The following is a 230,686-nucleotide window of genomic DNA, read 5'->3' on the forward strand; positions in this document are numbered from 1 at the left end:
GGAGGACGCCGGCATACCGGTCGAGGAGTCCTGGATGTCCCTGGGCATCACCGATCCGCTCCGGGTGCGCCGGGCGGCCGAGGAGATGCTCTCCGGCCCCGCCCCGGTCACCGCGGTCTTCGCGGGCAACAACCGCGTGACGGTCACCGTGATCCGTGTCCTGGCCGAGCAGTCCCGGCAGGTCGCCCTGGTCGGATTCGACGACATCGAACTCGCCGATCTGCTCCAGCCGGGCATCACCGTCGTCGCCCAGGACGCGGCTGCCCTCGGCCGCACCGCCGCGGAGCGGCTGTTCCGCCAGCTGGACGGCTCGCTCGTCGTCCCGGAGCGCATCGAACTGCCGACCCGGCTGATCACCCGCGGCTCGGGCGAGCTGCCGCCGGCGGACTGAGCGGCCGATGGAGGACCACCCGAAGCAGCAACGGCATGACGGGCCCGGCCGCACCCTGGAGGCACTGGGACTGGCGGAGGCTCCCCGCGAACGTCCGCTGAGCTATCCGGGTGCCTGGCCGCAGGCGTCGGGGCTGCTCGACGGGGACCGGCTGCTGCCGCTCACCCGTCTGGTGCACGAGGACCGCACCCCGGTCCTCGCCGTCGGCTCCAACGCCTGCCCCGGCCAACTGCGCCACAAGATGGCCGAGTTCGGGATCACCTCGCCCGTCCCGATGGTCAAGACCCGGGTCACCGGCATCGACGTGGGTGTCTCCGCCCACGTGAGCCGCCTCGGCTATGTGAGCGCCTCTCCCTTCGACGCGCCGGGAGTCGTACGGGAGTTGTTCATCACCTGGCTCGACGCCGAGCAGCTCGCGGTGATCGATGCGAGTGAGGGCGTGCCGCTGCCGCACGGCAACTTCGCCCGCGCCTGGCTGCCCGCGCCCGAGGTGCGGATCGAGTTGGAGAACGGCGAGCCACTGCCCGGCGCGTACGTGTACGTCAACCGCCATGGCGTCCTGCACAACGGCTCCCCCGGGCCCCGCACGCATCCCGGGCAGCGCGCCCTGCTCACCGAACTCCTCGTCGCCCTGCCCCGGTTGCGAAAGCTGTTCGGCGCCACGCCCGCGGAGTTCTGCGCACGGGCCCGCGCCGACCGGCAGTTGTGCGAGCGGGGCACACGCCTGTTCGCCGAGGAGAAGCTGGTGACGGCCTCCGGCCTGGAGCGGTACGTACGAGCTCAGCAGACCGGGAGTCCGGGTACCGGGGCGTAAGTTGTGAGCCGCTACTTGGCCGAGGCCGTCAGATCGCCCCGCCGGGGCGCCGCGAAGCCCTCCAGGTCGGTCCGGGTCAGGCCGGTCAGCCGGGCGACCTCGGCGATGTCCAGGGCCCCGCAGTCCAGGCCGCGCAGCAGGTAGCCGCTGAGGGCCTTGGCGGTGGCCGGCTCGTCCATGACGTCGCCGCCGATGCGGCCCGCGTAGCGGGCGAGGCGGGCGGCGGCCTGTTCGAAGCCCTCGCGGTAGAAGGCGTAGACGGCCGCGTAGCGGGTCGGGAGGTGACCGGGGTGCATGTCCCAGCCCTGGTAGTAGGCGCGGGCCAGGGCGCGGCGGGTGAGGCTGTAGTGCAGGCGCCAGGCGTCGTGGACCTGCTCGGTCGGGCCGACCGGCAGGACGTTGGTGGAGCCGTCCGACACGCGGACGCCGGTGCCCGCGGCGGCGACCTGCATGATCGCCTTGGCGTGGTCGGCAGCCGGGTGGTCGCCGGCCTGGTAGGCGGCGGAGACACCGAGGCAGGCGCTGTAGTCGAAGGTGCCGTAGTGCAGTCCGGTGGCGCGGCCCTCGGCGGCCTGGATCATCCGGGCGACGGTGGCGGTGCCGTCGGTGGCGAGGATGGACTGGCTGGTCTCGATCTGTATCTCGAAGCCGAGCCGCCCGGCCTCCAGCGCGTGCGCCTTCTCGAAGGCCTCGAGGAGCCGGACCATGGCGGTGACCTGCTCGGGGTAGGTGACCTTGGGCAGGGTGAGGACCAGCCCGTCGGGCAGGCCGCCGGCCTTCATCAGGCCGGTGAGGAAGATGTCGAGGGTGCGGATGCCCCGGTCCCGGACGGCGGCCTCCATGCACTTCATGCGGATGCCCATGTACGGGGCCGCGGCGCCTTTCTCATAGGCCTCGGCGATCAGCCGGGCCGCGCGGGCGGCCGTCTCGTCCTCCTCGGCGTCGGGGCGGGGGCCGTAGCCGTCCTCGAAGTCGACGCGCAGGTCTTCGATCGGCTCACGCTCCAGCTTGGCGCGGACCCGGTCGTGGACGGGCTCGGCGAGGTCGTCGGGGAGGCCGAGGACGGCTGCGAAGGAGGCGGCGTCCGGTGCGTGTGCGTCGAGGGCGGCAAGGGCCTGCTCGCCCCAGGAGCGGATGGTGTCGGCGGCGAAGGCGTCGCCGGGGACGTAGACGGTGTGGACGGGCTGGCGGGTGCCGGGGTCTCCGGGGTAGCAGCGCTCCAGTTCGGCGTCGACCGGTGCGAGGGAGGCGCTGATCTCCTCGCTGACCGTGCCCGCCAGGCTCGTCGCCACCTGCTCCTGCTGACCCTGACCCATCCCACACCCTCCAACTTTCCGCTTTACGGAATCAACAATCCGTAGAACGAAGTTATCCGGGGAGCTTCCGCCTGGTCAACACCGCTTCCTTACGGTGCCACCGCGAACTTTCGACATGTTCACGCTCATCTCATGCGGCGGTAGAACACTTCGGTACGCACGACTCCGCCCGGCAGTCCCCAACGAAGGAGCCACCGTGCCGAACCACAGCCGAGTCACGCGCCGTCTGGGCCTGAAGACCGCGTTAGCCGCAGCGGTCGCCCTGCCCCTGTCCAGTACAGCACTGTCCCCGTCGCCCGCGTCGGCCGAGGTTTCCGCCGGCCGGCGCCTGGAGGCCATGTCCTTCAACCTGCGCTTCGCGAGCACCAGCGAACCGAACAGCTGGGCGGTGCGCAGACCGGTGATGCGCGAACTGCTGCGCCGCGAGCGCCCACACGTCATCGGCACCCAGGAGGGCCTCTACCAGCAGTTGCAGGACATCGAGGCCGACCTCGGGCCGCACCACGACTGGATCGGCACGGGCCGTGCGGGCGGCAGCCGCGACGAGTTCATGGCGATCTTCTACGACACGCGCCGTCTCGCCCCCGTCGAGTACGACCACTTCTGGCTCTCCGACACCCCGGACGTGATCGGGTCGAACACCTGGGGCGGCGGGTCCATCCGCATGGTCACCTGGGTCCGCTTCCGCGATCTGCGGGACGCCGGCCGGGAGTTCTACTTCCTCAACACCCACCTCGACAACCGCAGCCAGGACGCACGCGCGCGTGCCGCCGACCTGACCGTGCAGCGGATCTCCGGGCTGGACCGTTCGCTGCCGCTGCTGGTGACCGGCGACTTCAACATTGCGGCCCACAAGGACCCGGTCTACGACACGATGCTGGGCGCCGGGCTCGTCGACACCTGGGAGACGGCGGCCGAGCGCAGCGCGCTGTACGCGACGTTCCACGGTTACCGGCCGCTGACACCGGGCGGCGACCGCATCGACTGGATTCTGGCCACGCCGGGCGTCACCGTGCACCGGGCGGACATCAACACCTTCTCCGTGGACGGGCAGTTCCCGAGCGACCATCTGCCGGTCCAGGCGTCGCTGACCCTGGGATGAGCCGAGGCCCCCGTGACCGGCGCGTGGTCACGGGGGCCTCGTACAGCCTGCGGACGATCAGCCCTTGCGGGCCTTGATCTCCTCGGTGAGCTGCGGGACGACCTCGAACAGGTCGCCGACGACGCCGTAGTCGACGAGCTCGAAGATCGGGGCCTCGGGGTCCTTGTTGACGGCCACGATCGTCTTCGAGGTCTGCATGCCGGCGCGGTGCTGGATCGCGCCGGAGATGCCGGAGGCGATGTACAGCTGCGGCGAGACGGACTTGCCGGTCTGGCCGACCTGGTTGGTGTGCGGGTACCAGCCCGCGTCCACCGCGGCACGCGAGGCACCCACGGCCGCGCCGAGGGAGTCGGCCAGCGCCTCGATGATCGCGAAGTTCTCCGCGCCGTTGACACCACGGCCGCCGGAGACCACGATCGCGGCCTCGGTGAGCTCCGGACGCCCGGTCGACTCGCGCGGGGTGCGCGCGGTGACCTTGGTGCCGGTGGCCTGGTCGGAGAAGGTCACGGCGAGGGCCTCGACGCTGCCTGCGGCCGGGGCGGCCTCCACGGCGGCCGAGTTCGGCTTGACCGTGATGACCGGAGTGCCCTTGGAGACCCGGGACTTGGTGGTGAAGGACGCGGCGAACACCGACTGGGTGGCCACCGGACCCTCGTCGCCGGCCTCCAGGTCGACGGCGTCGGTGATGATGCCGGAACCGATGCGCAGCGCCAGACGGGCGGCGATCTCCTTGCCCTCGGCGGAGGAGGGCACCAGCACCGCGGCCGGGGAGACGGCCTCGACGGCGGCCTGCAGGGCGTCCACCTTCGGGACGACCAGGTAGTCGGCGTACTCGGCGGCCTCGTGCGTGAGCACCTTGACCGCGCCGTGCTCGGCGAGCGTGGCGGCGGTGTCACCGGCGCCGCCTCCCAGCGCGACGGCGACGGGCTCGCCGATGCGGCGGGCCAGGGTCAGCAGCTCCAGGGTGGGCTTGCGGACGGCACCGTCCACGTGGTCGACGTAGACGAGAACTTCAGCCATGGGACTTCTTCTCTCCTGCTTGCGAAGTATGAGGGGCGGTCAGCGAATTCGAGCTCAGATGAACTTCTGGCTCGCGAGGAACTCAGCGAGCTGCTTGCCGCCCTCGCCCTCGTCCTTGACGATCGTGCCGGCCGTGCGGGCCGGACGCTCGGTCGCGGCGTCCACGGTGGTGTAGGCGCCCTCGAGACCGACCTCCTCGGCCTCGATCTCCAGGTCCTCCAGGTCCCAGGACTGAACCGGCTTCTTCTTGGCGGCCATGATGCCCTTGAAGGAGGGGTAACGCGCCTCGCCGGACTGGTCGGTGACCGACACGACCGCCGGCAGGGAGGCCTGAAGCTGCTCGGAGGCGGCGTCGCCGTCGCGGCGGCCCTTGACCGTGCCGTCCTCGACGGAGACCTCGGACAGCAGGGTCACCTGCGGGACGCCCAGACGCTCGGCCAGCAGGGCCGGGACGACGCCCATGGTGCCGTCGGTGGAGGCCATGCCGGAGATGACCAGGTCGTAGCCCGCCTTCTCGATCGCCTTGGCCAGCACCAGCGAGGTGCCGATGGCGTCGGTGCCGTGCAGGTCGTCGTCCTCGACGTGGATCGCCTTGTCGGCACCCATGGACAGGGCCTTGCGCAGGGCGTCCTTGGCGTCCTCCGGGCCCACGGTCAGGACGGTGACCTCGGCGTCGTCCGCGTCCTCGGCGATCTGCAGCGCCTGCTCGACCGCGTACTCGTCCAGTTCGGAGAGCAGACCGTCCACGTCGTCCCGGTCGACGGTCAGGTCATCGGCGAAGTGCCGGTCGCCAGTGGCGTCGGGCACGTACTTCACAGTGACAACGATCCTCAAGCTCACGCCGGCTCTCCTACTGCATCGTCATTTTTCGGCTGCCTGCTTGCAGGCAGCATAGGCGCCTGAAGCGGCCGATCCCGGTCGGGGCGACCCTCGCCTCCGAACGAAATATTACTCGTCAGTACACCCAGTTCGTTCCCGCTAAGCAAGCGCTTTGAACTGTGACCTTCGCAACGCAGCGTAACCGGAACCGGACGGCTTCGCAGGACGGTCGGGCCGCGCTCAGTCACGCAGGGCATTGAAGCGCCCCTGGTGGTACAGGAGCGGGCGGCCCGCCCCGGCCGGATCACCGAGAACGACCTCCGCGAGCACGAGGTGATGGTCGCCGGCGGGCACGCGCGCGTGGACCCGGCCCACCAGCCAGGCCAGCACGTCGTCGAGCACGGGAACGCCTTCAGGGCCCTCGCGCCAGCCGGTGGGGGCCCCGAACCGGTCGGCGCCGCTTCGGGCGAAGGTGGCGGCCAGCTCCTGCTGGTGCTCGCCGAGTATGTGGACCCCCACATGCTCGGCCTCGGAGATCGCCGCCCAGCTGGAGGAGCCCGTACCGATCCCGAAGGAGAGCATCGGCGGCTCCACGGAGACCGACGTGAGGGACGTGGCGGTGAAGCCGACCGGGCCGTCGTCGCCCCGCGCGGTGATCACCGCCACTCCGGCCGCGTGCCGACGGAAGACGGCACGGAGCAGATCGGGTGAGGCGGTACGGGGGGCGGCTAGGCCGGGGATGGCCGTCATGAAGTTGACCTTCTGTCAGGGGCGAGGGAGCGGTCCGGGGTGGTCAACAGCCCGGACAGCACGCGCTCGCGGTGCGGACGAGGTCGACATGGACCCGCCCGAAGAGAAGGAGTTCCGAAGGCATACGGCCAGGCTGACGATAGGTGGTGTACGCAGTCAAGTTCGTTCCGGCATGCGGAAACGGCCTCCTGAGCACCGGCACTCAGACCGCATCCCCCAGCGCGGCGATCACATCGGCCTTGCGCGGCTGCCCCGTGGCCCGCCGCACGACACGGCCGTCGGCGTCCAGCACCAGCACGGTCGGCGTCTTGAGGATGTCGAGGGCGCGGACGAGGTTCAGGTGGGCCTCGGCATCGATCTCGACGTGGGTGACGCCGGGGACCAGACCGGCCACCTCGTCGAGAATGCGCCGGGTCGCCCGGCAGGGTGCGCAGAAGGCGCTGGAGAACTGCACCAGCGTGGCCCGCTCGCCGAGTTCCGCACCCAGCTCGGCCGCACCGAGCCGCTTCCCCTCGTCACGCCCGCGCACGCACACTCTCCCGCTCCGCCACCGGTGCAGCACGCCGCAGACGCTCGCCGCCGCGAGCACCGCAAGGCACACCACAAGCCCGCCATCACCTGCACAAGCATTCACGAGACCGCAAAGATTCCCACCTCCCGGAAGCGGGTCCGCTGCGGGATGCCGGCTTCATGGACATCGACGCGAGAGGGCCGCGGTTCGGCGCTCGGCGCCGCTTTCCTCGATGCCGCGCTCGGCTACTGCCTGGGATGCGAGTTGTACCTGATGGCCCAACGAGTGGCGGTACGCGCAAAGTAAAAGACCGTTAAAAGCACGAGGTGGATCACCGGCCGACGTGACAAGGATCTCGTGTCGGCCGGGCACCAGGGCTGGCTCCCCGGCCGTTCTTGGGGCACGATCTGCGAGATGCCGTAAACCTACGGCTCCGTAGCTTTTCCGCCGGGAATCCCTTCCCAGGCAGAGCAGGAAGGGTCCACGCCGCCCATGGCAGAACTCGTCTACCGCCCCGTCGTCGGTCTCGCCCTCACGATGTTCAAGGCCTGGGACCTCAAGATCGACTGCAAGGGGTCGGAGAACATCCCGCGCTCGGGCGGCGCCGTGCTGGTGAGCAATCACATCAGCTATCTGGACTTCATCTTCAACGGCCTGGCCGCACTCCCCCAGAAGCGCCTGGTGCGTTTCATGGCGAAGGAGTCCGTCTTCCGGCACAAGATCTCCGGCCCGCTGATGCGCGGCATGAAGCACATCCCGGTGGACCGCAAGCAGGGTGAGGCGGCCTACGCGCACGCCCTGGACTCACTGCGCTCCGGCGAGGTGGTCGGCGTGTTCCCCGAGGCCACGATCTCGCAGTCGTTCACCCTGAAGGGCTTCAAGTCCGGCGCCGCCCGACTGGCCCAGGAGGCGGGCGTCCCGCTCGTCCCGATGGCCGTGTGGGGCACCCAGCGGCTGTGGACCAAGGGCCACCCGCGCAACTTCCGGCGCAGCCACACGCCGATCACGATCCGGGTCGGCGAGGCGCTCGAGGCCTCGCGCGACAAGTACGCCGGCGCGATCACCCGGCAGCTGCGCGAGCGGGTCCAGGAACTGCTGGAGGCCGCCCAGCGTGCCTACCCGGTACGCCCCAAGGGTCCGGACGACACGTGGTGGCTGCCGGCCCATCTCGGCGGCACGGCGCCGACTCCGGAGGAGGTACGCGCGGCCGAGGCCCGCTGACCGTTCCTGGACCTCAGAGTGCGATGGGGAGCGTCTTCCACAGGTACGGCCGGTCGGGGGCGGCTCGCAGGGCGCCGAGGACAACCGGGTGCGGTTTCGCGTACAGCACCGGATAGTCCGACTCGCCGGACTTCGCATCGGGCGTGAAGGCCAGGCGCTCCCCGCCGAGGGAGAACCGGGCGTCCACGCCCACCTTGTTGCCGCGCGGGTCCTGCCGGTGCCAGGCGCCGTTGAACCGTACGGCGACAAGTCCGTGCACGACATGCCCGTCGCCGTCGTCGTGCGCCAGCCGCTGATAGCAGAGCGCCGTCGGGATGTCCTCGGCCCGCAGCAGCGCCGCCAGCGCGTGGGCCTTGGCGTAGCAGATGCCCGTTCCCTGCTCCAGCACGTCGGACGCGCGCCAGGTGACGCGGGGATCACCGGAGTCCTGCGAGTGCGGAATGGTGTCGCGTACGAACTCGAACGCCATGCGCGCATAGTCATACGAGTCCGATGCCGCCGCCGCGAGCCGGGCCGCCGCATCCCTTACCCGCGGATGGTCATGGTCGATGACCTCGTCGACGACCAAGTAGGCGGACAGGTCCGGGGTTTCCTGGATCAGCTCCATGCCCGCAGAGCATAGAAATGCGGCCACCCGAGCGTCAATGACTTTTCGGGTAGCCGCATACCTATACAAAGAATCATGCCCACGCAAGGAGGCGCTATCGAGCCATCTCCTCCTTGAGCGCCGCCACGAACGCGTCCACGTCCTCTTCCGTCGTGTCGAAGGCGCACATCCAGCGGACGTCGCCGGCTGCCTCGTCCCAGAAGTAGAAGCGGAACCGCTTCTGCAGGCGCTCGCTCACGTCGTGCGGCAGGCGGGCGAAGACCGCGTTGGCCTGTACCGGGTAGAGGATCTCGACGCCGTGCACGGCACGGACGCCCTCGGCGAGGCGCTGGGCCATCTCGTTGGAGTGGCGGGCGTTGCGCAGCCACAGGTCCTTGGCGAGCAGCGCCTCCAACTGCACCGACACGAAGCGCATCTTGGAGGCGAGCTGCATGGACAGCTTGCGCAGGTGCTTCATGTGGCTGACGGCGTCCTGGTCGAGGACGACGACCGCCTCGCCGAACAGGGCGCCGTTCTTGGTCCCGCCGAGGGAGAGGATGTCGACACCGACCGCGTTGGTGAACGTGCGCATCGGCACGTTCAGGGATGCGGCCGCGTTGGCGATCCGGGAGCCGTCGAGGTGAACCTTCATCCCGCGCGCGTGGGCGTGCTCGCAGATGGCGCGGATCTCGTCGGGCGTGTAAAGGGTGCCGAGTTCGGTGCTCTGGGTGATCGAGACGACCTGCGGCATCGCGCGGTGCTCGTCCTCCCAGCCGTACGCCTGCCGGTCGATCAGCTCGGGGGTGAGCTTGCCGTCGGGGGTGGGGACGGTGAGCAGCTTCAGGCCGCCCATCCGCTCGGGTGCGCCGCCCTCGTCGACGTTGATGTGCGCGCTCTCCGCGCAGATCACCGCACCCCAGCGGTCGGTGACCGCCTGGAGTGCGACGACGTTGGCGCCGGTGCCGTTGAAGACCGGGAAGGCCTCCGCCGTGGCCCCGAAGTGGCTGCGGACGATCCGCTGGAGGTTGTCGGTGTACGCGTCCTCGCCGTACGCGACCTGGTGGCCGCCGTTGGCCAGGGCCAGGGCGGCGAGCACCTCGGGGTGGGCCCCGGCGTAGTTGTCACTGGCGAAACCGCGGACCTCCGGGTCGTGATGGCGACGCGCGTCGGTCTTCGGGGGGTTCACGGCTTCTCGGTCAGCCACAGACGGTTTCCGTTCACTTCTGCGGCGGGCTTGTCCCAGACGCCGACGATGGCCTCGGCCAGGTCCTTGACGTCCGTGAAGCCCGCGAACTTCGCGTTGGGTCGCTCGGCGCGCATCGCGTCGTGCACCAGTGCCTTCACCACCAGGATGGCAGCCGCGGACGTCGGCCCCTCAGGGCCCCCGGCCTTGCGGAAGTAGTCGGCCAGGGCCAGGGTCCACGCCTCGGCGGCGGCCTTGGCGGCGGCGTAGGCGGCGTTGCCGGCGGTGGGCCTGGTGGCGCCCGCGGCGCTGATCAGGACGTACCGGCCGCGGTCGCTGCGCTGCAGCGCCTCGTGGAAGGCGAGGGAGGTGTGTGCCACGGTGCGCACCAGCAGCAGCTCGAGGAAGTCCCAGTCGTCGAGGCTGGTCTTGGTGAACGTCTCGCTGCCGCGCCAGCCGCCCACGAGGTGGACCAGGCCGTCGACACGGCCGAAGTCCTTCTCGATGCGGTTGGCCCAGTCCTGGGAGGCCTGCCGGTCGAGCAGGTCCACCGTGTCGCCGACGACGGTGGCGCCGCCGTGCGCGTAGCTGGCCGCGTCCACGGCTTCCGCCAGCCGCTCCGGGTCGTTGTCCGCGCCGACGACGGTCGCCCCCGCCTCGGCCAGCCTGAGCAGCGCCGCCCGCCCGGCGGGTCCACCCGCGCCGGCCACCGCGACCACCGCACCGCTGAGAGCCCCGTTCCCCATGATCCTCGCCTCCTGAGCAGTGTTCTGGACGAGATCGCTCACGCGGCGACCCGCTCGATGCTGTCCGCCGTGATGCCCCTGGTCGACGCAATCACGTTCTTCAGCTTCTTGGACAGCGCCTCATAGAACATGCTCAGCGGAAACTCGTCCGGAAGCACATCATCGACGAGCTTGCGCGGCGGCTGGGTCAGGTCCAGGGCGTCGGGGCCCTTGGCCCACTTGGAGCCCGGGTGCGGGGCGAGGTAGGTCGAGACCAGCTCGTACCCGGCGAACCAGTGCACGAGCTTCGGGCGGTCGATGCCGTCCCGGTACAGCTGCTCGATCTCGGCGCACAGCTGGTTGGTGACCTGCGGAGCGCGCTGCCAGTCGATGGACAGCTTGTTGTCGGTCCAGCAGACGACGTCGTGCTTGTGCAGGTAGGCGAAGAGGAGCTGGCCGCCGAGGCCGTCGTAGTTGCGGACGCGCTCGCCGGTGACCGGGAAGCGGAACATGCGGTCGAAGAGCACCGCGTACTGCACGTCACGAGCCTGCGGGACGCCCTCGGTCTGGAGCTTCACGGCCTCCTTGAAGGCGGTGAGGTCGCAGCGCAGCTCCTCCAGGCCGTACATCCAGAACGGCTGGCGCTGCTTGATCATGAACGGGTCGAAGGGCAGGTCGCCGTGGCTGTGGGTGCGGTCGTGGACCATGTCCCACAGCACGAAGGCCTCTTCGCTGCGCTTCTGGTCGTGCACCATCGCGGCGATGTCCTCGGGCAGTTCCAGGCCGAGGGTGTCGACGGCGGCCGCGGTGACGCGGCGGAAGCGGGCGGCCTCGCGGTCACAGAAGATGCCGCCCCAGGTGAAGCGCTCGGGGGCCTCGCGCACGGCGATGGTCTCGGGGAAGAGGACGGCGGAGTTGGTGTCGTAGCCCGCCGTGAAGTCCTCGAACTTGATGCCGCAGAACAGCGGGTTGTCGTAGCGGGTGCGCTCCAGTTCGGCCAGCCAGTCCGGCCAGACCATGCGCAGCACGACCGCCTCGAGGTTGCGGTCGGGGTTGCCGTTCTGGGTGTACATCGGGAAGACGACCAGGTGCTGCAGGCCGTCCCGGCGGTTCGCCGCGGGCTGGAAGGCGAGCAGCGAGTCGAGGAAGTCGGGCACCTTGAAGCCGTCGTCGGCCCAGCGGCGCAGGTCCTTCACCAGCGCCGCGTGGTAGGCGGCGTCGTGCGGGAGCAGCGGGGACAGTTCCTCGACGGCGTCGGCGATCCGGCGCACGGCGAGCTCGGCGTCCGCGGGGGCCGGGGCGCCCTCGGCGTCGAAGTCGATCGATCCGTCCTTGGACTGCCATGGCCGGATCTGCTCCACGGCATCCTTGAGCACGGGCCACGCCGGATGCTCCACCACCCTGGCCACGGGAGGAACCTGCTCCTCCGCACCCGTCTGCACAAGAATTTCCGTCATGTCCCATCCTCCACTGGAGAACCTTGCGTAAGCACACCGTATGCATAGGCGGTTTCTCCCAGCAAGGGGAGCTGCGGGAAATTATCCTGTGCACCCCCATCGTTACCGAACTTTTTCCTGTCGGCCACCGGAGCGCCGCCGGCGTCGGGGAACGCCGGCCGAGAGGGCACCACGTCCGCCCCGCCGTCGTCCCGATACCGACGTGTAGGCAGGGGTTCATCGGCGGGACAGGACACTAGTAGATTGTCGCAACTTAGTTTTGCTGTGCGGTTGGGTAGAGGTGGCGCAGTTTCACGCGGGCGTCGTCGGTGGTGAAGTGCCAGTCGACTTGGCGCTGGTCGCTGTTGGTCTGCTGCTGCCAGGCGGCGAGTTCGGCGTTGAGCACGGCGAGGTCGTCGATGCGGCGGTCCAGGCACTGGCGGGTGAGCGCGGAGAGCTCGATCTCGGCGATGTTGAGCCAGGATCCGTGTTTGGGGGTGTGGTGGATCTCCAGGCGCTGTGCCAGCGCGAAGGCTTTCCCCGGGTCGAACGCCTCATAGAGCGAGGCGATGGTGTGGGTGTTGAGGTTGTCCATCACCAGCACGACCGTGGCGGCGTCGGGATAGTCCACGGTCAGCAGGTGTTCGACCTGGCGCGCCCAGTCGACCTTGGTCCGGCGGGGCTGGGCATCCACGCGTCGCCATCCGCGCAGCGGTTCAACCCAGCAGAAGATCGAGCAGGTCCCCGAGCGGACGTACTCGTTGTCCTCGCGGCGGTCACGGCCGGGCCGCGGGGGAAGCGGATCGCGGACGTGGCCGAGCAGCTGGTACGGCTTCTCGTCCATGCACACCACCGGGCGCGCCGGGTCGCAGGGGCGGCGGTAAACCGCCAGGACGTCTTCCATCGCCGCGGCGAAGGCCGCATTCGCGGAGGGCGGGATGGTCCAGCACTTCTTCAGGTGAGGACGAAGTTCCGTTTTTTTAACACCCGGCCGATCGTGGAGTGGTCCAGGTTCGGGATGTCCTCGATCAGCGCGACGTGCTTCTCCAGCAGGCGCAGCGACCACCGGGCATGTCCCTTGGGCGGCGTCGAGCAGGCCAGCGCGATCAGCCGGGCTTCGACCTCGCCGGTCACCGGGGAGGGCACCGGCGGGCATGCGCGTTCCTTCCGGCCGACCGTGGCCCACACATCGCCGCCGGTCTCCGCGTACCGCTTCGAGATCAGGCGGACCGACTCGCACGAGACCCCGACCCGTGCCGCGATCACCGCCCGCGGATCGACCTCGCCGACCGACCTGTCCAACGCGAGCAGCACCCGAGCCCGCCTGATCATCGACGCGCTGCGGACCCCCGTCGTGGTCACCCGCACCAACGCCTGACGATCCTCAGCACTCAAGGCAACCGGATACTTCTTCTGTGACGACATGGCACCCCCGCCCGGCCGAAGTGAAGCGGCGAGGGGAGACTGCCCGACCGTCAACTCCACCAATCAGAGCCATACTTAGCAGCGACAATCTACTAGGCTGCGGCCCTGTCGCGCCCAGGGCCGTCCCGGTCCGCGCGATACCTGCCGCCGCCGTCAAAAGGAAGCGAGTCGGACCTTGAACTTCCTCACCATCGGTCACCGCGGAGTCATGGGTGTCGCACCCGAGAACACCCTGCGTTCCTTCGTCGCCGCCGAGCAGGCCGGCCTCGACGTCATCGAACTCGATCTGCACCTCAGCAAGGACGGCGCCCTCGTCGTGCTGCACGACACCGAGGTGGACCGTACGACCGACGGCACCGGTCCGGTCGCCGAGAAGACCCTTGCCGAGCTGCGGGCCCTGGACGCCGGACAGGGCGAACGGATCCCGGTGTTCGAGGAGGTCCTGGACGCGGTCGACGCGCCGCTGCAGGCCGAGATCAAGGACGTGGCCGCCGCGCGGGCGCTGGCGGAGGTCATGCGCGAACGGGACCTGGTGGAGCGGATCGAGGTGTCCTCGTTCCACGACGAGGCCATCGCCGAGATCGCCCGGCTGCTGCCCGGGGTGCGGACCGCGCTGATCGGCAGCAGGTACGGCACCGACATCGTGGAGCGCGCCGTGGACGCCGGTGCGGCGACCGTCTGCCTGAACATCCGCCGGCTCACCCTGGAGGTCGTGGAGCACGCACGCGAAGCCGGCCTGCGGATCATCGGCTGGGTGGTGAACACGCAGGAACACCTGCGCCTCGTCCGCGCGCTGGAGCTGGACGGAGCGACGACCGACTACCCGGAGATCAAACGCACCGGCCGGTTCACGGCCTGAGACACCGCGACGTACGGCTCAGGCGAGCTCCTTGACCAGCAGCTCGAACTGCAGGTCGTCGCGCTGCGGGATGCCGAACCGCTCGTCGCCGTACGGGAACGGCGTCATCTTTCCGGTACGGCGGTAGCCGCGCCGCTCGTACCAGGCGATGAGGTCCTCGCGTACGGAGATCACGGTCATGTGCATCTGCGTCACGCCCCAGGTCGCACGGGCCTGCCGCTCCGCCTCGGCGATGATCACCTTGCCGAGGCCGGCGCCCTGGAGTCGCGGGCTGACCGCGAACATCCCGAAGTAGGCATGGTCACCGCGGTGCTCGAGCTGGCAGCAGGCGACGACCGCACCGACCTGCTCCACCGTCAGCAGCCTGCTGTCGGGCGACTTGATCACGGCCCGGACGCCTTCGGGGTCGGTCCGCTGCCCCTGAAGGATGTCCGCCTCGGTGGTCCACCCGGCCCGGCTGGAGTCGCCCCGGTACGCCGACTCGATCAGCACGACCAGCGCCTCGACGTCGGCGTCGGTGGCGTCACGGAAGGTCAGTCCGGTGGCGGCGGTGTCCATGGGAGCGTCTCTCCGGTTTCTCGGGCGTGGCTCGGGCACGGACGAGAGTAACGCTGCGGGTCAATACAGCTAGGCTCCGGGTGCATGGTGCACGTACTCAGCAGCCGGACCCTGCTCCGCCCCAACGACGCCGAGCGGTCCCGAGTCTTCTACGGCGAACAGTTGGGCCTCGCCGTCTACCGCGAGTTCGGTACGGGGCCGGACCGCGGCACCGTCTACTTCCTCGGCGGCGGCTTCCTGGAGATCTCGGGCCGGTCCGAGACCCCGCCGTCCCCGGCCGTACGGCTCTGGCTCCAGGTCGACGACGTGACCTCGGCCGAGGAGGAGCTGCGGGCCAAGGGCGTCGACATCGTGCGGCCACCGCTGCGCGAGCCGTGGGGGCTGATCGAGATGTGGATCGCGGATCCGGACGGCACGCCGATCGTGCTGGTGGAGGTGCCCGCGGACCATCCGATCCGGTACCGGCCCGGGATCTGATCCCCGGTGCGCGTGCGACGGGCGTCGCCCGGCGCGAGGGAGTCCCGGATGGCCGCTGTCAGTGGGCGGCGCTAGCGTGCTGGTGTGGGTTCGCGCTGCGGAAGGGACGTCGGATGAGGCTCGACAAGCCGGTGGTCGGCGGGCCCTGCTGGGCCGAGTTGGGGACCAGCGATCTGGAGTCCGCCAAGCGGTTCTACGGCGAGCTGTTCGGCTGGCGGGCCGAGACGGATCCACGTCAGGAGGCCGGCGGCTACACGGTCGCGCATCTGGGCGACGCACCGGTCGCCGCGCTGTCGCCGCTGAACCAGGAGGGACAGCCGGTCGCATGGACCGTGTCGTTCTCGGTCCGGGACGCGGACGAGAGCGCACGGGAGATCACGGCGGCCGGCGGGACGGTGCTGATGGGGCCGATGGACGTGTTCGACATGGGCCGTTTCGCGGTGGCCGCCGACCCGTCCGGCGCTGCCTTCACCCTGTGGCAGCCCCGCGCCTTCGAGGGCGCCGGGCTGTTCAACGCGCCGGGCTCGCTCGGCTGGGTGGAGCTGATGACCCGGGAACCCGCGCGGGCGCGGGACTTCTACACCACCGTCTTCGGCTGGACCGTCAACGCCTCGGAGCACTACACCCAGTGGGGCATCGCCGGGGTGGACTTCGGCGGCATGATGACCATGGACGACAAGTTCCCGCACGAGGTGCCGCCGCACTGGCTGCCGTACTTCGCCGTGGCCGACGTGGACGACACCACCGCCACGGCGACCGGGGCGGGCGGCACGGCCCTCATGGAGCCCACCTCCGTGCCGGACGGACCGCGCATCGCGGTGCTGCGCGATCCACAGGGTGCCGTCTTCGGCGTGTATCTCGCAGGCCACGAGGGCTGAACCGGCGTTTGCACCGGAGTGCGCCGCCCGACATCGACGACCGACGCTCCACGCCCCGGCGCACGGTGCACGACGTGCTCTGAGGGCACCGTCGGGAACGCCCGGCGGCCGCTCAGACCCGCAGTGCCCCGAGCCGCCCCTCCAGCTGCTCGAGCAACTCACCCAGCAGCGTGGCGAGTTCGCCCTGCGCCGGTGTGCCCATGCCGGACAGGACAGCGGTCTCGTAGGCGAGCTGCTCGGGCAGGATCGCGTCGACCAGGTCGCGTCCGGCGTCCGTGAGGCGAAGATGGGCGACGCGGCGGTCACGGGCGTCACCGCGTCGCTCCACGAAGCCGCGTTCGGTGAGGTGCTTGAGGCGTTTGGTGACGGCAGCACCGGAGGAGAAGGTCTCCCGGGCCAGTTCGCCCGGCGTCAGCTCGTGACCGGTGCGGCGCAACGCGCCGAGCAGGTCGAACTCGGGCCGGCTGAGCCCGGCCCGGCGCAACGGTGCGTCCTCGGCCTGCTGGAGCAGGGCCGCACAGCGGTTGACCCGGCCGATGATCTCCATGGGGCCGGTGTCGAGGTCGGGATGCACGGACTGCCACTGCCGGACGACCGCGGCGACCGTGTCGCCCCGCGCAGCACCGGCGTCGCGCCCCGTCGCGCCGGTCGTCTCGTGCCCGGTCGTCCGCCGCCGGTTCGTCCCCGTCATGGCCGTGCATCCTCCGTCATCATGCCCGTGTCCCGGTCCAGGTCCGGGCTCTGGCGCCGTACCGTCGCCGCGAGCGTACGGTGTCCCGACTGCTCGACGAGCACGACCCGCTCCTGGGGCAGGGCCCGCTGCCACCACTCGCCGGACGCGGCATCCGCGGTGGCGCGCAGGTCGGCCAGGGCGGCGGCGAGGCTTCGGCGGGCGGCCTGAAGAGCACCGGCGTCCGGGTGCGGCTCGGACAGCAGACGGGCGGTGCGCTCACGGGCGCGCTCGGCGACGGCCAGGGCGCGTTCGAGGCGGTCGCCCGCCCGCCGGTTGGTGACGGCGGCGGCGGCCACGAGGCCGACCAGCGCGCCGACGAGAGTGTCGACGACCCGCTCGACGATCAGCGTCCCGGGGTTCTGGAACCCGGTGAACTCGGTGATGAGCAGCGCCATCGGGGTCACGCAGACGCTGCCGAGCCAGTAGTTGCGGCCGATCAGCGCCTCCGCCCCGAAGTTGAAGGCGAGGCAGCACAGTACGAGGGCCGCGGGGCCGAGGTGGGCGAGCGGGGCGACGGCGGCGAAGAGGAGGACCCCGGCGAGGTTGCCGACGACGCGCTGCACGCCCCGGCTCCAGGTGAGCGTGAGGTTGGCCTGGTAGAGGGCGGCGGCGGTGACCAGGGCCCAGTACGGGCGGCCGATACCGAGGGCGAGGGAGGCGTATCCGGCGAGGGCGCAGCCGAGAGCGGTACGCAGGGCGATCGGGGTGAGGGGCGCGAGGGCGCGCCGTAGCGGCTGCTTCGAGGCAGCGAGGTCGATGTCCACGCCGAGCAGTTCGTCGGCGTCCGCGTCACCCGGGTGCGGCACAGACCGGGTGCCGCGCAGTTCACGGGCCCAGGCACGCAGGCGTGCCGGATCCGTGTCGGCGGGCGCTGCCAGGGCGACCTCGGCGCGGACGACGAGACGCTGCAGGGCACGCCGGGTCGTGGAGCGGGCGCGGACGGACAGCAGCGACTGCCAGGCGGCCTGCACGGCGGCGGCCGCGACGGCCCGGGCGTGCGCGTCTCCGGTGCCGCGGGTGTCGGCGTACGCGACGGCTGCGTTCAGGGCGTGTGCGGTGGCGCGGCGCTCCGGGCCGTACGGGCGGACCAGGGCCGGCGCCATGCAGACGAGCCAGGACCAGACGCCCGCCACGACGCCCAGCGCCAGGTGACCGGGGACCTGGGCCAGGGTCTGCGGGGCGAACAGCGCGGCGGAGCTGACGAAGGTGAGGATGACGTTGCCCGGCGGTCCGATGCGCGTCGCGTCGCACAGCACCTTCTGTACGGCAGCCAGCAGGGCGCCGACGGTGACCAGCACGGCGGCGTTCGTGGTGAGCGAGGCCGTGACCAGGGCGACAGCGAGCCCGCCGAGCATGCCCAGCACCACCCACGCCAGCGCCCTGGCCCGGGCGGCGTAGGGACGGTTGTGGGCGTACAGGGCGCACAGGGATCCGGCCATCGTGCAGACGGCCAGGTCGAGGCGGTCGAGCGCCAGGAGGGTCAGGTTGGGCGGGGCGACCGCGGCGACCACGCTCAGCGCGGGCTTGAACCAGATGTCGGAGGGACGGCCGAGGCGCAGCACACCGGTGAGCGGGAGGCGGCGCAGGCGCTGGGTTGTGGGGGCGGGGGTCGCACTGCTCATATCAAACAACTTAACATGTGTTTTACCAGTAAAAGAAATCGGGCGAGACGGCCTCCCGGTGCCGCCCCCGCTCCGGCGAATGCCCCCCGCGTACACCCTTGCGCTCGCGTGCGCGCCGTACGGACCGGGCATCCCTAGACCGACCGTCGACGCCCTGTCGACGATCCCCCGGGCAGGGAGGTGCGCGTGCACGGACCGGCTGCGTCCGGCTGGCTGCTGGTCGCGCTGTGCGCGGTGACCGGCGCCTACTGCCTGCTGCGACTGCGCAGCACCGTCGAGGAACAGCGCCGGGCCGCGGGAGACGAGGCGCTGATGGGCTTCGGCATGGCCGCGATGGCCGTACCGACGGCCGTGTACACACCGCCGGCCTGGGCCTGGCCCGCCTTCGCGGTCCTGTTCGGCGCGGCCGCACTGCGCGCCCTGTGGGCCGCCCGGGGCGGGGCCCGCCATCTGCACCACCTGGTGGGCGCCTCGGCCATGGTCTACATGGCGGTGGTCATGGCCGGTACCCCGAACGACGCCCCCGGACACGGACCCGGCGGCGCCGGGCTCCCCCTGCTCACCGGGCTCCTGCTGCTCTACTTCACCGGATACGTGCTGCTCGGCGGAGTGCGCCTGATACCTGCCCCGGCCGTGGCGGGTGCCCCCCGCACCGCGGGGTGGGGCGACCGGCCCGAGCTGGCGCGGGCCTGCCGGCTGTCGATGGGCATCGCCATGGTCGCGATGCTGCTGACACTGTGAGGGGGCGGCGGACGCGGACGGTACGAGCCCTGTGGTCTGTGTCACTTTGCGGGAAGGCGAGCCTCCCGCTGAGCCGGCGCTCATAAGGTGTCCCCATGATGGTCCCCGCGGCACTGTTGCTGCTCGGCGCCCTGACCGCCGTCCTGGCCCCACGGCTGCTCGCCCGGACCGACTGGCCGGACCGCGAACCGGTGGTTGCCCTGTGGGTCTGGCAGTGCGTGGTGGTGGCCGTACTGCTGTGCTGCGCGCTGTCGATGACGCTCAGCGCGGCGGCCGCCTGGCAGGCGGTGCGCGGCCATGTGTTCGCACCGGCACCGCGCGCGGTCGTGGAGGCCTATGCGCTGGGTACGACCGGCCCCTGGGCGGCGACGACAGCGCTCGCGCTCGCGTCGGGCGCCGTCTGGACCGCGGTGATGCTGGTCCGGGAGGTCGTACGGGCGCAGGCACGGCGTCGGCGGCGACGTGCCGAACTCCTCGTGCGGGCCCCGCTGCTGCCGGGTGAGGAGCCGGGGAACGGTCGGCTCGTCGTCCTGGAGGGTGAGCGGCCGGACGCCTGGTGGCTGCCCGGCACGGCACCCCGGCTCGTCCTCACCACCGCCGCCCTGCGCCGGCTGAAGGGACAGCAACTGGACGCCCTCCTCGCGCACGAGCAGGGACATGCCCGGGCCCGGCACGACTGGCTGCTGCACTGCTCGGCCGCACTGGCGTGCGGGTTCCCGCGGGTGCCGGTGTTCGCCGCGTTCCGCGACGAGATGCACCGACTGGTGGAGCTCGCCGCGGACGACATGGCCTCCCGCCGCTTCGGGCGGCTGACCACTGCGCTCGCGCTGGTGGGAGTCAACGAGGACCGAGGCGTGTTCGGCCCCTGCCCGACACCGCAGGCCCATGTGCCGCAGCGGGTGCACCGGCTGCTCACTCCCCCGGACCGGCTCACCGCTGTCCGGCGGCTGCGGCTCACGGCGACGGCCGCGCTCGTGCCGGTCGTGCCGGTGCTGGTGGCGTTCGTACCGGGGTTGCGGGCACTGGGGTAGGCGCATCCTGGGAGGGGGGTCGCTTCCTGCCCCACCAGTCGGCGAGGATCGCACCATGCACATCCCCACCGTCGAATCCCCGCCCCGACCGCCGGAGTACCGCACCGCCCACCGGGCACCCCTCACGCTGGCGGTGTGCTCCCTCCTGCTCCTCGTCCTGGTCGCCGCCGAGTGGCACCCCCTCATGAACCTGGACGGCGACGTCTCCCGCACCACCCATCGCTGGGCGGTCGAGGAATCCGGGATCACGCAGGTGTGCCGCATCCTCACGGACTGGATCTGGGACCCGCTGACGATGCGCATCCTGTGCGGGGCGGTCGTGGTGTGGCTGGTGTGGAGACACTCGGCGTGGTGGACCGCGGCGTGGCTGGTGGTCACCGTCGCGCTGAGCACGGCCGTCCAACAGTTCCTGAAGGCCGCGGTGGACCGTGCGCGCCCCGTCTGGTCCGATCCGGTCGACTCCGCCCACTACGCGGCCTTTCCCTCCGGCCACGCCATGACCGCCACGGTGGTCCTGGGCCTGCTCCTGTGGCTCCTGCACCGCCACGGCGCCGACCGCGCCCTGTGCCGTACGGCCCTCGGCGTGGCCGCGGTGTCCGTGCTCGGCGTGGGGCTGACCCGGGTGTGGCTCGGCGTGCACTGGACCTCGGACGTCGTCGGCGGCTGGCTGCTGGGCGCGACGGTGGTGACGCTCGCGGTGACCGCCCACGAACGGTGGCGACCCTGACCACACCCGGAGACGAACCGCCTTCGGTGTGGAACGCGGGCTCATAGGATCGCCGCATGATCGCCGTGCTGTTCGACTTCTCCGGAACCCTCTTCCGTGTCGAGTCCACCGAGTCCTGGCTGCGCGCCGTACTGACCGAGGCCGATGTCCCGCTGCCCGAGCCCGAGTTCGGCAAGGCCGCGCAGGCGCTGCAGGCGGCCGGGGCGCTGCCCGGCGGCGCGTTCCCGGAGCGGGTGCCCGTCGAACTGGCCGACGTGTGGGAGGTCCGGGACCAGAGCCCGGCGCAGCACCGGGCCGCCTACACCGGCCTCTCCCGCCAAGTGCCGCTGCCCGACCCCGGGTTGCACGACGCGCTCTACGACCGCCATATGACCCCGGCCGCGTGGACGCCGTACCCGGACGCAGCCGAGGTGCTTCGGACGCTGCACGAGCGGGGAGTCGGCATCGGCGTGGTGAGCAACATCGGCTGGGACCTGCGCCCGGTGTTCCGCGCGCACGGGCTCGACCGTTACGTGGGCACGTACGTCCTGTCCTACGAGCACGGCATCCGCAAGCCGGATCCGCGGCTGTTCGCTGCGGCCTGCACGGAGCTCGGCGCCGATCCCCGGCAGGTGCTGATGGTGGGTGACGAACCCCCGGCGGACGGCGGCGCGGCCACCCTGGGCTGCGCGGTCCACTTCGTGCACCACCTGCCGGCCGACGAGCGGCCCGACGGGCTGCGCCCGGTGCTGGACCTGGTCGACCGACCCGTGACATGACCGTCTGTCTCGGACGATCCCCCGCGTCGCCCGAGACAGACGGCACCGCCGGTCCCGGCCCCGCAGGGCCCGGGACGGACGTTCCGAGTATAGTTGGCTGGCAGCCAGTCAACGCAGGAGTTACAGCATGACCCCCCGCAGCGCTTCGGTCAATGAAGAGTTGCGGCGGCGTTCCCGGGAGCGGCTCCTGCAGGCGGCGGTCGAGCTGGTCAGCGAGCGGGGATACGAGGCCACGACCCTCGGCGACATCGCGGACCGGGCCGGCTCGGCGCGCGGACTGGTGTCGTACTACTTCCCCGGCAAACGCCAGCTCGTGCAGTCCGCCGTGCACCGGCTGATGCACCGCACGCTGGAGGAGGCACTGGAGCGCGAACCGCGCACGGAGGACGGCCGGGAGCGGATGGCGCGTGCCATCGACGCGATCCTGGGCCTGGCCCGGGACCGGACCGTGCTGATGCGCCAGCACATGGCGGGACTGCTGGACACCGAGGGCTTCGTGCAGTGCCCGGAGCAGCAGCGGCTCGCCGAACTGCTGCGGGACACCGTGGCCCGGCACGGCTCCCGGAACGCCGAGACCGACTATGCGATGCTGCGCGCCCTGCTCATGGGGGCCGTCTATGCGATGGTGCTGCCGAACGTGGGGATGCCGGTCACTCCCCTGCGCACCGAGCTGTTCCGGCGCTACCGGCTCGACTGGGAGCTCGGGTGCCCGCCGGACGCCGAAACGCCCGACGGGACACGCGACGGGGACCTGTCACGGTTCTTCGCGACAGACCCGGCAGACACACCGGCCCTCGGCCGGCCGGCCTCGGATCAGTCGAAGTAGTCCGGCTGCGTCTGCACGTTGAGCTCGTGCAGACGGACACGCTTCGCCGGGTCCGTGCGCCGGTCGTCGAGCTTCAGGACGTCGAAGCCCTTGGCGATGTCGTTCGAGTAGATGTAACCGTTGTAGTAGTACGCCGACCAGGAGCCGGCCGTCGTGACCCGGTCGGTGGTCAGCGGACCGCGCTCGAAGTAGGCGATCTCCTTCGGGTGGGCGGAGTCGGTGAAGTCCCAGACGGAGACGCCGCCCTGATACCAGGCCTGGACCATGATGTCCTTGCCCTTGACCGGGATCAGCGAGCCGTTGTGAGCCACACAGACCTCGGTGTCCGCCTGGTGGCGGTCGATCTTGAAGTAGCTGCGGAAGACGAGCTTGCGATTGTCGCCCTTGCCGACGATGTCGTAGATACCGTCGGCGCCGCGGTTCGGGCCGATCTCCTCGTTGCAGGTGGCCGCGCCACCGCCGCCCAGCTCGTCGGTGAACACGACCTTGTCGGCGTCCTGGTTGAAGGTCGCCGAGTGCCAGAACGCGAAGTTCACATTGTCCTGCACCTGGTCGATGACCTTCGGGCGCTCCGGGTCCTTGATGGAGAACAGGATGCCGTCACCCATGCAGGCGCCCGCCGCCAGGTCCTGTGAGGGCAGCACGGTGATGTCGTGGCAGCCGGTCGTCTTGGAGACACCCGGGTTGGTCGGCCCGCCCGGGTTGCCGCCGCCGTCCGGGCCCTCACCGGGGAAGAGCACCGGGAAGCCCACGAGCGCAGCCTTCTCCGGCGCGTTGCGAGGCACCTTGATGACGGAGATGCCGTCGTGCGGCGGCTGGCAGTCGGGGTACGCGGCGTTCGGCGAGTACGAGGAGACGTAGATGTAGACGTTCCTGCGCTCGGGCACCAGCGTGTGGGTGTGGGAACCGCAGGCGGTCTCGACGGCGGCGACGTACTTCGGGTTGCGCTTGTCGCTGATGTCGAAGACCTTCATGCCCTCCCAGGAGGACTTCTCGGTCACCGGCTGCGTGGTGCTGTTGCAACTGCTGTCGCTGCGCGAGGAGTCGGTGGACAGGAACAGCAGGTTGCCGGAGACGGAGATGTCGTTCTGCGAGCCGGGGCACAGCACCTGGGCGACCGTCTTCGGCGACTTCGGCTTGCTGATGTCGAAGATGCGGAAGCCGTCGTAGTTGCCGGCGAAGGCGTACCTGCCCTGGAAGGCGAGATCCGAATTGGTGCCGGGCAGCACGTCCTTGGGGATGTTCGTGACGTGCTCGATGTTGTCCGAGTGGACGACCTCGTCCTGGCCGGGTATCTCCCCGCTCTCCAGGGCCTCGCGCACCTCGGCCTGGGCGCTGCGGGACACCTCCTTGTCGGCCGCCGGGCCGTCCCCCGGGTCGGGGGTCGCGGCCGCCGGATGGACCGTCAGCAGCGCGGCCAGGAGTCCGGCCGCTGCCGCGGCAACTCCCAGGCGTCTGCGCCGCGTTCGGGGGTTGTTCAACAGGATCACTGCTTCCTCCCTTGTTCCGTTCGCCAGGGAACGGTTCACGGACCCCCGAAGTATCGTCTTCATCATGCACAGATCAACAGGGGGCAACGAACATGTAATGAAGGTTTTCGCTCGTTCATGAGCGGAAGCGTGTTAGGACGGTCACTAGCACTCACAAGGTGCCCCCTCATCCGCCTGCCACAGGAGGTCGTTGTGCCCTTCCGTCGAGCGCCGCGCGCGTCCCTCACCGCGGCCTCACTGGCCACCCTGGCCGCCCTCGCGCTCGGGGGCTGCGACTCCGGCTCCGACGCGGAGCCGGACCGAGCGAGCGGCCCCTCGGTGCTCGTGCCCGGCAAGCCCGGCGAGGCGAACCGCACGATGTCCGCCGAGGACGCCGCACAGCAACGCGCCGACGACGACACACCCAACTCGGCGGACATCGACTACGCGCGGATGATGATCGAGCACCACTCCCAGGCCCTGGAGATGACCGAACTCGCCCCGGAACGCGCCGAGTCGTCGCGGGTGAAGAAGCTGGCGGAGCGGATCGAGGCCGCGCAGGGTCCCGAGATCGCGGCGATGAGGAGCTGGCTGGAAACGCACGGCGAGGACGAGAAGAGCGACGGCCACCACCACGGCCCGATGCCCGGGATGGCCACCGAGGCGCAGTTGAAGAACCTGCGCGCGGCGGAGGGAAAGGCGTTCGACCAGCTCTTCGTCACGCTGATGATCACCCATCACGAAGGGGCGATCACGATGGCCACGGATGCGAAGTCGCAGGGCAACAACGTGCGGATCGAGGAGATGGCCGACGACGTGGTCGCCCAGCAGACGAGCGAGATCACGCGCATGCGCGGAATGCTGTGACCTCCGCGCCCGTGTGACCTCTGCGCCCGCCGGGCCCGCTCAGCGCCGTGCGTGACGCGGGGTCAGGAAGCCCGCGTCCCGTGCCTGGGCGATCAGCCTGAGCGACCGGCGGCGGCTGTGCCCGGTGGCGCACATCACCGCGAGGACGGGGTCGAGCCCCTCGTGCTGCGCGGCGCGGTATTCCTGCGCCACCAGCCGGCTCCCCTCGATGCCGCGCGGCCAGGCGGGGCGGGCGCGCCTGCCGCCCGCCGACTCCCTCTGCAACGGCTCGGCCGCCACGCCGCCGCACACCGAGAACAGCGGCTCTTCGATCCAGTCGGCGAACACCGCCAGATCGTCGAGGGACAGCGCGGGCCGGGCCCGGACGTCCTCGAGGTTGACGCAGCCGTCGGCCGCCACGGCGAGCGCGTCGACCCGGGCGCCGTCGGCGAAGTCGAGCCGCACATGGAACCACGCCGTCGCGCCGCTCTCCTCGCGCACTTCCCACGCGGGCCACACGGCCACCGCACCGTCCTCCGGACGGCGATCAGAAAGATCAAGAAAGGATGCTTCCAGCACGCACGCAACGTAACCGCATGATCACACTCCATACGAACGGAACACGCGTCCGTCCTTGGCGCGGCACCCTGTCAGCGGAGCGGCAGCGGTGCCATGCTGGAGCCGTCAGCGATCTCCTGTGATGCACCGGACGATCCGCCGGGCCACCGGACGAAGGAGTTCCGCCGTGCTGCGTGTCGCCGTCGTCGGCTCCGGGCCGAGCGGGGTCTACTCCGCCCAGAGCCTTGTCCAGCTGGACCCCACCGTGTTCGTCGACGTCCTGGACCGGCTGCCGTGCCCGTACGGTCTGGTGCGCTACGGCGTGGCGCCCGACCACGAGAAGATCAAGTCGCTGCAGAACAATCTGCGGACGGTGCTGGAGCACGAGCGGGTGCGGTTCCTCGGCGGCGTCCAGGTCGGCGCCGGCGGAGTGCCGGCCGCCCGGCTGCGGGAGCTGTACCACGCGGTCGTGTACTGCGTGGGAGCCGCGACCGACCGGCATCTCGGGATCCCCGGGGAGGATCTGCCGGGCAGCTTCTCGGCGACGGAGTTCGTGTCCTGGTACAGCGCGCATCCGGACGCCGTGGAGGACGGGTTCGTGCTCGGCGCCCGGTCGGCCGTGGTCATCGGCGTGGGGAACGTCGCCGTGGACGTCACCCGGATCCTGGCGCGCGGCGCGGCCGAGCTGAGCCCCACCGACATGCCGCAGTCGGCGCTGACCGCGCTGGGGGCGAGCCGGGTGACGGACATCCACATGGTGGGGCGGCGCGGCCCTTCGCAGGCCCGCTTCACCACCAAGGAGCTGCGCGAGCTGGGCTCTCTGCCGGGTGCCGAAGTGAACGTGGATCCGGAGGAGTTGGCGCTGGATCCGGCGTACGTCGACCCGTCCGCGCTGCCGGCCGCGCAGCGCCGCAACGTGGAGGTGCTGCGGGGCTGGGCCGCCCAGCCGGCCAGGGATCTTCCGCGCCGGATCGGGCTGCGGTTCTTCCTGCGCCCGGTGGAGTTGCTCGCCGAGGGCGGGCGCGTGGGCGCGGTGCGGTTCGAACGGACGCTGCCGGACGGGCAGGGCGGCGTGACGGGGACGGGCCGGTACGAGGAGATCGAGGCCCAGTTGGTGCTGCGGTCGGTGGGCTATCGCGGAGTGCCGCTGGAGGGGCTGCCCTTCGACCCGGCGACCGGCACGGTGCCGCAGCTGGCCGGCCGGGTGCTGCGCGGCGGGGTCGTGGCGCCGGGCGAGTACGTGGCGGGCTGGATCAAGCGGGGTCCGACGGGTGTCATCGGCACCAACCGTCCGTGCGCCAAGGAGACGGTGCTGTCGCTGCTCGAGGACGCCCCCGTTCTCGTACGGAAGGAAGTCCCCGAGAATCCCCTCGCGGCACTGCGGGCCGAGGACGTCGAGCCGGTCGAGTGGGCGGGGTGGCGGGCCATCGAGCGGGCCGAGGCGGAACTCGGGGCCTCGCTCGGGCGGAGCGTGGTCAAGCTGCCCGACTGGGAGTCGCTGCTGACCGCGGCGCGCAGGGTCGGCTCGTAGCAGAACCCGGTGCCGCCGGCGGGCAGGACACACGGCTGCAACGAGACGGAAATCAACAAACTGTTCAAGCCGCTTACGGTCTCCTGCAGTTCGGATGTTCCCCGCTCACCGCCGCTCTGGAGTGCCCATGGCATCGACCGCGCCCGTCCATCCCGTCGACGAGGTCCCACCCGTACGGCAGCTGGCCGCCTTCGGGCTGCAGCATGTGCTCGCCATGTACGCGGGCGCGGTAGCCGTGCCGCTGATCGTGGGCGGTGCGATGAAGCTGCCGCCGGCGGATCTGGCGTATCTGATCACCGCCGATCTGCTGGTGTGCGGCATCGCCACGCTCATCCAGTGCATCGGCTTCTGGCGGTTCGGCGTGCGGCTGCCGATCATGCAGGGCTGTACGTTCGCGGCCGTGTCACCGATGGTCATGATCGGGACGACCGGCGGCGGACTGCCCGCGATCTACGGCTCGGTGATCGTCGCGGGACTCGCGATCGTGCTGCTCGCGCCCGTTTTCGGCAAGCTGCTGCGGTTCTTCCCGCCGCTGGTCACCGGCACGGTGATTCTGATCATCGGTATCTCGCTGCTGCCGGTGGCGGGCAACTGGGCCGCCGGCGGTGCGGGGGCCGAGGACTTCGGGGAGCCGAAGAACCTGGCGCTCGCCGCGTTCGTGCTGGCGGTAGTGCTGGGCGTGCAGCGGTTCGCGCCGGTGTTTCTGAGCCGGATCGCAGTGCTGATCGGAATCGCGGTGGGGCTTGCGGTCGCAGTGCCGTTCGGGTTCACGGACTTCGGCGGGGTTTCCGACGCGGACTGGGTCGGGATCAGCACGCCGTTCCACTTCGGGGCGCCGACCTTCGAGGTGTCGGCGATCGTGTCCATGCTGGTGGTCGCGCTGGTGTGCATGACGGAGACGACCGGTGACTTCATCGCGGTCGGTGAGATGACCGGGCGGAAGGTCGAGCCCCGCTCGCTTGCGGACGGGCTGCGCGCCGACGGTCTGTCGACCGTACTCGGCGGTGTCTTCAACACCTTCCCCTACACCGCGTACGCGCAGAACGTGGGCCTCGTCGGTATGACCCGGGTGCGCAGCCGCTGGGTTGTCGCGGCGGCGGGCGGCATTCTAGTGCTGCTCGGCCTGCTGCCCAAGCTGGGCGCGGTGGTCGCGGCGATTCCGGCGCCGGTCCTCGGCGGCGCGGGCCTGGTGATGTTCGGGACGGTCGCCGCGAGCGGCCTCAGGACCCTGGCCGAGGTCGACTTCAGGGGCAACCACAACCTGACGGTCGTGGCCGTGTCGGTGGCCATGGGCGTGCTGCCGGTCGGTGTGCCGACGATCTACGACCAGTTCCCGGACTGGTTCCAGACGATCATGGACAGCGGCATCAGCGCCGGCTGCCTCACGGCGATCGTACTCAACCTGCTCTTCAACCACCTTCCCGCGAAGGCGGGTTCAGATCTCGCCGAGGCGGGCGGCCTGCCGGCCAGCGGCGCCGAGAAGCACGTCGGAAAGCCCCGCGAAGAGGCCGTCTAGAAGGCTGCTGAAAATGTTGTTGTTGGGGCTGTCCGGCCGTGGGCCGGGCGGCCCTTTTCGCTATGCGGTGGCGGGGGTGAGGTGCCAGGTGGTGCCGGTTGGGGTGAGTCCGAGGTTGATCAGTCGGCGGAGGTTGAGGGCGGCGGCGCGGTGGTGGAGCCAGATGTTGTTGGCGATGATGCCGCGGTGGGGGACGCGGCGGTTGCCCTTGGCGGCCAGCCAGGCGATGGCGCGTTCGACCGGGGGCCGCCATCTGCGGTATTCGGCCTGCCAGGCCGGGTCGGCCGCCTCTCGGCGGGCGGCGGTCAGCAGTCCGTGCTGGGGATGGACATTGAGGGTGCGTCCGGTCTTGGAGGTGGTGCAGCGCCCGCGCAGGGGGCAGCCGGCGCAGAGGCGTTTGAACTGGGCGGTGCGGGCGCCGTCCGCTTTGACCTGGCCGAGGTTGGCGGTGCGTCCGGCCGGGCAGGTCGCGGTGCCGGCGGCTTTGTCGATGCGGAAGTCGTCGATGGTGAAGCCGCCGGGACCACCTGCCGCAGCGGCGGTGGCTTGATGACCAGGGAGTGGCCCGCGGCCTGCAACTGTTCGCGCAGGTCGCCGGTCCCGTAGGCGGAGTCGCCGAGCACGGTTAATGCGCCGTCCTCCCCGTCCAGCAGATCACGGGCAACGGCCGCTTCGTGGTTGCCGGGACCATGGCCGCCGGTGAGGGCGACGGCGGTGAACAGCCCGCTCTCCGGCTCGAAGCAGACGTGTCCTTTGAAGCCTTCCTGGTGGCGGGTGCGGTTTTTGTGGATGTGCCGGGCGTCGGGATCGACGGTGGACACCGTCCGGTCGGCACGGTGCGCCGGGCGATGCGCCAGCGCCCGTCGCGTCCGTCGGAGTCGGGGGCCGGTTCCACGTCCTGCCCGGCGACCAGGGCCAGCAGCCCAACAGCGTTCGCGGCCTTCTCGCCCAGCTCCCGCTCGGGCAGGTGCCCGAGCAGGTTGATCGCGTCGGTCACCAGCGCATCGACCAGCGCGGCGCGCGCCTGCTCGTCGTTCCAGGCGATCTTCGGTTTGCCCGGGTCGGTGTAGTCGTGCGCCCGGCAGTGCTCCGCGGCGGTCTCCTGGGCTCCGGGGACATCACGGGTCACCCGGCGGACGGCGGAGATGATCTGGGTGACGGTGTCCTGGGTGGCCACCGCGTCATCGAGGACGGTGGAGTCCAAAGCGCGCCGCTGCTTGCCCTTGAGTACACCGGTCGCGGCCACCACCTCCTTGACCTTGCTGAAGATCCGCATCGGATCGGCCGAGTGACGCAGGCGGCGCCGAAAGTACGTCAGCAGCGACGGATCGAACGCCATGTCGTACAACCCGAGCCCGCAAGCAGCCTTCCACCGCAGGTCACACCGCAGTTCCTGGACCGTCTCGAAGTCCGACAGCCCCTGCAGGCTCTGCAGCACCACGGTCGCCGCCAGCACCTGCGGCGGCAGACTCGGCCGCCCGTTCGCCGACGGATACATGTCCGCGAACATCGACGGCGGGAACAGCGCCTCACGGTGCTCGGCCAGGAACGCGAACACGCTCCCGGCCGGGATCAACTCCCGGCAGGTCTCCCACACATCCGGCCCCACCAGCTCCCCGGCCCATTCCCCCTGCATGCCTACAAGACTGGCCCCGGCCCGACCGGGCCGGGACCAGAACCCGCAACATTTTCAGTGATCTTCTAGCCTCAGATATCCCTGCGGGGACGCCCGTTCCGGGCTGAAAGTCGGGGGTGGCTGTCCGCTGACGCCGGAAACCCTGTGGTCGTCGAGGCCGTCGTCCGGCCGGGCGCTGGGGGCCGTGCATCGGGAGCTTCAGTGTGGCTTCGAGCACGCGGATTAGAGTCCGCTTCTTCCCATACGGTTCCTGCGGGCAGCCGCCTGTTCACCCTCGATCGCAGGGGGAGGTGCCGGGTGTTACAGGAGGCACAGGACCACGAGGAGATCGTCGAGCGGGTCGCGGCGCTGGACATCGGCAAGAGCTTCCTGGTGTGCCGCGCGCGCATCCCGCATGAGGCCCGCCCGGGTCGGCGGATGCAGGAGGTGCAGACCCATCCCACGATGACGCGCTCGTTGCCGGCCATGGCCGACCATCCGAGGTGCCTGGGGGTGACCCGGGTGGTGATGGAGGCCACCAGCGATTACTGGAAGCCGGTCTTCCATGTGCTGGAGGCTGCCGGGTTCGAGACCTGGCTGGTCAACGCCCGGGACGTGAAGCACCTGCCGGGCCGGCCCACGACCGACAGGCTGGATGCGGTCTGGTTGTGCAAGGTCGCCGAGCGGCAGATGATCCGCCCCGGTTTCGTGCCCCCGCCCGAGATTCGCCGTCTGCGGGACGTCACTCGCTACCGCACCGATCTGATCGGGGTCCGCAGGGCGGAGAAGAACCGGGTGGAGAAGCTGCTGGAGGACGCTCAGATCAAGCTGAGCGTGGTGGCGTCCGACATCTTCGGCGTCTCGGGGCGGGCGATGATGGCTGCGCTGCTGGCTGGGGAGCGCGATGCGAAGGTGCTGGCCCAGCTGGCCCGTTCCCGCATGCGCGGCAAGATTGCGGCTCTGGAGGAGGCGTTCACCGGGCACTTCACCGACCACCACGCGTTCCTGCTGGGCAGGATGCTGGAGAGGATCGACGCCATCGACGCCGACATCGCCGCACTCGATGCGAAGATCGAGGAGATGGCCGCCCCTTTTGTCACCGCGATCGAGCGGCTCGATGAGATCCCAGGGATCGGCCCGACCGCGGCTGCGGTCATCGTCGCCGAGACCGGCCTGGACATGGACCGCTTCCCCACCCCCGGCCATCTGGCCTCCTGGGCGAAGTTCGCCCCGGGGGTGAAGGAGTCGGCCGGAAAGAAGAAAGACAAAGGCGCCACCGGACACGGCAACCGCTACCTGGCCAGAACCCTCGGCGAAGCCGCTGTTGCCTGCGCCCGCACCGACACCTTCCTCGGCGAGCGCTACCGCCGGATCGCCCGCCATCGCGGCAAGAAGAAGACCATCGTCGCGGTCGGCCGCTCGCTCCTGGTGGTCATCTGGCACCTGCTCAACAACCCCGACGCCCGCTTCCACGACCTCGGCCCGGACTACTACACCCGCCGCCTCGACCCCGAACGCCGCAAACGCAGCCACATCCACCAGCTCGAAGCACTCGGCTCCAAGTTCGGCCTCGAACCCGCAGCCTGAGCCCGCCGACACGACACCCGGCCTCGCTACCGCTCGGCCGGGTGCTGCCGCCTGCCCACCGACGCTTCGATTTTCGGATTAGAGAGCGGCTCCACTTCGTCCGGTTCGGCCGCGTCGCTGGTCAGTGGCTCAGCCGGACGACCGCTCGCTCCAGCGGGGGCAGCGCCCGCTGGCCGGTCACCGCCAGGGCGATCGCCGCCAGCACACCGGCCCAGGCGAACGGGCCGAGCGGCGTGCAGCCGAAGGCCTGGCTGAGACCCGGCGTCTCGACCAGGGCGACCAGGGCGGCGGCGGAGCCGAACACGGTGACGCGGACCAGTGGACTGTCGCGGCGGTCGGCGAGGGTCTGGGCGAGCTGGCTGCCGACCACGGCGCACAGGGCCATCGTGGTCGTCCGGCGGGCCGAGCCCGGCGTGAAGCGGCCGATCAGCCAGGCCGTGACCGCGCCGAGAGACGTGGTCAGTGCGCGGTGCCGGATCTGCCGCATCAGCGGGCTGCCGAGCAGCGTCGTCCCCAACGGCCGGCTGCCGGCGCTCGCGTCCTCGGCCGGGTCCTGCTGCGGCGTGACCGCCACGGCCATCGCCGGGAACAGGTCCGTGAACAGGTTCACCAGCAGCATCTGACGGGTCGACAGCGGCGCCGCCCCCTGGAGGAGGGTGCCCAGGATGCCGAAGCCGACCTCGCCCGCGTTGCCGCCGATCAGGATGGCGACGGCATCGGCGACGCTGTGCCACAGGGCGCGGCCCTCGGCGACGGCCTCGACGAGGACGGTGAGGTCTCCGTTGGTGAGCACCAGGTCGGCGGCGTTGCGGGCGGCTGCCGAGCCGCGGGCGCTGATCCCGACGCCGATGTCGGCGGCGCGGATCGCGGCGGCGTCGTTGGCGCCGTCGCCGACCATCCCGACGACTCGGCCGGCGTCCATCAGCGCCTCGACGACCTGGAGCTTCTGCTCGGGCGCGACCCGGGCCACGACGCCCACGTCGTGCAGCATGCGGGAGCGTTCCGAGCGGTCGGCGGCGGCCAGTTCGTCGCCGGTGATCACGGCCGTGTCCTCGGGCCAGCCCAGGTCGAGGGCGATCGCCCGGGCGGTCTGTGGGTGGTCGCCGGTCAGCATCACCGGTCGTACGCCCGCCTCGCGCAGCCCGTGCACGAGCGCCGTGGACGTCTCGCGCGGTACGTCGGCCAGCGCGAGCAGTCCGGTGAACTCCAGCTTCTCCAGGGGGGCTTCGCACGCTTCGGTGTCCTTCTCGTCCTCGGCCAGGTGCCGCCTGGCGACCGCGAGGACCCGCAGCCCGTCGCGGGCCAGCTCCTGGGCCTTGCCGGAGGCGTGGTCGGGGACGTCGCGGCAGGCGGGCAGCACGATCTCCGGCGCGCCCTTGACGACGAGCGTGCGCTCACCGTCCGCCGCGTGGCCCACGGCGCCGGCGTAGCCCCGGCCGGCCTCGAACGGCCTGCCCTCGGTCTGGACCCACTCGGGGTCGCGCGGCGCCGCATCCAGGACTGCCTCGTCGGTGGCGTGCACCGGCCGGTCGGGCCCCTCCTCGGGCTGGGGGCAGGCGCGCACCGCGACCCGCATCGTGACCGAGTCCGCGGCCTCGTCCGGCGTACGGACCGCACCGTCCACGTCGGTCACGCGGACCAGGCGCAACTTGTTCTCGGTGAGGGTGCCGGTCTTGTCGAAGCAGACCGTGTCCATCCGGCCGAGAGCCTCCAGCGTGCGCGGAGCACGGACCAGGACGCCATGTTGGCTGAGCCGGCGGGCGGCCGCCAGCTGCGCGACCGTGGCCACCAGGGGCAGTCCCTCGGGAACGGCGGCCACCGCCACCGCGACACCGCCGCTGACGGCCTGGCGTATCGGTGCGCCGCGCACCAGCGACAGGCCGGTCACCGCGGCGCCGCCTGCCATGGTCAACGGCAGGGCCTTGCGGGTGAGTTCCTGCAGCCGGGCCTGGACGCCGGCGGCGGGGGGTGTGCGGGCGGCGAGGTGGACGGCGCGGGCCGCCTCGGTGCGGTCGCCGGTCTCCACGACGACGGCCCTGGCCTGTCCGGCGACGACGGTCGTGCCCTCGAACACCATGCAGCGGCGGTCGGCCACCGCGGCGCGCGGGGTCGGCTCCGTCTGCTTGTTCACCGGCAGGGACTCGCCGGTCAGCGCCGACTCGTCGACCTCCAGGCCGTCCTCCCACAGCAGACGTGCGTCGGCCGGTACGACATCGTCGACCGCGAGCTCGATCACATCACCGGGCGTCAGCCGGGTGGCATCCACCGTGCGGGGCCCGGCCGAGGCGTCCTCGGCGGTGACGCGGGCCTTCTGCTTCTGCTCCGCGAGCAGCCCGGACAGCGCCCGCTCGGCCCGCAGCCGCTGCACCCCGCCGAGCAGCGCGTTCAGATCGAGGGCGCCGACGACCAGCAGCGCGTCCACGACGGAGCCGAGGATCGCCGACGCGGCCGAGCCGACCGCCAGGACCGGGGTGAGCGGGTCGTCCAGTTCGCCGCGTACGGCCCGGCCGAGTTGCAGCGACCACCGGGCCGGCGCCAGGGCGGGGACGCGGGCGACGGACTCGGCCGCCTTGCGGACGCGGCTCCTCGCCTCCTGCACGGGGGTCGGCTGTCGTTCCGGCCCGTGGTCCAGCCGCTTACGGACGTCGCTCACCTTCAGGGCGTGCCAGGCCACCCGCGGCCGCGGGTGCGGGGCCCGGGCGGCCGCCACTCCGACGGCGGCGCGTGCGCCGTTCAGCAGGGCGACTGCCGCGCCCACGTCCACGGGTGCGTGGCGCAGGCCGATCAGCGGGATGCGCTGGCCGTTCCCGGCCTCCCCGACAGCCACCAGCAGCCCGGACAGGGCGGCACCCGACCGGGCCAGGGTCTGTGAACGCCGGCCGACCTTACGGGCCGCCGGCACCGCGGCGAGCAGCCGCCACACGTCGGCCAGCCCGCCCGGGGCGACGAGGTCCGCACCCCACGCGACGGCCGCGTCCCCGTCGGCGAGCGCGACCGCCACGTCACCGGCGAGCAGCCCGGCCAGGACGTCGGTGTCCGTCGCCGACCTCGGGCGGGCCACCGTCAGGACACCGCCGCGCCCGCGCAGCCCGTTCACCACCTCGTCGGCCGGCCGGTCGGCGGCGACGATGTGGTCGGCGAGGGCGGTGAACTCGCCGAGCGCCGGATCGTCCACGACCACGACCCTCAGCCCGGCACGCCGGGTCGCGTCCAGCACGGCCTCGGCCCACGGGTCGGCGTCGCCCTCGGCCGTGTGCAGCGCACTGGGATGCAGGAAGACCGTCCGGACCGTCTCCAGTTGCCGCAGCCGTTGCATGTTGCGCACCAGCACCCCGATGCGGGCGAGCGCACAACCCAGCACGGCGTGGAAGGAGGCGGGCCCGTAGCGGGCGGCCTTCGGGGAGCCCGCGAGCACCGCTTCGGCCGCCTCGGTGCCGCTGTGCTTGACCAGCAAGGTGGCGGCGGCGCCCGCCAGGCTGCCGGCCTCGGCGTGGACCGCGTACTCGTGCACCGGTGTGGTCCGCAGCGGCGGGCGCGGGAACCGGTGCGCGGCCACGTCCTGGCGCCCGGGCCCGCACACCTGGTCGTGCACCGCGTCGAAGGCGGCCGCGCGGGCCAGTGTCTCGGTGAGCTGGAAAGAACGCAGGGCCCCGTCGAGCACCAGCGAGATCGGTGTCTGCCCCGCGCCGTGGACGGCCGCGTTGGCGACCGCCAGCATCAGGTCCATACGCGAGGGGCCGAACCGGGCCCGCATCCAGCTGCGGAAGCGGGGGTTCTCGCGCAGCAGCGTCATACTCGCGGTCACGAACCGGGGCGAGGCCGGCAACCGGAGCGCCGACCCGGTGACGGCGGCGACGACTCCCACCGCATCGGCCGCGAGCGCCGCGGCCGTGGTCCGCGCCTCGCCCGGGTCGCCCGGATGCGCGAACTCCTCCACGTCGTCGTCCGCCGGCACCAGTCCGTGCCGGGATGCGAGGTCGTTCGCCTTCTCCACCACCCGGTCGCTCAGCGCGTCCTCGCTCGCGACAATCACCAGCCGGGCCAGCCCACCGTCCCAGTAGGCGGACGCCACGTCCGGATGCTCCGCCAGCGCCCTGGCCACCCGCCGCGCCGCCTGCGCCGTCCCGACCGCCCGCCGTTCCGTCTCCGGTCCGGCAAGCCGCAGCGCAAGGTGTGCCCGCCGGCCCGACCGCCAGTGGCGATCGCCGCCCGGCACTGCGGCACGGGCGACCCGCGTCATCCGCACCAGGGCGTCCGCGCCGCGCACCCCGGCCCGTGCGGTTCCGGCCAGGGCGCCCGCCGCCGCGCCGACCGCGGGCGCGGCACCGCTCACCAGCAGCCCCGGCCCGGCCAGTACGCCGCCGGAGAGAACCGCAGCCGAGCCCGTCAGCAACCCAAGCGCCATCTCATCCCTCAGCTCGTGTTTCCGGATGGGCCGGGAGCCTGCGCTCCCGGCCCGCGTTCCCTATCCGCCTGCGGTCGCCTTGCGCCGACTGGCGGACGACGACGCACGGCTGCCGGTCGACGACGTGCGTCCCTTGGCCGTCGTAGTCGTACGCCGACTGGTGGACGACGTGGACGACGTACGGCTGCCGGCAGTTGCCGACTTCCCGCGCGCCGACGTCCCACTCCGACTGCCGGACGTTCGCGTGCTCGTCGACGTCGAACGGCTGCCACCGCTTGTCGTACGGCGGGCGGCGGCCGTCTTGGTGCCCTTCGTCGTCCTCTCGGCCTTCCCGCCCTTCTCTGCCTTCCCGCCCTTCTCTTCCGTGGCGCCGTCGTGGTGCGGACGGGGCTGGGTGAGCCAGGCCACGCCGGCGACGGTGACGGCCACGGGCCACTCGACGAGGCCCGCGGCACCGAGCAGGCCGGCGCCGGTGTACACGGCGATGCGCCGACCACGCGGCGACACGGCGCCGACCGCGTCCAGTGCGCCTTCGGCCGCCTTGGTCACGGCGTCGGCGCCGGGCACCTTGCGCACCGCACCGGGCAGCTTGCGCACCGCATCGGCTCCGGGCGCATGGCGCACCGTCTCGGGCGCATGGCGCGCCGCGTCGGGCACCTTGCGCACGACCCCGGCACCCGGCATCCTGCGCAGCGTCGAGGCGGCGGCACTCGGCACGGCGCGCAGCGTCGCAGCGGTGGCGCGCAGCGGCTGCGCCGGCTCGGGTGAGGATTTCTGCGCTGTCATGACACTCCACGCCTCCCTGAGAGATCCGCTCTCTTCACCCGCCGTGTTCCCGGGAAACGCGACGTCATCCGCGCGGAAGGGGAACCCGCGTGACCGGTGTGGCGCGCAGCGGCTGCGCCGGGCCGTCACAGAAGCGCTCCCCCACCATGGTTCCGGCCGCTTCCTGCGCGCTCCCGAGTGTCCGAATGTGTTCTGCGCAAAGCGTTGACTAGAAAGCGCTTGCCCCCTACGTTCCGTTCAGCAGGCTGACCAGCCGACGCCCCCTTGGGCCGGAATCGTCACCCTGCCCGCGCGAGGCGTTCAACATGGCGTACGTCATTCACGTACAGGACCGAACAAGCCCTCCCGAAGGGACGCACCATGCGCACAGTCCCCCCACGTACACCCGCGCAAAGATCTGCCCTGGTGGCGGTCGCGGCGACCCTCGCCACGGCGGCCGTCGTCACCCTCCCGCAGCCGGCCGGGGCGGCCGAGAGCTCACCGATCGGGTTCGGCGCCGGGGCGACCGGCGGCGGCAGCGCCACGGCGGTGACCGTCTCGACGCTCGACGCCTTCAGGTCGGCCGTGTCCGGCAACGCGGCGAAGATCGTCCGGGTCAACGGGCTGATCTCGTTGAGCGGTCAGGTCGACATCGGGTCCAACACGACCGTCCTGGGCGTCGGTTCGTCGTCGGGATTCACCGGTGGCGGACTACGCCTGAAGGAGGTCTCCAACGTCGTCGTCCGCAACCTGAACATCAGCAAGCCGGTCGCGCCCGCAGACGGCATCACCGTCCAGGCGTCGACGAAGGTATGGATCGACCACAACTCCTTTTCGGCGGACCGCGCGCACGACAAGGACCACTACGACGGCCTGCTGGACATCAACCACGGCTCGGACGACGTCACCGTGTCCTGGAACACCTTCAAGGACCACTTCAAGGGCTCACTCGTCGGCCACAGCGACAACAACGCGTCCGAGGACACCGGGCACCTGAAGGTGACGTACCACCACAACCACTTCAGCAACGTCTACTCGCGCATCCCCAGCCTGCGCTTCGGCACCGGGCACTTCTACAACAACTACGTGGCCGGCGCGGACACCGCCTGCCACTCGCGCATGGGCGCCCAGATGCTCGTGGAGAACAACGTCTTCCGCGACACGAAGACCGCTGTGACCACGAACCGCAGCAGTGACGTGGACGGCTACGCGAACCTGCGCGGCAACGATCTCGGCGGGGCCGCGACCGAGATCTCCCGGGTCGGTACCTTCACCACGCCGCCCTACAGCTACACCGCCGAGTCCGCGGCCGGCGTCGTCGCCTCGGTGACGTCCGGCGCGGGCGCCGGAAAGATCTGACCACCCCCCAACTGGAAGAAGGCATCGGGACATGACTTCACCAGCAAAGCCCCGCGCCCGCCGGCGCGCACTGACCGGCGGGCTGGCCGCGCTCGGCCTCTCGTCTGTCATGATCACGACACTCGGCGTGTCGCCGGCGAGCGCCGCCACCTGGCCGACGCCCAACGGCAGCCAGGGGACGTCCTCCACCATCTCCGTGTCCGGCACCAAGGACTACGGCATGAAGAAGTTCTACGGCACCGGAGACCTGGCCGGTGACGGCCAGGAGGAGGGCCAGGACCCGATCTTCAGGCTCGCGGCCGGCACGACGCTGAAGAACGTCATCATCGGCGCGCCCGGCGCCGACGGCATCCACTGCGAGGGCAACTGCACCCTGCAGAACGTGTGGTGGGAGGACGTCGGCGAGGACGCCGCGACCTTCCGAGGCGGCTCCACCTACAACGTGATCGGCGGTGGCGCCAAGAAGGCCGCCGACAAGGTCTTCCAGCACAACGGGCCCGGCACGGTGAACATCTCCGACTTCGCGGTCAGCGAGTTCAAGACGCTGTACCGCTCGTGCGGCGACTGCTCCACGCAGTACACGCGCAAGGTCAACCTCAGCAACATCGAGGTGACCGGCACCGGATCCACCGCGCGCCTGGTCGGCATCAACGTCAACCGCAACGACGTGGCGACGCTGCGGGGCATCACGATCCTCAACGACGCCGGCCGCAAGGTCATCCCCTGCCAGAAGTACAACAACAACACAGCCGTGGGCACGGGCCCGGACAGTACGAACTGCCTGTACTCCAGCTCGGACATCACCTACAGGTAGCCCCACCCGGCAGGCAGTCCCCCCACGGTGAAGGCGGCCGTCCGAAGCGTCCCCCACGGCGCTTCGGACGGCCGCCGCGTCATTCCCGGCGGCCACGCGCGCGTACCGCCTCGGTGACCTCCCGTCGGTAGTCCGCGTACACGGTGCGCAACTCGGTGCCCGGCCAGTCGGCGGGGAGGAGTTCGGGAGGCAGAACGGGGTCGGCGAGCAGATGGCGTACGACGGCCGCGAAGGCGGTGAAGCGGTCGGCCGGGCGGTCCGCCCCGGCGGCATGGGCGAGCAGGGCCCGGGCGGTGGCGGACCAGGCATCGAGCGGCCAGAGGTTCGCGGCCAGTTCGCGCGGTGGGCGGTCGTCCGGACGGGCCGTGTAGCACTGGGCCACCTGGGCCAGGTCGTCCGGCAGAGACCGGCGCAGGTTGGCGGGCCGCAGCCAGACACCCTCGCGGAGTTCGGCGAGCCGGAGGGCGGTCAACCGGCTGCGCAGGTCGGCGCGTTCCGCGGGTCCGCGCCCGGTCGCGGTGATCACGACCATCTCCCAGCCGCCGTCCCACGCGCGCGTGCGCGGGTGTACGGCCTCGTCCTGCCGGCGTTGCCGCTCCAGCAGACGTTCGCTGAGCCGGTAGACGCCGCCCGCGCGCCGCAGATCACCGGCGGTCACCATCCGGCTGAGCGCGGCCCGCACCGTGGACCCGCCGACACCGAAGGGCTGCACGCCGCGCACGAGGTCCCGCACCGGCAGCTCGGGCGGGTGCGAGCCCAGCAGCAGACTCAGAACGACCGACCTCGCGGACAGCGGGCGCAGCTCGACCCCGCCGACCTGCTGCGCTGTCACGTTCGCCCGCATGGCCACGTACTGTACGCGGTGGATTTTCCTGTTGCAGGATTGCTGCGACTGTAGCTGGAGTGCAACACTCGGCGTATGGCCTCGACACTGGCGCACTCGACACCGGCGCAGGAGCAGCACCCGGGATCCGCGACGCACGACGTCACCAACCAGCCACCTCCCCTGACCCCCTATGACGCGTCCGAGGACACGGCCCTGCTCGAAGGGCTGCGCCGCGAGGGCGCGGCGTGGGCCGAGGAGGACATCCGGCGGCTCGGCCGACGGGCCGGGAGTGCCGAGGCGCAGGAGTGGGGCGAGCAGGCCAACCGCTACGAGCCCGAGCTGCGCACGCACGACCGGTACGGCCACCGCGTCGACGAGGTCGAGTTCCACCCGAGCTGGCACCACCTGATGCGCGTCGCCGTCGCCGAGGGGCTGGCGGGGGCGCCCTGGGCGGACGAGCGGCCCGGAGCGCATGTCGCCCGGACCGCGGGCGGGATGGTGTGGGGACACACCGAGGCGGGGCACGGCTGTCCGACGTCGATGACGTATGCCGCCGTCCCTGTGCTGCGTCGGCAGCCCGAGCTCGCGAAGGTCTACGAACCCCTGCTGACCAGCCGGGAGTACGACCCGGGTCTGCGCGTGCCGACCGAGAAGCGCGGTCTGCTCGCGGGGATGGGGATGACCGAGAAGCAGGGCGGCTCCGACGTCCGTACGAACACGACGACGGCCACGCCGACCGCCGAGCCCGGTGTGTACACACTGCGCGGGCACAAGTGGTTCACCTCGGCGCCCATGTGCGACGTCTTCCTGGTGCTGGCCCAGGCTCCGGGCGGCCTGTCCTGCTTCTTCGTGCCGCGCGTCCTGCCCGACGGCAGCCGCAACACCTTCCGCATCCAGCGTCTGAAGGACAAGCTGGGCAACCGCTCGAACGCCTCCTCCGAGCCCGAGTTCGACGGGACCGTGGCCTGGCTGGTGGGGCCCGAGGGCCGAGGCGTCAAGACGATCATCGAGATGGTCAACTGCACGCGGCTGGACTGCGTGATGTCCTCGGCGACGCTGATGCGCAAGACACTCGTCGAGGCGGGCCACCATGTACGGCACCGCAGCGCGTTCGGGGCGCGGCTGATCGACCAGCCGCTGATGCGCAACGTCCTGGCCGACCTCGCGCTGGAGTCCGAGGCCGCCACGACGCTCACGCTACGGCTGGCCGGTGCGGCCGACCGGACGGTGCGCGGGGAGGGCACGGAGAGGGGTGAGGCGGCGTTCCGCCGGATCGCGACCGCCGTCGGCAAGTACTGGGTGACCAAGCGGGGACCGGCCTTCACCGCGGAGGCCCTGGAGTGCCTGGGCGGCAACGGCTATGTGGAGGACTCGGGCATGCCCCGCCACTACCGTGAGGCGCCCCTGCTGTCGATCTGGGAGGGCTCGGGGAACGTCAACGCCCTCGATGTGCTACGGGCGTTGAGCCGCGAGCCGGGTACCGCTCAGGCGCTGTTCGACGAGCTCGCCCTGGCGCAGGGCGCGGACGCACGGCTGGACGCGGCCGTGTCCCGCCTGGAGCAGGGGCTGGCCACGGCCTCGCCGACCGGTGCGCGGCGGCTCGTGGAGCTGATGGCGCTCGCCCTGCAGGCGTCGCTGCTGGTCCGGTACGCCCCGTCCGCGGTCGCCGACGCGTTCTGCGCCACACGGCTCGGCGGCGACTGGGGGCATGCGTTCGGCACGCTTCCCGACGCGGCCGACATCGACGCGATCCTGAGCAGGGCGCTGCCCGGCGGGGACTGAGCGTGCCGGCGGGGCGCGTCGCCGCCCCGTCAGCCCGTCCTGCGCCCCCACAGCGGATCGAACCGCGCCCAGTCGAGGTCCCATTGGTCCAGGCGGCGGCGTTCCAGGCGGGCGAGCAGGGCGCGCCCGCCGGTCAACGGCACCACGGCGGCGCTCAGACCCGCGAGGCCGCCGGTCAGCGAGGCCCGCACCCGGGCCTGGGACTCGGAGGCGGGCGCGGTCACCAGGCTGCCCCGGCGGTCCGTCCACACGGTGACCGGCGTGCCGACGGAGCTGCCGGGGCGGACCCGGGCCTGGCCGGTGCGCGAGGAACCGTCCGGCACCGTCCAGCGCACCTCGGCCCACACCCGCTCACCGTTCGACGCGCCGCCCGCCGCGCGCGACGCTCCGGGGACGTCCTTGGTCAGGCTCGCCGTCACAGGCCGCCACTCGGCACGCTCACGAGCGAGCTCCTGTTCCACGGACCGAGCCACCGTCAGGCCGGCGAGCACCCCGCCGAGGACGGTGAGCATCCCGGCGCCGAGCAGAACCCAGGCCTCCACCGTGTCGGCACGTCGCTTGAGCGGGTTGCGCCGCCAGCGCCACAGCCACACCTTCGGACAACGGAACGCCATCGAAGGCTTCCTCCTCGTGAGCGCACGAACATCACCGGCCGCCCTCCCATACGGCGAACGGCTCGCCGATGCTCAGCGCGCGCCTGCGCGGTGACCGGCGACACCCCACTGACCTGCGACGAAGCGATTCCGAGGGTGACTGTCAGTGCCGGGGTGCAGACTGGCCGGTATCTGAGACAAGGACGTCGCGGAGGTGATCGGCAATGACCGAGGTACTGCTCGCCGTGGGCACCCGCAAGGGCCTGTTCATCGGGCGCCGGCGCGGTGGCGCCTGGGAGTTCGACGAGAGTCCCTACTTCAACGCACAGGCCGTGTACTCGGTCGCCATCGACACCCGCGGCGCCACCCCGCGGCTGCTGGCGGGCGGTGACAGCGCGCACTGGGGGCCGTCGGTGTTCCACTCCGACGACCTGGGCCGGACGTGGACCGAACCGGCACAACCGGCCGTCAAGTTCCCGCAGGACACGGGCGCTTCGCTGGAGCGGGTGTGGCAGCTGCACCCGGCGGCCGCGGAGCCGGACGTGGTCTACGCGGGCACGGAACCGGCCGCGCTGTACCGCTCCGAGGACCGCGGGGAGCACTTCGACCTCGTCCGTCCGCTGTGGGAGCACCCCACGCGATCGAAGTGGGTGCCGGGCGGCGGCGGAGAGGGCCTGCACACCGTGATCACCGACCGACGCGATCCGCAGGCGGTCACGGTCGCCGTGTCGACGGCCGGGGTGTTCCGTACGAAGGACGGCGGCGCCAGCTGGACACCGTCCAACTCCGGGGTCTCCGCCGTGTTCCTTCCGGATCCCGACCCGGAGTTCGGTCAGTGCGTGCACAAGATCACGCAGGATGCGTCGACGCCGGACCGGCTGTACCTGCAGAACCACTGGGGGGTGTACCGCAGCGACGACGCCGGTGCGCACTGGACCGACATCGGCAAGGGCCTGCCCTCGACGTTCGGTTTCGCCGCGGCCGCGCATCCCCACCGCGGCGACACCGCGTACGTGTTCCCGATCAACGCGGACTCGGACCGGGTACCCGCCGGCCGGCGCTGCCGGGTCTTCCGCACGGCGGACGCGGGCAGCACGTGGGAGCCGCTCACCGCCGGTCTGCCGCAGGAGGACCACTACGGCACGGTGCTGCGCGACGCCCTGTGCACGGACGACGCGGACCCGGCGGGCGTGTACTTCGGCAACCGGAACGGCGAGTTGTACGCCTCGGCCGACGACGGCGACAGCTGGCGGCAGTTGGCGTCGCATCTGCCGGATGTGCTGTGCGTGCGGGCCGCGGTCCTCGAATGAGCCGGATGCATCGCACGACGGGGGTTCGGCCCTGGCCACCGGCGACCGCCTGCGGGTTACTTCTTGTGCCCGATGACCAGGTGCTTCTCGCCGTTGCCCCGCCGCACTTCGCAGTCGCCGAAGCCGGCCCGTTCCAGCAGTGCGACGAACTCGGCGGCGGTGCGGTGCCGCCCGGCCATCTCGATGTGCATCACCAGGTTCATCGCGGCGGTGGCCAGCGGACCGCTGCGGTCGTCGTCGAAGAGGCGGTCCATGATGAGGACCCGGCCGGGTGTCTCGCACGCGCGGTAGGCCTTCTCCAGCAGCGTGACGCAGGTGTCGTCGTCCCAGTCGGAGAGGATGTACCCGAAGGCGAGGCAGTCACCGGAGGGAAGTTCGTCCGCGAAGAAGTCGCCGCCGAGGAAGTCGAGTCGGTCGGCCACCGGACGTGCCTCGGCATCCTCCCCGACCAGGGGGCCGACCGCCGGCATGTCGAAGACGGTGGCCTGCAGAGCGGGTTCGGCGAGCAGCGCCGCCACGGCGAACGGCCCGGTGGCGCCGCCGACGTCGACGAGGCGCTTCGTCCCGGCCATCCCCGCGAGGGCAGCGAGCTCCTGCGACATGCCGAAGCTGAGGTCCCACATGGCGCGCATGAAGGCCCGCAACGACTCCGCGTCGCGGTACACGTCGTCGAAGGGGGACGCCTCCGTGGCCGGCTTGCCTCCGGTGAGGTAGGTGTCCAGGCGGCCGAGGCGGCCCTGGGTCTCCAGCGTGAGGTGCTCGATGAAGCCGCCCAGATACCGGCTGTTGCCGCGGTCGAGGAACGGCACGGCATCGGAGATCAGGGAGAACTCCCCGCCCGCAGCGCGTTCGACGAGCCCGAGGGACGTCAGGACGAGCAGCATGCGCTCAAGGGTGTCCTGGTCGATGCCGAGGCGCTCGGCGAGGCCCGCCGCGGTGTCCGGACCGTCCTCGATGAGGCACGCGAACACTCCGTGCTTGACGGCCATGTGGAGTACCGGGGTGGAGATGAGTCCGTAGACGGTGTTCTCGAGCGCTGGGGGCATCATCGGCGTTGCTCCTCGATCAGATCGATCTCTTGTACAAGGCGGGCCAGTTCCTGCGGGTGGCTGACGTGCGATGCGTGGCCCGCGCCGGGGATCTCGGCGAACCGGCCGTGCGGCAGCAGCTCGGCGAGCCGGCGCGCCACGTCCCGGTGGTGCGGGGCCGACCGCGATCCGGCGACCACCACGGTGGGGGTGGGGAACGTCAGCGGGTCGAAGCGCGGCAGGTCGACGGTGGGGTCCGTCATCTCGGAGATGAGGGTCACCCCGTCCGCGGCGAGGTCGGACGGCTGTGCGCGCGCCAGGTGCAACCGGCTTGCCGGGCCGAGCAGTTCGGTGAGCAGGGCCCGGGTCGCCTGTTCGGGGCCGCCCTCGGCGGCGGCCCTGCGCACGGTCTGCTCCCAGGGGTCGTCGGCGGGCCACCAGGGCAGCCAGCGCACCGGGGGTTCGACGGCGACGATCCCGGCGACGAGCGACGGGGCGGCGGCCGCGGCGGCCATCGCCACCAGGGCGCCGTAGCTGTGGCCGAGCACGACCGGCGTATCCAGCTCCGCCAGGACCGCGCACAGGTCGTCCACGTGCACCTGGTGGTCGACGTCCGCACCGCCGAGCGAGCGGGACTGGCCCCAGCCGCGCCGGTCGTAGCCGAGCACCGTACGGCCTTGAAGGTGGTCGGTCACCCGGCGGAAGGCGGCGCTGCGGTCCATGGAGCCGTGCACGATCACCACGGGCCGGGCAGCAGGGTCCGCTCCGCCTCCCACGGTGGTGACGGTCGGCCGCGCCCGCTCCGGCCCGGCCTGTATCGCTGTGTCGTTCACTGTGCCTCTCGCCCCTCGCTCACGAGCTGCACCAGTCCGGCCAGGGTCGGCTCGTCGAGCAGTCGCTGTACGTCGATCACCACACCGAAGCGGTCCTCTGCGGCCGCCATGAACTCGGCCATGGCCAGTGAGTCGCCCCCGGCCGAGAAGAAGTCGGTGTCCAGCTTCACCTGGGCCTGCGGCACGCGCAGACACGACGAGAACAGCTGGGCCAGCTCCCATGTGACGCGGGTGGGCCCCCCGTCGGTGCCCCGTACGGGTGCGGCAGGCACCGCGGGCACCGGTGCGGGAGCGATGGCCCCGGCCGAGCCCACGGCCCGGACAGCGCCGTTCCCCGGTGTCGCTGTTTCGTGCTGCTGTCCCACCTTGCCGTTCGTGGTGAGCGGCAGCTGGTCCATGACGGTGAACGTCGCCGGGATCATGCCGCCGTGCAGACGCTCGGCGAGATAGCGGCGTACCTCCGACTCGTCCCAGGAGCCCGGCTGCCTGGGCACGACGAGGGCGTGCAGCCTGTTGTCGCGCTCGACGGCGTGACAGGCTGCGACCCCGGGCGCTTTCTCCAACACGCGCTCCACCTCGTCGAGCTCGACGCGCTGCCCCCGGATCTTTACCTGCCGGTCGCGGCGGCCCACGTACTCCAGGGAGCCGTCCTCCCGCCAGACGCCCAGGTCACCGGTCCGGTACATCAGCCGTCCCGGCCGCCCCGCGAACGGGTCGGGCGCGAAGGAGTCGGCCATGAGGTCGGGGCGGCCGAGATAGCGGCCGACACCGATACCGGCGATGTACAGCTCGCCCGGGCTGCCGACGGGCAGCAACCGCTGTTCGTCGTCCAGGACGTAGACCCGCTTGCCCGCCACCGGACGCCCGATCGGCGGATCGTCCTCACCCACGCACTCGTGCCAGGTGGACCAGATCGCCGCCTCGGCGGGCCCGTAGAGGTTGAGCAGCCTGCGGCCCCGCGCCGTCCAGCGGCCGACCAGGTCGCCGGGCAGCCGCTCGCCCGCGAAGGCCGCGATGCGCAGGTCGGGCAGCGGATCGTGCGGAAGCACCGACCACACCGACGGCGTCATGATGGCGGCGCTGACCCGTCTCTCGCGCAGCAGCCGCAGCAGCGGCGGGCCGGGCGTCAGATGTGCGGCCCGCGCGACGACGAGGGTCGCCCCGCACAGCAGGGCGAGCACGACCTCGGAGATGCAGCCGTCGAAGTTCAGCGACAGGAACTGCAGCACCCGGTCCTGCGGCCGGATCCGGAACACCTTGCGCTGGGCGATGTGCAGGTTCGTCAGCGCCTCGTGGCTGTTGGCGATGGCCTTCGGCCGCCCGGTGGTGCCGCTGGTGAACACGACATAGGCGGTGTTGCCCGGCACGACGCCGGTGATCGGCGGGGCCGAGGCGCGCACTGCCGGGTCCAGAAGGACGACGTCGGCCGGGACGTCCAGGGGCGCGATCCGGGCGGCGGTGACGTCGTCGGCGATGACGAGCCGCGCCGACGTCTGCTCCAGCATGGTCCTCAGTCGCTCGCCGGGGCAGTCGGCGGCGGCAAGCAGGAAGGCGCCGCCGGCCTTGGCCACCGCGAGGACGGCGACGACGAGCTGCACGGAGCGTTCCATGCTGATCGCGACGACCGTCTCGGGCTCCACGCCGAGGTCACGCAGCCGGTGCGCGGCCCCGTTGGCCAGCGCGTCGATCTCCGCGTACGAGTAGGCGACACCCTCGTCCTCGACCGCTGTGCTGTCCGGCGCCAGTCGGGCCCGCTCCTCGAAGAGCAGCTGCCAGCAGATCTGGGCGGCACCGTCGTCGGCGCCGGTGTCGTTCCACTCGGCGACGATCTGGTGCCGTTCGAGATCGCTGACCGTCTTCGCCACCGGCACCGCTTCGGCCGCTTCGGCTGCGGGCGGAAGACCGGCCGACGGGCCGTCCTGCGCCACGGAGTCGGGCGTGCAGCCGACGAGCACCAGGGCGCGGCGCCGGGAGCGGGTGTTGCAGTGCGGCCCCCACTCCACCGGGTCCGACTCCACCGGGGAGAGCCCGAACTCCTGGTAGCGGTCGATGAAGCCGAGGATCGCCCAGCGCGCCAGGCGTTCGGCGAACGGCGCGCCCAGGCAGTAGTGCGCGCCGGAGCCGAACCCGAGGTGGCGGCCCTCGCTGCGCGCGATGTCGAAGGCGGTGGGGTCGGTGAACTTGCGGGGGTCGAGGTTCGCCGCGGCGAGCAGGATGAGGACTCCGTCCCCGGCCGTCAGCTGCACCCCGCCGATCTCGATGTCGCGGACGGCGTGCCGCCCCACGTACTGGCTCGACCCGTCGATGCGCATCACCTCGGCCACGGCGGAGTCGACCAGCGAGGGGTCCTGACGCAGCCGCCGCAGCTGCTCCGGGTGCTCGGCGAGCAGCAGCAGTCCGGTGGAGACGAGGTGCGTCAGCGTCTGGTAGCCGCCGGCGACCAACACCATCGCGTTGGCGGCGACGAGCTGGAGGAGCTCGGCGGGCGGTTCGCCCGACGGTCCGGCGTCGAAGTCGTCCCGCAGGGCCGTGGCCAGTGTGGTGACGAGGTCGTCGCCCGGCGCGGCGAGGCGTTCGGCGGCCAGTCGGCGCAGGCCGTCGAGCGCCTCGTCGAGGAGTGGGATCGTCTCCAGGTCGGCCCGGCTGGGAAAAGTGGAGACGCTGCTGAGCAGCCGCTCGTAGGAGTCGGCCCACTCGGTGAGTTCGGCGCCGCGGCCCGTCATACCGAGCAGATACGTCATCAGGTGCTCGGGCAGCCGCTCCGCGAAGTCCCGTACCAGATCAATGGTTCCGGCCTCGGGCAGCGTGTCCAGCACCTCGTCGGCGATCTTCCGCAGGGCCGGGTCGTGCCGGCGCAGGCTGGCCGGTGAGAACTCGCCGCGCAGGGCGTTCCTGATCCGGGTGTGCTCGGGCGGATCGTTGAACAGGAACTGGGCGGACAGCATCTCGGCGGTCGGCGCGATGCTGCTCATGCCGCGCGCCGCCAGGTCGGCCGGGGCGTGGTGGCGGGCGGACGAGAACGCCCGGTGGTTGGCGAGGATCTCGACCGACTCGGCATACCTGGAGCAGACCCAGACACCTCCGACCTCGTCGTAGAAGACAGGCGGAAGCTCCGAAATCGCCTCCCAGTAGTTCCGGGGGTCGGCTATGACCTCGGCGCGGCGCAGATTGTGGATGCCGTGCCGCGCACGGTCGTAGCCGGCAGCGGCACGGGCGGTCGGGGACCCCACGCTCTTTCCATCTCCTTGTCCTTGGGTGTCATCATCTGCCCTTCCTCGAGGGAAGGCCGGTTCACACGGACATGCCTGCCTTCCCCCGGTGGTCAGTTGCTCGCCATGCGCTGCGCAAGGCTGCGCGGGCGCATGTCGGTCCAGTTCTCCTCGATGAAACGCAGGCATGCCTCGCGCGTGTCGCTGGGGTGCGCGACGGTCCAGCCCGCGGGCACGTCCACGGCGACCGGCCAGAGCGAGTGCTGGTTCTCGTCGTTGACGAGCACCATGTACGCGGCGTCCGGGTTCTCGAAGGGGTTCGTCATGTCCTGGCTCCTTGGTGGATGGGTGCTTGCTTATGGGTGCTTGCTTATGGGTGCTTGCTTATGGGTGCTTGCTTATGGGTGCTTGCTTATGGGTGCTTGTTCATGGGTGCTTGTTCTGGCTGCGGACCCGGTTCCGGAGCCGGGCCTCGTACACGTTCGCCGACCCCTGCTCCAGGGCGTGGGAGACGGCCTTCCCCACCACCTCCAGGATGTGAGGCATCAACATGTCGTCGTGGCGGCACGGGACGCGGTGCTCGTCGATCCGGCCGGTGACGTGTGCCGTCCAGGCCTGACGTCCCTTGTCGGGGACGGTCTGTGCCCCGTCCCGGCCCAGTGCCGCGGTCAGCAGGAGCAGGTCGCCGCGGAACACACCGGGTGTGAACGCGGCGCCGATGCCGGCGTTGTGCCGCAGTGTGTGCGCAAAGGTGCGAAGGTCGTCCGCCGTCAGGTTCGCCATCACCGCGCCGACTTGCTGGAAGAACTCGCTCAGGGCCGTCGGGGTCAGCTGCTCGTCGGCACCGACGGTGCTGATGGTGTTCGGGTCGTATCCGGCATTCGCTGCGATCATCCTGAGCATGCTGTCCTCGTCCGCGGGTACGGCCTCGTCGCCGTCCTCCGCCGCGGCCGGGAAGGCGTCAAGGAGCGCCAGGAGCGCGATCTCCTCGCCCTGCTCCTGGAGTTGAGTGGCCATCTCGAAGGCGACCAGGCCGCCGAACGACCACCCCACGATGTGGTACGGCCCGCTGGGCTGCACGGAGCGCAGCTGTTCGACGTAGTCCGCCGCCATCGCCGCGAGCGTGGCCGGGGGTTCCGCGCCCTGCAGCAGGGTGCGGGCCTGGAGGCCGTAGAGCGGGTGGCCCGGCGGCAGGTGGTCCTTGAGGTGGTAGTAGCCCCAGCTGTGTCCACCCGCCGGATGGACGCAGAAGATCGGGGCCCGTTCCCCTTCCAGGTGCAGCGGCAGCAGGACGTCGCCCTGCGTCTTCGCCGCCCCGCGCAGCCGCTCGGCAAGCCCGGCCACGGTGGGCGCCTCGAAGAAGTCCCTGGGCCGCAACTGCGCACCCAGCGCGGCACGGATCCGCCCGATCAGGCGCATGGCCAGCAGCGAGTGCCCGCCGAGGGCGAAGAAGCTGTCGTCGCTGCCGACCCGGGCGACGTCCAGGCCGAGGACTTCGGCGAAGAGGCCGGCGATGATCCGCTCGTGCGGGGTGCTGGGGGCCCGGGTGGGGATGGCGCCGGCGTGGTCGGGCGCGGGCAGCACCTTGCGGTCCAGCTTCCCGTTGGGCGTCAACGGCAGCTCGGCGAGCCCGACAACGGCCGTGGGCACCATGTACTCGGGCAGACGCCGGCCCAACCGGTCCCGTACTTCCTGCTGGTCGAGGACCGCTCCCTCCTCGACCACCGTGTACCCCACCAGGCGGTGGTCCCCGGGCCGGTCCTCACGGATCACGACGGCGGCGTTCACGACACCCGGACACGCCATCAACGCGGCCTCGACTTCCCCCAGTTCGATACGGAAGCCCCGCAACTTCACCTGATCGTCGGCGCGGCCCAGGAAGCGCAGGGTGCCATCGCCGTTCCAGCACGCCCGGTCACCGGTCCGATACATGCGCGCACCAGCTGGGCCGTACGGATCGGCGGTGAACCGCTCCGCGGTCAGCCCCGGCCGGTTCAGATAACCCCGGGCCAGCCCCGCCCCCGCGATGTACAGCTCACCGGGCACTCCCGGCGCCACCGGACGCAGCCCCTCGTCCAGCACGTACACCCGTGTGTTCGCGATCGGCCGGCCGATCGACGGAGCAGCTCCATCACCGGCACGGTCCAGGTCGACAGCCGTCGACCAGATGGTCGTCTCGGTGGGGCCGTACACATTGGTCACCGACCGGCCGAGCCCGCGGAGGGTCTCCGCCAGGGGCGCGGAGACCGCCTCACCGCCCACCAGCACACGACGCAGCCCCAGTCCCGTCGCGCCGGATGCCGCCGCCAGCTCCCGCCACAGCGAAGGCGTCGCCTGGACGACGGTGACCGAGGCGTCGGCGATCAGCTCGACCATGGCGAGCGGATCGTTCGCCACCGTGGCTCCGGGCAGGACGATCACCGCGCCGCACAGGAGCGGCAGGTAGATCTCGAGCCCGGCGATGTCGAACGCGATCGTCGTCACGGACAGGAACCGGTCACCCTCCCGGACACCGACCCGGCTCTTCATGTCCTCCATGAAGTTGGCCAGCGCTTGGTGCGGGACGGTGACGCCCTTGGGGGTGCCGGTGGAGCCCGAGGTGTAGATGACGTACGCCGGGTGGGCCGGGTCGGGTGCGGTGGCCGGGTCGGTGATGTCGAGCCCGGCCAACTGGTCCTGGAGGGTGGGGTCGTCGAGGAGGACGGTCGGGGTGTCCTCGGGCCAGAGGGCGGAGGTGGTGTGGGTCAGGACGAGGGTGGGACGGGCGTCCTCGGCCATGAACCGGATCCGCTTCACCGGATACCCGGTGTCGATGGGCAGATACGCCGCCCCCGCCTTGAGCACCGCGAGCAGCGCGACCACCAGTTCCGGTGAGCGGGGCAGGGCGAGGGCGACGATGTGCTCAGGGCCCACGCCGTGCTCGGTCAGCAGCCGGGCCAGCCGGTTGGCGCGGGCGTTGAGGTCCGCGTACGTGACGTGGGTACCGTCGGCGATCAGGGCGGTGGCCTCCGGCGTGGCGCGGGCCTGGGCCTGGAACAGCTCCGGAACCGTGCCGGACACAACCGGCGTGGCGGTGTCGTTCCACTCCTCGAGCACCCGATGCCGCTCACCCTCGGAGAGCACGTCGACCGAAGCAACGCGCTGACCGGGATCCTCCGCGACCGTGCGCAGCACCCGCAGCAACCGCTCCACCAGCGCAGTCACCGTGTCCTGCTCGAACAGATCAGTGCGGTAGGTGAGGGAGCCGACGATCCCGTGCGGGGTACCGTCCTCGCCCTGTCGCTCGGCCAGGCTCAGAGCCAGGTCCGTACGCGCCGCGCTCACGGCTGCGGGCTGCACTGAGATCTGCGCTCCCGCGAACTCCAGTGCCGCACGCGGTGTGTTGTTGAAGGCCAGGGTGACCTGGAAGAGGGGGTGGTGGGCGAGGGATCGGGTCGGGTTGACCGCTTCGACCAGGCTCTCGAAGGGGATGTCCTGGTGGGCGTACGCGTTGAGGTTCGTCTCGCGGACGCGGTCGAGGAGTTCGGTGAAGGTGGGGTCGCCGGACAGGTCGGTGCGCAGCACCAGGGTGTTGACGAAGAAGCCGACCAGGTCGTCGAGTTCCTCCTCACCGCGGCCGGCGACCGGCGTGCCGATGGGGATGTCCGTCCCCGCCCCGAGACGGTGCAGGAGCACACCCAGGGCGGCCTGCAGCACCATGAACACCGTTGTCTGGCTGGAGCGGGCCAGGGAAGTAAGGGCCTGGTGCAGCTCGGCGTCGACCTGCACCGGTAGGGATGCGCCGTCGTATCCGGCCTGCTCCGGGTAGGGGCGGTCGGTGGGCAGTTCGAGGCGCTCCGGCAGCCCGGCCAGGGCCTTTCGCCAATAGTCGAGCTGGGTGGCCAGCACACTGTCCGGGTCGTTCTCGTCACCGAGCAATTCGCGCTGCCACAGCGTGTAGTCGGCGTACTGGACCGGCAACGGCTCCCACACCGGAGCCCGGCCCGCACACCGCGCCGTATAAGCCGTGCTCAGATCACGAGCCAGCGGACCCATCGACCAGCCGTCCCCGGCAATGTGATGGATCACCAGGACCAGCACATGCTCGTCCACAGCATCATCGACGGTGAACAGGGCCGCGCGGACGGGCAGTTCGGTCGCCAGGTCGAACGCATACCGCACCGCACGGTCCACCGCACCGGCCAGCTCCGCCTCAGCGACCGTCTCGACCTCCAGCACCGGCCGCGCCCCGGCGGCCGGACGGATGTCCTGATACGGCCGGCCGTCCACATCGGGGAAGACGGTCCGCAGCGCCTCGTGCCGCGCCACCACGTCATCGAGTGCGGTGCGCAGCGCCTGCGCGTCCAGCACACCCGACAGACGCAACACCACCGGCACGTTGTACGTCGGGCTCGGCCCCTCGAACCGGTACAGGAACCACAACCGACGCTGGGCGAAGGACAGCGGCATCGGTTGCGGCCGCACGCCTGCCGTCAGGACCGGCCGGCCGGCCGGGTCGGACGCGGCGTCCAGGACACCGGCCACAGCGGCGACTGTGGGGGCCGAGAACAGATCCCGGATTGCCAGGTCCACCCCGAGCACCGCGCGGATCCGGCCGATCAGACGCATCGCCAGCAGCGAATGCCCGCCCAGATCGAAGAACCCGTCGTCCACGCCGACCTGGTCGAGGCCGAGGACTTCGGCGAAAAGTCCGGCGAGGATCTCTTCGCGCGCATCTCGCGGGGCCTGCGGCAATCCAGTCGCAGCGCTGTAGTCGGGTGCGGGCAGCGCCTTGCGGTCGAGTTTGCTGTTGGGTGTCAGCGGCAGTGCGTCCACGACCACCACGGCCGCGGGCACCATGTACTCCGGCAGCCGCTCAGCGAGCCGGCCCCGAATCACGGCCTGCTCCACGTCGCCGTCGGGCACGACATAGCCGACCAGGCGCCGGTCGCCGGGCCGGTCCTCGCGGATCACCGCCACGGCGCCGGCCACGCCCGGACACGACGTCAACGCAGCCTCGACCTCGCCGAGTTCGATCCGGAAGCCCCGCAGCTTCACCTGGTCGTCGGCGCGGCCCAGGAACTGCAGCGTGCCGTTCGTGTTCCACCGCACCAGGTCCCCTGTGCGGTACATCCGCGACCCGGCAGGCCCGTACGGATCGGCTACGAACCGCTCCGCGGTCAGCCCCGGCCGGTTCAGATAGCCCCGCGCGACACCGGCTCCCGCCACGTACAACTCACCGGGCACCCCCGGCGGCACCGGAGACAGCCCCCCGTCCAGGACGTACACCCGCACGTTCCCGATCGGACGGCCGATCGGCGGGACGTCCGCCCCGGACAACGGCTCGCTCATGGTCGCGCAGACCGTCGCCTCCGTCGGCCCGTACGCGTTGACCATCCGCCGTCCCGCGGACCAGCGGGCGGCAACATCCGGACCGCAGGCCTCGCCGCCCACGACCACCGTCATCGACGCCGGAACCCGCGCCACGTCCAGCAACGGCAACGCGGACGGCGGCACCATGCAGTACGTGACCCCCGCATCACACAGCACCCTCGTCAGCGCGGCACCGGGAGCCAGCTCCTCCACACCGGCCACCACCAGCGCCGCGCCCGACAGCAACGCCAGACTCCAGTCCCACGTCGCCGCGTCGAAACTCGGCGACGCGAACTGCAACACCCGGCCGCCCCGGCCCACTCCGAGTCGTGGCCCCGACGCCGCCACCAGACTGACCAGTCCGGCGTGCGCCACCACCACGCCCTTGGGCACACCTGTCGACCCGGACGTGTAGATCACGTACGAGGGGTGCTCAGTACGCAGCGCACCCAGCCGGTCGGCATCCGCCAGATCAGCCCCCGACAAGCCCGCAAGGCGGCCTTCGACCTCCGGATCGTCCAGGGCGACAACGGCACGCTCACCCACGGATTCGGGGACGAGTCCGGCCGTGGACATATCGGTGAGGACGGCCGTCGGCCGGGAGTCCTCCAGCATGAAGCGCACGCGCTCCACCGGATACTCCACGTCCACCGGCAGATACGCCGCTCCCGCCTTCCACACCGCAAGCACCGCGACGATGAGCTCCGGTGACCGCGGCAGCGCCAGAGCCACCAACTGCTCCGGACCCACACCCCGTTCGACCAGCAGCCGTGCCACACGGTTCGCCCGCGCGTTCAACTCGCCGTACGTGTACACGGCGCTGCCGTCCCCCGACACCACCGCCACCGCGTCCGGCGCCTCGGCCACCCGTGCCTCGAACACACCCGGCGCCGTGCCCTCCGGCACCTCCGCCACCGGGCCACGGCCCCACTCCCCCACCACACGCTCACGCTCGGCGGAAGCCAGCAGGCTCGCCGCGCCGACCCGCTGCCCGGCATCCTCGGCCACCGCGCTCAGGAGCCGTACGAAGCGGTCGAGGAGCGCGTCCGCGTCCGGCCGGGTGTACCTGTCCGTGCGGTAGTCGAGACGCAGCCGGAGCTGGGGGCCGGGGACGACGACGAGGTTCAGCGGGTAGTGAGCGCCGTCGTAGCCCGTGGCTCCGGTGACCCGCAGACCGGGGGTCTCGTCGACAGGCTGAGCAGTGCGGTCGACCAGGTAGTTCTCGAAGGCGACGACGGTGTCGAACAGGTTGCCCGGACCGGCTGCCCGCTGGGTCTCCGTCAGAGCCAGGTGCTGGTGGGGCAGCAGGGCGCCCTGTTCGGCCTGGACGCGTGCGGCGAGGTCCGCCCACGTGTCCGCGGCGTCCATCCGCACCCGGACCGGCACGGTGTTGATGAACAGGCCGATCATGTTCTCGATACCGGGGATCTCAGGCGACCGTCCCGAGACCACGGCACCGAAGACCACGTCGTCCTGGCCGGTCATCCGGCCGAGGAGCACACCCCAGGCGCACTGCATCAGCGTGTTGAGGGTCACGCCGGCGCGGCGTGCCTGGGCGTCGAGTGCCGCCGTCGTGTCCGCGTCCAGGTGGGACACCAACCGCTCGGGCAGGGGCGCGGGCCCCGGTTCCTGCGAAGGTGCGGCCGCCAGATACGTCGGTTCGGCCCCTGCCATCGCCTGGGCCCAGGCATCGAGCGCCGTCGTCCGGTCACGCTCCGTGAGCCAGGTCAGGTAGTCGCGGTAAGGCGTCGTTCCTGGCAGGGCGGAGTCGTCCTCTCCGGATGCGTAGATCCGGTACAGCGCGAGGAGCTCATTGATGTGGAGGGTCGAGGACCAGCCGTCCGTGAGGATGTGGTGCTGGGTGATGACCAGGCAGTGGCGTTCTTCGCCCAGGCGCACCAGAGCGAACCGCATGAGCGGTGGCTGCGCCAGGTCGAAGCGTCGTGCCCGCTCGTCGGCCAGGAAGGCGTCCAGTGCGGCATCGGCGTCGGGGCGTGCGGACAGGTCGACGTCCTGCCAGGGGAGCTGCGTTCCGTCCTCGATGATCTGAACCGGTCGGTCCAGAGCCTCGTGGCGGAATGCCGCTCGCAGGTTGGGGTGGCGTTTCAGCATGCGCTGTCCCGCTGCCCGCAGGGCCTTGCCGTCCACGGAGCCGTCGAGGTGCAGTGCCATCTGGACGGTGTAGACGTCGGGGCCCGCGCTGTCGGCGAGTGCGTGGAAGAGCATCCCTTCCTGCAGTGGCGACAGCGGCCAGACGTCGGCCAGTTCCGGGTAGTGGTCCTCGAGTTGGGCGATCTGCTGGTGGGTGAGGTCGACGAGATCGAGGTCGCTGGGGGTCCGGCCCGCGGGTGCGGGGCTTTCGGCGTGTGTTCCGAGGGCGCCGAGCGCGGCCAGCCAGGCCTCGGCGAGGCCCTGGACACAGTCGCGGGTGAAGCGGGTCTCGGGCCACTTGAAGGTGGCACTCAGTTCGGAGCCGTCGGAAGAGTCGACGGTGACGGCGTTGATCTCCAACGGGTGCGGCGCCTGCATGCGAGGGTCGAGGCCACCGAGCAACGGGTTGCCGGGCACCTGCTGCCAGTCCGCGGTCGTGGTGTCGGCGCCCGGCACGGTGAAGCGGCCGAGGTAGTTGAAGGCGACCTGGGGGCGTGCGAGTGGGGCGAGGACGGGGGCGGTCTCCGGGTTGAGGTGGCGCAGCAGTCCATAGGCGAACCCCTTGTCGGGGACGGCGCGGAGCTGCTCCTTGACCTGTTGCAGCGCGCGGCCGACCGCGGGCCCGCCGGTGCGGAGGTCGGCGGCCGGTACGGTTCCCGGGTCGAGCCGGACCGGCGCCATGCTGGTGAACCAGCCGACGGTACGGGCGGTGTCGGCGCCGGGGAAGGCGTCCTGGCGGCCGTGTCCCTCCAGGTCGATGAGGGTGGCGGTGTGCCGGGGATCGTTGCGCCAGGCGGCGAGGGCGACGGCGAGCCCGGTCAGGAGCACTTCGTCGGTGGTGGAGTGCAGCGTGGTGGGCACACGGGTCAGCAGGGCCTCGGTGAGCTCGGCCGGGACGGTGACGCGCAGCGAGGCCAGGGTGTCGGCGGTGTCAGGCGACGCGGGCCGTTCGTCGGCGGTGTCACGCGCGGGCCGGTCGGCGGCGTCCTGCGTGCCGAGGCGCGGTTCGGGCGGGGACAGCATCTCGGTCCACTGCGGCAGCGACGCGGTGCAGTGGGGCTCCCGGGCCAGCTCCGTGAGCCTGCGAGCCCAGTGCCGGAACGACGTGCCGACCGGCGCCAGCTCCGGTGCATTCCCGGCGAGTACGGCCGCGCCCGCGGCGGCGAGGTCGGGCAGGAGGATCCGCCAGGAGACGCCGTCCACCACCAGGTGGTGGATCGTCAGCAGCAGTCGGCCCGGCTCCTCGGAGCCGTTGTCGAACCAGACGGCCTGCAGCATGACCCCGTCGTGGGGGGCGAGCCGGTCTCGTGCCTGCTCCGCGTGGTGGACGAGGAGTTCACGCCGACACTTGTCGTCGAGACCGGCGGTCACCACCTGGGTGAGGTGCGGCTCGACCGGCGCCGCACCGGCCGGCGGGACGTGGAGCGCCCAGTCGGCGTGGACGGTGTCGTCGTCGGAGGCCCGTCGTACGAGGCGGGCCCGCAGCATGTCGTGGTGGTCGACGAGCGCCTGCAGTACGTCGCTGAGCTGTGCGCGGCTGATGCCGCCGGGCACCTGCACCAGCATGGACTGGTGAAAGGCGTCGAAGGGGTGGCCGGGCTCGAGGAGCCAGTGCATGACGGGCGTGAGCGGCACCAGGCCGGTGCCGTCGTCCGCTTCCGATGCGCTGGCGCCGTCCGCCAACGGCTGCGCCCTGCGGGCCAGTGCCTCGGGTGTCTGGTGCTGGAAGATGTCGCGGGGGGAGAGGTCGAGGCCGCGTTCGCGGGCGCGGCTGACCAGCACGATGGAGCTGATGCTGTCGCCCCCCAGGGCGAAGAAGCCGTCGTCGACGCCGACATGGGCGGGGTCCAGGCCGAGGACGTCGGCGAAGAGGGTGGTGAGGGTCTTCTCCTGCGGGGTGCTGGGCACGGGTGGGGGTGGTGCTGGTGTAGTCGGGTGCGGGCAGCGCCTTGCGGTCGAGCTTGCCGTGGGGGGTCAGCGGCAACGTGTCCAGGACCACGACGGCCGTGGGCACCATGTACTCGGGCAGCCGCGCGGCTACGGCCTTCTTCACCTGGCTCACATCGACGAGACCGTCGGGTACGACGTAGCCGACCAGGCGCCGGTCGCCGGGCCGGTCCTCCCGGATGACGGCGGCGGCACCGGCCACGCCCGGGCACGACGTCAACGCGGCCTCGATCTCGCCGAGTTCGATGCGGAAGCCGCGGAGTTTGACCTGGTCGTCGGCACGGCCCAGGAACTGCAGCGTGCCGTTGCTGTTCCAGCGCACCAGGTCTCCGGTGCGGTACATGCGCGAGCCGGCCGGTCCGTAGGGGTCGGCGACGAACCGTTCCGCGGTCAGCCCCGGCCGGTTGAGATAGCCGCGGGCGACACCGACCCCGGCCACGTACAACTCACCGGGCACCCCCGGCGGTACCGGAGACAGGCCCCCGTCCAGGACGTACACCCGCACGTTCGCGATCGGACGGCCGATCGGCGGCACCACGGCACCCGACAACGACTCGCTCAACGTCGCGCACACCGTTGTCTCCGACGGACCGTACGCGTTGAACATCCGCCGCCCCGCGGACCAGCGTTCCACGATCTCCGGACCGCAGGCCTCACCGCCGACGATCAGTGTCAGCGTGCCCGGCAGATCCTCCTCGGACATCACCCGCAGCACCGACGGCACCAGCGTGCAGTGCGTGATCTTCTCGTCCCTGAGCAGAGCGAGGAGGTCGGGCCCGGGCGTGAGCCGGTCCGCGTCGGCGAGGACGAGTGCGCCGCCCGTCAGCAGGGCCGTGAAGAACTCCGACGCGGCGGCGTCGAAGCTGGGCGACAGGAACTGCAGCACCCGGGAGCCGGCACCGATCCCCCACTGCTCGCTCTGCGCGAGCGCAAAGTTGGCAAGGCCACGGTGCGGGACGGCCACGCCCTTGGGGGTGCCGGTGGAGCCCGAGGTGTAGATGACGTACGCCGGGTGGGCGAGGTCCAGGGCAGTGCCCCGGTCGGCGTCGGTGAGATCGGACGCGTCCAGGCCGACGAGGCGCTCCTGGACCGCGGGGTCGTCGAGGACGAGGACGGCCGCGCCGTCCTGCTCCGACAGGAGTTCACCGGCGCTGGAGTGCGCCAGGACGAGGCTGGGCCGGGCGTCCCGCAGCATGAAGCGGATGCGGTCGACCGGGTAGGTCGTGTCCAGCGGCAGATAGGCGGCGCCCGCCTTGAGTACGGCGAGCAGCGCGGCGATCAGGTCCGGGGACCGGGGGATGGCCAGGGCCACGATCTGCTCGGGGCCGACGCCCTGCTCGACCAGGAGCCGGGCCATTCGGTTGGCGCGGGCGTTGAGGTCTGCGTACGAGATGTGGACGCCCTCGGCGATGAGCGCGCTCGTGTCGGGTGCGGCCGTTGCGCGTGCCTGGAACAGTTCGGCTGCGGTACCGGCCGGCAGGGGCGTGGCGGTGTCGTTCCACTCGTGGAGGACCAGGCGCCGCTCGTCGTCCGACAGCAGGTCGAACGACCCCAGGCGCCGCTCCGGGTCGGCGGCGGCGCTCTGGAGGATGCAGATCAGCCGCTCGGCCATGGCGGTGACCGTGCCGTGGTCGAACAGGTCGGTGCGGTAGGAGATCACGCCGCTGATCCCGCCGGTGGCGCCGCCGTCGTCGTGCTGTTCGGCGAGGCTGACGGACAGGTCCATCCGGGCGGCCTGGAGGCGGACGGGCTGGGGGGTGGCCGTCAGCCCGCCGAAGTCCGGTGCGGTACGCGGTGTGTTGTTGAAGGCCAGGGTGACCTGGAAGAGGGGGTGGTGGGCGAGGGATCGGGTCGGGTTGACCGCTTCGACCAGGCTCTCGAAGGGGATGTCCTGGTGGGCGTACGCGTTGAGGTTCGTCTCGCGGACGCGGTCGAGGAGTTCGGTGAAGGTGGGGTCGCCGGACAGGTCGGTGCGCAGGACGAGGGTGTTGACGAAGAAGCCGACCAGGTCGTCGAGTTCCTCCTCACCGCGGCCGGCGACCGGCGTGCCGATGGGGATGTCCGTCCCCGCGCCGAGACGGTGCAGCAGCACGCCCAGGGCGGCCTGCAACACCATGAACACCGTCGTGTGCCGCGACCGCGCAAGCCCGGTCAGCGCGCGGTGCAGTTCGGCGTCGATGTGCACCGGGACGGCACCGCCCTCGGTCCCGGCCTGCTCCGGGTAGGGGCGGTCGGTGGGCAGCTCGAGGCGCTCCGGCAGCCCGGCCAGGGTGTCCTTCCAGTAGCCGAGCTGCGTGGCGAGCAGGCTCGCCGGATCATCCTCTTCCCCGAGCAGCTCGCGCTGCCACAGGGTGTAGTCGGCGTACTGGACCGGCAACGGCTCCCATACCGGAGCCCGGCCCGCACACCGCGCCGTATAAGCCGTGCTCAGATCACGAGCCAGCGGACCCATCGACCAGCCGTCCCCGGCAATGTGATGGATCACCAGGACCAGCACATGCTCGTGCTCGTCGACGGTGAACAGCGATGCCCTCAGAGGCAGTTCGGTCGCCAGGTCGAACGCATACCGCACCGCACGGTCCACCGCACCGGCCAGCTCCGCCTCAGCGACCGTCTCGACCTCCAGCACCGGCCGCGCCCCGGCGGCCGGACGGATGTCCTGATACGGCCGGCCGTCCACATCGGGGAAGACGGTCCGCAGCGCCTCGTGCCGCGCCACCACGTCATCGAGTGCGGTGCGCAGCGCCTGCGCGTCCAGCGCACCCGACAGACGCAACACCACCGGCACGTTGTACGTGGGGCTGGGCCCCTCCAGCCGGTACAGGAACCACAACCGACGCTGCGCAAACGACAACGGCACCATGTGTTCTCGCGTTCCCCTCTGTCACAGCAGCAGCTCCAGCGCCGGTATGTCCCCGCGCGATGTCTCTCCGGATCCTGATCCGGAAGGCTCAGGTCACCCGGACATGGCCACCAGGACGCGGCGCGGGCCGGTGTACGGACGGCGGCCGTGCGCCACGGCCACGTTGTCGATCAGCAGCAGATCGCCGTCGTACCAGTCCACGTTCACGGCCGCGTCCAGGCCGTTGTCCCGGACGTGTGCCACGTACTCGTCGGGAATGGGCGTGCCGTCGGCGAAGGTCACCGACTGCGGCAGTTCGTCCTGAGGCATCAGCTCGGAGAGCATCGCCGCGGTGTCGGCGTCGAGACCGGCGAGGTGCCACTGGTCGAACTGGTTGAACCAGACCTCGTCGTCGGTGACCGGATGCCGGACGGTGGCCGGGCGCAGCTGCGTCAGCCGGATGCCGCCGTCCGCCTTCCACTCCCAGGTGACGTCGGCGTCCGCGAGATGCGCCTCGACTTCGCCCTTGTCGGAGGTCTCGAAGGTGTCCTGCCAGCTCCTGCCGAAACCGGCTCCGCTGTGCAGGTTCTGCGTGTAGCGGATCCCCTTGCTGAAGGCGGCCCTGACCTCGTCGTCCAGCGAGTTCAGCCACACCGTGCCGTCGACTACCGGGGTGGCGCCCCCGGTAGTGGGCCGGCGCTCGCAGTAGAAGGCGAGCCGGGACGGCCAACGGCGGGCGTAGGAGAGCTCGTTGTGCATCGAGATGGTGAACTCGGCCGGGTACTCGGTCGAGGTGTAGACGTTGCTGCCGACCTTGGTGCGGGGCGAGTTGCCGTGGATGTAGGAGAGGCGGTTCGGCAGCAGCAGGTCGAGCGCCGAGTCGACCTGCTCCTTCGAGGTGCCGAAGCCGCGGAAGACGAGGGCCTTCTTCGCCAGCAGCAGCTCCTGCGTCTTTGCCGTGTCGCTGATCGCCGCCAGCAGACCCTCATGGTTCGCCACCACCCCGGCGGTGTCCGGCGTCACCACATGAGGCGTCCAGTCGCTCGACTCGCTCACGCCATTTCTCCTCTGTTCCCTGTGTCTTTCGGCGTTACGGATGTCCGGCTCGTTCTGCTCCCGGCCCGTCGGCCGGGTTGCGCTCATGTCGTCTCGCGCGACCGCGGTCGCAGCTTGGGCCTGGCCCGCCCCGGGCTCTTGAGGTTCTCGGCCAGCTCCGCCACCGTCGGCTTGGTGAAGACCGTCCGCAGATCGACCTCCGCGCCCACGACGGTGCGGATGCGCCCGATGAGGCGAGTGGCGAGCAGCGAATGACCGCCGAGCTCGAAGAAGTTGTCGTCGATACCGACCGACTCCAGGCCGAGAACCTCGGCGAAGAGCCCGGCGAGTGCCTCTTCACGGCCGTTCCGCGGAGACCGGGTCGAGGTGCCGGCGCCGGTGTGGTCGGGCGCGGGCAGCGCCTTGCGGTCCAGCTTGCCGTTGGGTGTCAGCGGCAGACCGCCCAGGGCGACGACGGCCGTGGGCACCATGTACTCGGGCAGGCTGCGCCCCAACCGGGTCCGCACGTCCTGCTGGTCGAGGACCGCGCCCTCCTCCGTCACCGCGTACCCGACCAGGCGGTGGTCGCCGGGCCGGTCCTCACGGATCACCACCGCGGCCCCGGCCACTCCGGGGCAGGCTGCCAACGCGGCTTCGATCTCGCCGAGTTCGATGCGGAAGCCGCGCAGCTTGACCTGGTCGTCGGTGCGTCCCAGATAACGCAGGGTGCCATCGGCGTTCCAGGACGCCAGGTCTCCGGTGCGGTACATGCGCGCACCAGCTGGGCCGTACGGATCGGCGGTGAACCGCTCCGCGGTGAGGCCCGGCCGGTTCAGATATCCGCGCGCAAGCCCCGCCCCGGCGAGATACAGCTCACCGGCCACGCCCGGCGGCACCGGCCGCAGCCCCGCATCCAGGACGTACACCCGCGTGTTCGCGATGGGCCGGCCGATCGGCGGGGTGATGTGGGGGTCGCTGTCCGTGGTGCAGGGGTGGAACGTGACGTCGACCGTCGCCTCCGTCGGCCCGTACAGGTTGTGGAGCTGCGCGGGCAGCACGGAGTGGAAGCGCGTCACCAGATGGGCGGGCAGCGCCTCGCCACTGCAGAACACCCGCCGCAGGGACACACAGCGCTCGGCCGAGGGTTCGCTCAGGAACGCGTCGAGCATCGACGGCACGAAGTGCACCGTGGTGACGCCCTCGTTCTCCACGAGTCCGGCCAGGTACCGGGCGTCCTTGTGCCCGTCGGGCTTCGCCAGGACCAGGGACGCGCCCTGCAGCAGCGGCCAGAAGAACTCCCATACGGAGACGTCGAATCCGGCCGGTGTCTTCTGCAGCACCCGGTCGTCGGCCCCGAGCCCGTACTCGGACTGCATCCACCGCAGACGGTTGACGACTCCGGAGTGCGGGACGGTGACGCCCTTGGGGGTGCCGGTGGAGCCCGAGGTGTAGATGACGTACGCCGGGTGGGCGGGGTCGGGTGCGGTGGCCGGGTCGGTGGTGTCCTGTGCGGCCAACTGGTCCTGGAGAGCGGGGTCGTCGAGGAGGACGGTCGGGGTGTCCTCGGCCAGAGGGCGGAGGTGGTGGTGTGGGTCAGGACGAGGGTGGGGCGGGCGTCCTCGGCCATGAACCGGATCCGCTCCACCGGATACCCGGTGTCGATGGGCAGATACGCCGCCCCCGCCTTGAGCACCGCGAGCAGCGCGACCACCAGTTCCGGTGAGCGGGGCAGGGCGAGGGCGACGATGTGCTCAGGGCCCACGCCGTGCTCGGTCAGCAGCCGGGCCAGCCGGTTGGCGCGGGCGTTGAGGTCCGCGTACGTGACGTGGGTACCGTCGGCGATCAGGGCGGTGGCGTCCGGGGTGGCGTGGGCCTGGGCCTGGAACAGCTCCGGAACCGTGCCGGACACAACCGGCGTGGCGGTGTCGTTCCACTCCTCGAGCACCCGATGCCGCTCACCCTCGGACAGGACGTCGACCGAAGCAACGCGCTGACCGGGATCCTCCGCGACCGTGCGCAGCACCCGCAGCAACCGCTCCACCAGCGCAGTCACCGTGTCCTGCTCGAACAGATCAGTGCGGTACGCGACCGATCCGACGATCCCGTCCGGGGAACCGTCGCCGCCGTGCCGCTCGGCCAGGTGCACCGTCAGGTCCATCCGCGCTGCCCCGATACGGGCCTCCTGCGGAGTCGCCTTCGCCCCGGCGAAGGAGAGCTCGCCACGCGGGTTGCTGTTGAAGGCGAGCATGACCTGGAAGAGGGGGTGGTGCGCGAGGGATCGGGTCGGGTTGAGCGCCTCCACCAGGCCCTCGAAGGGCACGTCCTGGTGGGCGTACGCATTGAGGTCCGTCTCGCGGACGCGGTCGAGGAGTTCGGTGAAGGTGGGGTCGCCGGACAGGTCGGTGCGCAGCACCAGGGTGTTGACGAAGAAGCCGACCAGGTCGTCGAGTTCCTCCTCACCGCGGCCGGCGACCGGCGTGCCGATGGGGATGTCCGTCCCCGCGCCGAGACGGTGCAGCAGCACACCCAGGGCAGCCTGCAACACCATGAACACCGTCGTGTGCCGCGACCGCGCCAGGCCGATCAGCGCCCGGTGCACCTCGGCATCCACCCGCACCGGCACCGCACCGCCCTCATACCCGGCCTGCTCCGGATAAGGACGGTCCGTCGGCAGCTCCAGACGCTCCGGGACCCCCGCCAGGGCCTCACGCCAGTAACCGACCTGCGCGGCGAGCAGGCTCTCCGGGTCGTTCTCGTCGCCGAGGAGCTGGTGCTGCCACAGGGTGTAGTCGGCGTACTGGACCGGCAGCGGCGTCCACCTCGGGGCCCGGCCCGCGCGCCGCGCGGCGTAGGCCGCACTGAGATCGCGGGACAGCGGGCCCATCGACCAGCCGTCCCCGGCGATGTGGTGGATCACCAGGACCAGCATGTGCTCGTGCTCGTCGACGGTGAACAGCGAGGCGCTCAGAGGCAGTTCGGTCGCAAGGTCGAAGGGGTGACGCACGGCGCGGTCCACCGCCGCTGCCAGGTCAGCCGCGCGGAGCGTCTCGACGGTCAGGTCGGGGCGGGCCTCGGCGGCCGGGCGGACGTGCTGGTACGGCCGGCCGTCCACCTCCGGGAAGACCGTGCGCAGAGCTTCGTGCCGCGCCACCACATCACTCAGCGCCGCCCGCAGCGCCTCCGCCTCCAGCACACCGGAGATACGGAGCACCGCGGCGCCGTTGTACGTCGAGCTGGGACCCTCGAGCCGGTGCAGGAACCACAGGCGGCGCTGCGCGAACGACAGCGGCATCCGCTCCGGACGCGCCACGGGCACGATCGGCGGGCGCACCGTGGTGCTGCCGCCGAGCAGCCGGGCCAGGCCCGCCACCGTGGGGGATTCGAAGAACGCCTTGATGCCGAGTTGCGCGCCCATGGCGCTGCGGATGCGGCCGATGACGCGAGCGGCCAGCAGGGAGTGCCCGCCGAGGTCGAAGAAGTCGTCGTCGACGCCGACGCGGTCGGGGTCGACGCCGAGGACCTCGGCGAACAGTCCGGCAAGAATCTCCTCGCGCGCATCACGCGGAGCCCGCACCGACGATGCCGACGTACCGCTGTAGTCCGGTGCGGGCAGCGCCTTGCGGTCCAGCTTCCCGTGGGAGGTCAGCGGCAGCCCGTCGAGGACGACGACCGCGGACGGCACCATGTACTCCGGCAGCCGTTCCGCCAGGTGGCTCTGCACCTCGGCGGGGTCGACACTCCCGTCGGTCTCCGGGACGACGTAGCCGACCAGGCGCCGGTCCCCCTCCTGGTCCTCGCGCACCACCGCGGCCGCCTGCGCCACCTGGGCACAGCCGGTCAACGCGGCCTCGATCTCGCCGAGTTCGATGCGGAAGCCCCGCAGCTTTACCTGGTCGTCGGCGCGGCCCAGGAAGACGAGAGTGCCGTCGCTGTTCCAGCGCGCCAGGTCACCGGTGCGGTACATCCGGGAACCGGCCGGCCCGTACGGATCGGCGACGAACCGCTCACCGGTCAGTCCGGGCCGCCGCAGATAGCCCCGCGCCAGGCACACGCCCGCCACATACAGCTCGCCGGGCACTCCGGGCGGCACCGGACGCAGCCCCGCGTCCAGCACATACACCCGGGTGTTGGCCATCGGGCGCCCGATCGGAACCGGCCCGTCCGGCAGCTCGTCGCCCGGCTCGATCCTGAACTCGGTGCAGTTCACCGAGGCTTCGGTGGGGCCGTACACATTCAGGACGGTCACGTCCGGGTGCCCGGCGCGCCACTTCCGCAGTGTCTCGCCGAGCAGCGCCTCACCGCCGAGCAGCAGTTCCTTGCGCGGGGACACCGCCTCCGGCAGGCCTGTCAGCAGCGCCAGGTGGCTGGGCGTGGCCTTGAGAAAGTCGCAGCCGAGGGAACGTATCTCCTCGCTGTCCTCGAGGCCGTCCCGCAGCTCCGCGAGGACCACGCGGCCGCCCGAGACGAGCGGGGTGAAGAGCGCAGTGATCGAGAGATCGAAGGAGAGGGACGTGTGCAGCAGCGCCACGCCCTGAGCCCCCGGGTAGCGGCGGCTGGTGTCGCGCAGGTAGTCGACCACCGCCACGTGCGGAACGGCGACGCCCTTGGGGATGCCGGTGGAACCCGAGGTGTAGATGACGTACGCCGGGTGGGCGGGGTCCAGGGGCGACCTGCGGTCGGCGTCGGTCGGATCGGTGGTGTCCCGTGCGGCCGACTCGCCCTGGAGGGTGGGATCGTCGAGGCAGAGGGTGGGGGTGTCCTCGGTCCAGAGGCCGGAGGTGGCGGTGTGGGTCAGGACGAGGGTGGGGCGCGCGTCCTGGACCATGAACCGGATGCGGTCGGCCGGGTACTCGGTGTCGATCGGCAGATAGGCGGCACCCGTCTTGAGCACCGCGAGCAGCGCGCTGATCATCTCCGGCGAGCGGGGCAGGGCGAGGGCCACGATGTGCTCGGGGCCCACCCCGCGTTCGATCAGCAGCCGGGCCAGCAGGTTGGCGCGGGTGTTGAGGTCGTCGTACGTGAGGTGAACGCCGTCGGCGACCAGGGCGGTGGCGTCCGGCGTGGCCTGGGCCTGGACCTGGAACAGCTCCGGGAGTGTGCCGGACGGGGCGGACACAGCGGTGTCGTTCCACGCCCGGAGCATCTCTTCCTGCTCCGCGGCCGACAGCAGATCCACCGATCCCACGCACTGCTCGGGGTCGTCGAGGAGATCGGCCAGCGCCTGACGGAACCAGCGGCCGATGGCCTCGATGCGTTCCCGGGAGAACCGGGCCGCGTCGAACTGAATGGCTCCGTCGATCCCCTGCGGCTGGCCGTCCGGGCCGAACCGCTCCCGCAGGGTCAGGGTCAGATCCCGGCGCGCGGCCTGCGTGTTCCAGGAGGAGGTCTCGACGGTCAGACCGGGGATGTCGAGCTGCTGCCCCTCGTGGTTCTGCAGCGTGAGCATCACCTGGTACAGCGGCTGATGGTCCGTGGAACGGGTGGGATTGAGCGCCTCCACCACACTCTCGAACGGTACGTCCTGGTGGGCGTACGCATTGAGGTCGGTCTCGCGGACCCGCTCCAGGAGTTCGGTGAAGGTGGGGTCGCCGGACAGGTCGGTGCGCAGCACCAGGGTGTTGACGAAGTTGCCGACGAGGGTGTCCAGTTCCTGCTGCGGTCGACCGGCCGTCGGCGTGCCGATGGGGATGTCCGTTCCGGCGCCGAGGCGGTGCAGCAGGACGGCGAGGGCGGACTGCAGCACCATGAACACGGTGCTGCGATGGCCCTTCGCCACCCGGACGAGGTCCGCGTGCAGGTCCGCCGCCAAGGACAGCTCCGCCACTTCCCCTCGCCGGTCGCCCTCTGCCTTCTCGGCGAGGTCGGTGGGCAGGTCGATGCGGTCGGGGAGGCCGCTGAGGGTGTCTTTCCAGTAGCTGATCTGGGTGGCGAGGACGCTGTCCGGGTCGTTCTCGTCGCCCAGCAACTCGCGCTGCCACAGGGTGTAGTCGGCGTACTGGAGCGGCAAGGGCTCCCAAGTCGGGGCCCGGCCCGCGCGCCGGGTCGCGTACGCGGTGCTCAGGTCGCGGGCCAGGGGGCCCATCGACCAGCCGTCTCCGGCGATGTGGTGGATGACCAGGACCAGGACATGTTCGTCAGCTGTGTCGTTGAGGGTCAACAGCGAGGCGCGCAGGGGGAGTTCGGTTGCAAGGTCGAAGGGGTGGCGCACGGCGCGGTCCACCGCGCCGGCCAGCTCCGCCTCGGTGAGCGTCTCGACGGTCACGTCGGGGCGGGCTTCGGCGGCCGGGCGGATGTGCTGGTAGGGCCGGCCGTCGATGTCGGGGAAGACGGTACGCAGGGCTTCGTGCCGTTCCACCACGTCGTTGAGTGCGGTGCGCAGGGCGTCCGTGTCCAGCGCGCCGGACAGGCGCAGCACCACCGGCACGTTGTACGTGGGGCTGGGCCCCTCAAGGCGGTGGAGGAACCACAGGCGGCGCTGAGCGAAGGACAGCGGCATCGGCTCCGGGCGCGCCACGGGTACCAGTGCCGGCCGGCCGGCCGGGCTCGTGGTGGCCTGCACCACCCGGGCCAGGGCGGCAACCGTCGGTGCCGCGAACAGGTCCCGGATCGCCAGATCCGCTCCCAGCACCGCGCGTACGCGGCCGATCAGGCGCATGGCGAGCAGCGAGTGCCCGCCCAGCTCGAAGAATCCGTCATCCACACCGACCTGCTCGAGGCCGAGGACCTCGGCGAACAGCCCGGCCAGGATCTCCTCGCGCGCATCACGCGGAGCCCGCACCGACGATGCCGACGTACCGCTGTAGTGCGGTGCGGGCAGTGCCTTACGGTCCAGCTTGCCGTTCGGCATCAACGGCAGCGCATCCACGACCACTACGGCCGACGGCACCAGGTACTCCGGCAGACGTCCGGCCAACTGGCCGCGTATTGCGGCCGGTTCGGCGCCGCCTGTGGTTTCGGGCACGACGTAGCCGACCAGACGCTGGTCACCCGGCCGGTCCTCACGGATGACGGCGGCGGCGACGGCCACACCGGCGCACGCCGCCAACGCAGCCTCGATCTCGCCGAGTTCGATACGGAAGCCGCGCAGCTTGACCTGGTCGTCGGCACGCCCCAGGAACTGCAACGTGCCATCACTGTTCCAGCGCACCAGGTCCCCGGTGCGGTACATACGGGAGCCGGCCGGCCCGTACGGATCGGCGGTGAACCGCTCACCGGTCAGCCCCGGCCGGTTCAGGTAGCCGCGGGCCAGCCCAGCTCCCGCCACGTACAACTCACCGGGCGCCCCGGGCGCGACCGGCGACAGCACCCCGTCCAGGACATACGCGCGCACGTTCCCGATCGGTCGGCCGATCGGCGGGACGACCGCGCCGGAGAGAGGCCGGCTCAAGGTCGCGCAGACCGTCGCCTCCGTCGGACCGTACGCGTTGACCATCCGCCGCCCCACGGACCAACGCCCGGCAACATCCGGACCGCAGGCCTCACCACCGACGACCACCGTCGTCGACGCCGGAACGTCGGCCGCGTCCATGACGCTCAGGGCGGACGGCGGCACCATGCAGTACGTCACGCCCGCGGCACGCAGCACACGCGTCAGGGCCTCCCCCGGCGCCAACTCCTCTGCATCGGCCACCACGAGGGCCGCGCCCGACAACAGCGCCAGACTCCAGTCCCACGTCGCCGCATCGAAACTCGGCGACGCGAACTGCAACACCCGGCTGCCCGGACCCAGCCCCAACTCCGGGCCCGAGGACGCCACCAGGTTCACCAACCCGGCATGCGCCACCACCACACCCTTGGGCACACCCGTCGAACCCGAGGTGTAGATGACGTATGCCGGATGCGCGGGGTCCGGTGCGGTGGCCAGGCCGGCCGTCTCGGCATCGGCCAACTGGTCCTGTACGGCGGCATCGTCGAGGAAGGCGGTGGGGGTGCCGTCCGCCCACAGGCCGGCGAGGGTCGTGTGGCTCAGGACGAGCGCTGGGCGGGCGTCCTCGAGCATGAAGCGGATCCGCTCGACCGGGTAGTCGGTGTCGATCGGCAGATACGCCGCCCCCGCCTTCCACACCGCAAGGACGGCAACAATCAGCTCCGGTGACCGCGGCAGCGCCAGAGCCACCAACTGCTCCGGGCCCACACCCCGTTCCACGAGCAGCCGCGCCAGCCGGTTCGCCCGCGCATTCAGCTCACCGTACGAGTACACCGTGCTGCCGTCCGCCGACAGCACCGCCGCAGCATCCGGTGTCTCAGCAACCCGCGCCTCGAACAGAGTCGGTGCCGTGCCCTCCGGCACCTCCACCACCGAACCGCTGCTCCACACCCCCACCACACGCTCACGCTCATCGGCAGACAGCAATTCCACCGCGCCAACCCGCTGATCGGCATCCTCAGCCACAGCCGTCAGCAGGCGGACCAGGCGCTGGGCGACGGCGGTGACGGTGTCGTGGTCGAAGCGGTCGGTGCGGTAGTCCAGCCGCAGCCTGAGGACGTCGCCGGGTGCGACGGCCAGGCTGAGCGGGTAATGGGTGGCGTCGCGGCCTTCCGTGGACGTGATCTTGAGGCCGGCTGTCCGGCGGTCGGCGGAGGTGCCGCGGTCGGCGGGGAAGTTCTCGACGGCCACGACCGTGTCGAACGCTTCGCCGAGGCCGGCGGTCCGCTGGATCTCCGTCAGGCCCAGGTGCTGGTGCGGCAGCAAGGCGCCCTGCTCACCGTGGATGCGTACGGCCAGGTCGGCCCACGTGTCCCCCGCGTCCATCCGCACCCGGACCGGAACCGTGTTGATGAACAGGCCGATCATGTTCTCGATACCGGGGATCTCAGGCGTCCGCCCCGAGACCACGGCGCCGAAGACCACGTCGTCCTGGCCGGTCATCCGGCCGAGGAGGACGCCCCAGGCGCTCTGGACGAGCGTGCTCAGCGTGATGCCCAGACGACGGGCCTGGGCTTGCAGCGCGGCCGTGGTCTCCCGCGGGACCTGCGTGACGAAGCGTTCCGGCAGGGCCGGTGCCGGTGCCGTGCCGTCGGAGACCGCGGCAGCAGCCGGAGTGGACAGCAGGGTGGGCTCCGCGTCGGCGAGCGCGGTGGTCCAGGCCTCGCGTGCGCCGTCGCGGTCCTGTTCGGAGAGCCAGACCAGGTATTCCCGGTAGGGCGTGACGGGAGGAAGGTCGCTGTCGTCGCCCTTGGCGTCGTACAGGGCGAGCAGTTCGCGCACCATGAGGGGCGCCGACCAGCCGTCGACGAGCACATGGTGCTGGGTGATGACCAGTCGGCTGCGGTCGGCCCCGCCTGCGCCGTCCCGGTGCCTGATCAGCGCCATGCGCAGCAGTGGCGGGCGATCGAGGTCGAACCGCCGGGCCCGCTCGGCATCGGCGAAGGCCCGCAGTTCGGCTTCGGCTTGCACGGCGGGCAGACGGGAGATGTCGCGCTCCTCCCACGGCAGCTCGACGTCGCTGGCGACCACCTGGACCGGCTGGTCGAAGTCGTCGATCCAGAACGCGGCCCGCAGATTCGCATGCCGGTCGAGGAGGGACTGACCGGCGGCGCGCAGGGCTGAGGCGTCCACGGCGCCCTCGAAGTCCAGGATCAGCTGTACGGCGTAGACATCCGGTCCCTCGCCGTCGAGCAGGGCGTGGTAGACCAGCCCTTCCTGCAGCGGCGACAGCGGCCAGACGTCCTCGAGCTCATGCGGCATGGCTGATCCACTCTCCGTACTCAGGCGCTATTCGTGTCGGACCGGCCCATGGACAGTGCGCGACCACTTCACCGGAACCGGGCCGCAGCCGGCCGGCCGCCGGCTTCCGCGTCGCCAATGTCTTGCGCAGTGGCGGCATTGGCGTATGAAGGGAGGACCACGATGCATGCCACCGGCATGCAGGACTCTCGGAAAAGATGTCAGTTCGGCTGGTTCGCCTGATCCGCAGAGGGCAGCAAGAAACCGCCAATAAGCCTGACATGCCTGTGAGATCTCCCCCGAGAAGTCATTCCACGGCCACGCTCTCCCCGCGTTGAAAGTCTTCTCGGTCACGCGGCGATGAGCCCGTCCGGACGCTACTACAGTTACTTGAACCTGTCACCCATGATTCCTGCGACCGGACCCGAACGACCCAGCTCAGAGCGGTTTCTGACACCTCGTAAGGTAGATCTCGCCTGCTTGGGTTGTGACGCATTCAACACGGTCAGGGCCATCCTCGGCGGGACACGGGCACCACACTGAATCCGGGTGCGGGACTGCGTGCCGCGGCGCGGTTCGATGTGTAACTATGCAGGCGTCCGGCGAGTGAGCCGGGGTGGGTGCAAGTCGCTGTGGAGGGGCCTGGAGTGCCGGATCCGGTGGATGAACAATGGCCTTTGACGGCTGCCCAGTTAGGTGTCTGGTTTGCCGCATCCCTGGGGCCCGGCGGCTCGGTCTACAACGTCGGCGAGCGCGTCGAGATCCATGGACCGGTCGATCCGGACATTCTCGAGAAAGCGCACCGGATTACCCTGGAAGAAGCAGAGGCACTGCGGCTCGCCATTACGGAAGGCCCGGACGGGCCACTCCAGGTTCTCGGCTCCGTCCAAGCACCCGTGCGCCGACTGGACTTCACTCTCCAAACGGATCCGAAGGGCGCAGCCGAGGCATGGATGCAGTCGGACATGGACACCGCATTCGACCTCACGCAGGGGCCACTGTATGCGCCCGCATTGCTCACGGTCGACCCGAACTTCCATATACTGTACAGCCGTTACCACCACGTCATCATGGACGCCTGGAGCTCCGCGCTGATCACTCGGCACACCGCCCAGGTCTACTCGGCCCTGGTGGCGGATCGACCCGACGACGGTGCTCCACTTCCTTCGTTCCGTAAGCTGCTGGAACGGGAAGGAAACTATCGTAATTCCGAAGAGTACGAAGCCGACCGCCGCTACTGGCTCAAGCGGCTGCGCGATGCACCCGACCCGGTCAGCCTCTCCGGCCGTCCATACCGCAGGCCCGAGAGAATTCTCCGAAACCGCGCCGCGCTCAGTGCACACCTCTCGGATCAGCTCCGTGACGCCGCCACCCGACTCGGCGTCAGTTGGTCAGTGTTGGCGGTGGTGGCAACGGCCGCATACGTCGGCGGCGTCACCGGAGAGAACGCCGTATCCGTCGGGCTTCCCGTGTCCGGCCGCCTGGACGAGGTCGAGCGCAATACGCCGGGAATGACGGTCAATGTCGTCCCCCTCCATATCACGGTGCGGCCCGAACTGCCGTGGGCCAAACTGGCAAAGCAGGTCTGGGCCCAGACCACCCGCGCCGCTCGGCACAGCCGGTACCGCATGGAGGATCTGCGCCGCGAACTCACCTGGATGTCGAAGGAAAACCTCCCCTACGGCCCCGTTGTCAATGTCATGGCATTCGACTACGACATCCACTTCGGCGGCCACCCGGCAAAAGCCAGCAGCCTCTCACAGCGTTACACCGACGACTTCTCCGTCGCCTTCCACGAAGGCGCGCGTGAAGGCGGAATCGAGGTGTACTTCGACGCAAACGACCGCATGTACAGCGAGGCGGAACTGGACGCCCACGTCGCGCGATTCCTGCTCTTCCTGGAGCGAATGGCGGACGCCGGCCCGGACCAGCCGATCGGCTCGGTCAGCCTGCTGACCGCCGATGAGCGTGAGCGTGTGGTGGGGGTGTGGAGCAGCGGTTCGGTGGTGGAGGTGCCGGAGGGCACGGCACCGACTCTGTTCGAGGCGCGGGTTGCTGAGACACCGGATGCTGCGGCGGTGCTGTCGGCGGACGGCAGCACGGTGTACTCGTACGGTGAGCTGAATGCGCGGGCGAACCGGCTGGCGCGGCTGCTCGTGGAACGGGGTGTGGGCCCGGAGCAGTTGGTGGCTCTGGCGCTGCCGCGGTCACCGGAGCTGGTGGTAGCCGTGTTGGCCGTAATCAAAGCGGGTGCGGCGTACCTGCCGGTGGACGTGGGGTATCCGGTGGAGCGGATCCGCTTCATGCTCGAGGACTCCCGGCCGAGCGTGGTGCTGGTGGACTCCGCTTCCGCGGGCCTGCTGCCGGAGCCGACGGGCGAGTGCGCCGTCATTTCCGTGGACGATACGGTGGTTGAGGCTCGGCTGGCCGGCTTGTCGGCGGCTGATCTGACGGACGCGGACCGGCTGGGTGTGCCGGTGCCGGAGCATTCGGCGTACGTGATCTACACCTCGGGGTCGACGGGTGTGCCCAAGGGGGTGGTGACTCACCACACGGGCCTGGTCAATCTCGCCCTGGCGCAGAGCGGGCAGTGGCGGATCGGTGCGGGAAGCCGCGTGCTGCAGTTCGCCTCGCCGAGCTTCGACGCCGCCGCATCCGAGATCTTCACAGCCCTGCTCACCGGCGGGGCACTCGTGGTGGCCACCGCGGAGCAGCTGACACCCGGCGACGCACTGACGACTCTCCTGACCGACGCCGACGTCACCCACTGCACACTGCCGCCCTCCGCACTCAGCGTCATGAACACGGCAGACATCCCGCCGGCAATGACACTGATCGTGGCCGGCGAAACCTGCAGCCCCGACACCGTCGAACGCTGGTCCACCGGGCGACAGATGATCAACGCGTACGGGCCGACGGAAACGACCGTGTGCGCGACCATGAGCGAGCCACTGTCCGGGACCATCGTCCCGCCCATCGGCCGACCCATCGAAAACGTGCGGGCATACGTCCTGGACGGGGGGCTGTCTCCGGTGCCGCCGGGGGTGCCCGGCGAGCTGTACGTGGCCGGGACGGGTGTCGCCCGCGGTTACCTCAACCGGCCGGCGCTGACCGCGGAACGGTTCGTCGCCGACCCCTACGGGCCTGCCGGCTCGCGCATGTACCGCACCGGAGACCTGGTGCGCTGGAACAGCAACGGCACGCTGCAGTTCCTGGGCCGCGCCGACGACCAGGTGAAGCTGCGGGGCTTCCGCATCGAACTCGGCGAGATCGAGGCCGCGTTGACGTCGTGCCCGGGCGTGGCCGGCGCCGCCGCCGTCATCCGGGAGGACCGGCCCGGCGACCGGCGCCTGGTCGGCTACGTCGTGCCCGACGGTCTCGTCGATGTGAGCCAGGTGAAGAAGGCCGTAGCCGCGCGGCTGCCGGAGTACATGGTGCCCGCGGCCGTGGTGGTCGTGGACGCGTTGCCGCTGACTCCCAACGGCAAGCTGGACCGCAAGGCGCTGCCCGCACCCGACTACAGCGCTGCGACTGGATTGCCGCAGGCCCCGCGAGATGCGCGCGAGGAGATCCTGGCCGGACTTTTCGCGGACGTCCTGGGCCTGGAGACACACCAGGTCGGCGTGGACGGCGGATTCTTCGATCTGGGCGGGCATTCGCTGCTGGCGATGCGTCTGATCGGCCGGATCCGCGCGGTGCTCGGAGTGGACCTGGCAATCCGGGACCTGTTCGCGGCACCGACGGTCGCCGCCCTGGCCCAGGTGGTGCAAGGCACGACGAGCGCGGCCGGCCGGCCGGCGCCGGTACCCGTGGCGCGCCCGGAGCCGATGCCGTTGTCGTTTGCGCAGCGTCGGTTGTGGTTCCTGTACCGGCTGGAGGGGCCGAGCCCGACGTACAACGTGCCGGTGGTGTTGCGTCTGTCGGGTGTGCTGGACGCGGAGGCGCTGCGGGCGGCGCTGGGTGATGTGGTGGCGCGGCACGAGGCGCTGCGGACCGTCTTCCCCGATGTGGACGGCCGGCCGTATCAGGACATCCGTCCGGCCGCCGGGGCGCGGCCGGTGCTGGAGGTCGAGACGGTCGCCGAGGCGGAGCTGGCCGGTGCGGTGGACCGTGCGGTGCGGTATGCGTTCGACCTGGCGACCGAACTGCCTCTGAGGGCATCGCTGTTCACCGTCGACGAGCACGAGCATGTGCTGGTCCTGGTGATCCATCACATTGCCGGGGACGGCTGGTCGATGGGTCCGCTGGCTCGTGATCTGAGCACGGCTTATACGGCGCGGTGTGCGGGCCGGGCTCCGGTATGGGAGCCGTTGCCGGTCCAGTACGCCGACTACACCCTGTGGCAGCGCGAGCTGCTCGGGGAAGAGGATGATCCGGCGAGCCTGCTCGCCACGCAGCTCGGCTACTGGAAGGACACCCTGGCCGGGCTGCCGGAGCGCCTCGAGCTGCCCACCGACCGCCCCTACCCGGAGCAGGCCGGGACCGAGGGCGGTGCCGTCCCGGTGCACATCGACGCCGAACTGCACCGCGCGCTGACCGGGCTTGCGCGGTCGCGGCACACGACGGTGTTCATGGTGTTGCAGGCCGCCCTGGGCGTGCTGCTGCACCGTCTCGGCGCGGGGACGGACATCCCCATCGGCACGCCGGTCGCCGGCCGCGGTGAGGAGGAACTCGACGACCTGGTCGGCTTCTTCGTCAACACCCTCGTCCTGCGCACCGACCTGTCCGGCGACCCCACCTTCACCGAACTCCTCGACCGCGTCCGCGAGACGAACCTCAACGCGTACGCCCACCAGGACATCCCCTTCGAGAGCCTGGTCGAAGCGGTCAACCCGACCCGATCCCTCGCCCACCACCCCCTCTTCCAGGTCACCCTGGCCTTCAACAACACACCTCCCACCAGCGTGAACTTCCCAGCAGTGGAGGCCGTACGCGAGGTCGTCGATATTCAGGCGGCCCGTATGGATCTCACGCTCAATCTGGCCGAGCGGCACGACCAGCACGGTTCCCCGGACGGAATCGGCGGCGTGATCACCTACCGCACCGACCTGTTCGAGCAGGACACGGTGACCGCCCTGGTGGAGCGGCTGCTTCAGGTGCTGCGCGCCGTCACGGACGCCCCCGGCCGGCGCATCACCTCGGTCGACATCCTCTCCGGGGACGAGCGGTGCCGCCTGTTGGACGAGTGGAACGACACCGTCACGCCCGTTCCCTGCGCCACAGTGCCCGAGCTGTTCCAGGCCCAGGCCCACGCCACCCCGGACGCCACCGCCCTGATCGCCGACGGCACCCACACCACCTACGACGACCTCAACGCCCGCGCCAACCAGCTGGCCCGGCTGCTGACCGAGCACGGCGTGGGCCCCGAGCACATCGTCGCCCTCGCCCTGCCCCGCTCACCGGAACTGGTGATCGCACTCCTCGCAGTACTCAAGGCAGGCGCCGCCTATCTGCCCATCGACACGGCCTACCCGGTCGACCGCATCCGCTTCATGGTCCAGGACGCCCGCCCCACCCTCGTCCTGACCCACACCACCACCTCCGCCCCCTGGCCCGAGGACACCCCCACCCTCTGCCTCGACGACCCTGCTCTCCAAGCCCAGTTGGCCGCACTCGACACCACCGACCCGGCCACCGCACCCGACCCCGCCCACCCCGTCTACGTGATCTACACCTCGGGTCGACGGGTGTGCCCAAGGGGGGTGTGACTCACCACACGGGCCTGGTCAATCTCGCCCTGGCGCAGAGCGGGCAGTGGCGGATCGGTGCGGGAAGCGCGTGCTGCAGTTCGCCTCGCCGAGCTTCGACGCCGCCGCATCCGAGATCTTCACAGCCCTGCTCACCGGCGGGGCACTCGTGGTGGCCACCGCGGAGCAGCTGACACCCGGCGACGCACTGACGACTCTCCTGACCGACGCCGACGTCACCCACTGCACACTGCCGCCCTCCGCACTCAGCGTCATGAACACGGCAGACATCCCGCCGGCAATGACACTGATCGTGGCCGGCGAAACCTGCAGCCCCGACACCGTCGAACGCTGGTCCACCGGGCGACAGATGATCAACGCGTACGGGCCGACGGAAACGACCGTGTGCGCGACCATGAGCGAGCCACTGTCCGGGACCATCGTCCCGCCCATCGGCCGACCCATCGAAAACGTGCGGGCATACGTCCTGGACGGGGGGCTGTCTCCGGTGCCGCCGGGGGTGCCCGGCGAGCTGTACGTGGCCGGGACGGGTGTCGCCCGCGGTTACCTCAACCGGCCGGCGCTGACCGCGGAACGATTCGTCGCCGACCCCTACGGGCCTGCCGGCTCGCGCATGTACCGCACCGGAGACCTGGTGCGCTGGAACACCGACGGCACCCTGCAGTTCCTGGGCCGCGCCGACGACCAGGTAAAACTCCGCGGCTTCCGCATCGAACTCGGCGAGATCGAGGCCGCGTTGACGTCGTGCCCGGGCGTGGCCGGCGCCGCCGCCGTCATCCGCGAGGACCGGCCCGGCGACCGGCGCCTCGTCGCCTACGCCGTACCCGGTACCGGCACCGATCTCCAACCCACCGCACTGCGCGACCAGCTGACCGAACGCCTGCCTGACTACATGGTGCCCTCCGCCATAGTCGTCGTGGACACGCTGCCGCTGACACCCAACGGCAAGCTCGATCGCAAGGCCTTACCCGCACCCGACTACACCAGCACCACCCCACCCGCGCCCCCAGCACCCCGCAGGAGAAGACACTCACCACCCTCTTCGCCGACGTCCTCGGCCTGGACCCCGCCCATGTCGGCGTCGACGACGGCTTCTTCGCCCTCGGCGGCGACAGCATCAGCTCCATCGTCCTCGTCAGCCGCGCCCGCGAACACGGCCTCGACCTCTCCCCCCGCGACATCTTCCAGCACCAGACACCCAAACAACTGGCCCATACAGTCCGCCCGTTGGCGGACGGCGCCAGCGCATCGGAGGCGGACGACGGCACCGGCCTGGTGCCGCTCACGCCCATCATGCGGTGGCTCGTCGAGCCCGAGCACACGTACGAGGCGTTCTTCCAGTCGCGGCTGGTCCAGGTCCCTGCAGGAATCGGCCGCGGCCGGCTGGTCGACATCCTGCAGTCCCTCATCGACCGTCATGACGTGCTGCGGGCCCGTCTGACGCGGGACGGCGACCAGGGAGACTGGGCCCTGCGCATCCCACCGGCACGGAGCCCGCAGGCCCGCACGGCCGACGAGGCCCTGACCCGGGTGGACTGCACCGGTGCGACCGCCGCCGAGCGTGAACGGCTGCTTGCCGGACAGGCCCGACAGGCACCCAGCCGTCTGGCGCCGCGCGACGGGGTCATGCTGCAGGCCGTCTGGTTCGACAACGGCTCCGAGGAGCCGGGCCGACTGCTGCTGACGATCCACCACCTGGTGGTGGACGGCGTCTCCTGGCGGATCCTCCTGCCCGACCTCGCCGTCGCAGGCGCGGCCGTACTCGCCGGGAATGCACCGGAGCTGGCGCCGGTGCCGACCTCCTTCAAGCGCTGGGCGGAGCAGCTGAGCACCCTCGCCGGCGAGCAGCGCAGCACTGCCTCCCTGCAGCACTGGACCGAGACCCTGTCCGTCTCCGAACCACCCCTCGGGGTCAGGGCGTTGAGTCCGCGCGACGATACGGCGGAGCAGCTCGACACACTGCGCGTCACGGTGCCGGTGGGGTTGTCGGAGGCGCTGCTGACGCGGGTGTCGACCGCGCTGCACGCCGGGGTCGAGGACGTACTCCTGACGGCGTTCGTGCTCGCGCTGGCCCACTGGCGGACCGCGCGCGGCGTGCCGGGCGCCTCCGGTGTCACATCCGTCCTGGTCGACGTCGAAGGGCACGGCCGGGAGGACCTGTTCGCGGGCGCCGACACCTCGCGGACGGTGGGGTGGTTCACCGCCATGGCCCCGGTGCGGCTCGATCCCGGCAGGGTGTCCTGGGGCGAGGTCGGGCGCGGCGGGCCGGCCGCCGGGCGGGCTCTGCAGCGGATCAAGGAGCAGCTTCGAAAGGCGTCCGAGCTGCGGACCACCTATGGCCTGCTGCGCTATCTCAACCCGGAGACCGCGCCGGTGCTCTCCGCGCTCCCCGGAGCGCAGGTGGCGTTCAACTACTTCGGGCGGATCGGTGGGGGCCGTACCCACTCCGCGGGCGACTGGCAACAGGTGGACGGCAATCCGGCCACCGGCGGCCTCGACCCCCGGATGCGTCTGACGCATGCGCTGATGGTGAACGCGGCGGCGACGGACGGCCCGTCGGGGCCGGAACTGTCGGCGACCTGGTCATGGCCGTGTGACGTGCTGGCACGCGAGGACGTGGAGCGGCTCGGCGAGGGCTGGGTGAAGCACCTCGAGGCGCTGGCCGCGCACGCCGACGGCCCCGATGCGGTCGGCCGGACGCCGTCGGACCTCTCCCTCGTCAGCCTCAGCCAGAACCAGATCAGCCGGCTTGAGAAGAAGTGGCGTTCGAGGCGGTGACGCCCTTGCGCGCGTTCCCGCCACCGCCCTGTTTGATCATGAGAGTTGGAGTGTGATGTCGCAGTGACTGCCGTCTATGAGGACGAGGCCGTCCGATCCCGTGTTCTTGAATTCCTGTTGCGGTATGTGGACGACCCGGCCGAGCTGGAAGGCATGCAGCTGATCACCGGCGGGGTCCTCAGCTCGCTGGCCACCGTTGCGCTCGTCAGTCACCTTGAGAAGGAGTTCGGCATCGAGGTGGACGACGACGATCTGGAGATCGAGAACTTCGACACGCTGGACAGCATCGTGCAGTTCGTGCAGGGGAAGCAGGTATGAGTCAGCCGCCGCCGACCGCGGACGAGCTGGGACGGCTGCTGCTGCCGCTGGCCGACGAGATCGAGGCCGCGAGGGCGGTTCCCGAGGGGGTCCTGGAGACGGTCGCCCGGTCCGGTGCGCTGGCCGCGATGGTGCCCGCGCAGTATGGTGGACGGCCGCTGAGCTACCAGGAGTACGGCGAGCTGAACCGGGCGGTGGCCCGCACCTCGGCGTCGCTGCAGAGCCTGCTGACCGTGCACGGGATGGTGTGCGCGAGCCTGAGCCGCTGGGCGCCGGAGCGCACCCGGCAGCGGCTGCTGCCGCGCCTTGCCTCCGGTGAGCTCCTCGGGGCGTTCGGCCTCACCGAGGACAGTGCGGGCAGCGACGCCCAGGCCATCGAGACAACGGCGACGCCGGACAACCCGGCCGGCGCCGGTGCGGCGGATGCCGTGTGGCGCCTGGACGGTGTGAAGCGCTGGCTGTCCTTCGGCCAGGTCGCGCACTGCTTCCTGGTCTTCGCCAAGCACGGCGACCGCAGCGTGGGCTTCCTCGTCCGGCGGGACGACCCGGGGGTGACGGTGGTCCCGAGCCGTCGCACCAGTGGCTTCCGCAGCGCCATGCTGGCCGACCTGCACCTGGACGGCTGCCGCGTTCCCGCCGACCGCATGGTTGGCCGCCCCGGCTTCGGCGTGGCTCAGGTCGCAAGCGGTGCCCTGTCGTTGGGGCGGCTCTGTGTCGCGTACGGCTCCCTGGGGCTCGCCGAGGCATGCTGCGACGCGATGCTCGGCCACACCAGCAGCCGCAAGCAGTTCGGCGGACGGCTGATCGATCTGCAGCTCGTCCGGGGTCTGGTCAGCGACGCCGTGCTCGACACCGAGGCGGCGCGGCTGCTGTGCGAGCAGGCGGCGCGGGCCATGGACGCCCAGGACGACTGGCTGATCCACCATGTACTGACCGCCAAGCTGGCGGCGTCCCGCGCGGCGGACACGGCGGCCTCGGCGGCGGCCCAACTGCATGGCGCGGCAGGCCTGGTGGACGGGGGCCCGGTGGACCGCTGGGTGCGCGACGCACGCGTCATGCAGGTCATCGAGGGCAGCACGCAGCTGCTGCAACATCTGCTGGCGGAGGAGAGCCTCCAGCGTTTCCGGGTACGCCGCCGCCACCCGCGGTATCCGTTCGCACAAGGAGCTGATCGTGTCGAGTGAGCTGGTCAAGTGTGTCGTCTGGGACCTGGACGACACCGTGTGGGACGGCGTTCTGTCCGAAGGGTCCGGAGTGGAGCTGCGGCCCGGCGTCCGTGCGCTGATCGACGCGCTCGACCAGCGCGGCATCCTGCAGTCGATCGTCAGCAAGAACGACGAGAAGGCAGCGCTCGCCGAGCTTGAACGGCTGGGCATCCGCCACTACTTCCTCGTCCCGCATGTCTCGTGGCAGCCGAAGTCCGAGCTGGTCCAGGACATCGCACAGCGGCTCAACATCGGGCTCGACACGGTGATGTTCATAGACGACTCCGCCTTCGAGCGGGCCGAGGTCGAGTTTGCGCATCCGCAGGTGCGGTGCGTGGACGCCGCGGAGACCGCGGACCTGCTCGACCGGCCGGAGTTGTCCCGGCCGGTGACCGAGGACGGGCGCACCCGCCGGACGATGTACCTGCAGGCGGAGGAGCGCAGCGAGTACGAGAAGTCGTTTGCCGGTCCGCAGATCGAATTCCTTCGATCGCTGCAGATGCGCCTCACCGTCGCGGTGGCGACCCCCGCGGACCTGGAACGCGCCGCCGAGCTGACCGAGCGCACGCACCAGCTCAACACGACCGGTCTGACGTTCTCCAAGGCGGAGCTGCGCGAACTGATGGACCGGCCGGACCAGACGCTTCTGGTCGCCCGGCTCGAGGACCGCTTCGGCGCATACGGCACGATCGGCCTCACCCTGGTCGGCAGGACGGCCCAGGAGTGGCGGATCCGGCTGTTCCTGATGTCCTGCCGCGTGATGGGCCGCAACGTCGGCGGCGCGATCCTGCGCTATCTGGCCCAGTCCGCCGAGGCCGAACAGGCGCGTCTGACGGCGGACTTCAAGCCCACCGACGTCAACAAGCCGATGTACACCGTCTACCGTCTGGCAGGCTTCAAGAAGACCGCGGCCGAGGGCCCCGCACAGGCCCCGGCCTGCAGCACGGCTACCCCGACTACCTCGAGTTGTCGCTGCCGTCGTCCTCTTGACACCCGATGCAGTTCTGCGGGGGGACAGCGCTCTCAATGCCTCTGTCTCCCCGCTGGGCTCACGCAGCCACCCGCGCCGCCAGGAGCGCATCGAAGTCCGGGAATTTCAGGGCGATGTCACTGCCGGTGAAGTTCCCGACCCACCCGTCCTCTTCATGAAAGAAGCGGACGACGGTGAATGACGGCGAGGCCCCCATGTCGAACCAGTGCCTGGTCCCACGCGGCACCCCCAGCAAATCCCCGGCCTCGCACAGCACGGCGTGCACTTCACGGTCGACGTGCAGATAGAAGGCTCCGGCCCCGGCGACGAAGAACCGCACCTCATCGTCATCATCGTGCGTGTGCTCGCTGAGGAACTTCTTCCGCTCGGCCTTGGCGGTCAACCGCCACCCGAGATCCTTCCGCGGCCGCAACCCGACGACATCAACGGTGGCAAACCCCTCAGCAGCGACCAACCGATCCACTTCGTCCCGATACGCGCTTAACACCGCCCCGGGCTCGGGATCTTCGGGCACCTCGTCACGCAGCGACCACTGTTCATATCGGACTCCGGCGGGTGCCAGCACAGCGGCAATCTCACCGGGATCGGTGGTACGGCGTACGACGGTGCCGGGGCCGGATTCCGGCCACGTGATCAACAGGGTCATTGCACACTCCTCACGGCACAGGCAACTGCATCGACCACGGTAACTCCTTGATCGGTTCCCGGGGATGCGGTCGACGAAGCACCCCCGCTGTGCCGCGAGCCCTGGTCAGCGACCGGCATGTGCTCCGGCAGGCCGAGCCGCCTCCCCGGCCTCCTCGAACGGCTCGCTCCCAGCCGACTCCGCGCTGTCTCCCGGTACGGCTGCGTCGGGCAGTCCGGCACGCTCGCGCTGCGCGAGGAAGACCCGCAGCACTGCGATCCACACCAGGCACGAGCCGAACATATGGACGCCGACGACCAGCTCAGGCAGATGCGTGAAGTACTGCACGTATCCGATCACGCCCTGTCCGAGCAACACCGCCAGGAGCTCCAGCACCCGGCGGCGGACGGCGGACGGCGCCGACACGGCGCGCAGCGCGAACCAGAGCGCCACGGTCAGGCCCACCACGATGTAGACGAAGTCCACGTGCAGCTGGGTGATCTCCTGCCAGTCCAGCGGGATGCGCTGCACCTTGCGCGCGTCGCCCGCGTGCGGTCCGGCGCCGGTCACCACGGTGCCGATCACGATCAGTGCCGCGGTGGCCGCGACCAGCAGCCAGGTCAGCTGCCGCAGCGGCCGGGACACCAGGTCACGCGCCGGGGCATCCCCTTCCCGGGCGCGCTGCCAGGTCAGCACGGCCACCGTGAGCAGCGCCGTGGACAGCAGGAAGTGGGAGCTGACGATGTACGGGTTGAGGCCGGTCAGCACGGTGATGCCGCCGACCACGGCATTGCCCATGATGATCCAGAACTGCGCCCAGCCGAGCCGGGTGAGATCACGACGCACCGGCGTACGCGCCCGGGCGGTCAGGATCACCAAGCCGGCCACGGCGCACATCAGGTAGATCATCATTCGGTTGCCGAACTCGATGACGCCGTGGATGCCCATGTCAGCGGTCGGGGTCAGGCTGTCGTCGGTGCACTTCGGCCAGGTCTCGCAGCCCAGCCCGGATTGGGTGAGCCGCACCGCGCCACCGGTCACCACGATGAGGACGGCCGTCATCACCGAGGCCAGCGCGGCGCGTCTCACCGTCTGCACGGAGGGCTGCCAGCGACGGGCAATCAGCTCGAGCGGATTCAGCGAATTCAGCACTGGGCCATGCTACTTGGGACCTTGTGCACGAATTCACGAAGGGTCAGGGCCCGCCCCCAGAGGCGGGAGAGACTGCCGGGCGCCTAGGGCCTGCCCGGCGGATCATGCCGGAATCGCGGGGCCTGGCACGCCCATCTGCGCCGATCAGTCACCGCCCGTTGGAGCCGGTCTGATCCGCCGGACAGGCCCTAAGGCAGTCGCCAGTCCACCGGCTGTGCACTCTGCCGCAGGAGCAGATCGTTGGCCCTGCTGAACGGACGCGAGCCGAAGAAGCCCCGGTCCGCCGACATCGGCGAGGGATGAGCGGACTCGATCGCCGGAAGATCCCCGAGCAGGGGGCGGAGATTGCGGGCGTCGCGCCCCCACAGGATGGACACCAGCGGCTTTCCGCGCGCAACCAGCGCTCGGATGGCCTGGTCCGTGACCTCCTCCCACCCCTTGCCCCGGTGCGCCGCCGGCTTGCGCGGGGCCGTCGTCAACGCTCTGTTGAGCAACAGCACCCCCTGCTGGGTCCAGGGCGTCAGATCGCCGTTGGACGGCCTGGGCAGTCCCAAGTCGGAGTGCATCTCCCGGAAGATGTTCTCCAGACTGCCCGGCAAGGAACGCACCTCGGGCGAGACGGCGAAACTCAACCCGATGGCCATCCCCGGCGTGGGGTAGGGGTCCTGGCCGACGATCAGGACCCGAACGTCGTCGAAGGGCTGCTGGAAAGCCCGCAAGACGTTCTGCCCGGCTGGCAGGTAGGTCCGGCCGGCCGCTATCTCGGCCCGGAGGAAGTCCCCCATGGCAGCGATGCGGTCGGCCACAGGTTCGAGAGCCTTCGCCCAGCCTGCTTCAACGAGTTCATACAAGGGTCGTGGTGCCACGGCGCGTCACTCTACTGGTACGCACCGGACGCCGGCACAAGCAGACAAGCCCCGCCCACGGCCGCCGCTCCGGGCGCTACTCTTCCTCCTCGTCGAGATCGTCGAGATCGCTGAGATCGCCGAGATCCTGAGCTCGCTGAGATCCTGAGCTCGCTGAGATCCTGAGCTCGCTGAGATCTTCGAAGCCGGTCGAGCAGATCGCACAGCCGGTCGCCGGGAAGGAGGGGAGCTTGTCGCGTCCAGTGGTCAAGCAAGCCCCGTCGGCTTCCCGGGCGGCTGCGGCCTCCGCCCCGGGGCTCTCGCATGAGGTGAGCCGGCTCGACGGGCCGGCAGCCGCTGGGGAATCCGCGTTCCTCGCCGTCGACTCGGGAGGCTCCGGCCTGCGGGCCGTCGTGGGCACCGTCGCGCGAGGGCCGCTCGCCCTGCGGGAGTCGGCGGAGCCGGTCCGCACCGGGGCGCGGGGGATCGACGCCGGGCACTTCATGCAGCAACTCGTCCCCATGGTCCGGGCGTTGACGGCCGAGGCCGGGATCACCGCGCTGGACACGGCTGTCGTCGGCGCGGCGGGCTTCAGCACGCTCGGCGACGATCTGCGTGCCGGACTTCCCGCGGCCCTGCACCGGGAATGCGGGATCCGGACCGTGGCCCTCGCCGCCGACGCCGTCACCGCCTACACAGGCGCCCTGGGCCCCAGGCCCGGCGCCGTGATCGCCGCCGGTACCGGACTCATCGCGATCGGCACGGACCTGACGCGATGGCGTCGCGCGGACGGCTGGGGCCATCTGCTGGGCGACTGCGGCAGCGGAGCCTGGATCGGCCGGGCCGGTCTTGAGGCCGCACTGCGCGCCCACGACGGGCGGGAGGGCGGTTCGGCCCCGCTGCTGGAGTGCGCCGAGGAGATGTTCGGCCCGATGCCGGGGCTGCCCGCCCAGGTGTACCCGCGCTCGGACCGTCCCGCCGTCCTCGCCTCCTTCGCCCCCGGTGTGGCGGCCTGCGCCGACGACGGCGACCCCGTCGCGGTGCACGTCCTGCGCGCAGCCGCCCGGCACATGGCCGATTCAGCGGCCGCCGTGTGCCCCACGAAGGGCGAGCCCCAGGTCGCCCTCACCGGGGGCCTGTTCAAGATGGGCGCCGCTCTCCTCGTACCACTGGACGAGGAACTGACGAAGCGGCTGCCCCACGCCCGCCGGGTGGCGGCCGAGGGCGATCCGCTGCAGGGGGCGGTCCGTATCGCGGCCGACCTGACGGCCGGGGCGCTCACCCTGCCGGGTGACGACAAACTGCTGTACGTGGTGGCCGCCCAGGGCGACTGATCCCGGCACGGCGCATATCCGATATGTGGCACTTGAGGTCGCGCAGTTCATCAGTCATCTCACACAAACGCGCTGATCACTTATGATCCGTACGTAACTCATCAGACAAATCCGGACGGATACCGCTCACCTGCACCCTCCCCGAACAAGGGAGCCCAGGAAGCCAGTAACATGCGGCGCCATGAGCTCCCCCACTGGGCCCGCGTCCGGCCTGCCAGTACGAATGCCGCGCCCAGCCCGACCCGAGCCCCTGGCGGCTCCCGAGGGCGCGCCTGCGCTCGTCCTCGCGGTTCCGGGCACGCCCAGCGTGGCCGCGCGCAGCCTCGCCGAGGAGGTCGTGAGCATCGCCCGCTCCGAGCTGCCCGGCCTCGACGCCCGGATCGGCTACGTCGAGGGTGATGACGCGGAGTTCCCCACGCTCCAGTCGGTGCTGGCGTACGCCGCCGACGAGCGCACCGCCCGCTATGAGCAGGCGCGCGCGGCCGGTGTGGAGGTCAAGGAGCCCGACGGCCCGGTCGCCGTTGTGGTGCCGCTGCTCGCCGGTCCGGACAGTGCGCTGCTGCGCCAGGTCCGCCAGGCCGTGATGGACAGCCGCGTCGCGGCCGAGCTGACCGATGTGCTCGGCCCGCACCCGCTGCTCGCCGAGGCCCTGCACGTGCGCCTGTCGGAGGCGGGCCTGGCCCGCGCCGACCGCGCCCGGCTGTTCACCGTGGCCACCGCCGCGGACGGCATCATCCTGGCCTCGGTGGGCGGCGAGGAGGCCGTGCAGGCGGCCGGGATCACCGGCATGCTGCTCGCCGCGCGGCTCGCCGTGCCGGTGATGGCGGCGGCGCTGGACCAGGAGGGTTCGATCGCGTCCGTCGCGGAGCAGCTGCGTTCCTCGGGCTCGCAGCAGCTGGCGCTGGCGCCGTACCTGATCGGCCCCGAGATCGACCCGGGCCTGGTCGCGGAAGCCGCGAAGGAGGCGGGCTGCTCGGCCGCCGAGCCGCTCGGCGCCTACCCGGCCATCGGCAAGCTCGCCCTGGCCAAGTACACGACGGCGCTGGGCATCGCCCCGCAGCAGCCGCAGGGCGCTCCGGTCCGCTGAACCGGCCGTCACCCGCAGTCGTACGACGAGGGCCCGCTCCGCACGTACGGAGCGGGCCCTTCGCCCTGCAGATGCAGGCCAGGCCTAGGCCAAGTGCGGCGACTCGGACGGCGTGCGCAGGGGCGTGACCAGTTCGGCCAGGGCGCGCTCCAGGCCGTGCAGATGGGCGAGGGCGGCCGGTTCGACCGCGCGCTGCTGAGGCGCGAGACCGAGGGCGCCGCCCACCGCATCGCCCGTGAGCGCCTCCACCGCGCCCTGCACGCGCCGGCAGGCGGCGGCCAGGCGAGCGTCGTGGGAGGCCTCCGGGTCGGCGGCCACGGCGACCAGGCCGCGGATCTCACGGGCGCAGTCGTCGAGCAGGGCCAGCACCCGGCGGGCGCGCCGCTTGCGGCCGAGCACGGGGTTGAGCGGGTGCACCAGCGGGGCGACAGCGAGGCGTACCCGGCCGAGGAGCAGTTCCAGTTCCGCCACCCGCAGGGCCGGGTCGGCGTCGTCGGCGCCGGCGAGGCGTGCCGCGGCCTCGGCGGTGCACGCATGGACGCAGCGCAGGGCGCGCTGGATCCAGGCGTCGGTGACGGTGTGGGTGGTGACGGGCAGGACGAACAGGACGGCCAGTACGGCACCCACCGCCCCGATGCCGGTCTCGGCGAGGCGCAGCGCGAGCAGCGCGGGCTCGAGCACGCCCAGGAGGCCGTAGAGCAGCTCGGCGAGCAGGGTCACGCAGAGCATCATCCAGGTGTAGGACACGGCTGCCGTGTAGAAGATGCCGAACACGCACACGGCGGCGAGCAGGGCGGAGGGCACCGCGGCGCCGTGCAGCGGGACGGCGACGAGCAGTCCGAGGCCGATGCCGGTCACCGTGCCGAGGAGCCGGCGGAAGCCGCGGACCAGGGTCTCGCCACGCGAGGTGGTGTTCACGAAGATCCACCAGGTGGCGCCGACGGCCCAGTACCAGCGCTCCCCGGACACCAGCTGCCCCACGACCAGGGCGAAGCCCGCGCCGACGGTCGCCTGGACCGCCTGGCGCGTGGTGATCCGGGCGAGGCCTGTCCCGCCCGGTGGCGCGACCGCGGGGGCCGGGGTCAGGCGGCGCTCGTAGCACCACAGTCCGAAGCGCACCGCGGCCGCGGCGAGCACGGACAGCAGGACGGCGGCGTACAGCTCGGGCAACTGCCCGGGGGTGGCCTGCAGGAACTGCGCGATGAAGAAGGTCATGAACGCGAACACGCCGAGGCTGTGTCCGCGTGGCCCCCAGCGGCGGGCGTAGACGCCGGCGCCGACCACGGCGAGGAAGGTGAGGTCGCGGGCGACGGGCTGGTCGTGCAGTTCGGCCGCGGCGGCCAGCACGGGCAGACCGACGGCCGGCAGCAGTGCGGTGGTCACGGCCTGCCCGCGGACGGTCGGGTCCGTGACCGTGAACAGGGCGAGGAGCGCGGCCAGCCCACCGGTGACGGCACCGGCGAGGGAGTGCCCGGCGAGGCCGCAGACGACGACCGCGAGGCCGATGCCGAGGACGGCACGCGCGGCGAAGCGCAGCCGCGTCCGCCCCGGATCCGGAGCCACGAACACCCTCTTCAGCACTTCCCACCCCTTGCATACGACCGGCATGAAAAAGGCGCCGCGGGATCCGCAGCGCCATCGACGCCTACATGACAGCATCACTTCCACCACTGGCTCAAGTGGCTCCGAGTTCACTGGGCCATTGGCACTGCGACAAGGACTTCTCGTGGCTCTTCACCAGGCCAACGGACGACGTCGGACGGCCCAGCCCGACTACGTCCCACTGGGCCATTGGTACAGTCGGCCGTGATCTTCGACGGAAGGGAGGCAGGGCGCCATGGCCGTGGACGAGCTGGACACCCGCATCCTGCGGCTGCTGCTGGAGCAGCCGCGTACGAGTGTGCGTGAGTACGCCCGTCTCCTCGGGGTGGCCCGCGGCACGCTCCAGGCCCGCCTCGACCGCCTGGAACGGGACGGCGTGATCACCGGCACCGGCCCGGTGCTCTCCCCCGCCGCACTCGGCCACCCGGTGCTCGCGTTCGTGCACATCGAGGTCACCCAGGGCCACCTCGACGACGTGGGCGACGCCCTGGCCGCCGTACCGGAGATCGTCGAGGCGTTCTCGATCACGGGCGGCGGTGATCTGCTCACCCGGGTCGTGGCGCGTGACAACGCCCACCTCGAGGACGTGATCCAGAAGCTGATCAGCCTGCCCGGGGTCGTCCGTACCCGCACCGAGGTGGCCCTGCGCGAACGTGTGCCGCACCGGCTGCTGCCGCTCGTCGAGTCGATCGGCCGGGCGGCCACGCAGTGATCCCGGCACGGACGCCCTTGGCATCATGACCCGCATGAGCAATCTCGGCGGCATCTCGGTCATCTTCGATCTCGACGGAACGCTCGTGGACAGCGAGCCGAACTACTACGAGGCGGGCCGGCAGATCCTCGCCGAGCACGGCATCCCGGACTTCACCTGGGCCGACCACGAGCAGTACGTCGGCATCAGCACCCAGGAGACGGTCGCGCACTGGAAACAGCGCTACGGGCTGCGCGCCTCCGTCGAGGACCTGATCGCCGCCAAGAACCGCCGCTATCTGGAGCTCGCCCGCACCTCCACGCGCGCGTACCCCGAGATGCGCAAGTTCGTCGAACTGCTGGCCGCCGAGGGCGCCCCGATGGCCGTGGCCTCGGGGTCGTCGCCCGGGGCCATCACGGCGATCCTGGCCGTCACGGGCCTGGACGCCCAGGTGCGAACGGTCGTCTCGGCGGACGAGGTCGCGCACGGCAAACCCGCCCCCGACGTCTTCCTGGAGGCCGCCCGCCGGCTCGGTGCGGACCCTGCCGGCTGTGTGGTCGTCGAGGACGCGGCTCCCGGTGCGGCCGCCGCCCACGCGGCCGGCATGCGCTGCATCGCGCTCCCCTATGTGGCCGCCCAGGCCGACGCGCCGGAGTTCGCCACCGCCGACCTCCTGCTGCGGGGCGGCCAGGCGGAGTTCACGGCGAGGGCGGCGTACGACTGGCTGGTGCGCACGACTCCGACGCCCTGAACCCACCGACCGGGTCGTGCGTACAGCGGAGCAGGCTTCGTTCGTCCGCTGACTCCGGGGCGAGTGCCGCGGCACTAGGAACGGCGGCGAGGCTTGCCGCGGCGGCCGTTCCTGGGCGTGCCCGACCGAGGGTTCTTTCCGGCCGCCGGCTTCCGCCGTGCGGCGGGCTCGTCGCGGTGCTTCTCCTTGGGCTGCGCCGCCGGCTGGGCGCGGCCCCGCGTGCTGTTCACGGTGCGGCCGCGGACGATGCCGATGAAGTCCTCGACCAGGTCGGTGTGCGCGTCCTCCGGCCAGCACAGGGCGACGCCGGACTGCGGGGCGTCCACGAGCGTCCGGTAGGTCAGGTCCCTGCGGTGGTACAGGCGGGCCAGGGACTGGGGTACGGCGAGGACGCCGATGCCCGCCGCGACGAGTTCGATCGCGTCGGCGGTGGTGGCGGGGCGTTCGAAGGCGGGCTCTCCGGGGGGCTGCTCCCAGCCGAGGACGTCGTCGAGGGGATGGAGGACGACCTCCTCGGCGAGGTCCTCGAGGGTCGCCTCGTCCGCCGCGGTCAGGAGGTGGTCCTTGGGGACCACGACGACCGTCGTCTCGGTGTAGAGGGGGATCGCGCTGAAGACTGTACGGTCGACCGGCAGCCGTACGATCCCCGCGTCCGCCGCGCCGTCCCGCAACACATCGGATGCCTCGGCGGCCGTGACGGAAATGAGGTTCAGGGGGACGTCGGGCAGGCGCTCGTTCCAGATCCGCACCCACTTGCCGGGTGTCGCCCCAGGGACGTACGCGAGCCGGAACGAAGGGTGTGCTTCCGAGCCTGTCACCTCGCCAGGTTACCGGCTGTGGTCGGAGGTCTCGTATCCGGCCGATAGTCTGGACAGCATGAAGTCGCACCAGACCACCCAGACGATGAAGCCCGCGACCGCGGCGAAGAAGCTGGGTGTGTACCTCCCCGCCACCCCCGCCGAGTTCCAGCAGGGAGTCGTCTCGCGCGCAGAACTGAACGAGCTCCAGGCCAGTCCGCCTGAGTGGCTGCGGGAGCTGCGACGCAACGGCCCGCACCCGCGGCCGGTGGTCGCGGCGAAGCTGGGCGTCTCCATCGCGGGACTCGCCCGCGGCGGGGTGACGGAGCCGCTCACCAGCGAGCAGATCGAGGCGCTGAAGGCGGAGCAGCCCGAGTGGCTGGAGAAGGAGCGCGCCACCCAGGCGGAGGTCCGCAAGGAAGCGGCCCGGCTCAAGGCGCGCAACGCCGAGCAGGGCGATCACTGACGCGGAGTTCCGCCACCGAGATCGTGCACGCGGGTGAGGGCCCCGGTTACGGACCGGGGCCCTCACGCATGGGAGTGAACCGGCGGTCTCAGGCGGCCTCCCGAGCGCCGCGCTCCGACCCGTCCCGGTGAATGGGCGTCCTCGAGCCGGTCAGCGGGACGCCCGTGCCGCCCCGCCGGGTCGCGACGATCTCCGCCGCGATGGACAGGGCGGTCTCCTCGGGCGTACGGGCACCCAGGTCGAGACCGATGGGGGACCTGAGCCTGGCCAGCTCCCGCTCGCTCACGCCTGCCTCCCGCAGTCTCCGGTTGCGGTCGGCGTGGGTGCGGCGCGAGCCCATCGCGCCGACGAACGCGACCGGCATCCGCAGGGCCTCCTGCAGGAGCGGTACGTCGAACTTGGCGTCGTGCGTGAGCACGCACAGGACCGTGCGCGCATCGGTCGCCGTACCCCGCAGATAGCGGTGCGGCCAGTCCACGACGATGTCGTCCGCGTCGGGGAAGCGGGCCCGCGTGGCGAAGACGGGGCGGGCGTCGCACACGGTGACGTGGTAGCCGAGGAACTTGCCCGCGCGCACGAGCGCCGCGGCGAAGTCGATCGCGCCGAAGACGATCATGCGTGGCGGTGGCACCCTGGACTCGACGAACAGCGTGAGGCCGCCGGGGCAGTGCGAGCCGTCCTCCGACAGCTCCACCGTGCCGGTGCGGCCGGCGTCCAGCAGGGCGCGGCCCTCCGCGGCCGCCGTCCGGTCCAGCTCCGGGTGACCGCCGAGACCGCCCTCGGTCGTTCCGTCGGGGCGCACGAACAGGGCGCCGCCGAGGAGTCCGGCCGGACCGCGGGCGACCCGGGCCAGCGCGGCCGGCTCGCCCTGCGCGGCGGCCGACAGCGCCGCCGCGAAGACCCGGTCGCCGGACGCGATCGGCGTGACCAGTACGTCGATGACCCCGCCGCAGGTCAGCCCGACCGCGAAGGCGTCCTCGTCGCTGTAGCCGAACCGCTCGCGCACCGTCACGCCGTCCTGCAGCGCCTGGACGCACAGGTCGTACACCGCCCCTTCGACACAACCGCCGGAGACCGAGCCGATGGCTGTGCCGTCCCGGTCGACGGCGAGGGCGGCGCCGGGATCGCGCGGCGCGCTGCCGCCGACGGCGACGACGGTGGCGACCGCGAAGTCCCGGCCCTCGGCCACCCAGCGGCTCAGCTCCTCGGCGATGTCAAGCATCGCGGGCTCCGGTGCCCGCGGCTGCGGCCAGCAGGACGCGGTCGGGCCGGATCGGCAGGTTCCGGTGGCGTACGCCGGTCGCGTGCCAGACGGCGTTGGCGATCGCCGCCGCCGCACCGACGATCCCGATCTCGCCGATCCCCTTGATGCCGACCGGGTCGTCGGGGTCGGGGTCGTCCACCCAGTCCGCCTCGATGTGCGGCACGTCGGCATGCGCGGCGACGTGATAGCCGGCCAGGTCGGCGCCGACGTGGCCGCCCGAAGTCCGGTCGCGGACCGCCTCCTCGTGCAAGGCCATGGAGATGCCCCAGATCATCCCGCCGGTGAACTGGCTGCGCGCCGTCAGCGGGTTGACGATCCGCCCGGCCGCGAACATGCCCAGCATGCGCCGGACGCGCACCTCACCGGTGGTGACGTCCACGGCGACCTCGGCGAACTGCGCTCCGAAGGAGTGCCGTTCCTTCTGTGCGAGGGCACCCACGGCCGCGGAGGTGTCCGAGCGGACCGTGATGCCCTCGGACGGAATACCGCCGCCCAGGGCGAGCCGCTCCCGCAGCTCCTGCGCGGCGGCCATGATCGCCCAGCCCCAGGAGCGGGTGCCCATCGAGCCGCCGGCGATCATCGCGAAGCCGAAGTCGCTGTCCCCGATGCGGACGCGGACGCGGTCCGGCGCGACCTCGAGTGCGTCGGCGGCGATCAGGGTGAGCGCGGTGCGCGCCCCGGTCCCGATGTCGGACGCGGTGATCCGCACGGTGAAGGTGCCGTCCGCCTCGGCCGTCAGGGCCGCCGTCGAGGGCGCGGCTCCGGCGCCGAAGGAGGCCGCCGCCGTGCCGGTGCCGAGCAGCCAGCGTCCGTCCCGGCGCAGTCCGGGGCGCGGGTCGCGGTCCGCCCAGCCGAACCGGCGGGCGCCCTCCTGGAAGCAGGCGAGCAGGTTGCGGCTGCTGAACGGCAGCCCGGAGACGGGGCCCGCCTCGGGTTCGTTGCGGGTGCGCAGTTCGATCGGGTCGAGGCCGCACTTCTCGGCGAGTTCGTCGAGCGCCGACTCCAGCGCGAACGAGCCCGGTGCCTCGCCCGGCGCCCGCATCCAGGTCGGGGTCGGCACATCGAGTCGTACGACCTCGTTGGCGGTGTGGTGGGCGTCGGCGTCGTACATCACGCGGGCCGGCCCGGAGCTCGGCTCGACGAACTCGTGCACGGTCGACGTCACGCTCAGTGAGCGGTGCTCCAGGGCGCGCAGCCGTCCGTCGGCGTCCGCCCCGAGCCGGACGCGCTGGGCGGTCGGGCTGCGGTAGCCGGCGAGCGAGAACATCTGGCGGCGGGTGAGGACGACCCGGACCGGGCGCTGGAGGGCGGTCGCGGCCATCACGGCGGCCACCTGGTGTGCGCGGACGCCCTTGGACCCGAAACCGCCGCCGATGTGTTCGGACCGCACGCGCACGGCGGACGGTTCGAGGGAGAACAGCGCCGCCAGCTCCTGCGCGACCCAGGTGCTGCCCTGGTTGGAGTCGACGACCTCCAGCCGGCCGCCGTCCCAGTGGGCCGTCGCCGCATGCGGCTCCATGGGATTGTGGTGCTCCTCGGGCGTGGTGTACTCGGCGTCCACCACGACGGCGGACGCGGCGAGTTCGGACTCCAGGTCCCCCTTCTCCGTCGCCCCCGGCATGTGGGAGTCCACCGAGTAGGCGTCCGGGCGTCCGCCCGAGAACGCGACGTCGTGCGGCTCCTGCTCGTACGTCACGACCAGCGCCTCGGCGGCCTCCCGGGCCTGCTCGGACGTCTCCGCGACGACCAGTGCCACCGGCCAGCCCATGTGCGGCACGCGGTCGTGCTGGAAGAGGGCGGTGGTCGGCTCCGGCTTCACTCCCAGCAGGCCGACGTGGTCGGTGTCGACGCGGGGGGCGTTGCCGTGGTACAGAACGGCGAGGACGCCGGGCATGCCGAGGACGCCGTCGGCCTCCACCGAGCGGATGCGGCCGCGGGCCACGGTGGACAACGCGAGCCAGCCGTGGGCGAGTTCGGCGAAGGGGATCTCTCCGGCGTAGCGGGCGGCTCCGGTGACCTTGTCCACGCCCTCCACGCGGGAGTGGGCGGTGCCGACGGAGGGCGTCAGGCGGGTGGCCGTGGTCATCGGGCGGCCTCCTCGGCGAGTTCGGTCAGCACGGCCACGACGAGGTTGCGCATCAGGGTCACCTTGTATCGGTTGTCGGGCAGTGGTCGGGCGGCGGCCAGTTCGGCGTCCGCGGCGGCGGCGAAGGCCTCGGCGTCCGCCGGTCCCCCGGTCAGGAGGCGTTCGGCCTCGCGGGCCCGCCAGGGCCGGGACGCAACGGCGCCGAGGGCGAGGCGTACGTCTCGTACGACGCCGTCCCGGACGTCCATCGCGGCGGCGAGGGAGCCGATCGCGAAGGCGTAGGAGGCGCGCTCGCGGACCTTGCGGTAGCGCGAGTGGGCGGCGACCGGGGCGGGCGGCAGGGTGACGCCGGTGATCAGCGCGCCCGCCGGCAGCGCGGTCTCCAGGTGAGGTGTGTCGCCCACCGGCAGATAGAACTCGGTGAGCGGCAACTCTCCGGGCCCGTCGGCCGTTTCGTACGAGACGACGGCGTCGAAGGCGGTGAGGGCGACCGCCATGTCCGAGGGGTGGGTGGCCACGCAGTGCTCGGAGGCGCCCAGGACGGCGTGGTTACGGTGCTCGCCCTCGACGGCGGGGCAACCGCTGCCGGGTACGCGCTTGTTGCAGGGCTTGGTCACGTCGGCGAAGTAGCCGCAGCGGGTGCGCTGGAGGAGGTTTCCGCCGACGGTGGCCATGTTGCGCAGTTGTCCGGAGGCGCCGGCCAGGACCGCCTGCGTCAACGCCGGGTAGCGGCGGCGGACTTCGGGGTGGGCGGCGAGGTCGCTGTTGGTGACGGTCGCGCCGATACGCAGGCCGCCCTCCTCGGTCACCTCGATCCGGTCGAGGGGCAGTTCACGCACGTCGACGAGCCGGGCGGGCCGCTCGACGCCGGTCTTCATCAGGTCGACGAGGTTGGTGCCGCCGCCGAGGAAACGCGCGTCCGGATCGGCGCCGAGCAGCGCGACCGCGCCGGAGACGTCATGGGCCCGCTGATAGCCGAAGTCCCTCATGCTGCCGCCTCCTCGTCCACCGCCGCCGCCTGGGCCACGGCCTGGACGATCGACACGTACGCACCACAGCGGCACAGGTTGCCGCTCATCCGCTCCCGGATCTCCTCCGCCGTCAGCGGTGGCGGCCCCGCTTCGGGCCGGACGTCGTCGGTGACGGCGCTCGGCCAGCCCGCCGCGTGTTCCTCGATCATCGCGACGGCCGAACAGATCTGGCCCGGCGTGCAGTAACCGCACTGGAAGCCGTCGAGATCGAGGAACGCCTGCTGCACCGGATGCAGCCGCTCACCGTCGGCCACGCCCTCGATGGTGGTGATCTCACGCCCCTCGGCGGCCACCGCCAGTTGCAGACAGGCCACGGCCCGTCGACCGTCGACCAGAACCGTGCATGCACCGCATTGCCCCTGGTCACAGCCCTTCTTGGTACCGGTCAGATCGAGACGTTCACGTAGTGCGTCGAGCAGGGTGGTGCGATGGTCGACGGACAGCGGATATTTCTCGCCATTGATGGTCAGAGTGATGGCGCTGGACGTCGAGGAGGGGGCTGGGGCCATGATCAGCCTTCTTTCGCATATCCGGAGCACGTCGGGGGACGACCCGGCAAGCAGATGAATCGGGACGTATCGCTAGATCAATGGACGTATCAGAAGAGTCGAGAGGCAGGGGGATGGCGCCGCATATGGCGAGATCGGCTCGTCCGTAGGTATGGTGAACCTAAGCGGACAACTGTCCACTACAGAAAAACGTACCGGACAGTTGTCCGGTTAGCAAGGCGGGATTCCGGCCAGGAGGACGAGTGCAGGAGAAGAAGCACGCACCTCTGCGCTCGGACGCGCAGCGAAACCGCGAGCGCATCCTGAAGGTGGCCCTGGTCGAGCTGACCCGCTCCGCGGACACCCCCTTGAGCGCGATCGCCAAGAAGGCGTGCGTCGGTCAGGGCACGTTCTACCGCCACTTCCCCAACCGCGAGTCGCTCGTACTGGAGATCTACCGCCACGAGATGCAGCAGGTCGCCGACTCCGCGGCCCAGCTGCTCGAGACCTGGGAACCGGACCGTGCGCTACGGGAGTGGATGGACCGCCTCGCCCAGTTCGCCATGACCAAGGCCGGCCTGGCGGACGCCTTCCGCCAGGCCGCCAACCCGCCGGGGACCCTCCACAAACCCGGCCCCACCCCGATGATCGCCGCGGCCGAACTCCTGATCCGCGCCAACGAGGAGGCGGGCACCATCCGCCCCGGAGTCACCGCGGACGATTTCCTCCTCGCCATCTCCGGCCTCTGGCAGATCGACCCCCACGGCGACTGGCAGCCCCGGGCCACCCGGCTCCTGGACCTCGTCATGGACGGACTGCGCGCGGGAGCACCCGGGCGGTGACGCGGATCCCGGCGCGGTAGTGCCATGCGCGCCACATGTGCCTCCGCACACCTTCTCCACATCTTCTGCAAAGTCAACAGCCATTCCGTGTAGCCCGTATCAACAACCGTTCCCCCGTGCTCCTTTGCGCACCTGCGCGCCCCCATGGAAAGAGGATTCAAGGGCCGACGGCCGGTTGGACTGGGCAGAACAAAGGTTCAGGCGCCAGGTCGGTGAGCGGTCACCGATTTCCATGGGTCGACTGAGGCAGGGGGTATTCGATGAGCGGTACTGTGACCGAACCGGGGCGGATATGGACCGTGGGTACTGCGCCGGGCATATTCCCGTTCGCCAGTCATGCTATCGCCTTGTTCCGGCGCCCGCTGGACTTCCTGAATTCCCTTCCCGCGCACGGAGATCTGGTCGAGATACGCCTGGGCCCCATGCGCGCCTGGGTGGCGTGTGATCCCGAACTGGTCCACCAGATGCTGATGGACCCGCACACCTTCGACAAGGGCGGTCCACTGTACGACCGCCTCGGCGCGCTGATGGGCGACGGCCTCGTCACATGCCGCCAGAATGCGCATCGCCGGCAACGCACACTCCTGCAGCCCGGCTTCCGCCCGTCCCGTGTCGCCTCGTACACGCAACTGATGGGCGAGGAGGCCGATGCGCTGTGCCGCGCATGGCGGCCGGGAGAGCGGGTCGATGTCACCGCGGCGATGATGGGACTGACGACGCGGGTGACGAGCCGGGTGCTGTTCTCCGATTCGCTGGACGCGGAGCGGGCGAGAGCCGTGCGTAAGAGCCTTGCCGCCGTCGTGCGGGGCCTCTTCGTCCGCACAGTGGTGCCGATGGACGCCCCGTTCCGTGTCCCGACGCCCGCCAACCGCCGTTACCGGGACGCACTCGTACGCCTGCACACGCTCGTCGACTCCCTCATCGCCGAACGCCGGCAGGGCACGCCCCGCAACGATCTGCTGGGAACCCTGCTGAAGGCCGAGTACGGAGGCGAAGGAACGGACGGGCTCACCGAGCAGGAGATCCACGACCAGCTCATCACGCTCCTGCTCACCGGGGTCGAGACCACGGCGATGTGCCTGTCCTCGGCCTTCGGCCTCCTGGCGGCGAATCCCGAGGCGGAACGCCGCCTCCACCGCGAAGTCGACACGGTCCTCGACGATCAGCGCGCTCCGGGACCCGACGAGTTGGCGCGTCTCGCCTACGCCAGGTGCGTGGTCACCGAGACGCTGCGCGTGCATCCACCCGGCTGGCTGTTCACCCGGGTCACCACCGAGGAAACCCGGTTCGCGGGCCGCCGGCTGCCCCGCGGAGCCACTGTCCTGTACAGCCCGTACCTCCTGCACCACGACCCCGCGTCCTTTCCCGAGCCCGAACAGTTCCTTCCCGAACGCTGGTTTCCCGAGCGGGCCACGTCCGTACCGAAGGGCGCGATGCTGCCTTTCGCCGCGGGAAACCGCAAATGCATCGGCGACACCTTCGCCATGGCGGAGGCCACCGTGGCCCTCGCGACCATTGCCGGCCGATGGCGTTTGCGCCCGCTGTCGCGGCATATCGGACCACCGCGTCCCGCGGTGACATTGGGACCGAGGTCGCTGGTGATGATCTGCGAATCACGTCAGACGCACGTGACAGGACTTCCGAATGGCAGGTGACAACGGTGTCCACAACGTATGAGGGAATTCCCACCGCACCCCACAACGGAATTTCAACAGGAAATCTCAAGGAACTGATCGAGGCCACCCTCTACATGCCTTTCCCGTTTCTGAGCAATCCCCATCAATCCGAAGCCGCAGCCGGCGTCGACACATGGTTGCGCGCCTGGGGACTGGCCGGCGATCCCTCTGTAGCGGAGATGATCGCCCGCACCCGCCCGGCCGAACTCGCGTCCTACAACAGCCCGACGATGGACGTCGAGGTCCTCCAACTCGTGGCCGATCAGATCGCCTACCAGTTCATCTTCGACGACCGGGCGGAGGAGGTCGGCCGACGGCAGCCCAGCCGGCTGCTGCCCATGTTGTGCGAAAGCATCAGGATCCTGCGGGACGACGAGACGCCCAGCACCACGCTCGGGGCGGCCCTGGCCGACCTCTACCGCCGGGTTCAGGAACGGTGCACGCCCGCGCAGGCAGCGCGATGGGCATGGAACAGCCGGGAGTACGTGCACGGGCTGTTGTACGAGGCGGTGGCCCAGACCCACTCGCTTCCCCTGCGGATCGGACTCAACAGCTCGATACGCGCGCTCATTGCGGGTGTCGAGCCCTTCTACCCGCTGTGCGAGGCTGCAGGTCCGCACGAGTTGAACCCCGAGGAGCTGCATCACCCCGTCATGCGGCGACTGGGCAGGCTGTCGGCAGACGCGGCGGTGTGGATACCCGACTTGTTCTCCGCGGTGAAGGAGCAGCGCGCGGGCGGAATGATCAATCTGGCCCTGGCCCACCAGAGCACGTACCGCTGTTCCCTGCCGCAAGCGATCACACTGGCCATCCGGCAGATCAACAGCACGATCGGCGAGTTCGAGAGGCTCTACGAGGAGATCGAACCGCAGCTGAGCGCAGCAGGCGTCAGCTACGTGGACGGCATGGTGGGCTGGATCCGCGGCTGCTACTACTGGTCCTGCACCGTGCCGCGCTACGCGGACACAGCGGCTGCCTCCGCGCTCCCCTGAGATCGTCGGCTCCCAACCAGGGCCGATTCGAGCTACGTTACCCAGAAGAGGTGACGTCCACGCCGCCACGGCGGATGATTCACCCGTCTCTGTCGTTCTGGTTCGCCAGTCCGACCCCTGCGCCGCTGCGAGGGCGTACTCTCGGCGCTGTCTTCCGAGGGCCGACGACTGGAAGCGGGTACGGCACATGGCGATGGGGCCGCGGCAACCGATCACCGATGATCAGCCATTGCTCGAACGTCGCCATGAACTGTACGCGCTCGACGCCGCGTTGGCCGACCTCTGCGACACTGCCGACGGCGTGCCACAGCCACGGCGGGGCGGACTGATCGCCTTCACCGGTTCGGCGGGGCTGGGAAAGACGACGCTCATCAGGCAGGCACGCGAGCAGGCCGCAGCACGCGGGTTCACGGTGTTCTCGGGCCAGGGCGGCGAGACCGAACAGGAGCTGGCCTTCCGTGTAGTGCGCCAGCTCATGCAGCCCGCCCTGGCGGCGATGGACGAAAGGGAGCGACGGGACTTCCTGGGGAGTTGGTACGACATCGTCTCGGCTGCACTGGGGCTCGAAGCGACGGGCACCACCCGAGTGCCCGACCCGACGGGCGTGCGCGACGGCCTGGACTGGGTCATGACGCGCCTGACCGTGCTGAAGGGTCCCCTCGTCCTGCTGCTGGACGACATGCACTGGGCCGATGCCGAGTCCCTGAATTGGCTCGCCTCGTTCGCCCCCAGGGTCGCGGACCTTCCGTTGCTGATCGTCGTCGCGTACCGCCCCGACGAACTGCCGGACGAGGCAAACGCGTTCCGCTCGCACTTCGAGGGCCGGGGAAACCGTCCCTATGTTCTGGCACCGCTCACCGCCGCCGCCGTTGCGCAGATCGTCCGGCATGAACTCGGTGACGGGGCCGAGGACGGGTTCTGCGACGAATGCTGGGCGGTCACCGGCGGAAGCCCCTTCGAGGCGGTCGAACTGGCCATCCGGCTCGGCGAACGCCGGCTGAGGGGTGTCCGGAACGAGTTGCCCACCATGCGGAACCTCGCCTCCGCAGTAAAGGGCCCAGGCCTGCTCGACCGTCTGCAGCGCCTCGGGACGACCACCGTCCGCTTCGCGTGGGCTGCCGCCGTACTGGGCACGTCCATTTCGCCGGACCTCGCCGCCACCATCGCGGTGGTCGGCAGCGAGGACGCCGCCGAGGCGACCGAGCGGCTGCGTGCCGCCAGGATCCTGGCGGACACGGCCGGGCCGGGCGGCGGCCTGGAGTTCGTCCACCCCCTGATCGCGACGACGGTCTACCGAGGCATTCCCACGAGCTTGCGGGCCGGTCTGCACAATGCGGCGGCGGAAGCCGTCCGAGCGGCCGGGCTCGGCCCCACGGCCGCCGCCCGGCATCTGCTGGAAGTGCCCTGCGAGGGCAGGAGCGAGGCGGTGGCGTGTCTGCGGGAGGCCGCCCGTGAGTACCTCCGTGCCGGCGCCCCGGAGGCCGCACGGCGGGTCCTGGCTCGAGCGCTTCAGGAGCCGCCCCTTCCGGAAGACCGTGCCGCGCTCCTCCACGAACTCGCGTCCTCGACCTTCCTCATCGACCCCGCAGCCACCATCAGTCACCTCCGGGAGGCGCTGGCAGAGCCGGGAGTCGACCCCGAGCTGCATGCCTCCATCGTCTACCGGCTCACCCAGGCGCTCGCCCACACCGATCAGGTGGCGGAGGCCGCGGCCGTGGCCGAGGAGGAGGCGCGACAGGCCGTAGATGCGCGGACACGACTGCGGATGCAGGCCTATCACTTCGTGTGGAGCGCCTTCCGCACCGACGAGCCCGACTCCCCCGCCCGCTCCCGCCGACTGGCCCGGCTGGCCGCCCGACTGCCCGGTCGCGGTCTGGAGGAGCGCTACATTCTGGGCCTGCGAGCCTGGGATGCCCTCGTGCGCGGCGAGCCGCGGCAGGTCGTGCTCGCGAGCGCCGAGGAAGCCCTGCGCGGTGGTCTGAGCTGGACCGACGAGAACCACGGCTTCGAAGTCCCGGTGTCGGTCGCCCTGGTGTTCCTGTACTGCGATCAGCCTCGGTGGGCGGAGGAGCTGTTCACCAAAGGCATCGCCGAGTGCGAAGCCAAGGGCTGGCGTGGCTCCCATCTGGCCCTCGGCCACACCCTCTTCGGCTACATCCGCTACCGGCGCGGCTGTCTGGCCGAAGCGGAGGACCTGGTGAACGAGGGCCTGCGCACCGCCGAGCGAGTAGAAGGCGCCGTCCCCGCCCAGTGGTTCGCCATCGGCATCCTCATCCAGATCCTGCTCGCCCGCGGGCGAATCGAGGACGCACGCCGGCTCGCGGACTCGTACCGCTACGGCGAGGTCGTCCCGAACGCGGTCATCTACCCGGATCCCCGCACGGTGTACGCCGAACTGCTGCTGGCCGAGGGCCGGATCGCCGAGGCGGAGGAGTTGTTGACCGCCGTCGGAGACCGGCTGGAGGCACGGGCCTGGCGCAACCCCGCCTGGTGCCCGTGGCAGCTGAACCTGTCCACCGCGCTCGCCCCCGCCACGCCCGACCGGGCGGTGCGTCTCGCCCGGGATGCGGTGAAACGGGCCCGGGACTTCGGTGCGGCCTCCGCGATCGGTCAGGCGCTGCACGCCGAGGCCGAGGCGACCGGCGGTCCGGCCGCTCTGAAGCTGTACGCGGAGGCCGTCGAGCATCTGCAGCGGTCGCCGGCCGCGTACGAACTGGCCCGCGCCCAGGTCGGCCACGGGGCCGCGCTGTCCCGGAACGGCCGACTGCAGGAGGCTGCCCACCGGCTCTACCAGGGCCTGGAAGGTGCCGTCCACTGTGGTGCCGAGGCCCTCACCGCCCGGGCCCGGGACGAGTTGTCCGCGGCCGGACTGCGGCCGCTGCCGCTGCGCTACGCCCAGACCGACACGCTCACCGCTCCCGAGCGCAAGGCTGCCGAGATGGTGGCCGTGGGGCACCCGGTGGGCGTCGTCGCGAAGGATCTGCGCCTCACCGAGCAGGGGGTGACGCAGTTGCTCTCCTCCGTCTACCGCAAGGTGGGCACGGATACCGCCGGCCTCGCCAGGGCCCTGAAGACGTTTCCCCGGCCCCGGGCCTGACCCGACGGCGCTCACCGAGGGCAGGCCCCCTCGTGTGGTCGACGAAGAGAGTCTGTGCTTTTTCGGTCATCGTCATGACGTGCACCTGTCCAAACCGTGCTTGCTGATGGCACGCTGCCTTTCTCACTGCGCGCAGCAACACCCCTTCCTGCCCGGGCGGATGGTCCCCACCGCCCGGCCCCACCGCAGAAGGAGACCGCGTGATAGGCAGCCTTTGCAGGTTCGGCACATCCGGCGGCACCCGCGTTCGCCGCACCGTTCTCTGCGCTCTGGCCGGCGTTGCCGCCTTGCTGGCCACCGGTGTCACCGCCACGCCGGCAGGCGCCGCCGGCACAAAACCGGGAGTGGTGCCGCTCTCGGCGCAGGAACGCGCCAGCGGCTTCTGGACGCCGGAGCGGATGCGTCAGGCCACTCCGCTCGACGTACTGTCCGTCGACCGCTCGGACGTCGGAGCATCGGCGCCTCGTAAGGGCAAGAAGGCGATCATCGCGCCCAGCGCCCCGGCAGCCCCCGTCGGGCCCCTGGCGTTTCCCCACAGCGGCGGCGCCTGGAACGGCGGCGGGGCCGTGGTGAAGACCGCGGGGCGGGTGTTCTTCACCTACCAGGGCCGCACCGCCTCATGCTCGGGCAACGCCGTCACCAGCGCCAACAAGAGCACCGTGATCACCGCCGGCCACTGCGTGAAGCTGGAGGGCTCCTGGCACACCAACTGGGTGTTCGTGCCGGGCTACCACGACGGACAGGCCCCGTACGGAAGGTGGGCGGCGGCCAAGACCCTGTCCACACCGCAGTGGACGGCCAGTGAGGACATCAACTACGACGTCGGCGCGGCCGTGGTCGCCCCGCTGGACGGCAAGAAGCTGACCGATGTCGTCGGCGGCCAGGGCCTGGCCTTCAACACCGGCTACAACAAGGCCATGTACGCCTTCGGCTTCCCGGCCGCCGCACCGTACGACGGCGAGAAGTTCATCTACTGCAGCGGCACGACCTACCGGGACTTCCTGCTGTCCAGCGACCACGGTCTGACCTGCGACATGACCGGCGGCTCCAGTGGAGGCCCCTGGTTCACCCAGTTCGACGAGGCCACCGGCACCGGGCTGCAGTCGTCGGTGAACAGCTTCAAGTACAACTTCCTGCCGACCGCCATGTACGGGCCGTACTTCGGCGCGGACGCGCAGAACCTCTACCAGACCGCCCAGTCGTCCTGATCGGTCGGCCCGCCCCGCCCGCCGCGATCACGAGCCGAGGACCGTGATCGCGGCGGAGCTGGTCGACTGCGCCGTACGCCCCACTCCGGGGTCACGCCCTCGCCGGCGCCGGGCCGACCAGCTCGGACAGGACGTCCTCCATGGTCACGAAGCCGAGGACGGCGCCCTTCGCGCCGGTCACGGCGGCCAGGTGGCTGCCGTCGGCACGCAGAGCGGTCAGGGTGTCGTCCAGCGGGGTGTCGATGCGGACCCGGGTGACCCGGTGCAGGGCATCGCGCGGGAACGGCCGGTCGCGGTCGGTGGCGCCGAGAGTGTCCTTGATGTGCAGATAGCCCAGCAGGCTGCCGTTCGGTCCGGCGACGGGGAAGCGGGAGTAGCCGGCTTCGGCCGCGATCCGCTCCAGTTCGGCCGGGGTGACCGTGTGGTCGACGGTACGCATTTTCTGCGCGGGGACCAGGATCTCGCCGACCGGACGGGTGCCCAGTTCCAGGGCGTCGCGCAGCCGTTCGCCGTCGGCGGGCGACAGCAGGCCGGCCTCGCTGGAGTCGACGACCATGCGGGCGAGCTGGTCGTCGGTGAAGACCGACTCGACCTCGTCCTTCGGTTCGACCCGCAGCAGCTTCAGCAGGGTGTTGGCGAAGGCGTTGATGCCGAACACCACCGGCTTCAGCGCGCGGGTGAGGGCGACGAGCGGCGGGCCGAGCAGCAGGGCGGTCGGGACCGGTGCCGCGAGGGCGATGTTCTTCGGGACCATCTCGCCGATCAGCATGTGCAGATACGTCGCCACGGTCAGCGCGATGACGAACGCGATCGGATGCACCAGGCCGTGCGGGATGTGGGCCGCCTCGAAGCCGGGTTCCAACAGGTGCGCGATGGCCGGTTCGGCGACGGCGCCCAGCACCAGCGAGGAGACGGTGATGCCGAGCTGGGCGGTGGCCATCATCGCGGAGAGGTGCTCCAGGGCCCATATGGTCATCCGGGCTCGGGTGTTGCCCTCCTTCGCGCGCGGCTCGATCTGGCTGCGGCGTACCGAGATCAGGGCGAACTCGGCGCCGACGAAGAAGGCGTTGGTCAGCAGGGTGAGGGCGCCGATGGCGAGCTGCAGGACGGTCATCGGGACTCCTCCCCCGCCTGGGCCGGCACCCTGGCCGGTGCGGTGATACGGACGCGGTCGGCGCGATGATGGTCGACGTCGAGGACGTCCAGGCGCCAGCCGTCGTCCAGGGCCAGGACATCGCCCTTGGCGGGGATACGTGAGAGTCGGGTGGCGACCAGGCCGGCCACGGTCTCGTACGGGCCCTCCGGTGCCGTCAGTCCTATCCCGGTGAGCTGGTCGATGCGGACGGAGCCGTCCGCCTCCCATACCGCGCGGCCGTCGGCTGCTTCCGCAGCGGGCAGCAGGTCGGGCACTTCGACGGGATCGTGCTCGTCGCGGACCTCACCGACGACCTCCTCGACGATGTCCTCCATCGTCGCCACGCCCGCAGTGCCGCCGTACTCGTCGATGATCACGGCCATGGTGCGGGTGGAGCGCAGCCGCTCCAGCAGCCGGTCGGCGGTGAGGCTGTCGGGTACCAGCAGGGGTGCGGTGGACAGCTCGGTGACCGGCGTGACCGCGCGTTTCTCCGGCGCCAGCGCGAGTACGTCGCGGATGTGGACGGTTCCGATGACGTCGTCCAGGCTGTCGCGGTAGACCGGGAAGCGGGACAGGCCGGTGGCATGGGTGAGGTTCGCTGCGTCCGCGGCCGTTGCCTGCGCTTCGAGGGCCTTGACGTCGACCCGCGGGGTCATGACGTTCTCGGCGGTCAGCTCGCTCAGGTGCAGGGTGCGCACGAAGAGTTCGGCGGAGTCGGCCTCCAGGGCGCCCTCGGCGGCGGAATGCCGGGCCAGCGCGACCAGTTCCTCGGGGCTGCGGGCGGAGGCCAGCTCCTCGGCGGGCTCCAGGCCGAAGCGACGTACGAAACGGTTCGCGGTGTTGTTCAGATGGTGGATGAACGGGCCGAAGGCAGCCGTGAAGCCGCGCTGCGGGCCCGCCACCACCTTGGCGACGGCCAGGGGGCGGGAGATCGCCCAGTTCTTGGGCACGAGCTCGCCGACCACCATCAGCACCACGGTGGACACGGCCACGCCCAGTACGGTCGCGACGGACGATGCGGCACCGCCGAGGCCGATCGCCTCCAGCGGCCCGCGCAGCAGCGCCGCGAGGGACGGCTCGGCGAGCATGCCGATCACCAGGGACGTGACAGTGATGCCGAGCTGGGCGCCGGACAGCTGGACGGTCAGGCGGCGTACGGCCTTCAGCGCGCCCTCGGCACCGCGCTCGCCCGCCGCGGCGGCCCGCTCCAGGTCACCGCGCTCGACGGTGGTCAGGGAGAACTCGGCGGCGACGAAGAGCGCGCAGGCCAGCGTCAGGAGGAGAGCCAGCAGGAGCAGCAGGACCTCGGTCACCGTGCCACCCCCGTTCCCTCACTGCTCTGGCGTGGGCGGGGCATGGCACAGCTGGTACTGGGAGGCTCACCCATTGCGGGACTCGGGCTCCTTTTCGGTACGAAGGGTGGTCGGGAGGGCGTCACAACCCTCAGGCCATGGTAAATGACAAGCAAAGCCTACTGGTCAAGTCCTTGGCGGTCATGAGTTGAACGCGCAGGCTCTTCCGGTTGTTCCGCATGACGGCCGCACACAGACAGCCCTGCAACGCCACGTTGAGTAACGTGGACAGTGCAGTGCATCACTCACTTCCGTGATCGAAAGCGGTTGAGCATGGCGGCTCCATCGTTCACGACCGACGACACCGAGGAATCCGTCGTTTCGCCGGTCAACTCACACAACGAGTGGGACCCGCTGGAGGAGATCATCGTCGGTCGTCTCGACGGCGCGGCGATCCCCTCCAAGCACCCGGTCGTGGCCTGCAACATCCCACCCTGGGCGGCCCGGCTGCAGGGCCTCGCCTCCGGCTTCAGGTATCCGCGCATGCTGATCGAGCGGGCGCAGGACGAGCTCGACCAGTTCATCACCCTCCTGGAGTCCCTCGGCGTCACGGTCCGGCGCCCGGACGCGGTCGATCACAGGAGACAGTTCGGCACCCCCGACTGGTCGTCGCGCGGTTTCTGCAACACCTGTCCGCGCGACAGCATGCTCGTGATCGGCGACGAGATCATCGAGACCCCGATGGCCTGGCCGTGCCGGTACTTCGAGACTCACTCCTATCGCTCACTCCTCAAGGACTACTTCCGGCGCGGCGCGCGCTGGACGGCGGCGCCGAAGCCGCAGCTCACCGACGCACTGTTCGAGGCGGATTTCCGTACGCCCGAGGCCGGCGAGCCCATGCGCTACATCCTCACCGAGTTCGAGCCGGTGTTCGACGCGGCGGATTTCGTGCGCGCGGGACGGGATCTGTTCGTGACGCGGAGCAACGTGACCAACCAGATGGGCATCGACTGGTTGCGTCGCCATCTCGGGCCCCGCTATCGCATCCACGAGATCGAGAGCCGCTGCCGTACGCCCATGCACATCGACACGACGTTCGTCCTGCTCTCGCCCGGCAAGGCGCTGGTCAATCCCGAATACATCGACGTCGACCGCCTGCCGGACGTCCTGAATTCGTGGGACATCCTGATCGCCCCGGAGCCCGATCCGATCGACGAGCACATCCTCAGGATCACCTCGATGTGCGGCAAGTGGCTCAGCATGAACGTTCTCATGATCGACGAGAAACGGGTGATCGCGGAGCGGCACCACACCGACATGCTCCGCGCGCTCGAGAAGTGGGGGTTTGAACCGATCCCGTGCGATCTGCTGCACTACGCGCCGTTCGGCGGATCGTTCCACTGCGCGACGCTCGACATCCGGCGTCGCGGCACGCTCGAATCCTATTTCTCCTGATCAGCTCCTATTTCTCTCCTGATCGACCCACCGATCCCGTAACCGCCCGCCGGCATCTGCCCTCCGCCCCCGAGCCGACCCTGAGAGATCCCCCATCTACCCCCGAGATGTGTCAGGAATCTTTGACAGGTACCCGAAGGGGCTGTCAGCCTTTTCTGACAGGTACGAGGGAAAGGGGCCGCGATGCCCGAGGTCCCGCCTCCGGCACCGACGGGCGACGAGCTGCTGAAGGTGCTCTCCGCGCTCGGCAATCCGCACCGCATGCGGATCGTCGCGGCGCTCATGGAGAGCCGGAACTACGTCAGCGCGCTGGCTCGCGAGATCGGTATGGGCCGACCGCTGCTGCACATGCACCTGCAGCGGCTGGAGGCCGCCGGACTGGTCGTCGGCACGCTCGAACTCGCTCAGGACGGCAAGGCGATGAAGTACTTCGAAGTCGCCCCGTTCTTCTACGAGTTGACACCCCACGTCATCGCCCGGGCGGCCGCGACGATCACCGAGACCGCTGACCGGACCGACCGGACCCCGAAAGAGGAAGCGAAGTGAATGAGGAACTGGTGACGCTCGCCGCCGACGGATCCGAGGTGGAAGCACTGGTCGGCGCCGTCGGCGCGGCCGGGGTCTTCTCCCTGCTCATCGTGATCGTCTGGCAGCTCGCCGCCACCTGGCGGGCCCGCATGCTGGCGGCACGCGAGGAGCAGTACAAGGAACTCGCGGCAAAGTACGCGCAACTCCTCGAAGACACCGTTGAGTTGCAGCGCCGCACCGTCGAGGAACAGCGCCAGACCCTCGACGAACTGACGCAGACCCGGCTGGCGGTCGGCTCGATGGAGAAGATGATGCGCGAGATCGAGTAACAGCGGCCGCAGACGTACGGCCGGGAGCGCCAACTCCCGGCCGTACCGAGGAAGCACACGCCCGGACACACAACCCCGTACGCCACGGCAGGTCGTCACACCTCATGCGCCGTGGTGCCGATCCCGTGCGCCCTGTGCCGGTCGCCGCACCGGCTACCGGCGGCGCGCTCCCACGAAGGAGACTACTCATGCGTGCGCTGCTCAAGCGCGTCACCCGTGCGCCCGGCGGGCGGCGCGGCAAATGGCTGGTCCTTGCGGCCTGGCTGATCGTGGCCGTCGCACTCGGCCCGCTGGCCGGAAAGCTCGGCGACGTCGAGGACACGAGCGCCAACGCCTTCCTGCCGCGCGGCGCCGAGTCCGCGCGGGTCAACACCGAGCTGGAGAAGTTCCGTACGGACACGGTCATGCCCGCCGTCGTCGTCTACACCGGCGAGGCCGCGGAGGCGAAGGCGGCCGCCGACCGGACGGCCTTCGCGCAGTTCGTCCCTGCTGGGGAGGAGATCTCGCGCCCTGTCCCGTCCGATGACGGCAAGGCCCTGATGACCGTCGTCCCGCTGGACACCGAGGACGACATCACCGGCAGGATCGACGAACTGCGCGAGATCGCCGGAGCCAATGCCCCGCCCGGTGTGGACATCGAGGTCGGCGGGCCCGCCGGCTCCCTCACCGACCAGGTCGCGGTCTTCGACGGCCTCGACTCGACCCTGCTGGTCGCCACCGCCCTGGTCGTCGCAGTACTGCTCCTGATCACCTACCGCAGCCCGATCCTGTGGCTGCTCCCCCTGCTCTCCGTCGGCTTCGCGGCCGTCCTCACCCAGGTCACCACCTACCTGCTGGCCAAGCACGCCGGACTGCCGGTGGACCCGCAGAGCGCGGGCGTGCTGATGGTGCTCGTCTTCGGTGTCGGCACCGACTACGCGCTGCTGCTCATCGCCCGCTACCGCGAGGAACTGCACCGCCGCACCGACCGCCACGAGGCGATGCGCATCGCGCTCGGCCGCTCCGGCCCGGCGATCCTCGCCTCGGCCGGCACCATCGCCGTCGGCCTGGCCTGCCTCGCCTTCGCCGACATCAACTCCTCGCGCTCGCTGGGACTGGTCGGCGCGATCGGCGTCGTCTGCGGCTTGCTGGCGATGGTCACCGTGCTTCCGGCGCTGCTCGTCATCACCGGCCGCTGGGTGTTCTGGCCGTTCGTACCCCGCCACGGCACGCCCGCCCGCAAGGCGCGCACCGTCTGGTCCCGCATCGGCACAGCCGTGGCCCGGCGACCCCGCTGGTCGTGGATGATGTCCGTCGCCGCCACCGGCATCCTCGCGCTCAGCGCGACCGGCATCTCCATGGGCCTGTCGCAGGCCGAGATGTTCCAGGACAAGCCCGAGTCGGTCGTCGCCCAGGAGAGGATCTCGGCGCATTATCCGTCGGGTGCCTCGGACCCCGCGAAGATCGTCACCAGCACCAGCCAGGCAGCCGAGGTCCGGGCCGCCGCGGCCACGGTCGACGGCGTCGCCCGTGTCGAGAAGGCCGCCGACCGCACCCCGGACGGCGAACTCACCACACTCTCCGTGGTGTTGGCGGACGCCCCGGACAGTCAGGCCGCCAAGGACACGATCGACGAGCTCCGCGACGCCGTGCACGAGGTCAGTGGCTCGGGCGCCCTCGTCGGCGGCACCACCGCACAGACCCTCGACACCCAGCGGGCCGCCGACCGCGATCTGACCACGGTCATCCCGATCGTGCTCCTGGTCGTCCTCGGCGTCCTGATCTGGCTGCTGCGGGCCCTCGTCGCCCCGCTGCTGCTGTTGGCCACCGTGGTGTTGTCGTACTTCGCCGCCCTCGGTGCCTCGAACCTGCTCTTCGAGCACGTCCTGGGCTTCGCCGGCGTCGACTGGTCGATCCCGCTCATGGGCTTCGTCTTCCTGGTCGCCCTCGGCATCGACTACAACATCTTCCTCATGCATCGCGTGAAGGAGGAGGCCGCCCGCCTCGGCCACTCCCGCGGCGTCCTGGAGGGCCTGACCAGCACCGGCGGCGTCATCACCTCCGCCGGCATCGTCCTCGCCGCCACCTTCGCGGTCTTCGCCGGCCTGCCGCTGGTGACCATGGCCCAGATGGGCGTGCTCGTCGGCATCGGAGTCCTCCTGGACACCTTCCTGGTCCGCACGGTCCTGGTCCCCGCTCTCGCCCTGGACCTGGGCCGCTGGTTCTGGTGGCCGGGCAGGCTCTTCCACCGCCTGGCCGACCGCGGTGGAGACGCCGAAGGCAGCCCCGCCTCACCCTCCGCAGGGGACCGTGCGCACGAGCCGGCCTGACGCCAGACGGACGACGTGACTCGGGGATGCGGGCCGCAGGTCGCGTCGGTCCGCGTCCCCCAGGCTTCGAGCACCCTGGCGTGTTGAGCAACGGTGGGCCCGATACAGGGGGTTCCGAGGGACGGGAGCAGGTGGGGCCCGTGACGTATCAGGGCTCGTCCGGGACGACGTACGCCACCCTGGATGTGAAGGTGTGGCGCAACGCGGCCCAGGAGCACCGCGCGTTCCCTCACGTAGGCCGGGGGCGTGGCGGTCGGCCGCGAGCGGCCAGGCGCGGCCGGTGCGGCGGACCTGCGCCCGCCGCCACCCGCCAAGTGGCGTGCCGCGCGCTCGCCATCCCCGACGGTCGGCCCCGGATCCTCCCCGCACACCCGGACGCCGCACTGCCCGCCGGCCGGCTCGGCATCGGACCCGCCGTCCCCGTACTCGATCTGCCCCGCTCCTGGGCCGCCGCCCGCATCGCCCTGCGCCTCACCGCCGACGGCACCGCGCATGACCCCGGCCCACCCGTCGTGCACGCGCACGGCCCCGGTCCACCCGTCGTGCACGCGGACGGCCTCGGCTACATAGCGCTGCTCGCGGGCCTGGTCGCACCGGGCGCCGAGGTCCCGCCAGACGTACGCGTCCTCAAGTCCGCGGCGGCGCACGCCCCCTGGGTGCCGGCCACCCTGCACGCCGTCGCCTCGACGACGAGCCTGCGGGCGGCGGCCGCCGAGATCAACGTCCACCACTCCACGCTCCAGGACCGGTTGACCCACGCCGAGACCCTGCTCGGCCGGCCGGTACGCACCCCGCAGGGCCGGTTCCGGCTCCAACTGGCCCTGATGATGCACCTCTTGGCCCGGCTGTAGGGACCACGCGGGGTGAATCCCGTGATCCCGGCAGCAAACGCGAAGCCAGCGGCAGACCTGCCCCTCGGTGAGGGATTCGTGCCGCACGGGTGAAGCATGCGACAAACCAGCTTCCGCCACCGCACGAAGTGCGCCATGGTGCCTGCAAGTTACACAGATCCACCACCAGAGACCCACGGGACGCGGTGAAGGGGCAGCCGATGGGAGCGCGGGACGATGCGTGGCAGGGCGAGGAGGCGGCGGCCCGGCGCGGCACCGGGCGGCGCAGATTCCTCGGATACGTACTGGCGGCACCGACCCTGACCGTCGCCGCCCAGCTCGGCGAGGCGGCACTCGCTCCCCGGCAGGCCGCGGCGCAGGCCGCGTCCGTGGTCCCCTCCCTGCCCGGCCCGTCCGAGATCTACGACCTCAACGACATGCTCACGCATGCCACGCTGCCCACGGCGAACCTCATCACCATCCGCATCGACGCCGACGGCACGGCCGCCTTCGCTCTGCCCCGGGCCGAGGTGGGACAGGGCATCACCACCTCCAGTGCCATGCTGATCGCCGAGGAACTCGACCTGCCGCTCGACAAGGTACGGGTCACACTCGCCGACGCCCGGCCCGAGCTGCTCTTCAACCAGCTCACCGGCGGCTCCAACACCACCATCTCCACCTTCACCCCGATCCGCGTCGCCGCCGCCGTCGCCCGGGGCCGGCTGCTGCGCGCCGCCGCCCTCGAACTCGGCGAGGTGGTCGGCTCGCTCACCGCCCGCGCCGGAGCCGTCGTCTCCACGACCGGGCGCAGCCTCACCTACGGCGAGCTGGCCGAGAAGGCGGCCGCCCGCACCGACACCGCGGTCGAGGTGACCCTCAAGGACCGGTCCCGGTTCACCGTCATCGGAACCCCGCAGCGGCGGATCGACGCCCTGGAGGCGGTCACCGGCCGCAAGAAGTTCGCCATGGACGTGCAGGTGCCCGACGCGCTGCCCACCATGGTGTGCCGGCCTCCGACCATCAACGGCACCGTCCGTTCGGTCGCGAACCTCGACGCGGTGCGCACCATGCCCGGGATCACCGACGTCGTACGGATCTCCACCGGCGTCGCCGTCCGCGGCCGCACCTTCGGCCAGTGCATCGACGCCGTCCGCGCCCTGAAGGTCACCTGGGGACCCGGCACTGCCGACGGCGCATCCGACGAGACCGTCCTGCGCAAGCTGAAGGCCGCCGAACCGCCTCTCGTCGTATCACCGTTGCCGCTCCTCACCAAGGCCGTCGACGCCCGCTTCACCTTCCACTTCGCCAGCAACAGCGCCCTGGAGACCAACTGCGCCATCGCCGACGTACGCGCCGACTCGGCCGAGATCTGGGCCGGCCTCAAGTCGCCGATCGCCGCCCAGGAGCAGATCGCCCACCGGCTCGGTCTGCCGATCGGCGCCGTCAGGGTCCATGTCACCGAGGGCGGCGGCTCGTTCGGACGCAAGTTGTTCCACGACGCCGCCAGTGAGGCCGCCGAGATCTCGAAGGCCATGGGCAAGCCCGTGAAGCTGATGTGGCACCGCGCCGACGACTTCCGTCAGGGGCGCACGCACCCCATGTCGACCTCGCGGGTCCGGGCCACCTACACGCCCGGCGAGGTCCTCACCTACGCGCAGCGCCACACCTCGGTCGCCACCGACTACGGGCACGGATTCGGCGAGGTCATCACCTCTCAGGCCGCCCGACTGCCGGTCGCCGACCTCACCTTCTCCCAGACAGTCTTCCAGCTCACGCAGCAGAGCCCGTACCACTTCGGCGCCACCACCATGCTGCTCAACGAGACCGACAACGGCTACAACACCGGCGCGATGCGGAACATCTATTCGCCCAACGTGCGCTGCGCCCAGGAACTGGTCGTCGACGAGCTCGCGAAGCGAATGGGCGACCAGGACCCCTATGCCTTCCGCCGCCGGTTCCTCAAGGACGAGCGGGCCAGGGCCGTCCTCGACAAGGTTGCGGAGCTCGGCAGCTGGGGCCGGGCCATGCCCGCCGGCACCGCCCAGGGCATCGCGGTCCACCCCGAGTACCACTCCTTCGTCGCCGTGCTCGCCGAGATCGACTGCCGGCCCGAGACCACCGGGCGGAAGATTCCCGACGCGTACACCGGCCCCCGGGTCACTAAGGTCGTCTGCGCCGTCGACGTCGGACTGGCCGTCAACCCACTCGGCCTGGAAGCCCAGATGATGGGCGGGATCATCGACGGCATCGCCGTCACCCTCACCTCCGGACTCCACCTGCGCGACGGGCACTTCCTGGAGGGGAGCTGGGACAACTACTTCTACACCCGGCAGTGGAACACCCCGCCCGAGCTGGAGATCGTCGTCATGCCGCCGACCACCGGCCGACCGGGTGGTGCGGGGGAGCTGGCTGTCGCGGGCGCGATGGCCGCCGTCGCCTGCGCCTACGGACGCGCCACCGGCACCATGCCGACGACCTTCCCCGTCAACCACGCCGAACCGCTCGGCTTCGAGCCGCCGCCCACCACCCCGCCGATCCCCGCCTCGCCGACCGACGGTCTCGACCGCGCCTTCTAGACAGGAGTCCCTGTGCCGCAGCACACCTTCATCCTCAACGGCAGGGCCGTCACGGCGGAGGTCGAGGACGACGCCCGGCTGCTGTGGGTGCTCCGGGACGTCCTCGATGTCACCGGACCGAAGTACGGCTGCGGGGTCGGCGTCTGCCGAGCCTGCACCAGCCACATCAACGGCAGGGCGTTCACCCCCTGCACCGTCCCGGTCAAGGACATCGCGCCCACCGACGAGATCACCACCATCGAAGGCCTCCCCGCCACCGTCGGCAGGGACCTGCACCCCCTGCAGGAGGCCTGGCTCGACCTCGACGTCGCCCAGTGCGGCTACTGCCAGCCCGGTCAGATCATGACGGCGGTCGCGCAGGTGCGCCGGGCGCGGGTGGAGGGACGGGAGATCGACGACGCCGACCTGGACGAGATCCGCAACATCTGCCGCTGCGGTACTTACAACCGCATCCGCGAGGCGATCGTCGCGGGGGCCCGGCGCATGCCGTGACACAGTCCCGAAGGTCGTTCTCCCGCCTTGTTGTTGTCGATGTCCGGCGCGTTCGGGTGCACCCGGTCTCGATGTCAGTGGTGGCTGCCATGATGCCCGGCGACATCGACAGCACAGGAGCACGACATGGTGGAGCAGGCGGTACGACCGATAGTCGAGGCGATCGTCGCGGGGGCCCCGAACGGCTGGACCCACGCGGTCCTGCACGGACGGGCAGGGCGAGGCGGTACCGGAGTGACCGGCGGCTACAGCCGGCACGAGGAGAACTGGAACACAGGCCTGCCCAACCCCTATGAGGAACTCATGGCACTGGCGGAGAGACTGCGCGAAGACCGCGGCTGGGAGCCTGCCAGCTTGGAAATTCAGTGCCGGCCGTCAGGCGAGTACCGGCTCGTCGCCTTCAACGACGCCATCAGCAGGGTGACCGGGATGAGCAGCGGCTTCCAGGTGGTCCTGGACCCCGACTACCGGTTGCCCCAGCCCGGCCGGCATCAGGAGCCCGGCACCGGCGCGCCGGCGGGTGACCCCGAACTGGCCGTGGCCCGCTTCCGCGCCTACCTCGAGCGGCGCGCCGCGATCCTGGGACACTCCGAGGAACTGCCCCCGCCCGCCACCGCCGCCGCGATCGAGGAGGCCGAACGCCGCCTGGGCCGCCGCCTGCCCCCCGACCTGCGCGCGCTCTACCTGATCGCCGACGGCGACGGCATCGGCTACGAGAACCGCTACCTGTTCCAGGGCAACGCCTGGCTGTCGTTGGAGAGCATGGTCGCCGAGTGCACCGAGTGGGGCTCGGGCGAACGGCCCTGGTACGGCTGGGACCTGGAATGGGAGGCCGTCGTCTTCGACGCCACCCCCGCCGACACCGTCCGCCGCTGTGGCGGCCACCCCGGCTGGTTGCGCTTCGGCAGCAGCGAGGACGGCAACTTCCTGGCCGTGGACACAGCTCCGGCCCGCGACGGCCGCCCCGGCCAGATCATCCGGACCGGCCGCGACTACGACGAGGGACCCACCTACGTCGCCGACTCGGTCACCTCACTTCTGGGCCACTACCTGGAACTCCTGGACCAGGGCGCCTACGAGAAGGACGGCGACCACCTCCACCTGCTCGAACCCGACCACGATCCCGCCCCGCAGCAGCTCATCGGCGGCGATGTCCCCGACGAGGTCCGCCCACCCTCCAGGCGATCCACATCAACAACGTCACCGGCCTCGTCGACCTCGCCCCGCTCACCGCCGCCCCTGGCCTCCGCCGCCTGCACCTCAACCGCTCCACCGCCGCCGATTTGTCACCCGTGCGCGAACTGCCCGTCGAGTCCCTGCGGATCACCCTCACCACAGGCGATCTGACTCCCCTCGAAGCCCACCCCCACCTCACCTCCCTCGACCTGACCACCACCGGGCCGGCCGACATCACCCCCTGCGCACCATCCCCCACCTGCGGGGCCTCGACCTCTCGGGAGCCGACGTCCCCCACCTGCCCGTGCTGGCCGACCTTCCGGGCCTCCGCTACCTCTCCCTCACCGCCCGCCAGTGGGCCACCCTCCTGAATGAGGCCAAGGTGCCACCCAACCTCACCGCCGCTCACCTGGCCGAGGCGAACGCCACCCTCGACGACGCCCTGGCCTGGGCAGCCCGTCTCGGCCTCGACACCGACAACGCCCTGCATCTCTCCGGCACTCTGAAGACCGTCGACGGGTGAAAGGCGCCGCCGGATCGAGCCGACGGCAGGCTGTCCTCAGGTCGCGGTGTAACCGAGCTGGCGTCTCATATAAGGGGTCATGAGCGTCTTCGCCTTGGCCAGGACGGTGGTACGGCTACCGAGGACCGCGGTCTCGCCGCCCGGTACGGGCAGCACGGTCAGTCCGTCGGCCGAGCCGAACGGCACGACCATCGGACTGCGCCGGACCGGCTGGTACATGCGGGGCTGCTTGCGGTGCCTGCCGGAACTGTTCAGGTAGGTGCGGATGTTGTGGGCGGCGAGGTCCGCCTGGGCGAGCGCGGTGGGGGTGATCTTGAACTCGCCGGCGTCGTTGACGTCGCCGACCGCGAACACGTCCGCCTTTCCCTCGACCCGGAGCATCCGGTCGACCTTCACCTGTCCGGCCGCGTTGAGCCAGTCGCCGTGCCCGGCCAGGCGCAGCCAGAGCGTGTTGGGGGTGGTGCCCGTCGTCCAGAAGGAGAGGTCGGCCTCGACGATGTTGCCGTCGGCGTCGCGGTAGGTGCCGAAGTCATTGCCGGGCGACATGAAGGAGTCGAGCCGTACCTGAACGTCGTGGGACTCCAGCCAGTCGCGGGCCTTGCGCCCGGCCCGTGCACTGCCCGTGGCATCGAGCAGCGCCGGCCCGGCATGGGCGAGCGTGACCCGGGCGTCCGGCCGGGCCAGCCGGATCTCGGCGCTGAGCTCGACGCCGGACGGCCCGCCGCCGACGACGAGGACGTGATCGGCGGCGGCGATGTTCCGCTGGTGCACCGCGAACGACGTGGCCGCCTCCTCGGCAGTGGTGCCGGTGAAGCGGGCCGGTTCCGGGTAGTCGGCGCCGGTGGCGATCACCAGCACGTCGTACGGCAGCCGCTCGCCCGTGGCCAGCACCACCTGCCGCTCGCCGGTCTCGACGCGGATTGCCTTGCCCACGACCACACGGCCGTGGCTCAGCAGTCGGTCGTACGGAACGAAGGGCGTCACCGACCACTCCGGGCGCACACCGGCGCGCAGGGAGGCGATGCGGTGGAAGAAGATCTCCTTGCGGTCCACCAGCGTGACCCGTGCCGTCCCGTCCAGCCGTTTCGCCAGCCGGACGCCCGCATAGCCGCCGCCGATCACCACTACGTCGCCGTCATGCACACCGAGTCTCCTGTGCCTGGTGGGGGGAGCGAGTGCCGTGGTGCGGGTGCTCCGTCGGCCACTCGCCTGTCGGCGAGCGTAACGCTTGAAAGATAAAGTTTCGGCGAGGCTCTGTGGGCGTTCTGTGAAGCGACGAGGATCACGAACCCGCAAAGAAGCTCAAGCGCACCTTGCGTTCACGATTGTCCCGATTCGTATCCACCAGGCACACCGACTGCCACGTCCCCAGCTCGAGCCGTCCGTCCAGTACGGGCAGGGTCGCATGCGGGGGGACGAGTGCCGGGAGGACATGGTCGCGGCCGTGGCCGGGGCTGCCGTGGCGGTGCTGCCAGCGATCGTCGGCGGGGAGCAGGGTGTGCAGCGCGGCGAGGAGGTCGTCGTCGCTGCCCGCGCCCGTTTCGATGATCGCGATGCCGGCCGTGGCGTGCGGGACGAAGACGTTGAGCAGGCCGTCGCGGCCGGCGGCCACCTCGCTCAGGAAGGCCTCGCAGTCACGGGTGAGATCGACGACGTTCTCCGCGGAACCGGTGGCGACGTGCAGAACTCGGGTGCTGAACACATCTGACATGCCTCCATCCTGACCCACGGGCCGCCGCCCACGCCCGACCGACCGCGCGGGAAGATCCACGGACTCGACGCTGTTGGTGGAATCGTGAACAACACGCGCGAGGTCGAGGTTGTCGTCATAGGCGCCGGCCAGGCCGGACTGGCCGGCGCCTATCACCTGCGGCGGGCCGGTTTTGAGCCGGACCGCGACTTTGTGGTGCTGGACCACTCCCCCGGTCCGGGCGGCGCGTGGCAGTTCCGGTGGCCTTCACTGACGTACGGCAAGGTGCACGGGATGCACGCGCTGCCGGGGATGGAGCTGACGGGCGCCGATCCGGCGCGGCCGTCGTCGGAGGTGATCCGCGAGTACTTCGCCGCGTACGAGGAGACGTTCGACCTGCGCGTACGGCGGCCCGTCGATGTGCACTCCGTGCGGGAAGGCCCGGGCGGGCGGCTGCTCGTCGAGACCTCGGCCGGAGACTGGGCCACGCGGGCGCTGATCAACGCGACCGGTACCTGGGACCGGCCCTTCTGGCCGCGTTATCCGGGCCAGGAGACCTTCCGCGGGCGGCAGTTGCACACCGCTCAGTACCCCGGGCCCGAGGAGTTCGCCGGACAGCGGGTCGTCGTGGTGGGCGGCGGCGCCTCCGGTACACAGCATCTGCTGGAGATCGCCCCGTACGCGGCCGCCACCACCTGGGTGACACGGCGGCCACCCGTCTTCCGTGAGGGGCCCTTCGACGAAAATGCCGGCCGGGCGGCGGTCGCGCTCGTGGAGGAACGGGTACGGCAGGGACTGCCGCCCAAGAGTGTGGTTTCCGTCACAGGCCTGCCGCTGAACGACGCCATTCGGCAGGGACTGACGGACGGAGTGCTGGACCGGCAGCCGATGTTCGACCGGATCACGCCGGACGGTGTCGAATGGCAGGACGGACGGCACGTGAGCGCGGACGTCATCCTCTGGGCGACCGGATTCCGGGCCGCCGTCGACCACCTGGCGCCGCTGCGGCTGCGTGAACCGGGCGGCGGCATCCGGGTGGACGGAACGCGCGCGGTCGCCGACCCGCGGATCCACCTCGTCGGCTACGGCCCCTCGGCCAGCACCATCGGCGCCAACCGGGCCGGGCGGGCGGCCGTACGGGACATCAGGCGACTGCTGGCCGAGGAGCGGCCCGTCGCCGCATGACGTCCAGCGGTGTCGTGCGGCCGCCTTGCCGCCCGATGTTCCCTCGGGTCACCGCGTCGGCTGCGGGCTCACGGTCGCCTGCTGTGTGTTGAACTCGGCGACATTGCGCTGGTGTTCCGCGTAGTCGGCTGTGAAGCGGGTGTCGCCCGGCTTGACCGTGACGAAGTACAGCCAGTTGCCCGGGGTCGGGTTGATCGCGGCGCGCATCGCCTCCTCACCCGGGTTGTCGATCGGCGTGGGCGGCAGGCCCATGCGCTGGTACGAGTTGTAGGGGCTGTCGATACGGGTGTCGTTCAGCGTCGTCCTCAGCTTGGTGCGGTTGAGGGCGTAGTTGATGGTGGAGTCCATCTGGAGCGGCATACCGCGCTCCAGGCGGTTGAAGATGACCCGGGCCACCTTCCCCATGTCGGCCTTGGTCGCGGCCTCGGCCTGGATGATGCTCGCGATGGTGACCGCCTGGTAGACGTTCATGGCGTTGCGCTGCGCCCCGGCGGCGATCGGGGCGCCGTTGAACTTCCTGTTGGCGGTGTCGACCATCGTCGACAGCAACTGCTCCGGCGTCGCCTTCTCGGGCAGCGGATATGTCGCCGGGAAGAGATAGCCCTCCGGGTTGCCGTCGGCGTCGTTCGGCAGTTTCAGCTTGGCCCTGGGGAGGGCCTTCTTGGTGGTGCCGGGGGGCAGTTCGAGGACCTTGTCGACGGCCTCGTAGACCTGGCCGGCGCGCCAGCCCTCCGGGATCACCAGCGATGTGGGTCTGGCCTCCTCGTCGTCCCCGTGGGTCAGCAGCGGCACCGCCACGGCGGTACCGGCCAGGACGGCTCCGATTGCGATGAGGGCGGCACGGCCCCGGCGCGTCAGTCGAGTCCTGCGAGTCGTGCTCCGTGGCGGAGTATTCATCTGCATGCGGGCACGGTAACCCGCACATCGCTACAAACCCGGCATATCGTCACCTTGTCGGCTCAAGTTGGGCGTCCCGGCGTACCAGCGCCGCATACCGCCCGTCAAGCTCCAACAGCTCCTCGTGCGTGCCCCGTTCGACCGCGCGCCCGGCGTCCAGGACCACGATCTGGTCGGCGCCCCGAACGGTGGACAGCCGGTGGGCGATGGTGAGCGTCGTCCGGTTGGCCGACAGTGCGTCGATCGCCTCCTGGACGGCGCGTTCGGTGCGGGTGTCCAGCGCGCTGGTCGCCTCGTCGAGGATCAGCACCGGCGGATCGCGCAGGATCGTACGGGCGATGGCCAGGCGCTGCTTCTCACCGCCGGAGAAGCGGTGGCCGCGCTCACCCACGACGGTGTCGTAGCCGTCGGGCAGGGCGGCGATGTGCTCGTGGATCTGGGCCGCCCGGGCCGCCGCGTGCAGCTCCTCGTCGGTGGCATCGGGTTTGGCGAAGCGGAGGTTGTCGGCGACCGAGGCGTGGAAGAGGTACGTCTCCTGGGAGACGACGCCGACCGCCCGGGCGAGGGTGTCGAAGTCCAGGTCGCGGACGTCGACGCCGTCGAGGGTGACCCGGCCGCCCGTCACGTCGTACAGCCGCGGCACCAGGTAGCCCAGCGTGGACTTGCCGGCGCCGGTCGGGCCGACGATCGCGAGGCTGCCGCCGGCCGGGACGGTGAGGTCGATGCCGTCGAGGACGGGGCTTCCCTTGCCGTCGTAGCGGAACTCGACGCCCTCGAAGCGGACTTCGCCCTTGACCGGGTCGAGACGGAGGGGGCGCTCGCGCTCGGTGATGTCGACGGGCAGGTCGAGGTACTCGAAGATGCGCTGGAAGAGGGCCAGCGAGGTCTGGATCTGGACGCCGGTGCCGAGCAGGCTGACCGCCGGGCGGAACAGGCCCTGCTGAAGGGAGACGAAGGCGACGATCGTGCCGATGGAGACCTCCGGACCGCCCAGATGGAGGGCCAGGCCGGCCGTCCAGTAGATGACGGCGGGCATGGCGGCCATGACGATCGTGATGACAGCCATCCGCCAGCGGCCGGCCATGTTCGACCGCACCTCGAGGTCGACCAACCGGTCGGACTCCTCGGCGAAGGACTTCGTCAGCGACTCGGCGCGGCCCATGGTGCGGCCCAGCAGGATGCCGCTGACCGACAGCGACTCGGTGACCGTCGCGGCCATCGCGGCCATCTGCTTCTGACGCTGCGTGGTGATCTTCCGGCGTTCGTCGCCGACCCGGCGGCTGATCCACACGAACGCCGGCAGCAGGAGCAGCGAGACGACGGTCAGCCGCCAGTCGAGGGCCAGCATCGCGATGATCGTGGCGACGACGCTGGTGAAGTTGGAGACCAGGGAGGTGGCCGTGGAGGTGACGGTGGCCTGCATGCCGCCGATGTCGTTGGCGATGCGGGACTGGACCTCGCCCGTGCGGGTGCGGGTGAAGAAGGCGAGCGACATGCGCTGCAACCGGCCGTAGACGGCGGTGCGCAGATCGTGCATGACGCGCTGGCCGACCGTCGTCGAGATCAGGGTCTGCAGGACGCCGAAGACGCTGGACAGTACGGCGCTGAGGATCATGCCGAGGGCCAGCAGGGTGAGCAGGCCGGTCCGTCCCTGGGGGATCGCGGTGTCGAGGATCGCCTTGAGCAGGAACGGCGTGGCGACCGATACCAGCGACGAGGCGCCGACGAGCAGGCCGACGACGAGCAGTCGGCCACGGTAGGGGCGGAAGAGTTTCAGGATGCGACGCACCTGCCGCGGCTGCTCCTCGGAGTCGTCGGGCGGCGTCCAGGCGGGTTCGTGGTCGGGTTTCATGAGCTCCTTCAGGAGGGGGTCGGCGACGACTGGCGGAGCGTAGCTCATTGTTACCTATACTCACAATGAACGTGGTCCTGATATTGTTCCCGCATGACCACCTCCGACCCCGACGGACTGCTCGCCGAGCAGCTGCTGCGGCTCACCCGCCGGGTGCACCGGATCCAGAAACGCCATCTCCAACAGCGTGCCCTGGGCATCACCCCGGCGCAGTCCCGGCTGCTGCGCACCCTCGTGCACTACGACTCGCCGCCCCGTATGGCCGACCTCGCCGAGCGGCTGGAAGTGGTGCCGCGTGCCGTGACGACACTGGTCGACGCCCTGGAGGCGAGCGGCAAGGTGCGCAGGGTTCCCGACCCGAGCAACCGCAGGGTGATCCGGATCGACCTCACGCCCGAGGGACGCGAGGCGCTGCGCGAGCTGCACGCAGCGCGCAGATCGGCCGCGGAGGAGATCCTCGCGCCTCTCACGGACGAGCAGCGGGAGGTGCTCGGGGGGCTGCTGGACACACTGGTCGACGGGGGGCTTGGCGGCGCCGACGCCGGCCAGATGCTCTCGTAGGCCCCCACACCAAGAGCCGCGTCCTGCCGCTCCTGGTTGCGGAGTGGCAACGCACGGCTCGTTGCGGCGAGTGATCAACGGGCCTCGGACGCAGGCTCCTTGGCCGACGCCGTGGGCAGAGCCGCTTCGTGGGCGTCCGGCACGAAGGCGATCTCCCCGTCCAGCACCTTCTTCGCCCGTACGGCATCCAGCGCGCGGTCCTCGCATCGCCGGTGCCACGGCGAGTCGGGCACCCGCAATGAGGCCTTGGTGACGGGAGGCGCGCGAGGTGAGTCCCGCGGTAGCCGGATCTGTGCGCTGCCACGGAAAACCGGTTGCCTTCGACCACGTGGTGACGCGAACCTTTCACGGCCTGTTCCCGCCGTGCACAGTCCTTTCCGTTTCGCATCCTCACCCCCTTCACCAACCGCCATCCCTTCCGCCCACCTGACACGAGCCACTGGGACGTCATGCAGATCCAAGACCTTCCGTATCCCGACCCAGGTGTGCCGGACGCGCGGTCGGGGCCGCGGTTCCTGTGGTGGCTCGGCCGGAATCAGCTGCGTGGACAGTTCAGATCGCTGGCCTGGGGACTGCTGCACTTCGTGTCGGTCTCCGCGTTGCCGTTCTGTGTGGGCTTCGCCGTCCAGGCCGTGATCGACCGATCCGGCTCCCGGCTCGCCCTCGCAGGCGGGCTGATGGCGCTGGCCTGCGCCGGCAACGCGATCGGCGACACCTTCCTGCATCGCGCGGCGGTCACCAACTGGATCACCGCGGCCGCTCGCGTCCAGCAACTCCTGGCTCGCAAGGCCGCGCTGCTGGGCTCCGCACTGACCCGGCGCGTCGCGGCGGGCGAGGTGGTGGCCGTCTCCACGGGTGATGTCGAGAAGATCGGCTGGTTCGTGGAGGCCGTGTCACGCTTCACCGCCGCGGCCGTCAGCATCGTGCTCGTCTGCGTCGGCCTGGTCGTCTACCAGCCGGCCCTCGGCGTGGTCGTCGCCGTGGGCCTGCCCGTCCTCGCGGTGGCGGTGCTGCCGCTGCTGCCCCGCGCGACCCGGCGCGCCGACTTCCAGCGCGAGAAAGCAGGACGGGCCACCGAGCTGGCCTCGGACACCGTCGCCGGGCTGCGCGTCCTGCGCGGCATCGGCGGTGAGGAACTGTTCCTCGACCGCTACCGCCGCGCATCCCAGGAGGTCCGCCACGCGGCCGTGCGCAGCGCCCGGATGTGGTCGCTGATCTCGGCCATCCAGGTACTGCTGCCGGGGCTGCTGCTGATCGCGGTCGTCTGGTACGGCGTGCACCTGGCCCGCCAGGGCCGGATCACCGTCGGTGAACTCGTCACCGTGTACAGCTCCGTCATGATCCTCACGTATCCGTTGCGGCACTTCGAGGAAATCGCGATGGCCTACTCCTTCTCGCGGCCTTCGGCCAGGCGGGCGGCGCGGGTTCTGTCCCTGGAGCGGGTCACGTCCGCCGAGGGGTCACGCGAGGCCGATCTGCCCTCGGGCGACCTGTACGACCCGGCCAGCGGTCTGCTCGCGCCGGCCGGCCGGCTCACCGCCGTGGTGTGCGGCGACCCGGACGCGGCGGGGCGACTGGCGGAACGCCTCGGCGGACACCCCACGGAGGCGGGCGCATCGGCGCTGCTCGACGGCGTCCCGCTGGACGAGCTGCCGCTCGACAGTGCTCGGACGGCCGTGCTGGTGCAGGACAAGGACCCGGTGCTTCTGTCGGGCTCGCTGCGCGAACTGCTCGACGTGCCCGCCTCGGGAGACGTCGGCGCCGAGGAGGCGCTGGCGGCCGCACAGTGCGGGGACGTGCTGACGGCACTCGTCCAGGGCTCGCTCGACACCGAGGACCCGATGGACGCCCGCATCACCGAACGCGGACGGTCCCTCTCCGGCGGCCAGCGCCAGCGGCTCGCACTGGCACGGTCGCTCATCACCGACCCGGAGGTGCTCGTCCTGGACGAACCGACCTCCGCCGTCGACTCCCACACCGAGGCCCGGATCGCGGAAGGCGTGCGCAGTCTGCGAACAGGCCGCACCACGGTCGTCTTCACCTCCTCGCCGCTGCTTCTGGACCGGGCCGACCGGGTGGTGCTCGTGCACGAGGGCGAGGTGGCGGCGGTGGGCGTGCACCGGGAACTGGTGCACAAGGAGCCCCGGTACCGGGCCGTGGTGACCCGCGAGACCGAGGACGAGGCCGCCCTGAGCGGCGCGCTGGACAAGCTGGATGAGCTGGACGAGATCGAGGAGACCGCATGATCGGCGTGGCGCCACCGGCCTACGACCCGGCGGCCCCGACGACGGCGAACACCCTGCCCGTCGGCGCCGCTGCGACCGTACGCGCCTATGTGGCCGAACTGTTCCGTCGGCACCGACGTGCCTTCCTGATCCTCATCACCGTCAACACCGTCGCCGTGGTCGCCTCGATGGCGGGTCCCTACCTGCTGGGCGGGCTCGTCGAGCGGGTGTCGGACGGGGCTCGTGAGCTGCACCTCGGCCTCACGGTGACGCTGTTCGTGCTGGCGCTGGTCGTGCAGGCCGTGTTCGTCCGCGAGGTGCGGCTGCGGGGCGCGATGCTCGGCGAGCGGATGCTGGCCGACCTGCGCGAGGACTTTCTCGTGCGGTCGGTCGGGCTGCCACCGGGTGTCCTGGAGCGGGCCGGCACGGGCGACCTGCTGTCCCGGATCACGACCGACATCGACCGGCTCGCCAACGCCATGCGCGAGGCCGTGCCCCAGCTGGCGATCGGCGTTGTGTGGGTGTGTCTGCTGCTGGGCGGGCTGGTCGTCACGGCACCTCCGCTGGCGGGCGCCGTGCTGCTGGCGCTGCCGCTGCTGGTGGTCGGCTGCCGCTGGTACTTCCGGCGGGCGCCGGCCGCCTACCGCTCGGAGGCCGCCGGGTACGCGGCCGTCGCCGCCGCCCTCGCCGAGACCGTGGACGCCGGGCGCACGGTCGAGGCGCACCGCCTCGGCGCCGACCGGGTTCAGCTGTCGGACCGGCGGATAAGGGAGTGGACGGCCTGGGAGCGCTACACGCTCTGGCTGCGGTCGGTGCTCTTCCCGGTCATCAGCATCACGCACGTGACGGTGCTCGCCTCGGTCCTCATGGTCGGCGGGGTCTTCGTGCTCCAGGGCTGGATCGGGGTCGGCCAGCTGACGACGGGTGCGTTGATCGCGCAGATGCTCGTCGACCCGGTGGGCCTGATCCTGCGCTGGTACGACGAGCTGCAGGTCGCCCAGGTGTCGCTGGCCCGGCTGGTCGGCGTCCGGGACGTCGAGCCGGACGCCGGTGACGACCGGCTCGCTCCCGACGGGCGCGACGTGCACGCCGACCGGGTGCACTTCGGCTACCTCGAGGGCGTGGACGTGCTGCGCAAGGTGTCCCTGGAGGTCGCCCCCGGCACCCGGCTGGCGCTGGTGGGCCCCTCTGGCGCCGGCAAGTCCACACTGGGACGGCTGCTCGCCGGGATCTACGCGCCCCGGAACGGCCGGATCACCCTCGGCGGTGCGGAACTGTCCCGCATGACCGCGGAACGCGTCCGCTCCCATGTGGCCCTCGTCAACCAGGAGCACCACGTCTTCGTGGGCTCCCTGCGCGACAACCTCCTGCTCGCCCTCCCCCACTCCCGGCTTCGTTCGAGCGAGGGGACCTCGGCCGACGCCGTCGACGCCGAGCTGTGGGCGGCGCTCGGGGCGGTCGACGCGGACGGGTGGGCACGTGCGCTGGACGACGGTCTGGACACCGAGGTCGGTTCGGGCGGACTGGCGCTCACGCCGGCCCAGGCCCAGCAGATCGCGCTGGCCCGGCTGGTACTGGCCGACCCGCACACACTGGTCCTGGACGAGGCGACCTCCCTGCTCGACCCGCGCGCGGCACGTCACCTGGAACGGTCCCTGGCCCGCGTCCTCGACGGGCGCACGGTCGTCGCCATCGCCCACCGGCTGCACACCGCCCACGACGCGGACGTGATCGCCGTCGTCGAGGACGGTCGGATCAGCGAGCTGGGCAGCCACAACGAGCTGGTCGCGGCCGACGGGGCGTACGCAGCGCTGTGGCGCTCGTGGCATGGGTGAGGGATCGTGCTGCCGCCAGGCCACGGCACTACAGGAGGCGGCCCCAGGCCGGGCCCTGTGACTGCGGTGGATCGCCCGAGGCCGGCCCCATGTGGCCACGGTGGTCCACCCCAGGTCATGGCCTGTGCCTGTGGCGGACCGCGCCGAGCCGGGGCCCGTGCCGTTGCGCTCGGGCGAAGAGGGGTGGAAGGCTGGATAGCGGCGCAGGCTCGGGGAGCGCCCGCGAACCCCGCGAGATCGCGTCGGGCGCAGTCTGTGTCCCCCGTACGGGCGGCCCGAGGCCGACCGTGGTGGGAACGGCCCCGTCTTCACCACCTGGAGGTACCTGTGAACAGCGCCGACGGATGGGGGGACGACGTCTACCAGCCCGACGGGTCCGAGCAAAGGGAGGACACGGGGCTGCTCGACGTGGAGGACACCCTGGAGAACGACGGTGTCAGCGATCCCCTCGACCGGGGCTGGTCCCCTCCGGAGAGGCCGTGGGCGGTGGAGCGCGCGGATGTGACGGCGGCCGAGCGCCAGCGAGGGGAGACGCTGGACCAGCGGCTCGACGAGGAACTGCCCGATCCAGCCGTACCCGACGGTGACGGCATCGGCGACCGCGACACCGACGGCGAACTCCTGGACAACGAGGTCGGCGCCGCCCGCTCCGGCCGCCTCGTGGCCCCCGACGAGGGAGCGCACGAGGACGAGGAGAGCGCGCTGATCGCCTCGGACGTCGGAATCGACGGCGCGGCCGCCTCCGCCGAGGAGGCCGCGATGCACATCGTCGACGAGGACACCCTCTCCGGCTGACCCGCGCCCCACCTGCCCGATGCCCTCAGCACCGCCGTACCAGGAGCAGCCATGCAGCAGGACAAGCACCCCGACTACCACCCCGTCGTCTTCCGCGACCGCGCTGCCGGCTACGCGTTCCTGACTCGCTCCACCGCGACCAGCGACCAGACGATCGAGTGGGACGACGGCGAGACCTACCCGGTGGTGGACGTGGAGATCTCCTCCGAGAGCCACCCGTTCTACACCGGCAAGGCCCGCACGGTGGACACCGAGGGCCGCATCGCCCGCTTCGAACGGCGGTACGGCGAGGGATCTCGGCAGACTTCCGACTGAGGCAGCGCCGGAGGCCGGCCGGCCGACACCCGACCCGGCCGGGACGGCGCCGTGCCTCAGATGAAGTTGAGCGCGGCCGCGCCGCCCACTCCCCCGAGCAGCATGAACGCCGGCATCAGCACCTTGAGCTCCACCCAGCTGCCCGCGCGGAACCGCATGCCCTTCGGCGGCCCGACCGGGTACCACCGCTTGCGGCCCACCGGAATCGGCCACAGTATCGGGCAGCCCGAGACGGTGAGCGCGTCCCCGATGTCGTGCACCAGTGCGCCGAGCACGATCGGCAGGCCCAGCCACAGGTACTCCTGGCCCGGCGCCGTGAACAGCCAGTCCGCGCCGTTGCCCGGCTTGTCCAGCACGCCGGCGAGGATCCACGCGCTCGTCGCGGCCAGCAGCCACACCAGGACGTCGCTGCTGGAACCCCGAGCCGCCCGCCACAGCAACCCCTCGATGGCCAGCACCATGTGCACGAAGAGGATCGCCAGCACCGCCCAGCGTCCGCCGGTGATCGCCAGGACCGAGGTACCCGCGCCGATCAGGACCGCCCACAGCCAGGTGTGGGTGAGCGTGCGGTGGCCGCCGGAGCGGCGTGGATCGCCCTGCTTCCTGGTGGCCTTGTAGACGGCGTAGGAGAGCTTGTCGACGATCTCGCACACCCAACGCGAGATCGGCCCGAAGGCGCGTGAGATGGTGGCGGCCTTGTGGTCGAGGTCGGGGGCGAGCGCGGCGCCTGCGCAGATCAGTGCGCCGCACAACAGAACCGGCCAGGGCATCGGGCGTCCGGCCGCGGCGGCGGCCGCACCGACACCGAGCCAGGCTGCGGCCCCCGAAAGAGAGTGTGCTGGTCCCATCATCGCCGTAGCCCGCCCCGTTCCTTGTGTGCCGCTGTCCGGTTGACCTGGTGCGCCGACGTCGTGTCGGCGACACAGCGTAGCGTTCGCGATCTTCGTGCGGGCATCCGATTCCCTGATCGGGCGAGAGGCCAGGCAAGATGGGGGCGTGACCCTCATCGATCAGCTGCCGCAGACCGCCGACCCCGACGCCCTCTACGAAGCCTTCGAGTCGTGGGCCCAGGAGCGCGGTCTCACGCTCTACCCCCACCAGGAGGAGGCGCTGATCGAGGTGGTCTCCGGCGCGAACGTGATCGTGTCGACCCCCACCGGCTCCGGTAAGAGCATGATCGCCGCGGGCGCTCACTTCGCCGCGCTGGCCCGGGACGAGGTCACCTTCTACACGGCTCCGATCAAAGCACTCGTCTCGGAGAAGTTCTTCGAACTGTGCAAGCTGTTCGGCACCGAGAACGTCGGCATGCTCACCGGTGACGCGTCGGTCAACGCCGACGCCCCGGTCATCTGCTGCACTGCCGAGGTACTCGCGTCGATAGCGCTGCGTGACGGCAAGGATGCGGACATCGGCCAGGTCGTCATGGACGAGTTCCACTTCTACGCGGAGCCGGACCGCGGCTGGGCGTGGCAGATCCCCCTGCTCGAGCTGCCGCAGGCGCAGTTCATCCTCATGTCGGCCACGCTCGGCGACGTCTCGATGTTCGAGAAGGACCTCACCCGGCGCACCGGCCGCCCGACCGCGGTGGTCCGCTCGGCGACCCGTCCTGTGCCGCTCTCCTACGCCTACCGGCGCACCCCGCTGACGGAGACGCTGACCGAACTGCTGGAGACCAAGCAGGCTCCCGTCTACATCGTGCACTTCACTCAGGCCCAGGCCGTGGAGCGTGCGCAGGCACTGATGAGCATCAACATGTGCTCGCGCGAGGAGAAGGAGCAGATCGCCGAGCTGATCGGCAACTTCCGCTTCACCACCAAGTTCGGGCGCAATCTCTCCCGATACGTCCGGCACGGCATCGGCGTGCATCACGCCGGCATGCTGCCCAAGTACCGCCGCCTGGTGGAGAAGCTGGCACAGGCCGGTCTGCTGAAGGTCATCTGCGGCACCGACACCCTTGGCGTCGGTGTCAACGTGCCCATTCGGACCGTGCTGTTCACGGCTCTGACGAAGTACGACGGCAGCCGCGTGCGCACGCTGCGCGCGCGTGAGTTCCACCAGATCGCGGGGCGTGCGGGGCGTGCCGGCTTCGACACGGCGGGCTTTGTCGTCGCCCAGGCTCCGGAGCACGTGATCGAGAACGAGAAGGCGCTGGCCAAGGCGGGCGACGATCCCAAGAAGCGCCGGAAGGTCGTCCGCAAGAAGGCGCCCGAGGGCTTCGTCGCCTGGAGCGAGGACACCTTCGACAAACTCATCGCCTCCGAGCCGGAGCCGCTGACGTCCCGCTTCCGGGTGACGCACACGATGCTGCTGTCGGTGATCGCCCGGCCGGGCAACGCGTTCAAGGCGATGCGGCACCTCCTGGAGGACAACCACGAGCCGCGCAAGCAGCAGGTGCGGCACATCCGGCGCGCGATCGCCATCTACCGCTCGCTGCTGGACGGCGGCATCGTCGAGAAACTGGACGAGCCGGACGCCGAGGGGCGCATCGTCCGGCTCACCGTGGATCTGCAGCAGGACTTCGCGCTGAACCAGCCGCTGTCCACCTTCGCCCTGGCCGCCTTCGAGCTGCTGGACCCCGAATCGCCCTCGTACGCCCTGGACATGGTGTCCGTCGTCGAGTCGACGCTCGACGACCCGCGGCAGATCCTCGTCGCCCAGCAGAACAAGGCGCGGGGCGAGGCCGTCGCCGCCATGAAGGCGGACGGCGTCGAGTACGAGGAGCGCATGGAGCGCCTCCAGGACATCACCTACCCCAAGCCCCTGGAGGAGCTGCTCTTCCACGCGTACAACACGTACCGCAAGAGCCACCCGTGGGTCGGCGACCATCCGCTGTCGCCGAAGTCCGTCATCCGGGACATGTACGAACGGGCGCTGTCCTTCACGGAATTGGTCTCCCACTACGAGCTGGCCCGTACCGAGGGCATCGTGCTGCGCTACCTGGCCAGCGCCTACAAGACCCTCGAGCACACCATCCCGGACGATCTCAAGTCCGAGGACCTGCAGGATCTGATCGAGTGGCTCGGCGAGATGGTGCGTCAGGTCGACTCCAGCCTGCTGGACGAGTGGGAACAGCTCGCCAACCCCGAGGAGATGACCGCCGAGGAGGCGCAGGAGAAGGCCGACCAGGTCAAGCCGGTCACCTCGAACGCGCGCGCCTTCCGCGTCCTCGTCCGCAACGCCATGTTCCGCCGTGTCGAGCTCGCCGCCCTCGACCAGGTCGAGGAGCTGGGCGAGATGGACGCCGAGTCCGGATGGGACGCCGATGCCTGGGGCGAGGCGATGGACAAGTACTGGGACGAGTACGACAGCCTGGGCACCGGCCCGGACGCCCGGGGTCCCAAGCTGCTGCTGATCGAGGAGGAGCCGGAGAACGGGCTGTGGCGCGTCCGGCAGATCTTCGACGACCCGAACAGCGATCACGACTGGGGCATCAGCGCCGAGATCGACCTCACGGCCTCCGACGCCGAGGGCCGTGCCGTGGTCCGCATCACCGACGTCGGACAGCTGTGAGTACAGGAGAAGGACATCCATGACAAACCCGGCCGAGAGGCTCGTCGATCTGCTCGACCTGGAGCAGATCGAGGTCAACATCTTCCGTGGTCGCAGCCCCCACGAGTCCCTGCAGCGTGTCTTCGGCGGGCAGGTGGCCGGCCAGGCGCTGGTCGCCGCAGGGCGCACCACGGAGGGCGACCGCCCGGTGCACTCGCTGCACGCGTACTTCCTGCGCCCGGGTCGGCCGGGCGTGCCGATCGTGTACCAGGTCGAACGGGTCAGGGACGGGCGGTCGTTCACGACTCGCCGGGTCACCGCCGTACAGCAGGGCCGCACGATCTTCAATCTCACCGCCTCCTTTCACAAGCCTGAGGTTGGGAGCTTCGAGCACCAGCTGCCGCCGGCGCGTGAGGTGCCGGCCCCGGATTCCCTGCCGTCGGTCGTGGACGAGGTCCGGGAGCATCTGGGCGCGCTGCCCGAGCAGTTGGAGCGGATGGCGCGCCGTCAGCCCTTCGACATCCGGTATGTGGACCGGCTGCGCTGGACGCCCGAGGACGTCAAGGGTGCCGAGCCGCGCAGTGCGGTGTGGATGCGCGCGGTCGGACCGCTCGGCGACGACCCGCTGGTGCACACCTGCGCGTTGACGTATGCCAGCGACATGACCCTGTTGGACGCGGTCCGCATCCCGGTCGAGCCGCTGTGGGGGCCGCGGGGGTTCGACATGGCGTCGCTGGACCACGCGATGTGGTTCCACCGGCCGTTCCGCGCGGACGAGTGGTTCCTGTACGACCAGGAGTCCCCGATCGCCACGGGCGGGCGAGGGCTTGCGCGCGGGCGGATCTACGACCTTCAGGGGCGGCTGCTGGTGTCCGTCGTCCAAGAGGGGCTTTTCAGGGCGCTGTAGGGAAGGTCAGGCCGTCCCGGGCATGGGCCGTTCAGGGCGCTGTGAGTCAGGTGCTTCTGCGGCGCAGCCAGCCCAGCAGGCGGTGGGTTCGCTCCGGCTCGGACGGGTGTGCAGCGTGCTGTGGTGCCGGCGGCGCCTGCCGGGGTGCGGGGCGGGGCGCGGGCCGGTGCTCGCGCGCCTCGTCCAGGGCTTGTGCCAGGTCCGCCCGCAGCCAGCCGATCTCGTCCGGGTCACCCGCCGTCATGATCCTCTCGGCGAGCTGCGCGGTCGGTGAACCGGGGGCACCATGGTTCGGTGGCCCCGGTCGGAACCGGTTGAGGTGGGCGCGCTCGTAGGGGTCCTTGGCGATGTCCGCGATCTGGACGGGATCGAGCAGGGCGGCCAGGGCCCCGGCGCGCTGCCACGGGTCCTCGGCCTGGCGCAGCAGGAATCCCAGATGCCGCCCCCGCCAGTTGCGGGGGCGGAGGTCCAGTCCGGTGTCCAACTGCTCCCGCAGTCCTTCGGGCATACGCCCCTTCACCAGGCGGGCGTTCTTCTCGTCGGCCGCGAACTGCCGGATTTCGTCGGCCAGATACAGCCATACGAGTGCCCGATAGCGGTTCAGGTAGAAGTAGACGGGCACCACCAGGCCCAGACGGGCGAGGCGGGTGAACCTCTCCTTCGTCACCTCCATGATGGCCGCGGCTTCGCCGGTACCCACGGCCCGCACGCTCTCGTGGAGCGACTGGGGAAACCCGTCCTCCGCGCGCAGCCGGTCAATTTCGGCGGGCGTCACGCGACGCCCTCCCCCGCCTTCGTCGGGCACGGTGCGGATGCGGCCCAGGTGCACGGCCAGATCGAACTCGCGCCGCTTGAGGCCCAGTTCGCGAGCCGCACGGCTCGGCGTGTACGTCACACGGTCCGGTGTCGTGATGGTGTTGCCTGACATGGTCCGTCTCCCCCGTGGAGTCATCTGCTCACGCTGTGTGCGCTCGCCGTGACACAAACCGTAGCCGGTCGCACAGATCTCGTGGCCGGCCTGTGGATAACTCCACGAGGGTCGAAGAACCTGCAGGTCAGGGGTCTAGCCGGGTGCGCTCGGGCTGTCGGGCGTCCACGCCGAGGTGCTCGCCGACCCGGTTGACGAGCAGCGTCATCTCGTAGGCGATCTGACCGATGTCGGCCTCCGCGGCGCTGAGCACGCACAGGCAGCTGCCGCTGCCCGCCGCCGTGACGAAGAGCACCGCATCATCGAACTCCACCATCGTCTGGCGCACCTGTCCGGCGCCGAAGTGACGCCCCGATCCCTTGGCCAGGCTGTGCAGTCCGGACGCGACGGCGGCGAGATGCTCGGCGTCCTCGCGTCGTAGGCCGGTACTCGCTCCCGTCACCAGCCCGTCGTTGGACAGGACCAGGGCGTGCCGCACATGTTCGACACGCTCGGTCAGATCGTCCAGTAGCCAGCCGAGTCCCTGGTTGTGCGCCATGATTCGGTCTCCCCGTGTGATGACTCCCCCTGGCCGGAGGATCTCTCCGCCAGCCTTCCCCACGACCGGCGCGCGGGGCAAGGAACATGGGGGCATGGCAGAGAAGATGACCGACAAGGAATGGCGGGAGTTCGTCTCGCACGGTACCCGCACCGGCAAGCTGTCGACGGTCCGGACCGACGGGAGCCCGCATGTGACGCCGATCTGGTTCCTGCTCGACGGAGACGAGGTGGTGTTCAACACGGGCAAGGGGAGTGTGAAGGGGCGCAATCTGGCGCGGGACGGCCGGGTCGCCCTCTGCGTGGACGACGACCGGCCGCCGTTCGACTACGTGGTGCTGCAGGGCCGCGCCCGTCTTTCCGAGGACCTCGACGAGCTCCGGCTCTGGGCCACGCGCATCGGTGCGCGGTACATGGGTGAGGAGCGTGCCGAGGAGTTCGGTGCCCGCAACGGTGTGCCGGGCGAACTCCTCGTCCGCGTCACGATCGACAAGGTCGTGGCGCAGAAGTCCGTGGCCGGCTGAAGCCCCCTCAGGCAAGGCGGTCATCCCACGGAGTCGAGCAGCCGGGCGGTGTGCATCCGTCCGGCGTACTCGACGAGTCGGATCAGGACCTCCTTTCCCGAGTCGCGATCGCGGGCGTCGCAGAGCACGACGGGCGTGCCCTGGTCGAGGTCGAGGGCGCGGGAGACATCCTGGGCGCCGTAGGTCCGGGCCCCCGGGAAGCAGTTGACGGCCACCACGAACGGGATGTGCCGGTGCTCGAAGTAGTCCACCGCCGGGAAGCAGTCCTCGAGGCGACGGGTGTCGGCCAGCACCACAGCTCCGAGGGCCCCCTGCGACAACTCGTCCCACAGGAACCAGAAGCGGTCCTGGCCGGGCGTGCCGAACAGGTAGAGGGAGAGACCGGACCGGATCGTGATGCGGCCGAAGTCCATGGCGACGGTCGTCGTGACCTTCTGGTCCACGCCGTCGGTGTCGTCCACCAACTGGCCCGCCTCGCTGAGCAGTTCCTCGGTGCGCAGCGGCCTGATCTCGCTGACCGCACCCACCAGGGTGGTCTTGCCCACGCCGAATCCGCCGGCGACCAGTATCTTCAGCGCCAGGGCGGCCGTCTCGCCACCTGTGGCGTCCAAGGCCTCGGAGACCATCGATCACTTCTCTCGGGAGTGCCGGCAGGGATGGACGTCGGTACGTGCGTGCCGTGACCCGGCACGTCGTCCGCGCACGGCTTCGGTGCATGGGCGCGAAGTCAGCATGAGGTGGTCCGGGTCCGGTGCGTTCATCTACAGCGCCCGCAGTCCTTCGATGACCTCGCGCAGAATCCGTTCGTCGGGCAGCTGCGCGGGCGGCACCGGACGGCTGACCGTGACGCAGCCGAGCTCCAGGAGGTCGCCGAGGAGGACCCGGACGACGCCGACGGGGAGGTCGGCGTCCGCGGCCAGCTCGGCGACCGACTGGGTTTCCGTGCGGCACAGCTCGATCAGGGTGCGGTGCTCCGGCCCGAGCGCGATGTCGTCGTCGACGTCCGGAGCGCCCGGGTCGAGTGTGACCAGGGCAATCAGGTCGAACCGCACCCCGGTGGGGCCGGGCTTGGTGCGGCCTCCCGTCATGGCGTACGGGCGGACCAGCGGGCCGGCCTCGCTGTCGTACCACTGGCTGCCCTGCTGGTGCGGGGTGCCCTGGATGTCCTCGGTCATGGCTGTGGACCGCCTTCTCGCCTCATCCGGCGGCGGGCGGCCGCGCGCCGACGCGCGGCGCCGTGTAGAGATGCTCACCGACGCGCTTGACCAGCCGTGCCATCTCGTACGCCACCAGGCCGATGTCGGCGGTCACTGCGGTGAGGACGGCGAGGCAGGAGCCGTCGCCGGCCGCGGCCACGAACAGGAAGGCGTCGTCCATCTCCACCATGGTCTGGCGCACACCGCCGGCGCCGAAGTGCCGGCCCACCCCCTTGGCGAGGCTGTGGAATCCGGAGGCGACCGCGGCGAGGTGTTCCGCGTCCTCGCGGCCGAGGTCGGTGGAGGCGCCCACCGCGAGCCCGTCGTTGGAGAGCACCACGGCATGCCGTACTTCGTGCACACGCAGTACCAAGTCGTCCAGCAGCCAGTCGAGTTCGCCGGACCTCCCCCGCTCTCGGCTTCGCTCGAGCGGGGGGACCCCCACGGCGGCTCTCATGCTCGGGTCCTGGATCATGCGGAGTCTCCTTCACTGCTGTCGCTGCCGCCTGCGGGATCCGGTGCGGCACCGCGGCCGGGTTGCCGGCCGCCACCGCGCGCCCATCCGTCGCGATAGGCCGCCATCCGGTCCCGTACGAGTTCGGGGGTACGCCGGTCGTCGTTCCGGGGGTCGGAGGGCTGCGCCGTGTCCTCGGGGCGCCGGTCGCGCAGTTGGGGTGCGAGGTTCGCCTGCCGTACGCGGCGTGGGAGGTCTTCGGAGCCTTCGGAGTTGTCCGTGGGCCGGTGCAGGCGCAGGGTGGCCACTCCGGGAGGCGGGGTTTCGGGGCCGGTCTCCGCCGCCGGGACCGGAGCTACGAGGGCGGGCCGGTCGGCCGTCCGGGGGACGGCCTCCTGAAGCCGGGGGACGGCCTCCTGATGTCGGGGGCCGCCGGGCACGCGCGCGTACTCGGGTTCCGTTTCCACCGCCTTGTTGGGGGAACGTTCCGGCGCGCCGCTGTGCAGCAGGGCCGTGGGCAGCAGGACGACCGCCGTGGTGCCGCCGTAGGGCGAGGTGCGCAGGTGCACCTTGATCTCGTGCCGTGCCGCGAGTCTGCTGACCACGAACAGACCGAGCCGGTCGCTGTCGAACAGGTCCAGGGCCTCGGACTGGGCGATACGGCGGTTCGCCTCGGCGAGGGTTTCCTTGCCCATGCCCAGGCCGCGGTCCTCGACCTCGACGGCGTAGCCGTTGCCGACGGGTTCTCCGGTGATGCGCACGCGCGTGTGCGGGGGCGAGAACTGGGCGGCGTTCTCCACGATCTCGGCGAGGAGGTGCGTGAGGTCGGCGACGGCGGCGCCGATGACGGAGGCCTCGGGGAGCTGTCGTACCTCCACGCGCGCGTAGTCCTCGACTTCGGAGACGGCCGCGCGGACGACGTTCGTGAGAGGCACCGGCATGCGCCAGGCCCGGCCGGGTGCCGCGCCGGAGAGGATGATCAGGCTTTCCGCGTGGCGCCGCATGCGGGTGGTGAGGTGGTCGAGCCGGAACAGGTCGCTGAGTTCGTTCGGGTCCTCGGAGCGGCGTTCCATGCTGTCGAGGAGGCTCAGCTGGCGGTGGACGAGGACCTGGCTGCGGCGGGCGAGGTTGACGAAGACCCCCGAGATGCCGCTGGCGAGTTCGGCACGCTCCACGGCGGCCCGCAGCGCGGCTCGGTGCACACTGCCGAGGGCCTCGGCGACCTGGCCGGTCTCGTCCTCCGCGGGCGGCCCGGGCGGTGCCTCGGCCCGCACGTCGATCTCCTCGCCCGCGCGCAGCTTCCGCATGGCTTCGGGGAGTTTGCGGCGGGCTATCTCCAGGGCGCTGTTGCGCAGACTCACCAGCTCGACGACGAGGGCACGTCCGATGCGTACGGAGATCACCAGGGACGCGGCGACGGCGGCGAGTCCGAGGAGTACGGCGGCGCCTGCAGGGGTGAGCAGTCCGCGGGTGAACGGGTCGGCCCGGTCCGCGACACCGCGGGCGGCGTCCTGTTCGATCGTGCGCATGCCGCCCTGCACGCGTGCGTGTGCCCGCTCCCAGTCGGCTTCGGGTGCGACCTCGATCGCCCGGGCGCCCGGGCCGACGGTCAGGACCTCGTCCTCGAGGGTGCCGAGGGCGGCGTAGTCACCGCCGTCGGCGAGGTTCCGCCAGGCGGCGCGTTCGTCACCGCGCAGGTCGGCGACGGCGGACTGGGTCAGGGCGCGGCGGGTGTCGACGGCGCCGGTGAACAGCCGCAGCCGCTCGCCGCCCAGGCCACCCGCGAGGCGCGCGCTGGTGATCAGCACGTCCTCCTGGGCCAGGGCCTCGCCCGCGCGGGAGAATTCGAGCAGTACGCGCGCGTCGGAGCCGAGTTCGGCGTCCTGGATGCCGGTGAGCGCGCCGCCCACGCCGAGGGCCGTGGAGATGGTCTTGGTGTAGCGGTCGTACGTCTCGTCCCATCCGGCGCGGCGGTCGAGCACCGCGGTCCGCAGCGGGTGCAGTTGCTCGGCTCCGGTGACGAAGGCGTCGAGGCGCTGGGCCACTCCCGCGGGCAACTCCTGGCCGTCCGCGACGGTGCTGCGGTCACCGAGCCGCAGTTCCGCCACTGCCCGGTCCGTGCGCTGCGCGAGCTGCTTGAGGTCGCCGCCCTGTCCTGCGGAGGGGTCGGTCGCATGGCGTACGGCGGCGGCGCGCTCGGCCTGGAGTGCGGCCACCGCGGCCGCGACGGGGGCCCGTACCTCGGAGTCCACGCGCTGCAACTGCCGCAGCCGGGAGACGTCCTGGACGGTGGTGACGGTCGCGTACGCCCACAGGGCCAGCAGTGACACGACGGGCACCATCAACAGGCAGACGATCTTGGCGCGGACGGTGCGCGGTCGGATGCGCCAGTGATCCGCGCGCGGGGACCCGCCCTCCGGCGCCGCATCGGTGGCCTGGTCCGGGCCCTCGTCCGCCGGTGGTCCGGCGTGCGCGCGGCGGCCGCGTACGGGGGGTGCGGACGGCGTCTGGGCGCCTGACGTGGGCGTCCTACGGGGTGTACGCATGGCCTCCTCGCTCGGAAGGGTTCGGGGACGTGCCGGTGCGCATGCGCCGTCAGCGGGCGACGCTCTCGACGGGCCGCTGGGCCGACACGGATGCCTCGCGCTCCCCCGCCGTCGGCGACAGCGCCACGAAGGCCGAGGTCAGGAAGAGGTAGGACCCGAGGCCGACGGCGAGGGGGAAGACGAACTGCATCGCCGTGGCCCCGGGCAGGACCTCGCCGGAGGGGGTGACCTGCACGCGTACCGCGAACATCCCCGTGTAGTGCATGCTGCTCACCGCCGCTCCCATGACGAGGGAGGCTACGGTGACCGCGACGGGCGACTTGATGTTGAGGGCCGCCCACAGGGCCGCTGTCGCCGCGACGACGGCGATCACGACGGAGAGGGCGACGAGCATCGGGTCGTACGTCACGTCACCGTGCAGTCGGACCGCCGCCATGCCCAGGTAGTGCATGCTCGCGACCCCCAGCCCGGTGGTGAGACCGCCGAGGAGCAGGGCACGGGTCCGGTCGCGGCCGTAGCCGACCGCGAAGACGCCGGCGCTGACCACGATCATGGCCACGAGAAGACTGAGGACGGTCAGCGGTACGTCGTAGCGGATCTCGGTGCCGTTGACGCTGAAGCCGAGCATGGCCACGAAGTGCATGGTCCAGATGCCCGTGCCGATGGCCGAGGCGGCCGTGACGAGCCAGTTGCGGCGTGAACGCCCCGTGGCGCCGAGCGCGCGGACGGTGCAGCGGAGCCCGAGTGCGGCGCCTATGCAGGCCATCGCGTACGACAGCACGGGGGTCAGCCAGCCGAAGGCGGCGTGGTCCAGGTGTCCCATGACCCCGGGACGCTAGTCGGGGCACGGGCGCACAAAGGGGGCGCATTTCGAAAGCTGTTGGAATATGACGCAGAAATGTACCTGAACGATCGCGTCCAGCTCGAACATGTGCGCCGACGTGTCATCCGTGACGGTGAGGGATCATGCGGAACATGAACGACGACCGTACGCACGTCCAGGAGTTCTTCGCCGCCCGCGCAGCCGACTGGGACAGCCGGTTCCCCGACGACGGCCCCGCCTACGCGGCGGCGGTGGCCGAGCTCGGTCTTCACGAGGGCGATCGGGTCCTCGATGCCGGCTGCGGCACCGGACGTGCCCTGCCGCCCCTGCGGGCGGCCGTGGGGCCCTCCGGAGTGGTCCTCGGCGCCGATCTGACACCCGCCATGCTCGAAGCCGCCGTACGGGCCGGACGGGACCGCGACGGGCGGCTGCTGCTCGCGGACGTGGCGGCGCTGCCGTTGCGCGCGCGATCGCTCGACGCGGTGTTCGCGGCGGGCCTGATCGCCCACTTGCCCGACCCGGCCGAGAATCTGCGGGAGCTGGCGCGTGTGGTGCGCCCCGGCGGCAGACTGGCGCTCTTCCACCCGATCGGACGGGAGGCGCTCGCCGCCCGCCAGGGCCGGCAGATCACCCCGGATGACCTCCGCGCGGAGCCCAACCTGCGTGTCCTGCTGACCCGTTCGGGGTGGCGCATGACGTCGTACGTCGACGAGGATGCCCGCTTCCTGGCCCTGGCCGTCCGCGAGAGCTGACCCGTGGTCGAACGGACCGGTCCGGCCGCTCACCGCGCCGTCCCTCTTCTGTCGCCGAAGCTCCAACTCTACGTTGAGGAGCGGCTGATGAACGATCGGCGACGCCATGGAGGGGGAAGGTGGTCACAGTGTTCGACAGAGTCCGCAAGTCCTGGGCAGGATTCCGCGAGGCCTTGCGATCGGAGCGGGACTCCGGCGAGGACAAACGTACACACAACCTGTTCGAGGCGGCCGCCGCATACGTGTCGGCGTGCGCGGAGGACGACCAGGAGCGGATCGACGAGGCTGCGGGCTGGGTGTCGCCGGAGGCGCTGTCGTTCGGGGTGAACGAGCTGGCGTGCCGGGCCGTCATCGCGCTGGCGCGGGAGCGCGACGAGTCGCCGCGGACCGTCGCCCGTGCGCTCCTGGGACTGCCGTCGGCCTGACGTACCCGCCCAGGGCGGGCGATTCCGCCCCGGCCAGCCGGATAACCCCAGCTCCGGATGGTCCGCGGAGTCGTGACAAGCTCGTCCCGGTCGCACTAGGGTGCGCGCCGTTGGACGAACTCCTGGGGAGGCTGGGATGGCCGGGACGGACGAGAGCGCCGTCGCCGCCGCGGACGATGCGCTCTATGTGCTCACGGCGGTGCTGCTGACGCCGGCGCAGTTCCCGAGCGTGCTGGGCGACGACTACCCGGAGGCCTGCGCGGCGCTCGGTCTCGCGCCGCTCGCCGACGGGTACGGCCTGGTGCTCGGACAGGACGGCGACGGCGCACGGTGGACGGTCGTCACCGACGACGTGTCGCTGGTCGCCGTCGCCATCGCCTCCTGGGACTGCGGCATGGAGTACGACCTGTCGCCCGACGAGCGCTCCGTCGTCGCGGCCCTGCCCGGCTGGCCCCTGGCGGTCGCCGTTGCGGCGCCCGGCGTGCCCGAGCCGCACGATCCCGACCCCGACCCCGCGGACGGTCCCCCGCTGTGTCCCCCCGACACCAGCAACTGGGGGCCGGCCCAGCGACGGCTCGGCGCCGACGAGATCGCCCTCCAGTGGGCGGTGTGGCGCGAGCAGATCGACGACGCCGAGTTCGTGACGCCGGACGGTCCCGCCGGGGCCGCGGAGGGCGGGGACGGCAAGGACGCGAGCCCAGGGCGCACCGGCATCCGGCGCGTGCTCGCCGAGGCGCGCGCGTACGTGGACGCCCCGCCGCCGCTCGGCCGCGTCCGCTCGTCCTTCGCCCCGGGAGACGCACGAACGCTGCGGGCCGACGGTCCCGGTTGGTCGCTGGTGGCCAGGACCGACGACATCGCGTTCGTGCTGCTCGACGAGGTGCCCGGCGAGGTCCTGCCGGTGGGCCGGGGGCCGGAACTGCCGGGTCTGCTGGAGGCGCTCGACAAGATGGCCGTACGGCCCAGCTGATCCGGGACTCCCTCCATAGGGCTACACACCCTCGCCTGTCAGGGACATCCATACGGAGACGGCGTCATATGTGGTGCCAGTCCATGGAAGACGCGCATGGGGAGCCGCACGATAGGGCAGCCCGCGGCTCTGCTCCCTTACCGCTCCCCGGCATGCTCTGGAGGCCTCGATGCGTCCTTCCCGTGGTGTTCCCTCGGTTGCCGCCGCCCTTGCGGCAGCGATTGTGGCAGCAGCTCTCAGCGCGCCGACACCCGCCGCTGCCGCGGGCGTCGGCGACAGCCACTGCGAACGACAGGAACGTGTGCACGTGCCGGGCGCGGAGTTCCAGCGAACCGCCTGTCTGGCCGACCTGACCACCACGGGACTGGCCGGCACCCCGTACACCGACCTGGCCGACCAGGCGGGCCTGACCGCCCGGGCCACCCGAACGCCTTCCGGCGTGCCCGGGGTGCAGGTCGACGGCTACTTCCCGGACTCCTCGCGTTTCAACGCCACGCACGGCTGGCGGCATGACGCGCAGTTCGTGATCCGCCTGCCGGACCGCTGGAACGGCGGTCTCGTCGTCACGGGGGCGCCCGGCACCCGCAGACAGTACGCGACCGACAAGGCGATCTCCGATCAGGTGCTGGCCCAGGGATACGCATACGCCGCGACCGACAAGGGCAACAACGGGACCGACTTCTACCGCGACGGCACCCGGCCCGGCGACGCGGTCGCCGAGTGGAACGCGCGCACGACCCAGCTCACGCGCGCGGCGCGGAAGGCCGTCGCCCAACGGTACGGGCACGCCCCGCGCCGCACGTACATGACCGGCATCTCCAACGGCGGCTATCTCACGCGCTGGCAGTTGGAGAACCATCCGGAGCTGTATGACGGCGGTGTGGACTGGGAGGGTGCGCTGTGGACGGCGGACGGCCCCAATCTGCTCACCTCCCTGCCCACGGCGGTGGGGCGGGTCCTCGGTTCGGCGTCGGAAGAGGAGCTGTACTCGGTGGGCTTCGCGCGCGGCTCGGAGTTTCTGTGGCCGTACCACGAGAAGGCCTACTGGGGTGTCACGCAGAAGACGTATCGGGCGGAGTTCGACCCGGCATACGATCCCGGCTGCCCCGGACCGTCCGCCGGTGCGACGACCGAGGAGATCCTGGCGCCCTGTGCATCCGACGCGGCCTACGACTACGCCTCGCGCCCCGCGTCCGTCCATCGCGCGGTGGCCCGGGTGGCGCTGACCGGACGCATCGGGAGGCCGCTGATCACACTGCACGGGGACCTGGACGCGCTGCTGCCCAAGGCGGCCGACTCCGACGTGTACGAGGGCATGGTCGACGCTCGCGGGCGGGGTCCGCTGCACCGGTACTACACCGTCCGGGGTGGAACCCATGTCGACGGCCTACCCGGACCGGCTGCGGCCGATCCTGCCCTGCTATCGGTCTGCCTTCGACGCGCTCGTCGCATGGGTCGAACAGGGCACCCGTCCGCCCGCGGACCGGACCGTCGCCCGGCCCACGGACGGTGATGTGGTCGACTCGTGTGCACTGGACGGCACCGGTCCGGGGCGGTAGCGCGTCAGCGGCCGAGCTCCTTGCGTCCGACACGACGCAGCCTGCGTCGCTGCGAGGGGTCCAGCGCCAGGTACGCGGCGGCCGGGACTCCCAGCACGATCAGCAGCGCGGCCCACCAGGGAAGCCAGATCAGCAGGATGAGCCCGGCCGCCACACCCCCTGCGGCGATCTTCGCGTTCTTCGACATATGTGTCGCCTCCTTCGCGGCCACTGCCGCTCTCTGTCCTGAAAACGGGCCCGCGCTTCCGGCGGTTCCGGATCGCGACCCTGAGACGCACCCTGAGACATCCCTGACGCCCGACCCTTACCCATCCCCGAGCACCGGCAAGTGATTCAGGTCACAGTCGAAGCATGCCGGGTCGGCCGGCGATGTGCCGTATTCTCGGCGACTCCGATCCCAGGTAGTCAAATTTGAGGAATGCGGACTTCGCTGTGCAGAGGATTCCCGCGGCATCCCCCTCCGAGATCTCCGAACTGGCCCGCTGCTGTGCCGTGTTCCTGCCGGGCGATCCCGCCCGCACCGGCAGCGTAGCCTTCTGGCGGCCGGACGGCGCCGCTCCGCCGAGCGTCGACGGCGGCACCGTCGAGGACCTGGGCGTCGTCCTGCCCGCCGGCGACGGCGTGGAGCTGGTAGGCGTGTCCGCCCTGTTGCTCCCCGTGCGCGCGGCCCTGCCCGTTCTCACGCGCGCGCGTGTGGCCCCGCAGGGACATCGTTCGGCCGTGTTCTGGGGAGCGGCCGCAGTGCTGGCCCTGCAGTTCGCGGCGCGCGGCCTGCTGCTGCCCGGCCTGTCCCCCGGCGACCACGACGCCTGGCGTGCGGGTCCCCTGCGTGCCGAGGACGTCGAGAGCGTCCGCCGGCTCGCCGCCGCGATGCCGCCCGAGGCCCACGCCGTACCGCTGGACACCACCGAGCCGCTGCGCCTGCCCGCACCGGAGCGCCTGCTGCGGGCCTTCCTGGACGCGGCTGCCGACGCGCTGCCCCGCTCCCCGGCCGCGTCGCTCGTCACGGGCGGTCCGGCTTACGCGGCGCACGATCCGCAGCACCTCCCCGGGCAACGGGCATGGGCCGCCGATATCGCCGCGGGTAACGACGCGGGTGTACGCATCTCGCTGCGGATCGAGGTGCGCGGTCTGGCGGCCACAGGACCGGACGAGACGGAGCCGGCCTTCCGGGCCGTGCTCCAGGTGCACAGCGTGAGCGATCCCTCGCTGGTCGCGGACGCCGCCGAGGTGTGGGCCGGGACGGATGCGACGAGCCGTGTCCTCGGTCCGCGCGCGCGGATGGACGCCCTGCTCTCGCTCCGTCGCGCCGCCCGCGCCTGGCCGGCGCTCACCCCGCTGCTCTCGGCCGCTGTGCCGGATGCCGTCGAACTCGCCGACGAGGAGGTGACCGAGCTGCTCGGTGACGGTTCGGCAGCCCTCGCCGGTGCCGGGATCGACGTGCACTGGCCCAGGGAACTGGCCCGCAAGCTGACCGCACGTGCGGTCGTCGGCCCCCCGGACGACGAGACGGCTGCGCACCGGCTGTCCTCGGACACGCCGTCGTTCCTGTCCGCCGATGCACTGCTCGCCTTCAACTGGCGGTTCGCACTGGGCGACCAGCGGCTCACCCGCGCGGAACTGGATCGTCTCGCCGAGGCGAACCGGCCGGTGGTGCGGCTGCGCGACCAGTGGGTCCTGATCGATCCTCAGGAGGTGCGCCGCGCCCGCGCGCAGCAGGACCGCAAGGTCACGCCCATCGACGCGCTCGGCGCCGCGCTGACCGGCTCGACGGAGGTCGACGGCCGCCGGGTCGAGGTGCAGCCGACGGGGTGGCTGGCCGCGCTGCGTGAGCGCCTCGCGGACCCGGAGGGGCAGGAGCCGGTCGGGCAGCCCGCCGCTCTCGCCGCCGAGCTGCGCGACTACCAGCGGCGGGGCCTGAGCTGGCTGGCCCGGATGACGTCCCTGGGGCTGGGCTGCTGTCTCGCCGACGACATGGGGCTCGGCAAGACGATCACACTGATCGCCCTGCATCTGCACCGGCAGACCGACCCGTCGGCCGCCGGTCCCACGCTCGTGGTGTGTCCGACGTCCCTGATGGGCAACTGGCAGCGCGAGATCGAGAGGTTCGCGCCCGGCACACCCGTGCGCCGCTTCCACGGCTCGCGGCGTGCCCTGGACGACCTGGCCGACGGGGAGTTCGTCCTCACCACGTACGGCACGATGCGGCTCGATGCGGGCCGGCTGGCCGAGGTGCCGTGGGGCCTGGTCGTGGCGGACGAGGCACAGCACGTGAAGAACCCCTACTCGGCGACCGCGCGTGCGCTGCGTTCCATCGGCGCACGCGCGCGCGTGGCACTGACCGGCACACCGGTGGAGAACAACCTGTCGGAGCTGTGGGCCATCCTCGACTGGACCACTCCGGGACTTCTCGGCCGCCTCGGCACCTTCCGCACGCGGTACGCGCAGGCCGTGGAGAGCGGCCAGGACCCGGCTGCCGCGGAGCGGCTCGCCCGGCTGGTCCGTCCGTTCCTGCTGCGCCGGCGCAAGTCGGATCCGGGGATCGCGCCCGAGCTGCCGCCGAAGACGGAGACCGATCGCGCCGTGTCGCTCACCACGGAGCAGACGGGACTGTACGAGGCGGTCGTACGCGAGACGCTGGCGGAGATCTCCGGCGCCGACAGCATGGCGCGGCGCGGCCTGATCGTGAAGCTGCTGACCGGCCTGAAGCAGATCTGCAACCACCCCGCGCAGTACCTCAAGGAGGACCGGCCCACGATCGCCGGACGCTCGGGGAAGCTGGAGCTGCTGGACGAGCTGCTCGACACCATCCTCGCCGAGGGGGCGAGCGTCCTGGTTTTCACGCAGTACGTGGGGATGGCCCGCATCGTCGAACGGCACCTGTCGGACAGAGGCGTGGCCTCGCAGTTCCTGCACGGCGGAACGCCCGTCTCCGAGCGCGAGGCGATGGTGCGGCGCTTCCAGGACGGTGAGGTCCCCGTCTTCCTGCTGTCGTTGAAGGCCGCCGGCACGGGACTGAACCTCACGCGGGCCGAGCACGTCGTGCACTACGACCGCTGGTGGAACCCGGCCGTCGAGGCGCAGGCCACCGACCGGGCGTACCGCATCGGCCAGGACCGGCCCGTGCAGGTGCACCGGCTGATCGCCGAGGGCACGATCGAGGACCGGATCGCCGACATGCTGGACCGCAAGCGGGAACTGGCCGACGCCGTGCTCGGCTCCGGCGAGGCGGCTCTGACGGAGCTGACGGACGCGGAACTGGCCGATCTGGTGGAGCTGAGGGGGACCGCGCGATGAGCCGTCACGACCACGGACACGCCGACGGGACAGAGCGCACGTTCGCCGCGTTGCCGCCCACGCGCGGGAGGGGTTTCGCGGTGACGTGGTGGGGCCGTGCCTGGCTCAGGGCCCTGGAGGACGCGGCACTGGACGCCGGGCAGGTGAAGACGGGCCGTCGGCTCGCGCGCGCGGGAGCCGTGGGCGCGGTGTCGGTGCGGCCCGGCCGCATCACCGCGGTCGTCCAGGACCGCGACGGAACGGGGCACCGGGCCGACGTACTGCTGGAGGAGCTGTCCGCCGAGCAGTGGAACCGCTTCCTGGAGATGGCGGTGGAGCGGGCCGGGCATGTCGCCGCGCTGCTCGACCGGGAGATGCCGCCGCACCTCGTGGAGGACGCGGCAGCGGCCGGGATCGAACTGCTGCCGGGCATGGGCGATCTGGAGCCCGAGTGCGACTGCGGCGCCTGGGACCAGTGCGGACACACGGCAGCGCTGTGCTACCAGACGGCGCGACTGCTCGACGAGGATCCCTTCGTTCTGCTGCTGATGCGGGGGCGGGGCGAACACGCCCTGCTGGACGACCTCCAGGACCGCACCAGTAGGCCCGCCGAAGAACCGGTCGAGCCGGAGGGAGTGGACGCCGCGGAGGTCTGGGCGGCGGGCGGCATCCTGCCTCCGCTGCCCGACCCGCCCGGACTCCCCGAGCACCCCGGTCTCCCGCCTCTCTGGACACCGAGGCACCGCCCGCCCAGGGGATCGCCCCGGCCGCCCTGGAGTTCCTGGCGGCCCGGACCGCCGTGGCGGCGCACCGGATGCTGGCCCAGGCGCTGCGGCCGACGGCTGCTCCGGAAGCGGAACTGACGCTCGCTCAGGATGCCGTCCGGCTGGCTGCGGGGTCTCCTGAGAAGGCGGTGGCGGACCGGCTCGCCGACGGTTCCGGGCGCGGCCGGGACGAACTGGAGTTGGCCGTACGCGCCTGGCAGTACGGTGGCGTGGCCGGACTGTCGGTGCTCGAGGAGGAGTGGACCGTGCAGGGGGAAACCCTCGCACGCGCGCGTGCCGCACTGGAGGCGGCCTGGGACGACGACGAGCGGCCGACGCTGCGCGCCAGGGGCAACCGGTGGACGGTCGTCGGCGCGCCGAGCCAGCTGCGGCTGGGCCGCGACGGCCGCTGGTGGCCGTACCGGAAGGAGCACGGCCGCTGGGCACCGGCGGGAAGCGGGGCCCAGGATCCGGCCACGGCACTGGCCGCGACCGAACAACCGGCGGCGGAAGAAGCCTGATCGAACCGGATGTCGGCCGGACCGGCGGCCGACGTCCACCGTTCACGCGAGTGTCGTACGACGTTCCTCGAGGGGTTCAAATCTGGCCGCTGTCACCGAACTTGGTCCATCAGGAGGCCCGATGTCCCCGCACGCCACCGGCCGGCGCCGCGTCCACCGTTCCGTCGCAGCGGGCGTACCTCTCGCCGTGGTCGCCGCTCTGCTGGCGGCGGCTCCGGCCACGGGCGCCTCGTCCGAGGACGCGCGCGTGATCCGCACGGCGACGCTGGGCGACATGTCGCTCGGCGCGTTCAGCAACGTGCTGCTGCCCGGCACGGTGGCCGACGACCGGGGGGTGGACCTCGGCGGCATCGGCAGCGACATCTACCCGGCGGGCCGCAAGGGCGAGTTCTGGACGGTCACCGACCGCGGGCCGAACGGCCAGATCAAGGTGGACGGCAAGAACCGGCGGACGTTCCCGGTGCCGGGCTTCGATCCGGCGATCGTGCGGATCCGGGTCTGCGGGGGCTCGGTGCGGGTGCTGGACGCGATCCCGATCACCACGTCCTCCGGGAAGCCCGTGACCGGTCTGCCCAACCAGGAGGGGCGTGACGAGGCGCCGTACTCCTACGACGCGGGGACTGAGCTGTCGTACGACCCGAACGGGCTGGACACCGAGGGCATCGTGCGGGCCGAGGACGGCAGCTTCTGGCTCGTCGACGAGTACGGGCCCTCCCTGGTCCATGTCTCCGCGCGCGGGAAGGTGCTCACGCGCTTTGTGCCGGAGGGGCTGAACCTCACCGGCGCGGACTACCCGGTCGTGGAGGCGCTGCCGTCCGTACTGCTGCACCGGAAGATCAACCGTGGCTTCGAGGGGCTCGCGCTGCTGCCGGGCGGCGACCTGGTGATGGCGGTGCAGAGCCCGCTGTCCCTGCCGGACAAGGACGCCGGAGAGGCGTCGCGCACCACCCGGCTGTTGCGCTTCTCCCCGAAGAAGGCCGTCACCGCCGAGTACGCGTACCGCTTCGACGCGGTGAACGTCGTCGATCCCGGCGAGGACGACACCTCCGAGCTCAAGATCTCCTCGGTGGTCGCCGTGGGCGGTGACCGTCTGCTGGTCGAGGAGCGCACCGACAAGGCCGCCCGGCTGCAGCTCGTGCGCCTGGACCGCGGCGCGAACATCCTGGGCGGCGCGTGGGACGACGACGCCACGTCGCCGTCCCTGGAGCAGCTCGACGACCCGGCGGCCGCAGGTGTTCCGGTGCTCGCCAAGCGGCTGGTCGTCGACCTGGGCACGGTCGCCGGCGTCCCCGGCAAGATCGAGGGCATCGCGCGCGTGAACCGCGACACGCTCGCCCTGATCAACGACAACGACTTCGGGATGACGGACGGCGCGGAGGCGTTCGACGCCCAGGGCCGCCTGGTCGACAGCGGGATCGAGACGTCGGTGGTCTACGTACGGCTGCCGCGCGGGCTGTGATGCAGTCCTCCTAGGGCAGTAGGTCGCCCGGGACGGAGGGGATCAGCGATTCGAGGTCGCTCGGTACCCCACTCGGCAGTTCGGTCGGGAACTGCGACGGCAGGGACGGCAACTGGCTGGGCAGCCTGCTGGGCAACTCGGTCGGGATGCCGAGCGACGGACCGGGCGACTGACTCGCGCTGCTCTCGGCGGGCTGCTTGCCGTCCGGGGAGTCGTCGCTGCCGAAGGCCGTGAGGACGACGGCGGCGACGGCGCCGACGCCCACGAGCGCGGCGAGCACGATGAGGACGGGGTTCCGCCGTCGTGCCGGAGGTTCCGGCGGCGGTCCGAAGCCGCCGTCCGGAGGCGGCGTGTCACCCGGAGGGCCGGGCGGTTGAGGCGATACGGGCGGCAGGGCCATACCCCCAGGTTCGCGGCACGCCCGGCCGTGCCGCGACCCCCACGCGGACGTTGACACGGGCTCATGCCATGGATCGCACGATTCCGCGGCATTCCGCGTGGAGGTCACGACGGGCGCGGCCTCAGCCGCGCGCGCCCAGCAGATGGTCCATGGCCAGCTGGTCGAGCCGCTCGAAGGCCATCCCGCGCGCGGCGGCCGCCTCCACGTCGAACTCCTCGAAGGCCGTGCGGTCGGCGAGCAGCGCCTGCAGACCGTCCGCCGCGGTGGGCTGGGCCAGCTCGTCGAGACGGGAGGCGCGCAGGGCCTTCTGGACCTCCGGGTCGGCCCGGAAGGCGGCAGAGCGCTCCTTCAGGATGAGGTAGTTGCGCATGCAGCCGGCGGCCGATGCCCACACGCCGTCGAGGTCCTCGGTCCGCGGCGGCTTGAAGTCGAAGTGGCGGGGTCCGTCGTAACCGGCGCTCTCCAGGAGGTCGACCAGCCAGAAGGCGGCGCGCAGGTCACCGGCGCCGAAGCGCAGGTCCTGGTCGTACTTGATGCCGGACTGGCCGTTGAGGTCGATGTGGAAGAGCTTGCCCGCCCACAGGGCCTGCGCGATGCCGTGCGGGAAGTTCAGCCCGGCCATCTGCTCGTGCCCGACCTCGGGGTTGACGCCGTACAGCTCCGGCCGCTCCAGGCGCTCGATGAACGCCAGGGCGTGGCCGACCGTGGGCAGCAGGATGTCGCCGCGCGGCTCGTTCGGCTTGGGCTCGATCGCGAAGCGCAGGTCGTAGCCCTGGGAGGTCACGTACTCGCCGAGGAGGTCGAACGCCTCCTTCATGCGGTCGAGGGCGGCGCGCACATCCTTGGCGCCGCCGGACTCGGCGCCCTCCCGGCCGCCCCAGGCGACGTACGTCTTCGCGCCCAGTTCGACGGCGAGGTCGATGTTGCGGATGGTCTTGCGCAGCGCGTAGCGGCGCACGTCGCGGTCGTTGGCGGTGAACGCGCCGTCCTTGAAGACGGGGTGCGTGAAGAGGTTCGTGGTGGCCATCGGCACGGTCATGCCGGTCGCGTCCAGGGCCTGGCGGAAGCGCTTGATGTGCGACTCGCGCTCGGTGTCGGAGGACCCGAACGGGATCAGGTCGTCATCGTGGAAGGTCACTCCGTGCGCGCCGAGCTCGGCCAGGCGCTGCACCGTCTCGACCGGGTCGAGGGCCCGCCGGGTGGCGTCGCCGAACGGGTCCCTTCCCTGCCAGCCGACGGTCCACAGGCCGAAGGTGAACCTGTCCTCGGGGGTGGGCTGGTAGTTCATGCCGCGGCTCCCTTGCTCGCTTGCGACTGTTGCACACGACTATTTCGTCATGGCGGTTTACAAATTAGTATGCAGAAGCACCTCTGGGAAGAGACAAGGTGTCTCCGGAGCCGGGACATCACCCAGAGAGACGTGCCTCACAGCAGCCGCCGGGGCGCGTGAGCCGCAGGAAAGGGAGAGCCCGATGTCAGCAGCCGAGGGTCCGCTCGTCGTCGGCGTGGACACGTCCACCCAGTCCACCAAGGCGCTGGTCGTCGACGCGGCGACCGGCGAGGTCGTGGCGAGCGGCCAGGCACCGCACACCGTGTCCTCGGGAGCCGGGCGCGAGAGCGATCCGCGGCAGTGGTGGGACGCCCTGCACGAGGCGCTGCGCCAGTGCGGCGACGCCGCGCACGAGGCCGCCGCCGTGTCCATCGGAGGGCAGCAGCACGGCCTCGTCACGTTGGACGACCGGGGCGAGCCCGTCCGTCCCGCGCTGCTGTGGAACGACGTGCGCTCCGCGCCACAGGCGCGCCGGCTGACCGAGGAGCTGGGCGGCGCAAAGTTCTGGGCCGACCGCACGGGCAGCGTGCCCGCCGCGTCCTTCACGGTGACGAAGTGGGCCTGGCTCGCGGAGCACGAGCCGGACGCGATCCGCGCGACCAGGGCCGTACGCCTGCCCCACGACTACCTCACCGAACGCCTCACGGGGCAGGGCACGACGGACCGCGGCGACGCCTCCGGGACGGGCTGGTGGGCGTCCGGCAGCGAGTCGTACGACGAGGAGATCCTTGCGCACGTCGGGCTCGATCCGGCGCTGCTGCCGCGCATGGTCCGGCCCGGCGAAGTGGCGGGCACCGTGCGCGACAGCCACGACCTGCCGTTCTCCAAGGGCACCCTGGTCGCCCCCGGAACCGGCGACAACGCCGCCGCCGCGCTCGGGCTCGGGCTGCGCCCCGGCATGCCGGTGCTGAGCCTCGGCACGTCGGGCACGGTGTACGCGGTGTCGCAGCGGCGCCCCGCCGATCCGACCGGCACCGTGGCGGGCTTCGCCGATGCGCGCGGCGACTGGCTGCCGCTGGCCTGCACTCTGAACTGCACGCTCGCCGTCGACCGCGTCGCAACCCTGCTGGGCCTGGACCGCGAGGCCGTCGAGCCCGGCACGAGCGTCACCCTGCTGCCCTACCTGGACGGCGAGCGCACCCCTGACCTGCCGAACGCGTCGGGGCTGCTGCACGGCCTGCGCCACGACACCACCGCAGGCCAGCTGCTCCAGGCCGCGTACGACGGCGCCGTCCACTCCCTGCTCGGCGCGCTCGACCTGGTCCTCGACGAGGACGCCGACCGCTCGGCACCCCTGCTGCTGATCGGCGGCGGCGCCCGGGGCACGGCCTGGCAGCAGACCGTACGACGGCTCTCCGGACGCCCGGTCCAGGTCCCCGAGGCCAGAGAGCTGGTGGCGCTCGGCGCCGCGGCCCAGGCGGCCGGCCTGCTCACCGGCGAGGATCCGGCCGCGGTCGCCCGCCGCTGGAACACCACCCGCGGACCGGTGCTCGAAGCGGTCGAACGGGACGAGGAGACGCTGGCCAGGATCTCCGGGGTACTCTCCGACGCGGCCCCGCTGCTGGAGCGGAGCACGCAGATCGACTGAGGACGGACGGAGGCATGACCGCACCGCTGCACGAGGCCCGCCCTGCCGGTCCCGGGCGTGCACTGCCCGACACCCAGCAGGGCATGCGGCGCCGCAACCTGGCCCGGGTGATGCACACGGTCAGCGCCGCGGGGCCGCTCTCCCGTGCCGCGGTCGCCTCGCGCATCGGGCTGACCCGCGCGGCGGTCTCGACCCTCGTCGACGAGTTGATCCGCTCCGGCCTGCTGGAGGAGCTGGGCCCGGAACGGCCCGTCCGGGTCGGCCGGGGCCGGCCCGGGTCCGCCCTCGCCGTCAGCGGGCGCGGTCCAGCCGGGATCGGCGCCGAGGTCGGCGTCGACCACCTCGCGGTCTGTGCGGTGGACCTGCGCGGACAGGTGCGGGCGAGGATCGTGCGGCACGGCTCCAACCGCGGCCGCTCCCCTGCGCCGGTCGTAAAGGAGCTGACCCGGCTGGTACGTCATGTCGTGGCCGAGGCGGAACGCGAGGGGCTGTGGCCGGCCGGGCTCGCCGTGGCCGTGCCCGGTCTGGTGGCGGGCGACGGGCGCACCGTAGTACGCGCCCCGAACCTCGACTGGCACGACACTGACCTCGGCTCCCTGCTGCCCGCCGAGCTGCCGCTGACCGTGGACAACGAGGCCAACTTCGGAGCTCTGGCCGAACTGTGGCTGGGCGAGGGCACTCCGCGGGACTTTCTGCATGTGTCCGCCGAGATCGGCATCGGCGCGGGCGTGGTCGTGGACGGGCGGCTGCTGCGCGGAAAGCGGGGATTCGCGGGCGAGCTGGGGCATGTGCCGGTCCGGCCCGACGGGCCGGCCTGCGCGTGCGGCGGGCGCGGCTGTCTGGAGCAGTACGCCGGCGAGGAGGCGGTGCTGCGCGCGGCCGGCCTGGAACCGGGCGAGGACCGGGTGGGACTGCTCGCGGCGCGCGCGACGGAGGGCGACGAGGACGTGCGGCGGGCGCTGCGGGATGCGGGAGAGGCGCTCGGTGTCGCGCTGACCGGGGCGGTGAATCTGCTGGACCCCGAGAGTGTCGTGCTGGGCGGGGCGCTGGCCGGTCTCGCGCCGTGGCTGCTGCCGTCGCTGCGGTCCGAACTGGCCGGGCGCACGGCGGGGCCGGCCTGCCCCGTGTCCGTGTCCCGGTTCGGGCCGGAAGGGCCGTTGCTGGGTGCGGCGCACTCGGTGGTGCGCGCTGTGCTGGACGATCCGGCGGCGGTGGCGGAGCGTTCCTGACGGGCCGGCAGCAGAAGGCTGACGGGCGAGAGACCGGCGTCCCCACCCGTTCGGGTGAGCGAGTTGTCCACAATTCCGCGGCCGTCCACCGATGAGCGGGACGTCCTCCCGTCCAACCGGCACGCGTCGTACCGTGATTCACGCGAGGCGCAGCCGCCGTGTGGTGACCACGGCGGGTGTGCGGGGCTGGATTGTCGAAGGGGGGGACGCATGACGGCGGTGGAATTGCCGAAGGGTGCTGGTGCCCATCCGGTCGCGTCGCGGGGAACGCAGGGGTGTGGTCGAGAGCGATCCCCGCATGCCGACCGTCCGGCCCGAACCGGGCGAATACGCCTGGGCGTTCGGCGGCGCGCTGCCCGTGGCGCGCATCGCGCCGGGCACGGTTCTCGATCTGTACAGGGAGGGCTGCCCCGCCGGGCGCACGCGCGGCTGCGTGAGACGGCGGCGTTGCGGCGTTGAGCGGCCACCGTGGCTCGCAGCATTTCCCGACTTTCCTCGATGCAAAGGCGAATCGTCCATGGAACGGGCCCGACCGATCACCACCAGGCGTCGCATCCTGAAGGGCGCCGCCGCTCTCGCCGCCGTCCCGTACGCGCTGCTCCCCGAACCCGGCGTGGGTGCCGTGATGCCGGCCCCCGACCACCCGCACGCCGACTGGCAGCCGGCCACCGCCGCCAACTACACGGCGTCGAACCGAGGGACCGCCCGTCCCGTCGATCTCGTGGTCATCCACGTCACGCAGACGAGCTACTCCAACACCCTGGCCGTCTTTCAGAACCGTCGGAAGCAGGTCTCGGCGCACTACGTCGTCAGATCCGGCGACGGGCACGTGGCGCAGTGCGTCCGCGAGTCCGACATCGCCTGGCACGCGGGGAACTGGCACTACAACACCCGCAGTATCGGCATCGAGCACGAGGGCTGGGTCGACCAGCCCGGTTACTTCACCGACGCCCTCTACGAGCAGTCGGCCGCACTCACCGCCGCTATCTGCACGAGGTACGGCATCCCGAGGGACCGGGAGCACATCATCGGGCACCACGAAATACCGGGCACCGACCACACCGACCCCGGACCGCACTGGGACTGGGCGCGCTACACAAGGCTCGTCAACTCCGCCTGAACGGGACGCCGGGCTCGCCCGGGACTTCCGGGATTGGGCACGGCCGTTCACTGGTACTCGGTGATCGGCGGCCGCCGGGCCCGCAGCCCACCCGCCACCGCACCTCGCGAGAGGAACGTTCAGATGTCCAGGTCCCTGTCGATGCCGTTGACGGTCGACGCCCGGGAGCACGGTCTGGTCGGCGACGGAACCACCAACGATCAGCCGGCGTTCGCCGAGCTCGTGGACGCCCTGGGCGCGGCCTGCGCCGCGGACGGCCGTCCGCGGACCATTCAGGTCCCCGCCGGCTGCTACGTCATGCGGGACCGGGCCACCGTCTGGCGCAGCGGCGTGTCCCTGATCGGCGCCGGACGGGGTGCAACCCGCTTCGTGCTGGGCAACCCCGGCAGCCCGACGACCCCGGTGCCGCTGGCCTGGTTCACCGCCGCGCAGCACGGGGCCGGCCGGGACAACCATCTGGCGGACATCACCTTCGCGCATTTCGAGGTGGACGGTTCGGGCGTGTGGACCCAGGAGTACGACGCCCTGGCGAAGGGGATCGGTCTGCAGTACGTGCTGCGGGGCCGGTTCAGCGATCTGTTCGTGCACGACACCGCGGCGACCGGTTTCGGCTGTGACTTCCTGCAGGACACGCTCGTGGAGGGGGTTCTGGCGGAGCGGTGCGGACGGCAGGACCCCGGCGAGAAGATGGGCGGCGCCGGGATAGGGATCGGCGTGGGCGGCTGGGGCATGGTCGAGCGCCTGACGATCACCGCCTGCACGGCGGTCGGCAACGGCACCAACGGCATCTTCGTGGAGTTGCAGCAGGAGCACTGGCCGCCACCCCGCGGCATCCGCATCACCGCCTGTCACGCCGAGGACAACCGGTTCGGCATCTCCGACTGGGGAGCCGACGGTCTGCTGGTGACCTCGTCGACGATGCTGGCCAATCACGAGGCGGGGTTCGACGTGTCCTCCCAGGGCACATCGGGCATCGGCGGGCGCGGCGGCATCGTCACCGGCTGTGTGATCGACGGCAATGTGCGCGACGGCCTCGGGATCGGCAACACTCCCGGCCCCTACGCCTTCCGCGGCAACCGGATCAGCAACAACGGTCGGTACGGGTACTGGGAGCACAATCTCGCGGGCGGCGACCAGGAAGCGGCAGCAGACATCGTGCTGGAGTCCAACGACATCCGGGACAACGCGCTCGACGGTGTCCGTATCGACGCCGGCCTGCGGGATCCGGCCGTCCTCGGCAACCGGATCCGCAACAACGGCCGCCGCGCCGCGCCGGTGGCATCGGGTGGCGGTGCCGGGGTGCGCTTCAGTCGGCTGTCCATGATCGACGAGAACGCCGACTGGCCGCCGGACGGGCATCGCGGCAAACAGCTGACGGTGGGCGCCCAGCACGCCGTGGTCACGTTCAACACAGAAACAGAAATCCGCCTGGCGCCTGTGCGGCCGGGGGCAGGAACGGCCTGGATCGACGGCACGCCGGAGCCGGGCTCCCCGTACCGGCTGCCCGGTTCCCCGGCGCCGCGGGCCGGAATCACCACCGCCGCCACCGTCTGCGGACCGCACATGCACAGCAACCGGATCTGGGACGACCAACGGCCCAGGACTCAGACCCACGCCCTCTGGATCACAGACACAGGCAGCTGGAGGGGCGGACGCGTGGCCGGCAACGACTTCAGGGACAACGCGTCGGCGGCCACGCGCTTCGACACCGCTCCCGTCGACGGCCGGTGGCACGACAATGAGTCATGAACCGCGGCTTACCGCCGTTGAACGGCTGCCGGTACGCCGTCCGTGGCGCAGCATCAGCGGGGCTGCGGCGCGGGTGCGTCGGCCTCGATGTCCAGTCGGGCTCCCTGGCGCAGGAGTTCCTGCTGGACGAGGTGGTACGGCACGTCGCGCGGGCTGCGGCCGAGGCGGGTGGCCAACGCGGCGCAGACGCCTGCCGCCTGGCCGGTCGCCATGGCGATGGGCATCACACGGTAGGAGGAATGTGCCACGTGCGAGCCGGAGATGCAGCGCCCGGCAACGAGCAGTCGGTCCGTTTCGCGGGGCAGCAGACAGCGCAGCGGGATGTCGTAGAACCGCCCACGGGGGACACGTTTGAGGACGGTGCCGCTTCCCCTCGGGTTGTGGATGTCGACGGGATAGGCGCCGTGTGCGACGGCATCGGGGAAGGACCGCGCGGCCAGGATGTCGTGGCCGGTCAGGTGGTAGTCGCCGAGGATGCGGCGCGTCTCCCGTACGCCGACCTGGGTGCCGCTCTGCACGACGTACGACTGCTCGAAGCCCGGTACGTGCAGGCGCAGGAAGCGTTCGATCTGCTCCAGTTGGCGGCGGGCGACGTACTCGGCGCGGCTGAGGTCCCACACGTCGATGCCGAGCGCTCGCGTGACGCGGGTGCTGTTGACGCTGACCTCACGGGGGTGTGGTGTGCCGAAGAACAGGATGTCCTCGCGGGGCAGGCGCAGTTCGCCGGACTTCGTGGCCTCCTCGACGAGGTCCCACAGGCCGTGCACGCCCCGCCACTGGTCGGGATGCTCGTGGACGTACTCGGCGAACCGCGGCCGCAGGAAGTCGACGACCCGGAACATGAGCGTCATGGGCTGCACCAGCCCGTCCTCCGGGCGGCCGACCTCGCTCGGTGCTCCGCAGGCCGCGGCCACGTCGCCGTCGCCCGTGCCGTCGACGACGACATCGGCGTCGATCACCACCGGACCGGACTTGGTCTCGAAGACAACCCGCCAGCCCTCGCCGTCGTCGAGAGGCAGCGCGGCGGAGGCGAAGGAGTGGAAGAGCATGCGTACGCCCGCCTCGTCGAGCAGATCGAGGAGGACGAGTTTGAAGATCTCCGGGTCGAAGGGCACGGTGTAGCCGGTGTCGAGGGAGGGCGGGGTGCAGCCGCCGCGCTCGTCCAGCCGTTCCAGCAGCCGCCACAGAAAGCCGGCGACCACCGCCTCGCCCTCGCCGTGATCGGTGGGCAGCAGCCGGTCCCCCTCCTCACCGGGCCCGGCGAACACGGCCTGTTTCTGCTCGTTGTGGAACGACATCAGGGGCATGACGAGTGCCACGGTGGCGTTGCCGCCGAGGAAGCCGTAGCGCTCCACCAGCACGACGTCGGCCCCTGCGTCGGCCGCCGCGTGTGCCGCCGCGGTTCCGGCCGGGCCGCCGCCGACGACGAGGACCTCCGTCCGGCCCGCGTGGTGGGCGGAACGTGGAGGCAGGGTGATGGTCCGGGGCTGTGGCGGTCGTTCCAGGATCGGCATCGCTATTTCCCGTCGGGTGGTTTCTCCGAGGGCGGCGGGGCGGTCTCGCCCGGGTGCGGTCCCTCAGGTCACGGTTCCGGTGCCCGGCCGGAGCAGATGCAGTCCGGGCTGTTCTGGACCGGCCCGGTCACCGGTCTCGTGGTCCAGGGCGTCGAGCACCGCGCCGCATCGGACGCAGGTCTCCCGGGCCAGGGCCCGCAGCTGCTGAATCCGGGCGTCGAGATCGGCGCGCCGCTGCGGGAACTCGTCCCAGAGCCGATCGACCTCGGCCAGCAGCAGCCCGGCCTGCTCGCGCGCCACCCCGACCAGGGCCGGTGCGCCCATACGCCGGGCGAAGTCGAAGACCTTGCCGGAGTAGGGCAACGGCAGCACGGGCAGTCCGGCGAGCGCGGCGAAGATCACGAAGTGCAGTCGCATGCCGACCACGAGATCGAGGTGGCTCATGAAGCCGAGGACCTGGCCGGGACTGTAGATGCTGTGCAGGATCCGCCCCCGGTCCGGTGCGGTCATCCGGGACAGGACGCCGTGGGCGTGGTGCACGTCCTGCCGTTCCATCGGGACGAAGACCACATGGGCGTCGAGCCGCCGTACGAGGAAGTCGGCGACGTCGGCGAGGAGCGCGTGGTAGTCGCTCTCGTCGAGTTTCTCCGCCGCCCGGCCCGGTTCGCGCACCGACATCCCCACCAGCCGGGTCGCGGCGGGAATGCCCTCCTGCCGCATCATCTGCTCGGTGAAGGGCTCGGGCGGCAGCAGCAGCGCCGGGTCGGCGGTGACCGTGAGATCGCGTTCGAGCCCGGCCTCCTCCAGTACGAGCCGTGATTCCTCGTCCCGCACGACGACCTCGTCCATCACCGGCAGCACGGCGCGCACCGCCTCCCGGTCGTCCGCCTCGCGCAGCGGGCCCGCGCCGATGGCGTAGGCGAAGGTACGCACACCGCGGGTCTGGGCCGCCCGCACCAGCCGCAGGTAACGGCGGGCCTCGCCGTCGTAGAGGATGCCGCCGCCGCCGAGCACCAGCACATCCAGGCCGGACAGAACGTCGAGGACCTGTTTCTGCGGGACGCCTTCCCAGTCCACCACCTGGTCGGCGGTCGGCTGGTGGGCGCGGGTGTGCTCGGCGTTCCGGCTGAAGACGACGAGCCGGGCGTGCGGGCGGTGGCTGCGCAGGCAGCTCATGACACAGGTCAGGATGGCCTCGTCGCCCAGGTTGAAGCCGCCGTACGAGCCGAGCAGGCCGATGTGCGGGGCCGGTCCCCCGGGCCGCGGACGCTGTGTGGTGGTGGTCATCCGGAACTCCTGTTCCGTGGAGCTGAAGAGCAGGGCGTCGGTCCGGACAGCTCTGCGGGCGCGGCGGGGAAGCGGTCGGAGTCTGGCGGGTCGCTGCCACGGGGTCGGGCCCGAGTTACCGCCACGACTCAGGAGAAACCCCCTCGCTGCGGTGCTTTCCGGCGGCAGCGGACAGGGAAGCAGGCGGGAGGCCGTCGGCGCCGGCAGCGGGCTGCGCCACCGCGGGATCTTCGCCCGGCGGCCCACTCCTGCGCTCATCCTTCCATGGGACCACGATCGGCACCATCGCAGTAACTGGCGGCGGCCGCGAGAGCGGTGCCGGCGGCTCCGGGATCGAGCTGCGACCCGTTGGGAAACCGGCGTCGCATGTCAACAGCTCGCACGGGCCGGGCGCCCGGGACCGCCTGAACGCGGCCATCGCGAAGGCCGCCGCCCGCTTCATGGTCACCCACGCCCGGGCGGCGCAAGCGTCGGTGATCTATCTGGAGGATCTGCGGGACATGGAGGCCCGCAGCAAGGGCCGTACCCGCAACACCCGCCTCTCCGCCTCGGTACGCGGACAGATCGTTGCGGACGTAGCTGGACCACCCGGTCCAGCACCCCCACCCGGACCCGCCACCCCGACGGACCGCAGGTCTGGCCTGCGCCGGACCGAACGAAGGCGGGCCTGACGAGAAACCGCCCTGTGCCCAGGCAGCGACGCAGGGCCCCCGCCCGCGCCACCAGCAACAGCATCAGCTGGCCCGGGTGACAAGCGTCCGGCGGGGCGGACGCCCCCACCACCCACCCACCGCAGCCGGCGGTGGCGCGGGCGGCAGGCACCGCACACGATGAGCCCCCGACCGGCATCAGCCACGCGGGGCCGGACTCGGCGCAGGCTTCCACCTGCACACCCACGCCACCTCCACCCGACACCGGGCAGGGCGGCACGGTCAGCCGGGACCCTTTCCCACCGGGGCGAACACAAAGCCCCACCCACACCGGTGAGCCGTCGCGGGTCGGTGCGGCCGCCGAGGTCGACCGCCGTGGCGCCGCTGACATACCGGGTCAGGGCGGTCTCCTCCGGTCCGCCGGTGACGACGACGCGATGGCCGGCATCGGCGAGCTCGGCAACGGCCTCGGAACAGCGGTCCGGGGTCCACGCGTCGGCCCCTGGGGGTACGACGGCGTAAGGGCCGTTGCCCGTGAGGCCCGTGGTGTCGGGCGGCGGGATCACGCGCAGCCGTCCGTCATCACCCGCCCTGGGCAGGAAGCCCATCGCGGCAGCCGTGTCGAGGGCCGCCGCGGCCTCGTCCTGGCCCGGCAGGCGTCGGTGGCCGGCATCGAGGAGGCCGTCGTCGCCGTCCGCGCCGTCGGCACCGATCCGGCGCACCCGTGCCATCTCCGCAGCAGCCGCGCGGTGGGCCACGGACTGCGCCCCTGCGCTGCGAGGACGAGCGCCACGTCGTAGCAGGCCTCGCGCAGGACCCGCAGGGAGCCCTCGCCGTCCGTCCGGTCCCGGCGGCTCCCAGGGCGCGTCCCATGCGAGAACGTCATCGGCGTCATGAGCACAACCTTCCTTCCGCCGATAAGGACGGACGGGGCTGTTCGAGTGCCCCACAGAGTCGCTTTCATACCCGCCGCCCGATAGGGGAGTGCCCCATGGTGCTGCGCTTGACAGCGGCCTGGCGACGACACTCCGCACCCACCCTGCACGTCGCTCTTGTCCCCGGCCGGGTCGGCCGCTCGCACGTCGACCGGGCGTCGGCGCCCACCCCTGACCACCGCCAACAGCACGCGTTCTCCCACCCGTTCTCGCGCGGTCGGGTCCCCGTCACCCCCTCGGACACGGTCGCCTGGTGCACTTCCCCCGCGTCCTGAGACAGTTGACGAGACCTCAGGGGGATCTGTGACGCGTCGTCAGAAGCGGTTCGGAGCAGGCAGAACGTTACTGGCATTACTCACGGCACTCGGCGCGCTGGCCGGAGCGGCCCTGGTGGGGGCGGCACCGGCCGGCGCCGCTGAGGACGCGACCCGGATCGCACCGGGCGTCGTCTACCGGGAACTCGACATCCAGGCGGCCAGGGGACCGACGCACGCCCATGTACTGAGCGTCGACCTGCGCGACCCTCGGGTGCGCCTCGACCTGCTGTACCCCGGAGCGGTGGCCGCACGGGCGACCGTCTCCCAACTCGCCGACGCCCGGGGGGCCGTCGCCGGGGTCAACGGGGACTTCTTCAACATCACCGAGGTCCAGCACCCGGGCGTGCAGGCAACCGGCGCCAGCGTCGGACCGGTGATCGCACGCGGCACGGCACTGAAGGCGGCGGTGCCGAACGGCCAGCGTTTCGGTCCCGCACTGCCGCCGGGCACGAGCACCAAGGACGTCGTGGGCGTCGGGGTCGACCGGCGGGCCCGGCTGGACAGCCTGGCGCTGGACGGCGCGGTCACCACGCCTGCGGTGCGACTGCCGCTCGGCGGGCTCAACCAGTACGCGTTGCCGGTGGGCTCGGTCGGCGCGTTCACCTCGGCCTGGGGCAGCGCCTCCCGGGTGCGTGCCACGTGCGGCACGGACACCGACCGGGCGGCGCCGTGCAGCGCGGACACCTACGAGGTGACGGTCAGGGACGGTCGGGTGGTGTCGGCCGCGGACACTCCTGGAAGCGGCCCGATCGTCGAGGGGACCACCGTGCTGGTGGGCCGGGAGGCGGGTGCCCAGCAGCTGCGGAAGTTCTCGACGGGCGAGCCCGTGCAGGTACGCCACCGGCTGGTCGCGCAGAAGTCGTGGGTCCCGTACCGCTTCGCTCTCGGCGGCTATCCGGTCCTCAGGGACGGCCTGCCGTTGGCCGGCCTGGACGACCGGACCTCGGCCGTACGCACGGCCGTGGGCATCGCGGACGGCGGGCGTCGGGTGCTGCTGCTGGCGGTGGACGGTGCGCCGGAGTACCGCACCGGTCTGACGATCGCCGAAGTGGCCGACGCCATGCGACAGCTGGGCTCGGTGGACGCCTTCAGCCTGGACGGCGGCGGTTCGTCGACGCTGGTCGCCCGCACGCCGGGCGCGGGCGGTGTGTCCGTGCGCAATCACCCCACCGACGGAGTGGAGCGCCCGGTTCCGAACGGCATCGGGGTCTTCTCCACGGGCTGACCCCGCCCTTCCACGCGGTCCTCACGGTCTCAGGCCGCTGACGATGTCAGCCGTGGCCGTGAGGCCGCTGTGGATGGTCGGGGCGACGCTGGAGCTCGCGAGGTAGAAGCCGAGCAGCAGGCAGACGACCGCGTGGGTGGGCTTGAGCCCACCGTTGCGCAGAAAGATCACTGCCAGGATCAGAAGCAGCAGCACCACAGAGATGGAAATGGCCATGGTCAACCTCCTCCGCCACGTCCACTGCGCGGCCTTCGGCCGCAAGTGTGGCGCAGCGGAGGGTTCGTCCGGGCAGCTGACATGTCCCCCGAACGTGTGGTCTCCAGGGCCTGATCCGCCGGACAGGCCCTATGCCTGCTCGTGGGCGTCCAGGAACGCCTCCAGGCCAAGCAGGTCGTCGGTGTTGATGAAGTCGACGTCGGCGGCGAGCAGCTCGGTCCACAGCGCGTCCCGGGCGGGGCCGGCCAGGTCCGGGGTGGCCCAGAACCGCACCTTCTGCCCGCGCGAGTGCGCCGCCTGCATGATGGTCCGCAGCTTCTGCCGCTCGGCGTCGGGGAAGGCGCCCACGCCTCGCCAGGTGAAGTTCAGCGTCCAGTTGTCGCTGATCAGCGGGATGAAGGAGGCGGGCGCCGGGCTGCCGAGGTCCGCGAGCCGGCCGTCGTAGAAGGCCCGGCGCACGGTCTGCGCCGCCATGGGCACGCGGGCCCCGCGGTCGCCGGAGATGACGGCGGTGACGGGGCCGGGGAAGACCCGGCCGTGGGCGTATGTCGTGAACAGGTGCTTGTAGCGGCGCAGATGGCGGTCGAGTTCGAGGTACGTCGAGGCGCCCTCGGTCTTGATGTCGATGAGCAGCTGCAGGGAGCCGCGGTGACCGCGGTACACCCGGCCGTGGTTGGCCTTGACGCGGGCGGCGAGGGTGTCGAGGTAGAGGGACTCCAGCGTGCGCGCCGGGTCGAGGTCCTCCGGGTCGTGGGCGACGAGGAGCTGGTCGCCCACGAGGTAGATGTCGGCCTCGACGCTGCCGAAGCGGTGGTCGAGCGCGTCGAGGAGCGGGCGCGGGTGCTCGTAGTCGTTGTGGGCGTGGGCTCGCCACAGCGGGCGCGGGCCGTGCTTCTTCGCTTCGCCCGCGATCGCGCTCGCGCCGGGCAGGGCGACCGCGCCCGCGAGGGCGGCGCCGAGAGTGGTGAGGGCTCTGCGACGGGTGGTGAGGGCCATGCTCTGCCTCCCTGGTGGACGGATGGAAACCCCAGCGAGTATGCGGTTCCGTAGCGCCCATGAGGCAGTCCCGAGAAGGGAGTTGGCCGGACCGCCGTCATCAGTTCACTTCACCGGACCGGGGCACACCGAAAAGCCCGCCCCAGGTGGGGCGGGCTTTTCTCGGGATTCCCGCGCGCGTCGACCGCGCTTCTCCAGGTGTACGTCAGGGGGCCTGAAGGTCCACCAGCTCGGCCAGTGCGCCACGGTGGGCACCCGCGGTGCCGTACGCGAGGGAGTCCGCCTTGGCCCGCTTCAGGCAGAGGTGGACCGGGTGTTCCCAGGTCATCCCGATACCGCCGTGCAGTTGCAGCGCCTCCTCGGCAGCACGGACGGCCACGGGCGCGGCGTACGCCTGCGCGACCGCGACGGCCACGTCGACGTCCTCGCCGGTCGCCAGCGCGTCCGCCGCACCCCGTGCCGCGGCCCGGAGGCCCGCGACCTCCAGCCACAGCTGGGCGAGCCGGTGCTTGAGCGCCTGGAACCCGCCGACGGGGCGATTGAACTGCTTGCGCTCCTTCAGGTAGCGAACCGTTTCCGTCAACGACCAGTCGGCGAGTCCCAGTTGCTCCGAGGCGAGCAGCCCGGCCGCGCTCAGCAGGGCTCGTCGTGCGGCGGGCTCCGCGTCGCCCAGCCGACGACCCGCCGCCCCTTCGAAGCGCACCCGCGCCACCGGCCGGGTCAGGTCGAGCGACACCTGCGGCACCACGGTCACGGCATCGCGCTCCACGGCGTACAGCCCGCCGTCGTCCGCAGGCACGAGCAGCACGTCCGCGGCCGACGCGTCCGCGATGCCGGTCAACTCACCGTGCAGAACGCCGTCCTCGAGTCGTACGGCCGGGAAGGCGGCGCCCGGAGCGAGGTGCAGGGCGACGGCGAGGGCGCCGATCGTCCGCCCGGACGCCAGCCGGGCGAGCAGCTCGGCGGAGTCGTCGCAGGCCAGCAGGGCCTCGGTGGCGACCACGGCACTGGTCAGATACGGCACGGGCGCCACCGCCCGCCCCAACTCCTCCAGGACGACGGCGGCTTCGCGGTGCGAGGCCCCCTGACCGCCCCGGTCCTCCGGCACCAGCAGCCCGGCCAGCCCCATACCGTCGGCGAGGAGCTTCCACAACTCCATGTCGTGCGGCGCGTCCGACTCGCTGCGGGCGATCACACCGGCCGCGTCGCAGTGGTCGGTGAGCAGGTCCCGGACGGCGGCGCGCAGCGCCTCTTCCTCCTCGGAGTAGAGCAGGTCGGTCATCGGGCCAGGTCCTTCCACGCGACGTCCTTGTCGGTGCGCGGCTCGGCAGGCAGGCCCAGGACGCGCTCGGCGACGATGTTGAGCAGGACCTCGCTGGTCCCGCCCTCGATGCTGTTGCCCTTGGAGCGGAGGTAGCGGTAGCCGGCGTCCCGGCCGGTGAAGTCCACGAGTTCGGGTCGGCGCATGGTCCAGTCGTCGTACAACAGGCCCTCTTCGCCGAGGAGTTCGACCTCCAGACCGCTGATCTCCTGGTTGAGGCGGGCGAACGACAGCTTCATGCCGGAACCCTCGTAGCCGGGCTGGCCCGCGACGAGCTGCTGGCGCAGCCGTTCGCCGGTGAGCCGGGCGACCTCGGCCTCGACCCACAGCTTCAGCAGCCGCTGGTGGAGGTCGTGGGTGCGCAGTTCGGGGCGCTCGCGCCAGGTCTTCGCGACCGGGCCGATCATGCCGCCCTCGCGGGGCAGCCGCATGCCGCCGATGGAGACACGCTCGTTCATCAGGGTGGTCTGCGCGACCCGCCAGCCGTCGCCGATCCCGCCGAGGCGTCGCGAGTCCGGGATACGGACGTCGGTGAGGAACACCTCGTTGAACTCGGCCTCGCCGGTGATCTGGCGCAGCGGACGCACCTCGACACCCGGGTCGGTCATGTCGCAGATGAAGTACGTGATGCCCCGGTGCTTGGGCACGTCCGGGTCGGTGCGGGCGATGAGGATGGCCCAGCGGGCGAGATGGGCGCTGGACGTCCACACCTTCTGCCCGTTGACGACCCACTCTTCGCCGTCCCGTACGGCCCGGGTGCCGAGCGCGGCCAGGTCGGAGCCGGCGCCCGGCTCGCTGAAGAGCTGGCACCAGACCTCTTCCCCCGTCCACAGGGGCCTGAGGTACCGCCGCTTCTGCTCCTCGGTGCCGAAGCCGAGGATCGTCGGCGCGGCCATGCCGAGGCCGATGCCGATCCGCCGCGGGTCGTTGTCGGGGGCGCCGACGGCCTCCAACTCGGCGTCCACGACGGCCTGGAGGGAGCGCGGGGCACCGAGTCCGCCGAGTCCCTCGGGGTAGTGCACCCAGGCGAGCCCGGCGTCGAAGCGGGCCCCGAGGAAGTCGAGCCGGTCCGTGGTGGCCGGTGGATGTGTGGCCAGCAACTCCTGGGTGCGGCTGCGCAGTTCCATGGCGTCGATCATGCTGCTTCCTCCATGACGACGGCGATCCTGCCGGTGGTGACGCCGTCCGCCACCCGCTGCACGGCGGCCGCGGCCCCGCTGAGCGGCACCCGCTCGCTCACCAGCGGCTTGATGGCGCCCTGCGCGGCCAGCTCGGTGAGCTGCTCGTGGCAGTGCTGGACCAGCTTCGGGTTCTTGGTGTTGTACAGGCCCCAGTGCAGGCCGAGGATCGAGTAGTTCTTCACCAGGGCGTGGTTGAGCGCGGGGCTGGGGATCGACCCGCTCGCGAAGCCGACGACCACGATCCGCCCCTCGAAGGCGACGGTCTTGGCCGACTGGGCGTAGGCCTCGCCGCCGACCGGGTCGTAGATCACGTCGGCGCCCCGGCCGCCGGTGGCCTCCTTCACGGCCGCGACGACATCCGTGGCACGCCGGTCGATCACCACGTCGCAGCCCAGCTCGCGGGCGACGGCGGCCTTCTGGGCACCGCCGACGACACCGATGACCGTGGCGCCTGCCGCCTTGCCGAGCTGCACGGCCGCGCTGCCGACCCCTCCTGCGGCGGCGTGGACGAGCAGGGTCTCGCCGGCCTCCAGCCGAGCCCGGCGGTGCAGGCCGAACCAGCCCGTCTGGTAGCCGATGTGCAGGGCGGCGGCCTCCGCGTCGTCCAGCGCGTCGGGCGCGGGCAGCGTTGCGGCGGCGTCCGCGACGGCGTACTCGGCGAAACCGCCGTACGGCAGCGCCGGGTTGGCGATCACGCGGCGGCCGTCCTCGGTCTCGCCGCAGATCTCCACACCTGGCGTGAAGGGCAGCGGGGGCCGCACCTGGTACTGGCCCCGGCACAGCAGGGCGTCAGGGAAGTTGATGTTCGCGGCCCGCACCCTCAGCAGGACCTGGCCGTCGCCGGGTGTGGGCGGCGCCACGTCCGCGAGGCGCATCACCTCGCCCGGCTCGCCGTTCTCGTGCACCTGCCATGCCTGCATGCGGGGCCTCCACGCGACTTCCTCGTCCGACCGGGGTCGATCGCATACTAAGCGGTCGCTTGCCGATCAGGGAACAGTCGCGTACGTCACGCGCGCCGGAACGGGTCACGCCCGCTTGGGCCGCGCCCGCACATGCATCCGCTCCCCCTGCGGCCCGAACAGGCTCAGGAACTCCACCGGCCCCTCCCCCGTCGACCCGAACCAGTGCGGCACGCGCGTGTCGAACTCGGCGGCCTCCCCCGCCGTGAGCACCACGTCGTGCTCCCCCAGCACCAGCCGCAGCTTTCCGGACAGCACGTACAGCCACTCGTAGCCCTCGTGGACGCGCGGGTCGGGCTCCACCGACCGCTGCGGCTCAACCATCTTGTAGGCCTGCAGCCCGCCCGGCTGCCGGGTCAGCGGATAGAGCGTCCGGCCGTACCGCTGGATCGGCTTTGCTCGCACCCGGGGGTCGCCGACCGGCGGGGCGCCCACCAGCTCGTCCAGCGGCACCTGGTGCGCCTGCGCGATCGGCAGCAGCAGCTCCAGGCTGGGCCTGCGCAGTCCCGACTCCAGCCGGGAGAGCGTGCTGACGGAGATGCCGGTCGCCTCCGACAGCGCCGCGAGGGTCACCTCCCGCTCCTTGCGGATCCGCCGCAGCCGGGGGCCCACCCCCGCGAGAACCTCGTCCGTAGTCATGACCGCTATTGCAGAATCAGCAAAGGCGTTTGTCAATCGGCCTTCCCTGGGCGACGGTCTCGGTGGAGGTGGTCACCATGACCGAGACATACGAAGTGATCGTCGTCGGCGGCGGCACGGCGGGCCTGTCCGCCGCGCTCGTCCTGGGACGGGCCAGGCGCCGCACCCTGGTCGTCGACGCCGGCGAGCCCCGCAACGCACCGGCGGCCCACATGCAGGGCTATCTGTCACGGGACGGCATGCCGCCCGCCGAGTTCCTGGCGATCGGCCGCGAGGAGATCGCGCGGTACGGCGTGGAGCTCGTCCGGGACACCGTGGTGGGCGCCACCGAGGGCGAGGACTTCGCCGTGGAGCTCGCGAGCGGACGTACCGTGCACGCCCGGCGGCTCGTCGTCACCACGGGGCTCAAGGACGAACTGCCGACGCTGCCCGGGGTCGCCGAGCGGTTCGGGCGGGATGTGCTGCACTGCCCCTACTGCCACGGCTGGGAGGTGCGCGACCAGGCCTTCGGCGTGCTCGCCACCAGCCCGCTCAGCGTGCATCAGGCCTTGATCGTCACCCAGTGGTCCAAGGACGTCACCTTCTTCCTGCACGAGGGCGCCGAGAACGACCTGACGGACGACGACCTGCGCCGTCTCGCCGCGGCCGGGGTGGACGTGGTGCCCGGTGAGGTCGCCGGCCTGATGGTGGAGGACGACCGGCTCACCGGGGTCCGGCTCGCGGACGGTACGACCCACGCCCGCGAGGTGCTGTTCGTCGCGCCCCGCGCCGTCCCGCAGACCGGCTTGCTTCAGCAGCTCGGCGCCGAGCTGAACGAGACCCCGTTCGGCGCCTACCCCGTGGTCGACGCGACGGGCATGACGACCGTGCCCGGCGTGTGGGCCGCGGGCAACGCCATGGGCTTCTCGGAACAGGTCGTGAACGCGGCGAGCGGCGGCTACCGCGCGGGCGCCACGATCAACGGGGAACTGCTGATGACCGACCTCGACGCGGCCGTGCGGGTGTAGGGCCTGCCCGGCGGATCATGCCGCAGACACGGGGTCCGGCACGCACATCTGCACTTCTGAGATGCCGCCGATTTTCTGCGGCCTGCTCCGCCGGACAGGCCCCGCCTCCCCGTTGCACCATGGCTGCATGCTGCTGACCCGGCTCGCCGACGTGTCCCGGGAGGTCGCCGCCACCTCGGCGCGGTCCCGCAAGATCGCCCTGCTCGCCGGGTTGTTCCGGGACGCGGAGGCGGACGACGTGCCGGTCGTCATCCCCTACCTCGCGGGCCGGCTCCCGCAGGGGCGGCTCGGCATCGGCTGGAAGGTGCTGAGCCGCCGGGTCGCCCCGGCCACCGAGCCGACCCTGACCGTGCGCGAGGTGGACGCCCGGCTCACCGGGATCGGCAAGGTCACCGGCACCGGCTCGCAGGCCGAACGGGCCCGGTTGGTCGGGGAGTTGATGGGTGCGGCGACCAAGGGCGAGCAGCAGTTCCTGTTCGGGCTGATCACCGGCGAGGTCCGGCAGGGCGCCCTGGACGCGGTCGCGGTGGAGGGGCTCGCCGAGGCGACCGGAGCGCCGCCCGCGGACGTCCGGCGGGCGGTGATGCTGGCCGGGTCGCTGCAGACGGTGGCGCAGACGCTGCTCGCGGAAGGACCCGGGGCGCTGGAGCGGTTCCGGCTCACCGTCGGCCGTCCCGTCCTGCCGATGCTGGCGCACACCGCGTCCTCGGTGGCGGAGGCGGTCGGCAGGCTCGGCGCCTGCGCGGTGGAGGAGAAGCTGGACGGCATCCGCGTCCAGGTGCACCGCGACGGCGACGACATACGCCTCTACACCCGCACCCTCGACGACATCACCGACCGGCTGCCCGAGCTGACGAAGGCCGCGCGGGAACTGCGCGGCGCGCGCTTCGTGCTGGACGGCGAGGTCATCGCCTTCGACGCCGCCGGACGGCCCCGTTCGTTCCAGGAGACGGCCGGCCGGGTCGGCTCCCGGGTGGACGTGCCGACGGCCGCCCGGGCGGTGCCGGTCTCCCCCGTCTTCTTCGACGCGCTGTCCGTCGACGGCCGCGACCTGCTCGACCTGCCGTTCGCCGAGCGGCACGCGGAGCTGGCCCGCCTGGTCCCCGAACCGATGCGGGTACGGCGCACGCTGGTCTCCGGCCCCGAGGACATACCGGCCGCGGAGGACTTCCTCGCCGGGACGCTCCGCCGCGGCCACGAGGGCGTCGTGGTCAAGGCCCTCGACGCGCCCTACAGCGCCGGCCGGCGGGGCGCCTCGTGGCTGAAGGTCAAGCCCGTCCACACCCTCGACCTGGTGGTGCTGGCCGCCGAGTGGGGCCACGGCCGCCGCACCGGCAAGCTCTCCAACCTGCACCTGGGCGCCCGCACCGCGGACGGCGGCTTCGCCATGCTCGGCAAGACCTTCAAGGGCATGACCGACGCGATGCTGACCTGGCAGACCGAACGGCTGCGGGAGCTGGCCGTCGAGAACACCGGTCATGTGGTGACCGTACGCCCCGAACTGGTCGTCGAGATCGCCTACGACGGGCTGCAGAGGTCCACCCGCTATCCGGCCGGCGTCACCCTCCGCTTCGCCCGTGTGGTCCGCTACCGCGAGGACAAGCGCCCGGAGGAGGCGGACACCGTCGAGACACTGCTGGCCGCGCACCCGGAGGTGGCCCCTTGACAGGCAGACGAAGTGCCGGACTACTCCTCTTCCGGCACACCGACCAGGGCCTTCAGGTGTTGCTCGGCCATATGGGCGGCCCTTTCTTCGCCCAGCGGAACACCGGGGCGTGGACCGTGCCGAAGGGCGAGTACGACCCCCGGGAGCCCGCATGGGAGGCCGCCCGCCGGGAGTTCGAGGAGGAGCTCGGGCTGCCGCCGCCGGACGGCGAGGCGGTCCCGCTCGGGGAGGTCCGGCAGACCAATGGCAAGATCGTCACGGCCTGGGCGGTCGAGGCCGACCTGGATCCGGCGTCCATCAGCCCCGGCACCTTCACGATGGAGTGGCCGCCGAAGTCGGGACGCACCCAGGAGTTCCCCGAACTGGACCGCGTGGAGTGGTTCGGCCTGGACCGGGCCCGCGAGGTGATCGTCAAGGCCCAGGCCACGTTTCTCGACCGCCTGGCGGAGCACTCGACCTGAAGAGATGTGTACGCGTTGCGGTGCCCGGCACCGCGCGGGAAGGTCGAAGCACAGTCGCTCCCGAGGAGGTCGGCCATGCCCATCGCAACGGTGAACCCGGCGAACGGCGAGACGCTCAAGACGTACGAGGCCATGGGCGCCGAGGAGCTCGAGCGCCGGCTCCAGCTCGCCGAGGCCACGTTCCGCACGTACCGGCAGAGCAGCTTCGTCGACCGTGCACGCCTGCTGGTCCAGGCCGCGAACCTCCTGGACGAGGACCAGCAGGACATCGCCCGCGTGATGACCACCGAGATGGGCAAGCCGATCAAGCAGGCGCGCGCGGAGGCCGCGAAGTGCGCCAAGGCGATGCGCTGGTACGCCGAGCACGCCGAGGAACTGCTCGCCGACGAGGAGCCCGCCGACTCCGATGTGAAGGACTCCGGCGCCTCCCGGGTCCGGGTCCGCTACCGGCCGCTCGGCCCGGTGCTCGCGGTGATGCCGTGGAACTTCCCGCTGTGGCAGGTGATCCGCTTCGCGGCGCCCGCGCTGATGGCGGGCAACGTGGGCCTGCTCAAGCACGCCTCGAACGTGCCGCAGACCGCGCTCTACCTGGAGGACCTCTTCCACCGGGCGGGCTACACCGAGGGCTGTTTCCAGACCCTGCTCATCGGCTCCGGACAGGTCGACGAGATCCTGCGCGACGAACGCGTCAGGGCGGCCACCCTCACCGGCAGCGAGCCCGCGGGCCGCGCGGTCGCCTCCACCGCCGGCGAGATGGTCAAGAAGACGGTGCTGGAACTGGGCGGCAGCGATCCGTACATCGTCATGCCATCGGCCGACCTCGACCGTGCCGCGCAGGTCGGGGTGACTGCGCGCGTGCAGAACACCGGGCAGTCCTGCATCGCCGCCAAACGGTTCATCGTGCACACGGACGTCTACGACGCCTTCGCCGAGCGGTTCGTCGAGGGAATGAAGGCGCTGGTGGTCGGCGACCCGATGCAGGAGGAGACGGAGGTCGGCCCGCTGTCGAGCGAGAAGGGGCGAGACGATCTGGAGGAGCTCGTCGACGACGCCCGGCGCAGTGGAGCCACTGCGCTGTGCGGCGGTCACCGGCTCCGTCGGCCCGAACTGCCCGGCTGGTACTACCCGCCGACCGTCCTCACCGGCATCACCCGCGAGATGCGGATCCACCGCGAGGAGGCATTCGGGCCGGTCGCCACGCTGTACCGCGCGGGTGATCTGGACGAGGCCGTGCTGATCGCCAACGACTCGCTGTTCGGGCTGAGTTCCAACGTCTGGACGCGCGACGAGGCCGAGGTCGACCGCTTTGTGCGGGATCTGGAGTCGGGCAGCGTGTTCGTCAACGGGATGACGGCGTCCCACCCGGCGTTCCCGTTCGGCGGGGTCAAGCGGTCCGGGTACGGGCGTGAGCTGTCCGGGCACGGAATCCGCGAGTTCTGCAACATCACGACCGTATGGCACGGAGCGTGAGCCTTCCGCGGTTACGATCCCCTTTGTGAACCGCGAAGTGACTCTCCCTCTGATCGTCGACGACCGCGGTACCTTGCAGGTGGCTGCGGCCGACGTGAGCAAGCTGCTGCGCACGGTGGGCGGGCGGTGGCTGCATCTGGTGGAGGCCGGGCAGGAGGGGCTCGACGAGGACACCGTGGCCGCGCTGACCATCGAGCTGGCCAAGTTGGCCGATCGCATCGACGTGGCGTGTATTGCACACAGCAGTGGGGCCCGGCCCTAGCGGTTCCCCGCCCCTCGGACCCCACACGACCACAGCCCCGCTCACCGGTTGCTAACGAACGGACGTTCCCGAGATCGTCCGCGCGATCACCAGCCGCTGGATCTCGCTCGTGCCCTCGAAGATCGTGTAGATCGCGGCATCCCGGTGCATCCGCTCCACCGGGTACTCCCGCGTGTACCCGTTGCCGCCCAGGATCTGGATCGCCTGCGCGGTGACCTTCTTGGCGGTCTCACTGGCGAACAGCTTGGACATGGAACCCTCGGCCGCCGTGAACGGCTTGCCGTTGACCGCCATCCACGAGGCTCGCCAGACCAGCAGACGGGCCGCGTCGATGGAGGTGCGCATGTCGGCGAGCTGGAACGCCACACCCTGGTTGTCGATGATCGGGCGGCCGAACTGCTCACGGGTCGTCGCGTACTCCAGCGCCACTTCGTACGCGGCCCGTGCCGTCCCCACCGCCATCGCACCGACCGCCGGGCGGGACGCCTCGAACGTGGCCATCGCGGCGTTCTTGACGCGCTCGCCGCCCTTCTTCGCCTTCTCCCGGGCCCGGGCCAGGCGCTCGTCGAGCTTGTCCTTGCCGCCGAGCAGGCAGGAACCGGGCACGCGCACGTTGTCGAGGATCACCTCGGCGGTGTGCGAGGCGCGGATGCCGTGCTTCTTGAACTTCTGGCCCTGGGCGAGGCCGGGCGTGTTCGGCGGGACGATGAAGGACGCGTGGCCCTTGGAGCCCAGCTCCGGGTCGACCACCGCGACGACGACATGGACGTTGGCGATGCCGCCGTTGGTCGCCCAGGTCTTGGTGCCGTTGATCACCCATTCGTCCTTGGCCTCGTCGTACACCGCACGCGTGCGCATGGCGGCGACGTCGGAGCCGGCGTCGGGCTCGGAGGAGCAGAACGCGGCCACCTTGACGTCGCTCGCATCGCCGTACATCTGGGGAATCCAGGTGCCGATCTGCTCCTCGGTGCCGTTGGCGAGCACACCGACGGCCGCGAGGCCGGTGCCGACGATCGACAGGGCGATGCCCGCGTCACCCCAGAAGAGTTCCTCCATGGCCATCGAGATGCCGAGCCCGGTGGGGTCGAAGTACTGCTGGGCGTAGAAGTCGAGGGAGTAGATGCCGACCTTGGCGGCCTCCTGGATGACCGGCCAGGGAGTCTCCTCACGCTCGTCCCATTCGGCGGCCGCGGGACGGATGACGTCGGCGGCGAAGCCGTGCAGCCAGTCCCGGACCTCCTTCTGTTCGTCGTTGAGCTCCATGGTGAACTCGGCCATGTCCCCTCCAGCGGCACACATGCATGTTACTTGCGGTAACCGCAGTCTGTTACCCATGGGTAGGAAAAGTCAACTCACGAGGACTCCTCGGCAGCCCGTTCGAGCTCCAGGGCGAACCGAGTGTTAGTTTGCGCAGGCGTCACCGATTCAGCACGGGTGGGGAGAGATCATGGACACCACGCAGCGGACCGAGCAGCAGCGGTCCGCCGACCGCCGACGGCGCGAGCTGCTGGAGGCCGCGGACCGAGTGGTGCTGCGCGATGGTCCGCAGGCCTCGATGAACGCGATCGCCGCGGAGGCCGGCATCACCAAGCCGATCCTCTATCGCCACTTCGGTGACAAGGGCGGTCTGTACGCGGCACTGGCCAAGCGGCACACGGACGCACTGCTGGATTCGCTGCGGGCGGCGCTGGACGCACCTGCCGAGCGGCGGGAGCGGGTCGAGTCCACGCTGGACACCTACCTTGCGGCGATCGAGGCACGGCCCCAGGTGTACCGGTTCCTGATGCATCCCGCGGAGGGCTCGTCGGGAGACCAGGAGTTCGACGTGGGGAAGCACTCGGCGCCGCTGCTGCGGCGCATGGGTGAGGAGCTCGCCCAGGTGATCGAGGAACGGTTGGATCTCGGGCCCGGGAGTCAGCAGCTCGCCCGGGTGTGGGGGCATGGGATCGTCGGGATGATGCATGCCGCCGGGGACTGGTGGCTGGGGGAACGGCCTTGTTCCCGGGCCGAGTTGGTGCGGAGTCTGGCTGACCTGTTGTGGGGGCGGCTTGCGGCCGCGGGGGACAGGATAGGGGGTCCGGGGTTCTGACGGTCGGGTGTTGTCTGCGGGCTGCGTGTGGTTGCTCGTACAGTTCCCCGCGCCCCTGGGGTTTCTCCGGTCACCTGCGCCATGAGGCTCGCGCCACCTGGCGCATCAGTCGTCTGTGGCGCCAGCCCTGCACGCGGTCCGCGTACACCCGGCCCTCCAGGTGGTCGCACTCGTGTTGCAGGCACCTGGCGAAGAAACCCGTACCGTGCACCGTGACCGGCTCCCCCGCCATCGTGAAACCCTCGACCACCGCGTGGTCGTAGCGCTCCGTCCCCGCCTCCAGGCCCGGCAGGGACAGGCAGCCCTCCGGGCCGCGGATCACCACACCGTCCGTCTCCACCAGGCGTGGGTTCACCACATGGCCGAGGTGACGTACGTCATCGTCGTCCGGGCAGTCGTAGACGAAGACGCGCAGCGGCTCGCCCACCTGGTTCGCGGCCAGGCCCACTCCCTGCGCGGCGTACATCGTGGCGAACAAGTCCTCCACCAGGCGGGCGAGTTCGGGGCCGAATTCGGTGACTTCCGTGCAGGGTGTGTGAAGGGTCGGGTCGCCGAGCAGGGTGAGAGGCCGGACACGCCCGTGGGCGCCCGGGATGGAGCCGTGTCGCATGGCGGCAAGGGTACGGTCCTCGCTGGCGCGCGCCCCGCGCGCGAGGATCGTGATGGTGCCGCGATTCGGGCACGTGAGTGGATCTCGATAGGCTGAGGCCTCACCACGTTGCCGGATGCTTCGGCGCGGCGGGTACGCAAGGAGGATCGAGAACTGATGGCAGGCAACTCGGACCCGCTCACGCCGCGGGCCAAGCTGGCCGTGACCGCGGGCAAGGCGGTCGCTGCGGCATCGCGCGCAGCAGGGCGCGGCAGCGGTTCGGTGATCGGTGGCCGGGTGGCCCTCAAACTCGACCCCGACCTCCTCGCCCGGCTCGCCCAGAACCTGGATGTGGTCCTGGTCTCGGCGACCAACGGCAAGACCACGACCACCCGGCTCATCGCCGAGGCACTGCGCGCCGCAGGGCCGGTCGTGTCCAACGCGCTCGGCGCCAACATGCCGGCCGGCATCACCTCGGCGCTCGCCGGCGGCTCGGATGCGCGGTACGGCGTCATCGAGGTCGACGAGAAGTACCTGGCCGGGGTCGCCCGGGACACCGACCCGAAGTGCATCGCCCTGCTCAACCTCTCCCGTGACCAGCTCGACCGCGCCGCCGAGACCCGGATGCTGGCCGAGAACTGGCGTGAGGGACTCGCGGGTTCCAAAGCGGTCATCGTGGCCAACGCGGACGACCCGCTCGTGGTGTGGGCCGCCTCCTCCTCCCCCAACGTGATCTGGGTCGCCGCCGGCCAGATGTGGAAGGACGACGCCTGGTCCTGCCCGTCCTGCGGTGGTGTGATGCAGCGCCCCGGCGACGACTGGTACTGCGGTGAGTGCGGTTTCCGCCGCCCGACCCCGAGCTGGGCGCTGTCCGGCGACCACGTCCTCGACCCGCACGGCTCCGCCTGGCCGATCCACCTCCAGCTGCCGGGCCGCGCCAACAAGGCCAACGCCGCCTCCTCCGCCGCCGTCGCCGCCGTGTTCGGCGTGCCGCCGCAGGTCGCCCTGGAACGCATGTACCAGGTGCAGGCGGTGGCCGGGCGCTATGACGTCGTGCAGTTCATGGAGCGCGATCTGCGGCTGCTGCTCGCCAAGAACCCGGCCGGCTGGCTGGAGACCTTCTCCCTGATCGACCCGCCGCCGACCCCGGTGATCCTGTCCGTGAACGCGCGCGGCGCCGACGGCACGGACACCTCCTGGTTGTGGGACGTCGACTACACGCGGCTGACCGGGCACCCGATCCTCGTCATCGGCGACCGCAAGCTGGACCTCGCAGTCCGTCTGGAGGTCGCGAACCAGCACTTCCAGGTCTGCGAGAACCTCGACCAGGCCGTGCAGATGGCCCCGCCGGGCCGTATCGAGGTCATCGCCAACTACACCGCGTTCCAGGATCTGCGCCGCCGCGTCGGCAACTGACGTACTCGTAAGGACAGTGACTTCATGAGCGACAACAGCCTGCGGGTCGTCTGGATCTACCCCGACCTGCTCAGCACCTACGGCGACCAGGGCAATGTCCTCGTCGTGGAGCGCCGGGCCCGGCAGCGGGGCCTGGACGTGGCCCGGCTCGACGTGCGCAGTGACCAGCCGATCCCGACCTCCGGCGACATCTACCTGATCGGCGGCGGCGAGGACCGGCCGCAGCGGCTGGCGGCCGAGCGGCTGCGCCGTGACGGGGGTCTGCACCGGGCGGTGGGGAACGGCGCGATCGTCTTCTCCGTCTGCGCCGGGTACCAGATCCTCGGCCACGAGTTCATCAACGACCTCGGCCAGCGCGAGCCCGGCCTCGGTCTGCTCGACGTCGTCTCGGTACGCGGCGAGGGCGAGCGGTGCGTCGGTGACGTCCTCGCGGACATCGACCCGCGTCTCGGCCTGCCGCCGCTGACGGGCTTCGAGAACCACCAGGGCGTCACCCATCTCGGCCCCACCGCCCGCCCCCTGGCCCAGGTCCGCCTCGGCAAGGGCAACGGCACGGGCGACGGCACGGAGGGCGCGTACAACGACACCGTGTTCGGCACGTACATGCACGGTCCCGTGCTCGCCCGCAACCCGCAGATCGCGGACCTGCTGCTGAAGTTGGCACTCGACGTGAACGCGCTGCCGCCGACCGACGACCGCTGGTACGAGGCGCTGCGCAGCGAGCGCATCGCGGCGGCCCAACAGCAGCCTGCCTGAGGCCCGTACACCTGGGCGCCGACCCGGCTTGACCAGCCCGTCTGACGGGCCATCCGCACAGGTGAGCGCGCTCGTCCAGCAGGCGGACGCACGCTTCGGCCCCGCCCCCTGGTGCCGCTAGGGTGGCGGGGATCGAGCCGGACAACGTGGTCCGGTCCCCGGCCCACGTCGAGAAGGTATTTCGGGCTATGCGCATTGGTGTCCTCACGTCCGGCGGCGACTGCCCCGGCCTGAACGCCGTCATCCGGTCCGTCGTGCACCGTGCCGTCGCCGACCGCGGCGACGAGGTCATCGGCTTCCGGGACGGCTGGAAGGGCCTCCTGGAGTGCGACTATCTCAAGCTCGACCTCGACGCGGTGGGCGGCATCCTGGCCCGCGGCGGCACCATCCTCGGCTCCTCCCGGGTCCGTCCCGAGCATCTGCGCGACGGCGTGGAGCGGGCCAAGGGGCATGTGGCCGAGCTCGGCCTCGACGTGATCATTCCGATCGGCGGTGAGGGCACGCTCAAGGCGGCCCGGCTGCTGTCGGACAGCGGCTTGCCCATCGTCGGGGTGCCGAAGACCATCGACAACGACATCGCGGTCACGGACGTGACGTTCGGCTTCGACACGGCTGTGACTGTGGCGACCGAGGCCCTTGACCGGCTCAAGACCACCGCCGAGTCCCATCAGCGGGTGCTGATCGTGGAGGTCATGGGCCGCCACACCGGCTGGATCGCACTGCACTCCGGGATGGCGGCGGGCGCCCACGCCGTCGTCGTACCGGAACGCCCCTTCGACATCGACGAGCTGACCGCGCGGGTCGGCGAGCGCTTCGAGGCGGGCAAGCGGTTCGCGATCGTCGTCGCCGCGGAGGGTGCCAAGCCGCGGCCCGGCACCATGGCGTTCGACGAGGGGGGCAAGGACATCTACGGGCACGAGAGGTTCGCGGGTGTCGCGCGTCAGCTGTCCATCGAGCTCGAGCAGCGGCTCGGCAAGGAGGCGCGGCCGGTGATCCTCGGGCATGTGCAGCGGGGTGGGACGCCGACGGCGTACGACCGGGTGCTAGCGACCCGTTTCGGCTGGCACGCCGTGGAGGCCGCCCACCGCGGCGAGTTCGGCAAGATGACCGCACTGCGCGGGACCGACATCGTCATGGTGCCGCTGGGCGAGGCGGTGGAGACGCTGAAGACGGTGCCTGCGGAGCGGTACGCCGAGGCGGAGTGCGTTCTTTAGCGCGTACGTGAGCTTCAACCGCCCCCGGCCGCAGCAGCGGCCGGGGGCGGTTCTACTCTGGTGCGGACAAACAGCTGTCGCCAGACAACTGTGGACGGACATTACGCAACCCCCATGAATCAGGAGCCGGCGGATGGATCACAGCGGGCACGGCATGACGACGGATCTGCCGCCGTTCACGCTGGGGCGGGGTCTTCAGTGGTCGGCGGACCCGTTCTTCCTCGTCGCGTGTCTGCTGGCGCTCGTGCTGTACGGCTGGGGCGTCGCCCGGCTGATACGGCGCGGGGACAAGTGGCCGGTGGGGCGGACCGTTTCCTTCGGCGCCGGTGTGCTGAGCGTCGGGCTGATGATGTGCACCAAGCTGAACGACTACGGCATGGTCATGTTCAGCGTGCACATGGTGCAGCACATGGTGATCAGCATGCTGTCCCCGATCATGATCCTGCTCGGCGCCCCCATCACCCTGGCGCTGCGCGCACTTCCGCCGGCCGCCCGGGGCCGCAAGGGCCCGCGTGAGCTGCTGCTGGCCGTGCTGCACAGCCGGTACATGCGGATCATCACCCACCCGGTGTTCACGATCCCGCTGTTCATCGCCAGCCTGTACGCGCTGTACTTCACCCCGATCTTCGACTTCCTGATGGGCTCCAAGGTGGGGCACGTCGCGATGATGGTGCACTTCCTCGCGGTCGGCCTGGTGTTCTTCTGGCCGATCATGGGCGTGGACCCGGGACCGCACCGGCCGGGCTATCTGATGCGGATGCTGGAGCTGTTCGCGGGCATGCCGTTCCACGCGTTCTTCGGTATCGCGCTGATGATGGCCTCGACGCCGATGATCGAGACGTACGCCGACCCGCCCGCCTCCCTCGGTATCGATGCACTCAGCGACCAGAACGCGGCCGGCGGTATCGCCTGGGCGTTCAGCGAAATCCCGTCCGTACTCGTGCTGATCGCCCTGCTGTTCCAGTGGTACGCCTCCGACCAGCGGCAGGCACGGCGCAAGGACCGGGCCGCCGACCGCGACGGTGACAAGGAACTCGAGGCATACAACGCCTATTTGGCCTCACTGAACGCACGCAGCCGCTGACCGCCTTTTCCGGGCAGTTCCTTTCAGTAGCATGAAACGCGTTGGGGGAACCGCCGGGGGGAGCGGTGATGACGTTTCGTGTGTACCTGCGCAGGGCGGGGAAATCGGTGTTCCGCAGGATCGCCGTCCTGTTGGTTTTCGTGGTGGTCCTGAGCGGATGTGACCGGGGCGCACCTTTGTTCGCGGTGCAGGCCGTTGCCGCGGGAGTTCCTTCACTCGCACCTTTCTTCGACGAGAGCGCGGGGCTCGGCCACGACGTCGGCCTCCGCTCCCGTCCGGCGCCGGGCGGCCTTCAGCAGGGCGACACACCAGGGCTGTACGGCGGCACCGGGGAGCAGCGGATCTGTGATGTCGCACGGTTGAAGGAATTCCTCACCGATCCCAGGAATCACCGCAAGGCACAGGCCTGGGCGACCGCGCTCGATATCACGACGGCCGAGATCCCGGAGTATCTCGACCGGCTCACGCCGGTTCTCCTCCGTACCGACACACTCGTGAAGAACCATGACTACAAGAAGGGAAAGTCTGTTCCCTTCGATGCGTTGTTGCAGGCGGGAATCGCCGTTCTCGTCGACCCGCAGGGACTGCCCGCCGTCAAGTGCTCCTGCGGAAATCCGCTGCGCCCCTTCGAGGGGGACACCGGGAGGATTTTGGTCCGGTTCGAGGACGGCAACCAGAAGTGGCAGGGCTACGACCGCGACTCCGTGGTGGCCGTGCAGCCCGCCCCGCGGACACTGGACCGGCTGGCCTTGGTCGACGTGGACGCCCCGGACCGCGGGATCAGCCGTCCGGTCGGCACGACGGGTGACGACGACTCCGCTTTCGACACGCGGGAGCGGCGCGCCGTACCGGACCTGGCCGGGACGACGTTCGGGCGGGCGAGCCGGCTGCTGGCCGACGCGGGGCTGGCGGTTGCGTTCGACGGCGGCGGGTTGCCGCCCGACGGTGCGCGGGTCATGGCGTCCGATCCGCCGGCCGGGACGGAGCTGCGGTTCGGGGAGTACGTGACGCTGAGCGTGGCCGACGGCACGAGCGGAGGGGCGACCACTCCCCCGGACCCGAGCCCGGCGACCTCACAGCCGAAAGACGACCCGTCGTCCGACACCTCGACGCCATCGCCCTCACCGTCGGCCTCGAAGCCCTCGTCATCGGCCTCGACGCCGTCGTCATCGGCTCCCACGAGCGAACCGCCGACCAGTGATCCACCCACGAGCGAACCGCCGGCCACGGATCCACCCACCAGCGCACCGCCCACCAGCCGCCCGCCCTCCGCCCCGCCGCCTTCCGGCCCAGCACCCACCAGCACCGTCCCGCCACCAGCGAGCCGCCCCGGAAACCAGCGCGCCCCCGGAGGTGACCAGCTCACCTCCGCCGAGTGATCCGGTCCCGAGCAGCGCACCGGCCTCCGGCGAGCACGGCAGCGCACCGGTCCCGAGTGAGCCCGGGACCGTCGACCCCACAGCGAGCGCCACGACGTAGCACCCCGAGGGAGTCACCGCATGCCTTCAGGATCACCGACGTCGGGAGTGGGCCGGGTCATCGCCGGCCGCTATCTGCTGCTGCACCGGCTCGGCAGCGGTGGGATGGGCCATGTGTGGCTCGCCCACGACCAGAGACTGGCGTGCGAGGTCGCGCTCAAGGAGATCGTGTTCCGCGACCCGGCCGAGGCCGGCCACGAGCGGGAGGCACGGGTTGCCCGGGCCCGCGCGGAGGCCCGGCACGCGGCGGGGCTGCGCGGTCATCCGCATGTGGTGACCGTGCACGACGTGCTGGAGCACGAGGGGCTGCCGTGGATCGTCATGGAGTACGTGGCGGGCGCCGTCGATCTGCGCGACCTGGTCGCCCGGCGCGGACCGCTCGCCCCCGCGGAGTGTGCCCGCACGGGTCTGGCCGTGCTGGACGCGCTGACCGCCGGACACGAGCGGGGCGTCATGCACCGGGACGTGAAACCGGCGAACATCCTGCTGGCGCCGGACCGCACCGGCGCCCCGTACGGACGCATCCTGCTCACCGACTACGGCATCTCCGTGCAGCCGGACACGGGAGAGACGCGGTACACGCTCGCGTCCGCCCTTGTGGGCACGTCCGGCTATCTCGCGCCGGAGCGGGTCACCGGCGGGCCGCCCACCCCGGCCGCCGACCTGTTCTCGCTGGGCTGCACCCTCTACTACGGCGTCGAGGGCCATGGCCCCTTCGACCGGGAGTCGCACCTCGCGGAGCTCACAGCGGTGGTGACGGAGGAGCCACGGCCCGCGGTGGGCGCGGGTGCCCTGGAACCCGTACTGCGGACGCTGCTCGCGAAGGATCCCGCGCAGCGGATGACCACGGCTCAGGCCGCGGCCGCACTGGCGCGGATCGCGGCGCCGCAGGGCGACGGGTATGTGCGGACCCGGACGGACCTCGGGTCGCGGCCCCACTGGAACGAGGCGTCGGCTCTTCCGCCGGCCGCGGCAGCCGCCCTCGTCGCGGCGCCTTCACCGGAGCCGGGCCGACGCCGCCGCACTCGTCCCCGGGCCCTGCGGGCACTCGTCTCCGGAGGCCTGGGGCTGGCCCTCGCGCTGGGCGGAGTCTGGTACGCCCTGGCCGACCGGACGACCGACGACGGCACGGATGCGGCGCCGTACGGCGACACCGTCGGGCTCGCCGCACCGCTGAAGGCCGGCGACTGCGTCCTCGCCGACTGGCCCGGCGCGGCTCGTTTCACCGGCACGCCCCGGCTCTCCCTGGACCCGACCTGCCGGGACAAGGCGCCCGACGGGCAGGTGATGGCGTTCTTCGAAGCCGCGTCCGCGGAGCAGGCACGCACGCTCGGGCAGGCCCGGTGCGAGGAGATGACGCGGGAGGTCCGCGAGCGGCTCGCGGATGTGCGCAGCTTCGCGGTCCTGCCGACGCAGGCGGGCTTCGAGACGGCCGGACGGCGCACCGCCTGTCTGGTGCTGGGCGCGCACGGGCCGGTGTACGGGCCGCTCGCCGGCCATCGCAGGCCGGGATCGGCGTTCACGGACACGGCGACCATGCAGAAACGGGACTGCCTCGACGCCCGCTCCAACCGGGACGTCCGGCTGGTGTCCTGCGCGGGACGCCACGACGAGCAGGTGCTCGGTTTCACCCGTCTGGGCGCGGGGCTGACGCTTGCGCAGGCGCGCACGCGGTCGGACACGGCGTGCGCGCGGGACGTACCGCCTGCCGACTACGGATTCGACCCTTCCGTATATGAGGCCGGTTCCTGGACCAGTGAGGGGTCCTGGAAATCCGGCACTCATTTCGTCGTCTGCACCGTCCGGAAGCAGAACGGGGGCACCATGGAGGGGGACGAACCATGAGGAGGGTGTTGCGATGCCCGGTTCCACGGACGGTTCTACGAAGGCGATGGGGGTGCTCACCGTTGGCGGGCTCGTCGTGGTGACGGGCTACACGGTGGCGCTCGGCAGCAACGGCTGGCTGTGGTTCGGCTGGGTCGTGCTGGGTCTGATCACCCTCGGTATGGTCGCCACGCGCAGCACCTGAGCTCCCGGCGAGTCTTCACTCGCGGGTGAGCCGCCCCGCCGAGTGCACGCCCGGCTGGTACTTCGGCAGCCGGGCGGTGACTTTCATGCCCGCGCCGACCGCGGTCTCGATGACCAGGCCGTAGCCGTCGCCATAGACCTGACGGAGCCGGTCGTCGACGTTGGACAGGCCGATGCCGCCCGACGGGCTGACCTCCCCGGCAAGGATGCGGCGCAGCAGGTCGGGGTCCATTCCGGCGCCGTCGTCCTCGATGACGACCAGGGCTTCGGCGCCGGTGTCCTGCGCGGTGATGCTGATGTGGCACTTGTCGGACTTGCCCTCGAGTCCGTGCTTGACGGCGTTCTCGACGAGCGGCTGGAGGCAGAGGAAGGGCAGGGCGACCGGGAGCACCTCGGGGGCGATCTGCAGGGTGACGGAGAGGCGGTCGCCGAAGCGTGCCCGCACGAGCGCCAAGTAGTGGTCGATGGCGTGGAGTTCGTCGGCGAGGGTGGTGAAGTCGCCGTGCCTGCGGAACGAGTAGCGGGTGAAGTCGGCGAACTCCAGAAGCAGTTCGCGGGCGCGTTCGGGGTCAGTGCGGACGAACGAGGCGATCACCGCGAGCGAGTTGAAGATGAAGTGCGGGGATATCTGGGCGCGCAGGGCCTTGATCTCGGCCTCGATCAGACGGGTGCGGGACTGGTCCAGGTCCGCGAGTTCCAGCTGGACGGAGACCCAGCGGGCGACCTCGCCGGCCGCCCGGACGAGGACGGCGGACTCGCGGGGCGCGCAGGCGACGAGGGCGCCGTGCACCCGGTCGTCGACGGTGAGGGGGGCCACGACGGCCCAGCGCAGTGGGCAGTCGGGGGCGTCGCAGGTGAGGCGGAACGCCTCGCCGCGGCCGGTCTCCAGCGGGCCGGCGAGCCGTTCCATGATCTCGGCGCGGTGGTGGTCGCCCACTCCGTCCCAGACGAGGACATGGGTCTCGTCGGTGAGGCACAGCGCGTCCGTGCCGAGCAGGGTGCGCAGCCTGCGGGCCGACTTGCGGGCGGTCTCCTCGGTGAGGCCCGCCCGCAGCGGGGGTGCGGCGAGGGAGGCGGTGTGCAGGGTCTGGAAGGTGGCGTGCTCGACGGGGGTGCCCAGGCCTCCGAGGCTCTCCGGGCGGGCCGTACGCCGACCCAGCCAGAAGCCCGCGGCCAGCAGCGGCAGAACGGCGACGCACAGGCCGGCCAGGAAACCGCTCATGCCTTCACCTCCGCCCGCAGTTCCTCCGGCAGATGGAACCGCGCCAGGATCGCCGCCGTCCCCGCCGGGACCCGGCCCGGGGTCGCCAGGGAGACCAGCACCATCGTGAGAAAGCCCAGCGGCACCGACCACAACGCGGGCCAGGCGAGCAGGGCGTGCCAAGGGCCCCCGCCGGGGAAGCCGGCCATGGTCGCGCCCACGGCCAGGAACGCCGAGCCGCCGCCCAGCAGCATCCCGGCGGCCGCGCCGGGCGGGGTGAGCCGCCGCCACCAGATGCCGAGCACGAGCAGCGGACAGAACGACGAGGCGGACACGGCGAAGGCCAGCCCGACCGCGTCGGCCACCGGCAGCCCGCCGACCAGGGCACTCGCCGCGAGCGGCACCGCCATGGCGAGCACCGTGCCGAGCCGGAAGTGACGCACGCCGCGGGCCGGCAGGACGTCCTGCGTCAGCACACCCGCGACGGCCATGGTCAGCCCCGACGCCGTGGACAGGAACGCGGCGAAGGCGCCGCCCGCCACCAGCGCGCCGAGCAGATCGCCGCCGACGCCGCCGATCATCCGCTCGGGCAGCAGCAGGACGGCCGCGTCCGCGTCGCCGGTGAGGGTGAGTTCGGGGGCGTACAGCCGGCCGAGGGCGCCGTACACGGGCGGCAGCAGGTAGAAGCCGCCGATCAGCGCCAGCACGGCCACCGTCGTACGGCGGGCGGCCACGCCGTGGGGGCTGGTGTAGAAGCGGACGACGACATGCGGCAGGCCCATGGTGCCGAGGAAGGTGGCGAGGATCAGACCGTACGTGGCGTACAGCGGGCGTTCCGCACGACTCTCGGCCCGGGAGGGCGACAAGCCGCCGCCGGCCGAGTCGGCCGTGGGGACGGGGTCGCCCTTGTCGAAAGTCAGGCGGGTGCTCTGCTCGATGCGGTGGGTGCCGGCGGACAGCCGCAGGCTGTCGTCCTCGTGTCTACGGCCGTCGACCGTGCCGGTCACCGTCACCGTCAGCGGTTCTTCGAGCTTCAGGTCGAGGGTGTCGTCGACGCGGACAACGCGCTGTTCGCGGAAGCCGGCCGGTTCGTCGAAGGCGTTGCGGGGGGCTCCGTCGCCCTGCCAGGCGAGGACCAGGAACAGGGCGGGGACCAGGAGGGCGGTGAGTTTGAGCCAGTACTGGAAGGCCTGCACGAAGGTGATGCTGCGCATGCCGCCCGCGGCGACGATCGCGGTCACGACGACGGCGACGATGATCCCGCCGAGCGAGTCGGGCGCGCCCGTCAGCACGGTCAACGTCAGCCCGGCGCCCTGGAGTTGGGGCAGCAGATACAGCCAGCCGACGCCGACGACGAAGGCGCCCGCGAGCCGGCGCACCGCCGGGGAGGCGAGCCGGGCCTCGGCGAAGTCGGGCAGCGTGTAGGCGCCGGAGCGGCGGAGGGGGGCGGCGACGAAGAGCAGGAGGACGAGGTATCCGGCGGTGTAGCCGACGGGGTACCAGAGCATGTCGGGACCCTGGACCAGGACCAGGCCGGCGATGCCGAGGAAGGAGGCCGCGGAGAGGTACTCGCCGCTGATGGCGGCGGCGTTCAGGCGCGGGCCCACGGTGCGGGAGGCGACGTAGAAGTCGGAGGTCGTTCGGGAGATGCGCAGGCCGAACGCGCCGACGAGGACGGTCGCGACGACGACCAGGGCGACGGCGGGGACGGCGTATCCGGAGTACACGGGCGGGGACCTCGGCCGGCTCAGCGGTCCTCGACGAGACGCACGAAGTCCCGTTCGTTGCGCTCTGCGCGCCGCACATACCAGCGGGCGAGCAGCACCAGCGGCGCGTACAGGCCGAAGCCGAGCACCAGCCACTCCAGACGGCGGGCGTTCGGGGTCACCGCGAAAACCAGCGGCAGGGGGCCGACCAGCAGGCCGAGCACGGCGAACACGGTGAGCGCGGCGCGCAGTTGGGTACGCATCAGGGAGCGGACGTACGTGTGGCCGAGGGTGGTCTGTTCATCGATCTCGGTGCGTGGGCGGTAGTAGCCGGAGGCCCGGCCGGTGCGGCGGGGCGGTCCGGTGACGACGACGCGGCGTTCGGTCTGGTCCTGGGGCATGCGCATCTCCCCTAGCTCGTGGTCCGGCGCATCAGCAGGTCCCGCAGCTCACGGGCGTGGCGGCGGCTGACCTGGAGTTCCTCGGAGCCGACCAGGACGCTGACCGTGCCCGCGTCCAGGCGGAGTTCGCCGATGTGGCGCAGGGCGACCAGATGGCGGCGGTGGATGCGGACGAAGCCGCGGGAACGCCAGCGGTCCTCCAGGGTGGACAGCGGGATGCGCACCAGGTGGCTGCCCTTGCCGGTGTGCAGTCGGGCGTAGTCGCCCTGCGCCTCGACATGGGTGATGTCGTCGACGGCGACGAAGCGGGTCACGCCGCCCAGTTCGACGGGTATGTGGTCGGGGTCGGGCTCGTGCACGGGGATGCGCGGTGCGGTGCCGCGCAGTTCGGCGGCCCGGCGCACGGCCTCGGCGAGGCGCTCCTTGCGGACCGGCTTGAGCACGTAGTCGACCGCCTTGAGGTCGAAGGCCTGGACGGCGAAGTCCTCGTGGGCGGTGACGAAGACGACCAGCGGCGGCTGGGCGAACCCGGTCAGCAGGCGGGCCAGGTCGAGTCCGTCGAGGCCGGGCATGTTGATGTCGAGGAAGACGACGTCGATGGCCTCCGGCCCGTCCGGCCCGGACTCCAGGGCGCGGTTGATGCGGCGCAGCGCCTCGGTCGCGTCGCCGGCGCCCTCCGCGCTGCTGATCCGTGGATCCGCGTTCAGCAGGTACACGAGTTCCTCGAGCGAGGGGCGTTCGTCGTCGACAGCCAGGGCGCGCAGCATGAACGTGGAGTCTAGGAGCATTCCGTACGCCTGCACACGGGCCGGACGTGGACGTTTCCGCTGGATACAGTGCCCGCATGAACAGCAGGCCGGCATCCTTCGACGAGCTCGACCGGAAGATCATCACCGCGTTGATGGCGAACTCCAGGACCAGTTTCGCCGAGATCGGCACAGCGATCGGGCTGTCCGCGACCGCCGTCAAGCGCCGGGTGGACCGGCTGCGCGAGACGGGCGTGATCACCGGGTTCACGGCGACGGTGCAGCCGTCGGCGCTGGGCTGGCGCACGGAGGCGTACGTCGAGGTGTACTGCGAGGGCGCCGCCCCGCCCCGGCGGCTGGCGGAGGTCGTGCGCCATCACCCCGAGATCACGGCGGCGATGACGGTGACCGGTGGGGCGGACGCGCTGCTGCATGTGCGGGCGAGGGACGTGGAGCACTTCGAGGAGGTGCTCGAGCGGATCCGTGCGGAGCCGTTCATCAGGAAGACGATCAGTGTGATGGTGCTGTCCCACCTGCTCCCGGAGAGTCCTGAGGCGGGTGCCAGCCACCCTCCCCCGCAAGCCGCACCAGACGTGCGCTGAGGGCGTTCAGAACGCAGCATTCCTGCGCAGACACGCAGCTTTTGTTGCTTGTCGCCCGTCGTGGTCGCTTCCTACCTTGGTGTCAACCCTCAGTCGACACCGCTGGAAGCGGAGGTACCCCTCTGTGCCCACAAGCCGTGTGCCGCGTCGACGGCGCTTCCTGGTCTGCGAACCCAGGCACTTCGCCGTGCAGTACGCGATCAATCCCTGGATGCATCCCGACGTCCGCGTCGACCTCGATCTGGCCCAGGAGCAGTGGCAGGCGCTGATCCACACCTACCGGTCCCACGGCCACACGGTCGAGACCGTGCCGCCGGTGCCCGGGCTGCCGGACATGGTCTTCGCCGCGAACTCGGCGGTCGTCGTCGGCGGCCGCGTCTTCGGCTCCCTCTTCCACGCGCCCGAGCGCCGCCCCGAGTCCACCCACTACGAGACCTGGTTCAAGGCGGCGGGCTACGACGTCTACCGGCCCGAGAACGTGTGCGAGGGCGAGGGCGACCTCGTCTTCACGGGCCGGTACCTGCTGGCCGGCACCGGCTTCCGTACCACCCGCGAGGCGCATCGCGAGGTGCAGGAGTTCTTCGGCGTCCCGGTGATCTCGCTGACGCTGGTGGACCCGTACTTCTACCACCTGGACACTGCGCTGTTCGTGCTCGACGACGAGAACATCGCGTACTTTCCTCAGGCGTTCTCGCCCGGCAGCCGCGAGGTGCTGGAGCGGCTGTACCCGGACGCGGTGCTCGGCACCCGCGAGGACGCGATGGCGTTCGGGCTGAACTCCGTCTCCGACGGACACCACGTCTTCGTCCCGCCTCGCGCCGAGGGCCTCGCCTCACAGCTGGCCGACCACGGTTACGTCCCCGTCCCCGTCGACCTGTCGGAGTTCCACAAGGCCGGCGGCGGCATCAAGTGCTGCACCCAGGAGATCCGCCCATGACCGCACCCGCCCGTACCCGCGACTCCGCCGAGCTGATCCGCGCCGAGGAGCCGGTCCTCGCGCACAACTACCACCCCCTGCCCGTGGTCGTCGCCCGCGCCGAGGGCACCTGGGTGGAGGACGTCGAGGGCCGCCGCTACCTCGACATGCTGGCCGGCTACTCCGCCCTCAACTTCGGCCACCGGCACCCCGCGCTGATCGACGCGGCGCACCGCCAGCTGGACCGTCTGACCCTGACCTCGCGTGCGTTCCACAACGACCGGCTCGCCGAGTTCGCCGAGCGGCTGGCCGGGCTGACCGGCCTGGACATGGTGCTGCCCATGAACACCGGCGCGGAGGCGGTCGAGAGCGGCATCAAGGTGGCGCGCAAGTGGGCGTACGACGTGAAGGGCGTCCCCGCCGACCGGGCCACGATCGTGGTCGCGGCGGAGAACTTCCACGGCCGTACGACGACCATCGTCAGCTTCTCCACGGACGAGACGGCGCGGACGGGCTTCGGCCCCTTCACGCCGGGCTTCCGGATCGTGCCGTACAACGACCTGGCGGCGCTGGAGGCGGCGATCGACGAGACGACGGCGGCGGTGCTGATCGAGCCGATCCAGGGCGAGGCCGGTGTGCTGATCCCGGACGACGGCTATCTGGCGGGCGTCCGCGACCTGACCCGGCGCAAGGGCTGCCTGTGGGTGGCGGACGAGATCCAGTCGGGCCTCGGCCGTACCGGCCGTACCCTCGCCGTCGAACACGAGGGCGTCGTCCCGGACGTACTGCTCCTCGGCAAGGCGCTGGGCGGTGGCATCGTGCCGGTGTCGGCGGTGGTCGCGCGCCGGGAGGTCCTCGGTGTGCTGCGGCCGGGTGAGCACGGTTCGACGTTCGGCGGCAACCCGCTGGCGGCGGCGGTCGGCACGGCGGTGGTGGACCTGCTGGAGACGGGCGAGTTCCAGCGCCGGGCGGCGGAGCTGGGCGTGGTCCTGCGGGACGGCCTGGCGAAGCTCGTCGGCCAGGGTGTCGTCGGCTTCCGGGCGCGCGGGCTGTGGGCGGGCGTCGACATCGACCCGTCCCTCGGCACCGGCCGTGAGGTCAGCGAGCGCCTCATGCGGGAGGGCGTTCTGGTCAAGGACACCCACGGCTCCACCATCCGCCTGGCACCCCCGCTGACCATCACGGAACAGGAACTCCGCTCCGCCCTCGACACACTGGAGGCGGTACTGCTGCGAGGCGCGTGAGAGCACCCACTCCGGCGAGAGCCCCTCATGAGCGAGGTCCGCCTCGATCCCACTCGTCTGCCCTGCACGTGCCTCCGCGCGGCAGGGGCGACGGGCGAAGGGTGAAGATGGGTGGGAGAGGTGGTAGACCACTCTCAGCGACAGAGAGGTCGGCCGTGGGCACTTACGAGGACCGCGACGTCGCCCGTCGACGGTTCGACGTGGCGGATGCCGCGCCCCTGCTGCTGGACGCACGGGGCGTGGTGACGAGCTGGACCCGGGACGCCGAGCGCATGCTGGCGTACGGGGCCGCCGAAGCAGTGGGCACGAACCTGGCCGACCTGCTGACCGCCGAGGACGCCCGGCGGGTGCCGGAGGTGTTCGAGTGCTGCCGCAGGGACGGTGAATGGGCGGGGCTGCTGACGGCCCGGCGCAAGGACGGACTGCCCGTCCGGGTGATGGTGCGGATCACCTCCGCGCGGGAGACGCGTGGCCCCTCGCAGTGGCTCGCGCTGATGTCGGAGCTGGCGGACGCGCCCGGCTGGGACATGAGCCGCACCATGCTGGAACAGATCGTCGACCGCTCTCCCGTCGGCATAGCGATCGTCGACACGGACCTGCGCTACGTCTGGTCGAACGCGGCCCTCGCCCAGTACGGCGGCGGCCCCCCGGAACGCCGGCTGGGACTGCGGCTGGCGGACATCCAGCCGGGTCTGGACACCGAGGCGATCGAGGAGCAGATGCGGCACGTGCTGGCGACCGGCGAATCCGTGGTCGGCTTCGAGCACGTGGGACGCGTCCGGGCCGCCCCGTTCCGGGAGACCTCGCACATGATGTCGTTCACCCGGCTCGACGACGGCCACGGTCACCCGGTGGGGGTGTACTACATCGTCGTGGACATCACCGACCGGCACCGCGCCCGGCAGCGGCTGGCCCTGCTCGACCGGGCCGGCGAGCACATCGGCCGCACCCTGGACATCACGCGGACCGCGCAGGAGTTGGCCGACGTGGCAGTACCGGAGCTCGCCGACTTCGTCACCGTGGACCTGCTGGAGTCGGTGCTGAGCGGCGCGGAGCCCGCCCCCGGGCCACTGAGCGCCTCGGATCCCGTGCCGCTGCGCCGCGCGGGCCAGCGGTCGCTCGACGCGGTCCCGAGGGCCCTCTTCGGCATCGGTGAGGTGGCCACCTACCTGGCGGGATCGCCCCCGATCCGCTGCCTGATGACGGGCAGCTCCTGGCTCGAGGAGCGGCTCGACCCGCTCGGCGAGGAGTGGGCCACCGACGCGCGCGGTGGCCGGAGGTCGATCTTCCTGGAGCTGGGCCTGCACAGCGCGATGATCGTGCCGATCCGCGCGCGGGGCGTCACCCTGGGCGTCACCACCTTCTTCCGGCGCCGCCGCCACGAGGCCTTCGACACGGACGATCTGAGTCTGGCCGAGGACCTCGTCTCCCGGGCGGCCGTCTGCGTGGACAACGCCCGGCGCTACACCCGCGAGCGGGACGCGGCCCTGGTGTTGCAGCGCAGCCTGCTCCCGCACCGGCTGCCCGAGCAGGAGGCCGTGGAGGTGGCGGCCTGCTACCGGCCGGCCGACGAGCTGACCGGCGTCGGCGGTGACTGGTACGACCTCATCCCGCTGTCCGGTGCGCGGGTCGCCCTCGTGGTGGGCGAGGTGACCGGGCACGGCATCGTCGCGGCGGCGGAGATGGGGCGGCTGCGTACCGCCGTGCGGACTCTGGCCGCCCTGGACCTGCCGCCCGAGGAGGTGCTCGGTCACCTCGATGACCTGGTGGCGCGTTCCGAGCACGAGGACGGCATCACACCGGACACCGGAGTGACCGCCCCGGCCTGGGCGGCCGTACCGGCCGCGGAGGGAGCGGCACACACCGGTGGATGCGACGCAACTGCTCCCGCCGACACCACGGGCACCGCGCCCGACGCCGGAGAGACCGACGGCACCCGCCCCTCCGCGCCGGCCACCGACGCAGCCGCCGACGCCCGGTCCGGCGCCGGATGTGTGTACGTGGTCTACGACCCGGTCGACGGACGGTGCGCGATGGCCGCCGCCGGGCATCCGGCGCCCGCGGTGATCCTGCCCGACGGTACGGCCACGTTCGTGGACCTCCCCCAGGGGCCGCCCCTCGGCGTGGGCGGGCCGCCCTTCGAGTCGGTGGAGATGACCTTCCCACCGGGCAGCACGCTCACGTTGCACACCGACGGGCTGCTCGCCGGTGGGGAGGGGACCTGGACCGTCGACGCGGGCCGGGACCGGCTGCGGCTGGCCCTGGAACGGCCGGCGCCCTCGCTCGATGTCCGGTGCCGTTCCGTGGTCGACGCCCTGGTGCCCACCCGCCCGTACGACGATGTGGCCCTCCTGATGGCCCGTATCCGCCGCCTCGGCGCCGACCAGGTCGCGGACTGGGGCCTGCCCACCGACCCGGCCGTCGTCGCCGACGCCCGCAAGGCGGCCATGCGGCAGCTCGCGGAGTGGGGGCTGGAGGAGCTGGCGTTCACCACGGAACTCGTCGTGAGCGAACTGGTCACCAACGCCATCCGGTACGCCACCGGCCCCATCCGGCTGCGGCTGATCAGGGGGCGCGCCCTGGTCTGCGAGGTCTTCGACGGCGGCGCGACCGCACCTCATCTGCGCCACCCCCGCACCACGGACGAGGGCGGGCGCGGGCTGCTGCTGGTCTCGCAGCTCACCCAGCGGTGGGGCACCCGTTTTGTACCCGACGGAAAGATCATCTGGGCGGAGCAGTCGCTGACGTGACCTCCTGCGCAACAGGGTGACACGCCGCGCACCAGGTGCGAACGCCCGTCCTGCCGGTCACCCGTTGCGGCGAAGATCGTCGATCCTTCCCTGTGGGGGCGAACCGCCGTGTGAGCGTGGTCGTGTGCTTCGCCGTCTCGGACTGGGAGTGGCCGGTGCCGCATCAATCGCGCTGGTAGTCGCCCTCGTACGCCACAACGACGACAAGGACGCGGCCGCGCTGTGGGTCTCGGTGGTCTCCGCAGCGCTGGCGGTGTGCGCGTTCACCGCGGACCTCCTGCGTGGGCAGAGTGGCGCGGAGACCGCCGCTGCGGGGAACCGGCGGCTGCAGGCGGCCGACGACCTCGCCGAGGCGGTGCGGGTCCAGTGGGCCGCGGAGGCCCGGCTGCGCCGGTTGCAGGACCCGGCGCCCCTGGACGTCCACTGGTCCCGCGTCGGTCCGCCGCTCGCCGACCACCCGCGCAACATCGCGTGCGGGCTGCCGTTGCCGGCACCACGCGACGGGGACGAGCGGCTCGACCGGATCGTCGGGACGTTCCGGGCCGTTCCCTCGGGCCGGCTCGTTGTGCTGGGCGATCCGGGCGCGGGGAAGACCATCCTCGCCGTGCGGTTCGTGCTGGGCTCGCTCGCCGTGCGGCGACCGGGCGACCCGGTGCCGGTGCTCTTCCCCCTGGCGAGCTGGGACCCCCGGTCTGCACCACTGCGCGGCTGGCTGGCCGAACGGCTGGCCACGGAGTACCGGCCGCTGGCCGCCGTCCGTGACGGGCGCACGCTGGCCCGCGAGTTGCTGGACGAAGGTCTCGTGCTTCCCGTGCTCGACGGCCTCGACGAACTGCCGGAGGCCACCCGCGAGCTCGCGCTGCGGCGCCTGAACGCCGAACTGGACGAGCGGCTGCCGGTCCTGCTCACCTGCCGCACCGCTCAATGGGCAAGCGCCGTGCGCGGCGGCGATGTGCTGACCGCGGCAGAGGTCGTACGGCTGCGACCGCTGGACTTCGACACCGCACGGAACTACCTGGAGCGCACGGCCCGTTCGAGCTGTGACGGCTCCACGGCGTGGACGCCGGTGCTGGCGGCCCCCACGCCACCGCTCACGGACGTACTGACCACACCCCTGATGGTGGCCTTGGCGCGCACGGTGTACGGCGACACCTCCCGCAGCCCCGCCGAACTGGCCGACCCCGGCCGCTTCCCCACTGCGCAGGCCATCGAGGAGCACCTGCTGGACGCGTTCGTACCGGCGGCCTTCGCGGACGCGGAGGGCACCTGGCGCCCGGGCGCGGCCCACCACTGGCTGAGCCGCCTCGCTCGTGACCTCGGGCGCCGTCGCCCCGGCTCGACGCCCACCTGGCGACTGGCCTGGTGGGAGCTTCCGACGGTGATGCCGAGGGCGCTCGGGGTGATCGGACCCACGCTGCTGGCGCTGCTCGCCACTGCCGCGCTGCTGGTGCCGCTGGCCGTCAGCGGCGGAGGTGTGGTCGCCAACTGGGACAGCGGGCTGTCGGCCGTGCTCAACTTCGCGGGCATCGGGTCCGGCCTGTGCTTCGGACTCGCCTTCCTGCTGCCGGCCACCGCCGAAACCCCGCAAGGGCCACGGTGGTTGGCGCGCACGGCGGCGCGGACGACCGCCGCGGCCACGGTCGTCGCGGTGGGGCTGGGCCTACTGGTACCGCCCCTGGTTGGCGCACGCCTCGGGGCCGTGATCACCCCGAGACCCACCTGGTTCCTCAACGGGTGCTGCTTCGGACTGATCCTGGCGATGATGTTCGCCGTCGCCGGCCTGCCCCGGCGCCCCCTCCCGCTGGCCCTGCCCTGGGCGGGCAGTCCGAGCGGCCCCGTGGCCGTGCGCGTGGCGGGTGCCCTGGTCGTCTTCGCCGGTCTTGCGATCCAGGGCTATTACGGGGCGTTGGTCCCGGCCGCGACCTGCTGCGGGGCCGGGCTGCTGCTGTCCCTGGCCGGGCTTCGGCGCGGGGAACGGGCGGCAGCGCAGCATCCCGGTCCGGCCGCCGTGCTGCGCGGCTTTCGGCGCGGCCTGCTGCGGGGCTTCGTCGCGTGCACGCTGATCGGCGTCACCGCCTCGGCGGTCGTCGGATGCGTCAGCGGCGCGTTCGCCGCGTACCGGATCCACTGGCCCGCTCACCGGCTGCAGGGCGGTGAGGTCTTCGAGGGCTGGCGGCTCCACGAAACGGACGACGGTGAACGGTCCGTCCGCTCGACGGGCCCGCGCGAGGTCCTGCTCGTGGAACGCGCGGCGCTCGACCGGCCGTTCACCGTGATGAAAGGCGCCCGGATCTCGTGGGACGAGCGACTCGGGAGGCGGACGGAGGAGGTGCGGATCCGTGCGGGGAGCGACGGTTGGGTGGTCGACTGGACCGGCCTGCCCGACGAGTGGGACGGCAGAGCTGTCGACGCCCACAACCTGGTGGTCGCCCTGCCCGACCCCGTGAAGGTGTGGCTCGTGCACCGGCCCGTCGGGACGGTCGTGCGGGACGCCGTGGTTCCCCTCGTCTGGTTCGGGGTGCTGATCGGCGCCATCGGGGGCTGCGCTTCCGGTGTCTACCGTGCTCTGAACACACCGTCCGACACGATCCGCGCGGCCGGTCCGCAGAGCACCCTGCGCACCGACCGGGCCGCGACTCTCGCGCGCAGTGCGATCGCCGCTCTCCTGGCGGGCGGGGTCTGTCTGGTGCTGATCTCGGCGCTTCGGCGGGGCAGCACGCTGGGCACCATGCACACCGAACTGTGGGTGCCGGTCGGCACCTCCGCGCTCGCGCTCGGCGCCTGGGGGCGGATGGGCGCGGCCAGGATCTGGCTGGCCGTCACCGGGCGGGCGCCCTGGCGGCTGATGCAGTTCCTCGAAGAGGCGCACCGCCGTGGCGTGCTGCGGCAGTCGGGTGCGCACTACGAGTTCCGGCATCTGCGACTCCAGAACCGCCTCGCCGAGGTCGCCGGTGCGGGCTGTGAGCGCCGAGCCGAGATCCAGCGCGTCGCGCTGTGGGCCACCGCGGCGGCAACGGCCTGGCTGATGGCCTACCTGGCGGGCCGCCCGGTACTCGAAGCCCCTGCGGGCGATCGGCTGGACCCGTCGGAGACCGCCCAGGTGATCACGGCCGTCGGCGCACTGGGGACGGCGCTCGGTATGAGCGCGGCCGCGATCATCAAGGCCGTGGCCCTGCTGATCCACGCACGAGCCGACATGGAGCGGGCACGCACCGGCCGACCACAGGTGCAGGTGCAGCCGGAACCGGAGCCGGTCTCCGGCGACGAGCAGGCCTGATCCCTCGTGGGTCCGCGGCCGGGCCGGGGCCACAGGCCGGCCCCGGCCCGGGACGGTTCACGGCTTGCGGGCGACCGCCCCGTACATCGCGATGTCCTCGTCGCGGATGCCCTGCTCCCCCGCGCCGTCCGGGCGCCACTTGTGCACCTGGACGATGCCGGGGTCGACGAGTTCCAGCCCCTCGAAGAACTCGTGGGCCTCGTCGATGGTGCGCAGCCGCATCGGCATGTTGCGGGCCGCGTACTCGCGGGCGACACGGCCCACCTCCTGAGGCGCGAACTCGGCGGTGCCGATGGACATCGCCAGGTAACTGCCCGAGGGCAGCGGCTCCAGCAGGCGGCGGACGATGCCGACGGCGTCGTCCTCGTCGAGGACGAAGTGGACGATCGCGATCACCGTGAGGGCGACCGGCTGCGTGAGGTCGAGGGTCTCGCGCAGTTCGGGGGCGTCGAGGATGCTCGCCGGGTCGCGGAAGTCGGCCTCGATGTACGCGGTGCGCCCCTCGGGGGTGCTGGCCAGCAGTCCCTGGGAGAGGGTGAGGACGATGGGGTCGTTGTCCACGTAGACGACCCGCGACCCGGGCGCCACGGCCTGGGCGATCTCGTGGAGGTTCGGGGAGGTGGGAATGCCGGTGCCGATGTCCAGGAACTGGCGCATCCCCGCCTCCTCGGCGAGCCAGCGCACGGCGCGGTTCATCCAGTCCCGGTTGGCCCGCATGTGGATGGGCAGGGCGGGCCACTCCCGGGACATGGCGTCGCCCGCCTCCTTGTCCGCGGGGTAGTAGTCCTTGCCGCCCAGGATGTAGTCGTAGATCCGCGCGGAGTGCGCGTTCTCGGTGTCGATGCGGTCGGCCGGCCATCCGTTGTCAGGCAACGCCGTGTCTCCCATTCGGGTCGGGGCTTGGGGTGCGGGGAACGCTCAGCAGTAGCAGGGGAGTCAGAGGAGGAAGTCGGCGTCACCCGCCTTCACAGCCGTCAGGAAGTTCGACATCTCCAGTGGGGTGAAAACCAGCGCCGGACCGTCGGGATCGGTCGACTGGCGTACGGCGACGCGTCCGTCGGCGAGCTTCATCACTTCCACGCAGGCGCCTCCGGCGTCGTCGCTCCACGGCTTGGACCAGCCGCGTGCGCCCAGTTCCCGGGACGGCATGCCGTTGCGTATGTGGGGGTGCACCTCAGAGCTCCTTGCGAATCGCACCGAGCAGGGCCTCGGTCTTGCCGGCGGGCGCCGCCTGGGCGCCCAGCCGGTCCAGGGCTTCGCGATACACCACGACGTCGTCGCTCTTGTCCAGGTAGACAGCGCCCACCAGGCCGTTGAGGTAGACGATGTCGGGCAGTTCGCGGGCCCGGAACCGGAAGAGGTGGAACGCGCCCGCCCGCATGGCCGGGTGCGGGCCGTTCACGAACCGCATGATCTGCAGGGTCACCTGCGGCAGCCGGTTCATCTCGATCAGATGGTCGACCTGCGCGCGCATCACGTCGGCGCCGCCGACCGGCCAGCGCAGCACCGTCTCGTCCATCACGACCCACACCCGCGGCGGCTCCCGGCGGGTCAGCAGCTCCTGGCGCCGCATCCGCAGGGCGACCCGGCGTTCGGTCGCCTCGGCCGGGGCATGCGGATTGCCGGCGCCGAGCAGGGCGCGTGCGTAACTCTCCGTCTGCAGCAGGCCGTGGACGAACTGGTTCTCGTAGGCGCGGATCTGCAACGCCGCCTGTTCCAGGCTCAGATACGCCGCGAACCAGTCCGGCAGCACATCGCGATAGGTGTGCCACCAGCCGCGCTTGTTGGCCTCACGGACGGACTTCAGGAAGGTGTCGATCTCCTGCTGGTCCGTCACGCCATAGACTTGGAGCAGCTTCTCGGCATCCGCCAGCCTGAGACGGGCCACCTTGGCGGCCTCCATCCGGCGGATCGTGGAGTGGCTGACCCCGAGGGCAGCGCCCGCCTGCTCGTACGTCAGGCCGGCCCGCGTCCGCAGCTCCTCCAGCTGTCTGCCGAGGATCATGCGCAGGACGGAAGGGGCGCCGCCCCAGTCGGTCTCGGTCACGCCTCACCCCCTCACGCCGTCAGCTCCCGGGTCACCGTCTCACGCGTTCATGCTTGCCTGGTCATTCGATCACTTTCTGGCGGAAGCAGCATGCACTTGAGCCATTGCAATTTTCAACTTGCAGGTTGCGAACGGTAGTTGGCGGGTGCCACAGTGGGCTCACTGTCCTCGGCCGGCCGAAGAGAGTGACGGCTCGGTCCAGTTGGGGGAGACAGAGCCGCGACGACACCCGACGTCCGCACGGCACATGAAAGGCGTACGGCGATGGCTCCGCCCTCCCTCCCCCACCCGCTGGACCGACTGCCCGAGGACGAGCTTCCCGGCCGACTGCCGGGGCGGACCGTTCGGCCGTCCGGCGACGAGCCCTTTACGCGCCTGCCCGGTCCCGGGCTTCCCCTCCGGCCGGCACAGACGCCGCACCCCCCACAGCCACCCGGAGGCGAGCAGCACCCTGGTCGACTCCCCGGGCCCTCGGGCCCCGACCGGCTCGCCTCCGGGGACCCCGCTCCCCGCCGGAGTCACACATACGTCCTGCCGGCGGCCCCGGAGTCGGTCGGCGCCGCCCGCAGAAGCATGCGCGAGACGCTCACCGCGTGGCACATCGACACCGAAGCCCGCGACAACGCCCTCGTCGTGACCTCCGAGCTCGTCACCAACGCGGTCACGCACTCGGCGAGCGAGCGGATCGTGTGCCGACTGCACGCCACCGCAGGCCGCATCCGTATCGAGGTCGAGGACCAGAACCGCGGGACCGGTCTCCCGGCACCCCGGCAACCGGGTCCCGACGACCAGAGCGGGCGTGGGCTCCTCCTGGTCGAGGCGCTGTGCGACGACTGGGGAGTCCGGGGCACCCCGCACCGCGACGGGCGCATCGTCTGGGCCGAGCTGACGACGGAACCGAAGGATCCCGCCCCGGCCACACCGGCACCGACGGCGCTTCCCGCACGGTCCGTCCCCCACTCGGCCGAAGGACCCTTACCGCACGCTCCGACCGCACAGCCCTGACCTGCGACGGACCGAGCCCGCGTCCAGGGGCCGCACCGGTTCCCCATGACCACGCCTGCACCTAGACTGAACCCTCACGACATGCCGGTTGAGCTGCGAGAACGCGGCGGTGAGCCGAACCGACGGAGTGAGGAGCCCACCCGTTGTTCTACTACCTGCTCAAATACGTGCTTCTCGGACCGCTGCTCAGACTGGTCTTCCGGCCCCGGATCGAAGGGCTGGAGCACGTGCCCTCGTCGGGTCCGGCCATCGTCGCCGGAAACCACCTGTCGTTCTCGGACCACTTCCTGATGCCGGCGATCCTCAAGCGCCGCATCACCTTCCTCGCCAAGGCCGAGTACTTCACCGGCCCGGGCGTCAAGGGCCGGCTCACCGCCTTCTTCTTCCGCAGCGCCGGGCAGATCCCGGTGGACCGCTCCGGCAAGGACGCGGGCCAGGCGGCGATCCGCGAGGGGCTCGGCGTGCTGCGCAAGGACGAGCTGCTCGGCATCTACCCGGAGGGCACCCGCTCGCACGACGGCCGTCTCTACAAGGGCAAGGTCGGTGTCGCGGTGATGGCCCTCAAGGCCGGTGTCCCGGTGATTCCCTGCGCGATGATCGGCACCTTCGAGGCCCAGCCGCCGGGCAAGGTCGTCCCGCGCATCCATCCCGTCGTGATCCGTTTCGGCGAGCCCCTCGACTTCTCCCGCTACGCCGGCATGGAGAACGAGAAGGCGATCCTGCGCGCCGTCACCGACGAGATCATGTATGCGATCCTGTCGCTGTCCGGGCAGGAGTACGTCGACCGGTACGCGGCCGTGGTCAAGGCGGAGGAGGCCGCGGCCCGGGCGGAACGGGAGCGCAGGTTCCCGCGGATGCCGCTCGGCTGAGCTCTGCTGTGGGCAAAGTTCCCATGTCTGTCGGGCCGTTCCGTCCTAGGGTCGCCTCATGAAACGTGCTGTGGTGATCGGAGCGACGGGCCAGATCGGGCGTCCGGCCGTGCGGGCGCTCGCGCAGGACGGCTGGGCGGTGACGGCCGCGTCGCGGGGCGGCGGCCGGGACGTGTCGTGGCCCGACGAGGTGCGGACCGTGCGGCTGGACCGGGAGGACGACGCGGCACTGGCCGCGGTGATCGGCGAGAACTGCGACCTGGTGGTCGACATCGTCGCCTACGGGGCCCGGCACGCACGGCAGTTGACCGCCATGGCGGGGCGGGTCGGCTCGGCGGTGGTGATCTCCAGTGTCTCGGTGTACGAGGACGGCAAGGGCCGGAACTTCGACACACAGACCGAACCGGACGGCTTCCCCGAGTACCCGGTGCCGCTGCCGGAGACCCAGCGCACGGTGCCGCCCGGCGACACGTCGTACAGCACCCGCAAGGCGGCACTGGAGCGTGAACTGCTCGCAGCCGACGAGCAGTTGCCCACCACCCTGCTGCGCGCCGGCGCGGTGCACGGACCGCACTGCCGCACCCCCCGCGAGCTGTACTTCGTCAAGCGCAACCTGGACGGCCGCCGACGACGTGTTCTCGCCTACGGCGGCGAGAGCCGCTTCCACCCGGTGAGCGTGCACACCCTCGCCGAACTCATCCGCCTCGCCGCGGCACGACCCGCCTCCCGGGTGCTCAACGCCTGCGACGACGAGGCACCGACCGTCGCGGACATCGCCGCGGCGATCGACACCGTGATGGGCACGGAGACCGAGACGGTCCTGGTCGACGGTCCCCCGCCGGCTCCGACCGTGGGTGACAGCCCGTGGTCGGTCCCGGTCCCGGTGGTGTGCGACATGTCGGCGGCACAGCGGGAGTTGGGGTACCGCCCGGTGGTGCGGTACGCCGAGACGCTCCCGGAAACGGTCGAGTCGATCGAACGCCAATTGTCCGGGCGGGACTGGCGGGAGGCGTACCCGAAGATGGTGCAGGCGTACGGCGATCTCTTCGACTACGCGGCCGAGGACGCCTGGCTCGACCGGGCGTAGCGAAGGGGCGGCCGGCTGACCGCCGGCCGCCCCTCACCTGCTACGACTGCTGCTCACGGCTTGGGCGTGGCGTGCGGTGCGCAGGTCACGTCCTTCGTGTCCAGCCTGCCGGTGAGGAGGTAAGCGTCCACCCGGTCGTTGATGCACGGATTGACCAGGCCGGTGACGCCGTGGGAGCCCGCGTCCTTCTCCGTGATCAGGCGGGAGCCCTTGAAGCGCTGGTGCAGTTCGAGGGCGCCGCCGTACGGGGTGGCCGCGTCACGCTCGGCCTGCACGATCAGCACGGGCGGCAGGCCCTTGCCGGTCTTCACGTCCAGCGGGGTGTTCTGCCGGGCGAGCCAGGTGGCGCAAGGCAGGTTCATCCACGCGTTGGACCAGGTGAGGAAGGGATGGTCACGGTGCAGGCGGGTGTTGTCCCGGTCCCACTTCTTCCAGCTGGTCGGCCACTTGGCGTCGGCGCACTCGACCGCCGTGTAGACGGCGTTGCCGTTCTCTGAGGCGGCGTTGCCGACGGTGTCCGACAGGTCGGGGGCGGCCGCTTCGACGAGGGCCTGGGTGTCACCGGCGACGTACTTGCTGAACACCGTGGCGACCTGCACCCACGCGGAGTCGTAGTACGGGGCGCTCTGGAAGAAGCCGATCAGCTCGGCCGGGCCGACGACCCCGCCGATGGGGTCCTTCTTGGCGGTGGCACGCAGTTCGAGCCACTGCGCCTGGACCTCGGCACGGGTGTCGCCGAGGTGGAAGGTGGCGTCGTTCTTCGCGACCCAGTCCTGCCAGTCCTGCCAGCGCATCTCGAAGGCGACGTCCTGGTCCAGGTTGGCCTGGTACCAGATCTTCTCGCGGGACGGGTTGACGACGCTGTCGACGACCATGCGGCGCACGTGCCCGGGGAAGAGGGTGCCGTAGACCGCACCGAGGTACGTCCCGTAGGAGACGCCGAGGAAGTTGAGCTTCCGCTCGCCGAGCGCGGCGCGGATGACGTCCAGGTCGCGCGCGGTGTTGGGCGTCGTCATGTGCGGCAGCATCGCGCCGCTGCGCTCCTGGCAGCCCTCGGCGTACTCGCGGGCCAGCTTGCGCTGGGCGAGCTTGTCGGCCTCCGAGTCGGGCACCGGGTCCAGCTTGGGTGCCTTGACGAACTCCTGTGGGTCGACGCAGGAGATGGGCGCCGACTTGCCGACGCCGCGCGGGTCGAAGCCCACGAAGTCGTATGCCTTGGCCGTCTTCGCCCACAGGGGGCTGTTCGTGGTCACCCGGCGCGGGAAGCGCAGGCCGGAGCCTCCGGGTCCGCCCGGGTTGTAGACGAGGGCGCCCTGGCGCTCCTCCTCCGTGCCCGTGTTGCCGACCCGGTCGACGGCGATCCTGATCTGCTTGCCGTACGGCTTGGCGTAGTCGAGCGGCACCGTGACCCAGCCGCACTGGATGGGCTTCTCCAGCCCCCAGTCGGGCGGGCAGTCCTGCCAGTTCACCCGGTCTGCGCGGCGCGGGCGGCGGCGATCGCGACGCCCTTGGCCTCGGGGTCCTGACCGTGACGGCTTTCGGCGCTCGCACTGGCCGTGGGCGCGGCGACGGCACCGGCTATCAGGGTCGCCGCGACGAGCACTCCGGCCGAACCGAGCGCCGCCGTCCGCCTCTTCGGTCTCTTGTCCCTCAAGTGGGGCCTCCCGTACGCAATTTGGATGAGTACGGGTGATCCTGTCCGCTGTGAGGTTGCCGAGAACAGAGGCGACTGCGGTTCTTTGCCAATCCGATAACCGGAGAACGGCGTCCCGCTGAACGGAGAACTACTCCAGGGAGGCCAACGCCTCGTCCAGCAGCCGGCGCAGCCGCAGCGCGTCCGGCGCGACGGCGGTCACCAGTGCGGCCGGCCCGGCGAGGGGTACGACCGCTGCCCCGTCGCCCAGCACCCGGGCCGGCACCGGCTGCTGCTCGAACTCCGGCCGGGCGACGACGAGTTGCCCGACGGCGCGGTGGCCCCCGAGTCCGGCGGGACCGTCCCAGCCGCCCGGTGCGCCCGGCCCGCAGGCCAGCTCCTGGTCGAGGACGATCCGCCCGGCGATCCGCAGGGAGAGACGACTGGTGAGCCGCCCGGGTTCCTCACCCGCCCGCCCGAGCACTTGTTCCTCACGCAGGACCAGCGAAGCGGCCGACCCGAGTTCGACGCGGGTGCGCACATACAGGTTGCTGCCGCGCGCGGAAATCAACTGCTCGGGCAGCCAGTGCAGTTCGCCGCCGTCCGCCACGCTGAGCCGCACGTCGTACCGGGCCTCGCCCTTGGCCTGTCCGGGCAGCGTGATGGTGGCGGCGGCCGACCCGACCCGCAGCCGGGCCCCGTCCGCGACGTCGGCCTCCACGGTGAAGTGGTCACCGCCGAGCGGCCCGCTCATCGCGCCGACGAGCATGACGTACGCTTCCGGGCCACTCCCCCGCGTACGCCGCAGCGCCAGCGGCCCCTCGCCGGCCAGCACGGGCAGGGCCGTACCGCCGCGGCCGTCCTCGCGGGCGCTGATTCTCGCGGTGGCCCGCACACCGGTCACGGTCACGCCTTCCATGAGGCGAGCTGCGCCCGCACCCAGCCGGCGACATCCCCCACCCCGGCCTCAGTCCTCAGCGACTGGAAGACGACCGGCAGTTCGGCCCGCTGCGCCTTGGCGTCCGCCGCCATCCGCCCGAGGTCGGAGCCGACGTAGGGCGCGAGGTCGGTCTTGTTGACAACGAGCAGGTCGGCCGTGGTCACCCCGGGTCCGCCCTTGCGCGGAATGTCGTCACCGCCGGCCACGTCGATCACGAAGATCTGCGCATCGACGAGCCCTTTGGAGAAGGTGGCGGTGAGATTGTCCCCACCGGACTCGACAAGGATCAGATCCAGCGGCCCGACCTCGTCCTCCAGGTCCTCGACCGCTTCGAGGTTGGCGGAGATGTCGTCGCGGATCGCGGTGTGCGGGCAGGCGCCCGTCTCCACGGCGGTGATCCGCTCGGGCGGCAACACGGCCTCGCGCAGCAGGAACTCGGCGTCCTCGCGCGTGTAGATGTCATTGGTGACGACGGCGAGCGACAACTCGTCCCGCAGGACACGGCAGAGCGCGGCGACAGTGGCGGTCTTCCCGGAACCCACAGGTCCACCGAGACCGACACGGAGAGCGCGGCGCGACCCGTCGGGGCGGCGGGCATCGGCGCTGACGGCGGTCGGGCCGTCGTGGGAGTGGTCGAGGTGCATAAGGGCGGCTCCAGTTTTCAGCGCAGGTCAGCATCATCCGGCCCGTCCGGCGTTTGAGGACAAGGCCGTTCAGGCCGATACGGGGGTCTGGGGCGGAGCCCCCAGGGAAGGGACGGGCAGGGGCGGCGGGGGCGAAAACCCCTACGACGCGAACAGCCGCACAGCCCAAGCCGCATGCACCTCCGCCCCGATCTCCAACAGCGGAGCCGACCCGCAGGCAGCGCATCGACCCCGTCGTCGACCACCTCCCGAGCCGCCTCCACCGCCCGGTCCACGACCCGGTCCAGCTCCGGCGCCAGCCGAGCCAGCACCCCCGTGGCGTCGAACGGATCGAGACTCAGCAACCGCACCGTCGCCGAAGCGGGCCCACTCACACTCTCGTACGCCGCACAGTACGCCGCATCGACCGCCCCCAGCCCCGCCGCCCGCGCCGCCAGCCCCAGCACCACCGGCTGATGCCCCCTTGGGAAACTCCGCTGCGAGGGCGTCGAGTTCGCCCGACGGCCAGGTCGCCCGCGCGGCCCGCATCAGCTGCCGCCCCAGCTTCCGCGCAGCGACACGCAACGCCGGAGACGGTGTACGGGCGTCCGCGGCAGCGTCCAGCGACACCGGATCGACGCCCACCGCGGCAGCCGCCGACAACGCCGCCGACACCAGCCCCGCCGTGTGCAACCGCCCCCGGCAGAAGTCCTCCAGGCTCGCGGCGCCCGTGATCCGCCCGGCCTTCACCGCGGCCTCGGCCCCACCGGAGTGCGCGTGCCCTCCAGCGGGGAAACGGCCGTCGGCCAGGACGAGTAGCGCTGCCCTGGACATCAGAAGAGGAAGTACCGCTGAGCCATGGGCAGTTCGGCGGCCGGAGCGGCCTCGACCAGCTCCCCGTCGATGTGCACGGCGAAGCTGTCGGGGTCGACACGCACCTCGGGCCGCGCATCGTTTTCGCACATGTCGGCCTTGGTCACCCCGCGGGTGGACTCGATGGCCACGAACCGCTTCCCGAGCCCGAGCCGGTCGGGCAGCCCGTCCTCGAGGGCGAGCGGCGCCACGAAGTTGAACGAGTTGGAGGCCGGTGCCCGTCCGATCGCCCCGTACATGGGCCGCGGCAGGATCGGCTGTGGCGTCGGGATGGAGGCGCTGGCGTCGCCCATCTGCGCGTACGCGATCTGCCCGCCCTTGATGACGAGGTGCGGCTTGACCCCGAAGAACGCGGGCTCCCACAGCACGAGGTCGGCGAGCTTGCCGCTCTCCACCGAGCCGACCTCGCGGGCGAGGCCCTGCGCGAGCGCGGGGTTGATCGTGTACTTGGCGACATAGCGACGTACGCGATGGTTGTCCGCGCGGCCGTCACCCGGCAGGGCGCCCCGCCGCCGCTTCATCACATGCGCCGTCTGCCAGGTCCGCAGGATCACCTCGCCGACCCGGCCCATGGCCTGGGAGTCGGAGGAGATGATCGAGATGGCGCCCAGGTCGTGCAGGATGTCCTCGGCGCCGATGGTCGACGGCCGGATGCGGGACTCGGCGAAGGCGAGGTCCTCCGGCACCGCCGGGTTCAGGTGGTGGCACACCATCAGCATGTCGAGGTGTTCCTCGGCGGTGTTGACGGTGTAGGGCCGCGTGGGGTTCGTCGAGCTCGGCAGCACATGCGGCTCGGAGACGACCGTCATGATGTCCGGTGCGTGCCCGCCGCCCGCGCCCTCCGTGTGGTACGCGTGAATCCCCCGGCCGGCGATCGCGGCGAGGGTGTCGCCGACGAATCCGGCCTCGTTGAGGGTGTCGGTGTGGATGGCGACCTGGATGCCGGTCTGCTCTGCGACGGTCAGCGAGGCGTCGATGACGGCGGGGGTGGAGCCCCAGTCCTCGTGCAGCTTCAGGCCCAGCGCGCCGCCCCGGATCTGGGACAGCATCGCCTCGTGCGAGACGGTGTTGCCCTTGCCGAGGAAGCCGATGTTGAGCGGGTACTGCTCCATCGCCTCCAGCATGCGGGCGAGGTGCCACGGGCCGGGTGTCACGGTCGTCGCCTTGGAGCCCTCGGCCGGTCCGGTGCCGCCGCCGACGAGGGTGGTGATGCCCGCGGACAGCGCCTCGTCGGCGATCTGCGGGCAGATGAAGTGGACGTGCGCATCGATGGCACCGGCGGTGAGGATCCGTCCGTTGCCCGCGATGACCTCGGTCTCCGGGCCGATCACCAGGTCCGGGTGCACCCCGTCCATGGTGTCGGGGTTGCCCGCCTTGCCGATGCCGGTGATCCGGCCGTCGCGGATGCCGACGTCGGCCTTGACGATCCCCCAGTGGTCGATGATCACGACGCCTGTGATCACCGTGTCGGGGGTGCCCTCCGCGCGCGTGGCACGCGACTGGCCCATGGACTCCCGGATGACCTTGCCGCCGCCGAACACCGCCTCGTCACCGGCGAGTCCTGGCCCACCGGAGCGGTCCTCCTCGATCTCGACGACCAGGTCGGTGTCGGCGAGCCGGATGCGGTCGCCCGTGGTCGGGCCGAACAGGTCGGCGTACGCGGCACGCGAGATCTCAGGCATCGAGGGCACCTCCGGTCTCCCCGCGCAGCCCGGCCACCACGCGGGCGCCGGTGAGCGGTACGAGTTCCACCTCGACGGGGATCCCGGGCTCGAAGCGCACCGCGGTGCCGGCGGCGACGTTGAGCCGCTTGCCGCGTGCGGCGGCGCGGTCGAACTCCAGGCCGGGGTTGGCCTCGGCGAAGTGGTAGTGGGAGCCGACCTGTACGGGCCGATCGGCGGTGTTGAGGACGGTGAGCCGGGTGACCTCGCGGCCCTCGTTGTAGACGATCGGGCCCTCGCCGAACAGGATCTCTCCGGGAATCATCGAGATCCCTCTCAGACGATCGGGTCGTGGACGGTGACGAGCTTGGTGCCGTCCGGGAAGGTGGCCTCGACCTGGACGTCGTGGATCATCTCGGGGATGCCGTCCATGACGTCGTCGCGGGTGAGCAGCTTGCGGCCGGAGGACATCAGCTCGGCGACGGTACGGCCGTCCCGCGCGCCTTCGAGGATGTGCGCCGTGATGACGGCCACGGCCTCGGGGTGGTTGAGCCTGAGGCCGCGGGCCCGACGCTTCTCGGCGACGTCGGCCGCCACGTGGATGAGCAGCCTCTCCTGCTCGTGCGGGGTCAGTTGCACGTCCCACCTCACCTCCTCGCTCCGGGCCGTGCGGGGCCCGGTTGCCGCGGCCACGGGGCAAAGTCCCTGGTGGCGTGGAGGGGCAGGCTAGTTGGACCGCATTTCGAGCAAGTTAACCGAGCTGTGATCCTCAGGCTTTCGGCTCGGCGTCCGTCATGCTCATCAACCCGCGCAGCCCGTCCCGCAGGATCTCCACCGGGGCGGGCCCGAACAGCGCCTGCTGGGCGATGAAGCCGAGGACGGCGGCAACCATCATGCGGGCCACATGGTCCGGCGGGATGTCCGAGCGCATCCTCCCGGTCTCCTGGTAGACCTCCACGATCCGGCCCCAGGCCGCGCGCACGTTCCCGTATCCCTCGCGCAGGACGGCCGCGAGTTCCTCGTTGCGCGGGATCTCCGACCACACCTGGACGACCAGGCGTGGGAAGGCGGGGAGGCCGTCGAGGGTGAGGTTCGCGCGCAGGCCGAGGGTCCGGCTGAGGACGAGGGCCACGAGGTGGTCGGGCGGCGGGGGCGGGCTCTGGTCGGCCGCCGCCTCGAAGGCCGCGTGGACCTCGCCCAGCACCTCCGAGAGGATCGCGGCGATCAGCTCCTCCTTTCCGCTGAAGTAGCGGTAGACCGCCCCGGCCGACAGGTCGGCCTCCTTCAGCACATCCTGCATCGAGGTGGCGTGGAAGCCGTTACGGGCGAAGCAGAGCGCAGCGGCGTCGAGGATCTGCCGGCGGCGGGCGTCGAGATGGGCCTGGGATACGCGTGCCATGGTCCCCAAACTAAAACGAACGTTCCTTCTTGACAAGTGACACCAAACAGTCGCACGGTGGCGACACACCAAAAACGAACGATCCTTCTTTTTAACGGGTCGCCCAGACCCCGGAACAGAGCCCAGAGGAGACCTCATGTCCACCGCTCCCGCTCCCTCCACCAGGGCCCCCGCCCGGCGCGTGATCGCGGTCCTCGTCCTCGTCCCGGTCCTCACGGCACTCGCCCTGTGGGCCTTCGCCTGGCCCGCCGCCCGCACCGCGCCCCGCGACCTGCCGCTCGGGGTGGCCGGACCGGCCGCCGCGACCGCACAGGTGGAGAAGCAGCTCCAGCAGCACGACGGCGCCTTCGAGATCCACCGCTACGACGACGAGGCCGCCGCCCGGGACGCGATCGAGGACCGGAGCGTGTACGGCGCCGTGGTCGTCACACCCCAGGGCCCCGAACTGCTGACCGCCTCGGCCGCGAGCCCGGTCGTCGCCCAGCTGTTGCAGCAGGCGGTGGCGCAGCAGGCCGCTACCAGGGGCGCCCAGGTGCGGACGGTGGACGTCGTCGCCGCGCCCGCGAAGGACCCGCGCGGGGCGGCCCTCAACGCGAGCGCGCTGCCGCTGGCCCTGGCCGGCATCGTCGCGGGCGCGGTGGTGACCCTGCTCGGCCTGCGGGGGATCCGTGCCGCGCTGGCCCTGGTCGGCTCTGCCGCCCTGGTGGGCCTGGTCGCGGCGGCGCTCGCACACAGCTGGCTCGGGGTGCTCACCGGTGACTGGTGGGCGGAGGCCGCGACGCTCGGTCTGTCCACGCTGGCGGTGAGCGCGGCCGTGACCGGGGCCGCAGCGCTGATCGGACCGGCGGGCACAGGCCTGATGGCGTTCGTCGTGATGTTCCTGGGCAACCCCTTCTCGGGGGCGGCGTCGGCGCCGCAGATGCTGCCCGAGCCGGTCGGCGTGATCGGCCAGTGGCTGCCGCCCGGCGCCGGGACGACGCTGCTGCGCTCGGTGTCGTTCTTCGACGGCGCGGCGGTGACCGGTCCGGCCCTGACCCTCACCTGGTGGGCCGCGCTGGGCCTCGGGGCGGTGCTGCTGGGCAACGCGACGGAGGCGCGCGCCAGGAGCGCCGAGCCGGCGGCCGATCGGGAGCCCGCGCTCGCCGGCCGACCCGCCGACCGGACGACCGGCTGAACAACCGACTGACCAGTCGACCGTCGGACCGACCGTGCACCTCCGCTGCAGCGGACCGGGGTGCACGGTCCTTTTCGTGCCTCGGGGCGCGAGCCAGCCCCGAGGAGGAGCGAGGCGGCCCCCAGGAGGGGTTCGGCCCCGGTTACGAGGGGTCCGCCCCCCGGTGCTCCGCCGCGATCCCGAACCGCTGCCGTTCGCGGGGAGCGGAGCCGACCTCGCGGACCGCGGAGACCGAGCTGATCACCTGCTCGTCGGCCGGGGCGTCGAGCGCATCGAGTCGTTCCAGGTCGGCGGCGGAGACGAGGGCGACGAGGGGCTTGCCGTGCCGTGTGACGACGACGCGCTCACCGCCGTACACCACCCGGTTGATCAGGTCGGCGAGCTCAGCCCTGGCTTGCGTCACCGGAATCTCATAGGCCATGCCCCCATTCTAACGTCACGTACATCCTGTACATTTTTTACAGACGGCTCCGCCGGAGCCGGTTTTCCACCGCGAGGAGGGGGTTCGCCATGACCCGACCGTCCGCCCGTCACGTCCTGCCCGAGTTCACCGAACGTACGAGCTATGGGCACAAGACGATGGATCCGTACTCGAAGCTGCTGGAGGAACGGATCGTCTTCCTCGGGACGCCGATCGACGACACGTCGGCGAACGACGTGATGGCGCAGTTCATGCACCTCGAGTACCAGGCCCCGGACCGGGACATCTCGCTGTACATCAACTCCCCCGGCGGCTCGTTCAGCGCCATGTCGGCCCTGTACGACACGATGCGCTACGTCGGCTGCGACGTGGAGACGATCTGCCTCGGACAGGCCGAATCGTCCGCCGCGGTCCTGCTGGCCGCCGGCACCCCGGGCAAGCGATACGCGCTGCCCGGCGCCCGGGTGGTACTCCGTCAGCCGGCCCTGCCCGAGCCGATCGAGGGACAGGCCGGCGATCTCGCCATTCAGGCAGAGGAGTTGACCCGCGTCCGAGCCCGCCTGGAGGAGATGCTCGTACGGCACACGGGGCGGACTCCGGAGCAGGTCGGCGCGGACATCGAGCGGGACAAGATCCTCACCGCCCAGGAGGCGGTGGAGTACGGCCTGATCGACCGGATCATCCCCAGCCGCAAGGCCTCGCGCACCGCCCCCGGCGCACGGTGAGCCGCGGATGCTGCCGCCGGAACTCCCGCCGCTGCCCGCCCTGACCCGCGCCGAGGGCGAGGTGATCGACCGTTACCTGGACGTGGTGGACCTGCTCGGCCGGATCAATCCGGCCCACGAGGGGGACACCTACCGTGGACTGCGCGCCGCCCAGGCGCTGGTGCGCAAGGCCGTCGAACTGCGCGACGCACTCGCACTGATGCACCAGCGGGGCGAGAGCGAGCTGCACGCCCCGACACTCGCGCGGGCGCTGCGCGTCCTGGACGGTGAACGCCGCACGGCGCGGGTCATCGTTCCACCGCGCTCCGACAGTTGACGCACCGCCAGTCGGCCCGGCTCGTCAACCCTCACGGCACCGTGTCCGGGCCGGAGTTGAAACGGACCAAAAGGCGTACCCCCGCCCGGAGTATCCGAGCATACTTTTTTGGAGCCGCTGCACTTGCGCAACAGACATACCTCCGGGGCGGAATAGAGCATTCCAGTGCTGGTCCGGGAGTTCGCGGCGCCCTTGACAGCCGCTCGAACAGCAGGCTGTCCACCCGAACGGGTGAGTGGTGAGTAACAACACAAACCCCCGGTTCCGTTGGGATTTTCGGACATTCGTGAGTCAAGATCCGTGACTGACGACAAGACCCCGTCGCAGCGGCGGGGCGATCCGGGCGGACGCCGAGTCCTGCCGCCGCCCGGATGACGGGTCGACAGGAGTGGATCGGCAGGAGTGGAGGACCCAGGTACGACGGATTGCCGGAGCGCATGTTCCGAGCAGCCCTTGGGGTGAAGCCGCGATGACGCGGCCGGGCCACTTCGCCAGCCCGAATCCGACAGGTCATCCTTCACAGGCGGCTGACGAAGGGTTGCGCATGACAGCGCTCAATCGTGTCCCGTCGCTCATGGCCCGGGCCGGCACGGCCTCGGCCCTCACTCTGGCCGCGGTGGGCGGCTCCGTCGTGGTTCCGGGTGTCGCCTCCGAGGCCGCTGCCGCCTCGCCGGCGCACAAGGCGCTGCAGATCGCGGCGTCGAAGAAGGGCTCCCCGTACGCGTGGGGCGCCACCGGGCCGCGCAGGTTCGACTGCTCCGGGCTCACGCTGTACTCGTACAAGAAAGCCGGCAAGAAGCTGCCTCGTACGGCCGCCCAGCAGTACAACAAGACCCACCACATCTCGGCCAAGAACCGCAAGGCCGGCGACCTCGTGTTCTTCCACTCGGGGTCCAGCGTCTACCACGTCGGTATCTACGCCGGAAAGGGGAAGATCTGGCACGCCCCGAAGACCGGGGACGTGGTCAGGCTGCAGAAGATCTGGACGAGGAGCGTCTGGTACGGCCGGGTCTCCTGACCCCTGGGGCGCGGTGGCGGCAACGCCCTGACGCACCGCCACCGCCCCGCCCGTGCGCCCCGGCCCGCCCTGCACCTGGAGCAGGGCCGGGAGCCGCCCGCGCCGTCCATGACGCCCTCCGGGCACGGGCGGCGCGCTGCGCTGTCCGGTGGACGCGTCCTACGGCTCCTGCGGCCCCGCCGCCGGCACCGGCCGCGAGGGGACGGCCCACGGCAGTTCGATGGAGACCGTCTTGCCGCCCTCGCGGGTGGGACGCACCCGCAACCGGCCCCCGCACTCGCTGGTCAGCCAGCGGATGATGACCATGCCGCGGCCGTTGTCCTGCTGGACGGCGGCCGGCAGCCGCTTGGGGAAGCGCGGGTGGCTGTCGGTCACGCCGATGCGCAGCTGTTCGTCGCGGTCGAGTTCGATGTCCACCGTGAAGGTGGGTGACTGGCCGAAGGTGTGCTGTACGGCGTTGGTGGTGAGTTCGGAGACGATGAGCCGGATGGTGTCAGCCACCTCGCTGTCCGGCGCCAGGCCCCACTCCACGAGGGTGCTGACCACATAGCCGCGAGCCGCGGAGACCGAGGCTGGATCGCTCGGCAGAGTGACGGATGCTTCCAGATGGTCTGCCATGGCGAGGTCGTCCCTTTCCCACGGGACCGCAGTCCGACACGGAGCGGATGGTTCGAGTACGGTCCCGGACTGGTGCTTCGTCGCCAGACTGCCACTACCGCGCCGGTCACGGTGGCGATCCACCTAGATATGCATATATCTGTCGCTCGAAGCGGTGAACTCTGCGACGGCAGACCGTATTTGGGCGGCTCAGAAGGAGTAAGGAGTTGCCCATGCAGCACGGTCCCGCAGTGCGCCGTCGGAAACTGGGTGCCGAATTGCGCACGCTGCGCGGCCGCGCCGGCCTCACGAGTGGCGAGGCGGCCCGGCTCGTGGGCTGGCACCAGTCGAAGGTGAGCCGGATCGAGACCGGCGCGAGCGGGGTGAAACCGGCCGATGTGCGGTTACTCCTGGATGCCTACCGGGTGACGGACTCCCAACTCCGCGAAGTGCTCCTGACGTTGGCGGACTCGGGCGGCCACGGCCGGGACCACTGGTGGCACGCCTACCGCGGGGTGCTGCCGCCCACCTACCGGGACTTCATCAGCCTGGAGTCCCAGGCGAGCGCGATGCGCACACTGGAGACCTCCGTCGTTCCCGGGCTGCTCCAGACGCCCGAGTACGCGCGTGCGGTGACCCGGGCCGCGGTGGAGGGACTGGACGAGGACCGGCTCGACGCCCTGGTGGAGGTACGCCTGGCCCGGCAGGACGTGCTGCGTTCGCAGCCGCCCCTGGTGCTGAGCGCCGTACTGGACGAGGCGGTGCTGCGCCGCGAGGTCGGCGGACCGGATGTCATGGCCCGGCAGCTGACGCGGCTGGTGGAGGCGGCCCGGCTGCCCCAGGTGCGACTCCAGGTGTTGCCGTTCGCGGCCGGAGCCCACATCGGCATCACCGGGCCTTTCGTTGTCTTCTCATTTCCGAGCACTTCTGATCTGGATGTGGTTGTTCTCGACCACTTGACGAGTAGCCTCTATCTCGAACGGAAAGAAGACGTAGAGGCCTACACCGAGGCCTTCAACGTCCTTCAGTTCCATGCCCTTTCGCCCGAGGACTCGTTGGACTACATCGCCGGGATAGGTGACGGCGCGTAAGGAGGCACCATGACCGCACTGCCTCGGAACGTACCTTCCAGCACTCGACTGCTCGGTGTGCACTGGCTGCGCAGCAGCTACAGCACCGGGGCGAACAACTGTGTGGAGACGGCCCGGCCGGACCACGGCCAAGGCGCCGGACTGCTCGCCGTGCGCGACTCCAAGGACCCGGCCGGACCCGCGCTGCTCTTCTCTCCCGAGAGCTGGGCGGGATTCACGGCCTCGTTCCGGTGCGGCGCACCGACCCCTGACCACCCCTGACCAGCGCCACTTCCTGATCGGATCTGATCAGGTCCGCATCGCGTGATGCACGGCCGTGGTACGCCGACTCATGGTCGCGTTTCGCCGATCACCCGTACAGCGCGTTCGATCTGGTCCCCGGAGAGGTCCGCGCGGGCCGTCAGCCGCAGCCGGGAGATGCCGTCGGGCACGGAAGGAGGCCTGAAGCAGCCCACGGCGAGCCCCGCGGCGCGGCAGTCGGCCGCCCAGCGCACGGCCCCCTCCGGGGACGGCGCGCGCACGGAGACGACCGCGGCGTCCGGGCGTACCGCCTCCAGACCCAGGCCCGTCAGCCGGGCGTGCAGTTCGCCCGCCACCGCGCGCGCCCGCGCCGCCCGCTCGGGTTCGCGGCGCAGCAGTCTCAGTGCCGCCAGGGCCGCGCCCGTGGCCGCGGGGGCGAGGCCGGTGTCGAAGATGAAAGTCCTGGCCGCGTTGACCAGGTGGTCGATCACCCGGGCGGGGCCGAGCACGGCGCCGCCCTGACTGCCGAGCGACTTGGACAGCGTCACCGTCACGACGACATCGTCGGCGCCCACGAGCCCGGCCGCGTACGGGGCGCCCCGGCCGCCCTCACCGAGCACACCGAGGCCGTGGGCGTCGTCGACGACCAGTCCGGCGCCGTGCGCGCGGCACGCCTCGGCCAGTGCGGCGAGCGGTGCGGCGTCGCCGTCGACCGAGAAGACCGTGTCGGACACGGCGACGGCCGGCCCCTCGTGCGTCTGCAGCGCCTTGCGCACCGCGTCCGGATCGGCGTGCGCGACGACCTGTGTCGTGCCGCGGGCCAGCCGGCAGCCGTCGATCAGCGAGGCATGGTTGCCGGCGTCGGAGACGATCAGGGAGCCGTGCGGTGCGAGTGCGGTGACCGCGGCGAGGTTGGCCGCGTACCCGGAGGAGAAGACCAGGGCCGCCTCGAAGCCGCAGAAGTCGGCCAGCTCGCGTTCGAGTTCGCCGTGCAGCGCGGTGGTGCCGGTGACGAGCCGGGAGCCGGTGGCGCCGCCGCCCCAGGTGCGCGCTGCCCGCGCGGCGCCCTCGGTGACCTCGGGGTGGCGGGCCAGCCCCAGGTAGTCGTTGCTCGCCAGGTCCAGCAGCGGCGTGTCGGCGGAGCGGGGGCGCAGGGTCCGTACGAGTCCGGCGCGGCGGCGCAGCTCCGCCTGCTCGTCGATCCAGCCGAACGCCATGAGCCCTCCGGGACTTTTGTAGGTAATGCACAGACCCTAGCGGGACGCAACGCAGCTCAGTGTGTGGCAATACCCACACGACGAACTGCCAGAGCTGTGCGAACTCTCCTTGGCCGGAGGTGGTGCCTTAGGACAGGATCGGCTCTCATGGACCTGCTGAACACGCTCGTGGACAAGGGGCTTCGGCGCGAGCTGCCGACCCGTGAGGAAGCACTGGCCGTCCTCGCCACTTCCGACGACGACCTGCTCGATGTGGTGGCCGCGGCCGGCAAGGTGCGCCGGCACTGGTTCGGCCGACGGGTGAAACTCAACTATCTCGTCAACCTCAAGTCGGGCCTGTGCCCAGAGGACTGCTCCTACTGCTCCCAGCGGCTCGGATCGAAGGCCGGCATCCTCAAGTACACCTGGCTCAAGCCCGACGAGGCCTCGCAGGCCGCGGCCGCGGGGCTCGCCGGGGGTGCCAAGCGAGTCTGTCTGGTGGCCAGCGGACGGGGCCCGACCGACCGTGACGTCGACCGGGTCTCCGAGACCATCAAGGCGATCAAGGACCAGAACGAGGACGTCGAGGTGTGCGCCTGCCTCGGTCTGCTCTCCGACGGCCAGGCCGAGCGGCTGCGCGCGGCCGGCGCGGACGCGTACAACCACAACCTCAACACCTCCGAGGGAACGTACGCGGACATCACGACGACGCACACGTACGCCGACCGGGTGGACACGGTCCAGAAGGCGCACGCGGCCGGGCTGTCGGCCTGTTCCGGTCTCATCGCCGGAATGGGCGAGAGCGACGCGGACCTCGTCGACGTGGTGTTCTCGCTGCGCGAGCTGGACCCGGACTCGGTGCCGGTCAACTTCCTGATCCCGTTCGAGGGCACTCCGCTCGCCAAGGAGTGGCACCTCACCCCGCAACGGTGCCTGCGCATCCTGGCGATGGTCCGGTTCGTCTGCCCGGACGTCGAGGTGCGCATCGCCGGTGGCCGCGAGGTGCACCTGCGCACCATGCAGCCGCTGGCCCTGCATCTGGCCAACTCCGTCTTCCTCGGCGACTACCTCACCAGCGAGGGCCAGGCCGGCAAGGCCGACCTGGAGATGATCGCGGATGCCGGGTTCGAGGTGGAGGGCACGGACGAGGTGACGCTGCCGGAGCACCGGGCGACCGGCAGCTGCGCCTCGACTTGCGGCTCGGCGTCGGTGCCGGCGGCCGAGCCGGCCCCCGAGGCGCGCACCGACCTGGTGGCCGTGCGCCGCAGAGGAGCCGGAACGGACCTCGCGCCCAATGCCTGAGCTGACCGTGCCCGAGCTGCTGGACCTCGACCGGCGGCACGTCTGGCATCCGTACGGGCCGATGCCGGGCCGGCAGGAACCGCTCGTCGTCGAGGCGGCGAGCGGGGTGCGGCTGAGGTTGGCGGACGGCTCGGGTGAGCTGGTCGACGGCATGTCGTCCTGGTGGTCGGCGATCCACGGCTACCGCCACCCGGTGCTCGACGAGGCCGCGCGTGAACAGCTCGGCCGGATGAGCCATGTGATGTTCGGCGGGCTCACGCACGAGCCCGCCGTACGCCTGGCAAAGCTCCTTGTCGACATGTCACCCGACGGTCTGGAACATGTCTTCCTCGCCGACTCCGGCTCGGTGTCGGTCGAGGTCGCCGTCAAAATGTGTCTGCAGTACTGGCGTTCACTCGGCCGGCCGCACAAGCAGCGCCTGCTGACCTGGCGCGGCGGCTACCACGGCGACACCTGGCAGCCGATGTCGGTGTGCGACCCCGAGGGCGGGATGCACGAGCTGTGGACCGGGGTGCTGCCCCGTCAGGTGTTCGCGGACGCGCCCCCGACGGAGTACGAGGAGTCGTACGCCGACCATCTGCGCGCGATGATCGAACGGCACGCCGACGAACTGGCCGCGGTGATCGTCGAACCGGTGGTGCAGGGCGCGGGCGGAATGCGTTTCCACTCCCCCGCGTATCTGCGGGTGCTGCGCGAGGCGTGCGACGCGCATGACGTGCTGCTGGTGTTCGACGAGATCGCGACCGGGTTCGGACGTACGGGCACGCTGTTCGCGGCGGAGCACGCGGCTCTCGCGCCGGACGTGATGTGTGTGGGCAAGGCGCTGACCGGCGGCTACCTGACGATGGCGGCGACGCTGTGCTCCTCGCGGGTGGCCGACGGCATCTCGCGGGGTGCGGTGCCGGTGCTCGCGCACGGGCCGACGTTCATGGGCAATCCGCTGGCCGCGGCCGTGGCCTGCGCCTCCATCGAGCTGCTGCTCGGCCAGGACTGGGCGGCGGAGGTCAAGCGGATCGAGACGGGGCTGTGGGAGGGACTGGCTCCGGCCGCGGACCTTCCGGGTGTGCGGGACGTCCGGGTCCTCGGCGCCATCGGCGTCGTCCAGCTCGACCACGCGATCGACATGGCCGCGGCGACGAGGGCGGCGGTGCGTGAGGGCGTGTGGCTGCGACCGTTCCGCGATCTGGTGTACACGATGCCGCCGTACGTCACGAACGACGCGGACGTGGCGCGGATCGGGCGCGCGGTGTGCGCCGCGGCGCGGGAGGGATGACATGCCGGTTCTGGTGATCACGGGTACGGGCACGGAGGTCGGCAAGACGGTCACGACGGCCGCGGTCGCCGCCGCCGCACGGGCGGCCGGGCGTTCGGTGGCCGTGCTCAAGGCCGCGCAGACGGGCGTACGGCCGGACGAGCGCGGCGACGCCGACGAGGTCGCGCGGCTCGCCGGTGCCGTCACGGCGGCCGAACTCGCCCGGTATCCCGAGCCGTTGGCGCCGGGCACCGCCGCGCGGCGGGCCGGGCGGGCGCCGGTGCACCCGCAGGAGATCGCCGAAGCGGCGGCCAAGCTGGCCACCGAGCACGATCTGGTGCTGGTCGAGGGCGCCGGCGGGCTGCTCGTACGGTTCGACGCGGCGGGCGGGACCCTCGCCGACGCGGCCGGGCTGCTCGCCGCGCCGGTGCTGGTCGTGGTGTCCGCGGGGCTGGGCACGCTGAACACCACCGAGCTGACGGCACGTGAAGTACGGTCCCGGCGGCTCGACCTGACCGGGGTCGTCATCGGCAGCTGGCCCGGCGAGCCCGACCTCGCCGCCCGGTGCAACCTCGCGGACCTGCCGGAGGTGGCCGGGGCCCCGCTCCTGGGCGCCGTGCCCGCCGGGGCCGGGGCGCTGGCTCCGGCGGCCTTCCGCGCGGCGGCACCGGACTGGCTCGCGCCGCGGCTGGACGGGACATGGGACGCGGAGGCGTTCCGGGTGCGTCAGGCGCCACCGACGTTTCGGTGGTGAGCGCTGCCAGGTGTATCGGCCGGACAGGCCCTGACCGGGACAGCGGTGTCTGCACCGTGGAGTGAGGGGCCGTACGGGTGGACAATCGCCGTACGTTCCGTCCTGCGAGGGAGGTCCTCATGCCGCTACGGTCCGCCGGCGCCCGCAGGGTGGCGCGGGATCCTGTGTACCACCCGTTGTTCGCCCGCTACTACGCCCGCGTCAGCGTGGCCGCCGAGAGCCGGCTGGGCATGGCCGGGGTGCGCGACCGGCTGCTCGCCGGGCTGTCCGGACGCGTGCTCGAGGTCGGCGCGGGCAACGGACTGAACTTCGCGCACTATCCCCGTACGGTCCCGGAGGTCGTGGCGATCGAACCCGAGCGCAGTCTGCGGCAGTTGGCGGTGGAGGCCGCGCTGCGCGCCCAGATGCCCGTCGACGTGGTGCCGGGGGCGGCGGAGGCGCTGCCGGTCAAGAGCGAGGCCTTCGACGCGGTGGTGCTGTCGCTGGTGCTGTGCAGCGTGCGGGATGTGCCGCGCGCCCTGGGCGAGGTGCGCAGGGTGCTGCGGCCCGGCGGTCAGGTGCGGTTCTTCGAGCACGGGCGGGGCGGCGGCCGGGCGATGACGTTCACCCAGCGTGCGCTGGACCGCACGGTGTGGCCGCCGTTGAACGGCGGCTGCCATCTGTCCCGGGATCCGGTCGCCGCGCTCAGGGACGCCGGGTTCGCACTGGGCCCGTACCGGCGGATGCTGATGCCGGAGAAGGGGCCCGTACTGCCCACCTCGTTCTGTGTGCTGGGCACCGCGTGGCGCCCCGAGGAGTAGGGCTGGGCGTCACAGGCTCCACTGCTGCAGTTCGCGCGCGATGTCGTGCACCGACGCCTCACCGCTTTTCACCAGCCGGGCCAGGTCACGCACCTGCACGGGCGAGGTGACGACCTTGACGCCGCTGGCGACCAGGTAGGCGTACGCGACCGCGGAGGCGAACAGGGCGTTGGAGCGCTCCAGCGCGGGGACATGGATCAGCAGTTGGAGCAGGGCCGCAGCGCGCGCGTGCGGGGTGTCGTAGACGGGGACGTCGAAGATCTCGGCCTGGTGGCGCGCGACCGCGGCGACGAGAGCTCCCCAGTCGGTGACCTGGGGATCTCCCGGCGTCTTCTGTTCGGCGAGCATCAGGAGCCAGGCAAGGTCGATGGTGAGGTCGCTCAACGGATCAGTGGCGACCTTCGCTCGTGCGGCCTTGACCGTCCTCCCCGACGCTCGACTTCTCCCCCACGCTCGGCTTCGCTCGCGCGGGGGAACCCCCATGAGCAGGGGCACCCCCGTCGAACTCCTCGGCGAAGACGGACTCGTACTGCTTCATGAAGTCGGCGGCGGCCTCCACGAAGGTGTGGCCGACCTCTCCGGTGTCCTGCCGCACGAGCTCTTCGATGTAGCGGTTGACGCTCATGCCGCGCGCAAGGGCGCGTTCGCGGGCCGCGCGGGCGGTGCCCTCGTCGACGCGGACGTTCAACTGGGTCTTGGCCATACCTCGAAGCTAGCGCCGGAACGCTAGCAGCGGCAAGGGCATCGCACGAGGGGCAGTGAGTGCCCCTTACAACCACATCCGGGGCCCGACCTGGGAGGGAGACCATCCACAACCTCGGCGGGATACCGTTTGTGGTGCGTATCACATCGCCCTCGGCACAGGCCCGGAACTCGTGACGCCCACGAGCGAGGCGCGATCAAGGAGGCAGCCTTGTCCACACCTGCTGCGGAGCACGCCCCGGGGCTCGCACCGGCCGACGGGGTCGCGGCCCGCGCCCGCGGTCTCACCAAGGCATACGGCTCGGGCGAGACGACGGTGCTCGCCCTCGACTCGGTGGACGTGGACGTCGCGCGCCGCCGCTTCACCGCCGTCATGGGCCCGTCGGGCTCCGGGAAGTCCACGCTGATGCACTGTCTGGCCGGGCTCGACACCGTCTCGGCCGGACAGGTGTGGCTCGGCGACACCGAGATCACGGGGCTGAAGGAGCGCGAGCTGACCAGGCTGCGGCGGGACCGGATCGGGTTCATGTTCCAGTCGTTCAACCTCATCCCGACGCTGAACGCGCTCGAGAACATCACCCTGCCCATGGACATCGCGGGCCAGAAGCCCGACCGGGAGTGGCTGGACCAGGTCATCGACACGCTCGGCCTGCGGGACCGGCTCGGGCACCGGCCCTCGCAGCTGTCCGGCGGCCAGCAGCAGCGCGTCGCCTGCGCCCGCGCACTGGCCTCCCGCCCCGAGCTGATCTTCGCGGACGAGCCGACCGGCAACCTCGACTCGCGGGCCGGCCTGGAGGTCCTCGGCTTCCTGCGCGGGGCCGTCGACGACCTCGGGCAGACCGTCGTCATGGTCACCCACGACCCTGGCGCCGCCGCCCACTCCGACCTGGCGCTCTTCCTCGGCGACGGGCGGATCGTCGACGAGCTGGAGCAGCCGACGGCCCAGGCCGTGCTGGAGCGTATGAAGCGGTTCGACGTGATCCGCCGCCGGACCGACGACGCCACCCCCCTCCAGAGGGACTGAAACCCGTGCTCAGGGCAACACTCCGGAGTTTCGTCGCCCACAAGGGGCGACTGCTGCTCTCGGCGCTGGCCGTACTGCTGTCCGTGGCGTTCGTCACAGGCAGTCTGATCTTCTCGGACACTGTCAGCCGCACCTTCAACCGGCTCTTCGCGTCGACCGCGGCGAACGTCACCGTGACCCCCAAGGAGACCCTCGACGAGGTGGTGCCGTCCGGTGCGACGGCCACGCTGCCCGCCGCGCTCGCCGACCGGGTCGCCCGGGTCGACGGCGTGGCCGCCGCCCGCGCGGAGGCCGAGGCCACGAACATCACGGTCGTCAACGCCGACAACGAATCGGTCGGCCCGACGACCGGCGCCCCCACGATCGGCACCAACTGGAACCCGAGCGACCGCAGCCCCGTCGAGCTGACCTCCGGCCACGCCCCGCACGGGCCCGCCGAGGCGCTGATCGACTCCGAGACCGCCGACCGCAGGAACGTACGGATCGGAGACGTCGTGACGGTGATCGCCGCACCCGGCTCCTTCCGGGTCGAGGTCGTCGGCATCGTCACGTTCACGACCACCAATCCCGGTGCCGCACTGGTGTTCGTCGACACGCCGACCGCCCAGACGAAGCTGCTGGGCGTCGAGGGAGCCGCCACGAGCATCACCGTGGACGCGGCGGACGGCGTGAGCGACACCACGCTCAAGCAGCGCGTCGCGGCCGCCCTCGGCGCCGACCGCTACAGCTTCCGGACCGCCGACGAACAGGCCGAGTCGGACGTCGAACAGCTCGGCGGCTTCCTCGACGTCATCAAGTACGTGATGCTCGGCTTCGCCGGGGTCGCCGTCCTCGTGGGCGTGTTCCTGATCGTCAACACCTTCTCGATGCTGATCGCGCAGCGCACCCGCGAGCTGGGGCTGCTGCGCGCGCTGGGCGCCGACCGGCGCCAGGTGCGCCGGTCGGTGCTCACCGAGGCGCTGCTGCTCGGCCTGGTCGGCTCCACGCTGGGTCTGGCCGCCGGCATCGGGCTCGCCGCCGGCCTCATCGAGCTGATGGGCCTGCTCGGCATGAACATCAAGTCCACCGAGATGGTCATCGGCTGGGGGACACCCCTCGCGGCGTACGTCGTCGGTGTCGGCGTCACCTTCGTCGCCGCGTACCTCCCGGCCCGGCGTGCGGCGGGCGTCTCGCCGATGGCGGCGCTCTCCGACGCCGAGGTCGCCGCGGTGGGCCGGCCGCTCAAGGTGCGTGCGGTGGTGGGCGCGGTCGTGGGAGCGGCGGGCGCGGCGGCACTGGCGGGCTGCGTGGGGTCGTCCGAGACGGGAGCGGCGGCATCCCTGCTGGGCCTCGGGGTGCTCCTGACCCTCATCGCCACCGTGGTCGCGGGACCTCTCCTGGTCCGGCCGGTGATCCGGGTGCTGGGCGGGGCCTTCCCGGCGCTGTTCGGTTCCATCGGCCGGATGAGCCAGCGCAACGCCCTGCGCAACCCCCGCCGTACCGGCGCCACGGCGGCGGCGCTCATGGTGGGCCTCGCGCTGGTCGGCGGGCTGTCGGTGGCGAGCGCCTCGATCACGAAGTCGTTCGACCGGCAGATCGACCGGACGCTCGGCGCCGACTTCGTGATCCAGAACAACTTCGTGCCCTTCCCGCCGGAGGTCACCGCCCATGTGCGCGGCACCGAGGGCGTGGGGCTCGTGGTGCGCTCGCGGTTCACGCCGATCGCGGTCCTCCTGCCCGACGGCGCCCGCGTCGAGACGACCGCTGCCGGCTACGACCGGCGGCTCGACGAGGTCGCCAACATCACCTACGCCGGGGGCGACAGCGCCGCCGCGCTGGCCGCCAGGCACCTTGCGATGGACCTGGACTTCGCGCGGGAGCACGGCGTACGGCTCGGCAGCACGGTTCCCGTCGAGTTCCAGGGCGGCCGCACGGCCGAGCTGACCGTCGGCGCCCTCACCGACCAGGAGTCCGCCGAGGGCTTCGGGCTGCAGGGCGGGATCTACTTCGGCCTCGCCACCCTGGAGCGGTACGTGCCGGGCGGGCAGGACTCCGTGCTGTACGTCAACGCCGCCCCGGGCACGAGCGACGACGACCTGCGCAGGAACCTGGAGCGGACGCTCGACGCGTATCCGCAGCTGCAGGTCCGGGACCTGGCCGACTACAAGCAGCTGGTGCGCGACCAGATCTCCGTGCTGCTCTACCTCGTGTACGCCCTCCTGGGGCTCGCGATCACCATCGCCGTGCTCGGCGTGGTGAACACCCTCACCCTGTCGGTCGTGGAGCGCACCCGGGAGATCGGGCTGCTGCGCGCCATCGGGCTGGCCCGGCGGCAGCTGCGCCGGATGATCCGGCTGGAGTCGGTGGTGATCGCGGTTTTCGGCGCGGTCCTGGGCCTCGGGCTGGGCCTGGTGTGGGGAGTGTGCACCCAGCAGGTGCTGGCGTTGCAGGGCATGACGGCGCTGGCGATCCCGTGGGGCACGATCGTCGCAGTGGTGATCGGCTCGGCGGTGGTAGGCGTCGTGGCGGCGCTGCTGCCTGCCCTGCGGGCCTCGCGGATGAACGTACTGGCGGCGATCGCGCACGAGTGACGCGGAGGTACGCCGGGCGTGCGTCCGGATGCTGAAATCGCGTGCCCCCAAGCGCCCGCCGGTGATGGGATCACGGCATGACGGACCTGCGGATACGGACCGCGACGCCCGACGACCTCGACACCGTGCCGGCCTTCTGGAAGACCGCCGCCGAGGGGACGAGCATCAGCGACGACCGGGACGGCGTGGAGCGGCTGGTTCGCCCGTGACCCCGAGGCGCTGATCCTGGCGATGAGGGTCCCCCGCTCGAGCGCAGCTGAGAGTGGGGGTTCGACGGTGAGCTGGTCGGCACGGCCCGCATGGGCAAGCTGACTGCCCGTGCCTGGCCTGCCGGTTCGGCCACGACCGCCGTCATCCGGCTCGGTCCCGCCGCTCCACCTCGGGCTGGCGAACATCGCCGGCCAAGCAGGGTCGTAATGAACGATCTCGACTCGGTCTCCCACCTGTCGATTCTTCCAGGGCTCGCGCGGCAGGAAGCCGACGAGGACGCTTTGCATGCAGACGGCGATCACCCACCGTGACATGGCTGCCGCATCGGAGATGCGAATACGCGACACAGGAACATGCGAGCTCACCAGTACCGAGGGCCACCTCGAAGCGTGAAGAACGGCCGCCCCGCTGTCCCGGGAACGGATCAAGATCAGCAGGTCAGGTGAACGGCCGAGGTCAAACACCGAGCTGAGCGGCTGTGGGTCGACCCCGGCCAGCGCGCGCATCCACTGGACCCTGGGCCGGCAGTGGCTCGACCGCACAGGTAACCCCTTCCTGACGCTCGTGTCGGCGGAACCGTTTCACCGGGTGCCGTGTCCTTCTTCGCGGAGGGTGGTTCCACGCCGCGGAACACCTGTGAAGGGGGATGGCCATGGGGCAGGTGCGCGAGGGGCACGGTTGGGGGCTTGGGCCGTCGGCGGGGTCATCGGCCTGGCGGCGTTGTACGTGATCGGGGTGTTCGCCTTCGGCGGCGCGGGGTGGATCACCGCCCCGTTCCGCGGTGAGGCGGACAAGCGCGAGAACACCGTCGGCTCGGGCGAGTTCCGTCAGACCACGTACGAGGAGTTCTTCGATCTGTGCGAGGCCGTGCAGAACGCCGAAGGGACGATCCAGGCGCTCCAGGAGGAGCGGAAGACCGCTTCGGAGACTCGCACGACGCAGATCGACCAGTCGATCACCGCGCTGAAGGCCACGCGGATCGAGTCGGTCAACGACTACAACTCGAAGGCCGCCCAGGAGCACCGCGCGCCCTTCCGTGACAAGGATCTGCCGTACCGGCTGGATGCCACCGCCGAGCGCACGACGTGCACCAACTGATCCCCGTCTCATCCCGGGAAGAGGGCAGCACCGCATGAAGAAGTTCGCACGCATGGCCCTGGCCACCGTCGTCGCGCTCGTTGTGGGCCTCGCCCTGACGTCCTGCACCGACTCCAGCCAGGACAAGGAGAACAAGGCCAAGCAGGAGAACTACGACCACCTCGTGGCCCAGCAGCCGGCGGGCCGCATGGAGTACTCGCCGACCCGCGAAGCGATCAACCAGTGGATCAAGACGTGGGGGAAGCGGGGCAAACTCTCATACGTCTACATCCAGAACGCCAAAGGCGAGTACGGGTACTTCATCATGAAGGGCCTGCCGGTGCCGCGCTGCAAGATGCTCACTCCGACGGAGAAGGTGGAATCCTCCTCCAACGGCGTCGCGGTCCTCGCCCAGCCCGGCATGGACGGCGTGTACACGTCGGGTTCCACCTGCGGTGCCTACTACGGTTTCGACGCCACGACGGGCGCGTACATGGAGTTCACGGTCGGCACGAACCAGTCGTTCTTCCTGTTCGACCAGCCCATGACGATGCCGGAGTACGCCAGCGCCAAGCAGTTGGGGCCGAGCTCGGTGAAGGACGTCGAGAAGCAACCTTGAGCGGCCGGGGGCCGGTTGGAAGAGTTCCGGCCCCCGTGTCCCGTCAAGCGGCGTCTACGGTGCCGGTGATCTTGCGGGTCATCTCCGCCAGGAGGGGACCGGGCCTGCCCTTGCCGGTCCGGGCCGCCGTTTCGACGGCGACCGGGACGGTGCCGCGGAAGTTGTCGGCCTCGCCCGGTCCTGCTCCTTCAGCAGGCTCATCGCCGCCGTCAGGGCCGGCAGCACCCGGTCGGCGAGTTCCGACACGGACCGGCCGCCCAGGTCCTCGCTCTTGGACTTCTCGGCGAGTACCTGCCCGATCGGGCCGGTCGCGGAGGCCAGGGCGATCGAGCCCTGGGGGGCCGCCTTGCGGGGGCGAACCGGTGGTATCGGCGGCGGCCATCAGCGACACGGCGCCTCAGGCGGCGGGCCGCAAGCGCCACATGATCGTGGACACGATCGGCCTGCTCCTGGTCGTCACGGTCACCAGCGCGAGCGTGCAGGACCGCGACGGAGCCCGCCCCGCACTGGCGCACCTGCGTGACCTCATCGCATCGATCAGCCTGGTCCGGGCCGACGGCGGCTACGCCGGGAGACTCGTCACCTGGGCCAAGAAGAAGCACCGGCCGGCGGGCCGGGCAGGGCGCAGTCCGACTTGGCAGGGCACCACCCTGGATGGCTTGCTCCTCAACCCGGTAAAACCCGCGAAGCACGAGGATTCGGCCGACAAGCTCGCGTCTTGCGGAAAACCGGGACCAAGCCCACCCCTGCGTCGATTCCCCGCCACGGAAACCGCTCGCCAGACAAGCCGACGCTCTGCTTGGCTCGCCCCATGAGCGATCTCCACATCCGCCACGCCACCCTCTCGGACATCGACACCGTGCTGCAGTTCTGGCGCGAGGCCGCGGAAGGAACGAGCATCAGCGACGACCACGACGGAGTGGCCCGACTCATCACACGAGATCCCGAAGCCCTGCTCCTCGCAGAGCGCGACGGCACCCTCACAGGAACCGTCATAGCCGGCTTCGACGGATGGCGATGCTCCGCCTATCGACTGGCCGTACACCCCGACCACCGTCGGCGAGGCATCGCCACCGCCCTGCTGGAAGCAGCCGAACAACGATTCGCCTCCCTGGGCGGGCGACGGGTCGACGCCATGGTCCTGGAAGCCAACGAACAGGCCCACCACACGTGGGCCGCCACTGGCTACCATCGCGAGGACCACTGGCGACGCTGGATCAAACCGCTGTAGATGTTTGTGAGCAGCCAGGCTTCGACGGCCGGCGGTGCATCCGCAGCGCCGCCGCCAGGGCATCGGCGGCGGCGCTGCTCGCCGCCGAGGAGCGGTTCGTACGGCTCGGCGGGCGCCGCGGGGACGCGATGGCTCTGACCCGCAACGAGAGGGCGCACCACGCCTGGCGCGCGGCCGGGTACGCGCCCGAGGAGCACTGGCCGCTGGGTGAAGCCCCTGGCCGAGTCCTGACACCCTTTGCCGGTCCTTTACTCTTGGAGGACCACTCGGTCCTCCAAGAAAGGTGTGAGCGTCCGCCCATGGGCGAGCCTCCCAGTACCAGCCATCGCGCGTTTCTCCCTGCTCTGCCGGACCATGGGACGGGGGTGACCCGATGACCGAAGTGCTCCTCCTGCTCGTGGCGATCCTGCTCTCCCTCGCCTGTGGCGCCTTCGTCGCCGCGGAGTTCTCGCTGACCACGGTCGAGCGCAGCGCACTGGAGCGTGCCGTCGAGCGCGGCGAGCGCGGCGCGGCCGGCGCTCTGAAGGCCGTACGGAAACTCACCTTCCAGCTCTCCGGTGCGCAGCTCGGCATCACCGTCACCAACCTGGTGGTCGGCATGCTCGCCGAGCCGTCCGTCGCCCGGCTGATCGCGGGCCCGCTGGAGTCACTGGGCATCTCCCGCTCCACGGCCTCGTCGATCGCCCTCGTGCTGGGCACGGCCCTGTCGACGGTCTTCCTGATGGTGGTGGGCGAGCTGGTGCCCAAGAACTGGGCGATCTCCTCACCGCTGGCCGTGGCCAAGACGGTGGGCAACGCCCAGCGCTGGTTCAGCGCGTTGTTCCGCCCGTTCATCACCCACCTCAACAACACCGCCAACCGCATGGTGCGCCGCCTGGGCCTCGAACCCGCCGAGGAGCTCGCCTCCGCGCGCGGTCCGCAGGAACTGGCCGCCCTCGCCCGGCACTCCGCCCGCGAGGGCGCCCTGGAGCCGGACACCGCCGAGCTGTTCGTACGCACCCTGAACCTCGCCGACCTGACCGCGGAGAACGTGATGACGCCGCGCGTGCAGGTCGTGGCCCTCGACGCGCAGGCGACCTGCGAGGACGTGGCGAACGCGACCCGGGCCACCGGGCTGTCGCGGTTCCCGGTCTACCGCGGCAACCTCGACTCGGTCGTGGGCACCGCGCACGTCAAGGACGTCCTGGCGGTGCCCGCCGAACGCCGGCCCCGCGTGCCCGTCTCCGAGCTGATGCGCGAGCCGCTCCTCGTCCCGGAGTCCCTCACCGTGGACCGACTCCTGGACCGGCTGTCCGGCAAGCGGACGATGGCCGTGGTCATCGACGAGTACGGCGGCACGGCGGGCGTCGCGACGCTGGAGGACATCGTCGAGGAGGTCGTCGGCGAGGTGCGCGACGAGCACGACCCGCACGAGACGCCCGACCTCGTCCCGGCCGGCACGGACGAGGACGGCCACGCGCTGTACTCCGCCGACGGTGCCGCCCGCATCGACCAGCTCGCGCGCGTCGGCCTGCGGCCACCCGAGGGTCCCTACGAGACACTGGCCGGACTCGTCGCGGCCGAACTGGGCCGGATACCCGCCGCCGGCGACGCGGTCCAGGTGGCCGGCTGGCGCCTGGAAGTGCTGGACGCCGCGGGGCGCAGGGCGGCACGGGTGCTGCTGCACGCGCCGCTCGACGACGAGACGGGGGCGCAGGCATGACCGCCGTACAGCTGCTGATCGGTCTGGCGACGCTGGTCGTCAACGCCTTCTTCGTGGGCGCCGAGTTCGCACTGATCTCCGTCCGCCGCTCCCAGATCGAGCCGTACGCCGAGCAGGGCGACCGGCGGGCGAAGAGCGTGCTGTGGGGACTGCAGCACGTGTCGGCGCTGATGGCGGCGGCACAGCTCGGCATCACCCTGTGCACGCTGGTGCTCGGTGTGGTCGCGGAACCGGCGATCGCGCATCTGCTCGAGCCGGTGTTCCACGCGATGGGTGTGCCGAGCGGCGCGGGACACGCGGTGTCCTTCGTGATCGCGCTGACCCTGGCGACGTATCTGCACATGCTGCTCGGCGAGATGGTGCCGAAGAACGTCGCGCTCGCGGAGCCGGTGCGCAGCGCACTGCTGCTCGGGCCGCCGCTGGTGGCGCTCTCCCGGGCGCTGCGACCGGTGATCTTCACGATCAACGCCTTCGCGAACGGACTGCTGAAGCTGCTGCGGATCGAGACCAGGGACGAGGTCACAGCCGCCTTCTCCGACGCCGAGCTGGCCCGCCTGGTCAAGGACTCCGGTGCGGCCGGGCTCATCGACGTCCGCGCGCAGGAGCGGCTGCACGACGCCCTGGAACTGGGCCGCCGGCCCGTGCGGGACGTCGTGCTCCCGCTGGAACGCGTCTTCTACGCGCGCGTGGGCGTCACGCCGGAGGAACTGGAGCGGCTGTCGGCCGAGTCCGGGTTCTCCCGCTTCCCCGTCGTGGACGAGGGGCGCCGGATCGTCGGCTACCTGCATGTGAAGGACGCGCTGGACGCCTCGCCGCGGGATGTGCCGTTCCGGCTGCGCGACATGCGGTCCATCGCGCGCGTACGGGAGTCGACACCGCTGGACGACGTGCTCACCGCGATGCGCGGCAGCCGTACGCACCTGGCGGCCGTGCTCGGGTCGGACGGGCGGCTGGCAGGGCTGGTGACCATGGAGGACGTGCTGCGGGAGCTGTTCGGGCAGCGGGCCTAGCGGGCGACGGGGCCCGACCGACCGTCGGGTATGCGCCTCGGGATACCATCTCGTACGCCATGCAGACGAATCCCTCTCCCCAGTACACCAGCCTGGTCGCGGTGGGCGACTCCTTCACCGAGGGCATGTCGGACCTGCTGCCCGACGGCACCTACCGGGGCTGGGCCGACCTCCTTGCGGCACGGATGGCCGCCCGCACTCCCGGCTTCCGGTACGCCAACCTGGCCGTGCGCGGCAAGCTGATCGGGCAGATCGTCGACGAGCAGGTGGATGTGGCGGCCGCGATGGGCGCCGATGTCATCACGCTCGTCGGCGGGCTCAACGACACCCTGCGCCCCAAGTGCGACATGGGCCGGGTGCGCGGGCTCCTGGAGGAGGCCGTGGAACGGCTGGCTCCGTCGTGCAAGCAGCTTGTCCTGATGCGGAGCCCGGGACGGCAGGGCCCGGTCCTGGAGCGGTTCCGGCCGCGCATGGAGGAGCTCTTCGCCTGCGTCGACGAGCTGGCCGCGCGGCACGGCGCGGTGGTGGTCGACCTGTACGGGGCGCCCTCGCTCGGCGACCCCCGGCTGTGGGACGTGGACCGGCTGCACCTGACCGCCGAGGGGCACCGGCGGGTCGCGGAGGCGGTGTGGCAGACGCTCGGACACGACCCCGAGGACCCGGACTGGCACACGCCGATCCCGGCGACCGTGCCGCCGGGCTGGGCAGCGCGCCGGGTTGCTGACGTGCGATTCACCAGACAGCACCTGCTGCCGTGGATCACCCGCCGTCTGACCGGGCGGTCGT

At 71.2% G+C, this 230,686-nt stretch carries 184 protein-coding genes, 13 pseudogenes and 1 riboswitch (2 of these 198 running past the window's edge); of the genes and pseudogenes, 110 read left to right on the forward strand and 87 right to left on the reverse strand.

Annotation, left to right across the window (positions count from 1 at the left end; translation table 11 throughout):
- Together StrepF001_RS01625 and StrepF001_RS01630 are read left to right on the forward strand one after the other, a co-directional pair.
- Positions 1 to 391: the final stretch of a LacI family DNA-binding transcriptional regulator gene (locus tag StrepF001_RS01625; protein ID WP_206306757.1), read on the forward strand. 716 nt of this gene lie to the left of the window's left edge; the window shows 391 of its 1,107 coding nt (coding positions 717-1,107); its start codon lies off the left edge, out of view; its stop codon occupies positions 389 to 391.
- Positions 392 to 398: 7 nt separating this feature from the next.
- Positions 399 to 1,205, forward strand: coding sequence for a hypothetical protein (locus StrepF001_RS01630; RefSeq protein WP_129796466.1), 807 nt, complete (start codon positions 399 to 401; stop codon positions 1,203 to 1,205).
- 11 nt (positions 1,206 to 1,216) lie between these two features.
- Here the strand turns inward: StrepF001_RS01630 and StrepF001_RS01635 are convergent, their stop codons facing one another.
- On the reverse strand, positions 1,217 to 2,521 hold the full coding sequence (locus StrepF001_RS01635) for an aldolase/citrate lyase family protein (protein WP_129796468.1): 1,305 nt from the start codon (positions 2,519 to 2,521) through the stop codon (positions 1,217 to 1,219).
- A 196-nt stretch (positions 2,522 to 2,717) separates the two neighbouring features.
- Here StrepF001_RS01635 and StrepF001_RS01640 point away from each other — a divergent pair, with 196 nt between their 5' ends.
- Positions 2,718 to 3,623, forward strand: a complete 906-nt coding sequence (locus tag StrepF001_RS01640; RefSeq protein WP_129796470.1) for an endonuclease/exonuclease/phosphatase family protein — start codon at positions 2,718 to 2,720, stop codon at positions 3,621 to 3,623.
- A gap of 57 nt (positions 3,624 to 3,680) precedes the next feature.
- Here StrepF001_RS01640 and StrepF001_RS01645 read toward each other — a convergent pair whose 3' ends face one another.
- The 4 genes from StrepF001_RS01645 to StrepF001_RS01660 all read right to left on the reverse strand — a co-directional run bounded on the left by StrepF001_RS01645 (position 3,681) and on the right by StrepF001_RS01660 (position 6,816).
- Positions 3,681 to 4,643 carry an electron transfer flavoprotein subunit alpha/FixB family protein gene (locus tag StrepF001_RS01645; protein ID WP_129796472.1) on the reverse strand — a complete coding sequence of 321 codons (963 nt, stop codon included), beginning with the start codon at positions 4,641 to 4,643 and terminating at the stop codon, positions 3,681 to 3,683.
- A gap of 54 nt (positions 4,644 to 4,697) precedes the next feature.
- On the reverse strand, positions 4,698 to 5,483 hold the full coding sequence (locus StrepF001_RS01650; RefSeq protein ID WP_129796474.1) for an electron transfer flavoprotein subunit beta/FixA family protein: 786 nt from the start codon (positions 5,481 to 5,483) through the stop codon (positions 4,698 to 4,700).
- Positions 5,484 to 5,702: 219 nt separating this feature from the next.
- On the reverse strand, positions 5,703 to 6,212 hold the full coding sequence (locus StrepF001_RS01655) for a flavin reductase family protein (RefSeq protein WP_129796476.1): 510 nt from the start codon (positions 6,210 to 6,212) through the stop codon (positions 5,703 to 5,705).
- 202 nt (positions 6,213 to 6,414) lie between these two features.
- Positions 6,415 to 6,816 (reverse strand): thioredoxin family protein, encoded by a 402-nt coding sequence (locus StrepF001_RS01660; RefSeq protein WP_129796478.1) that lies wholly within the window; start codon positions 6,814 to 6,816, stop codon positions 6,415 to 6,417.
- Between the two features lie 111 nt (positions 6,817 to 6,927).
- On the opposite strand from StrepF001_RS01660, the pseudogene StrepF001_RS47175 reads away from it, so the two are divergent.
- Positions 6,928 to 7,029: pseudogene (locus StrepF001_RS47175) on the forward strand (DUF4395 family protein); the annotation flags it as partial.
- A 186-nt stretch (positions 7,030 to 7,215) separates the two neighbouring features.
- Positions 7,216 to 7,944 (forward strand): lysophospholipid acyltransferase family protein, encoded by a 729-nt coding sequence (locus StrepF001_RS01670; RefSeq protein WP_129796480.1) that lies wholly within the window; start codon positions 7,216 to 7,218, stop codon positions 7,942 to 7,944.
- 13 nt (positions 7,945 to 7,957) lie between these two features.
- On the opposite strand, the gene StrepF001_RS01675 is transcribed toward StrepF001_RS01670, so the two are convergent.
- The 6 genes from StrepF001_RS01675 to StrepF001_RS46230 form a co-directional block, all read right to left on the reverse strand.
- The gene (locus StrepF001_RS01675) at positions 7,958 to 8,551 is read right to left on the reverse strand and encodes a transglutaminase domain-containing protein (protein ID WP_165396132.1); all 594 of its coding nucleotides are present in this window, start codon (positions 8,549 to 8,551) and stop codon (positions 7,958 to 7,960) included.
- A gap of 94 nt (positions 8,552 to 8,645) precedes the next feature.
- Entirely contained in the window at positions 8,646 to 9,716 is a 1,071-nt protein-coding gene (locus StrepF001_RS01680; protein ID WP_129796483.1) for a low specificity L-threonine aldolase, read from the reverse strand.
- The gene (locus StrepF001_RS01685) at positions 9,713 to 10,459 is read right to left on the reverse strand and encodes an SDR family oxidoreductase (protein ID WP_129796485.1); all 747 of its coding nucleotides are present in this window, start codon (positions 10,457 to 10,459) and stop codon (positions 9,713 to 9,715) included. Before StrepF001_RS01685 ends, StrepF001_RS01680 begins: the two co-directional genes overlap by 4 nt.
- A 38-nt stretch (positions 10,460 to 10,497) precedes the next feature.
- Positions 10,498 to 11,895: a DUF6421 family protein gene (locus StrepF001_RS01690; RefSeq protein WP_129796486.1), complete on the reverse strand. Its 1,398-nt coding sequence runs from the start codon at positions 11,893 to 11,895 to the stop codon at positions 10,498 to 10,500.
- 253 nt (positions 11,896 to 12,148) lie between these two features.
- Positions 12,149 to 12,940 carry an IS630 family transposase gene (locus StrepF001_RS01695; protein WP_206306758.1) on the reverse strand — a complete coding sequence of 264 codons (792 nt, stop codon included), beginning with the start codon at positions 12,938 to 12,940 and terminating at the stop codon, positions 12,149 to 12,151.
- Entirely contained in the window at positions 12,829 to 13,269 is a 441-nt protein-coding gene (locus StrepF001_RS46230) for a helix-turn-helix domain-containing protein (protein WP_206306759.1), read from the reverse strand. Before StrepF001_RS46230 ends, StrepF001_RS01695 begins: the two co-directional genes overlap by 112 nt.
- Before the next feature lie 205 nt (positions 13,270 to 13,474).
- Here StrepF001_RS46230 and StrepF001_RS01700 point away from each other — a divergent pair, with 205 nt between their 5' ends.
- On the forward strand, positions 13,475 to 14,158 hold the full coding sequence (locus StrepF001_RS01700) for a glycerophosphodiester phosphodiesterase family protein (RefSeq protein ID WP_129796487.1): 684 nt from the start codon (positions 13,475 to 13,477) through the stop codon (positions 14,156 to 14,158).
- A gap of 18 nt (positions 14,159 to 14,176) precedes the next feature.
- Here StrepF001_RS01700 and StrepF001_RS01705 read toward each other — a convergent pair whose 3' ends face one another.
- Complete coding sequence (locus StrepF001_RS01705; protein ID WP_129796488.1) at positions 14,177 to 14,716, reverse strand: GNAT family N-acetyltransferase; 540 nt, start codon at positions 14,714 to 14,716, stop codon at positions 14,177 to 14,179.
- 84 nt (positions 14,717 to 14,800) lie between these two features.
- Here StrepF001_RS01705 and StrepF001_RS01710 point away from each other — a divergent pair, with 84 nt between their 5' ends.
- A complete protein-coding gene (locus StrepF001_RS01710) occupies positions 14,801 to 15,193 on the forward strand; it encodes a VOC family protein (protein WP_129796489.1) in 393 nt (130 codons plus the stop codon).
- Between the two features lie 113 nt (positions 15,194 to 15,306).
- A complete protein-coding gene (locus StrepF001_RS01715; RefSeq protein WP_129796490.1) occupies positions 15,307 to 16,071 on the forward strand; it encodes a VOC family protein in 765 nt (254 codons plus the stop codon).
- 112 nt (positions 16,072 to 16,183) lie between these two features.
- Here StrepF001_RS01715 and StrepF001_RS01720 read toward each other — a convergent pair whose 3' ends face one another.
- Both StrepF001_RS01720 and StrepF001_RS01725 read right to left on the reverse strand, forming a co-directional pair.
- Positions 16,184 to 16,762, reverse strand: coding sequence for a MarR family transcriptional regulator (locus tag StrepF001_RS01720; RefSeq protein ID WP_240797255.1), 579 nt, complete (start codon positions 16,760 to 16,762; stop codon positions 16,184 to 16,186).
- Positions 16,759 to 18,426, reverse strand: a complete 1,668-nt coding sequence (locus StrepF001_RS01725) for an FUSC family protein (RefSeq protein ID WP_240797256.1) — start codon at positions 18,424 to 18,426, stop codon at positions 16,759 to 16,761. Before StrepF001_RS01725 ends, StrepF001_RS01720 begins: the two co-directional genes overlap by 4 nt.
- A gap of 186 nt (positions 18,427 to 18,612) precedes the next feature.
- Here StrepF001_RS01725 and StrepF001_RS01730 point away from each other — a divergent pair, with 186 nt between their 5' ends.
- From StrepF001_RS01730 to StrepF001_RS01750, 5 genes are all read left to right on the forward strand, one after another.
- Positions 18,613 to 19,167, forward strand: coding sequence for a DUF5134 domain-containing protein (locus StrepF001_RS01730; RefSeq protein ID WP_129796492.1), 555 nt, complete (start codon positions 18,613 to 18,615; stop codon positions 19,165 to 19,167).
- A gap of 95 nt (positions 19,168 to 19,262) precedes the next feature.
- Complete coding sequence (locus tag StrepF001_RS01735; RefSeq protein ID WP_129796493.1) at positions 19,263 to 20,198, forward strand: M56 family metallopeptidase; 936 nt, start codon at positions 19,263 to 19,265, stop codon at positions 20,196 to 20,198.
- A 55-nt stretch (positions 20,199 to 20,253) separates the two neighbouring features.
- The gene (locus tag StrepF001_RS01740) at positions 20,254 to 20,925 is read left to right on the forward strand and encodes a phosphatase PAP2 family protein (protein ID WP_129796494.1); all 672 of its coding nucleotides are present in this window, start codon (positions 20,254 to 20,256) and stop codon (positions 20,923 to 20,925) included.
- Positions 20,926 to 20,981: 56 nt separating this feature from the next.
- On the forward strand, positions 20,982 to 21,683 hold the full coding sequence (locus StrepF001_RS01745) for an HAD-IA family hydrolase (protein ID WP_129796495.1): 702 nt from the start codon (positions 20,982 to 20,984) through the stop codon (positions 21,681 to 21,683).
- 127 nt (positions 21,684 to 21,810) lie between these two features.
- Positions 21,811 to 22,509, forward strand: a complete 699-nt coding sequence (locus StrepF001_RS01750; protein ID WP_129796496.1) for a TetR/AcrR family transcriptional regulator — start codon at positions 21,811 to 21,813, stop codon at positions 22,507 to 22,509.
- On the opposite strand, the gene StrepF001_RS01755 is transcribed toward StrepF001_RS01750, so the two are convergent.
- Complete coding sequence (locus StrepF001_RS01755; protein ID WP_129796497.1) at positions 22,497 to 23,999, reverse strand: hypothetical protein; 1,503 nt, start codon at positions 23,997 to 23,999, stop codon at positions 22,497 to 22,499. The two genes, StrepF001_RS01750 and StrepF001_RS01755, sit on opposite strands and share 13 nt — an antisense overlap.
- Before the next feature lie 192 nt (positions 24,000 to 24,191).
- On the opposite strand from StrepF001_RS01755, the gene StrepF001_RS01760 reads away from it, so the two are divergent.
- Positions 24,192 to 24,845: a DUF305 domain-containing protein gene (locus tag StrepF001_RS01760; RefSeq protein WP_165396133.1), complete on the forward strand. Its 654-nt coding sequence runs from the start codon at positions 24,192 to 24,194 to the stop codon at positions 24,843 to 24,845.
- Between the two features lie 39 nt (positions 24,846 to 24,884).
- On the opposite strand, the gene StrepF001_RS01765 is transcribed toward StrepF001_RS01760, so the two are convergent.
- Positions 24,885 to 25,349: a DUF6214 family protein gene (locus StrepF001_RS01765; RefSeq protein WP_129796499.1), complete on the reverse strand. Its 465-nt coding sequence runs from the start codon at positions 25,347 to 25,349 to the stop codon at positions 24,885 to 24,887.
- Positions 25,350 to 25,569: 220 nt separating this feature from the next.
- On the opposite strand from StrepF001_RS01765, the gene StrepF001_RS01770 reads away from it, so the two are divergent.
- Together StrepF001_RS01770 and StrepF001_RS01775 are read left to right on the forward strand one after the other, a co-directional pair.
- Positions 25,570 to 26,913: an FAD-dependent oxidoreductase gene (locus tag StrepF001_RS01770; RefSeq protein WP_129796500.1), complete on the forward strand. Its 1,344-nt coding sequence runs from the start codon at positions 25,570 to 25,572 to the stop codon at positions 26,911 to 26,913.
- A 127-nt stretch (positions 26,914 to 27,040) separates the two neighbouring features.
- The gene (locus StrepF001_RS01775) at positions 27,041 to 28,429 is read left to right on the forward strand and encodes a nucleobase:cation symporter-2 family protein (RefSeq protein WP_129796501.1); all 1,389 of its coding nucleotides are present in this window, start codon (positions 27,041 to 27,043) and stop codon (positions 28,427 to 28,429) included.
- A gap of 60 nt (positions 28,430 to 28,489) precedes the next feature.
- On the opposite strand, the pseudogene StrepF001_RS01780 reads toward StrepF001_RS01775, so the two are convergent.
- A pseudogene (locus tag StrepF001_RS01780) lies at positions 28,490 to 30,065 on the reverse strand (IS1182 family transposase).
- A 297-nt stretch (positions 30,066 to 30,362) separates the two neighbouring features.
- Here StrepF001_RS01780 and StrepF001_RS01785 point away from each other — a divergent pair.
- Entirely contained in the window at positions 30,363 to 31,631 is a 1,269-nt protein-coding gene (locus tag StrepF001_RS01785; protein WP_129796502.1) for an IS110 family transposase, read from the forward strand.
- Between the two features lie 121 nt (positions 31,632 to 31,752).
- Here StrepF001_RS01785 and StrepF001_RS01790 read toward each other — a convergent pair whose 3' ends face one another.
- Positions 31,753 to 36,036, reverse strand: coding sequence for a cation-translocating P-type ATPase (locus StrepF001_RS01790; RefSeq protein ID WP_129796503.1), 4,284 nt, complete (start codon positions 36,034 to 36,036; stop codon positions 31,753 to 31,755).
- A 60-nt stretch (positions 36,037 to 36,096) separates the two neighbouring features.
- Positions 36,097 to 36,822 (reverse strand): hypothetical protein, encoded by a 726-nt coding sequence (locus StrepF001_RS47180; protein WP_240797257.1) that lies wholly within the window; start codon positions 36,820 to 36,822, stop codon positions 36,097 to 36,099.
- Positions 36,823 to 37,182: 360 nt separating this feature from the next.
- Here StrepF001_RS47180 and StrepF001_RS01800 point away from each other — a divergent pair, with 360 nt between their 5' ends.
- Entirely contained in the window at positions 37,183 to 38,160 is a 978-nt protein-coding gene (locus StrepF001_RS01800; protein WP_129796504.1) for a polysaccharide lyase family 1 protein, read from the forward strand.
- 31 nt (positions 38,161 to 38,191) lie between these two features.
- The gene (locus StrepF001_RS01805; protein WP_129796505.1) at positions 38,192 to 38,974 is read left to right on the forward strand and encodes a pectate lyase; all 783 of its coding nucleotides are present in this window, start codon (positions 38,192 to 38,194) and stop codon (positions 38,972 to 38,974) included.
- Between the two features lie 79 nt (positions 38,975 to 39,053).
- Here the strand turns inward: StrepF001_RS01805 and StrepF001_RS01810 are convergent, their stop codons facing one another.
- Positions 39,054 to 39,818, reverse strand: coding sequence for a PaaX family transcriptional regulator C-terminal domain-containing protein (locus StrepF001_RS01810; RefSeq protein ID WP_129796506.1), 765 nt, complete (start codon positions 39,816 to 39,818; stop codon positions 39,054 to 39,056).
- Between the two features lie 75 nt (positions 39,819 to 39,893).
- Between StrepF001_RS01810 and StrepF001_RS01815 the strand changes: the two genes are divergently transcribed.
- On the forward strand, positions 39,894 to 41,582 hold the full coding sequence (locus tag StrepF001_RS01815) for an acyl-CoA dehydrogenase family protein (protein ID WP_129796507.1): 1,689 nt from the start codon (positions 39,894 to 39,896) through the stop codon (positions 41,580 to 41,582).
- A gap of 29 nt (positions 41,583 to 41,611) precedes the next feature.
- Here StrepF001_RS01815 and StrepF001_RS01820 read toward each other — a convergent pair whose 3' ends face one another.
- Positions 41,612 to 42,196, reverse strand: a complete 585-nt coding sequence (locus StrepF001_RS01820; protein WP_129796508.1) for a hypothetical protein — start codon at positions 42,194 to 42,196, stop codon at positions 41,612 to 41,614.
- Positions 42,197 to 42,399: 203 nt separating this feature from the next.
- Between StrepF001_RS01820 and StrepF001_RS01825 the strand changes: the two genes are divergently transcribed.
- The gene (locus StrepF001_RS01825; protein ID WP_129796509.1) at positions 42,400 to 43,485 is read left to right on the forward strand and encodes a sialidase family protein; all 1,086 of its coding nucleotides are present in this window, start codon (positions 42,400 to 42,402) and stop codon (positions 43,483 to 43,485) included.
- Between the two features lie 56 nt (positions 43,486 to 43,541).
- Here the strand turns inward: StrepF001_RS01825 and StrepF001_RS01830 are convergent, their stop codons facing one another.
- The 9 genes and pseudogenes from StrepF001_RS01830 to StrepF001_RS01870 all read right to left on the reverse strand — a co-directional run.
- Entirely contained in the window at positions 43,542 to 44,534 is a 993-nt protein-coding gene (locus StrepF001_RS01830) for a methyltransferase (protein ID WP_129796510.1), read from the reverse strand.
- Positions 44,531 to 45,346, reverse strand: a complete 816-nt coding sequence (locus StrepF001_RS01835; RefSeq protein ID WP_129796511.1) for an alpha/beta hydrolase — start codon at positions 45,344 to 45,346, stop codon at positions 44,531 to 44,533. Before StrepF001_RS01835 ends, StrepF001_RS01830 begins: the two co-directional genes overlap by 4 nt.
- Complete coding sequence (locus StrepF001_RS01840) at positions 45,343 to 48,576, reverse strand: amino acid adenylation domain-containing protein (protein WP_165396134.1); 3,234 nt, start codon at positions 48,574 to 48,576, stop codon at positions 45,343 to 45,345. The genes StrepF001_RS01835 and StrepF001_RS01840 overlap by 4 nt, the downstream gene beginning before the upstream one ends.
- 92 nt (positions 48,577 to 48,668) lie before the next feature.
- Positions 48,669 to 48,881: an MbtH family protein gene (locus tag StrepF001_RS01845; RefSeq protein WP_129796513.1), complete on the reverse strand. Its 213-nt coding sequence runs from the start codon at positions 48,879 to 48,881 to the stop codon at positions 48,669 to 48,671.
- Positions 48,882 to 48,981: 100 nt separating this feature from the next.
- Positions 48,982 to 57,966, reverse strand: a complete 8,985-nt coding sequence (locus tag StrepF001_RS47185; RefSeq protein ID WP_129796514.1) for a non-ribosomal peptide synthetase — start codon at positions 57,964 to 57,966, stop codon at positions 48,982 to 48,984.
- Positions 57,967 to 58,030: 64 nt separating this feature from the next.
- Positions 58,031 to 60,868: pseudogene (locus StrepF001_RS01855) on the reverse strand (amino acid adenylation domain-containing protein); the annotation flags it as partial.
- Between the two features lie 93 nt (positions 60,869 to 60,961).
- Positions 60,962 to 61,903, reverse strand: coding sequence for a TauD/TfdA family dioxygenase (locus StrepF001_RS01860; RefSeq protein ID WP_129796516.1), 942 nt, complete (start codon positions 61,901 to 61,903; stop codon positions 60,962 to 60,964).
- 83 nt (positions 61,904 to 61,986) lie between these two features.
- The gene (locus tag StrepF001_RS49380) at positions 61,987 to 63,399 is read right to left on the reverse strand and encodes an amino acid adenylation domain-containing protein (RefSeq protein ID WP_129796517.1); all 1,413 of its coding nucleotides are present in this window, start codon (positions 63,397 to 63,399) and stop codon (positions 61,987 to 61,989) included.
- 116 nt (positions 63,400 to 63,515) lie between these two features.
- A pseudogene (locus tag StrepF001_RS01870) lies at positions 63,516 to 71,570 on the reverse strand (amino acid adenylation domain-containing protein); the annotation flags it as partial.
- Between the two features lie 638 nt (positions 71,571 to 72,208).
- Between StrepF001_RS01870 and StrepF001_RS01875 the strand changes: the two are divergent.
- The 6 genes and pseudogenes from StrepF001_RS01875 (at position 72,209) to StrepF001_RS01900 (ending at position 82,678) form a co-directional block, all read left to right on the forward strand.
- Positions 72,209 to 77,257: a non-ribosomal peptide synthetase gene (locus StrepF001_RS01875; RefSeq protein WP_276322795.1), complete on the forward strand. Its 5,049-nt coding sequence runs from the start codon at positions 72,209 to 72,211 to the stop codon at positions 77,255 to 77,257.
- 70 nt (positions 77,258 to 77,327) lie between these two features.
- Positions 77,328 to 78,194 (forward strand): annotated as a pseudogene (locus StrepF001_RS49385) (AMP-binding protein); the annotation flags it as partial.
- A 290-nt stretch (positions 78,195 to 78,484) separates the two neighbouring features.
- On the forward strand, positions 78,485 to 80,035 hold the full coding sequence (locus StrepF001_RS47195; protein ID WP_129796521.1) for a condensation domain-containing protein: 1,551 nt from the start codon (positions 78,485 to 78,487) through the stop codon (positions 80,033 to 80,035).
- Between the two features lie 63 nt (positions 80,036 to 80,098).
- A complete protein-coding gene (locus StrepF001_RS01890; protein WP_129796522.1) occupies positions 80,099 to 80,353 on the forward strand; it encodes an acyl carrier protein in 255 nt (84 codons plus the stop codon).
- The gene (locus tag StrepF001_RS01895) at positions 80,350 to 81,537 is read left to right on the forward strand and encodes an acyl-CoA dehydrogenase family protein (RefSeq protein WP_129796523.1); all 1,188 of its coding nucleotides are present in this window, start codon (positions 80,350 to 80,352) and stop codon (positions 81,535 to 81,537) included. The genes StrepF001_RS01890 and StrepF001_RS01895 overlap by 4 nt, the downstream gene beginning before the upstream one ends.
- Positions 81,527 to 82,678, forward strand: coding sequence for an HAD-IIIC family phosphatase (locus tag StrepF001_RS01900; RefSeq protein ID WP_165396138.1), 1,152 nt, complete (start codon positions 81,527 to 81,529; stop codon positions 82,676 to 82,678). Before StrepF001_RS01895 ends, StrepF001_RS01900 begins: the two co-directional genes overlap by 11 nt.
- Here StrepF001_RS01900 and StrepF001_RS01905 read toward each other — a convergent pair.
- The 3 genes from StrepF001_RS01905 to StrepF001_RS01915 form a co-directional block, all read right to left on the reverse strand.
- The gene (locus tag StrepF001_RS01905; RefSeq protein WP_129796525.1) at positions 82,608 to 83,195 is read right to left on the reverse strand and encodes a cupin; all 588 of its coding nucleotides are present in this window, start codon (positions 83,193 to 83,195) and stop codon (positions 82,608 to 82,610) included. The two genes, StrepF001_RS01900 and StrepF001_RS01905, sit on opposite strands and share 71 nt — an antisense overlap.
- A 105-nt stretch (positions 83,196 to 83,300) precedes the next feature.
- Positions 83,301 to 84,326 carry a COX15/CtaA family protein gene (locus StrepF001_RS01910; protein WP_129796526.1) on the reverse strand — a complete coding sequence of 342 codons (1,026 nt, stop codon included), beginning with the start codon at positions 84,324 to 84,326 and terminating at the stop codon, positions 83,301 to 83,303.
- Between the two features lie 188 nt (positions 84,327 to 84,514).
- The gene (locus StrepF001_RS01915) at positions 84,515 to 85,192 is read right to left on the reverse strand and encodes a uracil-DNA glycosylase (RefSeq protein ID WP_129796527.1); all 678 of its coding nucleotides are present in this window, start codon (positions 85,190 to 85,192) and stop codon (positions 84,515 to 84,517) included.
- Positions 85,193 to 85,500: 308 nt separating this feature from the next.
- Between StrepF001_RS01915 and StrepF001_RS01920 the strand changes: the two genes are divergently transcribed.
- Both StrepF001_RS01920 and StrepF001_RS01925 read left to right on the forward strand, forming a co-directional pair.
- Positions 85,501 to 86,505 (forward strand): BadF/BadG/BcrA/BcrD ATPase family protein, encoded by a 1,005-nt coding sequence (locus StrepF001_RS01920; RefSeq protein ID WP_129797476.1) that lies wholly within the window; start codon positions 85,501 to 85,503, stop codon positions 86,503 to 86,505.
- A gap of 181 nt (positions 86,506 to 86,686) precedes the next feature.
- Positions 86,687 to 87,592 carry a hypothetical protein gene (locus StrepF001_RS01925; protein WP_129796528.1) on the forward strand — a complete coding sequence of 302 codons (906 nt, stop codon included), beginning with the start codon at positions 86,687 to 86,689 and terminating at the stop codon, positions 87,590 to 87,592.
- 84 nt (positions 87,593 to 87,676) lie between these two features.
- On the opposite strand, the gene StrepF001_RS01930 is transcribed toward StrepF001_RS01925, so the two are convergent.
- Positions 87,677 to 89,173, reverse strand: a complete 1,497-nt coding sequence (locus tag StrepF001_RS01930) for an FUSC family protein (RefSeq protein WP_129796529.1) — start codon at positions 89,171 to 89,173, stop codon at positions 87,677 to 87,679.
- Positions 89,174 to 89,429: 256 nt separating this feature from the next.
- Between StrepF001_RS01930 and StrepF001_RS01935 the strand changes: the two genes are divergently transcribed.
- Both StrepF001_RS01935 and StrepF001_RS01940 read left to right on the forward strand, forming a co-directional pair.
- Entirely contained in the window at positions 89,430 to 89,906 is a 477-nt protein-coding gene (locus tag StrepF001_RS01935; protein ID WP_129796530.1) for an Lrp/AsnC family transcriptional regulator, read from the forward strand.
- Between the two features lie 34 nt (positions 89,907 to 89,940).
- Positions 89,941 to 90,636: an HAD family phosphatase gene (locus StrepF001_RS01940; RefSeq protein WP_165396139.1), complete on the forward strand. Its 696-nt coding sequence runs from the start codon at positions 89,941 to 89,943 to the stop codon at positions 90,634 to 90,636.
- Between the two features lie 74 nt (positions 90,637 to 90,710).
- Here the strand turns inward: StrepF001_RS01940 and StrepF001_RS01945 are convergent, their stop codons facing one another.
- Positions 90,711 to 91,454, reverse strand: coding sequence for a LysR family substrate-binding domain-containing protein (locus StrepF001_RS01945; RefSeq protein ID WP_129796532.1), 744 nt, complete (start codon positions 91,452 to 91,454; stop codon positions 90,711 to 90,713).
- A gap of 58 nt (positions 91,455 to 91,512) precedes the next feature.
- On the opposite strand from StrepF001_RS01945, the gene StrepF001_RS01950 reads away from it, so the two are divergent.
- On the forward strand, positions 91,513 to 91,899 hold the full coding sequence (locus StrepF001_RS01950) for a DUF5997 family protein (RefSeq protein WP_129796533.1): 387 nt from the start codon (positions 91,513 to 91,515) through the stop codon (positions 91,897 to 91,899).
- An 88-nt stretch (positions 91,900 to 91,987) separates the two neighbouring features.
- Here StrepF001_RS01950 and StrepF001_RS01955 read toward each other — a convergent pair whose 3' ends face one another.
- Genes StrepF001_RS01955 through StrepF001_RS01970 form a run of 4 tightly spaced genes read right to left on the reverse strand, consistent with a single transcriptional unit; the run spans position 91,988 to position 96,789 of the window.
- Positions 91,988 to 93,121, reverse strand: a complete 1,134-nt coding sequence (locus StrepF001_RS01955; RefSeq protein WP_129796534.1) for an XdhC/CoxI family protein — start codon at positions 93,119 to 93,121, stop codon at positions 91,988 to 91,990.
- Positions 93,114 to 95,249, reverse strand: a complete 2,136-nt coding sequence (locus StrepF001_RS01960) for a xanthine dehydrogenase family protein molybdopterin-binding subunit (RefSeq protein ID WP_129796535.1) — start codon at positions 95,247 to 95,249, stop codon at positions 93,114 to 93,116. The genes StrepF001_RS01955 and StrepF001_RS01960 overlap by 8 nt, the downstream gene beginning before the upstream one ends.
- Positions 95,246 to 96,238 (reverse strand): xanthine dehydrogenase family protein subunit M, encoded by a 993-nt coding sequence (locus StrepF001_RS01965; protein ID WP_129796536.1) that lies wholly within the window; start codon positions 96,236 to 96,238, stop codon positions 95,246 to 95,248. The genes StrepF001_RS01960 and StrepF001_RS01965 overlap by 4 nt, the downstream gene beginning before the upstream one ends.
- Positions 96,235 to 96,789 (reverse strand): 2Fe-2S iron-sulfur cluster-binding protein, encoded by a 555-nt coding sequence (locus tag StrepF001_RS01970; RefSeq protein WP_129796537.1) that lies wholly within the window; start codon positions 96,787 to 96,789, stop codon positions 96,235 to 96,237. Before StrepF001_RS01970 ends, StrepF001_RS01965 begins: the two co-directional genes overlap by 4 nt.
- A gap of 242 nt (positions 96,790 to 97,031) precedes the next feature.
- Here StrepF001_RS01970 and StrepF001_RS01975 point away from each other — a divergent pair, with 242 nt between their 5' ends.
- From StrepF001_RS01975 to StrepF001_RS01995, 5 genes are all read left to right on the forward strand, one after another.
- Entirely contained in the window at positions 97,032 to 97,610 is a 579-nt protein-coding gene (locus StrepF001_RS01975) for a TetR/AcrR family transcriptional regulator (RefSeq protein ID WP_129796538.1), read from the forward strand.
- Positions 97,611 to 97,957: 347 nt separating this feature from the next.
- The gene (locus tag StrepF001_RS01980) at positions 97,958 to 99,265 is read left to right on the forward strand and encodes a cytochrome P450 (protein ID WP_240797258.1); all 1,308 of its coding nucleotides are present in this window, start codon (positions 97,958 to 97,960) and stop codon (positions 99,263 to 99,265) included.
- 5 nt (positions 99,266 to 99,270) lie between these two features.
- Positions 99,271 to 100,278: a (-)-alpha-amorphene synthase gene (locus tag StrepF001_RS01985; RefSeq protein WP_240797259.1), complete on the forward strand. Its 1,008-nt coding sequence runs from the start codon at positions 99,271 to 99,273 to the stop codon at positions 100,276 to 100,278.
- A 187-nt stretch (positions 100,279 to 100,465) separates the two neighbouring features.
- Entirely contained in the window at positions 100,466 to 103,375 is a 2,910-nt protein-coding gene (locus tag StrepF001_RS01990) for an AAA family ATPase (protein ID WP_129796540.1), read from the forward strand.
- Between the two features lie 200 nt (positions 103,376 to 103,575).
- Positions 103,576 to 104,583: a peptidase gene (locus StrepF001_RS01995; RefSeq protein WP_240797260.1), complete on the forward strand. Its 1,008-nt coding sequence runs from the start codon at positions 103,576 to 103,578 to the stop codon at positions 104,581 to 104,583.
- A 91-nt stretch (positions 104,584 to 104,674) separates the two neighbouring features.
- On the opposite strand, the gene StrepF001_RS02000 is transcribed toward StrepF001_RS01995, so the two are convergent.
- Positions 104,675 to 105,697 (reverse strand): hemolysin family protein, encoded by a 1,023-nt coding sequence (locus StrepF001_RS02000; protein WP_129796541.1) that lies wholly within the window; start codon positions 105,695 to 105,697, stop codon positions 104,675 to 104,677.
- Positions 105,694 to 107,031, reverse strand: coding sequence for a hemolysin family protein (locus tag StrepF001_RS02005; RefSeq protein ID WP_129796542.1), 1,338 nt, complete (start codon positions 107,029 to 107,031; stop codon positions 105,694 to 105,696). The genes StrepF001_RS02000 and StrepF001_RS02005 overlap by 4 nt, the downstream gene beginning before the upstream one ends.
- Positions 107,032 to 107,343: 312 nt before the next feature.
- On the opposite strand from StrepF001_RS02005, the gene StrepF001_RS02010 reads away from it, so the two are divergent.
- The 9 genes and pseudogenes from StrepF001_RS02010 to StrepF001_RS47200 all read left to right on the forward strand — a co-directional run bounded on the left by StrepF001_RS02010 (position 107,344) and on the right by StrepF001_RS47200 (position 117,228).
- Positions 107,344 to 108,465 carry an amidinotransferase gene (locus tag StrepF001_RS02010; RefSeq protein WP_129796543.1) on the forward strand — a complete coding sequence of 374 codons (1,122 nt, stop codon included), beginning with the start codon at positions 107,344 to 107,346 and terminating at the stop codon, positions 108,463 to 108,465.
- Positions 108,466 to 108,648: 183 nt separating this feature from the next.
- On the forward strand, positions 108,649 to 109,011 hold the full coding sequence (locus StrepF001_RS02015; RefSeq protein WP_129796544.1) for a winged helix-turn-helix domain-containing protein: 363 nt from the start codon (positions 108,649 to 108,651) through the stop codon (positions 109,009 to 109,011).
- Positions 109,008 to 109,322, forward strand: coding sequence for a hypothetical protein (locus StrepF001_RS02020; RefSeq protein ID WP_165396141.1), 315 nt, complete (start codon positions 109,008 to 109,010; stop codon positions 109,320 to 109,322). The genes StrepF001_RS02015 and StrepF001_RS02020 overlap by 4 nt, the downstream gene beginning before the upstream one ends.
- Before the next feature lie 188 nt (positions 109,323 to 109,510).
- Positions 109,511 to 111,631, forward strand: coding sequence for an MMPL family transporter (locus StrepF001_RS02025; RefSeq protein ID WP_129796545.1), 2,121 nt, complete (start codon positions 109,511 to 109,513; stop codon positions 111,629 to 111,631).
- Between the two features lie 380 nt (positions 111,632 to 112,011).
- Positions 112,012 to 112,482: pseudogene (locus tag StrepF001_RS02030) on the forward strand (helix-turn-helix domain-containing protein); the annotation flags it as partial.
- A gap of 200 nt (positions 112,483 to 112,682) precedes the next feature.
- Complete coding sequence (locus StrepF001_RS02035) at positions 112,683 to 115,037, forward strand: molybdopterin cofactor-binding domain-containing protein (RefSeq protein WP_129796546.1); 2,355 nt, start codon at positions 112,683 to 112,685, stop codon at positions 115,035 to 115,037.
- Positions 115,038 to 115,049: 12 nt separating this feature from the next.
- A complete protein-coding gene (locus tag StrepF001_RS02040; protein ID WP_129796547.1) occupies positions 115,050 to 115,529 on the forward strand; it encodes a (2Fe-2S)-binding protein in 480 nt (159 codons plus the stop codon).
- Between the two features lie 126 nt (positions 115,530 to 115,655).
- Positions 115,656 to 116,876, forward strand: coding sequence for an SMI1/KNR4 family protein (locus StrepF001_RS02045; RefSeq protein ID WP_240797261.1), 1,221 nt, complete (start codon positions 115,656 to 115,658; stop codon positions 116,874 to 116,876).
- Between the two features lie 133 nt (positions 116,877 to 117,009).
- Positions 117,010 to 117,228 (forward strand): hypothetical protein, encoded by a 219-nt coding sequence (locus StrepF001_RS47200; RefSeq protein WP_240797262.1) that lies wholly within the window; start codon positions 117,010 to 117,012, stop codon positions 117,226 to 117,228.
- Positions 117,229 to 117,264: 36 nt separating this feature from the next.
- Here the strand turns inward: StrepF001_RS47200 and StrepF001_RS02050 are convergent, their stop codons facing one another.
- Positions 117,265 to 118,371: an FAD-dependent oxidoreductase gene (locus StrepF001_RS02050; RefSeq protein ID WP_129796548.1), complete on the reverse strand. Its 1,107-nt coding sequence runs from the start codon at positions 118,369 to 118,371 to the stop codon at positions 117,265 to 117,267.
- A gap of 139 nt (positions 118,372 to 118,510) precedes the next feature.
- Positions 118,511 to 118,939, reverse strand: a complete 429-nt coding sequence (locus StrepF001_RS02055) for a secondary thiamine-phosphate synthase enzyme YjbQ (RefSeq protein ID WP_129796549.1) — start codon at positions 118,937 to 118,939, stop codon at positions 118,511 to 118,513.
- 84 nt (positions 118,940 to 119,023) lie between these two features.
- Here StrepF001_RS02055 and StrepF001_RS02060 point away from each other — a divergent pair, with 84 nt between their 5' ends.
- The gene (locus StrepF001_RS02060; RefSeq protein ID WP_129796550.1) at positions 119,024 to 120,103 is read left to right on the forward strand and encodes an NAD(P)-binding domain-containing protein; all 1,080 of its coding nucleotides are present in this window, start codon (positions 119,024 to 119,026) and stop codon (positions 120,101 to 120,103) included.
- A gap of 48 nt (positions 120,104 to 120,151) precedes the next feature.
- Here the strand turns inward: StrepF001_RS02060 and mltG are convergent, their stop codons facing one another.
- Together mltG and StrepF001_RS02070 are read right to left on the reverse strand one after the other, a co-directional pair.
- Complete coding sequence (gene mltG, locus StrepF001_RS02065) at positions 120,152 to 121,006, reverse strand: endolytic transglycosylase MltG (RefSeq protein ID WP_129796551.1); 855 nt, start codon at positions 121,004 to 121,006, stop codon at positions 120,152 to 120,154.
- 43 nt (positions 121,007 to 121,049) lie between these two features.
- Positions 121,050 to 122,852: an ABC transporter ATP-binding protein gene (locus StrepF001_RS02070; protein WP_129796552.1), complete on the reverse strand. Its 1,803-nt coding sequence runs from the start codon at positions 122,850 to 122,852 to the stop codon at positions 121,050 to 121,052.
- A gap of 93 nt (positions 122,853 to 122,945) precedes the next feature.
- Here StrepF001_RS02070 and StrepF001_RS02075 point away from each other — a divergent pair, with 93 nt between their 5' ends.
- Positions 122,946 to 123,413, forward strand: coding sequence for a MarR family transcriptional regulator (locus StrepF001_RS02075; RefSeq protein WP_129796553.1), 468 nt, complete (start codon positions 122,946 to 122,948; stop codon positions 123,411 to 123,413).
- A gap of 74 nt (positions 123,414 to 123,487) precedes the next feature.
- On the opposite strand, the gene StrepF001_RS45415 is transcribed toward StrepF001_RS02075, so the two are convergent.
- Complete coding sequence (locus StrepF001_RS45415) at positions 123,488 to 123,646, reverse strand: hypothetical protein (RefSeq protein ID WP_165396142.1); 159 nt, start codon at positions 123,644 to 123,646, stop codon at positions 123,488 to 123,490.
- Between the two features lie 216 nt (positions 123,647 to 123,862).
- On the opposite strand from StrepF001_RS45415, the gene StrepF001_RS02080 reads away from it, so the two are divergent.
- From StrepF001_RS02080 to StrepF001_RS02095, 4 genes are all read left to right on the forward strand, one after another.
- On the forward strand, positions 123,863 to 125,659 hold the full coding sequence (locus StrepF001_RS02080) for an ABC transporter ATP-binding protein (protein ID WP_129796554.1): 1,797 nt from the start codon (positions 123,863 to 123,865) through the stop codon (positions 125,657 to 125,659).
- A complete protein-coding gene (locus StrepF001_RS02085; protein ID WP_129796555.1) occupies positions 125,656 to 127,473 on the forward strand; it encodes an ABC transporter ATP-binding protein in 1,818 nt (605 codons plus the stop codon). The genes StrepF001_RS02080 and StrepF001_RS02085 overlap by 4 nt, the downstream gene beginning before the upstream one ends.
- Positions 127,474 to 127,800: 327 nt before the next feature.
- Positions 127,801 to 128,268 carry a DUF5709 domain-containing protein gene (locus tag StrepF001_RS02090; protein WP_129796556.1) on the forward strand — a complete coding sequence of 156 codons (468 nt, stop codon included), beginning with the start codon at positions 127,801 to 127,803 and terminating at the stop codon, positions 128,266 to 128,268.
- Between the two features lie 51 nt (positions 128,269 to 128,319).
- Positions 128,320 to 128,583, forward strand: a complete 264-nt coding sequence (locus StrepF001_RS02095) for a type B 50S ribosomal protein L31 (RefSeq protein ID WP_129796557.1) — start codon at positions 128,320 to 128,322, stop codon at positions 128,581 to 128,583.
- Between the two features lie 56 nt (positions 128,584 to 128,639).
- On the opposite strand, the gene StrepF001_RS02100 is transcribed toward StrepF001_RS02095, so the two are convergent.
- Positions 128,640 to 129,434 carry a metal-dependent hydrolase gene (locus StrepF001_RS02100; protein WP_129796558.1) on the reverse strand — a complete coding sequence of 265 codons (795 nt, stop codon included), beginning with the start codon at positions 129,432 to 129,434 and terminating at the stop codon, positions 128,640 to 128,642.
- 145 nt (positions 129,435 to 129,579) lie between these two features.
- Here StrepF001_RS02100 and StrepF001_RS02105 point away from each other — a divergent pair, with 145 nt between their 5' ends.
- Positions 129,580 to 132,093: a DEAD/DEAH box helicase gene (locus tag StrepF001_RS02105; RefSeq protein ID WP_165396143.1), complete on the forward strand. Its 2,514-nt coding sequence runs from the start codon at positions 129,580 to 129,582 to the stop codon at positions 132,091 to 132,093.
- 19 nt (positions 132,094 to 132,112) lie between these two features.
- Positions 132,113 to 132,979, forward strand: coding sequence for an acyl-CoA thioesterase II (locus StrepF001_RS02110; RefSeq protein ID WP_129796560.1), 867 nt, complete (start codon positions 132,113 to 132,115; stop codon positions 132,977 to 132,979).
- 46 nt (positions 132,980 to 133,025) lie between these two features.
- Here StrepF001_RS02110 and StrepF001_RS02115 read toward each other — a convergent pair whose 3' ends face one another.
- Both StrepF001_RS02115 and StrepF001_RS02120 read right to left on the reverse strand, forming a co-directional pair.
- Positions 133,026 to 133,907: a DUF6397 family protein gene (locus tag StrepF001_RS02115; protein ID WP_129796561.1), complete on the reverse strand. Its 882-nt coding sequence runs from the start codon at positions 133,905 to 133,907 to the stop codon at positions 133,026 to 133,028.
- A gap of 127 nt (positions 133,908 to 134,034) precedes the next feature.
- The gene (locus StrepF001_RS02120) at positions 134,035 to 134,445 is read right to left on the reverse strand and encodes a roadblock/LC7 domain-containing protein (RefSeq protein ID WP_129796562.1); all 411 of its coding nucleotides are present in this window, start codon (positions 134,443 to 134,445) and stop codon (positions 134,035 to 134,037) included.
- Between the two features lie 94 nt (positions 134,446 to 134,539).
- Here StrepF001_RS02120 and StrepF001_RS02125 point away from each other — a divergent pair, with 94 nt between their 5' ends.
- Complete coding sequence (locus tag StrepF001_RS02125) at positions 134,540 to 134,968, forward strand: PPOX class F420-dependent oxidoreductase (protein ID WP_129796563.1); 429 nt, start codon at positions 134,540 to 134,542, stop codon at positions 134,966 to 134,968.
- A gap of 20 nt (positions 134,969 to 134,988) precedes the next feature.
- Here the strand turns inward: StrepF001_RS02125 and StrepF001_RS02130 are convergent, their stop codons facing one another.
- The 5 genes from StrepF001_RS02130 to StrepF001_RS02150 form a co-directional block, all read right to left on the reverse strand.
- Positions 134,989 to 135,594 (reverse strand): ATP/GTP-binding protein, encoded by a 606-nt coding sequence (locus StrepF001_RS02130; protein WP_129796564.1) that lies wholly within the window; start codon positions 135,592 to 135,594, stop codon positions 134,989 to 134,991.
- A 135-nt stretch (positions 135,595 to 135,729) separates the two neighbouring features.
- A complete protein-coding gene (locus StrepF001_RS02135) occupies positions 135,730 to 136,143 on the reverse strand; it encodes a DUF742 domain-containing protein (RefSeq protein WP_129796565.1) in 414 nt (137 codons plus the stop codon).
- Between the two features lie 22 nt (positions 136,144 to 136,165).
- A complete protein-coding gene (locus StrepF001_RS02140; protein ID WP_129796566.1) occupies positions 136,166 to 136,639 on the reverse strand; it encodes a roadblock/LC7 domain-containing protein in 474 nt (157 codons plus the stop codon).
- Positions 136,636 to 139,164: a nitrate- and nitrite sensing domain-containing protein gene (locus StrepF001_RS02145; RefSeq protein ID WP_129796567.1), complete on the reverse strand. Its 2,529-nt coding sequence runs from the start codon at positions 139,162 to 139,164 to the stop codon at positions 136,636 to 136,638. Before StrepF001_RS02145 ends, StrepF001_RS02140 begins: the two co-directional genes overlap by 4 nt.
- A gap of 49 nt (positions 139,165 to 139,213) precedes the next feature.
- A complete protein-coding gene (locus tag StrepF001_RS02150; protein ID WP_129796568.1) occupies positions 139,214 to 139,987 on the reverse strand; it encodes an MHYT domain-containing protein in 774 nt (257 codons plus the stop codon).
- Positions 139,988 to 140,139: 152 nt separating this feature from the next.
- Here StrepF001_RS02150 and StrepF001_RS02155 point away from each other — a divergent pair, with 152 nt between their 5' ends.
- The 4 genes and pseudogenes from StrepF001_RS02155 to StrepF001_RS02170 all read left to right on the forward strand — a co-directional run bounded on the left by StrepF001_RS02155 (position 140,140) and on the right by StrepF001_RS02170 (position 143,693).
- Positions 140,140 to 140,739, forward strand: a complete 600-nt coding sequence (locus tag StrepF001_RS02155; RefSeq protein WP_129796569.1) for a class I SAM-dependent methyltransferase — start codon at positions 140,140 to 140,142, stop codon at positions 140,737 to 140,739.
- A 128-nt stretch (positions 140,740 to 140,867) separates the two neighbouring features.
- Positions 140,868 to 141,164 (forward strand): hypothetical protein, encoded by a 297-nt coding sequence (locus StrepF001_RS02160; protein WP_129796570.1) that lies wholly within the window; start codon positions 140,868 to 140,870, stop codon positions 141,162 to 141,164.
- 136 nt (positions 141,165 to 141,300) lie between these two features.
- Positions 141,301 to 142,134, forward strand: coding sequence for a hypothetical protein (locus StrepF001_RS02165; protein ID WP_129796571.1), 834 nt, complete (start codon positions 141,301 to 141,303; stop codon positions 142,132 to 142,134).
- A gap of 169 nt (positions 142,135 to 142,303) precedes the next feature.
- Positions 142,304 to 143,693, forward strand: a pseudogene (locus StrepF001_RS02170) (tannase/feruloyl esterase family alpha/beta hydrolase).
- A 4-nt stretch (positions 143,694 to 143,697) separates the two neighbouring features.
- On the opposite strand, the gene StrepF001_RS02175 reads toward StrepF001_RS02170, so the two are convergent.
- Positions 143,698 to 143,880 (reverse strand): hypothetical protein, encoded by a 183-nt coding sequence (locus StrepF001_RS02175; protein ID WP_129796572.1) that lies wholly within the window; start codon positions 143,878 to 143,880, stop codon positions 143,698 to 143,700.
- A 245-nt stretch (positions 143,881 to 144,125) separates the two neighbouring features.
- Here StrepF001_RS02175 and StrepF001_RS02180 point away from each other — a divergent pair, with 245 nt between their 5' ends.
- From StrepF001_RS02180 to StrepF001_RS02190, 3 genes and pseudogenes are all read left to right on the forward strand, one after another.
- On the forward strand, positions 144,126 to 146,990 hold the full coding sequence (locus StrepF001_RS02180; RefSeq protein ID WP_129796573.1) for a DEAD/DEAH box helicase: 2,865 nt from the start codon (positions 144,126 to 144,128) through the stop codon (positions 146,988 to 146,990).
- Positions 146,987 to 148,254 (forward strand): annotated as a pseudogene (locus tag StrepF001_RS02185) (SWF or SNF family helicase). The gene StrepF001_RS02180 and the pseudogene StrepF001_RS02185 overlap by 4 nt, the downstream one beginning before the upstream one ends.
- 121 nt (positions 148,255 to 148,375) lie before the next feature.
- Entirely contained in the window at positions 148,376 to 149,713 is a 1,338-nt protein-coding gene (locus StrepF001_RS02190) for an esterase-like activity of phytase family protein (protein ID WP_129796574.1), read from the forward strand.
- A 10-nt stretch (positions 149,714 to 149,723) separates the two neighbouring features.
- On the opposite strand, the gene StrepF001_RS02195 is transcribed toward StrepF001_RS02190, so the two are convergent.
- Positions 149,724 to 149,993, reverse strand: coding sequence for a hypothetical protein (locus StrepF001_RS02195; RefSeq protein WP_240797263.1), 270 nt, complete (start codon positions 149,991 to 149,993; stop codon positions 149,724 to 149,726).
- Positions 149,994 to 150,234: 241 nt separating this feature from the next.
- A complete protein-coding gene (xylA, locus tag StrepF001_RS02200) occupies positions 150,235 to 151,401 on the reverse strand; it encodes a xylose isomerase (RefSeq protein ID WP_129796576.1) in 1,167 nt (388 codons plus the stop codon).
- 184 nt (positions 151,402 to 151,585) lie between these two features.
- On the opposite strand from xylA, the gene xylB reads away from it, so the two are divergent.
- The 4 genes from xylB to StrepF001_RS02220 all read left to right on the forward strand — a co-directional run bounded on the left by xylB (position 151,586) and on the right by StrepF001_RS02220 (position 157,129).
- Entirely contained in the window at positions 151,586 to 153,031 is a 1,446-nt protein-coding gene (gene xylB, locus StrepF001_RS02205; protein ID WP_129796577.1) for a xylulokinase, read from the forward strand.
- Between the two features lie 14 nt (positions 153,032 to 153,045).
- The gene (locus tag StrepF001_RS02210) at positions 153,046 to 154,260 is read left to right on the forward strand and encodes an ROK family transcriptional regulator (protein ID WP_129796578.1); all 1,215 of its coding nucleotides are present in this window, start codon (positions 153,046 to 153,048) and stop codon (positions 154,258 to 154,260) included.
- Between the two features lie 517 nt (positions 154,261 to 154,777).
- Complete coding sequence (locus StrepF001_RS02215; RefSeq protein ID WP_129796579.1) at positions 154,778 to 155,380, forward strand: N-acetylmuramoyl-L-alanine amidase; 603 nt, start codon at positions 154,778 to 154,780, stop codon at positions 155,378 to 155,380.
- 123 nt (positions 155,381 to 155,503) lie between these two features.
- Entirely contained in the window at positions 155,504 to 157,129 is a 1,626-nt protein-coding gene (locus StrepF001_RS02220) for a right-handed parallel beta-helix repeat-containing protein (RefSeq protein ID WP_129796580.1), read from the forward strand.
- Positions 157,130 to 157,182: 53 nt separating this feature from the next.
- On the opposite strand, the gene StrepF001_RS02225 is transcribed toward StrepF001_RS02220, so the two are convergent.
- Entirely contained in the window at positions 157,183 to 158,643 is a 1,461-nt protein-coding gene (locus StrepF001_RS02225) for an FAD-dependent oxidoreductase (RefSeq protein WP_129796581.1), read from the reverse strand.
- 63 nt (positions 158,644 to 158,706) lie between these two features.
- Positions 158,707 to 159,930, reverse strand: coding sequence for a polysaccharide pyruvyl transferase family protein (locus tag StrepF001_RS02230; RefSeq protein ID WP_129796582.1), 1,224 nt, complete (start codon positions 159,928 to 159,930; stop codon positions 158,707 to 158,709).
- A gap of 1,087 nt (positions 159,931 to 161,017) precedes the next feature.
- Here StrepF001_RS02230 and StrepF001_RS45420 point away from each other — a divergent pair.
- Positions 161,018 to 161,380, forward strand: coding sequence for a hypothetical protein (locus StrepF001_RS45420; protein WP_165396144.1), 363 nt, complete (start codon positions 161,018 to 161,020; stop codon positions 161,378 to 161,380).
- Positions 161,381 to 161,818: 438 nt separating this feature from the next.
- On the forward strand, positions 161,819 to 163,057 hold the full coding sequence (locus StrepF001_RS02240) for a phosphodiester glycosidase family protein (RefSeq protein ID WP_129796583.1): 1,239 nt from the start codon (positions 161,819 to 161,821) through the stop codon (positions 163,055 to 163,057).
- A 21-nt stretch (positions 163,058 to 163,078) separates the two neighbouring features.
- Here StrepF001_RS02240 and StrepF001_RS02245 read toward each other — a convergent pair whose 3' ends face one another.
- The 6 genes from StrepF001_RS02245 to StrepF001_RS02270 all read right to left on the reverse strand — a co-directional run bounded on the left by StrepF001_RS02245 (position 163,079) and on the right by StrepF001_RS02270 (position 168,369).
- Positions 163,079 to 163,273, reverse strand: coding sequence for a hypothetical protein (locus StrepF001_RS02245; RefSeq protein WP_129796584.1), 195 nt, complete (start codon positions 163,271 to 163,273; stop codon positions 163,079 to 163,081).
- 129 nt (positions 163,274 to 163,402) lie between these two features.
- A complete protein-coding gene (locus tag StrepF001_RS02250) occupies positions 163,403 to 164,269 on the reverse strand; it encodes a phosphatidylinositol-specific phospholipase C/glycerophosphodiester phosphodiesterase family protein (RefSeq protein ID WP_129796585.1) in 867 nt (288 codons plus the stop codon).
- A gap of 205 nt (positions 164,270 to 164,474) precedes the next feature.
- Positions 164,475 to 165,551 carry an acyl-CoA dehydrogenase family protein gene (locus StrepF001_RS02255; RefSeq protein ID WP_129796586.1) on the reverse strand — a complete coding sequence of 359 codons (1,077 nt, stop codon included), beginning with the start codon at positions 165,549 to 165,551 and terminating at the stop codon, positions 164,475 to 164,477.
- Positions 165,548 to 166,729: an acyl-CoA dehydrogenase family protein gene (locus StrepF001_RS02260; protein ID WP_129796587.1), complete on the reverse strand. Its 1,182-nt coding sequence runs from the start codon at positions 166,727 to 166,729 to the stop codon at positions 165,548 to 165,550. The genes StrepF001_RS02255 and StrepF001_RS02260 overlap by 4 nt, the downstream gene beginning before the upstream one ends.
- Positions 166,726 to 167,691, reverse strand: a complete 966-nt coding sequence (locus StrepF001_RS02265) for an NADPH:quinone oxidoreductase family protein (RefSeq protein ID WP_129796588.1) — start codon at positions 167,689 to 167,691, stop codon at positions 166,726 to 166,728. The genes StrepF001_RS02260 and StrepF001_RS02265 overlap by 4 nt, the downstream gene beginning before the upstream one ends.
- Before the next feature lie 105 nt (positions 167,692 to 167,796).
- Positions 167,797 to 168,369, reverse strand: a complete 573-nt coding sequence (locus tag StrepF001_RS02270) for an XRE family transcriptional regulator (RefSeq protein ID WP_129796589.1) — start codon at positions 168,367 to 168,369, stop codon at positions 167,797 to 167,799.
- Between the two features lie 77 nt (positions 168,370 to 168,446).
- Between StrepF001_RS02270 and StrepF001_RS02275 the strand changes: the two genes are divergently transcribed.
- From StrepF001_RS02275 to StrepF001_RS02295, 5 genes are all read left to right on the forward strand, one after another.
- Complete coding sequence (locus StrepF001_RS02275) at positions 168,447 to 169,376, forward strand: NAD(P)/FAD-dependent oxidoreductase (protein ID WP_129796590.1); 930 nt, start codon at positions 168,447 to 168,449, stop codon at positions 169,374 to 169,376.
- A 127-nt stretch (positions 169,377 to 169,503) separates the two neighbouring features.
- On the forward strand, positions 169,504 to 171,042 hold the full coding sequence (locus StrepF001_RS02280; RefSeq protein ID WP_129796591.1) for an ATP-dependent DNA ligase: 1,539 nt from the start codon (positions 169,504 to 169,506) through the stop codon (positions 171,040 to 171,042).
- Positions 171,039 to 171,503, forward strand: a complete 465-nt coding sequence (locus StrepF001_RS02285) for an NUDIX domain-containing protein (protein ID WP_129796592.1) — start codon at positions 171,039 to 171,041, stop codon at positions 171,501 to 171,503. The genes StrepF001_RS02280 and StrepF001_RS02285 overlap by 4 nt, the downstream gene beginning before the upstream one ends.
- 75 nt (positions 171,504 to 171,578) lie before the next feature.
- Entirely contained in the window at positions 171,579 to 172,973 is a 1,395-nt protein-coding gene (locus StrepF001_RS02290; protein WP_129796593.1) for an NADP-dependent succinic semialdehyde dehydrogenase, read from the forward strand.
- Between the two features lie 25 nt (positions 172,974 to 172,998).
- A complete protein-coding gene (locus tag StrepF001_RS02295; protein WP_129796594.1) occupies positions 172,999 to 173,235 on the forward strand; it encodes a DUF6213 family protein in 237 nt (78 codons plus the stop codon).
- Between the two features lie 51 nt (positions 173,236 to 173,286).
- On the opposite strand, the gene StrepF001_RS02300 is transcribed toward StrepF001_RS02295, so the two are convergent.
- Positions 173,287 to 174,513, reverse strand: coding sequence for an acyl-CoA dehydrogenase family protein (locus StrepF001_RS02300; RefSeq protein WP_129796595.1), 1,227 nt, complete (start codon positions 174,511 to 174,513; stop codon positions 173,287 to 173,289).
- 169 nt (positions 174,514 to 174,682) lie between these two features.
- Between StrepF001_RS02300 and StrepF001_RS02305 the strand changes: the two genes are divergently transcribed.
- Complete coding sequence (locus StrepF001_RS02305; protein WP_129796596.1) at positions 174,683 to 175,324, forward strand: TetR family transcriptional regulator; 642 nt, start codon at positions 174,683 to 174,685, stop codon at positions 175,322 to 175,324.
- 70 nt (positions 175,325 to 175,394) lie between these two features.
- Here StrepF001_RS02305 and def read toward each other — a convergent pair whose 3' ends face one another.
- Positions 175,395 to 175,934, reverse strand: coding sequence for a peptide deformylase (gene def, locus StrepF001_RS02310; RefSeq protein ID WP_165396145.1), 540 nt, complete (start codon positions 175,932 to 175,934; stop codon positions 175,395 to 175,397).
- A 156-nt stretch (positions 175,935 to 176,090) separates the two neighbouring features.
- On the opposite strand from def, the gene StrepF001_RS02315 reads away from it, so the two are divergent.
- From StrepF001_RS02315 to StrepF001_RS02345, 7 genes are all read left to right on the forward strand, one after another.
- Positions 176,091 to 177,329, forward strand: a complete 1,239-nt coding sequence (locus StrepF001_RS02315) for a MurT ligase domain-containing protein (protein WP_129796597.1) — start codon at positions 176,091 to 176,093, stop codon at positions 177,327 to 177,329.
- 24 nt (positions 177,330 to 177,353) lie between these two features.
- Positions 177,354 to 178,085 carry a glutamine amidotransferase gene (locus tag StrepF001_RS02320; RefSeq protein WP_129796598.1) on the forward strand — a complete coding sequence of 244 codons (732 nt, stop codon included), beginning with the start codon at positions 177,354 to 177,356 and terminating at the stop codon, positions 178,083 to 178,085.
- A gap of 188 nt (positions 178,086 to 178,273) precedes the next feature.
- The gene (locus tag StrepF001_RS02325) at positions 178,274 to 179,299 is read left to right on the forward strand and encodes a 6-phosphofructokinase (protein WP_129796599.1); all 1,026 of its coding nucleotides are present in this window, start codon (positions 178,274 to 178,276) and stop codon (positions 179,297 to 179,299) included.
- Positions 179,300 to 179,432: 133 nt separating this feature from the next.
- Entirely contained in the window at positions 179,433 to 180,383 is a 951-nt protein-coding gene (locus StrepF001_RS02330; RefSeq protein ID WP_129796600.1) for a cytochrome c oxidase assembly protein, read from the forward strand.
- A gap of 68 nt (positions 180,384 to 180,451) precedes the next feature.
- Positions 180,452 to 181,762 carry a PASTA domain-containing protein gene (locus StrepF001_RS02335; protein ID WP_240797264.1) on the forward strand — a complete coding sequence of 437 codons (1,311 nt, stop codon included), beginning with the start codon at positions 180,452 to 180,454 and terminating at the stop codon, positions 181,760 to 181,762.
- Between the two features lie 120 nt (positions 181,763 to 181,882).
- Complete coding sequence (locus tag StrepF001_RS02340; RefSeq protein ID WP_129796601.1) at positions 181,883 to 183,706, forward strand: serine/threonine-protein kinase; 1,824 nt, start codon at positions 181,883 to 181,885, stop codon at positions 183,704 to 183,706.
- 13 nt (positions 183,707 to 183,719) lie between these two features.
- Positions 183,720 to 183,890 (forward strand): hypothetical protein, encoded by a 171-nt coding sequence (locus tag StrepF001_RS02345; RefSeq protein WP_129796602.1) that lies wholly within the window; start codon positions 183,720 to 183,722, stop codon positions 183,888 to 183,890.
- A 15-nt stretch (positions 183,891 to 183,905) separates the two neighbouring features.
- On the opposite strand, the gene StrepF001_RS02350 is transcribed toward StrepF001_RS02345, so the two are convergent.
- Genes StrepF001_RS02350 through StrepF001_RS02365 form a run of 4 tightly spaced genes read right to left on the reverse strand, consistent with a single transcriptional unit; the run spans position 183,906 to position 187,964 of the window.
- Positions 183,906 to 185,111 (reverse strand): histidine kinase, encoded by a 1,206-nt coding sequence (locus StrepF001_RS02350; protein ID WP_129796603.1) that lies wholly within the window; start codon positions 185,109 to 185,111, stop codon positions 183,906 to 183,908.
- Positions 185,108 to 186,817, reverse strand: a complete 1,710-nt coding sequence (locus StrepF001_RS02355) for a cation acetate symporter (RefSeq protein WP_129796604.1) — start codon at positions 186,815 to 186,817, stop codon at positions 185,108 to 185,110. Before StrepF001_RS02355 ends, StrepF001_RS02350 begins: the two co-directional genes overlap by 4 nt.
- A gap of 20 nt (positions 186,818 to 186,837) precedes the next feature.
- Complete coding sequence (locus tag StrepF001_RS02360) at positions 186,838 to 187,197, reverse strand: hypothetical protein (protein WP_129796605.1); 360 nt, start codon at positions 187,195 to 187,197, stop codon at positions 186,838 to 186,840.
- 11 nt (positions 187,198 to 187,208) lie between these two features.
- On the reverse strand, positions 187,209 to 187,964 hold the full coding sequence (locus tag StrepF001_RS02365) for a LytTR family transcriptional regulator DNA-binding domain-containing protein (RefSeq protein ID WP_129797481.1): 756 nt from the start codon (positions 187,962 to 187,964) through the stop codon (positions 187,209 to 187,211).
- A gap of 77 nt (positions 187,965 to 188,041) precedes the next feature.
- Between StrepF001_RS02365 and StrepF001_RS02370 the strand changes: the two genes are divergently transcribed.
- From StrepF001_RS02370 to StrepF001_RS02390, 5 genes are all read left to right on the forward strand, one after another.
- Entirely contained in the window at positions 188,042 to 188,545 is a 504-nt protein-coding gene (locus tag StrepF001_RS02370; protein ID WP_129796606.1) for an Lrp/AsnC family transcriptional regulator, read from the forward strand.
- A gap of 124 nt (positions 188,546 to 188,669) precedes the next feature.
- Positions 188,670 to 189,482, forward strand: a complete 813-nt coding sequence (ddaH, locus tag StrepF001_RS02375) for a dimethylargininase (RefSeq protein WP_129796607.1) — start codon at positions 188,670 to 188,672, stop codon at positions 189,480 to 189,482.
- Positions 189,479 to 190,705 carry an ornithine--oxo-acid transaminase gene (rocD, locus tag StrepF001_RS02380; RefSeq protein WP_129796608.1) on the forward strand — a complete coding sequence of 409 codons (1,227 nt, stop codon included), beginning with the start codon at positions 189,479 to 189,481 and terminating at the stop codon, positions 190,703 to 190,705. Before ddaH ends, rocD begins: the two co-directional genes overlap by 4 nt.
- 155 nt (positions 190,706 to 190,860) lie before the next feature.
- Positions 190,861 to 193,455: a SpoIIE family protein phosphatase gene (locus StrepF001_RS02385; protein ID WP_129796609.1), complete on the forward strand. Its 2,595-nt coding sequence runs from the start codon at positions 190,861 to 190,863 to the stop codon at positions 193,453 to 193,455.
- Between the two features lie 124 nt (positions 193,456 to 193,579).
- Positions 193,580 to 196,732: an NACHT domain-containing protein gene (locus tag StrepF001_RS02390; RefSeq protein ID WP_129796610.1), complete on the forward strand. Its 3,153-nt coding sequence runs from the start codon at positions 193,580 to 193,582 to the stop codon at positions 196,730 to 196,732.
- Positions 196,733 to 196,789: 57 nt separating this feature from the next.
- Here StrepF001_RS02390 and StrepF001_RS02395 read toward each other — a convergent pair whose 3' ends face one another.
- From StrepF001_RS02395 to StrepF001_RS02405, 3 genes are all read right to left on the reverse strand, one after another.
- Complete coding sequence (locus tag StrepF001_RS02395; RefSeq protein ID WP_129796611.1) at positions 196,790 to 197,605, reverse strand: SAM-dependent methyltransferase; 816 nt, start codon at positions 197,603 to 197,605, stop codon at positions 196,790 to 196,792.
- A 63-nt stretch (positions 197,606 to 197,668) separates the two neighbouring features.
- Positions 197,669 to 197,881: a DUF397 domain-containing protein gene (locus tag StrepF001_RS02400; protein ID WP_129797483.1), complete on the reverse strand. Its 213-nt coding sequence runs from the start codon at positions 197,879 to 197,881 to the stop codon at positions 197,669 to 197,671.
- Between the two features lie 25 nt (positions 197,882 to 197,906).
- Positions 197,907 to 198,737, reverse strand: a complete 831-nt coding sequence (locus tag StrepF001_RS02405) for a helix-turn-helix transcriptional regulator (protein WP_129797482.1) — start codon at positions 198,735 to 198,737, stop codon at positions 197,907 to 197,909.
- 306 nt (positions 198,738 to 199,043) lie between these two features.
- On the opposite strand from StrepF001_RS02405, the gene StrepF001_RS49390 reads away from it, so the two are divergent.
- The 3 genes from StrepF001_RS49390 to StrepF001_RS02420 all read left to right on the forward strand — a co-directional run bounded on the left by StrepF001_RS49390 (position 199,044) and on the right by StrepF001_RS02420 (position 201,740).
- Entirely contained in the window at positions 199,044 to 199,784 is a 741-nt protein-coding gene (locus tag StrepF001_RS49390) for an ATP-binding protein (RefSeq protein WP_129796612.1), read from the forward strand.
- A 143-nt stretch (positions 199,785 to 199,927) separates the two neighbouring features.
- Positions 199,928 to 200,653: a lysophospholipid acyltransferase family protein gene (locus tag StrepF001_RS02415; protein ID WP_129796613.1), complete on the forward strand. Its 726-nt coding sequence runs from the start codon at positions 199,928 to 199,930 to the stop codon at positions 200,651 to 200,653.
- A 58-nt stretch (positions 200,654 to 200,711) separates the two neighbouring features.
- Entirely contained in the window at positions 200,712 to 201,740 is a 1,029-nt protein-coding gene (locus StrepF001_RS02420) for an NAD-dependent epimerase/dehydratase family protein (protein WP_129796614.1), read from the forward strand.
- Between the two features lie 53 nt (positions 201,741 to 201,793).
- Here StrepF001_RS02420 and StrepF001_RS02425 read toward each other — a convergent pair.
- The 8 genes and pseudogenes from StrepF001_RS02425 to StrepF001_RS02460 form a co-directional block, all read right to left on the reverse strand.
- Positions 201,794 to 203,394, reverse strand: a pseudogene (locus StrepF001_RS02425) (alpha/beta hydrolase).
- A gap of 130 nt (positions 203,395 to 203,524) precedes the next feature.
- Positions 203,525 to 204,292, reverse strand: a complete 768-nt coding sequence (locus tag StrepF001_RS02430) for an urease accessory protein UreD (protein WP_129796615.1) — start codon at positions 204,290 to 204,292, stop codon at positions 203,525 to 203,527.
- On the reverse strand, positions 204,280 to 204,957 hold the full coding sequence (gene ureG, locus StrepF001_RS02435) for an urease accessory protein UreG (protein WP_129796616.1): 678 nt from the start codon (positions 204,955 to 204,957) through the stop codon (positions 204,280 to 204,282). Before ureG ends, StrepF001_RS02430 begins: the two co-directional genes overlap by 13 nt.
- Positions 204,958 to 205,098: 141 nt before the next feature.
- Positions 205,099 to 205,770 (reverse strand): annotated as a pseudogene (locus StrepF001_RS02440) (urease accessory UreF family protein).
- The gene (locus tag StrepF001_RS02445; RefSeq protein WP_129796617.1) at positions 205,770 to 207,491 is read right to left on the reverse strand and encodes an urease subunit alpha; all 1,722 of its coding nucleotides are present in this window, start codon (positions 207,489 to 207,491) and stop codon (positions 205,770 to 205,772) included. The pseudogene StrepF001_RS02440 and the gene StrepF001_RS02445 overlap by 1 nt, the downstream one beginning before the upstream one ends.
- Positions 207,484 to 207,795 carry an urease subunit beta gene (locus StrepF001_RS02450; protein WP_129796618.1) on the reverse strand — a complete coding sequence of 104 codons (312 nt, stop codon included), beginning with the start codon at positions 207,793 to 207,795 and terminating at the stop codon, positions 207,484 to 207,486. The genes StrepF001_RS02445 and StrepF001_RS02450 overlap by 8 nt, the downstream gene beginning before the upstream one ends.
- Positions 207,796 to 207,806: 11 nt before the next feature.
- Entirely contained in the window at positions 207,807 to 208,109 is a 303-nt protein-coding gene (locus tag StrepF001_RS02455; RefSeq protein ID WP_129796619.1) for an urease subunit gamma, read from the reverse strand.
- A gap of 130 nt (positions 208,110 to 208,239) precedes the next feature.
- Positions 208,240 to 208,869 carry a TetR/AcrR family transcriptional regulator gene (locus tag StrepF001_RS02460; RefSeq protein WP_129796620.1) on the reverse strand — a complete coding sequence of 210 codons (630 nt, stop codon included), beginning with the start codon at positions 208,867 to 208,869 and terminating at the stop codon, positions 208,240 to 208,242.
- Positions 208,870 to 209,005: 136 nt separating this feature from the next.
- Here StrepF001_RS02460 and StrepF001_RS02465 point away from each other — a divergent pair, with 136 nt between their 5' ends.
- Entirely contained in the window at positions 209,006 to 210,043 is a 1,038-nt protein-coding gene (locus StrepF001_RS02465; RefSeq protein ID WP_129796621.1) for an ABC transporter permease, read from the forward strand.
- Between the two features lie 142 nt (positions 210,044 to 210,185).
- Here StrepF001_RS02465 and StrepF001_RS02470 read toward each other — a convergent pair whose 3' ends face one another.
- A complete protein-coding gene (locus StrepF001_RS02470; protein WP_129796622.1) occupies positions 210,186 to 210,464 on the reverse strand; it encodes a type II toxin-antitoxin system Phd/YefM family antitoxin in 279 nt (92 codons plus the stop codon).
- An 89-nt stretch (positions 210,465 to 210,553) separates the two neighbouring features.
- Here StrepF001_RS02470 and StrepF001_RS02475 point away from each other — a divergent pair, with 89 nt between their 5' ends.
- From StrepF001_RS02475 to StrepF001_RS02485, 3 genes are all read left to right on the forward strand, one after another.
- Positions 210,554 to 211,189: an ATP-dependent Clp protease proteolytic subunit gene (locus tag StrepF001_RS02475; protein WP_129796623.1), complete on the forward strand. Its 636-nt coding sequence runs from the start codon at positions 210,554 to 210,556 to the stop codon at positions 211,187 to 211,189.
- A gap of 7 nt (positions 211,190 to 211,196) precedes the next feature.
- Positions 211,197 to 211,505: a hypothetical protein gene (locus StrepF001_RS02480; RefSeq protein ID WP_129796624.1), complete on the forward strand. Its 309-nt coding sequence runs from the start codon at positions 211,197 to 211,199 to the stop codon at positions 211,503 to 211,505.
- A gap of 338 nt (positions 211,506 to 211,843) precedes the next feature.
- Positions 211,844 to 212,046, forward strand: a riboswitch (cyclic di-AMP (ydaO/yuaA leader).
- A gap of 3 nt (positions 212,047 to 212,049) precedes the next feature.
- A complete protein-coding gene (locus StrepF001_RS02485) occupies positions 212,050 to 212,523 on the forward strand; it encodes a C40 family peptidase (protein ID WP_129796625.1) in 474 nt (157 codons plus the stop codon).
- 159 nt (positions 212,524 to 212,682) lie between these two features.
- Here StrepF001_RS02485 and StrepF001_RS02490 read toward each other — a convergent pair whose 3' ends face one another.
- A complete protein-coding gene (locus StrepF001_RS02490; RefSeq protein ID WP_129796626.1) occupies positions 212,683 to 213,141 on the reverse strand; it encodes an ATP-binding protein in 459 nt (152 codons plus the stop codon).
- Between the two features lie 212 nt (positions 213,142 to 213,353).
- Here StrepF001_RS02490 and StrepF001_RS02495 point away from each other — a divergent pair, with 212 nt between their 5' ends.
- Positions 213,354 to 214,211 carry a helix-turn-helix transcriptional regulator gene (locus tag StrepF001_RS02495; protein WP_129796627.1) on the forward strand — a complete coding sequence of 286 codons (858 nt, stop codon included), beginning with the start codon at positions 213,354 to 213,356 and terminating at the stop codon, positions 214,209 to 214,211.
- Between the two features lie 9 nt (positions 214,212 to 214,220).
- Entirely contained in the window at positions 214,221 to 214,472 is a 252-nt protein-coding gene (locus tag StrepF001_RS02500) for a DUF397 domain-containing protein (protein ID WP_129796628.1), read from the forward strand.
- Between the two features lie 68 nt (positions 214,473 to 214,540).
- On the opposite strand, the gene StrepF001_RS02505 is transcribed toward StrepF001_RS02500, so the two are convergent.
- The gene (locus StrepF001_RS02505; RefSeq protein WP_129796629.1) at positions 214,541 to 215,668 is read right to left on the reverse strand and encodes an 8-amino-7-oxononanoate synthase; all 1,128 of its coding nucleotides are present in this window, start codon (positions 215,666 to 215,668) and stop codon (positions 214,541 to 214,543) included.
- 147 nt (positions 215,669 to 215,815) lie between these two features.
- Between StrepF001_RS02505 and bioB the strand changes: the two genes are divergently transcribed.
- The 4 genes from bioB (at position 215,816) to StrepF001_RS02525 (ending at position 219,755) form a co-directional block, all read left to right on the forward strand.
- Complete coding sequence (gene bioB / locus StrepF001_RS02510; protein ID WP_129796630.1) at positions 215,816 to 216,949, forward strand: biotin synthase BioB; 1,134 nt, start codon at positions 215,816 to 215,818, stop codon at positions 216,947 to 216,949.
- Entirely contained in the window at positions 216,942 to 218,222 is a 1,281-nt protein-coding gene (locus StrepF001_RS02515; RefSeq protein WP_129796631.1) for an adenosylmethionine--8-amino-7-oxononanoate transaminase, read from the forward strand. The genes bioB and StrepF001_RS02515 overlap by 8 nt, the downstream gene beginning before the upstream one ends.
- A 1-nt stretch (position 218,223) precedes the next feature.
- Positions 218,224 to 218,955, forward strand: a complete 732-nt coding sequence (gene bioD, locus StrepF001_RS02520) for a dethiobiotin synthase (protein ID WP_129796632.1) — start codon at positions 218,224 to 218,226, stop codon at positions 218,953 to 218,955.
- A gap of 119 nt (positions 218,956 to 219,074) precedes the next feature.
- Complete coding sequence (locus StrepF001_RS02525) at positions 219,075 to 219,755, forward strand: class I SAM-dependent methyltransferase (RefSeq protein WP_129796633.1); 681 nt, start codon at positions 219,075 to 219,077, stop codon at positions 219,753 to 219,755.
- A gap of 9 nt (positions 219,756 to 219,764) precedes the next feature.
- On the opposite strand, the gene StrepF001_RS02530 is transcribed toward StrepF001_RS02525, so the two are convergent.
- Positions 219,765 to 220,139: a fic family toxin-antitoxin system, toxin component gene (locus StrepF001_RS02530; protein ID WP_129796634.1), complete on the reverse strand. Its 375-nt coding sequence runs from the start codon at positions 220,137 to 220,139 to the stop codon at positions 219,765 to 219,767.
- A 4-nt stretch (positions 220,140 to 220,143) separates the two neighbouring features.
- Complete coding sequence (locus StrepF001_RS02535; protein WP_129796635.1) at positions 220,144 to 220,458, reverse strand: toxin-antitoxin system HicB family antitoxin; 315 nt, start codon at positions 220,456 to 220,458, stop codon at positions 220,144 to 220,146.
- Between the two features lie 210 nt (positions 220,459 to 220,668).
- Between StrepF001_RS02535 and StrepF001_RS02540 the strand changes: the two genes are divergently transcribed.
- From StrepF001_RS02540 to StrepF001_RS02595, 11 genes and pseudogenes are all read left to right on the forward strand, one after another.
- Positions 220,669 to 221,481, forward strand: coding sequence for an ABC transporter ATP-binding protein (locus StrepF001_RS02540; RefSeq protein WP_129796636.1), 813 nt, complete (start codon positions 220,669 to 220,671; stop codon positions 221,479 to 221,481).
- Positions 221,482 to 221,486: 5 nt separating this feature from the next.
- The gene (locus StrepF001_RS02545; RefSeq protein WP_129796637.1) at positions 221,487 to 224,051 is read left to right on the forward strand and encodes an FtsX family ABC transporter permease; all 2,565 of its coding nucleotides are present in this window, start codon (positions 221,487 to 221,489) and stop codon (positions 224,049 to 224,051) included.
- A gap of 77 nt (positions 224,052 to 224,128) precedes the next feature.
- Positions 224,129 to 224,282 (forward strand): annotated as a pseudogene (locus tag StrepF001_RS02550) (GNAT family N-acetyltransferase); the annotation flags it as partial.
- Between the two features lie 657 nt (positions 224,283 to 224,939).
- On the forward strand, positions 224,940 to 225,359 hold the full coding sequence (locus StrepF001_RS02555; protein WP_129796638.1) for a hypothetical protein: 420 nt from the start codon (positions 224,940 to 224,942) through the stop codon (positions 225,357 to 225,359).
- Positions 225,360 to 225,393: 34 nt separating this feature from the next.
- Positions 225,394 to 225,957: a hypothetical protein gene (locus StrepF001_RS02560; protein WP_129796639.1), complete on the forward strand. Its 564-nt coding sequence runs from the start codon at positions 225,394 to 225,396 to the stop codon at positions 225,955 to 225,957.
- A 407-nt stretch (positions 225,958 to 226,364) separates the two neighbouring features.
- A pseudogene (locus tag StrepF001_RS45425) lies at positions 226,365 to 226,772 on the forward strand (transposase); the annotation flags it as partial.
- Positions 226,769 to 227,188, forward strand: coding sequence for a GNAT family N-acetyltransferase (locus StrepF001_RS02575; protein ID WP_129796640.1), 420 nt, complete (start codon positions 226,769 to 226,771; stop codon positions 227,186 to 227,188). The pseudogene StrepF001_RS45425 and the gene StrepF001_RS02575, both read left to right, overlap by 4 nt.
- A 19-nt stretch (positions 227,189 to 227,207) precedes the next feature.
- Positions 227,208 to 227,419 (forward strand): annotated as a pseudogene (locus StrepF001_RS47210) (GNAT family N-acetyltransferase); the annotation flags it as partial.
- A 142-nt stretch (positions 227,420 to 227,561) separates the two neighbouring features.
- The gene (locus StrepF001_RS02585; RefSeq protein WP_129796641.1) at positions 227,562 to 228,890 is read left to right on the forward strand and encodes a hemolysin family protein; all 1,329 of its coding nucleotides are present in this window, start codon (positions 227,562 to 227,564) and stop codon (positions 228,888 to 228,890) included.
- Positions 228,887 to 229,900 (forward strand): hemolysin family protein, encoded by a 1,014-nt coding sequence (locus tag StrepF001_RS02590; RefSeq protein WP_129796642.1) that lies wholly within the window; start codon positions 228,887 to 228,889, stop codon positions 229,898 to 229,900. The genes StrepF001_RS02585 and StrepF001_RS02590 overlap by 4 nt, the downstream gene beginning before the upstream one ends.
- Positions 229,901 to 229,959: 59 nt before the next feature.
- A protein-coding gene (locus StrepF001_RS02595; RefSeq protein ID WP_129796643.1) for an SGNH/GDSL hydrolase family protein crosses the window boundary here: on the forward strand, positions 229,960 to 230,686 show its 5' portion. It continues 62 nt past the right edge of the window; 727 of the gene's 789 nt are visible here — the first part of the coding sequence; the start codon lies at positions 229,960 to 229,962; its stop codon lies beyond the right edge, outside the window.

Source organism: Streptomyces sp. F001 (assembly GCF_004187715.1).
GTDB lineage: Bacteria > Actinomycetota > Actinomycetes > Streptomycetales > Streptomycetaceae > Streptomyces > Streptomyces flavusporus.

Coding starts and splice junctions, on each gene's coding strand:
- StrepF001_RS01705 (WP_129796488.1), bottom strand. CDS start 14,716: ATGGACACCGCCGCCACCGGACTGACCTTCCGTGACGCCACCGACGCC.
- StrepF001_RS49390 (WP_129796612.1), top strand. CDS start 199,044: ATGGCTCCGCCCTCCCTCCCCCACCCGCTGGACCGACTGCCCGAGGAC.
- StrepF001_RS01745 (WP_129796495.1), top strand. CDS start 20,982: ATGATCGCCGTGCTGTTCGACTTCTCCGGAACCCTCTTCCGTGTCGAG.
- StrepF001_RS02350 (WP_129796603.1), bottom strand. CDS start 185,111: ATGAGCGGTTTCCTGGCCGGCCTGTGCGTCGCCGTTCTGCCGCTGCTG.
- StrepF001_RS01775 (WP_129796501.1), top strand. CDS start 27,041: ATGGCATCGACCGCGCCCGTCCATCCCGTCGACGAGGTCCCACCCGTA.
- StrepF001_RS02470 (WP_129796622.1), bottom strand. CDS start 210,464: ATGGCCTATGAGATTCCGGTGACGCAAGCCAGGGCTGAGCTCGCCGAC.
- StrepF001_RS01685 (WP_129796485.1), bottom strand. CDS start 10,459: ATGGGGAACGGGGCTCTCAGCGGTGCGGTGGTCGCGGTGGCCGGCGCG.
- StrepF001_RS02325 (WP_129796599.1), top strand. CDS start 178,274: ATGCGCATTGGTGTCCTCACGTCCGGCGGCGACTGCCCCGGCCTGAAC.
- StrepF001_RS02260 (WP_129796587.1), bottom strand. CDS start 166,729: ATGATCGACGCCATGGAACTGCGCAGCCGCACCCAGGAGTTGCTGGCC.
- StrepF001_RS02115 (WP_129796561.1), bottom strand. CDS start 133,907: ATGTCAGGCAACACCATCACGACACCGGACCGTGTGACGTACACGCCG.
- StrepF001_RS02445 (WP_129796617.1), bottom strand. CDS start 207,491: ATGCCTGAGATCTCGCGTGCCGCGTACGCCGACCTGTTCGGCCCGACC.
- StrepF001_RS02110 (WP_129796560.1), top strand. CDS start 132,113: ATGACAAACCCGGCCGAGAGGCTCGTCGATCTGCTCGACCTGGAGCAG.
- StrepF001_RS01740 (WP_129796494.1), top strand. CDS start 20,254: ATGCACATCCCCACCGTCGAATCCCCGCCCCGACCGCCGGAGTACCGC.
- StrepF001_RS01965 (WP_129796536.1), bottom strand. CDS start 96,238: ATGAGGGACTTCGGCTATCAGCGGGCCCATGACGTCTCCGGCGCGGTC.
- StrepF001_RS02045 (WP_240797261.1), top strand. CDS start 115,656: ATGGTGGAGCAGGCGGTACGACCGATAGTCGAGGCGATCGTCGCGGGG.
- StrepF001_RS02450 (WP_129796618.1), bottom strand. CDS start 207,795: ATGATTCCCGGAGAGATCCTGTTCGGCGAGGGCCCGATCGTCTACAAC.
- StrepF001_RS01955 (WP_129796534.1), bottom strand. CDS start 93,121: ATGCTTGACATCGCCGAGGAGCTGAGCCGCTGGGTGGCCGAGGGCCGG.
- StrepF001_RS02010 (WP_129796543.1), top strand. CDS start 107,344: ATGGCGGCTCCATCGTTCACGACCGACGACACCGAGGAATCCGTCGTT.
- StrepF001_RS02490 (WP_129796626.1), bottom strand. CDS start 213,141: ATGGCAGACCATCTGGAAGCATCCGTCACTCTGCCGAGCGATCCAGCC.
- StrepF001_RS02015 (WP_129796544.1), top strand. CDS start 108,649: ATGCCCGAGGTCCCGCCTCCGGCACCGACGGGCGACGAGCTGCTGAAG.
- StrepF001_RS02365 (WP_129797481.1), bottom strand. CDS start 187,964: ATGCTGCGCGCCCTGGCTGTCGACGACGAACGCCCCTCGCTCGAGGAA.
- StrepF001_RS02420 (WP_129796614.1), top strand. CDS start 200,712: ATGAAACGTGCTGTGGTGATCGGAGCGACGGGCCAGATCGGGCGTCCG.
- StrepF001_RS02505 (WP_129796629.1), bottom strand. CDS start 215,668: ATGGCGTTCGGCTGGATCGACGAGCAGGCGGAGCTGCGCCGCCGCGCC.
- StrepF001_RS02245 (WP_129796584.1), bottom strand. CDS start 163,273: ATGGCCATTTCCATCTCTGTGGTGCTGCTGCTTCTGATCCTGGCAGTG.
- StrepF001_RS02405 (WP_129797482.1), bottom strand. CDS start 198,737: ATGATCCTCGGCAGACAGCTGGAGGAGCTGCGGACGCGGGCCGGCCTG.
- StrepF001_RS02495 (WP_129796627.1), top strand. CDS start 213,354: ATGCAGCACGGTCCCGCAGTGCGCCGTCGGAAACTGGGTGCCGAATTG.
- StrepF001_RS02330 (WP_129796600.1), top strand. CDS start 179,433: ATGGATCACAGCGGGCACGGCATGACGACGGATCTGCCGCCGTTCACG.
- StrepF001_RS02535 (WP_129796635.1), bottom strand. CDS start 220,458: ATGGCCAAGACCCAGTTGAACGTCCGCGTCGACGAGGGCACCGCCCGC.
- StrepF001_RS02460 (WP_129796620.1), bottom strand. CDS start 208,869: ATGGCACGCGTATCCCAGGCCCATCTCGACGCCCGCCGCCGGCAGATC.
- StrepF001_RS01990 (WP_129796540.1), top strand. CDS start 100,466: ATGGCGATGGGGCCGCGGCAACCGATCACCGATGATCAGCCATTGCTC.
- StrepF001_RS01970 (WP_129796537.1), bottom strand. CDS start 96,789: ATGGCCCCAGCCCCCTCCTCGACGTCCAGCGCCATCACTCTGACCATC.
- StrepF001_RS01830 (WP_129796510.1), bottom strand. CDS start 44,534: ATGATGCCCCCAGCGCTCGAGAACACCGTCTACGGACTCATCTCCACC.
- StrepF001_RS02585 (WP_129796641.1), top strand. CDS start 227,562: ATGACCGAAGTGCTCCTCCTGCTCGTGGCGATCCTGCTCTCCCTCGCC.
- ureG (WP_129796616.1), bottom strand. CDS start 204,957: ATGCACCTCGACCACTCCCACGACGGCCCGACCGCCGTCAGCGCCGAT.
- StrepF001_RS02465 (WP_129796621.1), top strand. CDS start 209,006: ATGTCCACCGCTCCCGCTCCCTCCACCAGGGCCCCCGCCCGGCGCGTG.
- StrepF001_RS01630 (WP_129796466.1), top strand. CDS start 399: ATGGAGGACCACCCGAAGCAGCAACGGCATGACGGGCCCGGCCGCACC.
- StrepF001_RS02340 (WP_129796601.1), top strand. CDS start 181,883: ATGCCTTCAGGATCACCGACGTCGGGAGTGGGCCGGGTCATCGCCGGC.
- StrepF001_RS01895 (WP_129796523.1), top strand. CDS start 80,350: ATGAGTCAGCCGCCGCCGACCGCGGACGAGCTGGGACGGCTGCTGCTG.
- StrepF001_RS02360 (WP_129796605.1), bottom strand. CDS start 187,197: ATGCCCCAGGACCAGACCGAACGCCGCGTCGTCGTCACCGGACCGCCC.
- rocD (WP_129796608.1), top strand. CDS start 189,479: ATGACCGCACCCGCCCGTACCCGCGACTCCGCCGAGCTGATCCGCGCC.
- xylA (WP_129796576.1), bottom strand. CDS start 151,401: ATGAACTACCAGCCCACCCCCGAGGACAGGTTCACCTTCGGCCTGTGG.
- StrepF001_RS01720 (WP_240797255.1), bottom strand. CDS start 16,762: ATGACGGGGACGAACCGGCGGCGGACGACCGGGCACGAGACGACCGGC.
- StrepF001_RS02155 (WP_129796569.1), top strand. CDS start 140,140: ATGAACGACGACCGTACGCACGTCCAGGAGTTCTTCGCCGCCCGCGCA.
- StrepF001_RS02165 (WP_129796571.1), top strand. CDS start 141,301: ATGGCCGGGACGGACGAGAGCGCCGTCGCCGCCGCGGACGATGCGCTC.
- StrepF001_RS02515 (WP_129796631.1), top strand. CDS start 216,942: ATGCCTGAGCTGACCGTGCCCGAGCTGCTGGACCTCGACCGGCGGCAC.
- StrepF001_RS01950 (WP_129796533.1), top strand. CDS start 91,513: ATGAAGTCGCACCAGACCACCCAGACGATGAAGCCCGCGACCGCGGCG.
- StrepF001_RS02230 (WP_129796582.1), bottom strand. CDS start 159,930: ATGACCACCACCACACAGCGTCCGCGGCCCGGGGGACCGGCCCCGCAC.
- StrepF001_RS01820 (WP_129796508.1), bottom strand. CDS start 42,196: ATGGCGTTCCGTTGTCCGAAGGTGTGGCTGTGGCGCTGGCGGCGCAAC.
- StrepF001_RS02130 (WP_129796564.1), bottom strand. CDS start 135,594: ATGGTCTCCGAGGCCTTGGACGCCACAGGTGGCGAGACGGCCGCCCTG.
- StrepF001_RS02140 (WP_129796566.1), bottom strand. CDS start 136,639: ATGATCCAGGACCCGAGCATGAGAGCCGCCGTGGGGGTCCCCCCGCTC.
- StrepF001_RS02215 (WP_129796579.1), top strand. CDS start 154,778: ATGGAACGGGCCCGACCGATCACCACCAGGCGTCGCATCCTGAAGGGC.
- StrepF001_RS02430 (WP_129796615.1), bottom strand. CDS start 204,292: ATGGAAGGCGTGACCGTGACCGGTGTGCGGGCCACCGCGAGAATCAGC.
- StrepF001_RS01690 (WP_129796486.1), bottom strand. CDS start 11,895: ATGACGGAAATTCTTGTGCAGACGGGTGCGGAGGAGCAGGTTCCTCCC.
- StrepF001_RS01925 (WP_129796528.1), top strand. CDS start 86,687: ATGAGCTCCCCCACTGGGCCCGCGTCCGGCCTGCCAGTACGAATGCCG.
- bioB (WP_129796630.1), top strand. CDS start 215,816: ATGGACCTGCTGAACACGCTCGTGGACAAGGGGCTTCGGCGCGAGCTG.
- StrepF001_RS01800 (WP_129796504.1), top strand. CDS start 37,183: ATGCGCACAGTCCCCCCACGTACACCCGCGCAAAGATCTGCCCTGGTG.
- StrepF001_RS02560 (WP_129796639.1), top strand. CDS start 225,394: ATGAAGAAGTTCGCACGCATGGCCCTGGCCACCGTCGTCGCGCTCGTT.
- StrepF001_RS01715 (WP_129796490.1), top strand. CDS start 15,307: ATGAGGCTCGACAAGCCGGTGGTCGGCGGGCCCTGCTGGGCCGAGTTG.
- StrepF001_RS02255 (WP_129796586.1), bottom strand. CDS start 165,551: ATGACCGACCTGCTCTACTCCGAGGAGGAAGAGGCGCTGCGCGCCGCC.
- StrepF001_RS02070 (WP_129796552.1), bottom strand. CDS start 122,852: ATGAAACCCGACCACGAACCCGCCTGGACGCCGCCCGACGACTCCGAG.
- StrepF001_RS02400 (WP_129797483.1), bottom strand. CDS start 197,881: ATGCCGTCCCGGGAACTGGGCGCACGCGGCTGGTCCAAGCCGTGGAGC.
- StrepF001_RS02335 (WP_240797264.1), top strand. CDS start 180,452: ATGACGTTTCGTGTGTACCTGCGCAGGGCGGGGAAATCGGTGTTCCGC.
- StrepF001_RS01805 (WP_129796505.1), top strand. CDS start 38,192: ATGACTTCACCAGCAAAGCCCCGCGCCCGCCGGCGCGCACTGACCGGC.
- StrepF001_RS02100 (WP_129796558.1), bottom strand. CDS start 129,434: ATGATGGGACCAGCACACTCTCTTTCGGGGGCCGCAGCCTGGCTCGGT.
- StrepF001_RS02345 (WP_129796602.1), top strand. CDS start 183,720: ATGCCCGGTTCCACGGACGGTTCTACGAAGGCGATGGGGGTGCTCACC.
- StrepF001_RS01675 (WP_165396132.1), bottom strand. CDS start 8,551: ATGGAGCTGATCCAGGAAACCCCGGACCTGTCCGCCTACTTGGTCGTC.
- StrepF001_RS02275 (WP_129796590.1), top strand. CDS start 168,447: ATGACCGAGACATACGAAGTGATCGTCGTCGGCGGCGGCACGGCGGGC.
- StrepF001_RS02370 (WP_129796606.1), top strand. CDS start 188,042: ATGAACAGCAGGCCGGCATCCTTCGACGAGCTCGACCGGAAGATCATC.
- StrepF001_RS47180 (WP_240797257.1), bottom strand. CDS start 36,822: ATGACAGCGCAGAAATCCTCACCCGAGCCGGCGCAGCCGCTGCGCGCC.
- StrepF001_RS01725 (WP_240797256.1), bottom strand. CDS start 18,426: ATGAGCAGTGCGACCCCCGCCCCCACAACCCAGCGCCTGCGCCGCCTC.
- StrepF001_RS02250 (WP_129796585.1), bottom strand. CDS start 164,269: ATGGCCCTCACCACCCGTCGCAGAGCCCTCACCACTCTCGGCGCCGCC.
- StrepF001_RS01735 (WP_129796493.1), top strand. CDS start 19,263: ATGATGGTCCCCGCGGCACTGTTGCTGCTCGGCGCCCTGACCGCCGTC.
- StrepF001_RS01815 (WP_129796507.1), top strand. CDS start 39,894: ATGGCCTCGACACTGGCGCACTCGACACCGGCGCAGGAGCAGCACCCG.
- StrepF001_RS02270 (WP_129796589.1), bottom strand. CDS start 168,369: ATGACTACGGACGAGGTTCTCGCGGGGGTGGGCCCCCGGCTGCGGCGG.
- StrepF001_RS01845 (WP_129796513.1), bottom strand. CDS start 48,881: ATGACGAACCCCTTCGAGAACCCGGACGCCGCGTACATGGTGCTCGTC.
- StrepF001_RS02305 (WP_129796596.1), top strand. CDS start 174,683: ATGGACACCACGCAGCGGACCGAGCAGCAGCGGTCCGCCGACCGCCGA.
- StrepF001_RS01935 (WP_129796530.1), top strand. CDS start 89,430: ATGGCCGTGGACGAGCTGGACACCCGCATCCTGCGGCTGCTGCTGGAG.
- StrepF001_RS01645 (WP_129796472.1), bottom strand. CDS start 4,643: ATGGCTGAAGTTCTCGTCTACGTCGACCACGTGGACGGTGCCGTCCGC.
- StrepF001_RS01825 (WP_129796509.1), top strand. CDS start 42,400: ATGACCGAGGTACTGCTCGCCGTGGGCACCCGCAAGGGCCTGTTCATC.
- StrepF001_RS01790 (WP_129796503.1), bottom strand. CDS start 36,036: ATGGCGCTTGGGTTGCTGACGGGCTCGGCTGCGGTTCTCTCCGGCGGC.
- StrepF001_RS02300 (WP_129796595.1), bottom strand. CDS start 174,513: ATGGCCGAGTTCACCATGGAGCTCAACGACGAACAGAAGGAGGTCCGG.
- StrepF001_RS02210 (WP_129796578.1), top strand. CDS start 153,046: ATGACCGCACCGCTGCACGAGGCCCGCCCTGCCGGTCCCGGGCGTGCA.
- StrepF001_RS02190 (WP_129796574.1), top strand. CDS start 148,376: ATGTCCCCGCACGCCACCGGCCGGCGCCGCGTCCACCGTTCCGTCGCA.
- def (WP_165396145.1), bottom strand. CDS start 175,934: ATGCGACACGGCTCCATCCCGGGCGCCCACGGGCGTGTCCGGCCTCTC.
- StrepF001_RS02035 (WP_129796546.1), top strand. CDS start 112,683: ATGGGAGCGCGGGACGATGCGTGGCAGGGCGAGGAGGCGGCGGCCCGG.
- mltG (WP_129796551.1), bottom strand. CDS start 121,006: ATGCAGATGAATACTCCGCCACGGAGCACGACTCGCAGGACTCGACTG.
- StrepF001_RS02085 (WP_129796555.1), top strand. CDS start 125,656: ATGATCGGCGTGGCGCCACCGGCCTACGACCCGGCGGCCCCGACGACG.
- StrepF001_RS02055 (WP_129796549.1), bottom strand. CDS start 118,939: ATGTCAGATGTGTTCAGCACCCGAGTTCTGCACGTCGCCACCGGTTCC.
- StrepF001_RS02480 (WP_129796624.1), top strand. CDS start 211,197: ATGCTGCCGCCGGAACTCCCGCCGCTGCCCGCCCTGACCCGCGCCGAG.
- StrepF001_RS02095 (WP_129796557.1), top strand. CDS start 128,320: ATGCAGCAGGACAAGCACCCCGACTACCACCCCGTCGTCTTCCGCGAC.
- StrepF001_RS02080 (WP_129796554.1), top strand. CDS start 123,863: ATGCAGATCCAAGACCTTCCGTATCCCGACCCAGGTGTGCCGGACGCG.
- StrepF001_RS02485 (WP_129796625.1), top strand. CDS start 212,050: ATGACAGCGCTCAATCGTGTCCCGTCGCTCATGGCCCGGGCCGGCACG.
- StrepF001_RS01810 (WP_129796506.1), bottom strand. CDS start 39,818: ATGCGGGCGAACGTGACAGCGCAGCAGGTCGGCGGGGTCGAGCTGCGC.
- bioD (WP_129796632.1), top strand. CDS start 218,224: ATGCCGGTTCTGGTGATCACGGGTACGGGCACGGAGGTCGGCAAGACG.
- StrepF001_RS02525 (WP_129796633.1), top strand. CDS start 219,075: ATGCCGCTACGGTCCGCCGGCGCCCGCAGGGTGGCGCGGGATCCTGTG.
- StrepF001_RS45420 (WP_165396144.1), top strand. CDS start 161,018: ATGGCCGGCATCGGCGAGCTCGGCAACGGCCTCGGAACAGCGGTCCGG.
- StrepF001_RS02475 (WP_129796623.1), top strand. CDS start 210,554: ATGACCCGACCGTCCGCCCGTCACGTCCTGCCCGAGTTCACCGAACGT.
- StrepF001_RS02590 (WP_129796642.1), top strand. CDS start 228,887: ATGACCGCCGTACAGCTGCTGATCGGTCTGGCGACGCTGGTCGTCAAC.
- StrepF001_RS02315 (WP_129796597.1), top strand. CDS start 176,091: ATGGCAGGCAACTCGGACCCGCTCACGCCGCGGGCCAAGCTGGCCGTG.
- StrepF001_RS01710 (WP_129796489.1), top strand. CDS start 14,801: ATGGTGCACGTACTCAGCAGCCGGACCCTGCTCCGCCCCAACGACGCC.
- StrepF001_RS02575 (WP_129796640.1), top strand. CDS start 226,769: ATGAGCGATCTCCACATCCGCCACGCCACCCTCTCGGACATCGACACC.
- StrepF001_RS02075 (WP_129796553.1), top strand. CDS start 122,946: ATGACCACCTCCGACCCCGACGGACTGCTCGCCGAGCAGCTGCTGCGG.
- StrepF001_RS02175 (WP_129796572.1), bottom strand. CDS start 143,880: ATGTCGAAGAACGCGAAGATCGCCGCAGGGGGTGTGGCGGCCGGGCTC.
- StrepF001_RS01635 (WP_129796468.1), bottom strand. CDS start 2,521: ATGGGTCAGGGTCAGCAGGAGCAGGTGGCGACGAGCCTGGCGGGCACG.
- StrepF001_RS02280 (WP_129796591.1), top strand. CDS start 169,504: ATGCTGCTGACCCGGCTCGCCGACGTGTCCCGGGAGGTCGCCGCCACC.
- xylB (WP_129796577.1), top strand. CDS start 151,586: ATGTCAGCAGCCGAGGGTCCGCTCGTCGTCGGCGTGGACACGTCCACC.
- StrepF001_RS02320 (WP_129796598.1), top strand. CDS start 177,354: ATGAGCGACAACAGCCTGCGGGTCGTCTGGATCTACCCCGACCTGCTC.
- StrepF001_RS02150 (WP_129796568.1), bottom strand. CDS start 139,987: ATGGGACACCTGGACCACGCCGCCTTCGGCTGGCTGACCCCCGTGCTG.
- StrepF001_RS02145 (WP_129796567.1), bottom strand. CDS start 139,164: ATGCGTACACCCCGTAGGACGCCCACGTCAGGCGCCCAGACGCCGTCC.
- StrepF001_RS01960 (WP_129796535.1), bottom strand. CDS start 95,249: ATGACCACGGCCACCCGCCTGACGCCCTCCGTCGGCACCGCCCACTCC.
- StrepF001_RS01655 (WP_129796476.1), bottom strand. CDS start 6,212: ATGACGGCCATCCCCGGCCTAGCCGCCCCCCGTACCGCCTCACCCGAT.
- StrepF001_RS02265 (WP_129796588.1), bottom strand. CDS start 167,691: ATGCAGGCATGGCAGGTGCACGAGAACGGCGAGCCGGGCGAGGTGATG.
- StrepF001_RS02500 (WP_129796628.1), top strand. CDS start 214,221: ATGACCGCACTGCCTCGGAACGTACCTTCCAGCACTCGACTGCTCGGT.
- StrepF001_RS02125 (WP_129796563.1), top strand. CDS start 134,540: ATGGCAGAGAAGATGACCGACAAGGAATGGCGGGAGTTCGTCTCGCAC.
- StrepF001_RS01940 (WP_165396139.1), top strand. CDS start 89,941: ATGAGCAATCTCGGCGGCATCTCGGTCATCTTCGATCTCGACGGAACG.
- StrepF001_RS02290 (WP_129796593.1), top strand. CDS start 171,579: ATGCCCATCGCAACGGTGAACCCGGCGAACGGCGAGACGCTCAAGACG.
- StrepF001_RS02000 (WP_129796541.1), bottom strand. CDS start 105,697: ATGACCGTCCTGCAGCTCGCCATCGGCGCCCTCACCCTGCTGACCAAC.
- StrepF001_RS02135 (WP_129796565.1), bottom strand. CDS start 136,143: ATGACCGAGGACATCCAGGGCACCCCGCACCAGCAGGGCAGCCAGTGG.
- StrepF001_RS01905 (WP_129796525.1), bottom strand. CDS start 83,195: ATGACCCTGTTGATCACGTGGCCGGAATCCGGCCCCGGCACCGTCGTA.
- StrepF001_RS02120 (WP_129796562.1), bottom strand. CDS start 134,445: ATGGCGCACAACCAGGGACTCGGCTGGCTACTGGACGATCTGACCGAG.
- StrepF001_RS01750 (WP_129796496.1), top strand. CDS start 21,811: ATGACCCCCCGCAGCGCTTCGGTCAATGAAGAGTTGCGGCGGCGTTCC.
- StrepF001_RS01670 (WP_129796480.1), top strand. CDS start 7,216: ATGGCAGAACTCGTCTACCGCCCCGTCGTCGGTCTCGCCCTCACGATG.
- StrepF001_RS02220 (WP_129796580.1), top strand. CDS start 155,504: ATGTCCAGGTCCCTGTCGATGCCGTTGACGGTCGACGCCCGGGAGCAC.
- StrepF001_RS02025 (WP_129796545.1), top strand. CDS start 109,511: ATGCGTGCGCTGCTCAAGCGCGTCACCCGTGCGCCCGGCGGGCGGCGC.
- StrepF001_RS02225 (WP_129796581.1), bottom strand. CDS start 158,643: ATGCCGATCCTGGAACGACCGCCACAGCCCCGGACCATCACCCTGCCT.